Below are 228,612 nucleotides of genomic sequence, written 5' to 3'. Positions count from 1 at the left end.
AAGGAGAGTACCCAGTCACCGGTGGCCAGGTCTAAGGCACGGTTTTTTTGGGTGCCAAATCCAGGCCAGTCGGCTGGCTGGCTAATAAGCGCCCCATGCTTTTTAGCGATTTCTAGGGTGTTATCGGTGCTATTGGTATCGACCACCACGATTTGCTGGGCAATCCCTTCTAGGGAGGCCAAACAATCGGCCAAATTGGCCTCTTCATTGCGAGTGATGAGTATGACGGATAAGGTGGGCATAATTCATTATATGAATGCTCAAGACCGTACCGCCCTAAATCGCTTAATTCAGTACCTCAAGCCCCATATTGGCTTGATTATTGGCTCTATATTGGCCATGGCGCTGGTTGCTGGTGCAGAAACCTCTATGCCGGCCCTCATGAAGCCTCTGCTAGATCGTGGTTTCACCGGTCAGATGGATCAAAAACTCTGGCTAGTACCCGTTTTCTTGGTCGGCCTAGCCTTTGTGCGAGGGATGGCGCAATTTTTGTCTAGCTATCTTTTAAATCGCGTGATCAATGCTGTTTTGCTGAAGATGCGTATGCAGATGTTTAAGGCATTACTGCATTCAAGCACGACGTTCTTTCAAAAGAACTCTGCATCCAGCTTAATTAATGCGGTAGTTTTTGAGGTGAATAATGCTCTCTCTATTATGGGAAGTGTGTTGATTAGTTTGGTACGCGATTCTCTTACCGTGATTGGATTAATTGGCTACTTGATTTACCTAAATTGGCAACTGACATTAGTAGTCTTGATGATTTTCCCAATTATTGCCTTCATTATTGGAAGGATTAATAAACGCTTGCGCTCACTGAATCGTGAGCAACAAACAATGACTAGCGAGCTCGCTTACATTGTTGAAGAATCTGCAGCCGGGTATAAGATCGTGAAGGTGCATGGTGCTGAAGAATACGAGATGGGTCGCTTTATGGAAAAAGCGGATCGTCTTCGTCAATTTGCCTTGAAATCAGCAGTTGCTGGCGGCTTGAATCAGCCAATTACCCAGCTCATTGCTTCTATGGCCCTTTCGATCGTCTTGGTTATTGCCTTGATGCAGTCTGCCACTGAGGGTACAACGGTTGGTGGCTTTGCCTCTTTTATTACTGCTATGTTGTTAGTGATCTCGCCGATTAAACATCTCGCTGATATTAATCAGCCTTTGCAACGCGGCTTAACTGCTGCGGAAATGATCTTCTCCCTTATGGATCAACCCTTCGAGGAGGATGAATCTCGCAAGGAGAATATGAAGCCTCTAAGCAAAGCCAAGGGCGCAATTCGGTTTGAAGACGTTGGTTTCTCATATCAGCAAGAGGCTGGACGTAAAGATGCTCTCACTGGCGTGTGTTTGAATATTAAGCCTGGTGAAGTGGTTGCCTTTGTAGGGCCGTCTGGCGGTGGTAAATCTACGCTAGTCAATTTATTGCCGCGTTTCTTTAGGCCGACCAGTGGACAAATTTTCTTGGACGACACTCCTCTTGAGAATATTGTGCTGGCTGATGTGCGTAAACAACTCGCTTTTGTGAGTCAGGATGTGATTTTATTCAATGACAGTATTGCGGCAAACGTAGCCTATGGCGCTACGGGTGCGGATGGCATTGATCGTGGACGTGTCATCGAAGCGCTTGAAGCGGCAAACTTATCTGCGCTCATGAAAGAGATGCCCGAAGGTATTGACACTCAAATTGGTGATAACGGCAATCGTTTATCAGGCGGTCAACGTCAGCGTTTGGCTATCGCGAGAGCTATCTACAAAGATGCGCCTATCCTGATTTTGGATGAGGCAACCTCGGCACTCGATTCCGAATCCGAGCGTCAAGTGCAAGATGCTTTAGAGCGTTTGATGGCCGGTAGAACTACTTTAGTTATTGCCCATCGTTTATCAACTATTGAGCATGCTGATCGGATTGTGGTGCTAGAGCATGGTCATGTGATTGAGAATGGTTCACACGAAGAGTTGATTGCTCAAGATGGTTTATATGCCAACTTGCATCGTATTCAGTTTTCGAACGCTTAATCAATCATTAGCTGAGAACAATATCGTACTGTTCTTGGCGGAAGCTGCCTTCTGCCTGAAGCTTGATGGGCTTAGCAATAAAGTCACCCAACTGTGCCAAGAACTGATTCTCCTCCTCGAGGAAAAGATCAATCACGTCGGGTGCGGCAACGATTCTAAATTCTCGAGGGTTAAATTGGCGATGCTCGCGCACAATCTCTCGCAAAATCTCATAGCAAACCGTTTGCGCAGTTTTGATTTCACCTTTACCTTGGCAAGTAGTGCATGGCTCACAGGTAATATGGGCTAAAGATTCCCGAGTACGTTTACGTGTCATCTCCACCAGGCCCAATGAAGAGAAGTCATTCACCGAGGTGCGAGCATGATCGCGTTCTAAATTGCGCTTGAGTTCGTGCAAAACCGATTCTTGATGGTCTTTGCTCAACATATCAATAAAGTCAATGATGATGATGCCGCCAAGATTGCGCAAGCGCAGCTGACGGGCAATAGCTTGGGCGGCTTCAAGATTAGTTTTGAATACGGTGTCATCAAGATTACGTGCGCCGACATAACTTCCGGTGTTGACGTCAATCGTAGTCATGGATTCTGTTTGGTCAATCATCAGGTAGCCACCCGATTTGAGATCTACTCTTCTGCCAAGTGCTTTATTAATTTCAGCATCAACATCAAATAAATCAAATAAGGCACGCTCACCACGGTGCAGTGTAAGCTTATCCAATAAATTTGGCATATACAGCGTAGCGAACCCTTTGAGTTTTTCAAAGTTCTCGGCTGAGTCCACCCGAATTTCTGTAGTTTCTTCGCTAGCAAGATCTCGTAATACACGTTCAGCTAGACTGAGGTCCTGATAGAGCAAGCTAGGCGCGGCCTTGTGATTTACGGCCTCACGAATCTTTTCCCAGGTTGTACGCAGGTAGTGCATGTCGTGCTTGAGTTCAGTATCACTGGCATCTTGTGCGCTAGTACGCACAATGATCCCACCTTTTTCGTCGGCGGGCATGAGTCCTGCAAGGCGCACCTTGATGGCTTCCCGTTCTTCTGGTTGATCTATTCTTTGGGAGACGCCAATATATTTCTCGGTGGTTACATCTGTACCAGCTGGTGGTAGATAAACCAAGTTTCGACCAGCAATACTGAGTTGGGTGGTGAGACGTGCACCTTTGGTTCCCAAGGGATCTTTCAGAACTTGCACTAAAACATTTTGGCCTTCAAAGAGCAGTTTTTCGATCTGAGCTTGAGGGTTATTTTGAGTAATGTCAGCAACATGCATAAATGCAGTGCGCTCTAGGCCGATCTCAATAAAGGCAGACTGCATGCCAGGAAGTACGCGCACCACTTTAGCCAAATAGATATTGCCGACGATACCGCGTTGACGTGTACGCTCAATCTGAAGCTCTTGAACAGCGCCTTGCTGAATTAGTGCCACCCGTGTTTCTTGGGGGGTGATGTTAATCAGAATTTCTTCGTTCATATGCGGGCGACTTTTGCAAAATCTAATAATTGGTTAACTTCGAAAATGGGTAATCCCATGATACCGCTATAGCTGCCTTTAATAGAAGGAATAAAAGCCCCACCAAGACCTTGAATGCCATATGCTCCAGCCTTACCAAAAGGTTCGCCACTCTGAATGTAGCTCTCAATTTGAGCTTCAGTTAGGCGGGCAAATTCCACTTCAGATACTTGTACCAAACACAATGGATTTATTTTGGGATCAGTTGTGAGTGCAACTGCAGTTAAAACCTGATGCGTTTGACCGCTGAGCATTTTTAGAATACGCGTGGCATCAGTAGCATCATTTGGTTTTCCGAGAATTTCACCATCTGGATTGCTAGGTAGGCTGACGGTAGTATCTGCACACAAGATAGGCGCCCAAGGCTTACCGCTTTTTTGCCACCTGGCTAAGGCAATAGCACTTTTGGCAAAGGTAACTCGTTCAACGTAAGTGCGCGCCTTTTCATTAGGAAGGGGTGTCTCAAGGGTTTCCGTATCTTCACCAGGTGCTGCAACCAGCATTTCAAAATTGACGCCAATCTGTTTGAGTATCTCTTGGCGTCGTGGACTTTGTGAAGCAAGGTAAATGTAGGGGAACATCAATGATTTACTCGCGGTGATAGGGGTGACCTTGCAAAATAGTCCAAGCTCGATAGAGTTGCTCAACTAACAAGACTCTAGCCATAGCATGGGGTAACGTTAGGCTTGAGAGGCGCCACATCGCTTGAGCATTCTCTTTGAGGCTGGGATCGAGTCCATCAGCACCACCAATCAAAAAGGTAATATCAAAACCTTCCTGTCGCCAGCCTGCTAACTGGGTAGCTAGATTTTGCGTGGTCTGATCTTTGCCACGCTCATCCAGTGCAATCACCCGAGAGCCTTTCGGAATAGCCGCTGCAATTTTGACGGCCTCTTTGGCTGGACTGAGATCAGGCTTGATCTCTTTAATTTCAATGCTGCAATCTGCGGGCATGCGCTTAATGTAATCATGGGTTGCAGTTGCAACCCATTCTGGCATTTTGTGGCCAACAGAAACAATCGTTAAACGCATTGCTAAAGCATTACTCTTCGTCGTCGGGTTCGCTTGCCTTCACAAGACCCTTGTCCGCTGCCAATTTGACGCGAACTGGCTTAGCACCCCACATACCTTCCAATTGGTAATAAGCGCGCAGTGCAGGTTGCAAAATATGAACCACGATATCGCCGCAATCGACGAGTACCCATTCACCAGTCTCCAAGCCTTCAACGGAGATCACTTCTCCGCCTTTAGCGTTCACAGCTTCTTTAACTGACATGGCCAACGATCTAGTCTGGCGGTTGGAGGTACCGGTGGCAATGATTACGCGATCAAATAACTCGCTGAGTTTAGTGGTGTCATAAACGCGAATATCTTGTGCTTTGACATCTTCCAGGGCGTCGATCACGACACGTTGTAATTTAGTTAATTCCATAGTTTATTTAATATTTTTCTGAGATTTTTGTATATAAGGGTGATCTTAGCCTGATTACTTGTACAGACCTAAATTTGTAATGATTTCTAAAGCGTGAGCGGGAATCTGCTTAAATGCAATTTCCTCACGAGATGCGCTTTTAAGTTGATTTCGAAGTTCGGTAGAGGAAAGGTCAACCGATAGACTGTTATCTAAGTAGATGCGTCCAAACAGACTTTTTTCAATGGCATTTGCATCAATACATTGATGCTTTTCTAATAAAGCCTTAATTTCAGGGCTGATTTGGGTAGACAGTTCATGGTTGGGCCTGCTAACAACCGCGAAATTTACTAGGCCCAATAATTGATCCCAAGACCTCCAGGAAGGAAGATTAATAAAAGAGTCTGCTCCCATTAGCCAAGTTAAGTTGACCTGAGGCCCAAAACGATCTCTCAGGGCTTTGGCTGTATCGATCGCATAGCTTGGACCTGCACGATCAATTTCGATGCGATCAACCCCAATTTGAGTTGGTATTTTTAGATACAGAAGTGCCCTGGCTAAATCAGCGCACGCCGCTTCAGTGAGCTCAAGGCGAATTTCCGCTGGCGTGATGCCAGAACTTTTTTGCCAAGGCTCGCCACTGGGGATGAGGAGCAGAGTGTCAAGGTGCAGAAGCTTTGCAAAATGCATGGCCAGTTTGAGGTGACCAAGATGGGGTGGGTCAAACGTACCGCCTAGAATGCCAATTTTTTTTAGGGTAACCAAATGTTCTGAGATCATTTAGGCAAGCCAGTCGCGTGGCTTAAGGTAGTAGTCGTAAAGCTTTGCTTCTGGTGTCCCTGGTTTTGGCTGCCAGTTGTACCACCACTGCACTACGGGTGGCATAGACATCAAAATAGACTCTGTGCGCCCGCCAGAGTGCAGGCCAAAAATGGTGCCTCGGTCAAATAATAGGTTGTACTCCACATAACGTCCACGACGGTATTCTTGAAATGCTTTTTCTTCTGAGGTGAAGCTGTCTTGATAACGACGCTCCACAATCGGCAAGTAAGCTTCAATAAATGCATCGCCAACTGCACGCGTCATGGCAAAGCTCTGCTCAAAACCCAGTTCATTGAAGTCGTCAAAGAACACGCCACCAATACCGCGGGGCTCTTCACGATGCTTAAGATAAAAATATTCATCACACCATTTTTTGAATTTAGGATGCAGCTCTTTGCCAAACGGGTCTAAAGCATCTTTAGCGGTTTGATGAAAGTGTTTACAGTCCTCATCAACGCCATAGTAGGGGGTAAGATCAAAGCCGCCTCCAAACCACCAAACGGGCTCTTTATCGGGAGCTTGCGCGATAAAGCAACGCACATTCATATGGGTGGTTGGCACCTTGGGATTGTTTGGGTGAAAGACCAAAGAAACGCCCATGGCTTCAAAACTACGTCCAGCGACTTCTGGGCGATGGTGTGATGCTGAAGGAGGCATTTGATCCCCGCGAACATGAGAAAAGCCCACGCCACCTTTTTCTAATATATTGCCGCTATCTAAAGTACAAGTACGTCCATAACCCCGCAGCTTGCTATCTTCAGGCTTTTCCCAAGCATCCACCACAAAGGCTTTGCCGTCGAGCGTACTCATTGCAGTAGTGATGCGATCTTGCAGACCTAAAAAATAAGATTCTAGTTCTGCAATATTAATTTGAGTCTGTTCAGTAGATGACAAGGATGAAAAGTCCTTCGTAGTTAGAGTTATTTCACTGCCCGATAGCCAATATCTTTGCGATATTGCATGCCATCGAATTGGATCTGAGCAATCGCTTCATAGGCTTTTTGTTGCGCACCGCGAACGGTATCCGATAGACCCACGACGCACATCACACGACCACCCGAGGTGACGAGCTTCTCATCCTGTAACTTTGTGCCAGCATGAAAGGTGAATTGATCTTCAGTATCAGCAGGGATGCCCGTAATGACATCGCCATTACGCGGAGTATCGGGATAATTGTGAGCTGCCAATACCACGCCTAGAGCGGTACGACGATCCCACTCCAGCTCCACCTCATTGAGTGTGCCGTCAATAGCATGATCAAGTGCGTTTACGAGATCGCTCCGCAGGCGAGCCATGATTGGCTGTGTTTCTGGATCGCCCATACGGCAATTAAATTCTAAAGTCTTAATCTTCCCATCGGGGGAAATCATGAGACCCGCATAGAGGAAGCCAGTATATGGAATGCCATCAGCCTCCATGCCTTTAACTGTCGGCATGATGACTTCGCGTAAGGCGCGTGCATGAATTTCTGGGGTAACCACTGGAGCAGGGGAGTAAGCCCCCATGCCACCAGTATTGGGGCCTTGATCAGCATCGAGCAGGCGCTTGTGATCTTGGCTAGTTGCTAAAGCTAAAACATGTTTTCCATCAACAAGAACAATAAAGCTCGCTTCTTCACCAGTCAGAAATTCTTCAATGACTACGCGTGCGCCAGCATTCCCCAGTTTGTTATCAGCCAGCATCATGTCGACAGCTGCATGAGCTTCATCTAAATTCATTGCCACAACTACACCTTTGCCTGCAGCCAGACCATCCGCCTTAATAACGATGGGCGCGCCCTTAGCATTAATGTAAGCGTGAGCCTCTAATGCATTTGAAAAAGTCTGATACTCCGCTGTTGGGATACCATGGCGTTTCATAAATGCTTTAGAGAAATCTTTGGAAGACTCTAATTGGGCTGCTAACTGAGTAGGTCCAAAGATGCGCAAGCCATTGTTGCGAAATACATCCACAATACCGGCAGCCAATGGCGCCTCAGGGCCCACTACGGTGAGGTGAATCTTTTCACGTTTAGCAAAGTCCGCCAATTCTTGAAGGTCTGAGATCGGTAGGTTTTGAATGCCGGCTGCATTTTGTTTTGCAGTGGCCGTACCGCCATTGCCCGGGGCTACATATACGGTTTGAACTTGTGGAGATTGCGCTAGCTTCCATGCCAATGCATGTTCACGACCACCAGAACCAATTAAAAGAATTTTCATAAAGGGCTAAAAGATGTATTAATAATTAGTGTTAAAAAGCTGGCCGATTACAAAGAGGCGTTCGTAAATACTTCTTGAACATCATCCAAGTTCTCAAGCGCATCTAATAGTTTTTGCATGCTCTCTGCTTGATCACCTTCGAGTTCAGTTTCAGTTTCAGGGCGCATTGTCACTGTTGCTAGTTCTGCTTTTAAGCCCGCTTGGTGAAGTGCATCCTGTACCTTAGGAAATTCAGGCACTGGGGTGAGTACCTCAAATGAACCATCATCATGAGTGATGACATCTTCTGCGCCAGCATCTAGCGCGATCTCCATGAGTTGGTCTTCGTTGGTGCCTGGCGCAAACAACATCTGACCGCAGTGTTTGAACATAAAGGCAACCGAACCTTCGGCGCCCATATTGCCACCATTTTTTGCAAATGCATGACGTACTTCAGCAACAGTGCGGGTGCGGTTATCGGTTAAGCAATCAACAATGATGGCAGCCCCATTAAGGCCGTAACCTTCGTAACGAATTTCTTCGTAGTTAACGCCTTCCAGGGAACCGGTACCGCGCTGAATTGCCCGTTGCACATTGTCATTAGGCATATTGGCATCTTTAGCCTTGTCGATCGCAAGGCGCAAACGGGGATTTGTAGCGATATCGCCACCACCTAATTTAGCTGCAACCGTAATTTCTTTAATGAGTTTGGTCCAAATCTTCCCGCGCTTTTCGTCTTGACGTCCTTTGCGGTGCTGAATGTTGGCCCATTTCGAATGGCCGGCCATACGGGTAAGTCCTTTTGAGTAATGTGGCTTGAAGAACCTATTTTAAGGTCTTCTGAGGCTAAGAATCGGGGTCCTACAACTTTTTTGTTACACTCTCACCTCTTAGTAAGCTTCAATGCAGTATTTCCACTGCAAACACCTGCCCCGGTGATGGAATTGGTAGACGTGCCGGACTCAAAATCCGGTGCCGCAAGGCGTGGCGGTTCAAGTCCGCCCCGGGGCACCATCTCCCCTCTTTTTATTTCTAAGCCCAGTCCAATTAGGTGCTTAGGCTGCCTTTGCTATGATTATTGCCATTAAAAGCTTCTCTCAAGCATAAAAAATAAACTAAACGAGATTAAATAATGAAAAAAGTAGGATTAATCGGCCTGGGTGCAATGGGTTCTGGCATGGCCTCATCTCTCCGTAGGGCGGGTTTTGACTTATACGTATTTGATGTGCGTTCAGATGTTGCTCGTCGGTTTTGTGATGCTGGAGGTACTTCCTGTAATTCCATTGAAGAACTCGGCTCAATTTGTGACGTAGTTGTTTCAGTGGTGGTGAATGCCGCTCAAACTGAAGAAGTTTTGTTCGGCTCGTCAACAAGTCCTGGCTTGGTCAATTCATTAAAGCCCCAAAGTGTTTTCGTGATGTGCTCTACAGTAGATCCGAATATTTCGATTGCATTTGAGTCCCGTCTCGCTGAAAAAGATATTTTGTATGTCGACGCCCCCATATCTGGTGGAGCGGCAAAAGCTGCCTCTGGTGAAATGACAATGATGACTTCTGCCAATGCCACCGCTTATCAGCTAGCTAATCCTATCCTTGATGCAATGTCAGGGACTGTTTATCGTTTAGGCGATAAGGCAGGTATTGGCAGCAAGGTGAAAGTTATTAATCAGCTTCTTGCAGGCGTTCATATTGCAGCTGCTGCCGAGGCGATGGCGCTAGGTTTGCGAGAGGGCGTGGATGCAAATGCACTCTACGAGGTGATTACCCATAGTGCTGGTAATAGCTGGATGTTTGAGAATCGCATGGCACATGTGCTGGCAGCTAACTATGAGCCTTTATCTGCGGTGGATATATTTGTTAAGGATTTGGGGATTGTTCTGGATATGGCTCGTGCTAGTAAGTTTCCCTTGCCGCTTTCATCGACTGCGCACCAAATGTTTATGCAGGCATCGACCGCTGGTTTTGCGAAGGAAGATGATAGCGCTGTCATTAAAATTTTCCCTGGTATCGAGTTACCGAAAGCATCACAGTGAGTATTTTGTTAGGGTGCATTGCGGATGACTTTACAGGCGCCACCGATTTGGCTAATAACCTGGTGCGAAATGGAATGCGTGTTGCGCAAGCCATTGGCATTCCACAGTGTGGTTTAAATGCTGATTTAGATGCAGTTGTAGTAGCGCTCAAATCTCGAAATCTTGAGCCTGAGGATGCAGTAGCTCAATCATTAGAGGCGTTGGAGTATCTACTTGCACAAGGAGCGCAGCAGATCTTCTTTAAATATTGCTCTACGTTTGACAGTACCCCCAAGGGAAATATTGGTCCGGTAACAGAGGCGCTGATGGCAGCCTTAGGGACTGACTTTACGATTGCAACCCCGGCTTTCCCGGATAACGGGCGGAGTGTCTTTAAGGGTTATTTATTTGTTGGGAACCAGCTTTTAAGTGAGTCTGGGATGCGTGATCATCCTTTGACTCCAATGACGGATGCAAATTTAGTCAGGGTGATGCAGGCTCAATGCAACCATCGAGTTGGATTAATCGAATACCAAGACGTTCTTGCTGGTGCCGAAGCAATCTCCTTGAAAATGACCCACTTGAAATCATCAAATACTCAAATTGCAATTGTGGATGCAGTTACCAATGATGATTTATATCGCATTGCGCCAACACTAAAAGATTTGCCTCTCATTACTGGGGGCTCTGGTATTGCCGTTGGACTGCCCGCTAACTTTGGTATTGACGCGCATCCAGGTTCTAGCAAGCTTCCGCCTGCTAGCGGATATCGGGCAATTATTTCGGGTAGTTGTTCACAGACTACCAATCTTCAGGTTGATCATTTCAAAAATTTAGGCGGAGCCACTTTTGCCGTTGATCCACTTGTACTTAATCAGAAGTCTACAGAGCAATTGCTCAAAGAAATCTTAGCTTGGGCAAAAGCACACCTCTCCTTAGGTCCCGTCTTAATTTACTCATCTGCAAGTCCTGAAAAAGTAAAAACAGTGCAATCACTGTTGGGGATTCAAGAAGCGGGAAGTGCCGTAGAAAATCTTTTAGGTTTAGTTGCTCAAGGTTTGATTGATCTGGGCGTTGGGCAATTGCTAGTTGCTGGAGGGGAGACCTCAGGTGCATGTGTAAAGGCCTTGGGTATCGATCAAATGCAGATTGGTCTCCAAATTGATCCTGGTGTCCCTTGGTGCTACGCAGTGGCTCGGAATCAACCGCTGCATCTTGCATTGAAGTCCGGAAACTTTGGCGCGCCAGAGTTTTTTACAAATGCTTTCTTGAAATTGTGAAAACTAAGATGACCGAACAAATCGCTAGAGAAGAAATTTGCAGGATTGGTAAAAGCTTATTTGATCGATCCTACGTTCATGCTACTGCAGGCAATATTAGTGTTCGCCTTCAGGATGGATTTTTAATTACACCCACAGATGCTTGCCTTGGTTTTCTGGACCCTGCTCGATTGTCGAAGATCGATATACAGGGGCGCCAAGTTAGTGGGGATAAAGCCAGCAAGACGATGGCCTTGCACTCTGCTATTTACAGTAAAGCAAGATTATTTGATGCTGATATATCTTGCATTATTCACACGCATAGCACCCATTGTGTAGCCTTGACACTGGAATCTCAGCCCTGTGCGGATGTTGAACCACGTGCCGAGTTATTGCCTGCGATCACACCCTATTTTGTGATGAAAGTAGGGCATGTGCCCTGCATTCCTTATGCTAGCCCCGGCTCTACCAAAACTATTGAATTTGTAGAGAGGGCAATTGCATCTTATGGGGAAGCTGGGACGCCTTTGCGCGCTTGTATGCTGTCACGTTTGGGTCCGTATGTTTGGAATAGTTCGCCTACCTCTGCCATGGCTACTCTAGAAGAACTGGAAGAGACAGCAAAACTTTTTTTCTTGAAAAAAAGCGCGATTAATCCACTTACAGATGTGCAGTTAAATGAATTGCGGACCGCATTTGCAGTCCACTGGTAGTTGCTTAAAGTGAATTAAATTAATCTAATTCAATTTTGGCGTAATCAACCACCTTTTTCCATCTTTGGGCATCAGCCTTAATAAATTCAGCTGACTTTGCTGAATTCATGAAATCGACCGTAGCTCCAAGTCTAGAGAGTGAGTCAACTACTTCTTTTTGAGCCACTGTTTTTTGAATACTATTTTGTAATTTCACAGCAATATCTGTCGGCACACCCTTGGGTGCAGCGATGCCAAAATAGGCTGTTACCTGGAAGTTAGGAAAGCCTGCCTCTTGCATTGTCGGAACTTGTGGGAGCGCAGGATTTCTGCTGGTGCTGGTCACAGCAAGCGCCTTTAACTTTCCGCTTTTAATTAATCCAAGGGCTGGCGGAAGATTATCAAACATAAAGTCGATATCTTTAGACACTAGTGCCACATTCGCTAAAGATGATCCTCGATATGGGATGTGAACAACATAAATACCTGCTTGACTCTTTAGCATCTCTGCGCTCAGATTTAGGGAGGTGCCATTGCCATTGGAGCCGTAATTCATCTTCCCTGGAGACTCTTTTGCGCGCTTGACTAATTCAGCTACTGAATTGATGCCGGAGTCTGGATTAACAAGCAACACGTTCGGTAGTTGCCCAAAAATAGCAATCGGTTCGATGCTGCTTGGGTTGTAGGGGAGATTTTTGTAAAGTGCCGGACTAATGGAAAGCGGAGGAGACGCCATCAACAAGGTATATCCATCTGGAATGGCTTTTGCAACCTCTGCGGCACCGAGATTACCTCCTGCACCCGGCTTATTCTCCACAACAATGGTTTGCCCAAGATCGGTTGAGAGCGCTGGTGTAATTAAACGGGCAACGTTATCGATCAATCCGCCTGGTGGGAAAGGCACGATAAGTTTGATAGTCTTGTTTGGATACGGCGTCTGTGCAAAACCGATGCTTGATACCGCCAGCATTAAAAGGAAGGCATATTTCTTAAGGTTCGATGTCGGGTGATTTTTCATAAAGGCTCAATTAGTTTTGCGAAAAAAGTATGTCAATTTATAAGTCAAAGAGTAGCACGAAGTAGTGTGTGTTTATTTGAAGTTTAAATTTCGTAGGTTTCGGATTCACTGTTCATGGCCTGCTCAACGATTTTCTTGGTGAGCGTGGGTGAGAATAGTTCAATGAAGGTGTACACGAAAGAGCGTAAATAGGCGCCTTGCTTTACACCCAGATGCGTTACATTGCTGCCAAATAGATGGCTAACCGGAATGACTTTGAGGTTACGATCTCGATCTGCATCGTAGGCCAAGCCAGCAACAATTCCTACGCCCATCCCTGTTTCTACATAGGTCTTAATGACGTCTGCATCAATCGCCTCCAAAATAATATCGGGACTGAGATTGCGTTGTGCAAAAGCGGCATCAATCTTGCTTCGACCTGCAAATGCTTTGTCGTAGGTAATTAGCGGGTACTTCGCAATTTCTTCTAGGGTGATCGTAGATTGATTGAGGAGCGGGTGGCTCAATGGCACCATGACGACGTGTTGCCACTGGTAGCCTGGAAGTGCCAGCACGCCTGGGGTGTTGGCAATCCCTTCGGTGGCGATTGCGATATCAGCGCGATCATGAATGAGCAGCTCCGCAATTTGACCTGGACTGCCTTGCTGAATACTTACCCGTACCTTAGGAAAGCGTTTTGTGAATTCAGTCAGCACCTTAGGCAAGGCATAACGAGCCTGAGTGTGGGTGGTAGCAATCACAAAGTTACCTTGATCTTGGCTAGCAAAGTCTTTACCAACCCTTCTTAGAGTTTCCACTTCATCCAAAACGCGCTCAATTGAAATCAGGATGCGCTTGCCGGGTTCGGTGAGGGAGCGAATGCGCTTGCCGTGGCGTCGGAATATTTCTACGCCAAGCTCATCTTCCAGCTCAATAATGGCTTTGGAAACCCCGGGCTGAGAGGTAAAGAGTGCCTTGGCGGCCGAGGTGAGGTTAAAGTTCTGTCTTACAGCTTCACGCACAAATCGAAATTGATGCAGATTCATAGGGATTCCATTCTTTATATCGACTGCGATATAGGAATCAAATTCTATATGATTTTGAGGTATTAAGCTCTAGATACCCAGCGCAAACCCACTATTGCCAAAATGAAATACACCAATGGGGGTGTGAGGGCAGTTAGCAACGCTGGCCATGATCCTAAAAGCCCCACATTTGAGAAGAGGGAGTTGAAAAGCTGGAAACTCATACCCAGCATGATGCCGCCAAATACCTTGATGCCAACGCTGCCTGCCCGAACCTTTAGGTAAGCAAATGGCAGGGCCAGTGCCAGCATGACAAAAATCGTAAATGGATAAATTACTTTTTTCCAAAAAGCAATGGAGTGCCTTTGCGCATCTTGTTTGTTGTCTGTTAAGTGAGAAATGAAGCGACCCAAACTAAAGATCGACATTTTTTCTGGGCTGACTAAAAGTACGCTCAAAATTTGTGGAGTGACTTCAGAATTTAGACTGATGATCGGGTGAACAAAAGTTTGCGCTGAATAGACTGGGTTTAGGGGATCCGCTTGTTTTGTTTCCTTAAAGCGAGTTTCGGTGACGTCATCCAGAATCCAAGTTCCAGTTTGATCAAAGCGTCCGGATACGGCACTTCTAATAGAGAGCAGGCGATAGGCATCATCAAACTCATACATGCGGATATTCTTGATTTCGTTATCCCGCTCAATCTTACCAACGTTGACATAGCGAACTCCTGGCCTAATTGGCCCACTACCATCCTCATCACGTAAGCGATCTTTAACCCACACCCCAGTTTTAAATTGCGAGCTATAGGATGAGCCCAAAGCCTTCATGCGAATTTGATCAGATAGGTTTTCGGTGTAAGGCCCAAGCCACTCACTCATCACGAGCGTCACAATAATTAAAGGTAATGAAATCTTCGCTAGGGTGCTTAAGCCCCTGCGCATATCCAATCCCGCAATACGTAAGATGGTGAACTCAGATTGGCTTGCCAGCATCGCAAATACATAGATGCTTCCAATCAAACCAGCGATGGGAATGATTTCAGAAATGCGGCTTGGTGCTTTTAATAAAACATGTAGCAAGGCTAGTGGCAAGGTGTATTGACCTTTAACTGTGCCAAGCTCACTCAGGATGTCAAAAAATAAGAACAGTGTGACTAAGGCAAATAGGATGAAACCAAAGGCGGCATAAATTTGCCTGGCTAAATAGCGTTCAAAGATATAGGGAAACAGATATTTCATCTATTGGCCAAGAACGAGGGTAGTTGACGTCGCCACCACTTCAGAGACGGGTTGATGCGATTGCGAATGAGTAAAAAAGCGATGCCAAAAGCGAGGGCATGTATAGGCCAAGCCGCCACCAAAACATTTACCTTGCCTTGCGATACAAAGTTTTGCGTGAGGTTTAAGAGGTTGCTATAAATAAGGTAAATCAATACCGCATAAAACATTGCCGTGTAATTACCTAGCCTTGGATTGACATAGGCAAGCGGAATGGCGATTAGCACTAGTCCGAGTGCCATTAGAGGCAGACCAATTCTCCAAAGTAATTCAGCATGATTAGGATTAGCAGCGGCCGCATTGGGGTCATTTAACAACTCAGATACCGATTTTTCACGATCACGCGGCGCTGGATCGAGCGCGCTCTTGTTTTGGATGTTGGTGCTGTATTGGGCGAACTCCAGAATCCTAAAATCAGGCTGCGTTGGAACTCCTTCGTAGCGGCGGCCATTATTTAACACTATGGATTTACCGCCACCCTTTGCATTCTCAATAAATCCAGTGGAGGCAACGGCAACACTCAGGCGACCATTTTTGGTTTCTGCGGCAAAGATGTTTTTCACTTCGCTTTTATCAACATCCAACTCTTCAATAAAAAATACGCGCTCGGCTTTGGCTGACTCTCTAAACTGGCCTGCAGCAACCATAGAGACATCACTTCGTTGCTGAAAGCGCTGGCTGATGATGGTGGATTCGCGATTAGCCCAAGGCCAAACAAAGAGGGCTAAAAGGGAAATGATGACAATCAGCGGCGTTGCAAAGCGCAGTATGGGTCGAATGAGGCTGGCAATACTCAGGCCGCTAGCAAACCAAACAATCATTTCTGAATCTTTGTACCAACGCACTAGCACCATCAGAACGGCCACAAAGAGGGAGACTGTCAAAAGTACGGCCATATAGCCAAGAGTGGCCAGCGCAATGAGGACGAGTGCATCCTCTGGATTGACGGCACCATTGGCTGCAAAGCCCAGAATTCGGATAACCAGAGTGGTAATCATGATGGTAACCAGGACCAAAAAAACACCACCAGTCGTAAAACTGAGTTCGCGGCGAAGGGCTTGGTGAAAAATCATGAATAAATGGTGAGTTCACTGTTATTGGCTCAATCAAGATGTGAACCTGTATCTCGGAGGATAATGGATAAACACCCATTTTTTTCCTTGAATTGACTTAAAAATACCTCAAGACATGATGACTATCCAATTTAGCACCAAGATTTTCACGCAAGCTGATCTGAATAACCCTAAGCAGCTGAAAGCAGGCCTTGCCACTTTAGTGGCGCAGAGCTCCGACTGTTTGGTTTTAGCCTACTCAAAGGCGGACTTAGATGCTTTAGCGAACGCCAAATCCAAATCTGGACTTTTAGTCGAGTTGGATCGTCTGCTTGGTGGTTCTGTTACCCACGCCAATCTCGTTGGTGACCTTGATGCTCAGCAGGCCTCGACCTGTGTGATTCGTGCTGAAAAATCTTGGGTCTCATCTGGAGTGAAAGTAAAACGCATTCTTTTGGTTTCTTTGGGTGACATTACTCCCTCTAGCGCACGAAGTTTGAGCTCATATTCAAAAATTGCGCGCGCCGCATTGAAGCAACTCAGCGGCGGCTCCATCCAAAGTGCTTTGTGGTTTATTCCAAGTTTCGCTTTGGGCCATCGCGCAGAGTTCATTGCCGAAGAAGTCCGCTTGACCATTCAGTATGCTGGTGATCAGGCGTATCGCTTTGGGGTTCGCCAACCGGCGATGAAGTTCAAGGTCAAAGATAAAGCAGATACTTTTAACCATCTCACATTTGCAGGAAATGATGCTTGCGCTAAAGAGCTCAAGGCTGCAGTTCCAGAGGCTGCTGCAATGGTTGAGGGTATGAACTTAGCTAAAGATTTAGGTAACTTGCCTCCCAATATTTGTACGCCAACTTATTTGGGTAAGGCGGCGCAAGGCTTAAGTAAGAAGGCTGGCTTAAAGGTTGAGGTTTTAGGTCGCAAGCAAATTGAAGCCTTAGGTATGGGTTCATTTTTATCTGTTGCCCAAGGTTCTGATACGCCGCCACAATTTATTGTGATGCGTCACCTGGGTGGCAAAGTAGGAGAGGCTCCAATTGTGTTGGTGGGCAAGGGTATTACTTTTGACACTGGCGGTATTTCTCTTAAGCCTGGTGAGGCGATGGATGAAATGAAGTACGACATGTGCGGCGCTGCATCTGTCATTGGCACGATGTACGCTACAGCTTTGATGAAGTTGAAAAAGAATGTCATTGGCGTGATTCCGACTTGTGAAAATATGCCTTCCGGTAACGCCACTCGCCCTGGCGATATTGTAAAGAGTATGTCGGGGCAAACGATTGAGATTCTCAATACCGACGCTGAAGGACGCTTGATCCTGTGTGATGCCTTAACTTATGTTGAGCGCTTTAAGCCTAAAGCGGTAATTGATGTAGCCACCTTAACTGGCGCCTGCATCATTGCATTGGGTCATGTACATAGCGGCGTTTTCTCTGATGATGAGGGATTAGTCAGTTCACTCACGAAGGCAGGTCATGCCTCTTTAGATACTGTGTGGCGTTTGCCGTTGGATGCTGCTTATCACGAGCAGTTGAAATCGAACTTTGCAGATGTGGCTAACATAGGTGGACGTCCCGCAGGGAGCGTGACTGCAGCCTGTTTCTTATCGCGCTTCACCGAGAAATATAAATGGGCTCACTTAGATATCGCAGGTACTGCATGGAAGAGTGGCGCCGCGAAAGGTTCTACTGGGCGCCCAGTTCCCTTGCTTGTAAATTACTTGCTAGAGCAAAAGTAATTCATGGCTCGGATTGATTTTCATAGCAATGTTAGCGATAAGCTGGAATACGCTTGTCGCTTAGCACGCAAGATCTGGAGTGCTACCCCCGTTGGTGAGCCTGTTCGCAATATTGTGATGGTGGGCGAGAAAGCGGCTCTCAAAAAGTTAGATGAATTACTGTGGGCATTTAGTGCGACAGATTTTTTGCCCCATTGCTTGATTGAAGATGAGGTGGCAATTGATACACCCATTTTGCTGGCAGATGATTTTCTGTCACCTGCTTTATCCCATCTTCCCCATGCAGATGTATTGATTCATTTGGGCATGCGTATGCCTTCTGACGTTCCAGGTTTGCTTGCCCGCTTCCCTCGCATCGTTGAGGTTGTGACTATTGATGAAGCGGAGCGCCTTGCTGGTCGTGAGCGCTATAAAGCATATCGTGACTTAGGTCATGAGTTGCATAACTTCGATCAATCTAAAGCTTGATTATTTTGCGTCACATAACATGTTGATTCATCCCGAATTTGATCCTGCCGTAATTCGCATTGGCTCATTTGCCATTCACTGGTATGGCTTGATGTATCTCTTGGCGTTTGCTCAATTTTTATTGCTGGGTCGTTTGCGCATACGCGCGCCGAGATACCAATCTCTAGGGTGGTCATATAAAGATCTAGAGGATCTTTTATTTGTTGGTGTTTTAGGCGTAGTGCTTGGTGGACGTTTGGGTTACACCCTGTTTTATATGCCAGGCTACTACTTTGCAAACCCTTTGAGTATTTTCAAGATTTGGGAAGGCGGTATGTCTTTTCATGGCGGGCTCCTAGGTGTGTTGCTTGCTTTGCTCTGGTTTGCTTATCGTCGCAAGGTTTCATTCTTTGTGGTGAGTGATTTAGTTGCGCCATTAGTTCCATTTGGCTTAGCGTTTGGCCGCTTAGGTAACTTTATTAATGGCGAGTTGTGGGGAAGGCCGACAGACTTACCTTGGGCTATGGTTTTTCCAATAGTTGACACTATTCCCCGTCATCCCTCCCAGATTTACCAGTTTCTTGGTGAGGGCATTTGCCTGGGCATCATTCTCTGGATTTACTCCAGTAAGCCGCGTAGGGTAGGGCAGATTTCAGGCTTATTTTTGTTGGGTTACGGTGTTTGCCGTTTCTTGGCGGAGTTTGCTCGAGAGCCAGACGCCTTCTTGGGGCTCCTGGGTCTTGGTCTCTCGATGGGTCAGTGGCTTTCTGTGCCTATGATCATTTTCGGAATTTACCTTATAGTGAGAGTAAATACGAAAACAGGCGCTTATCAGTAGTTAAAAATCCGATTTTCTAGGCCTTTTGTAGTTAATTTTTCGAAATTAACCGGATTCCTCGGAAAAGCATTGAACTTTCACTGATTCCGCCTAATTTCAGACCATTTCCATACCAATCGAAAGTAATTCATGCTGGAAAAGCTAACTAAAGCTCGAAATTTGTCTAAGGCAAATAACGCTATCAAGCGCCTGATATCGGAGCGAGGAGAATCCAATGCGCTCAGCATGGCGGACGATGTAGTTAATAATTACCGTAAGCTATCAAAAGATCAATACGTCTCATTCTTTACCTTTCTATTTGAGAAGCTCAACCCTCAAGCTGATGCAGTTCTGAAAGCGGCGCAAAATTTTGTAGCTGACTCTAGCGCACGCAATTACATCCAGTTGCAAAAAGTTTCCGAGTCTCCTCGCCAAGAATTCTTCCGCCGCTTAAATCGTGCCAGTCAGGGTACTGCAGCTGTAGTGCAAATGCGCCGTGATTTATTGCAGCTACTAGATAAAAAGCCTGAGTTGGCTGCCGTAGATTTCGATATGCGTCACTTATTGTCTTCTTGGTTTAATCCGGGATTTCTGAAGATGCACCAGGTAGACTGGAAGTCCCCTGCTGAGGTGCTTGAGAAGCTGATTCAACATGAGGCCGTTCACGCGATTGATGGCTGGGATGACCTGCGTCGTCGCCTGCAGCCTGACCGTCGTTGCTTTGCCTTCTTTCATCCACAACTTCCAAGTGAGCCCCTCATTTTTGTGGAGGTCGCGCTCCTACCCGAGATTCCAACGGTGATCACGCCTTTGGTTGATAAAAAAGCAGAAACAGTAGATCAGGCATCTCAATATAAAGTCGCCGTTTTTTATTCGATCAGTAATTGCGAGTTTGGACTTCGCGGTGTATCGATGGGTAACTTTTTAATTAAGCGGGTAGCCGAGCAATTGCATGCAGAGTTTCCCAGTATAAAAACCTTTGTGACTTTGTCGCCTATTCCAGGGTTTATGGATTGGGTGGCTGCTGGTGCGAATTTAGGTGACGGCGTGCCGGCCGATAGATTGAAGCCGAACCTTAAGGTGGCGCGAGATGCTGCTTTGGAAGTACTGGGACTCGAGAGCCAGTCTTGGGCTGAGCGATTGGCGGGCGGGTGGCACCCCGATCTAGCCTCAGAGAAAGAAAAAGCAGCTTTATTGAGCTTGGCGAGCATGTATTTAGGGCTGGCCTCTACTGGGCGCGATGGCAACCCAGTGGCCAAGTTTCATTTGGGTAATGGTGCCAAATTGCATCTGGTGAATTGGGCAGGCGATCTATCGCGCAAAGGGCTACGTCAATCCGCAGGTTTGATGGTCAACTACCTGTATGACCTAGGAAGCGTGGAGGACAACCATGAGCGCTTTGCTAATGGTGAAATCGTGTATTCCAGGGCTGTAGGCCGCCTCATGGTCCCCTAGTGTTTTCCCTTGTATGGACTTTTGCAGTAGGCCTTAAGTGCCCTTAAAATGGGCGCTGTATTTATAACTATGAAGTCAATCATAAGATTGATACAAAAGGAGACAAAATGTTTAATCAAAAAAACAAGTCAGCATTTTCTTTGGGCATGCTTAAGAAGGCAGCTTTTTTAGTCTGTGCCGCCCCACTTACAGTGTTTGCACAAGAGTGGCCGGCTAAGCAGATCACATTCTTAAATCCATTCCCAGCTGGTGGCGGAACCGATGCTTTTGCAAGACCTTTGGCTGCGCAGTTAACAGAGCAATTAGGTAAGCAAGTCATTATTGATAACCGCGGTGGCGCAGGCGGTACCGTTGGTGCCTCAGTTGCCGCTAAGGCTGCTCCAGATGGTTACACCTGGTTCATCGGTGCTACCCACCACACCATTGCACCTTCGATGTATAAAAACTTAGATTACGACATCGAGAAGAGCTTTATTCCAGTTGCTATGTTGGCGAACGTTCCTCAAGTATTGGTAGTGAACCCACAGCGCGTGAGTGCGCGCAATGCTAAAGAGTTCATTGAGCTCATGAAAAAGAATCCAGGTAAATATAATTTTGCTAGCGCGGGTAGTGGCACAGTTCATCACCTAGCTGGTGAATTATTTAAGATTCAAACAGGTACTTTCATTACCCATATTCCATATCGTGGTGCTGGCCCAGCAATGAATGATTTATTAGCTGGTCAGATTGACTTGGAGTTTGATGGCCTTGCTACTTCAGCCCCACAAATTAATGCCGGTAAGTTAGTAGCAATTGCCGTGGCATCCAATAAGCGCTCAACTGCGATTCCGAACGTGCCTACTTTTAAGGAAGCTGGCTTGCCTGACTATGAAGTATCTACTTGGTACTCTATTTTTGCTCCAGCCGGCACTCCTAAACCGATCGTAGACAAAATGATCGTTGAAGTACAAAAGGCTTTGAATACACCGAAGCTCAAATCGATCTGGGAAAAGAACGGTTCCGATACGCCTAATTTGTATGGTGAAGCTTTCGGCAGGCAGGTTCGTGCCGACGTAGCACGTTGGTCTGGTGTGGTTAAGAAATCTGGTGCTACGTTAGATTAATTAATACTTGTTTTAATTGTTTGGTTTTTTAAGGCTCGAATGAATTTATATTCCTTGTTGGAAACAGGTTTTCCAAAAGATAAGCAGACTTGTGCATTGGAAACGCATGATGGTTTGTACTACTCCTGGAGTGATCTGGAGCGCGCTACTTCCAAGATGGCAAACCTACTGAAGAGCCTCAAATTACCGGCAGGGTCTCGTATTGCTGTTCAGGTTGAAAAGTCACCTGAGGCCCTCTTTCTGTATCTAGCAACTGTAAAAGCAGGCTATGTTTATCTGCCTCTGAATACTGCCTATCAAGCGGCGGAGATTCAATACTTTCTAGAGAATGCTGAGCCTGCGGTAGTTGTCTGTAGCAGCAAAAACTTCTCCTGGGTATCTAAGGTGGCTTTTAAAGCAGGTACTAAGCATGTCTTTACTCTGGATGAAGACCGTAAGGGCACTTTGCTTGAGCGTTCTGCTGGTCAAAGTGATCAGTTCAAAACTGTTGCTGTAAAGGATGATGATTTAGCGGCTATCTTGTATACCTCCGGCACAACCGGTCGCAGCAAGGGCGCAATGCTGACCCACAAGAACTTGGGAAGTAATGCGCAAGTGTTGCAGAAGTTTTGGGGTTGGAAAAAAGGCGATGTCTTATTACATGCCCTTCCAATCTTCCACGTACATGGATTATTTGTGGCTGCGCATGGAGCATTAATTAACGGCAGCAAAATGATTTGGTTGCCACGTTTGGACACTGCGCAACTGATTCATCACATGCCAAATTCGACTGTGATGATGGGTGTGCCTACTTTCTATGTACGCCTACTTGCGGATAAAAACTTTAATAAGAGTGTTGCGCGTAATATGCGTCTGTTTGTGTCGGGCTCTGCGCCATTGCTGACGGAAACATTTAATTCTTTCAAAGAAGTCATTGGCCAGCCAATTCTTGAGCGCTATGGCATGAGTGAAACCGTGATGCTTGTTTCTAATCCACACAAAGGTAATCGCGTAGGCGGGTCGGTTGGCTTACCTCTACCTGGCGTCAAAGTACGTGTAGTGAATGAAGACAATAAGCCTTGCGGCCTTGATGAAATCGGTAGCATTCAAGTAAAGGGCTCAAATGTATTTAAGGGCTACTGGCGCATGCCAGAAAAAACTGCCGAAGAATTTACTAAAGACGGCTGGTTTAAGACTGGTGACGTTGGTCGCTGGGGTGGTGATGCTAATGGTGGAAAAGCACCCAAGGATTACCTCTGTATCGTTGGTCGCAGCAAGGATTTAATCATTTCTGGTGGTTATAACGTCTATCCAAAAGAGATCGAAAGTTTTATCGATGATATGGATGGTGTAGATGAGAGCGCTGTGATTGGTATTCCGCATCCTGATTTTGGTGAAGCGGTGATGGCGGTAGTGGTCCCAAAAGCAGGCGTCAAGCTGGACGCGCATGCCATGATCGCAACACTAAAAACACAAATTGCCAATTTTAAGATTCCAAAGCGTTTAGAGATTGTTTCTGACTTACCTCGTAACGCAATGGGCAAGGTTCAGAAGAATATTCTGCGTCAGCAATACACTAACTAAGAGCGGTAAGAGAGTCTCTTACAAACCAAATGCCTTGCGGCTTTCATTAAACATGAATGCTGCAAGCATAAAGAGCATGACACCAAAGATGCGTTTGAGTTGAGCTACATTGAGTTTTCTGGCCATCTTTGCGCCCAGTGGGGCGGTAAATATACTTACCGCCACAATGCAGAGTACCGCTGGAACGTAAACAAATCCAAGTGAACCTTCGGGAAGGTTAGGGTTGCCCCAACTTCCATACATGTAACCGATCGTTGCTGCGGCTGCAATCGGAAATCCTAAGCCTGAAGAACTGGCCATCGCAGTATGTGGTTTGACGTTGCACCAAAGCATAAATGGCACTGTGATAAATGCCCCGCCTGCACCTACTAAGCTCGCAATGACACCCGTTAGTGCTCCAAATGAGAAAAGACCAACGGCACCGGGTAATTCTCGCCCGGCCGAAGGTTTTTTATTGATGATCATTTGAATTGAGGTGTAGACAATAAAAATGGCAAAGAAAAGAGATAACCAAGAAGTATTGATTGCCTCAAAAATCTCACTACCACCAACCAAACTACCAATGACTAGACCAGGACTAAGTGCTGCAACTAACTTCCAATCAATAGAGTTGTGTTTGTGATGCGCCCAAATAGCTGAAGTAGTGGTGAAGAGGATAGTAGCCATGCCAGTTGCAATAGCCATATGTACGATGATGTTTTGGCCAAACCCTAGATGATTAAAAACCACAATCATGAATGGGACCAAAATCATGCCGCCCCCAATGCCTAAGAGGCCTGCTAGGAAGCCCGATATGCTTCCACATAACATCAGCATGGCGATATCGGCTATTGACATGAATTCCCCGCCTTAGCCGCTAGGCCGTCATCCTGAACCCTAAGGTTCAAGGTGGAACGGCTACTCTGTTTCGGGTGCATTAAGAAGTTCAGGGAGTGAACAGCGCGAAGCTGCCACTGTGAAAATTCGAAACGCTCACGCCCGCAGTGTAAAGATCGTTCCTGATGCTTGCGCATCGGTTCAAGGAACTATTGGCCTTGGCGAACCAGGCAGGGAAAGGGTTTGCATCAGGGCATCTACTTGATCTTCCAGAGCATAAATTTCATTTTGGAGTCGAGTAATCTCTTCTGAATTGGAGTTGGATGAAATGCTCTGTGCGGAAGCAAGTTGAGATGCAGTTTGTAGCTTAATGAGGTCGCCTGCAATCTTTAGTGCGGCCATCATGCTGGCACGTTCAATGCTACGGTTACCACCATTAATTGCTAGCTGAATTTGCTCATCAACTAATGTGCAGGCTGCACGAAGTAGTGGCTCATGTTCAGTGCTCGTGGCTAAAGTAATTTTTTGACCGGCGAGGGTTACTTCAATGCGTTGTTGGCTCATTGTCATCCTCTGGATTAGTTGGTGTCACAGGCTCGCTGAGCAAGTTCAATTGACGGCCATCACTCTGCTCTGGCAGGCGACTTAAAATATGCTGAACTCGTTTTTGTGCATCCTCAATCTTAGTCTCAAGTTGAATGCGATCCTGATGCAGTACTTTTACGGCATCAGAAATCAGCTGAATTTTTCCGGCTAGCCGTTGCAGAGATACGGCTATCGGATCAGATTCAGTTGAGTCACTTGGGACGTGAGGAGTGTGCTCGGTCATTTAAGCATTGTAGCCTTAGGGAATTGCTTTGTGGAACCCCCGATTTTGGGCTTAGTTGGGTAAAGCTATCCAATCTCCACCAAGCTTTTCTAATCGAATACGGCCATCAAATAGGGCAATCAGGGCTTGATGGGTTGCAGGATCCTGACTGGATCCTTGAAAATGCAGTTTGCCTTTATTGAGCATGATCAGATAGTCAGCCCGGAGTGCAAAATGAATCTCATGCAAAACGGTTACCAAGGTTTTACCTTGCCCCAGTAAATGGCCTTGCCATTGCAAAAAATCGGCTTGATGAGGGGGGTCCAAGTTGGCGAGAGGTTCATCCATTAGAAGAATATCGGAATCCACAGCAAGCAGGCGCGCCAATAAGATTCGTTGACGCTCGCCTCCGGATAGTTGCTGGAGAGGGCGTTGGCGTAAATGCCAAGCATCGCTCTGCTTCAAGGCCTGCTCGACCAATAGATGATCAGTTTCAGAGGATAAATCTAGCCAGCCTTGATGAGGTAGTCGCCCTAACATGACGACCTCATAGACGCTGAGCGAGTTACCTAGTTCATCTGGAGTGCTCGAGCCCTGATCAAGCCAAGCTATTTTTTTAGCAAGATCTTTTTTAGTAAATGCAGATATATCTACACCGTCAATGGTTATTGAGCCATCCCACTTGAGTAAGCCAGTTATCGCTTGTAAGAGGGATGACTTACCTGCGCCATTAGGCCCAATAACACTGGTCCATTTTCCCTGTGGAATATCTAAATTTAAATTAGAGAGAATGGCGCATGGACCTCTATATACATTGAGCTGGTGGGTTTTCACGGGCGCCCTCCAAGAGATGTTCTTCTTAGTAGTATCAGCAAATAGAGGCCACCCAAGACTGCAGTGACAAGGCCAACCGGAATTTCAATTGGAGCAAAGAGGGTGCGCGCAATCAGATCTGAAGTAAGTAACAAGATTCCGCCACCTAAACAGGAGAATACAAGCTGTACTCGTTGCCGTCCGCCAGAAAACTTTCTAACCAAGTGCGGAGCCGCTAATCCAACAAAAGCAATCAAGCCGGTTTGAGCAACAGCGCACCCAGTTGCAAGAGCCAGAATGCCAATCAATACTAGGCGCAACTGATCTAGAGGTAAGCCTAAAGTACGAGCTGTATTTTCACCTAGTGATAGCGCATCGAGTACAGGGCTAATGATGAGGGTGACAAGTAGGCAAAGCACTAAAGCGATGGCCATGATTTCGACACCAGACCAACTCAACAGTGTGGTGTTGCCCAACATAAAGGATTGAATGCTTTGAAATAGGTCAGGGCGAATGAATGTGAATAAAGAGTTTGCCGCTCCCAAGATCACGCTAATAACCACTCCGGATAGCAAGAGTCGTAAGGAGCTTTGATATCCACCTGCCAAGAGTAGGGATGCCAACACGCCAAATAGAGCGCCAATAAATGCGCCACCATTCAAACCAATCATTTCCAACCAAGTGCTACCAAGATAGCCGAAGCAAAGGATGCCAGCAACCCCAAGTAATGCTCCGGATGCACTACCCAATAAATAAGGATCAGCTAAGGGATTGCGAAAGAGGCTTTGGGCAATACCGCCTGCAAGTCCTAATAAGGCCCCAGCGAAAAAAGCACCAAGTGAACGAGGTAGCCGGATATCAAACAAGATTGCTGGATCGGTATGAGAAAAATTCCAATTCATGCCACTGCTACCAAGAATGGTTCCTAGTGAGATCAGCAAAAGGCTAAGAGCAATGAGGCCGGTGAGCTTGCCTTGAAAGTGATTATTTTTCATTATCGAGATGATGACATCTTCTCTTGAATGCACTCAGAAATAATCAGCGCAGCCTCCCCCATTCGGGGTCCAGGGCGAACTAAGACATCATTTTGATCGGCCGTAAAAATACAGACGCGATTTTTTGCTACTGCAGGTATCGATTTCCATCCCGGACGATTCTGGATATCTAAGAGAGTGGACGTGCTTAGCAGAATGATTTCGGGATTTGATTGAACAACAAACTCCGGATTGATTTTAGGAAAAGGCCCCAAAGACTCGGGAATAATATTTACCAGGCCTAAGCGAGTCAGAATGTCTCCGATGAATGAGTTTCTTCCAGCTGCAAAGGGTGCGGAATTTACTTCGAAGTAAACGCTAATTTTTTTATCTCTTGATAGGAGTTTTTTATTGGCGCGAGTGATTTGTTGCTGAATCTGATTCCAAACCCGGGCACCCTCAGAAGTTCCTAGAAGACTATCTAGCTTTTGAAGAGCGCGTTGCTCATCGCCCATAGATTTAATATCAAACGCAAAAGTTTTAATACCTAATCCATTTAGTCGCGCAATTACAGGTGAAGCTTTCTCTAGTAATACAACATCAGGTTTGAGTTGAACAATGCGTTCAATATTAATATCACTCATACCTCCCAATTTGGGTAAGTTTTCAATCGATTTGGGCCAATTGGAAAAGCGATCAATTCCAATTAAGGTGGAACACTTGCCTAACGCACAAACAGATTCTGTTAAAGACGGTAAAAGACTAACAACACGCTCAGGTGGCTTGTTCAATGACACTGCGATACCACTGTCATCGGTAACCGAAATACTTTCAGCGAATACTGCTAAAGAGAAGCCAATCAAAAATAAAGTAACCACGTTTGATAAACAGCGTGGGCGAGTTGATAGCTGCATTTTTTATTTTTTACTCTTTAAGTTGATTAAAAAGTATATTTACCGCTGATATAAATTGATCTGGGATCATTGGCATAGTAGTAATAACTATTACTGCTGCTGTTACTTGGCAACTGAACGTAGCCATAGCCTCCGTATGTTGAGTATTGCGCATTACCAATGTTCTTTACAGTTAAACGAGTTTCCCAGCTACCCGTCTTATAGTTCGCATACACATCGCCAACTGTGTAGGATGGCATGACGTTAAGACTGCTATAGTAGGCTGGGGCAGCATCATAACGTTGATTGCTTACATAATTCATTACGCCACCAAGTGACCAATTACTGTTTAGTACATAAATCGCCCTTGCATTGAGCAATAAGTTCGGTACTTGTGCAATGGCCTGATTTTGATAAGGCCCGTTAGCATAAAAAGCATTCTGTACTGTACCGCCACCACCGATAGAAAGTTGAGAAGTCATAGCGGAAAGAAAATTTAAGTTCGCACCGTTTCTGTTGATTTCATATGGCGAATTAGAGTTAATGTAGGTGGCGGGGTTATATAAGATCTCGTTTTGTGAAACTGAGGTGAAAACTGAGGCAGTCAAATTGGTTTTGAGTAATTGCCAATTTCCTCCAAACTCATATGTTTGCGCAGTTTGGGGTCGTAAAATTCCGCCAAAGCTTGGACTTCCCCCAGCGCTAGACCAACCCCAAAATTCATCCACATTTGGAAAGCGATAGGATTGATTCCATTTTAGGTAAATTCGTTGCCCATCAAGGTACCTGAAATTTAATGCTAGATCCCCGGCATTTGCAGAATAGGTTTGGTTTGGATTGGAATTAGTAGAGCCATACCAAATGCTCACTCCATTTGCGCTGGCGCTTTGCGTTTGATATCTATAACCCCCATCCAAGTTAACGTCACGAGTTACAGGGAGTTTTCCAATGAAATATACCGATTGGTTATAAAGACTTGCATTCGTCGAGCTTGCCAACGGGCTTACTACAGCGTATTGATCAGGAGCAACTGCATTCATTACCGCACTATAAGTGCTATCTGATGACTGATTTGCTTTATTAAATTCATACCCCACAACACCCGTTCCCAATGAGCCAAAGTTGGCCTTAATGCGGGGGGTGAAGTTAGCTTGCCATCCATCATAGTTAGTAAAAGATGGGCTAATAGTCGGAGAACTGCCAACGCCTGATGCAGTAGAAGAGTAATACGGCTGGTTAAAAAAAGTAGCTTTGTTGCTATAAAAAGCATCCACCTCGAGATTAAAAATGTTGTTTAATTCTTTGGCTATACCAACTCTAAAGCCAGTATTGCTGACGGTATTTCCTGATCCAATATTATTGAATTTGGCAAGCTGTGGATTCCCTTGACCAACTTGCCCTAGAGTTCCTCCTGGCATTTGTTGGTTTGAGTAGCTGTAAAAAACATCAGCATAAACGCTATCTTTTCCGCCAAGGGATTGAGTTACCTTTGCATCAAATGCATATGCATTTGCAGCTGAATTCTGCCGCCAACCATTTGTGTTTGAAGTATTGGCACTTAATTGCAATGTTGTTTGGTCAAAAGTGTTTCTTAAAATAGCATTATTTACTAGGGTGTTAAAACTTCCAAAGCTGGTAGATGCTTGATTGAGATTTCTGCTCCCACCATTGGTTATGATGTTGATAACTCCTCCCAAGGCTCCGTTACCGTACTGAACGCTTGCACCTCCACGTAAAATTTCAATTCGATTAATTGAATCTAGCGGAATAGACTCCCAAGATACGTTAGACGAATCAATGGAATTAATTCTCTGACCATCGACCAGAATAAGGGTCGTGCTGTTTGCTGTTGGTCCATACCCACCCATGTCAACTGTGGCACCCAGATTTAATTGCCCGCCAGCAGTATTTCTAATATTCAAGCCGCCAATCTGGGACAAAATATCAGGGATATTGCTAGACGTTGATTCTGCAATCTCCTCTCGGGTGATTACCTGAACATTCGCTGGAACTTCGTTGAGGTTTTCTTCAAAACGTGATCCCGAGACAATGACTGTTGACTGTGAGTTTTGTCCGAACGATGTTGTGCTGAGTGTGATTGCTGCGCCACAAAGTAGGGCGAGTATCGTCTTATTACTGAACTGCTGTTTCATGATGAACCTTCTGCCTTCGAATCACCTAGCTAACTTCCCCGTAAGCTGGGTCGAACAGAATTTCGATTGTGAGAGCTCAGGCGTCAATTGGGCACCATGCCAGCTTGGCAGGGGATGCTTCATCGGCGCGCGAAGGTCCCCGTCCGCAAAATTCCACCTGTCTTGGCCGGTATCCGGGCTAGTAAACATCAGAATCTGGCCTTCCCATGCAATTGACGCGCACAGTGGCTTATTCAGACTCCTGACACCTTAACCTCGAGGTTAGGATGCATTTACTTACCGTTGCGGGGGCAGCACACGTTTAGTGTTTCCCGTTTAACTTTATTGCATTGCAACAAAGCACCACGACCATTCAATTCTATCCTATCAATAGGGTTTAAACCGTTTTGAATGTCAAAAAAGCCTACAATGCACCCTCTAGGAACAAGGATTCATGACAGCATTAGACAAACACCCCGAAAAAAACCTGATTCGTTTGCAGTTGAGCCAAAACTCGGTGTTAAAAAGCCTGGATCCTGAAGCGATGGCTGATTTAGAGCGTCATTTAGTGATTTCAGACCTTAAAAAATCAGAAATCCTGCTCCATCAAGGTGACCATCAGATGGAGCAATATTTTGTTTTAGATGGGATTTTGAAGCGAATTGTCTCTAGTGCAGATGCAAAAGAAATGATTTTGCGATTCGCCATCGAAAAAGATATTGAAACAAGTTATGCAGCTTGGCGTCTGAAGACGGCTGCCCCGTATAGCATTGCCTCGGTTACCAAGGCGCGAGTTGCCCGTATGCCCCTGAAGAAGTGGGCTGAATTTCTAGATGCCCATAAGCCCATCAAAGAGAGCTTTGAGTTTGAAGTAATGCGCTTAATGAGTGAGATCATGGCGCATACCATCACCCTGCATATGCTTGATGCACCAGGTCGGGTAGAGCGGTTTTTGCGTAAATACGAAGGCTTATTTGAGTTGCTCCCCAAAAAAGAGCTGGCTGCTTACCTTAATCTCTCCCCAGAGACATTGAGCCGCCTTAAAACAAAGCATAAAGAGCTCTTTGTCTAAATAGCAGGCCTAGATGTTTCTAGATTTCAGGGGAAATTGACCGAAGTCAATGATGAACCCGATCCCAGAGCCTAACATTCATACCAGCCTTAACGGGCGAGATTTTGTTACCCGTGGCACTACTAATAACTTAATTGGAGACAGTTAGCGAAAGCTAAATTGCACCGAGCGTACTTTACGTTCGGGCGGTGTAATTAACTATAAATTTCTATGACAACAGATAATCAAAATACCCAAGTCACTGATGGTTTTCATCTCGTCATCGATGCTTTAAAAGCAAATGACTTAGACACCATTTTTGGTCTCGTTGGTATTCCAATTACCGACCTATGCCGCTTGGCTCAAGCTGAAGGTTTGCGCTTCATTGGTTTCCGTCATGAGCAGCATGCTGGTAACGCTGCAGCGATTGCAGGTTATATGACTCAAAAGCCTGGTATCTGCATGACTGTTTCTGCACCAGGTTTCTTGAACGGATTAACAGCATTGGCAAATGCCACTGTGAACTGCTTCCCAATGATTTTGATTTCTGGTTCAAGCGAGCGTGAGATTGTTGACTTGCAACAAGGTGACTACGAAGAGATGGATCAGCTCAATGCAGCTAAGCCATATTGCAAAGCTGCATACCGTATTAATCATATTGAAGACATCGGTATCGGCTTTGCGCGTGCAATTCGTGCAGCTGTTTCTGGTCGCCCAGGCGGTGTGTATCTTGACTTGCCAGCACAGTTGTTGGCTCAAACAATGCCTGTTGAAGAAGCTAAAAAATCAATCTTCAAGGTAATCGACCCAATTCCACGTCAAATCCCTGCGCCTGATGCAATTGAGCGTGCCTTGAATGTATTGAAGGGTGCTAAGCGTCCATTGATTTTGTTGGGTAAAGGCGCTGCTTATGCTCAAGCTGATGCTGACATTCGTGCATTGATTGAGAAGTCTGGCATTCCATATTTACCAATGTCGATGGCTAAGGGTTTATTGCCAGACAACCACCCACAATCTGCCTCTGCAGCACGTTCATTTGTATTGGCTGAGGCTGACGCAGTGATGTTGGTTGGTGCGCGTTTGAACTGGTTGCTTGCGCACGGTAAGGGTAAAACATGGGGCAAAGATCCTAAGAAATTTATTCAGATCGATATTCAATCAAACGAAGTGGATAGCAACGTACAGATCGATGCTCCATTGATTGGTGATATCGGCTCTGTTGTTGGCGAGCTCTTAAAAGGTATTGCTGCGGTTCCAAAACCTTCCTCCGAGTGGATCAGCGCCATCAACGAGAAAAAAGATAAGAACATGGCGAAGATGGCTGAAACATTAGCCAAAGAAGCTTCACCAATGAACTTCCATGGTGCTTTGCGTGCTATTCGTGATGTGATCAAGTTAAACCCAGATGTGAACCTGGTAAACGAAGGTGCAAATACGCTGGACTATTGCCGTGCAATCGTTGATATGTACAAGCCACGTAAACGTTTTGACTCTGGCACTTGGGGCATTATGGGTATCGGTATGGGCTATGCCATTGGGGCTGCTGTAACGAGCGGCTTGCCTACAGTTGCGGTTGAGGGCGATAGCGCATTTGGTTTTAGCGGTATGGAGTTAGAAACTATTTGCCGTTACAACCTGCCAATCACAACAGTAGTGTTTAACAACAACGGTGTGTACCGTGGTACTGACGTGAATCCTACTGGCGGCGCAGATGTAGCGCCAACAGTATTCGTGAAAAATGCCCGTTACGACAAAATGATTGAGGCGTTTGGTGGTATTGGTTACTACGTGACTACCCCAGCGGAGTTAGAGGCTGCATTGACTAAAGCGATTGCTGAAGGCAAGCCTGCCTTGATCAACGCTGTGATTGATGAAACTGCTGGTACAGAAAGTGGACGTTTAACTAACTTGAATCCATCAACTGCTGCGGGTAAGGCGTAATTCATAGTTAATTTATCGGTAATCAATACGTAATATTTTTGAACTAAATTTAGTAATAAATAAGCAATACTTTAAGGAGAATCAAACATGACTAAACCATTAGACGGTATTCGCATCATCGATTTCACACACGTACAAGCTGGTCCTGCATGTACTCAGTTGTTGGCTTGGTACGGTGCTGACGTAATTAAAGTTGAGCGTCCAGGCTCTGGCGACGTCACTCGTAGCCAGTTGCGCGACATTCCAGGTGCCGATGCTTTGTATTTCACAATGCTGAACGGTAACAAGCGTTCTTTGACTTTGGATACTAAGACTCAAGAAGGTAAAGAAGTTTTAGAGAAGATGATCAAGACTTCTGATGTCATGGTTGAAAACTTTGGTCCAGGCGCTTTGGATCGCATGGGTTTTAGCTGGGCGCGTATTCAGGAATTGAATCCAAAGATGATCATGGCTTCCGTAAAAGGCTTTAGCGATGGTCACTCATACGAAGACTTAAAGGTTTACGAGAACGTTGCTCAGTGTGCTGGCGGCGCCGCTTCTACAACTGGCTTCTGGGATGGTCCTCCAACAGTTTCTGCTGCTGCTTTGGGCGATAGCAACACTGGTATGCACTTGGCAATTGGTATTTTGACTGCATTGATGCAGCGTCAAAAAACTGGCAAGGGTCAAAAAGTATCTTGCTCAATGCAAGATGCTGTATTGAACTTGTGCCGCGTGAAGTTGCGTGACCAACAGCGTTTGGACAAAGTTGGTTACCTTGAAGAGTACCCACAGTATCCGCACGGTACATTCTCTGACGTAGTTCCACGTGGCGGTAACGCTGGTGGTGGCGGTCAGCCAGGTTGGGTGTTGAAGTGTAAGGGTTGGGAAACAGATCCAAACGCTTATATCTATTTCACAATTCAAGGTCATGCATGGGAGCCAATTACTCGTGCGATCGGTAAGCCAGAGTGGGCAACTGATCCAGCGTATATGACTGCGGAAGCGCGTCAGGACAAGATTTTTGATATCTTCGCAACAATCGAAGAGTGGCTCAAGGATAAGACCAAGTACGAAGCTGTGGACATCCTCCGCAAGTTCGACATTCCTTGCGCACCAGTTCTGTCAATGAAAGAATTGGCTAATTCACCTGACTTGCGTAAGAGTGGCTCTATCGTTGAAGTGGATCACAAAGTACGTGGTAAGTATTTGACTATTGGTAGCCCAATCAAGTTCTCCGATTTGGAAATCGAAGTAGGTCCATCACCAGTATTGGGTGAGCACACGAATGAAGTACTGGCTGACCTCGGCTATAGCGCTGATGACATTGCTAAGTTGCACGCAGCAAAAGCGGTTTAATAACGATTAGTCGTTTTCGTTTTAGCTTGAAAGGCGCTCCATGTGGGCGCCTTTTTTATTCATTATCGGCAACAAAGAGCCCTTGCTCGATCTTGAAAAAGCCCTAAGTCTGCAGCCAAATAGCTATTCTCGGGCATTAAAAGCGAGGATGCCCAATAAATAGGCAACCCGTATTGCGCCAAAATCCGGCGCTGGTAAAATTGCCCCAATTCAAAATTTTATTCTTATTAGGACTTTAATCATGGCAAAAGCATTAGAGGGAGTCAAAGTTCTTGACTTCACGCACGTTCAATCTGGCCCTACTTGTACTCAGCTACTCGCTTGGTTTGGTGCAGACGTAATCAAAGTAGAAAAATCTGGTGAGGGTGATGCTACCCGTGGCCAATTACGCGATATCCCGGATGCGGATAGTTTGTATTTCACAATGTTGAACCATAACAAGCGCTCAATCACTGTGAATACCAAAACTCCAAAAGGTAAGGAAATTCTGGAGCGCTTAATTAAAGAGTGCGATGTGCTGGTTGAGAACTTTGCTCCTGGCGCATTAGATCGTATGGGTTTTTCTTGGGAGCGTATTCAAGAACTCAATCCAATGATGATTATGGCCTCAGTAAAAGGTTTTGGCCCAGGCCCTTACGAGGACTGTAAGGTGTATGAGAACGTAGCGCAGTGCGCTGGCGGATCAGCATCGACTACAGGTTTTGATGATGGTCCTCCCATGGTAACTGGTGCGCAGATTGGCGACAGCGGTACTGGATTGCATTTAGCTTTGGGTATCGTGACTGCCCTTTATCAGCGTACACATTCTGGCCGCGGTCAAAAAGTATTAGCAGCGATGCAAGATGCCGTATTGAATTTATGCCGCGTGAAGCTGCGTGATCAACAACGCTTGGAGCGTAACGGCTTGATGCAAGAGTACCCACAATTCCCTAACGGAGAGTTTGGCGACTCTGTCCCCCGTGCTGGTAACGCCTCTGGTGGTGGTCAACCAGGCTGGATTGTGAAATGTAAAGGCTGGGAAACAGATCCAAACTCCTATATGTACGTTATCGTGCAAGGGCCAGTTTGGGAGGCGGTCTGCAAAGTGATTGGTCGCGAAGATTGGATTACGGATGTGCGTTTTGCATCCCCAATGGCTCGCCTCCCACATTTGATGGAAATCTTTGGTGAAATTGAAAAATGGACCATGACTAAGACTAAGTTTGAAGTCATGGATATTTTGAATAAATACGATATTCCATGTGGTCCAATTTTGTCCATGAAAGAAATCGCTGAAGAGCCCGCATTGCGTGCGACCGGAACTGTGGTTGAGGTGGATCATCCAATTCGTGGCAAGTACCTGACTGTAGGTAATCCAATCAAGATGTCTGACAGCCCCACTGATGTGACGCGTTCACCATTATTAGGTGAGCATACCGATGAAATTCTGAGTGAGCTGGGTTACTCAACTGACGAGCTGATTGCTCTGCGCCACGATAAGGTGATCTAAGATGCGGATTGCGCTAATTGGTAGTGCTGATTTTGGTAAGGCAGCCTTAGAGGCTTTTTTGGATCGCGGCGATGAAATTGTTGCCGTGTTTTGTCCGCCGGATAATCCAAAATCGACTAAGCCTGAAGTGCTGAAAGAGGCAGCGATTGCACGGGGCTTAACTCCTTTGCAATTCGCCACTCTGAAAGGCCCTGATGCAGCGCAAGCGATGATTGAAAGCAAAGCTGATATCTGCGTCATGGCATATGTGTTGCAGTTCGTACCCCAAGAGCTTTGCAAGATTCCAAAGCACGGAACAATTCAATATCACCCATCACTACTGCCGAAATATCGTGGTCCTAGCGCCATTAACTGGGCGATTGCTTTGGGTGAAGATAAAACTGGCCTCACTATTTTCCGTCCGTCTGATGGTTTGGACGAAGGTGAAGTGATCTTGCAAAAAGAGGTTGTGATTGGACCTCATGACACTTTAGGTAAGGTGTACTTTGATCATCTTTTCCCGATTGGTATTAAAGCATTGCTTGAAGCTGCAGATCTAGTTGTTGCCAATCAGCATCAAGAAGTCGCCCAAGATGAATCGCTGGCAAATTATGAAGGTTGGTTCGGTGTTGATGCAGCTCAAATTCATTGGGCTACGCATATCAATCAAATCTACAACTTGATTCGTGCATCCAATCCGGCGCCAGGTGCCTGGACTAAATTTGGTGAGCAAAAAGTGCAGATCTACGATTGCCACAAGCACATAGTAGCCACCTTTGGCGCCGTTAAAGGTAAGCCAGGTGAAGTCATCCAAATTACTCAGGACTCATTCTTTGTCGCCTGTCATGGTGGACAAATCGAAGTCCTGAAAGCAAAAGGTGCGGCAGGAAAAGTAACGGGTGCCGAATTGGCTAAAGAGTTGAACTTAGAAGTAGGTCAGTTCTTCACGCTATAAATCGCGTTGCAAAGCTGATGCTTGGAGATTAGATTTCTAGGTTATCAATCAAACGTGTTTTACCTAGCTTAGCAGCTGTCAATATAACTAAAGGCTCGCCTGATTGCAGACTTTGATTGGAGGCGGGCGCTAAATCACTTTGCTGGCGTATGGCAATATAGTCTGGTTGCCAACCACGTCCTGACAAAAGATCTACGGCAAGTTTTTCAATTTCGATTAGTGAGTGCGTATTGCGCTCACTCAAATCCAATACGCGTGCACGAACTTCCTGCAAGACTTTTTGAAGCTCAGGCGCTTCTAGACGTTCTTCATTAGAGAGATAACCATTACGAGAGGAGAGGGCAAGACCATCTTCTGCACGGATCGTTTCTCCTGGAATGATGTCTACAGGCAGAGCAAATTGTTTGGCCATCTGACGAATGATCATCAGTTGCTGGTAATCCTTTTTGCCGAAGACTGCTACTTTGGGTTGTACGCAAGAGAGAAGCTTGAGCACAACAGTACAAACACCTTTAAAGAAGCCGGGGCGGAATTCACCCTCAAGAATATCTCCTAGTTGCTGTGGTGGATCTACTCGGTATTCCTGAGGTTGTGGATATAGGTCCCGCTCGGTAGGTGCAAATAAGATATAGACACCTTCTTTTTCAAGCTTATCAATATCTGCCTGCATCGTGCGCGGGTAGCTATCAAAATCTTCATTTGGACCAAACTGCAGGCGGTTCACAAAGATGCTGGCGACTACTGGATCGCCATGTTGCCTGGCAAGACGCATCAGTGATAAGTGACCTTCATGGAGATTGCCCATGGTTGGCACAAAAGAGGCACGATTTTGTCCGCGCAAGTGGTCGCGCAGCTCTTGTATATCGCTAATAATTTTCATGCAACAGGGGTATAGGCAAGGCGAACGTAGATTGGAGCATATGGCTCTGCTTGAGTAATTTCAACTAAAGCCTCACGCGAGAGCTCAAGCATTGCAATGAAGTTCACGATGACTATCGGAATACCTTTGCCAGATTTGATAGCATCTTCAAATAACTCGCCAAACTCGACAAAGCGTGTGTTTTGTAGGCGACGCAAGATGCGCGTCATGAAATCGCGAACAGACAATTCTTCACGGGTAATTGTGTGGTGTTGATTCAGTTTTGCGCGGTGTAGCACGTCACGCCAAGCCATCTGTAGATCATCTTGATTGACCTCAGGCCAAGTCACTGCGACAGTGGTATCAACATAACCATGAGCGATTTGGAAATCACGCCCTTGTTGTGGAATTTGGTCGAGCTCTTGAGCAGCCAGTTTCATGCGCTCGTACTCTAGGAGGCGACGAACTAATTCTGCACGTGGGTCTTCAACTTCTTCATCGCTATCAGCCTTCTTCATTGGCAACAGCATGCGAGATTTAATCTCGATCAACATGGCTGCCATTAAAAGATACTCGGCAGCAAGCTCTAAGTTGTGATGGCGGATTTGATCAATATAGCTCAGGTATTGCTGAGTCACCTGCGCCATTGGAATATCCAATACATTGAAATTCTGTTTACGAATCAGGTAAAGCAGAAGATCAAGCGGACCTTCAAACGCCTCTAGAAAAACTTCTAGGGCATCAGGCGGAATATAGAGATCTGTTGGAAGCTTAAATAGTGGCTCACCGTATAGTTTGGCGAATGCCGAAGACATCCCATCAGTAACCGACGGGGTACTGTCAAGCAACTCAGTTTGAACGCTTGGCTCCGTTCCCAAGGCATTGCTTGAGTTAGTCATTCGAGTACACGTAAGCGCGTTGCTTTAATTTAGCTACCTTAGCGCGACGTTGATCTTCAATAGTCAAAGGCTCTTTATCCCAGAGGAGGGCGCGACCAGCTTGCTGGCCAGCTTCGAGTTGCGGTTTCTCGGATTTGAGCTCATTTAAGAACTGGGTGAATTCGGATGTATACCTAGCCATCATATTTCCTAAAATTCTTATTTAATTCAATAACTTACAAAAAATTACTACGAGGCAATGTATTGCCTTGGCCATCATTATTAACGATTTTTCCTACAAACCTGCCGACTTTTTGGCTAATTGTTAAAAATCAGCTCTTTTGGGGTCTTTTTTATAGGTTTGCTGCCAGTAAAGCCTCGATTTGAGGCGCTTCAACACGCGTCATGAGGTGTTTATAAGGTTTGATCGGATTTTGGCTGGAAAGAGGTGTTTTAACGTCATTCCAAGTCATCGCTGGCACAGAGAGGAAGTCCTCAACCCCTGCTGTAACTTTTGGCAGTACTGGCTTGAGATAAAGACTTAATAAGCGGAATGCCTCTAAGGTGACGCTGCAAACTCTTTGTAAGTCAGGCTCGCGCTCGGGATCCTTGGCGATTTCCCAAGGCTTATTTTCATCAACAAAAGCGTTAACCTTGTCAGCTAGTTCCATGATGGTGCGCAATGCCTTGGCGTATTCACGAGCTTCATATAGATCAGCAATTTTTTCACTGGCAGATGTAATATCAGCAAGCAATGGGTTGTTCATTGCCCCATCAGAAACTACACCGCCAAAACGCTTGACCAAGAAACCAGCGCTGCGACTGGCGATGTTGATGTACTTGCCCAGTAGGTCGCTATTCACGCGTGCAACAAAGTCTTGAAGATTCAAATCTAAATCTTCCATGCTGTCATTCAGTTTGGTTGCAAAGTAGTAGCGGAACCATTCAGGATTAAATCCAGATTCAATGACGCTGTGTGCAGAAATTAAAGTGCCACGTGACTTACTCATCTTCTCGCCATCAACCGTGAGGAAGCCATGGGCAAACACATTGGTTGGCGTGCGGTAACCTGCAAAGTGCAGAGTTGCTGGCCAAAAGAGCGTGTGGAAATACAGAATATCTTTACCGATAAAGTGGTACTGTTCGGTAGTTGTATCTGGCTTGACCCATTCCTCAAAGTTCATGCCTTTAGACTGGCAGTAATTGAGGAAGCTGGCGTAGTAGCCAATCGGCGCATCAAGCCATACATAAAAATATTTGTCTGGTGCATCCGGAATTTCAAAGCCGAAATAGGGTGCATCACGGGAGATATCCCAGTCACCTAACTTACTGTCTCCAGGCTGCCCAACCCATTCCTTCATTTTGTTACGAGCTTCAGGTTGCAGTGGAGTTCTTACCTGAGTCCAGTCACGCAAGAAGGTTTCGCAGCGGGGATCGGATAACTTAAAGAAGTAATGATCGGAAACTTTTTTAATAGGTGTCGCGCCACTCACTACGGAGAATGGATTCTTTAAATCAGTTGGGGAGTAGGTTGCTCCACACTTTTCGCAAGAGTCGCCGTACTGATCTTTGGCGCCACACTTGGGGCACTCACCTTTGATAAAGCGATCTGGCAAAAACATTTCTTTGACGGGATCGTACGCTTGCTCAATCGAGCGCATTTCAATCAAGCCGGCATCACGTAACTTGAGATAGATGCTTTGAGAAAGCTTTTCATTCTCAGGGCTATCGGTGGTGTAATAGTTGTCGAACGAGATTAAGAAATCATCAAAGTCGCGCTTATGTTCTTTCCAAACATTGGCAATGAGCTCTTTCGGGGTAAGCCCCTCTTTTTCAGCGCGCAACATAATCGGAGTGCCGTGAGTGTCATCAGCACCAACATAGTGGACTTCGTGACCACGCATTCTCTGGAAGCGAACCCAAATATCTGTCTGGACATACTCCACTAAATGCCCAATATGAATCTGGCCATTGGCGTACGGTAAGGCGGAGGTAACTAGCAGGCGACGTTTGGGGCTACTCATGCGGACTTAAATAGAAAAAAGTTTCAACAAATGGCAATACAAGATTATGGGGCTTAGAGCCCTGTTTAAGCACCGATTTTAGTCTGCGGTTAAAGTTAACACCGATTTGAACCTATTAAAGAGGCGTTTTATGGCTTTGCCCCACAACATTCAGATGTCTCATGCCTCCGTGCCATTGGTGCACGAGGTAGAGGTCATGGATGAGGCAGGGCGTATTAAGACCACCCATATCCCCGGTGAGCGCCCTTTAACTATTTACTTAGATAAGCGGGAAGTGGTCACTCTGATGACCTTAGGGAGCGCCCCTGAGGCCTTAGTTCTAGGCTATTTACGTAATCAACGCCTAGTAGAGTCGCCAGACCATATTGCGAGTATTCAGGTGGATTGGGAAACCGATTCAGCCGCAGTGAAGACTCATCGCAGCACGGTCGATATCGATGCCCTCACTAGCAAGCGCGTTGTAACGACGGGCTGCGGCCAAGGCACCATGTTTGGTGGCTTGATTGAGGAGATGGCAGAGATCAGATTACCGGACGGCCCTCAGTTAACCCAAGAGGCTATCGTTGATCTGATTGATAGCATTCGAGTTCATGACACCATCTATAAAAAATCTGGCTCAGTTCACGCTTGCGCCGTGTTTGAGCGGGACGGTAATCACAATGTCCGCCTCCTTCATTTCATTGAGGATGTTGGGCGTCACAATGCCGTTGACTCGATCTCTGGGCTAATGTGGCTGGCAGACAAGCCAGGCAAAGACCTGATCTTTTTTACTACCGGACGCCTCACCTCCGAGATGGTCATTAAAGGCGCTCAGATGGGCATCCCCTTTCTCATGACTCGCTCTGGCATGACCTTGATGGGCTTGGAGCTTGCCCGCAAAACCAATCTCACCTTGCTATCCCGTTGTTCTGGGAAGCATTTTGAGATCTTTAACGCCCCAGAGAGGGTAATTTTTACCTCTCCGCCTGTTACCTCGTAAATTCGTGGGCATATGGTCCGTGATGGTTTTACAATTCGGCCATGACTATTAAATCTGACCACTGGATTCGCCGTATGGGCGAGCAAGGCATGATCAGCCCATTTGAACCTGGGCAGGTCCGCCATGATGATGCCGGACAAAAAATTGTGAGCTATGGCACTTCAAGCTATGGCTATGACATTCGTTGTGCTGATGAATTCAAGATTTTCACGAACATCAACAGCACTATCGTTGATCCCAAGAATTTCGATGAACAATCGTTTGTCGATTTCAAGGGTCCGGTTTGCATCATTCCGCCAAACTCTTTCGCTTTAGCAAGAACGGTTGAGTACTTCAAGATCCCACGCAGCGTCTTAACGGTGTGCGTTGGTAAGAGTACGTATGCACGTTGCGGAATTATTGTGAACGTCACTCCATTCGAGCCTGAATGGGAAGGATACGTCACACTCGAGTTTTCTAATACAACTCCATTGCCTGCAAAGATTTATGCTGGCGAAGGATGCGCACAAGTTCTGTTTTTTGAAAGCGATGAAGTGTGTGGCACGTCGTACAAGGATCGTGGCGGTAAGTATCAAGGCCAAGTCGGCGTTACTCTGCCAAAGACTTAATCTGCTTAATCGCCGTATTGGCGACCTTAAAGGATACACATGAAATTTCGTTTTCCAATCATCATTATTGATGAGGACTTCCGTTCTGAAAATATTTCAGGTTCGGGGATTCGCGACTTAGCTGAAGCGATTGAAACTGAGGGCATGGAAGTCATTGGCTTGACTAGCTACGGCGACTTAACATCCTTTGCCCAGCAGGCCTCCCGTGCCTCTAGCTTTATTGTGTCGATTGATGATGAGGAGTTCGTCTCTGACTCTGAAGACCATGATTTACCTGCATTAAATAATTTGCGTGCTTTTATTACTGAAGTACGTAAGCGCAACGAAGATATTCCCATCTTCTTGTATGGCGAGACCCGTACATCACGTCATATGCCGAACGACATCTTGCGCGAGTTACATGGCTTTATTCACATGAATGAAGATACGCCAGAGTTTGTAGCGCGCCACATCATTCGTGAGGCCAAGGTATACCTCGATTCATTGGCGCCCCCATTCTTCCGTGCCTTAACTAATTACGCCTCTGAAGGTTCTTACTCGTGGCATTGCCCTGGGCACTCTGGTGGCGTTGCTTTCTTGAAGAGCCCAGTAGGGCGTATGTTCCATCAATTCTTTGGTGAGAATATGCTGCGTGCCGACGTCTGTAATGCAGTAGAAGAATTAGGTCAGTTGCTAGACCACACTGGCCCTGTCTTGCAAAGTGAGCGTAATGCTGCGCGTATCTTTAACGCTGATCATTTGTTCTTTGTGACAAACGGCACATCGACATCCAATAAAATTGTTTGGCACTCTACCGTTGCCCCTGGTGATGTAGTGCTGGTAGACCGCAACTGCCACAAGTCGGTAATTCATTCGATCACGATGATGGGCGCGATTCCGATCTTCCTGATGCCAACGCGCAATCACCTCGGCATTATTGGCCCGATTCCTAAAGAAGAGTTTGAGTGGAAAAACATCAAGAAGAAAATTGATGCCAACCCCTTCATTAAAGATAAGAATGTGGTGCCACGCGTCATGACGCTCACGCAAAGCACTTATGACGGTATCGTCTACAACGTCGAGATGATTAAAGACATGCTCGATGGCAAAGTCGATTCATTGCATTTCGATGAAGCTTGGTTGCCACATGCAGCATTCCATCCTTTCTACAAAGACATGCATGCCATCGGATCCGATCGTAAGCGCACTAAAAAGAGTTTGATGTTTGCCACCCAATCTACTCATAAGTTATTGGCTGGTCTCTCACAAGCTTCGCAAGTATTAGTGCAGGACGCTGAAGAACATAAGCTTGATCGCGACTGTTTCAATGAAGCCTATTTGATGCACACCTCTACTAGCCCGCAGTACGCCATCATCGCTTCTTGCGATGTGTCTGCTGCCATGATGGAATCTCCTGGTGGTACTACGCTCGTTGAAGAATCTATTGCTGAGGCAATGGACTTCCGTCGCGCAATGCGTGAAGTGGACGATAAGTTTGGCGCAGACTGGTGGTTTAAGGTTTGGGGCCCAGACCACTTAACTGAAGAGGGCATTGGAGAGCGCTCGGATTGGATTCTAGAGCCCAATGCTAGCTGGCACGACTTTGGCAAGGTAGCCAAAGACTTCAATATGCTCGATCCCATTAAGGCGACTGTAGTGACGCCTGGTTTAGATGTTGAAGGTAACTTCGGCGCTATGGGTATCCCAGCGAGCATTGTGACCAAGTACTTGGCTGAGCACGGCGTGATCGTAGAGAAGTGCGGTTTGTATTCCTTCTTCATTATGTTCACCATCGGTATCACCAAGGGGCGTTGGAATACTTTGGTAACTGAGTTGCAGCAATTTAAGGACCACTTTGATAAGAACGCTCCATTATGGAAAGTATTGCCAGAGTTCGTTGCTAAACACCCTCGCTATGAGCGCGTCGGCCTCAAAGATATTTGCCAGCAGATTCATGAGTTCTATAAGAGCCGCAACGTTGCCCGTATGACTACGGAGATGTACACCTCAGATATGGTGCCAGCAATGATGCCTTCAGAAGCTTGGGCAAAGATGGCGCACAAAAAAGTGGATCGTGTTCCCTTGGATCAACTTGAAGATCGTATTACCGCTATGTTGGTAACACCATATCCTCCAGGTATTCCACTCTTGATTCCGGGCGAGCGCTTCAATAAACGCATCATTGATTATCTCTACTTTGCTCGTGACTTCAATGCGCAATTCCCAGGCTTTGAGACTGATATTCATGGGTTAGTAAAGGGTGATGTCAATGGAAGTACTGAGTATTACGTTGATTGCGTAAGGCAGGAGCCAGATATCACCCTGTGACCTAGTTTAGGTAATGAATTCCTCACAATGCCCTGCTTTTGCAGGGTATTTTTTGCTTGCGCCAATTTAGGGCTTTGACTATACTTGTACAATATATTGAACAAGTAAGGACGAGTCATGAGAGTGATCAATTTTTCTGACGCAAGAAACCAATTTAAGCAAGTAATCGATCAAGTGGTAAATGATTGTGACGTAGCCATCATCTCTCGCAGGGATGCTGATGATGCTGTAGTGATGTCTTTGAATACCTATAACAGCATGATGGAAACACTCCATTTATTAAAATCTCCAGCTAACGTAAAACATTTGGAGAAATCATTGGCGCAATATCGAAAAGGGCAAACCAAAGAAAAGGCTCTTGTAGATGCTGAGTAGGGTTGTATGGACAAGCGCTGCATGGTCTGATTACGTTTACTGGCAAGGACAAGATAAAAAAACTTTACGTCGTATCAACGCACTTATAAAAGATACCATGCGAAATCCTGAGGATGGCATTGGAAAGCCTGAGGAATTAAGGGAAAGTCTATCGGGATTTTGGTCTAGAAGAATTGATGATGTTCATCGCCTTGTCTACGCTATTGAGAAAGATCAGATTGTGATTATTGCCTGCCGATATCACTATCAATGATTATGTTTTGTAGATGGTTATTTGCCTGGCTTATCTAGCTGAAAGATAACCGGCGCATCTTCATCAACTTTGCTTGGCAATGAGTCTGGTTTGGCTTCTTCACTACCTGTGAAATTAAAGTCATGGCTTTGTACTAGTGCTGCAGGCTTATCTAGTAGGGTGGTGACTAACGCTGGGAATACCGCAACCATTACAACCATGATCAGTTGGAGAACAACCCAAGGTAAAGCACCCCAGTAGATATCGCTGCTCTTGACTTCTTTAGGTGCAACGCCACGCAAATAGAACAAGGCAAACCCAAATGGGGGATGCATAAATGAGGTTTGCATGTTGACGCACAGCATCACGCCGAACCACACTAAAGCAGCGCTAGCTGCTGCTTGGGGGTTGCCATTCATGGAGGCGAGCAGTACTGGTGCAAGCAGTTTAACGGCGACTGGCGCAAGCAGCGGCACAACAATGAAAGCGATTTCAAAAAAGTCTAAGAAGAATGCCAAGAAGAAAACAAACAGATTCACAGCAACCAAGAATCCAATCCAACCTCCCGGCAAATCAGAAAATAACCCTTCCACCCAGTGACCACCGTCAACGCCTTGAAAGACAACCGAGAAACAGGTGGAGCCAATCAAGATGAAAACCACCATCGCAGTAATACGCATGGTGTTTTGATAAGCCTCTTGAATTAATCCTTTGAGATTAGGAATGCTGGCCCTGCGTATCCAAGCTAAGATCAAAGCTCCCATCGCACCCATAGCGCCAGATTCTGTTGGCGTTGCGATGCCAGTCATGATGGTTCCCAGTACCAAGAAAATCAGTACTGCCGAGGGAATGATCCCCATGAGACATTTTTTCCATAGCGCCCAGCCCTTGAGTGTGAGTTGGTTTTCTGGAGCCGCGGGTAGGTAGTCAGGTCTAAAGCGAGAAAGGAAAAAGGTATAGAGAGCAAAAAGAGCAATTTGCAGTAGCGAAGGACCCCAAGCACCCAGATACATGCTACCCACATCGGCGCTGCCGCTTTGGGTTTTTAACTGGTCAGCCAGCACAATTAGCACTAACGAGGGCGGCACTAGTTGGGTAATGGTCCCGGAGGCCGCCAAAACGCCCGTAGCGTAGCGCATGTTGTAGCCATAACGCGTCATCACTGGCAGAGAGATCATTGCCATAGCGATCACCTGAGCGGCTACTGTGCCGGTAATTGCCCCTAGAATAAATCCCACAATAATCACGGAGTAGCCAAGCCCACCCCGAATGCGCCCAAATAGCTGTCCCATGGAGTCCAGCATCTCTTCAGCAAGACCGCAGCGTTCCAAGATGGCACCCATGAAGGTGAAGAAGGGGATTGCTAGTAGAAGATCATTCGCGAGCACGCTGCCAAATATCCGCTGAGGTATGGCCTGTAAAAACGGCATACCAAAGAAATTCTCAGCAATTGCAATGCCAGCGAAGAATAAACCCGCAGCCATCAAAGAAAAAGCCACCGGAAAACCGATCAACATAAACACAATCAGACCGCCAAACATGAGCGGTGGCATCCATTCCAATGGAATCATTGCATGGGCTTTTCATAATGGAGATCAGCAGAGGGTAAAGTTGCTTTACCTTTGAGGGCGCCAATACGTTTAATGATTTCTGAGAGCCCCTGAAGACTCAACATGAAGAAACCAAAAGGCACAACAAATTTAATGGGGTAGCGTGATAAACCACCTGCATTGAGTGAATGCTCTGAGACTAGCCATGATGGATAAAACAAGGTGGTCCAAGACAGCCAGGTAAATAATAAGCAAGCGGGCAATAAAAAAACAGTCAAGCCAAAGAGGTCTATATAAAGACGCCCACGATCAGAAAGCTGTGAGTAAATGAGATCGACTCGAACATGTTCATTGCGCTTGAGGGTATGCGAAGCCCCCAGCATGACAGCGGCAGCAAATAAATACCACTGTAATTCTAGTGGCCAGTTATTACTGATATCTAGACTGTAGCGAAGCAGAGCATTAGCAGCTGATACTACGCAAGATAGCAAAATCATGATGCTGGCTGCCTTGCCAAGGAATTGATTTAAGCGGTCAATTCCTATTGAGAGCGTTCCCCAAAAGCCCATGCGGATTAGAGATCTGCCCGACCCCGTTTAATAGCAGCAAGTACTTGGGCAGGAGCGGTACCGCCAGCATGTTGACGGGAATTCACGGAGCCATCTACGGTTAGTAAAGCAAAGATATCATCACTCATGAGTTCTGGACGGTTATCTAAGCCACAAGCAAAACGCAATTCAGAGAGCGATAAATCGGTAAGCATGCAATTACGGCCGACACAGGCTTTCACCGCGTGAGCAACTGCTTCGTGAGCATCACGGAAAGCCAAGCCCTTTTTAACTAAGTAATCAGCCAAGTCAGTGGCGGTTGCAAAACCCTCTTCGGCAGCAGCCTTCATCACATCAGCTTTAACCTGAATATGGGGAACCATATCAGCGAAGATGCGCAAGGTATCTTGCACGGTATCTACTGCATCAAACAAAGGCTCTTTGTCTTCTTGGTTATCCTTGTTATACGCCAATGGCTGGCTCTTCATCAAGGTTAATAAAGAAATCAAATCACCATAGACGCGACCAGTTTTACCACGCGCTAATTCTGGTACATCTGGATTCTTTTTCTGCGGCATGATGGAGCTGCCAGTACAGAAGCGATCTGGTAAATCAATAAAGCCAAAGCGTGGACTCAACCACAGTACCAGCTCTTCAGATAAGCGTGACACGTGCATCATTAAGATGGATGCAAAGGCGCAGAACTCAATCGCAAAGTCACGATCAGATACCGCATCAAGAGAGTTGTTGCAGATGCCATCAAAACCTAAAATCTTGGCAACCTGCTCGCGATTAATGGGATAAGTTGTTCCGGCTAAAGCAGCTGCACCGAGTGGTAAACGATTAAAGCGGGCGCGCAGATCAGCCAAGCGGCTCGCATCACGACTAAACATTTCGTAATAGGCCATTAAGTGATGACCAAAAGTAATGGGCTGGGCTACTTGTAAATGCGTATGGCCAGGCATGATCGTGGCAGCATGAGTCTCAGCAAGATTGAGCAGGGCAATGCGCAGGGTTTTGAGAGTGGCTGCGATTTCATCAACACTGCCACGCAACCAAAGGCGCAAATCAGTCGCTACCTGGTCATTACGCGAACGACCAGTATGAAGACGCTTACCAGCATCGCCAACTAACTCGGTGAGGCGAGCCTCGATATTCAGATGTACGTCTTCCAGCGCGAGTTGCCAGTTAAATTCACCGGCTTCGATTTCGCCTTTGATCTGGGCCATACCCTTTTGAATATCCGCCAAATCTTGGGCACCGATAATCTTTTGAGTGGCCAGCATTTCAGCATGAGCTAAAGATCCTGCGATATCCACTAAGGCAAATCGTTGATCAAAACCAATAGAGGCGGTATAACGTTGAACTAGTTCGTCAACAGGTTCGTTAAACCGGGCCGACCAAGCTTGGGCTTTGTTGGAAAGGGAATTTTTTGATGAGCTCATAAACGCAGTATATTGATGTAAATCTTTCATTATTTTAAATGCTATGTCCCAAACCCCTATTTCTAGCCCTACAGCCTCCAACTCCAGCACCCCTGAGCGCCTAGTAATCGCCTCCCGTGAGAGCCGCCTCGCTATGTGGCAGGCTGAACACCTCCGAGATTGCCTTAAAAAGCTCTATCCGGCATGCGATGTGAAGATCCTAGGCATGACTACTAGAGGAGACCAAATACTGGATAAGGCCCTCTCCAAAGTGGGTGGTAAGGGTTTGTTTGTAAAAGAACTCGAAACTGCCCTTGAGGATGGTCGGGCAGATTTGGCAGTGCATTCTCTAAAAGACGTTCCGATGGTCATGCCAGAGGGTTTTGATCTGTCATGTGTGATGGCGCGGGAAGATGCCCATGATGCATTCGTCTCCAATGACTTTGCCAGCCTGGAGGATTTACCAAAAGGTGCGGTAGTGGGCACCTCTAGTTTGCGACGAGAGTCCGTTCTGAGATCCAGATTTCCGCATTTGGTGATCCAGCCCTTGAGGGGAAATTTAGATACCCGCATGGGTAAGCTCGATCGTGGCGAGTACCAAGCAATTATTTTGGCGGCTGCAGGTCTCAAACGATTGGGTTTGGGAAGCCGTATTCGGGCTTTGCTACCTATTGATCCCTATACGCCAGCTGCTGGACAAGGTGCTCTTGGTATCGAAACCCTGATTAAGCATCCCAAAATTAAAGAGTGGCTTGCGCCCCTTAACGATTTGCCAACACTTTATGCAGTGACTGCTGAACGCATGGTGTCACGCCAATTAGGCGGCTCTTGCGAAGTACCGTTGGCTGCTTATGCTACTTGGGATCAAGATCATATGAACATTCGCTCCTTTGTTGCTAGCGTGGATGGCACTGCAAGTTGCCTAGCCAGTGCTCAAGGCTCCGTGAAGAGCTTGGAAGATGCAGAAGCTTTGGGTCTCTCGGTTGCACAAGACCTCATTGCTCAAGGTGCTGAGCGTTTATTGCCTAATGGCCTGCCTAAATAAAAGTTCATCAGCAAGAACCCATTAGATCAGTTGCGGATGAGCAATAAGACCATTGTCATTACTCGCCCCAGTGGACAGGCGCGTCAGTTGTCCGAAGCGCTTTTGGTGAGTTTGCAGCAGAGTGGCTTCACTACTGAATCTACCCCCAAGATCATTTCTTTACCCCTGCTTACCATTGCCCCAAAGGGTGATGATCTTTTGGTGGAGCAGATTACCTCAACGCTAAAGACTACAGACTTAGCCATCTTTGTTAGTCCAAATGCCATTGAATGTACGATGCGTTTATTGGAGCGCCCCTGGCAAGAGTTATCGAACAAGCCTGTGCCAATAGGGGTTATGGGTGGCAGCAGTATGGCAGCTCTCAAAAATCATGGCATCGGTCTTGAGGATAATCCCGCAAAAGTCATTCTTCCTCAGAATAATACGCAGTGGGATTCTGAAGGCTTATGGAACGAATTGCAGAATCTGCAATGGAATTGGCCCACTAAAAAAGTGGTCATCTTTAAAGGTGAGGGCGGGCGCGATTGGCTGGCTGACACTCTAAAAAATGCTGGCGCTCAAGTTGAAGCATTCTCAGTCTATGCTCGCGTCCCTTTAGATCTCAATAGTGCGGCCTGGAAGGAAATTCATGAGATGGATTTTGCTAAATCGCTTTGGCTTTTGACTTCATCGGAGGCAGTACGGTATTTGGGTCAAGCGAAACTACCGCTTGATCTCGCTACAGCTGTTTGCCCGCATCACAATATTGCCGATGCAGCTGAGCAAATTGGCTTTGGTGAAGTGATTACTTGTGAACCTGGAGATGAAGCTTTAATTACCGCATCGCAAGCTTGGCTATCTATTTAATTAGCAGGGTAGTTGAGCAGGGCCGGCAGAAAAACTTCACTCACTAAGAGTGGGCGCCCTTTCAGCTGATAAAGCGTACGTCTTCCCCAATTGACCGGTGGCAAGCCTGAATACTGCTGAAAACATTTTTTCCATAGAGCGCTTTGCTTATCAAGGCGAGCAATCTCTCGAGGCGCTTTCTTTTGGGAGCGCATCCGCGTTTTAGCAAATAGAACTGCACCTAACGGCTTCTTTCCTAATCGTAGAACCTCATGATTGCTGCCGCTTGAGCTAGTGCTGGGGATGATGCTGTGCGCCATTACCAGCGGAACACCATTAGTGCAAAGCAGCACTTCTCTGATGCGACAACGCTTTATTTTGAAATGAAAATAGCGACTCTCGTCGCTATTCAGGTTTTGGCGGCAATCACGCAAAACTACCACTTCCAGTTTTTGCCCGATTGCACGTTCAATTTTTTGGGTTAAAGAACCAGTATCACTAAGCCAAGACTGCCACTCGCGTGGCGCTTGATGCAATTCACCGGAATCGACTCGATTCCATGCAGAACGGAGGCGACGACGGTGAATCATTTTTAGTTACCGCTAAAGCTTCTGCGTTGACCACCAGTTTTGGGTTTAGCAAAACGTGGACCAGCGGAGGGACGTGAGTCACCAGAGCGATTGCCACCAGCTGGGCGTGAGTCGCCAGAACGCGTAGGGCGTGAATCAGCAAAACGATTGCCACCAGCAGGACGTGAGTCACCAGATGGACGGGAGTCACCAGCAGGACGGGAATCACTAGAGCGAGATTCGAAATGATTGCCTGAGCGATTACCACCGCCCCCGCCACCAGAACGAGACTCTGAGCGAGCGCCAGAACCATAACGACCACCACCGCCACCAGAGCGATTACCACCACCAAAGCCACCACCAGAACGACCGCCACCTGGACGACCACCGCCACCACCAAAGCTAGGCTTGGCTTGTGGCTCGAGGCCGGCGATTACTGAAGCAACGATGTCTTGCTGTGTAAAGCGTTCGATATTGCGAATTTTGGCGCGATCACGATGTTCAACCAAAGTGATAGCAACACCATTACGACCAGCGCGTCCTGTACGACCGATGCGATGCGTATAGTCCTCTGGTTTCATTGGTAAACCAAAGTTAATCACGTGACTAATGCGTGGTACATCAATACCGCGAGCTGCTACGTCAGTTGCAACTAAAATCTTGGTGTGACCTTTGCGTAGTGACTCAAGACGACGCATGCGGACAGCCTGAGGCATAGCACCGTGTAAGGCACTAGCTTCGTAGCCGTTAGCACGTAAGGTGTCAGCAATTTTTTCACTTTCAATTTGAGTGCTTGCAAACACTACCGCTTGATCCAAAGAAGCGTCAGCCAAAATGTGCTCGAGCAATTTATGCTTGTGTGACATGCTGTCAGCCCAGTGCAGCTTCTGCTCAATGTTCGCGTGCTTCTCGCCAGCATGAGCCAGCTCAATACGCTTAGCGTTAGTAGTTAGCTCATTAGCTAATGACATAATCTTTGGCGCAAACGTTGCAGAGAACATCAAAGTTTGAGTGCGACTAGCGCAACGCTTATCAATTGCCTCGAGATCATCAGCAAATCCCATGTCGAGCATACGATCAGCTTCGTCAATCACAAGTTGCTTCACATCATCTAAGCGAATCGCTTTGCTGTCGGTCAGGTCGAGTAAACGACCAGGAGTTGCAACAACTAACAATGCACCTTTCAGTGCTTGGATTTGCTTGCCGTAAGGCATGCCACCCATGACGGTTGCAATACGAATGCCTTTCATGCCGCGAACTAAGTTCACTGCATCAGCAGCAACTTGTTGAGCTAATTCACGAGTAGGGCAGAGCACGAGTACCTTAGGTTGTGCACGACCTGGTACAGGTGAGCCGCTTGGGTTATCTTCGATGAGTTGATTAATTAAAGGCAATAAGAAGGCTGCAGTTTTACCGCTACCAGTTTGGCTGCTGACCAATAAGTCACCACCAGCAAGAGCAGCAGGAATAACCTGAGCTTGCACTTCAGTAGCTTGGGTGTAACCCAATTCAGCAACGTTTTTAAGGAGTGGCGCCGCGAGGGCGAAGTTCTGGAACTCAGTTCCAGAAGGATTGGTTTCTTTAGAAAAAGTCATGCTATTACACATCCCGTTAATGGGATGTCTCCGTGTATACACTCTCTGTTTTTTATTGAGTGTGATGGTCAAAGGCATCGACCATCAGACAGGCGGCAGCGCGTTTTGTAAATTCGGTGTTTATGACTTCTAAACGATACGCTGAAATATAGCTGGGGGGCGATGAATCAAATTGCTTTAAAAAAGCCTCTTATTATGGCATTTTAAGAAGCTTATTACAAGGGTATTCCCGAATTTAATTATGATCATGCGATGAATTGGTTTATTTCGCCTTCAAGTGTCGGCATTGTTGATTTCTCCGCATATTTAGTGGGTGTCATTTTGACGATCTTATTTCCTGGCCCAAATTCACTTTATGTACTGGCGATTGCTTCGGTGAAGGGATGGCGTGCTGGTGCGTGGGCTACGGTGGGCATCTTTATTGGCGACGCTATCTTGATGATCGGCATCGCTTTAGGCGCTGCAACCTTACTCAATACATCGCCATCCACATTCAACATCTTGCGTTTGCTTGGCGCAGCTTACCTAGCGTGGATAGGGTATGGTTTTATTCGGAGTGGCCTTGCGCGTTGGCGCGGCACTCAAGTACTGGTATCAGGAGATAGTCAGTCTCATTGCTTAAGTACCTTACATCCAGCAATAGCTGCACTGACTTTATCTTTAACTAATCCTAAGGCAATCTTTTTCTTTGTCTCATTCTTTGCGCAGTTTATTCAACCGGAGTATGCGCATCCAGTGCATCCCTTTTTATACCTAGCCCTAGTATTGCAAATAGTGAGCATGACTTACTTGATCAGCCTAATCTGTGCTGGGCAATTTTTTCTCAACTTCTTTGATAGGCATCGACATTACGCTGCAGCCCTTTGGTTTCTGGTGGGGACTCTACTAATTGGCTTTGCCGGCAAGCTACTACTCTATTGATGAATTTCGGTTGGTCATTATTTGAGCCAACGCAATAGGCGCTCAACACCCTTACCGTAGGGTGGTCTCGCCAATTGAGTGCCGCGTAAAACATGAAGACCAAAGAAACCTCGAACCTCTAAAACAGATTTGCGATGGCTAAATGTCTCAAATCCTGTTTTGCCGTGATAAGCGCCCATACCGCTTGGGCCGATACCCCCAAAAGGTAAATCTTCCACAGCAGCATACAAAAGTGTGTCATTGATTGTGACGCCACCAGAACGAGTTTCATTCAGAATGCGCTTCATTACTTCTTTATTCTTACCAAACCAGTACATGGCTAATGGCATTGGGCGCTCATTGATATAGCGGATGATTGAATTTATATCGTTGATTGTCACGATTGGCAGAATGGGTCCGAAAACTTCTTCTTGCATGATCAGCGCATCTTCAGAAACGTTCAAGAGTGCTACCGGAATAAATGGCAGTCTAGTATTGTCGGTAGGTGTAATCAATGGAATTGCTTGTGCACCATGATCTATTGCGTCTTGAACTAGTTTTTGCCAGCGTGCTAGCTGATGCTCATCAATCGCGCCAGTAATTTCTTCTGGATTAGAGAATTGGTTTTGCGCTGCATTCTGCAGCTCTTGAATAAATGTATTGCAATCACTCTCGCGAATTACGGCGTAATCAGGAGCAATGCACGTTTGCCCACCATTAACTAGCTTGCCATAAATGATGCTAGCAGCTGCCTCTTTGAGCTTGGCTGAGGAGTCGACAATCGCTGGAGACTTGCCACCTAACTCTAAGGTAATTGGAGTTAGGTGATCTGCTGCCGCACGCATTACCTTTTTGCCAACATCTCCTGAGCCCGTAAAAAATAGATGATCAAAAGGGAGCGCTGCAAAAGATTCTGCAACTTCAGTACCGCCAACACTGACGCAAAATTCAATAGGGTGAAAATATTCTTGAATCAAGGTTGCCAAGAATCCAGAGGTACGTGAACTTCTTTCCGAAGGCTTTAGCCAAACTCGGTTACCCGCCGCAAAGGCAGCAATTGCTGGAACAAGTGCGAGTTGTACTGGGTAATTCCAGGGGCTCATAATGCCCACGACTCCCATGGATTGCATTTGAGTCCAAGCTTGAGATGAGCCTAAAAATCCTGGTGTTGCTACTAGCTGAGGCTTCATCCACTCTTTGAGGTGCTGACGAACATGTTTGCAGGCCTGATAAATCATCTGAAACTCAAGTAGACGGCTCTCAATAGGGTGACGATTACCGAAATCCGCAGCCAATACTTTGCAGATCTTTTCTTCATTGGCGGCAATCATCCGCTCAATACGCCCAATTCGCTCAAGGCGAACCTGAAGCGTGGGATTGGGTTCTGAGGCATAAGCTGCCTTGATCTCATCTAATTGGAGTGTGAAGCGGTTTATCGACATGGAGTTTTATGTAGAGCAAGCAAACGATTGAATAAGGCATTAGGATAAAGCTATGAACGAAACTATTCTCAAAAATCATCCAAACCTCGAGCGCGCCACTTTGGGCGGTGGCTGTTTCTGGTGTCTGGAAGCGGTTTACCAGCAAATTTCAGGCGTAAGCGCGGTAGTTTCAGGCTACGCAGGAGGGGCAATGGCAAATCCGGACTATGACTCTATTTGCTCCGGCCAAACAGGACATGCTGAAATCGTTGATATTTACTTTGATCCGGCGGCAGTATCTTACCGTGATTTATTAGAAATCTTTTTTGTGATTCATGACCCAACTACCTTGAACTACCAGGGTAACGACCGCGGCACTCAATACCGTTCAGTGATTTTTACTCACAGTGATACTCAAAGTACAACTGCTCGTGAAGTAGTTAAAGAGCTAGAGGCTGCGAAAATTTATTCCAATCCAGTAGTGACCCAAATTGATGTAGCACCCCTTATTTATCCGGCCGAGGAATATCACCAGAATTATTTTCGTCAGCACCCAGGGCAGGGCTACTGTATGGCAGTCGTTGCTCCTAAATTAGCGAAATTCAGAGCAAAGTTTCAATCCCTGATCGCTCCAGAGTTTCGCTAGAGCAACCAAGTCAAGCGTAGCTCAATCTTTTATGGCGCTAGGCGAGTAATGCGCCATTGAGCGCCATGAAGTTGATAGTGAATGCGGTCATGTAGGCGTGAAGGACGGCCTTGCCAGAACTCAATCTCTGTGGGGCGAAGACGATACCCGCCCCAGTGCTCTGGCCGTGGTGGCTTATCTCCAAAATCTGCCGCGAAACGCTTTTCAGCTTCCTCAAGAAATTCACGATTGGGAATCGCGGAGCTTTGTGGTGAGGCCCATGCCCCAATTCGAGATGCGGCTGGGCGGGAGTGAAAGTATGCATCGCTCTCGGCAGCGCTAACACGCTCAACGCCCCCTTTGATGCGAACCTGACGTTCTAGCTCGTGCCAATGAAATAGCAAGGCAGCGTGTGGGCGAGTAGCCAGCTCTTTACCTTTTTGGCTTTCATAATTAGTAAAGAAGCTAAAGCCATTACTATCAGCGCCTTTTAGTAAGACAATACGGGCTGATGGATTACCCGCTGAGTCTGCAGTTGCCAAAGTCATGGAGTTGGGTTCGGGACATTCAGCTTTGACAGCCTGATCGAACCAAACCTGAAATAAGTCCAAAGGGTTAGATGAAACCTCAGTCTCTGAAAGCTTGCCGAAGGTGTAGTTTTTGCGGAGTTGAGCAATGGAGTCCATTTTTTCAGTATAAAGAGAGTCTATGGCAGAAGACAAGATAGAAGACAGTTTGGGGGATCGTCGTTTTGGGGGTGTAGCTCGGCTATATGGTCCAGAGCTGCGTGAGCGTTTTCGCCATGCGACAGTGGTAGTGGCAGGATTGGGTGGGGTGGGATCGTGGGCCGCTGAAGCATTGGCGCGCACTGCCATCGGACATCTCGTCTTGATCGATTTCGATCACATTGCAGAAAGCAATACTAATCGACAACTACATGCCTTAGAGGGTGAGTACGGCAAGGCAAAAGTGCAGGCTATGACTGATCGCATTCGCCAAATTAATCCTGACATCATGCTCACCACCCATGATGCGTTTTTAGAGCCAGAAAATCTAGATAACTTGATTCCGGAGCATGCCATTGTTTTAGATGCAACCGATTCAGTGCAAACCAAAATTGCTCTAGCAGTGTGGGCGAATAAAAATTCGCGTGCTTTGGTTATGTGTGGTGCTGCTGGTGGAAAGTCAGATCCTACTTCTGTGCGCTGCGATGATCTTTCGCGAACTGAGCAAGATGCCTTGTTGGCGAAGGTGCGTCAAGGCCTCAGACAGGATCATGGCTTTTCTAGAAACTTGAAAAGAAAAATTGGCATTCGCGCTATTTACTCTCATGAGCCCCGCGCTGGCGTTGCTAGTGGCGGCCTTGCTTGCTCTGGTTATGGTTCTACCGTGATGGTCACGGCAGCTTGTGGTTTAGCCGCCGCCGCTGAAGTTTTGAATCTGATTGCTGCCCAGTAAGTCATTCTTTCAAATCCATCCCTAAATCCTTAAGGGGAATCCCTGTAGGAAATTACGGATTCTGATGTCATCCCAAATTTATTAATAGCCCATTAAGCCTGCGTTGATAAAGAACGCTCATTTATTACGCAGCAAATTTATTTGTTTAGATACTTTGCGCATTTCCATCCCCTAGTGCAGATGCGCAGTCCTCCCTAGACTTTGCCTCGTTGGTGATTTACCAACGACAAATCGAAAGGAGGTCTCTTTTGCAGACTGAACAAACTGGTTTACAGCGCCACCTCAAAGTACGGCACATTCGCCTCATGGCTTTAGGGTCGACTATTGGCGTTGGATTATTTCTAGGCTCGGCAAGTGCGATTCAAATCGCAGGACCTTCAATCTTATTGGGATACTTTCTGGCTGGTATCGTGGCCTTCATCGTGCTTCGCACCTTGGGCGAGATGGCAGTGCATGAACCGGTCGCAGGTTCATTTGCGGCTTATGCCAATACCTACTTAGGACCGCTTGCTGGCTATATGGTCGGGTGGGGTTACTGGACCTACTGGATCGTCGTCGGAATAGCTGAAGTTACTGCGGTTGGTATTTATATGGGGATTTGGTTTCCCGAGACGCCCCAGTGGATTTGGGCTTTATCTTCCATTTTGATGATGGGTCTTATTAACCTCATTGCCGTAAAAGTATTTGGCGAGTTTGAGTTTTGGTTTGCTCTCATCAAAGTGGTCGCTATTGTTGCCATGATTGCATTAGGTGGCTCAGTCATTTTCTTTGGCTTTACTAATGACTGGAGTCCTATTGGCCTTGCTAACTTATGGCAACAAGGTGGCTTTTTCCCCAACGGCATTAGTGGTATGTTGCTTTCTCTGCAGATGGTTTTGTTTGCCTACGTTGGCATTGAGATGATTGGCTTATCTGCCGGTGAAGCAGAAAATCCACGTAAAACTATTCCGATGGCGATCGATTCATTGGCATGGCGCATCCTTATTTTCTATATGGGTGCGATTTTTGTCATCCTAGCAATCTTCCCTTGGAATGAGGTTGGGCAACAAGGTAGTCCATTCGTAGTGATGTTCGAGCGAATCGGTTTACGTGAAGCTGCCGGAATCATTAACTTCGTAGTGATTACTGCTGCCCTGTCATCTTGCAATGCTGGCATCTTTAGTGGTGGGCGACTCCTATATGCACTCTCAGTCAATGGCTACGCACCTTCGCCATTTGCCAAGTTATCGAAGTATGGCGTTCCACATCGTGCGGTGATCGCTACTGTAGCGGTTTGTATGACTGGCGTAGTGCTGAACTACTTTGTTCCAGATAAGGCATTTCAATACATCATGGCTGCAGTGACCTTTGTAGGTTTGATGGTGTGGATTGCTATTTTGATTACGCAAATTCAGTTTCGTCTCTCGCTGACAAAAGTCCAGGTTGCTGAGTTGGCATATCGCACACCTTGGTGGCCCTATTCCTCGTGGTTCGCATTGGCATTTATTGCCTTGGTAGTGGTGTTGATGGGTTTCCATGAAGATGCACGGATTGCCTTGGTCTTAGGTCCGTGCTTATTAGGCGTGTATCTCGCCATGTTCTACATCGTTGGTTTACATCGCAAAACAAAACTGAGTCGTGAATTCAAATAAGGAGACATAAATGATTGTTGGCGTACCTCAAGAAGTAAAAAATAATGAATTTCGTGTTGGCTTGACCCCAGGCAATGTCCGGGGTTTATGTAAGCAAGGCCATTCTGTCTTGGTGCAACGTGGGGCAGGTGAGCAAATTGGTCTGAGCGATGAATCCTATCGTCTAGCTGGCGCTACATTAATCAATAGCGCTGCTGAAGTTTTTGCTAAGGCAGAAATGGTGGTGAAGGTGAAGGAGCCTCAGCCACAAGAATGCGCGATGTTGCGTGAAGACCAAATTCTCTTTACCTATTTACATCTAGCGCCGGACCCACTGCAGACCAAAGCATTGCTCGCATCAGGTGCAAGTTGTATTGCCTATGAAACAGTAACTTCGTTTAATGGCGCTTTACCGCTTCTGGCTCCAATGAGTGAAGTTGCGGGTCGGATGTCTATACAGGCGGCTGCTGCACATCTAGAGAAAACAAATGGAGGATTGGGAATTTTGATGGCAGGTGTCCCTGGCGTAGCGCCGGCAAAGGTTGTCATCTTGGGTGCAGGCGTAGTGGGGCGTAACGCCCTGCAGATGGCAGTGGGTATGGGCGCAGATGTTTGTATTTTCGATCGTAATATTGACTGCTTAAGACAGATTGACATACTTTACGGCAATCGCGTGAGAACCTTTTACGCTGATCCACTTTTGGTGGAGTTCGAGGTTTGTGAAGCAGACGTGGTCATTGGTGCCGTGTTATTACCTGGTGCTGCAGCACCAAAGCTAGTGACGCGCGAGATGGTACGCAAAATGAAGGCGGGTGCAGTAGTGGTAGATGTGGCAATTGACCAAGGCGGTTGTTTTGAGACCTCTAAAGCTACAACGCATACTGATCCTACCTTTATCGTGGATGGCGTACTGCACTACTGCGTTGCAAATATGCCTGGTGCAGTCGCCAGAACTTCTACCTTTGCTTTGACGAATGCAACTTACCCCTTTATTGAGGTCTTAGCAAATAGGGGCATGGTAAAGGCCTTGTCACATGATCATCATCTACGTAACGGTTTGAGTGTTCATCGAGGTAATCTCACATCTGAGCCAGTTGCTAAAGCGCAGAAAGTAGATTTTGTATTGGCGGAAGAGTCGTTGGCTGCCTAACAATTTGCCCGCAGTCCTCAGTTTGAATGTCTTGGGGGTCTGGCCCCCAAGCTTTCCTCTATCATTCTAAGAATGGACTTATCTGCATTAGCACTTTCTACTGGTGTAGTCGCTCTAGCTGAGATGGGTGATAAAACCCAATTACTCTCCTTGATGTTGGCTGCACGCTATCCTAAGCAGGCTCTCGCCATTATTGGTGGGATATTTATCGCGACGATTGCCAATCATGCTTGTGCAGCTTTGCTAGGACATTGGCTCACCACTTTTATGAGTCCAGATCTTCTCAAGTGGATCTTAGGCTTGAGCTTTTTGGGGATAGGCCTCTGGCTCTTGGTGCCCGATCATATTGATGATGCAGCTGGATCAAAGGTGGCAGATAGGGCCTTTCAGGTATTTATGCTGACGCTTGGACTATTTTTCTTGGCTGAGATGGGGGACAAGACCCAGATTGCCACGATCGCCTTGGGCGCAAAATATTCCGATGTCTTTTCTGTCACCGTTGGTACTACCTTGGGGATGATGCTAGCGAATGCCCCGGCTGTTTGGATTGGCCAGAAATTTACTCAACGTATGCCCATTAAATGGGTGCATGCGGTAGCCGCTGTCACCTTTATTGCTATTGGAATTGCAACCCTGATTTGGGGTTAGGTTGAATTTCCCCCATGGGGCTTAAAATTACTCCATGAAAACCGATCTTCCACAGAGCTTTCGTAGGCTCGAATACCGCGCTCCTAGTTACACATTCTCACAGGTTGAGTTAGATATTGCATTAGATCCTGCTAGAACGATTGTGAAGAGTCGCCTAGAAGTTCTGCCTGGTACTGGTCATGCGCTTGGCGTACCTTTAGTTCTACAGGGCCATGAGCTAGAGTTTGTCAGCTTACGCATTAATGGTGTAGCCCATCGTCAATTTGAGCTTAGCCCAGAAACACTGACTGTCCATGCTTTACCGAATGAGGGTAAAGAAGCCTTCATTGTTGAGATTATCTGCGTCTGTGTGCCCGAGAAAAATACTTCACTGATGGGCCTCTATGTTTCTAATGGGAATTTCTTTACCCAGTGCGAAGCTGAGGGATTCAGAAAGATTACTTACTTTCTTGATAGACCGGATGTAATGGCATGTTATCGAGTAACTCTCCGTGCTCGTGAAGTGGAATGCCCAGTATTGCTATCAAACGGCAACCTTATTAGTACTGAAAAATTACCAAATGGTTGGCATAGCGCTGTTTGGGAGGATCCGTTTCCAAAACCGTCGTACTTATTTGCCTTGGTCGCCGGAAAACTGGAATGCATAGAAGAAACAATCACTACCGGCAGTGGTGCAAAAAAGTTACTACAGATTTGGGTTGAGCCACATGATTTGAAAAAGACCCGTCATGCGATGGATTCCTTAATTGCCTCAATTCATTGGGATGAGAAACGTTATGGTCTCGAGCTTGATCTTGAGCGCTTTATGATTGTGGCGGTGGGTGATTTCAATATGGGCGCGATGGAGAACAAGGGCCTTAATGTTTTCAATACCAAGTATGTCCTAGCTCAAGCTGAGACTGCAACGGATGCTGATTTTGCTAATATTGAAAGTGTCGTAGCCCATGAGTATTTCCACAACTGGACTGGTAATCGTGTTACTTGTCGTGATTGGTTTCAGCTTTCATTAAAAGAAGGTTTGACTGTATTTCGCGATCAAGAATTCTCTGCCGATCAAATGGGTAGCGAGTCCGGTAGGGCGGTAAAGCGAATTGAGGATGTACGCTTATTACGTCAACTTCAGTTCCCTGAAGATGCGGGTCCGATGGCGCATCCAATACGTCCAGACGAATATCAAGAGATTAATAACTTCTATACCGTTACCGTGTATGAGAAAGGCGCTGAAGTTGTGCGCATGTATCAAACTCTATTAGGTGTTGAGGGTTTTCGCAAAGGCATGGATCTGTATTTTCAGCGTCATGATGGCCAAGCAGTTACTTGTGATGATTTCTTGGCTGCCATGGCTGATGCTAATGGCCGCGATCTTTCTCAATTTAAGAGTTGGTATAGCCAAGCGGGTACCCCTCAGGTCAAGGTAGAGGAATTCTATGATGCAGATAAAAAGCAATATCAAGTGACTTTGACGCAAAGCCCTTCAGCAAATACAGTGCACAAAGATAGCAAGCTTTTTTATATTCCACTGAAGATGCGCTTACTAACATCTGAAGATGATCAGGTTGAAACTTTGTTGGAGTTAACGCAAGGTCAGCAAGCCTGGACTTTTGATCAGGTGATGAGTCGCCCAGTCTTATCCATCAATCGGAATTTCTCAGCTCCGATTAATTTAGATTTTGATCAAAGTGAGTCTGATCTGCTCACTATGTTCTCAAGTGACGATGATGCTTTTAATCGCTGGGAAGCTGGTCAGAAACTGGCAATGCAAATGATTCTTGCCGATCGTTTGCCTGATCAAGTTTTGATTGAGGCTTATCGCACTTTGTTAACTGATCCGGACTTAGATCCTGCATTCAAAGAACTGGCACTGACTTTACCTGCCGAGACTTATCTGTATGAACAGTGCGAGAGTGTTGATCCACAACAAATTTATAATGCACGTCGCGCTTTCCGCCATGCCATTGCCAGCGAGTTTCGTATCGAGTGGGCAGCGCTCTATCAGCAGATGCAAACGCCAGGACTATTTAATCCAGATGCAGCAAGCGCTGGTAAACGTGGCTTAAAGAATCTTGCGCTAAGTATGTTGCTCGAAGCGGATCCCCTGATCTGGGCGCCAATGGCGGTTAATCAATATCAGAATGCCGACAACATGACTGACCGATACGCTGCTTTAGCTGGCTTAGTCATTCATGGATCAAAATCAGCGGCTGCTTGTTTAGAGGATTTTTATACTCGGTTTGCTGACGATGCTTTAGTGATTGATAAATGGTTTGCGTTGCAATCGAGCAGACCGCCAGTCGCCAACGCTGAATCCACCTTGAATGAAGTCAAGCGCTTGCGTGAGCATGAGTCCTTCAAAATGAATAACCCTAATCGAGTTCGTAGCGTCATCCATGCTTTTTGTATGAACAATCCCGCTAGCTTTCATCAGGCGGATGGCAGTGGTTATGCATTTTGGGCTGAATCTGTTCTAGCCTTAAACCCAATCAACCCTCAAGTAGCCGCTCGTTTAGCTAGGGGATTAGATCGCTGGCGTCAATTTGCCAAGCCCTACCAAGATCAGATGTTGGCAGCCCTAAAGCAGGTCGCGGCTTGTGAAACCCTCTCCCCAGATGTGAAAGAGGTGGTTTCTAAGGCTTTGGGAAGTTAAGTTGCCCCTAGATTTGATGGTTTATTTCAGTGAAAACTCTCTTTGAAGGCAACATCAAGCTGGGTGGCCAAAGCTTCTAAGTTTTTATCAAATGTCCAGAGTAGAGCATTTTTTGATAGTAGCGTTGAGGTAAGCAGTGATATATCAACCGCTCCGCAACCCAAATCGTAGAACTTATTTTTCTCAATAAATTCTATTGTCTCTTCTGTTGTTGCTATCGTCGCTTGACGCAAACTTTTTAGTTGACTCAAAGTTTTTAGTCTTGGGGCTGGAGGGGATCCGCAAGCAAGCTCTAAAAGGACTAATGGATGACATAGGATTTGATCATTCATGAGGAGGGACTGTAATGATGGATTACCTTTTCTGAAGTGAGATATCCATACTGAGGTGTCGGCCAAAACCATTGTCATAGTTATTGACCGTCCTTTGGTTTTCGGCGGGGAATATTCTTCATTTCAGGCGCCTTTCCGCCCAACGCTGCCAACCGTTTGCCGATTTGAACTCTGACAAACACACTCATTGCTTCGCGGAAAAGGTCAGCCTTATCCATTTCAGGGTCTGCAAGCTCTAATCCCCGTTGATAAAGCTCATCATCAATAGTTACGGTTGTTCTCATGGCTTTCCTCATCAATAATGATGCATATTAACATCAAATATATCATCAATCTATATGAAATTACTGATAATGGTGTGCTAAATCCCTTCAGAACGTCTTTCCAAGTTCAGATTTGAGAGTTTGTTGGCCGAACAAGGCAAAATAGAACTTATGTAAAGAAATGTTGTTTAGACAGCATCTACGGAGAAATTCCTTTTGAGCGCTTCAAGTACTTTTAATACCAATTTCAAGCAATACCTGACATCCACTAAGGTGAAAGGTGCGCACATCCCTGCAGGTCTACAAGAGCTCTTATTAGCAGTTGCAGCAACTTGCTCAACCTTGAGTCATGAGGTTGCACAAGGAGCCTTAATTGGCCTATTGGGCTCTGCTGGCACTGGTAATGTCCAGGGTGAGGTCCAGCAAAAACTGGATGTGATTGCCAATGACTTATTAATTGATGGCGTACAGGGATGTAAATCATTGGCTGGGCTAGCTTCTGAAGAGATGGAGTTACCGCTCACAGTTCAGGGTACTGGCGACTACTTACTATTATTTGATCCATTGGATGGCTCATCCAATATTGATGTGAATGTATCCATCGGCACCATTTTCTCTGTACTCAAGAAACAAGATCCTGCAGCGCCATTACAAACTTCGGATTTCTTATTATCAGGTCGTCATCAGGTGGCTGCAGGCTATGTTGTCTATGGTCCGCAAACCACCATGGCATTAACGCTGGGCGATGGCGTAGTGATGTTCACCTTGAATAAGGTCACTGGTGAATTTGTATTAATTAAGCATGCAGTAGAGATTGCTCACTCAACAAAAGAATTTGCCATCAATATGTCGAATATGCGTCACTGGGCTGAGCCTGTGCGTCGTTATGTGGATGAGTGCTTAGCAGGCGTGAGCGGCGAACGTGACAAAGATTTCAACATGCGCTGGATTGCATCCATGGTTGCCGATGTTCACCGTGTCTTATCGCGTGGCGGTATCTTTATGTATCCATGGGATCAACGTGAACCACATAAGCCGGGCAAGCTGCGCCTGATGTATGAAGCCAACCCTATGAGTTTTTTAGTGGAGCAGGCTGGTGGTGCATCAACTAATGGCGATCAATTAATCATGGATATGATTCCGACAGAATTGCATGAGCGCGTCTCTGTGATGTTGGGATCTAAAGAAGAGATTGAGCGCTTGCAGCATTACCATTCACAGGCGTAAGTATTTGCCGCTATCTGAGATCCAAGAAAAACGCCCAATCACTGATTGGGCGTTTTTACTTCAGGTAATTGCCTGAAAATTGAATCTAATGATTATGGCTGAACCTTCTCTTTAAGATAGGCAAGCGATTCTTCGACCTGGTCAATTAGTATCAGGCAGATATCACCAGCAGATAAATCATTAAGTGCGGTATCAATAGCAAGAAATTCACCAGTAATCTCTTTGACTTGTTTGGCTTTCTTAGTACCTACTAAACCTTCTTGAAGAAGCTTGAGCACTTCCCCATCTTCGCGGCCACGCTGACACTGATCTTGATACAGGATGACATTGTCAAAGCTATCACCAAGGATGCGGGTCAGATCGCGAATATCCTCATCACGACGATCGCCGGCGCCACTGATGACTACGTGACTCTTCTTGGGTTTCATGGCCTCAATCGCGCTAGCTAAAGCGCGCATAGCATCTGGATTGTGGCCATAGTCAGCAATGACTGTAGCGCCTTTGTGCTGGAATTGATTGAAGCGTCCTGGCACTGCATTGGCAGAGCTTTCAAAGGAGTGGAGGCCACGCGCAATCTTTTCAGCATCCAAGCCTAATGCCCAAGCCGCGCCAATAGAGGCCATCGCATTTTCAATTTGAAAGCCTAAAACACCATTCTGAGTTAGGGGAATTTCGCTGACTGGGAAGCGGAAGAGAACGCGAGACCCTTTAGAGCAGACGATAAAGGCACCGTCAAAGTAAATCACTTTTTTGTTTTTAGCTCGATGTGCGGCAATCACGGGGTGATGTTGATTTTGCGCAAAGAAGATCACTCGACCTGTACAAACGTCCCCCATCTTCACTACTATGGGATCCGTGGCATTGAGGACTGCAGCGCCAGACGGTGCCACATTTTGAACAACTACCCGTTTTAAGATAGCTAAGTCTTCAACGCTAGTGATGTAGTTAAGACCAAGATGATCCCCTTCACCAATATTGGTAACTACAGCCACTTCGCAGCGGTCAAAGCCTAAACCTTCGCGCAGCATACCGCCACGAGCTGTTTCTAAAACAGCAGCATCCACATCGGGATGCATGAGGACATTACGAGCACTCTTAGGCCCACTACAGTCTCCGGAATCAATTAAGCGATGGTTGATATACACGCCATCGGTGGTTGTCATGCCAACACGTAAACCAGTCTCATTGAGTAAATGAGAAATCAGACGTACGGTAGTCGTTTTACCATTTGTTCCAGTGACAGCTACAACTGGAATCCTGCCATCCTCGCCAAGCGGGTACATTGTATTGATGATGTCTTCGCCTACAGGGCGACTCTTGCCATAGGAAGGCTTGAGATGCATCCGAAGGCCTGGAGCGGCATTGACTTCAACGATGCCACCACCTTGACCCTCTAAAGGTTTATAAATTGCCTCGCACAGAATGTCGACACCAGCGATGTCCAAGCCAATCATTTGCGCAGCAGCGATAGCGCTGGCTGCAACATCTGGATGGACGTCATCTGTGACATCAGTTGCCGTGCCACCAGTACTCAGGTTGGCATTGTTACGCAGCAAAACGCGTTCCCCAGTTTTGGGAATGTATTTGGGACTCAGATTATTGCTGGCTAAATGCGCAAGAGCAATATCGTCAAACCGAATCTTTGTTAATGCTGTTGCATGACCGTCACCACGTAATGGATTTTTATTTTCCAGCTCAACTAGTTCGGCAACGGTATGCTTGTCATCGCCAATCACTTGAGCGGGTTCGCGACGTGCCGCAGCAGATAGGCGATTGCCGACTACTAATAAACGGTAGTCTGCGCCAGGTAAATAGCGCTCCACAATGGTTTCTCGACCAAAGGCTTGGGTCACAACAAAACCAGCACGTACCTCTTCCTCTGTTTGAATGTTTGCAACAACGCCTTTACCTTGATTGCCATCCTTAGGTTTAAGCACTATGGGGCCACCAATTTTCTGTGTAGCGCGCCATGCATCATCAGCGGTGGTAACGACCTCACCAATTGGAACTGATACGCCTGCGGCTGCTAAGAGATTTTTAGTGAGCTCTTTGTCTTGTGCAATGGCTTCTGCAATTGCGCTTGTATCGCTGGTCTCGGCGGCTTGAATACGTTTCTGTTTGCTACCCCAGCCAAACTGCACCATGCTGCCCTCAGTCATTCGGCGATAGGGGATGTTTCTCTGTACTGCAGCATCAACAATCGAACCAGTACTCGGGCCTAGGCGAACATCTTCATATAGAGCCTCTAATTCTGATAGGGCGGCTACTAAATCAAAAGGCACATCGCTCAGTGTTGCTTGAATTAATGCAAAGGCAAAGTCAAAAGCCATGCGTCCAACGACTTCTTCGGTGTACTCCACTACAACTTGATATACACCTACATCAATGGTTTGTACTGTACGACTAAAAGTGACGGGGCAGCCTGCTTGAGATTGAAGACCTAAAGCAGCATGTTCTAGCGCGTGTGCTAGGGATAGAGTTTCATTTTGCCCACCGCGACGCATACTACCTAATTGCGGAAAGCGCTCACGAATCTTTATTTCAAATTGGGGAATTGAGTCGATTGAACGCTCTGATTCGTCACAAGAAACAATTGCCTCTAGAGCGGTATGGCGGCTCCATAAATTTGGGCCACGCAACATGCGAATACGGGTGATTTCCAATTAAGCCCCTGCTGGAATATTAGAGCTGGAAACAAATGTTTCAACACCAGCTTCGATAACGTTGAACGGAATATCTAAAGCCCAAGCAGCTCCAATGGCAGCTGCAAGACTTAAGTTGGGAGCCCAATCAAGAGATGCATCTCTCACGCTTGGTGGGATGGGGATAACTAATTTATCTAACTTACCCTGTTTAAGGGTGATGAAAGATAGGCCCACAATGATTGAGCGGCCATCTTTTTCTTGGTGAGCAGCTATTACAGGGGAGGCTGGGTCTTGAGAGAAATACATCACTTCACCCTTGCTGAGTTCAGCCATTTTCACAATCATGGAGTCATCTGCATTTAACACGCTAGTGCCTGTCGGCAACACGACATCAACCTGAGTTCGAACCACGTTAAATAATTGATCTTCTTCACTGATGTAGTGTTCTGGAAAGAGCTTAAGCGGATCAATGTTGAGAACGATGCCAACTTGACATTGGTCGTATGCGAGACCTTCTAGCAAAAGAGAGGCATTGTCATTCTCAATTACAGCAACTTCGATAGCCCTATTTTGTAGAGTACGTCGCGCATTATCCCAATGAGAAGATGAGGTTTGCTTAATGGTACGGCTACCGAAATACAAGCCATTGGTAGTGGAGAGTCCAACATGCGCGTTAGTCAGTCTAATAAAATGGGCAACCATTTCAGCAACGATGGTTCTTCCGGAATTGCCACTAATGCCAACAATAGGAATTCGGAAATCGTAACCTGGCGGGAATAAATGATTTGCAATTTCTTCGCCTACAGGTTGAGGTTTGCCGCTGGCAGGTTTTAAATGCATCAATAAGCCAGGACCTGCATTGACCTCGACGATGGCAGCATTCTGTGACTCTAGTGGTTTACTGATATCTTGGGCCACAAGGTCAATACCAGCAATTTCTAATCCTACTACGCGTGCAGCTAGAGCAACTTGATGAGCTACTTCAGGGTGAACTAAATCGGTTACATCAAATGCAACGTTACCGTTACTTTGAATGAGTACCTTTTGATCAATGCTGGGAATGCTGTCACCAGTGAGTTTCTGGCGTGCAAGCTCTAACTCAACCGCAGAATCGATACGTACTGGATTGAGGGGGCACTCTTCGGTGGTACCCCGACGTGGGTCAGAATTAATTTGAATCTGAATGAGTTCAAGAACGGTATGTTTGCTATCCCCCGTAATCCAAACGGTTTCACCTTTGGCAGCTGCTACTACTTTATTGCCCACTACCAATAAGCGATGTTCGTCACCGATGATATGTCGCTCTACTAAAACTTCACTACCTTCGTTAATAGCAACAGCATATGCCGCTTCAATTTCTTGTTGGGTATAGAGATTGATAAATACACCACGACCATGATTGCCATCGATTGGCTTTACAACTACTGGCAGGCCAATATCTTGCGCCGCTTCCCAGGCGTCATCCGGACTAGTAACAGTTCTACCCTCTGGAGTAGGGACGCCAGCACTGGCAAGTAAGCTCTTGGTAAGGTCTTTATCGCGCGAGATAGTTTCTGCGATGGCGCTAGTTTGATCAGTTTCTGCCGTCCAAATACGTCTTTGCTTAGAGCCGTATCCAAGTTGTACTAAATTGCCGCTAGATAGCCTGATGTAGGGAATTTCTCGTGCGGTTGCAGCGTTGACGATGCAGGCTGTACTGGGACCAAGACAGAGGTCATCGCTTAAATCGCGAAGGTCTTCAACAATCTGTTCTCTTTGCGCAATAGCATCGCCATTATCTTTAATTAAGGTGAGGAGAAGATCGCGTGCAAACTGAAAGGCCTGCAATGTCACGGCCTCTTCGGTAGCGCTCACAATGACTTTGTATACGCCTCGACGGCCACCGTCCCGGGCTCTGCCAAAGCCACCCGCAATGCCAGCTAAGTTTTGCAGCTCAATGGTGAGGTGTTCCAGAATATGTCCAGGCCATGTACCTTCTTCAACGCGCTTTAAAAACCCGCCCGGCTCTCCGTAGCTGCAGCGATGTTCATGCAGGCTGGGAAGGCACTTACTAAGGCGATCGTAAAAACCGGGAATGAGGTCAGAAGGGTAATCTTCCAAGTCGCCGATATCAATCAATACCTCAAGCGCTGGGTTGTAGCTCCACATATTGGGGCCACGAAGATGTCTATGACTCAGGATTTCAATGGTTTTATCTAGTAATTGGGGCATATGTGGAGTGGGGGATCACGGCGCCAACATGGAAAATGAGGGCGGAGATGTCTCAGACTGTCTCTCTGGTTCTAGTAATTATTCAAAATCCACAAAATTAGCAAAAATGCTTAAAAAAGCCTACTTTGTCAACTTAACGGCTTTCTACCCACTAAGGTTGACAGTATTAGTAAATCTAAAAAACTGAGCTCCACTATACTTTTAAGATTAATGAAGCCTGAAATTTCCCCATCCGCACACACTTTGCCAGGTCATTGGGCTAGTGTTTTAGAAGCTTCTCAATCCCCAGTAAAAGATCTCAACTCCATACTGGCATGGGTTGAGCTTGATCTCGATGGTGAAATGCGCTTTGAGAAAAGCCTGCTTTGCTTGATTTCTACGGGTCTATTTTGGAGTGACGGTATTCGCTCGGAATTCTGGCCGATTAGCCCTGGAGCCCAGCTTTTGCATGGCGACCACGCTGGAGTAGGGCATCTCAAGCTGGAGTCTGAGGCTAGCCTACTGCGACTCTGGTACTTCACTTTGGCCGTTAATCCTCAAGTATTGCGCCTGCAGAGTGGTTTTAGGCAGTTAATTCGGGGTGACCAGCTTGGTAACGAGCCCGAGGCCTCTGAATACGATAAGCAAGTTTGTCTAGTGTGTTTAAGCCCTAAGCCTGCTAACTCAGACGCTTGCCCAACGTGCGATCCAGAGGAGGATGCCCCTCCATCGACTTGGACTTTATTTAAGTTGTGGCGCTTTGCACGCCCCTATAAAAAAGAGCTCTTACTGGGCTTTGTTCTGACTTTACTGTCAACCGGTGCCACGCTGATTCCGCCCTATTTGACGATGCCATTGATGGACCATGTGTTGATTCCCTATGAAAAAGGCAATCCGATTGATTTTGATTTAGCTAGTAAATACCTCTTCGCTTTATTTGCTGCAGCAATTGTTGCTTGGGGTCTCGGTTGGTGGAAAACCTATTTACTCGCTTTAGTGAGTGAGCGCATCGGTGCGGATCTACGTAATACAACTTTTGAACATTTGCTCAAATTGTCCTTAGAGTATTTTGGTGGCAAAAGAACCGGCGACTTGATTGCACGTATTGGCGCTGAGACAGATCGTATCTGCGTATTCTTATCTTTGTACGCTCTGGATTTTGCAACCGATGTCATCATGATTACGATGACGGCAGCAATTTTGGTATCAATTGACCCTTTGCTGGCATTAGTCACTTTGGCACCATTGCCCTTTATTGTGTGGATGATTCATGTAGTGCGCGATAAGCTGCGATTTGGTTTTGAAAAGATTGATCGCGTTTGGTCTGAGGTAACTAATATCTTGGCTGATACGATTCCAGGGATCCGGGTAGTCAAAGCGTTTGCCCAAGAAGATCGTGAGCTCAAACGCTTTGTTGATTCCAATAAACACAATTTGCAAATCAATGATCGTGTCAATCGCGTATGGGGTTTGTTCTCCCCAACAGTAACGCTATTAACGGAAACCGGTCTTTTAGTAGTGTGGGGTTTTGGTATTTGGCAGGTTGCACATCAAAAGGTCACCGTTGGTGTGTTGATTGCCTTCCTTGCTTATATCGGACGTTTTTACATTCGACTTGATTCAATGAGTCGCATCGTTTCGCATACGCAAAAAGCCGCGGCTGGAGCTAAGCGTATTTTTGATATCTTGGATCATGTTTCGAGTGTTCCTGAGCCAATTAATCCAGCACCTTTGGGTTCAGTGAAGGGCCACATCTCCCTACGGGGCGTGGGTTTCCGCTACGGCAATCGTGCTGTTTCTAAAGGGATTGATCTAGATATTGCTCCTGGAGAAATGATTGGTTTAGTAGGCCATAGCGGCTCTGGTAAGAGTACTTTGGTGAACTTAATCTGCCGCTTTTATGACGTCAGCGCTGGTTCGATTGCCTTGGACGGGCGCGATATTCGCAGCATCAGGATTGCCGACTATCGCAAACGTATTGGTTTGGTTTTACAAGAGCCGTTTCTATTCTTTGGCACGATTGCAGAAAATATTGCGTATGGAAAGCCAGAGGCTACTCGTGAAGAAATTATTGAAGCGGCGCGCGCAGCACATGCGCATGAATTTATTCTTCGTTTGCCACTCGGTTATGACTCATTAGTAGGTGAGCGCGGTCAATCCCTTTCAGGTGGCGAGCGTCAACGTATTTCTATTGCACGTGCACTCTTGATTAATCCAAGTATTTTGATTTTGGATGAGGCTACCTCATCGGTAGACACCACCACTGAAAAAGAAATTCAGCGTGCTTTAGATAATCTGGTCAAGGGTCGTACTACGATTGCGATTGCCCATCGCCTCTCTACTTTAAGAAAAGCAGACCGCTTGGTTGTGCTTGATAAAGGTGAGATCGTGGAGATCGGCTCGCATGATGCGTTAATGGATGCGCAGGGCGCCTACTACGCCTTGTATCAAGCTCAATTGCGTCATGCTGCGGAGTTGGTTGAGGGTGGCGCCATTGGTGAAAGTATTGACGAGAGTGAACTCAAACAAGAAAACCTCCAAGTCATTGCCAAAGAAACTGGAGGCGGGGTATGAGTCAGCATCAAAAGCCACACAAGCTTGAGCGTGACGCCCTTGGTCGACTAGTACTCATTGATGCAGTTGGTACTCGTCATGTTGGCGTCTATCCAGTAAGAGCATTTCCGATTACCGCACCAGGTGCCGGAATCTCAATCATGGATCAGTCGGGCAAGGAGTTATGTTGGTTTGATAGCATTTACACCATTCCCGAAGGCGATTTAGCTCTGATTGAGGAGGAGTTGAGAGCTCGTGAATTCATGCCTGTGATTAAAAAAATCACTAAGGTATCCACTTTTGCTACCCCGAGTATTTGGGATATTGAGACTGATCGCGGCCCCACCAGAATTCGCCTTAAGGGTGAGGAAGATATTCGTCGTATTGCTGGTAATACACTCCTCATTGCTGACTCTAACGGCCTGCAATTTTTGATCAAAGATTCCACTCAATTGGATAAAGTCAGCAAGAAACTTTTAGATCGATTCCGTTAAGTATCGATTAAGCAAAGGTTTTTCTAGGGTTATTACTTAGGAGTTAGTGTTATCCCTAACTACCCATTTAATAATTGTTGATAGGAGTCAAGTGATCGCCCCTCAGATTAGGTAAAAATCATCCCATAACAAATAGAAGCCAAAGTAATATTGGTATTCAAATTTTTTTTGGAGGAGCGTTCATGAAAATGAAGTTAAAAGGGGCATTGATTTCCACCGCATTAGCCCTCGGTGTTGCTGGTGTTTCACCTGCTTTCGCTGCTTGGGAGCCAACTAAGCCAGTTGAGTTCATCATTCCTGCCGGTCCTGGCGGTGGTGCTGACCAAATGGCCCGCATGATCCAAGGCATTATTACTAAAAATAACTTGATGAAGCAGGCAGTAATTCCTGTGAATAAGGGTGCGGGTGCAGGAGCTGAAGGATTCTTGGCAATTAAAGAGGCTAAGGGCGATCCAAATAAGATCGTGATTACTCTCTCGAACTTGTTTACAACTCCATTAGCAACTGGCGTTCCATTTAATTGGCAGGACATCACTCCTGTAGCGATGTTGGCTCTTGACCAATTTGTTTTGTGGGATAACGCTGACAAGCCTTACAAAACAGCCAAAGAATATATTGATGCCGCCAAAGCAGCTGGCCCAGGTAAATTCAAAATGGGCGGTACTGGTTCTAAGCAGGAAGACCAAATCATTACTGTTGCCCTTGAAAAAGCGACTGGTGCTAAGTTCACTTACATCCCATTCAAAGGGGGTGGCGACGTTGCTGTTCAACTCGTAGGTAATCACATTGATTCATCTGTGAACAACCCAATCGAAGCAGTAGCGCAATGGCGTGCTAATAAGTTGCGCGCTCTATGCGTATTCGATGACACACGGATGCCATACAAAGAAAAAGTTACAGAAACTATGTCATGGTATGACGTACCTACCTGTAACGAGGCAGGCGTAAAAACTGACTACGTGATGCTGCGCGGTATTTTCATGGCTCCAGGCGTAACTCAAGAGCAGGTTGATTTTTATATCGATTTATTCAAGAAAGTACGCGCTACACCAGAGTGGAAAAAGTTCATGGCTGATGGCGCATTCAATCAGACATTTATGACTGGTAAAGAGTTTAGAAATTGGCTCACATTAAACGAAGCTTTACATAAGCAGTTAATGACTGAAGCTGGCTTTTTGGCTAAGTAATTTAAAGGCCTATAGAGTAGGACCTCCGATTGGGGGTCCTATTTTTTAAGTACCCGTATGAATCAACTTTAATTAGTGAATAAAAAAATGTCTGAACAAGTTAATAACTCAAATCAAGAATCAGCAATCAGCGTTAGAGCAATGGATGTGGTTACCGCCCTCCTGTTTATTGCGGTAGGCCTAGTGGTGATGGTTGGGAGTCTTAAGTTAGGCGCTAGCTGGGGCGCTGATGGTCCCGAAGCCGGTTATTTCCCTTTCTATATTAGTTTGATTATTTTGCTTTCAAGCACGGTAACCCTCTATCAAGCTGCAATCGTCAATAAGAAAAAGAAAACAGAGTCATTTGTCGATAGCGAGCCTCTGAAGCAAGTCATGGCTGTGCTCTTACCAGCTATTGTTTTTGTGTTGGGCGTGCAATTAATTGGTATTTACGTTGCTTCAGCTGTTTACATCGCGATATTCATGGTTTGGTTGGGAAAATATCCAATCTGGAAAGCAGTCGCTGTATCTGTTGGGGTGAGTGCCGCCCTCTACCTCATGTTTGAATTCTGGTTTCAGGTTCCATTGCCACATGGCTCATGGTTCAATCCGCTCGAGTTCATTGGCGTGCAATAAAAAACAATAACTATTAAAAAAGATTAGAAAAGAAGGAGTCCAAGTTGGAAGAAATTAATGCTCTATTCAGCGGCTTTGCCGTTGCAATGACGCCCTTTAACTTATTGCTGATGCTGGTTGGTGTTACGCTCGGAGTGATCATCGGCGTATTGCCTGGCTTAGGTGGCGCTAACGGAATTGCAATTCTGTTGCCATTGACTTTTACAATGCCGCCAACTTCCGCGATCATCATGCTGTCCTGTATTTACTGGGGCGCATTGTTTGGTGGCGCAATTACATCTGTCCTCTTTAATATTCCGGGTGAGCCTTGGTCTGTTGCGACAACCTTTGACGGTTATCCAATGGCGCGCAATGGCAAAGCTGGCGAGGCATTAACTGCAGCGTTCACATCTTCATTCGTTGGTGCTTTCTTCGCAATTGTGATGATTACCTTCTTGGCACCATTGGTTGCGAAATTTGCACTCCAATTCGGTCCGCCAGAGTTTTTCTCGGTTTACCTTCTCACCTTCTGTAGTTTTGTGGGTATGAATAAAGGTTCGCCATTCAAAACCATCTCCGCCATGATGCTTGGCTTTGCCTTGGCTACCGTTGGTATGGATACTGTTACAGGTCAGTTGCGCTTAACTTTTGGTAACCCAGAGTTAATGCGTGGATTTGACTTCTTGATCGCTGTGATCGGTTTGTTTGGTATCGGCGAGATTCTGCTTTCGATGGAAGAGGGCTTGGCTTTCCAAGGCGCCGCAGCAAAGATCCGCGGTAAGGTTGTTTGGGAAACTTGGAAGCAGTTGCCAAAATATTGGGCTACTTCATTGCGTAGTTGCCTAATCGGTTGCTGGATGGGTATCACCCCAGGTGGTGCAACTCCTGCATCTTTCATGGCTTACGGTGTAGCGAAGCGCGTATCTAAAGATGGCGACAAGTTTGGTACCGGCAAGATGGAAGGTATTGTTGCTCCAGAGACGGCAGCTCACGCCGCAGGTACAGCCGCACTTCTCCCAATGTTGTCTTTGGGTATCCCTGGATCGCCAACTGCGGCCGTATTGCTAGGTGGCCTGTTGATTTGGGGTCTGCAACCTGGCCCATTACTTTTCGTTGAGAAGCCAGACTTTGTTTGGGGCTTAATTGCTAGTATGTACTTGGGTAACTTGGCAGGCTTGTTTGTTGTATTAACCTGCGTTCCATTGTTTGCCTCTATTTTGAGAATTCCATTCTCAATTATTGCGCCAGTCATTATTGTGATTTGCGCAGTAGGTGCCTATACCGTTCACAATGCCATGTTTGATGTTTGGTTGATGTTGGGCTTTGGTGTTATTGGTTATGTATTCAAAAAACTCGATTACCCAATGGCTCCAATGGTCTTGGCCTTGGTGTTAGGTGACCGTGCAGAAGACTCTTTCCGTCAATCCATGTTGTTCTCACAAGGTAGCTTAGATATTTTCTTCTCTAACTACTTGGTAGGCGCGATCACAACATTGGCTCTGGTATTGTTGTTCTGGCCATTGATTGGTAAGTTCATTGGCAAGAAAAAGGTGGCTGCAGCATAAGTAATGAAACACGCTAGAAATAGCGAATTCATAGAAAAAAGGGGCGTCAGCCCCTTTTTTCATGGAAAACCTAAAAGTCCGATAAAATCCTCAAATCATGAATTTCCATAAAAACCGCCTCATTCACTGGATTGCTGCTCTAGCAATCGCAATGAGTGCGCTTGCGCCAGCAATTTCTCAGGCGGTATCGCTAGCGAAGCATGGCCAAGGTTTTGCAATGGAAATCTGTTCTGCTGATGGCACTAAATCACAGATTAATGTGCAAATTGAAGAGCAAACAGATCGTGCTGACGCGCAGCCGTGTCCATATTGCATTACTCATACAGTCATCACACCAGCATTCAACACCAACCTCACTTTCCAAGCGCCGCAAACACTTGCTTTGCTGCCACAGCTTTTCTATCAATCACCCAAGCTCCTCGCTGTTTGGGTAACACCTCCCTCAGCTGCACCTCCTACACAAGCCTAAATCTTTTTAGGGCATAGCTTAGCTATGCGATAGGCAACTTGCTTGCCGCAATCTTGTGTGGAGAAGTACATGTATTTATCTGAAAAAATCTCACGTCGTTTAAAGCGCGTCTATATCGGTATAGCCATGGGTTTTGGTATTTGGCTTTTGTATACCAGTTGCCTGGTTGTCTCGAATGCTGTTAGCACACATACCCCAATAGGTAGTGCTGAGTTCGTGCTCACACCCATTCCAATCAGCCAGAAGTAAATATGGATCAGATAAATAAAGTGAGTACGCCCTTCAGGAATCTGTTGAGTATGAAAATCCTATTAGTGGGTTTGGTTATTTCAACATTTTTTTATGCGGGACATGCTATAGCTCATCCTCAAACTGAAGCGGAGTCTCAGGAGAAGATCAAAGCGTTGATTTCTAAGACGTTTGATCAGCCCAATCTGAAAGTGCAAACTACCCCGATCGTTATTGAAGGAAAAGTTGCGATTGCAGATTGGACTCAAGGTCAAAAGGGTGGCCGTGCTCTTCTCAGAAGAAAGCATGCTGATTGGGAAATTATTGCTTGTGGTGGTGCAGGGTTTAAAGATCCTAGTGCTGTTGCATCGGCTGGGATCCCCAAGGGAATTGCTCAAAAGATTACTGCAAAACTCAGCACCGCAGAAGCACCGCTATCTGCACAAAAAATTAAACAACTGGATTCATTTGATGGTGTTGTGACTATGGGTCACGGCATGCAGCATGGATCTGATTCAAAACATTAACTCGAGGTTAAAAAATGAAACTACATAAAACAAAATTAGCACTTGCCGCCTCACTCATCATGGCTGGCAATGTTTATGCGCAAAACCTACCAAATGTAATTGTTACAGCTAAGCCAGACGTAGCGGAAATTGAGATTGATAAGTTTTCAAGTGTATCTGCTGTTATTACTGATGACACAATCCGTGATTTACATGCTGCGGATTTAGCTTCTGCATTGCGTAATACTCCTGGAACACAAATTTCAAGATACAACCCAGTTGGCTCGTTTGGTGGCGATGAGGGAGGCTCCATTTTCATTCGAGGTATGGGATTGAGTCGCCCGGGTAGTGAGATTAAAACTTATATTGATAATGTTCCGATGTATATGCCGATCTGGAATCATGCTGTCCTAGATCTATTGCCAGTAAATGGCATGAAAAATATCACTATATTCAAAAGTCCCCAACCGCAGGTTACCGGTAATAACTTTGCATCTATTAACCTAACCACAAAAACTGCTGGACCAGAAAATGGTGCTTCAGGTAATGCTCGCATTTCTTATGGTTCATACAACACAGTTATTGAGCAAGTTGATATGGTTGGTCGCAGTGATGATATTGACTACTCTCTCGCGCAAGGTTACTCAAAATCAGATGGTCATAGAACGAATGCTAGCGGTCAATTAGCCAATATTATGGGCGGCCTAGGTATGAAGATTAATCAAAATTGGTCGGCTAGTGTAAGTGGAATGGCATTAAATAACTCAGTAAAAGATCCCGGTAGCAATCTTTCGGCATCGCCAGCTGTAGCGCCAACTTACGATACTGCGGCGCAAATGGTTACGGCTGTTCTCAAGCATTCATATGATCTTGTAGAGGGTGAGTTTCGTGTTTACTCCAATACAGGAAAGGGCAACCTTAATAATTCAGCCGACTGGGGAACAGAAGATCAGCCCTTTACAATGCAAGGTTTCCGATGGAAAGAGAGCGTTACTCCTTGGCAAAATGGAACATTATTGCTGGGGCTTGATTATGACTCTTCCTATGGAAGTATCACTCAAACTAACGTAGCCAAGACAAGCGCGGCAAAAACAACGCTGCCTACATTTAAGATGACTTCGCCATATGTTGGATTAAGTCATAACTTACTATTAAATAGTGCTTGGTCGCTAGTCCCATCTGCTGGTGTTAGAACATATCAAAATAACTACTATGCTTCTAAAGCAGCTCCATATGGCGGTGTTTCTTTGGTTTCAGACAAAGTCACTGTATTTGCAAATGCTTCAAAGGGTATAAATTACCCTGGAATGGAGGGGCCTGCATTAACGGCAGCTGTTTTAACAAACACTGGTGGGGGTGTAAATTTTTCCGACACTTGGAAGCAACTATCACCTGAAGAAAATAATCATCTTGAAGTTGGCACGAAAATTTTCCCAGATAAAAAATCACGTATTGATATGAGCTTATTTCAAGATACCATTTCAAATAGGTATGGATTTTCATTTGCCAACGCTTCATGGTTTAACTATGGCAAGTACACCATGCAAGGGGTTGAATTATCTGGACAGCGTGAAATTATTCCTGAGTTGACAGTATTTGGTGGCTGGACATATTTGAATAATGACAGCACTACTAATCTACCGTATGCACCACAAAATGCGTTTAATGCTGCTATTACTGGTTACGTAGGGAAATTTAGGTTGTCTGTAGATGGTCAATATCAAACAGCATTTTATGGACAAAATTTAAATCGCAATGGCAGTTCAAATACCCAAAGAATGGATGGTTACACAGTTGCCAACGCTCGCGTGTCATACCCAATTCCAGAGCTAGGAAAAAAAGGTGAAGTTTTCGTAATGGTTGAAAATATCTTTAACCAACAGTACAGCTATCGCCAAGGATACCCAATGCCAGGCACATGGGGCTCCATTGGCTTGTCTGCAAGCTTTAACTAATTTAGTAATTTGTGGTGGCAAGATTATTTGATTTCGATCAAGCTACCGCTTATATTTATTGGGAAAATTAGCCGTTGTATTCAAAAAGGAGCAGTACATGTTTATTCAGACTTTGAAATCAGCAGTAATTGCAGTATTAGCAACTTTGTCACTATCAGCTTTTGCTGGCGCTAATGATCCACTCTTCATCAATCTTTCAACTGATGAATTGCATCGCTCTACCATGGCGATTAACTTTGGTAAGCATCATTCCGCTAACGGTCATCCTTTGACTATTTTTCTGAATGACAAAGCCGTAATGATGGGTGTGAAGGCGGGCTCTACTAAGTTTGCCGAACAGCAGCAGGCTTTGTCTGAAGTGATTTCTAGCGGCGCTTTAGTCATCATGTGCCCAATGTGCTTAAAGCAAGCCGGTTTCACTGAGGCTGATTTGATTTCTGGTATCAAGCTGGGCAGCCCCAAAGTAACTGGTGACGCCTTATTCAAAGACGGCACTAAGACAATGAGTTGGTAGTAAAGTAAATGTGTGCAAACCTCATTGATGATGAAAATTTAAGATTAACTAGGGGGATTTATAAATGAAACGTAATACATTATTTAATGCAGTATTTCTTGTCGTGGCAGGTTTTGGCATGATTGCTACGGCGCAAGCTCAAAACGCAAAAGTAGGTAGCGTGCAAATTGAAAACGCTTATACGCGCGCAACCGTTCCTGGTCAGCAAGTGGCTGGTGGTTTTATGAAGATTGAAAACAAAGGTGCTGCCGATCAACTTATTTCTGCCAGCTCCCCTGTTGCCGGTGAAGTTCAATTGCATGAGATGGCGATGGAAGGTAACGTCATGAGAATGCGCCAAGTTAAAGAGGTAGTAGTGCCAGCAGGTGGAGCCGTTGAGCTCAAGCCAGGCGGTTTACATTTAATGTTCATGAATATTAAGGCCCCATTGGCTGCAGGCGAGACTGTTCCGGTAAAGCTCAAGTTTGCTAAAGCTGGTGAAGTTGAAGTAAAGATGCCTGTGAATGCGATGGGCAGCCCAGGCGCTATGAAGCACTGAGCTGAACCTTAGTAGGATGAGCAACAAAAAAGCCCCAAGTTTTACTTAGGGGCTTTTTTGTTGGGTCAGTCAATTTAGATCTTTAAATCCAGATCGGTCACCGCACCTTTACTGGCACTACTTGCCAAGCTTGCGTATTTAGCAAGCAAGCCACGGGTGTAGCGTGGCTTTGGTTGTACCCAAGCAGCACGGCGCTTAGCAATTTCTGCCTCGTCAACGTTTAACTGAATAAGTAACTTATGGGCATCGATCGTGACAGAGTCGCCTTCATGAATGAGGGCAATCACGCCACCTACAAAAGCCTCAGGGGCAACGTGACCTACAACCATGCCCCAAGTGCCGCCAGAGAAGCGGCCATCGGTAATAAGACCTACTGTCTCGCCTAAGCCCTGACCAACGAGGGCGGAGGTAGGAGCAAGCATCTCACGCATGCCAGGACCTCCTTTAGGGCCCTCGTAACGAATGATTACAACATCGCCATCCTTAATTTTTTGCGCCATGATGGCAGCCATTGCATCATCTTCAGAATCAAATACGCGAGCAGGGCCAGTAATAGATGGATTCTTCAGGCCGGTAATTTTGGCAACGCAACCTTCAGGAGAGATATTGCCCTTGAGGATTGCCAAGTGACCCTGTTTATAAAGCGGAGTGTCTAGAGTGCGAATCACTTTTTGATCGGCACGCGGTACGGATGGAACATCTTTTAATGTTTCTGCAATCGATTTACCAGTAATGGTCATACAGTCACCATGCAAGAGTCCGCCATCTAACAAGATCTTCATCACTTGCGGAATGCCGCCAGCTTGGTGAAGGTCTGTTGCTAAATACTGACCAGATGGTTTCATATCTACGATCACGGGAACGCGCTTACGAATGCGCTCAAAGTCATCAATCGTCCAATCGATTTCAGCAGCGCTGGTAATCGCCAGAAAATGGAGAACCGCATTGGTAGAGCCACCAACTGCCATGATGACGCTCACTGCGTTCTCAATAGATTTCTTGGTAATGATGTCGCGTGGACGTAAATTATTTTTAATTGCCTCGACCAATACAATGGCCGATTCATGAGCGCTAGTGACTTTCTCAGCATCTACGTTTGCCATCGTCGATGAGTAAGGCAGGCTCATGCCCAAAGCTTCAAATGAGGAGCTCATGGTGTTGGCGGTATACATACCTCCGCAGGAACCACTACCTGGGCAAGCATTTTGCTCAACACCCTTCAGATCTTCTTCACTGAGGCGGCCGGAGGTAAATTCACCAACAGCTTCAAATGCAGAAACAATGTTGAGCTCTTTACCTTTGTAATGACCGGGCTTAATTGTTCCACCATAAACATAAATGGCTGGTACGTTGGTGCGAGCAATTGCCATCATTCCGCCTGGCATATTCTTATCGCAGCCACCAATAACGAGAACGCCATCCTGCCATAAACCATTTACACATACTTCGATACTATCGGCAATCACTTCACGCGAGACGAGAGAATATTTCATACCCTCAGTACCCATACCGATGCCATCTGAGACGGTCGGAGTGCCAAACACTTGCGCCTTTGCGCCCGCTTCTTCAAGAGCGCTCACTGCGGCATCTGCCAGTTTTTGTAAACCGCTATTGCAAGGGGTAATGGTGGAATGGCCATTAGCCACGCCAACCATTGGCTTAACAAAATCCTTCTCTTCATAGCCCATCGCGTAATACATTGAGCGATTGGGAGCGCGAGCAACCCCTTCGGTGACATTGCGCGAGCGTTCATTGAGGCGTTTCATGCTGATATTGACTCCAAGAAAAGAATTTGTCGAAAAGCTCTATTGTGCCGTGATACAAGGGGGAATGCAGGGTTTATGTAGTCATTCCCATACTCTTGTTCTGCATCGCAACAAAAAGATTTGTCTATTGTATTTGTTAATTTGGCCTCATTATTAGCTTAAGAGCTAATATCCTTGTTAAAAAAGCTACGGTACATTGCCTCATCAATTACTTTTCCTTTTAAATTCAATGACTAAAGTTGGCCATATTTACCTAATTGACGACGACGAGTCGATGCGTATCTCCTTAGGCAGAATGCTCAAGGATGTCGGTTATATCGTGGAAGACTTCTCCTCAGCAGTGGCATTTTTAGAGCATTCAGTACCAGTAGCGCCGGCTGTCATCTTGCTCGATATGCAAATGCCAGATTTGACTGGATTGGATTTACAGGAAAAATTAGTCCAACTCGGCCGTAAAACCCCCATTGTATTTGTCAGTGGTCAGAGCCATCCCCATCAAATTGTTGCAAGTCTTAAACGGGGTGCTGTAGATTTTCTATTTAAGCCCTTCAATTTAGAAGATTTATTGAAGTCAGTTGCAGATGCCCTTGAGTTTGATAGACGCCAGCTCAAGCGACTTTCCAAAGAAGTGGAAACTAAGAAAGACTTTGCTACCCTCACTCCCAGAGAGAAGGAAGTCTGCTTTTGGCTAGTAAAGGGATTGCTCAACAAGGATATTGCTGTTAAGTTAGGCACAACCGATGCCACAATCAAGGTCCATAAGGCTAGAGTAATGGACAAGATGAGCGTGGATTCAGTGCAATTATTGGTTGCAAAGTACCTCGAATCTGATTTAGAAAACCTCCAGAGTAGCTAGCCCTTAGGCTAATTGCCCTAGTACTAAATTGACACTAATATGGTGCAACATTTTGATAGATAAAACACTTAAATCATTTTTGTGAATACTAATTCCAAATTTCCCGATATTCGTAAAGAGGCTTTTACTAATGCTCGCGAAAAGCTGAGCTTAAGTACTAAAGAGCTCGGTGGAATGGCATGTCTATCCACTCGCCAAATTGAGCAGATTGAAAATGGTGAAACCAGCTCCTTCTATAGCGCTCAAATCAAAGCGACTGCTGCTAAGAAAGTAGCAAAACTACTTAATTTAAGTGATGAAGAGGCGTTTGATTTCGGTGCAACTGCTCCTGAGACCTCAAGCGTATTGCAGTTACCAATTGCAGAAGTTAAATTAACAGATGCTCCAAAGAGTGAGGGGGCTAAAAAAGCGTCCCCTCAAAAGGCGGAAGCAAAAATAGAGACTGTCGAAACTCAAGAGCGGGTGCAAGAGAGTCAGCTGCTTGAAGAAGAAAAAAAAGTTCAGGCAAAAGAAGCGCCTCTCAATCAAGTCATCTCAAAGTCAAAATCGACCTCACAAAAGAAACTCGTTCTTGGGTTGAGCGTGGCTGCAGCTGCAGTATTTGCAGTGGTGAATTTACGACCTTTATTTTTCCCAGAAAAACCAGCAGAAATCGTCCTTGTAAAAGAAGAAATCATTGAGCTCGTCCCAGCGGCGGTGCCAGTTGAAGCACCAGTAGCCCAAGCACCTTCTATAGCAGTAGTCGTTCCGCCAGCGTCCGTTGCCAGCACCGAAGCCACGGTAGCCTGCCCGCCTGAAGAAGGCATTATTAACTATAAAACAGATGCACCGCGTAAGGCTGCTGATATGGTTTATGTACAGGTGAAATCAAAGCAAGTTGTTTGTGTAAGTGATGCCACTGGAAAGATACAAAACAAGCTTATTGAGCCTAGCACAGGGGCATCTTTTTATGGCAAACCTCCATTTAAAGTTCTCACTAGCGGTCTTGCTCAGGCTGACGTGTTTTTTCAGGGCGCAAAAGTGCGCCTGACAAACCTGAATTACAAAACTTTAATATTAGAAGCAGCTGAAGTGGTCACGCCATCCGAAGACCGGATAGATTCTCAGCTGCGCTAACCCTCGGAAGAGTTAGCGAGTTAGCACGTTAAATGCTTGCGCTTAAACAGCTGAGTCGTTAGTTTCGCCAGTACGAATACGAATGGCCTGTTCGATCGGACTAACGAAAATCTTGCCATCACCAATCTTGCCTGTGCGTGCTGCTTTAGTAATTGCCTCGATTGCGGAATCTACGCGGTCATCAGGAACAACTACTTCTACCTTCACCTTGGGCAAAAAGTCGACTACATACTCGGCGCCACGATAGAGCTCGGTGTGACCTTTTTGGCGACCAAAGCCTTTAACTTCGGTAACAGTCAGTCCAGTAACGCCTACTTCAGCTAGGGCTTCACGAACTTCGTCAAGTTTGAACGGCTTAATAATGGATGTGATTAGCTTCATATATTCCCCTTAATACAGTAATCATACCTAGAACTGAGAACTAATGCCCCGTTACGCCCTAAATTGGGAGGTAATGGGGTAGCGCCAGTCACGCCCAAAGGCTCGAGTAGTGACTCGAACGCCGGGAGGTGCTTGGCGACGCTTGTACTCATTGAGCTTAATAAGGCGGGTTACCCTTTCTACGCTTTCAGGATCAAATCCAGCGGCAATGATTTGGGCGATGGATTGGTTTTGCTCCATATAGCGCTCGACAATGCCATCCAACACTTCATACGATGGCAAGCTATCTTGATCGGTTTGATCGGGGCGCAATTCTGCGGAAGGAGCGCGCGTCAAAATCCGCTCCGGAATGATCGGGGCAATACTGTTGCGATAAGCACACAAGCGGTAAACCAAAGTTTTAGCAATATCTTTAATGACCGCAAAGCCACCAGCCATATCTCCGTATAGAGTGCAGTAGCCCACAGCCATTTCACTCTTGTTGCCAGTGGTTAAAACTAGTCGACCTGTTTTATTGGAGAGCGCCATTAGAAGAGTGCCTCGCACTCGGGCCTGAATATTTTCTTCAGTAGCATCGAGTTTGAGACCCTTAAATTGTTCAGCTAAGGCATGTTCCAAAGCATCAACAGGTTCACTAATAGGGATCTCATCATATTGAACACCTAGATTCTGGGCCATTTCTCGCGCATCAATCCAAGAGATGTCGGCGGTATAGCGTGAAGCCATCATCACGGTACGAACTTTGTCTGCGCCCAATGCGTCTACTGCAATCGCCAACACCAAGGCAGAATCAACTCCACCCGAGAGGCCAATGATGACTCCCGGAAAACGATTCTTTTGAACATAGTCACGCACACCTAGAACAAGTGCTTGGTAAGCCTGAGCTTCTACGCTAGATGGGATAACCATTGTTCCTGACTCTAAATCGGCAGATGCATTGACATCTACATAGCCAAGAGCAGTCTCAAACTGCGGCAGGGCCATCACTACTTTGCCTGCGTTGTTTAAAGCAAATGAGCCGCCATCAAAAACTAGCTCATCTTGGCCGCCTACCGCGTTCACATAAACCAGCGGCATCTTGTTTAAGGCGATTTGTTTGCGCAGCACCTCAATACGTAAGGATTCTTTTTGGAGGTGATAAGGCGAGGCATTGAGAACCAGCAGTACTTGGGCGCCTGCTGCATGAGCCTGTTTAGCAGGACCCTCATGCCAAGCATCTTCACAAAGAATGAGTCCGCACTGAATGCCTGCATTTTCAAAAACGCAGGCGTCATGACCTGGCGTGAAATAACGCACCTCATCAAACACCTCATGATTAGGCAACTCTTGTTTGGCATAGCCGGCAATGACTTTGCCATCACGAATGACGGAGGCATAGTTTTGCAAACCAGCGGTAGTCTTCTTGGGGTGGCCAACGATGACAGTCAGTCCTCGAAATTTTTGGAGCTCTAGCATTAAACAACTGAGCTCGCGATCTGCTGCCTCAATAAAGGCTGGGCGCAATAACAAATCTTCTGGAGGGTAGCCGGTGAGCGAGAGCTCAGGCGTAAGAACTAGAGTGGCGCCTTGTACATAAGCATCTGCCACGGCTTGAGAGATGAGCTGCGCATTGCCAGGCAAATCACCCAAAAGTGGGTTGATTTGCGCTAGGGCGATTTTTTGCGAGCTCAATCTGGTTAACAAGTTGAATAAGAATTAGCTTTGATGCTCTTTTTTGTATGCCTCAATACCTTCAAGAATTTCTTTATGGGCATCGGCAACACCACCCCACCCTTTAACTTTCACCCACTTACCTGGCTCGAGATCTTTGTAGTGTTCGAAAAAATGCTGGATTTGATTTAAACGTAATGGATTGATGTCTTCTGGTTTTTGCCAATGGGTATAAATAGGCAAAATCTTATCTTCTGGAACGGCTAACAATTTGGCATCTTGTCCGCCTTCATCTTCCATCATCAATACCCCAATTGCCCGACAACTCACAACCACACCAGGAATCAAAGGGAATGGAGTGATAACAAGCACATCAACGGGGTCACCATCACCAGCAATAGTTTTATTGATATACCCATAGTTGCATGGGTAATGCATTGCAGTGCCCATAAAGCGGTCAACAAAAATGGCACCACTTTCTTTGTCAACTTCATACTTGATTGGATCTGCATTCATTGGGATTTCGATGATGACATTAAAGCTTTCGGGGATTTTTTTCCCTGGTTTGACGTTGTCGAGACTCATTCATACTCCGGATAGTGATTAGTAAATACCCTGATCTTACAAAAGCGCTAGGGTAGTAATTCTGCTACATACTGGTAAAGCTTATAGGCTCTAGTTTATCGCTTTCAGAATTGGGCGGACATAGCTGACAGATAAACACAATTTAGATCTAATTTATAAGGGGTTCAAGCATGGGTAATGTCACATTAGGCTTGTATTTTTCCTTGGCGTGCGGTGTTCTAGCCGTGATTTATGGCTTTGTGATGCGCGGATGGATATTGAAGCAAAGTACTGGTAACGCAAAGATGCAAGAAATTGCTGAGGCGATCCAGCAGGGAGCTGCAGCTTACTTATCCCGCCAATACAAGGCGATTTCCATTGTTGGTGTAGTCCTCACGATCTTGATAGCGCTGTTTCTGGATTTTGCAACGGCTATCGGCTTCGTCATTGGTGCGGTACTTTCGGGCGCCTGTGGCTTTATTGGTATGAATATTTCGGTGCGGGCTAATGTCCGAACTGCGGAAGCGGCTACCAAAGGAATGAATGAAGCTCTCAATGTGGCATTCAAAGGTGGCGCTATTACTGGTATGTTGGTAGTAGGACTTGGCTTACTGGGTGTTGGCCTTTTCTTTATGTTCCTTATATCAATTGGATCGGGTAAAGACCTATCATCAGTTTTGCACCCCTTAATCGGTTTAGCATTCGGCTCTTCCTTGATTTCTATCTTCGCGCGATTGGGCGGCGGTATCTTTACAAAAGGCGCTGACGTAGGCGCTGACTTAGTCGGAAAAGTGGAGGCAGGTATTCCGGAGGATGATCCACGGAATCCTGCAGTGATTGCCGATAACGTTGGAGATAACGTCGGTGACTGTGCTGGTATGGCGGCTGACTTATTTGAAACTTACGCAGTGACACTAATTGCGACAATGGTGTTAGGTGCACTCATGGTTTCTAGTGCATCAGCGGCTGCGGTAGTCTACCCGCTTTTACTGGGTGGAGTTTCGATCATTGCCTCGATTATTGGCTGCTCTTTTGTGAAAGCAACGCCGGGTATGAAAAATGTCATGCCTGCGCTGTATAAAGGTTTAATCATAGCTGGGAGTATTTCTTTAGTTGCATTCTATTTTGTTACTAATTTCATCATGCCTGACGATGCCCTGGGTATCCCAGGAAGTCAGTGGCGTTTGTTTGGCTCCACTGTAGTTGGTTTACTGCTAACTGCCGGCTTAGTCTGGATTACCGAGTACTACACGGGTACTCAATTTAAACCAGTACAACATATTGCTGAGGCCTCTACCAAAGGTCACGGTACTAATATCATTGCAGGCTTAGGCATTTCGATGAAATCGACTGCCTATCCAGTGCTGTTTGTTTGTGCTGCTATTTATGCAGCTTACTGGTTAGCAGGTATTTATGGCATTGCGATTGCAGCGACTGCGATGCTGTCTATGGCTGGCATTGTGGTGGCTCTTGATGCCTATGGTCCGATTACAGATAATGCCGGTGGTATTGCAGAGATGGCTGGCATGCCGCAATCGGTTCGTGACATTACAGATCCATTGGATGCGGTGGGCAATACGACCAAGGCCGTAACCAAGGGATATGCGATTGGTTCAGCAGGTCTTGCTGCGCTAGTTCTCTTTGCGGATTACACCCACGCGCTGGAGGCTATTGGTCAGCAAGTGTCATTTGATCTCTCGGATCATATGGTAATCATCGGCCTCTTTATTGGTGGCATGATTCCATATTTGTTTGGTGCGATGGCAATGGAAGCGGTCGGGCGTTGTGCTGGTGCAGTGGTTGAAGAGGTCCGCCGTCAGTTCCGTGAGATCCCAGGAATTATGGAGGGTACTGCAAAACCCGAGTACGGCAAAGCAGTAGATATGTTGACCTCAGCCGCGATCAAGGAAATGATTGTTCCTTCACTTTTACCCGTAGTGGCTCCTATCGCAGTAGGTCTCTTACTGGGACCCGCTGCTTTGGGTGGCTTGCTGATGGGCACGATTGTGACGGGCTTGTTTGTCGCAATATCTATGTGCACTGGTGGCGGCGCTTGGGATAACGCCAAGAAATATATTGAAGAAGGCCATTTTGGCGGTAAAGGTTCTGAGGCCCACAAGGCTGCGGTCACTGGTGATACTGTCGGTGACCCCTACAAAGATACTGCTGGTCCTGCAGTAAACCCACTCATCAAAATTATTAACATCGTGGCATTGTTGATCGTGCCGCTATTACCAGTGGTGAGCCGCTGACAATTTAGAAGAATAAAATGTAAATAAAAATGCCTAGCAATGCTAGGCATTTTTATTTGGCCCCTTGCTTAGTCTGTGTTACTCCAAAGTCTCCAAGTAGCGCTGGGCATCTAATGCAGCCATACATCCAGTGCCTGCACTAGTAATAGCTTGACGGTAAATATGGTCCTGGACATCGCCTGCTGCAAATACGCCAGGGATGTTGGTAGCAGTAGCATTGCCTTCCAAACCGGAGTGTGTCTTGATGTAGCCGTTGTTCATATCGAGCTGACCAATAAATAGCTCGGTATTGGGTTTGTGGCCAATCGCAATAAAGGCACCAGTTACAGCGATATCTTCTGTGCTGCTATCGGCTTTTTTAATGCGAACACCAGTGACACCTTTTTCATCGCCCAAGACTTCATCGAGTGTGGAGTTCAATTTGAGCTCGACTTTGCCTTCAGCTACTTTGGCCATGAGTCGGTCATTGAGAATAGGCTCTGCGCGGAATTTATCGCGCCGATGAATCACCGTAACTTTTTTGGCAATCCCAGTAAGGTAGAGCGCCTCTTCAACAGCAGTGTTACCACCACCGACTACGCAAACATCTTGATTGCGGTAGAAGAATCCATCACAAGTTGCGCATCCAGAAACGCCACGACCCATAAATGCTTCTTCACTTGGAAGGCCAATATATTGAGCGGAAGCGCCTGTAGAAATGATTAAAGCATCACAGGTGTATGTCCCGGAGTCACCAACCAATCGGATTGGCTTTTCAGTCAGAGCAGCAGTGTGAATATGATCAAAGATGATGTTGGTATTAAAGCGCTCTGCATGTTTTAAAAAGCGATCCATCAGTTCTGGGCCTTGGACGCCATCTGGGTCAGCTGGCCAGTTTTCTACATCTGTAGTCGTCATTAATTGACCGCCTTGTGCCAAACCAGTAACGAGGGTGGGGCTCAAATTGGCTCGAGCTGCATACACTGCGGCTGTATAGCCAGCAGGGCCTGAACCGAGGATAAGGACTTTGGAGTGTTTTGGGGTATTTGTAGTCATATTCAAATTATAGGATTGCTTGATTACAATCGGTAGAACATGGCAAGAACCGCATATCCGAAGTCAAAAACACCGTTAGGCCTCCAGCCCCCTGAGAATCAAGGGCAGGGTAGGATGCCCCGCCTCCTCTTAGAGGCCCGTTGGTTTATCTCGGTTGGCCTTTGTTTGGGTTTATTGGCTATTTTGGTAACTTATTCCAAGGCAGATCCAGCTTGGTCACATGCCAGCTTTGAGGCTCCCAAGAACCTGGGTGGGCGTTTTGGGGCCTATTTGGCTGACTTATTACTCTATATCTTCGGCATTTCTTCATTTTGGTGGGTCATGCTCTTTGGCCGCCGAGTCTTGAGCGGCTGGCGTGAACTTTGGAGCATTCCTCTTCCGCCAGATCTAGATGCCAAGCCAGATTCCCTATTAGTGCGTTGGTTGGGCTTTGGACTGACTTTATTGAGCAGTATGGGGCTTGAGTCTATTCGTATGCATTCGCTGACCTGGGAGCTTCCTAGGCCTCCTGGTGGTATTTTGGGCGAGCTAATTGGTGACCCCTTGCAGATGACGCTAGGTTTTACTGGCTCCACCATTGTGTTGTTATTCACTCTGTGTGCTGGCCTGTCATTATTTCTGCACTTCTCCTGGTTAGATGTTGCTGAAAAAGTAGGCCGTACTCTCGAGCTTACTTATAACCGTTTACGTGAGCGTCGCGATAGCGAAGAAGATCGTAAATTAGGTGAAGCAGCCGCTGAAGAGCGCGAAGAGTTCGTTGAAGAGTTTCGTGGGCGGGTGGAAATTGCTAAGCCGGTACAGATTGTTCGTGCCCCAGTAGAGATTCCGAAGAGCGCCCGCGTTGAGCGTGAAAAACAGCAGCCACTCTTTGTAGATATTCCGGATTCAGAATTGCCGCCCTTAGCTCTACTTGATCCCGTCCCAGAAGTAAAAGAAACCATTTCAGCAGATGTATTGGAATTTACTTCTCGCTTAATTGAGCGTAAGTTGGCCGAGTTCAACGTAGAAGTGAAAGTTATCGCAGCCTATCCAGGTCCAGTGGTAACTCGTTACGAAATTGATCCTGCTGTTGGTGTAAAGGGTAGTCAAATTGTTAATCTCTCACGTGACTTGGCGCGCTCGTTAGGTGTGGTGAGTATGCGTGTTGTAGAAACTATTCCAGGTAAAACTTGTATGGCCTTGGAACTACCAAATCCAACACGACAATCGGTTTACCTCTCTGAGATTTTGAGCTCTCAGGTTTATAACGACAGCCACTCTAACTTGACTCTTGCTTTAGGTAAGGATATTTCAGGTAGTCCCGTCGTTGCTGACTTAGCGAAGATGCCCCATTGCCTAGTTGCCGGTACTACCGGTGCTGGTAAGTCTGTTGGTATCAACGCCATGATTTTGTCCATCCTCTTTAAGGCGAAACCAGATGAAGTGCGTCTGATCATGATTGATCCGAAGATGCTTGAGATGGCAATGTACGACAAGATTCCGCATCTCTTATGCCCAGTGGTTACTGACATGAAGCAAGCGTATAACGCACTCAATTGGGCTGTAAATGAGATGGAGCGACGTTACAAGCTGATGAGTAAGTTTGGTGTGCGTAACCTCGCTGGCTTCAATAAAAAAATTCTAGAAGCCGAAGAAAAAGGTGAAAAGCTCACTAATCCATTTAGCTTGACACCAGAGGATCCAGAGCCAATCTATAAAGCACCCGTGATTGTCATCGTGATAGATGAGTTAGCAGACTTGATGATGGTCTCCGGTAAGAAGATCGAAGAGTTAATTGCCCGGATTGCCCAAAAGGCACGTGCTGCAGGTATTCATTTGGTCTTGGCAACGCAACGTCCTAGCGTGGATGTGATTACAGGCCTGATTAAAGCTAACGTACCAACTCGTATTTCATTCCAAGTGAGCAGCAAGATCGATAGTCGTACCATCCTGGATCAGCAGGGAGCTGAAGCATTACTTGGTATGGGCGATATGCTCTATATGGCGCCAGGTACTGGTTTGCCGGTTCGTGTTCATGGTGCCTTTGTTTCTGACGACGAAGTTCACCGTGTGGTTGAGTGGCTCAAAGACAAGAGTGAGGCTAATTACATTGACGGTGTTTTAGAAGGCGCTGACGAATCGACTATCGACGCTCTGACTGGTGAAGGTGGCGGCGAAGCTGATCCTTTGTATGACCAAGCAGTCGCTATTGTTTTAGAAAACAAGCGACCATCGATCTCTTTGGTGCAGCGTCACTTACGCATTGGCTATAACCGCGCAGCCCGCTTACTCGAGGATATGGAGAAAGCTGGTTTAGTTTCCAAGATGGGTAATGGCGGTAATCGCGAAATCCTCCATCGTCCCTCTGAATAAGGCCATCCCCTTGCGCAGATTTTTCTCAGTAGCGGCTTTAGGGCTCACAGTTCTTTTGTCTCCAAACTTAGCATTGGCGGAAGGTGAGAGTGGAGCTGAGCAGTTGCGTCAGTTTGTACGTAACTCTAAAACTGCTGAAGGGGAGTTTGTGCAACAACAGTTGCGTGCACCCAAAGCAAATGAGCCGCAAGACAAAGGTTTAAAAGTCGTGCGCCAAACACAGGGGCGTTTTGTGTTTCAACGTCCAGGCAGATTTATTTGGGATACCCAAAAACCATACGAGCAAAAACTCATTGCTGATGGCAAGCAACTCATCATGTGGGACAAGGATTTAAATCAAGCCACCTTTAGGCCTGCAGGTCAGGCTTTAGCAACTACTCCTGCTGCAATCTTATTTGGGGAGACTTCTCTAGATCAGCACTTTGATTTAGTTGAGGGCGAGGATCGTCTCGGTATGAAATGGGTTACTCTGGCCCCCAAGAAAAATCCTAATGCAAAAAATGGCAATGACTTACCGTACACCAAGATCTCTGTCGGAATGGCCAATGGCCTACCTAAAGCGCTGGAACTCATTGATGGCCTTGGAAGCGTTGTTTTAGTAACTCTAGATAAGATTCAGCTCAATGTGAGTCTCCCCGCCAATCGATTTACCTTTGCGCCACCTGCTGGCGCAGAAGTCTTACGCTTAAACTAACGTACATACCCATTAACTAATAGAGCATTACATGATTGATCCGCAATTACTTCGTAAAGATATCGCAGCCGTTGCTGCCCGTTTAGCTACGCGTAAATTTCAACTCGATGTTGAGAAGTTCAACACCTTAGAGTCCGAGCGTAAATCCTTGCAAACTCGCACTGAGGAATTGCAAGCAAAGCGTAACCAGCTGGCCAAAGCCATTGGTATGAAAAAAGGTAAAGGCGAGGATGCGGCTGCTGAGATGGCTGAAGCAACACAGATCAACGTCGATATGGAATCAGGTGCAGCACGCTTAGCAATATTGCAGGTAGAAATTGCGGATTTCTTAATGGGTATTCCTAATTTGCCGGACGAAGCGGTGCCGGTGGGTAAGGATGAAACTGAAAACAAGGAAGTAAAGCGTTGGGGTACGATCCCTGAGTTTACATTTCCCGTGAAGGATCATGTAGATTTGGGCGCGCCACTAGGGCTTGATTTTGAATCTGCTGCAAAGATTAGCGGCTCACGCTTTGTTGTTCTAAAGGGACCGGTTGCTAGATTACATCGTGCACTAGCGCAATTCATGATCGATCTACATACAACCCAACATGGCTATGAAGAGCTCTACGTTCCCCTCATGGTGAACGCTGCATCTATGCGGGGCACTGGTCAGTTGCCTAAGTTTGAAGAAGACTTGTTTAAAGTCCCCCGCCAAATGGGTGGTGAAGATGGGTCAGGCGAAGCAAAAGTTGAAAACTTTTATCTCATCCCTACTGCGGAAGTTCCGGTTACCAATCTAGTGCGTGACACCATTACAGCGGCTGAGGAGTTACCACTCAAATTTGTTGCTCACACCCCATGCTTTAGATCTGAAGCTGGAAGCTATGGTCGTGATGTGCGCGGCATGATCCGTCAGCACCAATTTGAAAAAGTAGAGCTCGTGCAAATAGCCAAGCCAGAAGACTCGATGCAGCTACTTGAAGAGTTAACTGCGCACGCAGAAAAGGTATTGGAGTTACTTGAGTTGCCTTACCGAAAAGTATTACTGTGCACTGGCGATATGGGATTTGGAAGCACAAAGACCTATGACCTTGAGGTCTGGATTCCATCACAAAATGCGTATCGCGAAATTAGCTCTTGCTCCAATATGGGCGATTTTCAGGCAAGACGTATGCAGGCAAGATATAAGTTAGGACAAGGAAAGCCCGAATTAGTGCACACCTTAAATGGTTCTGGGCTTGCGGTTGGAAGAACTGGTGTTGCTCTTTTAGAAAACTGCCAGCAGGCTGATGGCAGTATCGCTATACCGAAAGCTTTGCGACCTTACTTGGGTGGTTTGGAAGTGCTTAAGCTGATTTAATGGGCAGTTCGTAGCGGGGCTCAGAGCGGACTTCATCCATGACCGACTTCCCCATCTTCATTGAGTCCCTAAACGTTTTAAGTTCTCGCGCAAGATCTTTTCTACTGAGTGTTTTTTTGATCTGACTCTTGGGTGTTCGATTTTTACTCATATCTGATTATTCAATTGCAATTACTTTGAGTCAACATTACCTTATTTCCCTAAGTTTAAGCAGGATATTCAAGTCAACTCGCTATAATTAAAGTTCGGTTCGGAGAGGTGGCAGAGTGGTCGAATGTACTTGACTCGAAATCAAGCGTAGGGTCAAACCTACCGTGGGTTCGAATCCCACCCTCTCCGCCAACCAGATTCTGTATTGGTAAATATAGAGAAGATATTCATCAAGCCCCGCCATGACGTGGGGCTTTTTATTTCAAAGGAGCATTACTGTTGCAATCGAGTCATCAAGTACTTCATGATGTTTTTGGCTTTGATCAATTTCGTGGTGCTCAGGCGTCTATTGTTGAGCATGTAATTGCTGGCGGTGATGCTTTGGTCCTCATGCCCACAGGCGCCGGTAAGTCGCTGTGCTATCAGATTCCCTCACTGATTCGACGCGGTGTAGGGGTGGTAGTTTCACCCCTCATTGCGCTGATGCAAGACCAGGTAGATGCGCTAACCCAGTTGGGTGTTAAGGCTTCATTTCTAAACTCCAGTTTAGATGCGGCAACATCACAGCAAGTAAGCACTCAATTGTTGGCTGGAGATCTTGACTTGATCTATGTGGCGCCAGAACGCCTAATGAACCCAGGTTTTCTATCTATACTTGATCGACTTCATGCTGGACCGGGAATTGCCTTATTTGCTATTGATGAGGCCCACTGCGTTTCACAATGGGGGCATGATTTCCGTCCAGAATATCGCCAGTTAACCATTCTGCATGAGCGCTTTCCAAAAGTTCCCCGTATTGCCTTAACAGCGACAGCAGATGCGCCAACTCGCGCAGAAATCGTGGAGCGTCTTTCGCTAGAGTCTGCCGAGCAATTTGTCTCTAGCTTTGATCGTCCCAACATTAAGTATCGAGTTCTGCAAAAGCAGAGTGCCAAGCAACAGTTGGAACATTTTTTAGATGCCGAGCACGCGGATGACTCTGGCATTATTTATTGCTTATCGCGTCGCAGTGTAGAAGAAACTGCGCAATGGTTGCAAGACCGTGGGTGGGATGCCATGCCCTATCACGCTGGCCTCAGCGTGGAAACCCGCAGCGCTAATCAAAAACGCTTCTTGCGTGAAGAGGGCGTCATCATGGTCGCAACTGTAGCGTTTGGTATGGGTATTGATAAGCCCAACGTCCGCTTTGTGGCCCATCTAGATCTACCCAAAAGTATGGAAGGGTATTACCAAGAAACCGGACGTGCGGGGCGCGATGGCTTGCCAGCCAATGCCTGGATGGCCTATGGATTTGGGGATGTGGTGAGCTTGCGGCAAATGGTGGATTCCGGTGAAGCTTCTGAAGATCGCAAGAGAGTAGAGCGCCAAAAACTCAATGCTTTACTTGGCTATTGCGAATCTACGACATGCCGACATCAAACGATCCTGCGCTACTTTGGAGAGACACATGCAGGTAGTTGTGGTCACTGCGATAACTGCCTAGAACCAGTGGCGACTTGGAATGCTACGCAAGAAGTACAAAAGGCATTGTCATGTGTCTATCGCACAGGCCAACGCTTTGGTGTGACCCATTTAATTGACGTGCTTTTGGGTAAAGTAACTCCCAGAGTGAAACAATATTTTCATGAGCAAGTGAGTACATTCGGTATTGGTGCAGAACTGAATCAAGCTCAGTGGAACAGTATCTATCGTCAATTGGTAGCTGGTGGATATTTAGATGCTGATATTGAATTACATGGCGGTTTAAAGTTGGTGGATAGTATTGCTTTGCCTGTATTACGAGGAGAGCAAGAAGTTTGGCTACGAAAAGAAACGGGCTATTCCAAGAGTAAGGCTACGAAATCTGGGGCAAGAAAGGGTTCTACTCATCCCTTTAGCAATGTTGCAGATGAAAAACTGTGGGAGGCACTTAAGGCTCAGCGAACTGAACTAGCACGTGAACAAGGGGTACCACCCTATGTGATTTTTCATGACAGCACTTTGCAGGAGATGGTGCAGTCTACGCCCACAACCTTAGATCAATTCAGTCATATTGGTGGAGTCGGGCAGGCTAAGCTAGAGCGTTATGGCGAACACTTTATCAACGTCATTCAGGAGCATCTTGAGGCTAATTAGACTTCATGAGTTACCTCAGATTGCTCACCACAATCTGCAGAACTTGCAAGATGAGCAGTAGCAGTAGGGGCGATAAATCTAGACCTCCAAAGTTGGGCATTGCTTTTCTGATTGGCGCCAGCAGTGGCTCAACCAGTAGTGAGACCAAGTACTGAATCTGGGAGCCAGCACTAATCCAAGAGAGAATGACGCTTGCAAAAACCAAGCCAACCAATCCCGAAAGTATCAGATCCACTAAATCAGTTAAGGCCAATAGAGGCCAAAAGACATTTGTTAAGGTGGCTCCTGACAGTAATAAAAGGATCGCTGTCTTGCCTGCAACCAGTAGGTAAGCAGCTAAAAAGCTAGCTACATCAAGGCGACCAACACTGGGGATCAGCTTGCGAAGTGGAATCACAATCCAATTGCTCAGTGGCAGCACGTATGCGCCAATAGTCCTGCTTTGGCCTGAACCCAGATTAAATGCGAGCCACTGGAGATAGCATCTCAGGAGACATGCCCCCGCAACAATGCTAATGAGAACCTGGAGAAGAAGATTGGCGATTTGTATCAACATTTCTCTATTGTATGTGGGTTTAAAGTGGGGCTTCATTCAGGCATCACACTTTCGTGTTCTAATGCCCAGCACTATGATTACTGTCGTTATCGCCTCTTATAAGTACGGCCACCTTGCAGCGCATTGTATTGAGTCCTTGCTATCTCAAACAAAAGCCCCCGCCAGAATTCTATTTATCGATGATGGCGCGTATGATTGTGGCCATTTACCTGACTTATATCCCGATATTGAATATATTCTCAGGCCCCAGAATTTAGGCACTGTGGATAATTTCCATGATGTACTAATGGGAGTTGGTACTGAATATGTTCTCTTCATTGGTGCTGATAATTGGCTCAGATCGGATGCAATTGAGTTGTTATCCAATGCTCGTGCAGATATCGTTACTTATGACATTGTGGTTACTGGCGAGTTAAAGGAAGAGATTCATGACCGCGTTCCTGGCGAGACTCGGTCTCACCAGGGAGATCTCTATTGGGATCGCGAAGGAAAGCATCATGGTTCAATGATGTATCGAACCTCTCTGGGTCAACAAGTGGGCTACAAGGAAAGATATGCCGATGGTATTCATCCGCAGGAGGACTGGAATCTCTGGGACAAAATGCGCGAGCAGGGCGCTACTGTAGCCAGCCTGAGTGAAGGCCTTTTGTACTACAGAAGACATCGTGAAAATTTTTTAAAGTATGACCATCTCATCAATGCCCTTGAGGAAGAAGCTTAAGCACCTAAACTAGCCTTGCTCTCATGTTAGTTAGGCTACTTTCATCAAGGTATAGCTTGATCCCCAATACGCCCGAGCTCTCTCGTACGGGTGTTTTCCTGAGGCTAATTTCTAGAGACTCAATTTCTGAATAGCGAGCGCATGCCTCAACTATCCTGGTGACTAATCTTTCCTGAGTCTCATAATGTCCATGGGTAGCTAAGCGATCAATTTCAAGGACGAGGGGATCGTAGTCGAACACCTGATCCATGAAATCTTCTGAAATCAAAATCAGTTTAGTGCTAATCCATAAAGTCAGATTCAGTAGATGTTTATCAGGAATGATAGCGCCGGGCGCATAGGTCCCAATCTGGGTATTCAGTCGGAGGTCTTTTAATTCTATGCAGGCTGTTGATGTCATGAGGTATTTATTGATTGCCCGTCTATAGCACTTCTTTATTCGCTGAAGGTCACAACGTGATCAGCCACTAGGTGTATGCCAATCCTTTCACCAATTGCATGATCATGGTGGCTGGGTACAAAAGCAAAAATTTCAACACCTGAAGCGAGCTTGAGGGTATACAAGAAGTCGGCTCCTCTAAAAGTCTTGCGCACGACCTCTGCTAGCAGAGTGCTGTGATCATCATGCTGAATATCATCAGCGCGCAAGAGTACATCGATTTCTTTTCCAACTTCAGCGCTGCGATCTTCTTCCAGGTCGAGCTCACCCAACTCAATTCTGACTTTGTTGTTAGCTTGGACAACACCTTTCAGAAATACCCCGCGACCAATAAAGTCGGCAATATAACGATTGGCTGGCTTGTGATAAAGCTCGTAGGGGACATCCCATTGAAGTACTTTGCCATCCGTCATAACGCCGACCTTATCGGCAATGGCAAAGGCTTCAAATTGATCGTGAGTCACTAGTAGGGCGGTAATGTTATTTGCCTTAAGGATCTCTCGCATCTCACCAGCAAGACGCTCTCTAAGCTCAATATCTAAACTAGAGAAAGCTTCATCTAGCAAAATTAAATCTGGCTCTGGTGCCATTGCTCTGGCTAATGCCACACGCTGTTGTTGGCCGCCACTGAGCTCATGAGGATATGCATCGGCTTTGTCGGATAGCGAAACCCTCTTAAGCCACTTCATGGCCACCACAGATCTTTCATTGCTTGATAGGTGTTGTAAGCCAAAGGCAATATTCTCCAAAACACTGAGATGGGGAAAGAGGGCGAAGTCCTGAAAGACCATGCCGACTTTCCTTTGATTGGGTTGAAGATGAGTGGAGGCCGAGCTCACCACCTGATCACGCAGGAGTATTTTTCCTGCTTTAACGGGTTCAAATCCACAAATTGCTCTCAAGACAGTAGATTTTCCGCAGCCAGATGAGCCCAATAAGCAGCCAATCTCGCCTTGAGCAAGATCGAGATTAAGGTCTTTAACCGCAGTAACACGACCTTGACCATCTCGACTGGGATAGTCGATTTCCAGTTCTTGGATCGAAAGCAGGGTGCGAGCAGAGTTCATCTCTATAATTTTCTCATTAATGCTAGTGGTTTAATACATAGCTAGAGTCTAAACGGATTGCCGATTTCATGAATCGTATTGTGGTGCCACTTGCCCTGTTGTTATTTTTGCCCCTCTTTGGTCTGGCAGCACCTTTCCTATTCCCCGGGAAGGAGTTATTAGCCACCGGCACCCTCAGTCATTTATGGAACTATGTACTGGGTGCCTATATTGCCTCGACCTTAGTACTGATTCTTGGTGTCGGAGTGGGAGTCTTTATCCTCGGTGTAGGTAATGCTTGGATCATTGCCAGCTATGATTTTCCAGGAAAAAAAATATTTGAGTGGGCCCTCATTCTGCCTTTGGCGGTGCCCACTTATGTCATGGCCTACCTCTTTGTTGATCTCTTGCAGTTTTCGGGTCCGATACAGAGTACGCTGCGGGCTGTACTAGGAGTCGACACACTCTGGTTCTTTCCAGATCCGAGATCCTTGAGTGGGGCGATTTGGTCTTTTTCATTCTGCCTCTTCCCTTATGTTTATCTCATTACTCGTACGGCATTCTTAGAGCGTAGTGGTCGATTGATTGAGGTTTCAGAAACACTGGGCTACAGTCCACTTCAAGGATTTGTAAAATTGGTATTACCTATGGCAAGGCCAGCCATCTTTGCGGGCATGGCCCTTGCGCTGATGGAAGTATTAGCTGATTTTGGTGCTGTTTCTTACTTTGGCGTTCAGACTTTTGCAACCGGTATTTTTAAGGCTTGGCTCTCATTTGGAGACCGAGTAGCGGCAGTGCAGCTTGCCTTAGGCCTCTTAAGTTTTGTCTTACTTATTTTCTTTATCGAGCAAAGTAGTCGCTCAAAATTACGTTATGCCTCTGCAACTCGGGGTAAGCCACTGGCAAAGTCTTTGCAGGGTAAGAAAGCTTTTTTTGCATTTGCATTTTGTGGTGCTACGCTCTTATGCGGATTTTTGATACCTGCATTTGCCCTCCTGCAATTACTCTTTAAGCAAGGTCTCACGATTGATATTCGATACCTAGATTGGCTGAGTAATTCTTTATTAGTTTCGATTCTGACGGCTTTTATCTCGGTAGCACTAGCCGTATTTTTTGCTTACTCCGTACGAATGAATGCACGTTTAAGTTGGGTTAATCGATTGTTAGGTTTTGGTTATGCTTTACCCGGTGCGGTCTTGGCCATTGGCATCCTTTCTTTTCTAGAAATCTTTCAGCTTGCTTGGTGGATGTCTGCCAGCATGTTGGTGCTGATCTATGCCTACCTAGTCCGCTTTCTTTCTTCTAGCTTGCAGAGTGTTGAGGCGGGTCTGGTACGTATCACACCCTCTATGGATTCTTCAGCGGCGCTCTTGGGGCTTTCTAGGATGCAGATTTTGAAGCGGGTTCATGTGCCTTTGCTCAAGCGCAGTCTGATTACTGCGGGCCTCTTTGTCTTCGTAGATGTTATGAAAGAATTGCCTGCAACGCTCTTACTACGCCCATTTAACTTCGATACCCTGGCTGTTGCAACTTATCAGTTGGCCGCAGATGAGCGCCTCGCTGAATTGGCATTACCTTCCTTAACCATTGTTTTGGTTGGGCTTTTCCCAGTCCTAATACTTTCAAGGGTTATTTCTAAATCCTAATTGATAATCATTCGTATTTGTGATACATTAGATTTAATCTGATTCTGATCGCAAATGCAGCAATGACAAACCCACTAATAAGAAAATTCCTAGGCAACTCTGGATTGGTCTTGAGCGCTTTTTTAGCATTGCCTTTGCAGGCTCAAGAAGCGAAAGAACTCAATCTCTACTCAGCTCGTCACTATCAAACTGATGAGGCGCTCTACAGTGACTTCACTAAAAAGACCGGCATCAAGATCAACCGTATTGAGGCTGACGATAATGCTTTAGCGGAGAGATTAAAAAGCGAAGGTGCTAATAGTCCAGCAGATGTGATTTTGATGGTGGACGCAGCTCGATTGTGGCGCGCTCAAATCGATGGTTTCTTTAAGCCAATACAGTCAAAGTATTTAGAGAGTCGTATTCCGCCAAACTTGCGTTCTCAGTCTGAGCCAGAGGGATCAACTTGGTTTGGCTTTTCAACCAGAGCACGTCTGGTGGTCTACAACAAAGCAAAAGTAAATCCACAAGACGTTGATACTTATGAGAAGTTAGCTGAGCCCATGAATAAAGGTAAGGTGTGTACGCGCTCAGGCGCCCATCCCTACATGTTGTCTTTAATCGGCGCAATGATTGAACGTCGTGGCGAGACTACTACTGAGGAGTGGGCCAAGGGCATGGTAGCCAATATGGCTCGTCCTCCAAGAGGCGGTGATACCGATCAAATCAAGGCGGTAGCCTCAGGCGAATGCGGTGTTGCTTTAACAAATTCTTATTACTTGGTCAGGCTCTTACGCTCAACTAAGCCAGAAGATCAGGCGATTATTTCTAAAATTGGATTTATTTGGCCAAATCAGCAGACAACTGGTGCGCACATCAATATTGCGGGGGGTGGGGTTGCTAAGAGTGCACCGCATCCACAGGCTGCAAAACAATTTCTTGAATACTTGGCAAGTGACTCTGCGCAAGAGTATTTTGCTAACGGCAATAATGAGTGGCCTGTGGTGAAGTCAGTCAAAATTGAAAATGAAGGCCTCAAAATATTGGGTCCGTTCAAGGCGGAAAATATCTCTATTGCGGCGATCGGCAGGAATCAAATTGCCGCTCAACGCTTACTTGATCGTGTTGGGTATAAGTAAAATCTATTTACTAGAGCTAAAGATGGCTAGAATGAATCCATTATTCAAAAGATCTGGATTTCGATATGAAAATTATTTCGGGTGCTTTGGTGTTTGTTGTCTCAATGACCATGTTTGCTTGTGCAACACCCCCAAGCGAGTTTGGAGTCTATCGACAGTCAGATGGAACCGTTGGGGTACATGCCCCCAAATCCGCCAAAGATACTGAGGCTCAAGCAGCTGCAGCAGAGGAGTGTAAAAAACTAGGAAAGCGAAGCGCTACTATTGTCGAAACTCGTAAAACAGTGAACGACCGCTTTCCTATGACCTACATTTTTGTGTGCAATACCTATTAAGTAATAGCCCCTTAGCTCAGTAGCCATTTCTTAATTGATTTATTAACGCACATTGCATCTAAAGCTAAGCCAAAGAACTCTGAACCATTGGTGACCATGCTTTCAATCGCCTCAACCTTGCCAGATTTCACGCCACGCAAATAAGTAGCTGCACGATAGCGTAGGAAGTGCTCATTCGCACCTTCTTCGTTATCAGTAGAACAAATCTCCAGGCTGCCATAACGAGTTTCTGGATTGATATTCAAAATAGAGAGGCCTAATGCACCAATCAGCTTTTCTGGCACGGGAATAGGAACGTAAGAGTAAAGAGAAACTAAATGCTCTTGTTCGTCGATTTCAATAATGTGGTCAACATCGAACACATCTTTCTCTGTCAACTCTGTCTCACCAGAATCGCCACCGCCAAAGGTGGACTCAAACTGCAACATTGCTGTATTGCTATCTTTAGAAATCTCAATCATGTCAGGATAGCCAAGCAAGCCTTTCCACCAATACATTAGCGAGAACGTACAAGGTTTTACTTCAACTAAACCCTTATTAGTAGATTTGGCAAAGTACAGGCCGTAAAACTCATCATCTTCCTCGAGTCCGTACTGATCGACTTTGAGTTTCTTGGGCGCAGCTACTTTAGGGGATTTCTTCGCAGCTTTCTTTGGAGCTGGCTTTTTGGCTGCCGGCTTCTTCGCCACTACTTTCTTAATCGCCTTTTTAGCTACTGGCTTTTTGCCCACTGTTTTTTTCACTACCTTTTTGACGGCCTTTTTGGCTACTACCTTCTTGGCGGTAACTTTTTTAACGGCTTTCTTTGCAGGGGCTTTTTTTACCACCTTGGTAGCTACTTTCTTTTTTGCTGGAGACTTCTTTGTAGCCATGGTCTATTGCCCTTCCTATTGGTAGTTAATGTGCTTATTGCACCTTTGATCTTACTTCAGATCTTTCTACTTTTGCTGATACTGATATGGGGATTTACCTTGCAATATCGAGTGTGAGCGCCCAATTGATTTCAGCTTCAAAAAAAGCTAAGGCTACTTACGGGCCGTAAGCCATCAAACCTAGTAATATAAAAATCAATCCTAGTCTAGGGCTGGTAGGTACTTTAGAATCACTTAATCATGAGTAAATTAGTCAAAACCACTATTTGCGCCTTAGGTGGACTAATTATTCTTATTGCAATAGGGGCATGGTACACAGCCTCAACGGTAGATCCAGCACAGCTGACCAAATTACTCTCTTCCTCTGTAAAAAATGCTACTGGAAGAGATCTAAAAATCACCGGCCCAGTACGCTTAAGTTTTTTTCCGGGGATTTCTGTTTCCGCAGAGAGTTTAAGTCTGAGTAATGCATCTTGGGGATCTCATTCTGAGATGCTGACGCTCAAGCGAATTGATTTAAGTATTAAAACTCTGCCGCTACTGAGTAAGCGTATTGAGGTTGGCAGTGTGAAGCTTGTTGGTCTGGAGCTATTTCTTCAAAAAAATGGGACTGGTAAAGCTAATTGGGATTTCAGTGCAGACGCTCCTAGGGAGTCTTCCAGCGCTCAAAGCAATACAGAAACCTCGTCTGTTAGCGATGATTTAATCCCCATGGATAGTGTTTCGATTACGGATGCTCAAATTCAGTATCAAGATCCCTCAAACACTATTTCAAGCTACCAAATTCAGCGTTTATCGTTGGCAGATAGTAGCGATAAAACAGCCATCTCCCTCAACATGAAGCTTCAAGAACAAGCTCTTGAGCTCAGCGGAAAAACGGGCTCACTTTCTAGATTGCTCAAGGAGTGGAATGTTTCCTCGGCGCAATTCCCAGTCGACCTGAACCTCACCATGAATGGCAAGTCTATGATGATTCAAGGTGAGTTAAGCAAGAATCAGAAGACCTTACCAACAATCAATTTGGCATTCAGTAGCAAAGCATTTGACTGGCCCATCTTTGGGGTGTCCCCCAATTATCCTCCGCGTGCTTTAGATGGCGCCAAGTCAGTAACAGTCGTGCATCAAGCCCAAAATCCACAGCCTAAGTACTTATTTAGCAATGAGAAGATTCCATTTGATGTGCTACCCCAAGCCAAGGGAAAAATCGTAATCAATATTGTCGAATTGAATTTGCCAAAACGTAAGCCCATTGAAAATCTTCAAGCTACCTTGCAATTGAATGGCAGCGCAATTGATATTCCAAATCTGAGGTTGGAGATGGGCAAGGGAAGTGCTGATTTACAGATTAAGCTCACAGGGTTCGATACTGCAACCCCCATAATCACAGCCAAAGGGGTGACTAAGGATTTCACGCTGGAAAACTTATTAGCTAGACTTGACCCGGGCTCCAAGGTGAGCGGGGGCAGTATGAAGATGGCGTTTGATGTGAAAACATCTGGAAGTAGTTTGCATCAAATGGCATCAAATTTAAATGGCAAGATTCAGTTGAGTATTAACCAGGCTCGTATGGGTACGAATTTTTTAAATGATGCTGGTGATTTCGTAGTGACGCTGTTGGATTCGATGAACCCACTACGTAAAAAAACTAGTGAGACGATTTTAGAGTGTGCGGTTGCTTATTTACCAATTAACAACGGCCAGATTAATATAGCTAAGTCAGTTGGAGTTGAAACCGATAGGTTGGATGTGGCTTTAGCTGGCTCTATTAATCTGAAGACGGAGGCTATTAATCTCACTATTGATCCACAAGAGAAATCAGGCCTCACAACTGGCTTGGATTTAACTGGAATGGTAAAGATGGGTGGGACATTAGCAAATCCAAAGGCAGGTATCAATCAAGCTGGAGTAGTGAATAGCGCAGTCTCTATTGGACTTGGTTTTTTAACGGGCGGCGCAAGTATTTTGGCTGAGAATGCCAGATCAATGACTTCAAAGAGAAGCCCGTGCCGCGATGCGCTTCACCCCTGGTCTAATATTTATCCTGGAGCGGAGTAATTCTTAAAGTAGTAATCCGCTGATAAAGAGGCTGAATAAAGAAATAAAGATACTGGCAAAGAATGCAGTCCAGAAGCTAGAAATCGTAAAGCCGCTCACTAGTGCAGACACCAACATCAGCATTAAGGCATTCACTACCAGAAGAAACAATCCCATGGTGAGGACTGTCAGTGGGAGCGTGAAGAGAATTAATAAGGGCTTTACTACTGCGTTTGCGAATCCAAGTAGCAGAGCGGCAATCAAGAGCGAGCCACCATCTGCAAAGCGTAAGCCACTAAATAGATAGCTAGCTACCCAAAGGGATAGGGAAGTTAAGCTCCACTGGACTAAAAATGGTACTAAGTTACCCATGATGAGTGTCCTTCTTTATAAGACTACGTTATCCATGACAAATGTTATCAGGGCTTAATAGTGTGGAGGAATTTCATCTTTTAGGCTGCCATTACCTGCACTATCTCCACCGCTAGCCTGTTCCTTGATGGATTTGAGCTCACGATACAAAAATTCAATTTGTTGTTGTTGCTGATAGATTGTTTGATTGAGTTGATCAATCAAATCCTCAGTAAAGCTGAGTTTGATTTCAAGATTGGTGATGCGATCATCGGTCATGTCAGTTTCCTTATCTTTATCTTAAGCGTCGACCAATTCAAATCGACCGTCCTCCATTTCCGCTTTTGGTCTTATCCAAAAATCGTGCGACTGAAGGGATTCATAGACATAGGCTGGCTCTAAATTAGCTTCGACGTTAGCAAGTAATACCACCTTATAAAAGCCGCCCGTCTTAATGTGTCTTAGCTTAGCACCTGGCTTAAAGAGGCCGTCATTAGCATCTGCCATCTTTGGCATCGTTGGCGTCTCTAGTTTACTCATGTCAAAAAATCGCTTTCTTAGTATGATCTGTAGATGGCAAATTGCGTTCCATACTCCATTCTAGATATATCTCCGATCCCAGAGGGATTTACTGCTGCAGATGCCTTGCGAAACTCTTTAGATGTTGCCCAACATGCGGAGGCTTTAGGCTACACCCGCTATTGGGTGGCTGAGCACCACAATATGACGGGTAATGCTAGCTCTGCCACTGCTGTTTTGATTGCTTATATTGCTGGCGGTACAAAAACTATTCTCGTTGGGTCGGGTGGTGTGATGTTGCCAAATCATGCTCCTTTAGTGATCGCAGAACAATTTGGCACTTTGGCATCTATTTACCCTGGCAGAATTGAGCTAGGCTTGGGGCGTGCGCCAGGGTCAGATCAAATGACGGCTAGAGCCTTACGGAGAGATTTGCTTGGGAGCGATGACCGGTTTCCGCAGGATGTGCGCGAGCTGCAACATTACTTCGGCCCCATTCAAGAGGGGCAAGTTGTGAAGGCTATTCCAGGTATGGATACCGAGGTGCCGATTTGGATATTAGGCTCTAGCTTGTATGGCGCTCAACTGGCGGCTCACTTTGGTTTGCCTTATGCATTTGCGTCACATTTTGCACCCGAGCAATTATTGGATGCTATGTCCACCTATCGCGAACTATTTAAGCCGTCAGATAAGTTAGCCAAACCCTATTGCGCATTTCTGATGAATGTAGTCGCTGCTGATACCGATCAAGAGGCTGCTCATCTATTTACAACCTTGCAGCAAAACGTTATTCGTATGCGCCGCAATACCCGCGGGCAGTTACCTCCCCCAATAGAAGATATAGATCACTTCTGCGAGCCACATGAAAAAATGACTGCTGCTCAGACTTTGCGCTGTTCTGCTGTTGGATCTTTACAGACCGTCAGAAAAGAGATGCAGTATTGGCTAGATCAGACCGGCGCTAATGAAATCATCATCACAGGTCAAATTTATGACCATCAAGCTCGCCTCAAGTCCTTTGAAATTGCTGCTGAAGCTGCCAAAGGCTTGCGCTTTAGTTCTATAGCCTAAAGGCGTTGTAATCGCTGGTAATCAGAATGTTTTCTGAGGCCGCTCTACTAGCAATTTGAAGTACTGCGTTATCTTTGCTAATCAGTATCGTGGGCTTAAGTTGATAGGCTAAATCCAAGAAGATCTGATCATCTGGATCTTTGCATTTCCAGGGTGCGGGAGCTAAATTTGAATCATCCTGCTGCTCTGCGATAGATTGCCATTGAGCCAGAAGACCTACTTGAGTTTGTTCATCAAGCTTAAACAGAGGACGCGAGAGGACATCAGCAAACTCTTCAATTGCTTTCTGGCTAGCTATGAAGCGTATTGATTTATCAAAAAGTACTTCTTTTAAATGCAAGGCTCTTTTGTCATTAAAGACAAAAATATCTAGCAAGATATTGGTGTCTAGAACTACGGGTCTCATTGCTGTTGATTGCGCCAGACTTCCGGGGTGATAGTGACTTGTCCCATATCTGAAGAAACGTATGCTTCCCCATCTTGAATATTCACATGCAGAACCATACTCCGCTCGACGAGCTTATTCAGTTCTTTGGCCTGCTCTGCTGGAATGGAGATCACCTGAAGATTGCGGGCGCGAGTTAATTTATTGGCAATACCATCCCACCAGATTTTGCTGGTATGTCCGCCATAGCAGTAGACGATAACCTGATCAGATCGACCACAGGCTTTCAGAATACGTCTTTCGTCAGGCTGGCCTATCTCAATCCAAAGTTTAATGGCATCCGTGAGGTCTTTCACCCAGAGGTCGGGCTCATCGGTATCGCTCAAGCCTTTAGTAAAAGCTAACTCTTCTTGTGCTTGCAGGGCAAACGCAATGATGCGTACCATCATCCGCTCTTCGGTTTCAGAAGGATGCTTGGCAATAGTGAGTGAGTGACTACCGTAATAGTGGCGGTCAGAATCTGCGACATGAAGGTCGGCTTTGTGGATAGTTGCGCGTAGGGCCATGGCATATTATCGCCCTTAAAATAGTCTTCACTGCGTATCCCAGTATTATTTCGAAAATTATCCCTTTTTAGTGTGTATCGTAGAGTCCCCATGATCCGTATTACCGAACTTCGCCTACCTATCAGCCATGCCCCTGAGGCATTGGAAGAGGCGATCTTGCAGCGCTTAAATATCCAGGCTCAAGACTTGATTCGGTTTGATATTTTTAAGCGCAGCTACGACGCTAGAAAAAATGTAGCTCTAGCCTTTATCTATACCGTGGATCTATCGGTCAAGAACGAAGAAAAATTACTAAAACAGTTTTCGAATGACACTCATATTCGACTCTCACCGGATATGAGTTATCACTTTGTGGCTAATGCCTCACAATTGAAGAGTGATAGCTTTGATCGACCTGTTGTCATTGGATTTGGCCCTTGTGGAATTTTTGCTGCCTTGGTGTTGGCGCAGATGGGTTTTAAGCCAATCGTATTAGAGCGCGGCAAGCCAGTACGCGAACGTACTCAAGATACCTGGGGTCTGTGGCGCAAGAATGTCCTCAACCCAGAATCCAATGTGCAATTTGGTGAGGGGGGAGCAGGGACGTTTTCTGATGGCAAGCTTTGGAGTCAAATTAAAGATCCGAAATTTTACGGTCGTAAAGTAATTGCCGAATTCATCAAAGCAGGCGCCCCCGAAGAAATTCGTTATGTAGCTAAGCCGCATATTGGAACCTTTCGATTGGTAGGCGTTGTTGAAAGAATGCGCCAAGAAATTATTGAACTTGGTGGAGAGATTCGTTTCTCGCACAAAGTAGTTGGCTTTGATATTCAGGATGATCGGATTGCAGGCGTCAAAATTGAAGGACATTCTGATTTGCCTGCCAATCATGTCGTGCTTGCTTTGGGGCATAGCGCTCGCGATACCTTTGAGGCTCTACATGCGGCAGGCGTTTATATGGAAGCCAAACCGTTTTCTGTGGGCTTTCGTATTGAGCATCCCCAATCCTTAATTGATAAAGCACGCTTAGGACCACATGCTGGAAACGAGTTAATTGGCGCGGCTGATTACAAATTAGTTCATCATGCCAAGAATGGCCGTGCCGTATATAGCTTCTGCATGTGCCCTGGCGGAACAGTAGTAGCGGCTACCTCTGAACCCAATCGGGTTGTCACCAATGGCATGAGTCAGTATTCGCGTAACGAGCGTAATGCTAATGCAGGTATCGTGGTTGGCATTACTCCTGAAGATTATCCTGGCGGCCCTCTAGCCGGCATTGAGTTTCAAAGAGCTTTGGAGTCTAAGGCATACGACTTAGGCGGATCTACCTATGAAGCTCCTGGTCAATTAGTGGGGGACTTCTTGGCTGGCAAAGCCTCTACAGAATTCGGTTCTGTAATTCCATCTTATAAACCCGGCGTTCACCTGACAGATCTCGCCGATGCCTTGCCTCCTTATGTCATAGAAGCAATTCGAGAGGCGATTCCTGCTTTTGAGAAACAGATTAAAGGATTCTCGATGAAGGATGCAGTACTAACGGGTATCGAAACACGCACATCCTCACCATTGCGCATTACTCGGGGTAGCAATCTTCAGAGTTTAAATATCAAAGGCCTTTACCCTGCAGGTGAGGGCGCTGGCTATGCTGGTGGAATCTTATCAGCAGGAGTTGATGGTATCAAGGTGGCGGAAGCAGTTGCGCTCGACTATCTCTCTAAATAAATTCATCGGCTGATTGCCAAAGAGTTCTCTGTTACCGGAACTCATTTCAAATAAAAAAAAGAAGCATAGTTTTATTCTGGTTGATTGTAAATTCAGAGCTATTTGATCTGGATCAAAAACTCATCAAAATAGCGTTGCTTTTATACCAATAAAAAATTTCAGTAGCCTATATATTTGATTTGCATCAAATCGATGCCCCATCTTCAACTTGAAAATTGATCCATCAAATCGATAATCGAAAAAGGAGTACACCATGCGTATCAAAACTATAGTAGCTGCTATGGCAGCACTTGCTTCACTGGCTCCAGTAGTCGCTCAAGCCCAATCCTCAAACGAGAACCCATGGATGGTTCGTGTTCGAGTGGTTGATTTACTTTGGCAAAATGGTCAAACCAGTGCCGTTCAAACACTTGACGTAAAAGCTAAGGATCAAATGATTCCTGAGTTTGATGTTTCTTATTTCTTTACAAAGAATATTGCTACTGAGTTGGTATTAACCTATCCACAATCCATTCAGATTGATGCCGGTGGTAATAAATTAGGCACCATCAAGGCCCTTCCACCGTCACTTCTCCTGCAATATCACTTTACAGATTTTGGAGCATTCAAGCCTTATGTTGGTGCTGGTGTTAATTACACACTCTTTAGTAGTCGTAATAATCTAGGCGGTGGGGCATATTCTGTTGACAACTCAAGCCTTGGCGCGGTTGGTCAAATTGGTATGGATTACATGTTTGATAAAAACTGGGGTCTAAACGTTGACTTGAAATATGCAACTATGAGGACAAATGTAACTACTGCTGCTGGTGCGAGCGCAGGTAAATTGACGCTAAATCCTTGGATGCCAGCTATTGGTGTGGCATATAAGTTCTAAGTATTTAATATTTAGTTCTTACGATAGAGTCTTTAAGACTCTATTTTTTTATCTACGGTTTATTGAATAAGATGGTCTATTAACTTTTGAAACTGAGCTTCATCAAAATGTAAGTTATCGAAACGCTGTATTGCAGCATGCTCTGGTGGTTCTACTCTTCGCTTAGTGTATTCATCCCAGTGCTGTAGTTTGTATTCATCTCTCGGATCTGCGCGCCGCTCCATGCGGCTTTTAGCTTCACTCTCGTCTAAATCAATCCAAGCAATTCTGATGCTCGATACGCTGGGCACGCCAAGCTCTTCAGACTTAAACATTCGACCGCTTTGGATTTCACTAGAAAAGGGGCCTACCAGGATCACATTTACTCCGAGATGTAGGTTTTCTTTGGCAATAGCAATGAGTCCCGCATATTCCCAATCCCTTAAGTTCTGCAGATAAAAAGGGCTATCTCGATCATTGGGGTTATTGGTAGTGAGCTCCATAACATGGGCGCTATAGGCGCCATAAACCGTATCTTTATCTAAAAAGAAAAAGCTTTCTCCAGTCTTCTCAACAATGAGAGGCAGTGCTTTTTTAGCTAAAGTACTTTTACCAGTGCCCGCATGGCCGGCAAAGAGGATGAGTCGTGGAGCGCTAGGGCTGAGCTTACAGGTCATTTATCCCTTTATTTGGTGATGTTCCCTGAATAAATTCTACTTCTCAATCCCATGTTTATTGGAAATATCACCACTTTAGGTGAAGTGACGATAATGTCGCCATGGCTTTAATCGTACTCACTGATGCAAAACTGGCTTTTGGCCACGTTGACCTCCTCGCAAACACTGCTTTCTCACTTGAATCTGGGGAGCGTGTTGGCTTAATTGGCCGCAATGGCACGGGCAAATCCTCTTTATTGAAGATCTTGGCCGGCATAGAAAAAATGGATGATGGCTTGCTGCAATATCAGCAGGGCCTCCGCATTGCCTATGTTCCACAAGAGCCTATATTTGAGGCTGAGGAGACCGTCTTTGATGCTGTGTCTAAGGGCGTGGCGCAAGCCAAAGCCCTGCGTGAAGAATATGAAGCCCTTAGCGTTGGAGAGTGGGATGATGCCGCTCACCATCGTCTAGATGAGGTGCAGTCGCAACTAGAGGCCTTAAGCGGCTGGAATTGGGAACAACGCGTTCATGAAACGCTAGATCGTCTGCACTTAGAGGCTGAGCTCAAGATTAATACGTTATCGGGAGGAACCAAGAAGCGGGTTGCTCTTGCTCGTGCGCTGGTAGAGATGCCAGATGTATTGCTACTGGATGAGCCTACCAACCATTTGGATTTAGATTCCATTTCTTGGTTAGAGGATTTATTGAAAGAGTACAAAGGCTCTGTGATTTTGGTTACCCATGATCGCGCTTTCTTGGACAACGTCTGCACGCAAATTGTTGAGCTTGATCGCGGTATCTTGCGTACGTACCCAGGTAATTTCTCGGCCTATGAGGTATTAAAAGACCAGGAAATGAACTCAGAGTCTTTGGCTAACGCACGTGCAGACAAATTACTTGCTCAAGAAGAGGTCTGGATTCGCAAGGGCGTTGAAGCTAGGCGCACTCGTAGCGTTGCGCGTATTGCACGCCTAGAAAATCTTCGTACTACTCGCTCGCAAAGACGTGATGCTGTTGGACAAGTCAAGCTTGCAGTTTCAGCAGGAGATAGAAGCGGTAAGATTGTTGCTGATCTACAAAATGTTTCTAAGTCATACGAGCGCCCGATCGTGAAGGATTTCACGGCAACGATTTTGCGTGGTGATAAAGTGGGACTTTTGGGCCCTAACGGTGCTGGTAAGACCACGCTCCTGAAGCTAATTCTCGGAACAATTGCGCCAGACTCTGGTACAGCAACTATGGGCACTCGTATTGAGGTGGCCTATTTCGATCAAATGCGTGAAGGTCTTGATCTCAATGCTTCACTTGAGGATTACATCAGCCCAGGTAGCGAGTGGATCGAAATCAATGGCAATAAGAAACACGTGAAGAGTTACCTGAGTGATTTCTTATTTGCACCGGAGCGTACTAATTCACCGGTAAGTACTTTGTCTGGTGGCGAGCGTAACCGCTTATTGTTGGCACGTTTATTTGCACGCCCTGCAAACGTCTTGGTTTTAGATGAGCCAACCAATGACTTGGATATCGATACCCTAGACTTGCTTGAGCAATTACTCCAAGACTATAAGGGCACCGTATTCTTAGTCAGCCATGATCGCTACTTCTTGGATAACGTAGTGACTAGCATCATCGCTAATGAAGGTGATGGATTTTGGCGCGAATATGAAGGTGGCTACGAGGACTGGAAGATTCAGAAGGCGCGCTCAGATAAGATTCGTGCAGCCAACGGTGGCCTGAAAGCTGCTGAGAAATCGGAATCCAAGCCAGAAGCAAAAGTTGAATCAAAACCCGCTGCTGCAAAAACTGGAGTCAGCAAGCTTAATGGTAAAGAGCGGCAGGAATTAGAAGCCCTGCCTTTGCAGATCGAAACGCTAGAGACAGAGCAGGCTGATATTGGGATCGCCATGAGTAATCCAGATCTCTACAAGAATGAACCTGAATTAGCGGCGAGCATGCAAGCGCGCTTATCAGAAATCACTGCCGATCTAGATATCAAATTACAGCGCTGGGAGCTGCTCTTAAGTCGCTCAGAATCTTAATGTAATCTGGTTTATGACTTGCTAAGTGCCATAGTCAAAAATCTGGAGATGTCTACCAGCTCATCTGGATGAAGAGAGTGTTCCATTGGGTAGGTATTCCAATCCACCTGATAGCCTAATTTTTCCAGAGTATCGGCTGAGGCTTCTGCGCGCTCTGGAGTGATCACTGCATCCCAAACGCCATGCGCCATAAATACAGCGGTCTTGTTATTGGCTTCACTTCTCTCGAGTGCCAGTGAATTCGCTAAGGGCAGATAACCCGAAAGTGCCATGATGCCTGCCAATCTATGTGGAAAGCGTAGGCCAACCTGTAAGGACATAGCACAACCCTGCGAGAATCCTGCCAAAACAATTTTTTCATAGGCAATCCCTCGACTTGCTTCTCGTTCAATTAATTCCGAGATCGCTTTTGCTGATTTGTGAATACCAGCAATATCCTCGCGATCGTTGATATCTCTCCCCGTAATGTCATACCAGGCTGGCATCACGTAGCCACCATTGACCGTGACAGCCATAGAGGGTGCGCTTGGAAAAATAAATCGAATAGCAGGGCACTCAGAAAGATTGAGCTGGGGAATGATGGGTACAAAGTCATTGCCATCAGCTCCTAATCCGTGGAGCCAAATGACAGCGGCACTTGGATTGGAGGCGGTTTCAATTTCAATGCAGGGCAATGCAGCCATTTATTTTTTATCCTAAATTACAAAATATATCGTTACTAAGTCCCTAAGGGACTTAGACTATTTTTTCACGAACCAGCTGATTGCGAAGACGACTGATTTCATCTAGAAGATCTAGTGCTAAAGCGACTCCAGGAGTATTGAGTTCTAGATCATGAGTCAGATGAGCGGCAGTTTTTGCGCGCTTGAGAGACTCTCCACTAAAGCGCCAGTCCTCTGGAGATGAACCCGCAGGACTGAGAACACCCTCGGATACCCACGACATGATGAGATCTTCTGGCGCACGTGTTGCTTGTGAAATTTCTACAATGCTCATGTGCACCTCTTCCTCAACAACGCTACCTGTAATCCAGGTGATTTGTGTTTGTGTCATATTCATCATCCCTTCAAATGGTTTCTTGGCTTGAAATCAAAAGCTTTCTCCAGCGCTTGATAAGCTTCTTTTTGTGCATCTGTTTCGGCACCGGGTAAAACAATGTTTGGCACTACGTATAGATCGCCTGCCTCTTTGCTGGGGATGCCCTTCTCTTTGAGTCGCATCTTACGACCTGCTACTGTGCCCACCGGAATTTTCAGTTCTAAAGTTGAGCCTGCAGGGGTTGGAATATTGACGGTAGTTCCAAGCGCTGCTTCCCATGGGGCCAGTGGTAAATCAAGATAAACGTCTTTGCCATCTACGCGATAAATAGGATTGGAGTGGAAATCAATCTCAAGATACAGATCACCTGCACCACCAGAGCCCATGCCTGGACCGCCCTGACCAGCTAAGCGTAGATTTTGTCCAGCCTTAATGCCTTTCGGAATACTGACATCGAGCTTACGTTCCTGGGTACTGACATTACCGTTAGCATCTTGCGTAGGCATATGCAGGGCGATAGTCCGTTGTGCTCCGTTATAGGCATCCGCCAGATCAATCAATATCTTGGCGTGATGATCTTGACCCTTGAAGTTCATGCCTTGACGGGGATTCCCACCTCTACCGCCTTGAGCGTGACGCCCTCTACCAAAGAGGGATTCAAAGAATTCACTTTGATCGCCCTCGTAGCCGCCGCCAAAGTTGCTATCAGAATATTCAAACCCTTCATTCCAGTTTGGTGGAGGAGTGAAGTCTTGACCATTCTTCCAGTTAGCGCCCATACGATCGTAGGCAGCGCGTTTCTCAGTATCTTTGAGAACGGCGTAGGCCTCGCCAACTTCTTTAAATTGGTCTTCTGCCCCAGCTTCTTTATTCACATCTGGATGATATTTGCGCGCCAACTTTCGGTAAGCTGCTTTAATTTCTGCTTCAGTGGCGCCACGCGCTACACCGAGTGTTTCATAGTAGTCCCTGAATTTCATAAGCCTAATGAAGTCCTGATTAATTCAATAGTATTAATTCTACAGTCCCCAGCGCTGATATCTGGCTTCTTTTAATAAAGAAAAAGCGGGCTAATTGCCCGCTTATCGCTACTGTGAGTTGGAGCCTTTTATTAGCTCATGACACCCACTTGCCAAGGCACGAATTCATAATCACCTAGGCCTAGTAATTCGCTTTTTGAAGCCTCTCCAGAGGCTGTCCTGAGGAAGAGTTCAAAAATACGTTGCCCCATCTCCTGAACGGAAACCGTACCATCTAAGATCTCCCCGCAATTGATATCCATGTCTTCAGTTAGTCTTTGATACATAGGTGTATTGGTAGCTAGCTTAATGCAAGGCGCTGGTTTAGAGCCAAACATGGAGCCGCGTCCCGTAGTGAAAGCAATTAGGTTTGCCCCACCTGCAATTTGACCGGTTGCTGAGACAGGATCAAAGCCTGGCGTATCCATAAATACAAAACCTTTAGCTGTGACTGGCTCTGCATATCGATAGACCTCCATCAGGGGTCCGGTACCACCTTTCATAGAGGAACCGAGTGACTTTTCAAAAATGTTTGCAAGGCCACCAATTTGATTTCCGGGACTCACTTGCCCATTGATCTGTACATCACGACCAACGGAATACTCATCTTTCCACCATCGAATCCGTTGAATCAGTTTTTCACCAATGGCTTTGCTTGCTGCGCGACGGGTAAGGGTGTGCTCAACCCCATAAATTTCCGGCGTTTCAGAAAGAATGCCTGTGCCACCATGGCGCGACAAGATATCAATTGCAGCACCTAAGGCGGGGTTTGCGGTAATGGAAGAGAATCCATCCGATCCACCGCATTGCAGACCAACGCATAAATGGCTCGCAGAAACAGTTTGACGCTTTACTTTATTGGCTTCGGGCAGAAGTGCTTTGACAGCTTCAATTCCTGCTTCAATGGTTTTACGTGTGCCACCAGTCTCTTGCATGATGAAAGTATGCAAAGTAGAGTTTTCTTGTAATGCCTCTTGCTCCATCAACCCTTTCAGCTGATTACGCTCACAACCTAAGCCAATAATGAGGGCTGCAGCTAGGTTAGGGTGCTGCGCATAACCCGCCATCGTTCTACGAAGCAGTTGCATTGGCTCGCCACTCATTTCCATACCGCAGCCGATGCCGTGACTAAAAGCAACTACGCCATCGATATTTGGATAGTCTTTCAACCTCTCGGGCGTGAACCAGTCAGCAATTTTATTGACCACCGTTGCAGAGCAATTGACGGTTGATAGAATGCCAATGAAATTACGCGTACCTACTTTTCCATTGGCACGCACATAACCTTCAAATGTTGCACGTTCAGATTCTGGAAGGAGGGTGGTGGGCTTGTATTCACTAGCATAGGCATAGTCACGATCGAATTCACGAAACTCGGTGTTATGACTATGAACCATCATGCCAGCTTCAATATCAGTATTAGCAAAGCCCACTGTTACGTTGTATTTGAGGATAGGCTCACCCTGCAGAATTTTCTTTGCGGCAATTTTGTAGCCGGCAGGTACTTGACTGCGACTAGTCAAATTTTCGCTAGGTACACTTTCACCAATTCCAATATCTATGCGGGCAACAACAATATTATCGTTAGGATGTAGGCGAATAATTGGCCCGGCTAATTTTTTTCCAGATGTTTCAATCATTGAATACTTTCAGTAAATATGTTTTATTAATTAGTCCATATTGAGTACGTCAAAGGCTGCTTTTAACCTTTTTGAATACGAATTTGAGGTCTGCTGAATTTCTTCTGGAGTCCATTTTCTGAAGCCCTCACCAGCCTTCATGCCGGTCTTTCCTTCGGTCATAAGTTTTACCACTTTTGGTGGTAAGGAGGTGATGTTGGAGAGGGAGGGGTAAATTTCCTTTGCCGCATTTGCCATTCCATCCCATCCTGAGATTTCTTTTTGGGTCATGGGCCCAACAGCGGCATAGCGAAAACCAAAGCTGTAACGTACCGCATCATCAATGTCCTCTGGGCTTGCAATACCCTCTTCTATAAGTGATAGCGCTTCACGCATCAGAGCATGTTGAATGCGATTCGCTAAAAATCCAGGAATATCTTTTTTCACTAGTACTGGTTTTTTGTCGATCGCTTTATAAATTTGACATACTCTTTCAGAAAAAGTAGGGTCCGTTTTCTCTCCCATCACAATCTCTACTAATGGCACAACTTCTGCCGGCATAAAGTAATGGGCACCCATCATTCTGTTAGCGGTTTTCAGTTCAGCAGTGATTTTGGTGATTGGAAAGCCGGAGCTATTGCTGCCGATCGGAATATCGGCCGGAACTTTGTCGTCAAGGTAGGCAAAAATTTGCTTCTTTAATTCCAGATTTTCGGAAACAGTTTCAATCACCCAAGAGCATTCACCCCACGCCTCCCAGCTTTCCATAGTGGTGCTCACTTGCGTCGCCTCAATGGCAGCAGCATCAAGCAAAGCATTTTTACCGTGCAAACCAATCTTGAAGGCTAGCTGAATGGCTTTCCTTAGGCAATCACTGGACTTCTCCTTGTTTCTTCCCAGTATCGCAACAGGAATGCTGTGAGAAATGAATCCTGCAGCAATTCCTGCGGCCATGGTGCCGGTACCGATAACAGCTACGTATTGATTCATATTTTCATCTTATGCGGTTAAGTTAAAGGAGGGTGCAAACATTTTGATCTATACAATTACTGTAGATTAGCATTAATTATGTTTTAATGAGTCAGTGTTTCATTTAACTTATCCGTATAACTAAAGAAAGCTTTTCCTATGACAATGCATAACCCCTTTCAGCCCATAGAGAAAATCAAGGCAGAAGTCTTTATGTCAATGCCTGGGAAGTTTAGAAAGAAGTCCCGCACAGCTTGGTCTGATCCTAACCGCCAAAATGCTGAAGTTGAGTGCTTTTTAGAAGGCCCTTCTTTTGACCGTGAGGGTAACTTATGGTTTCTGGATATCCCTTTTGGCCGCGTTTTCAGAATTACACCGAAGGGCGACTGGGATTTGGTAACTCAATTTGATGGCTGGCCGAATGGATTGAAGTTCCACAAAGATGGCCGTGCGTTTATTTGTGATTACAAGCTAGGCTTATTGGCCCTCGATCCTAAAACTGGAAAAGTGGAAACAATCCTAGGGTCCATGTATAGCGAAAACTTCAAGGGCCTGAATGATTTGCACTTTGCCTCCAATGGTGACCTGTACTTTACTGATCAGGGCCAAACTGGAATTGCAGATCCAACAGGCAGGGTATTTAGATTGCGTGCCAATGGTCAATTAGATCGTTTGGCTATCAATGTACCGAGCCCTAATGGCATCACCTTAAACACGCAAGAAAAGCATGTATTCGTTGCGGCGACAAGATCTCAGCAAATTTGGCGTTTGCCATTGATGGCAGATGGTTCTGTTTCTAAAACGGGCGTTGCAATTCAGTTAACGGGTGGCGTGGCTGGACCTGATGGTATCGAGATGGACTCTGAGAATGGTTTGCTCGTTTGCCACTTAGGCATTGGTATCTGGAGGTTTGATAGCAATATGCTCCCAACACATTTGATTTACTCGGATAACCCACACCACCATCACTTAGCAAACATGTGCTTTGGTGGCGAAGATGGTAGAGATTTGTACATTACCGAATCTCTTTCTGGCGATATCTTGAAGGCGCGACTGCCTGTAGCTGGCAAAAAAATGTTTGGTCTCTCCTAAGTTGAAAGAATCTCTACCGCTCTATAAGGCCTTAGCAAATGCGCTTGCTCAGCGTATTTATGAGGGCGATTGGGCGGTAGGGTCTCACTTGCCATCTGAAGCGGCGCTTTGTAAAAGCTTTACAGCAAGTCGCCATACCTTAAGACATGCTCTTCAAACCTTGGAGAGGGATGGCATGGTATTGCGTCGCCAAGGAGCGCCAACCCAGGTGATCTCAAGACGAAAGGTGAGAAGATTTACCCAAAGCTTTAATTCACCTGTTGATATTTTGAGTTATCCAAGAAATACCTATCGACAAAACACTATTGAAGAATTTATTGAGCTCGACAAGCCGCTAAGTGAAATGATTGGCGGTGCAGTCGGATCCTCTTGGTATCACATTGGAGCTATTCGAAAGCAGCGAGATACCGAGGAAGTGATTGCTTGGACTGATATTTATATTCTTCCCCAATTCGCATCCTTGACATCGGAGCCTGAGCACAGTCAGGTGATGGTGTTTGAGCAGATCGAGAAAAAGTATGGCACTCGAATTGATCGAGCTGAGGTCGATGTGTATGCCATCAGTGCGCCTACTGACATTGCTAAGAAGCTTGGGTTGAGGCTGCATGACCCGTGTTTGGTAATTGTTCGGCGTTACTTTGATAATCAGGATAAGCTTTTTGAGGTAACGTTCACTTATCATCCTCACAATAAATACACTTATAAGATGGAATTTAAGAGTGATGCTGGGAATTAAATCACAAGAACAAACATGAAACTTTTATCTATCACTAAGGCCGAGGCATTTATTGCACAAGCATTGCACGCTAATCAAGTGCCTTTGGTGGATGCCAAGCTGGTAGCCCAGTTGATGATCCAGTCAGACCTCGTTGGCGCTGATGGCCACGGAATTTTCCGATTACCCGCTTACATTAAGCGGATTCGTGCTGGTGGTATTAATTTGAATCCGCATATTCGGATTGAACGTGAGCAGGGTGCAACTGCTTTGATCAATGGAGACAATGCCTTAGGTCACTTAGTCATGAACAAGGCAGTCGAGGTTGCAATAGAAAAAGTGAAGCAACATAGCGTTTGTTGGGTGGGTAGTCACTATGGAAATCATTCTGGTGCAGCATCTGTCTACGTGAGAAAGTTAGCCGAGCAGGGATATATCGGCATCTATATGGCGGTTGGCAATGCCAATCACATGGCGCCATGGGGCGGCATTGATTTATTGTTATCCACCAATCCCATTGCTATTGCAGTTCCTGCCGGTGATAAGCCGATCGTTCTATTGGATATTGCGACTACAGTCGCTGCCTACGGTAAGGTAAAGCTTGCTGCCCAAAAGGGTGAATCTATTCCTGATACTTGGATGATTGATCGACAGGGTCAACCAATAACAGATCCACAAAAATCGAGCGAGGGATCATTGCTTCCCATCGGCGGTTATAAGGGATACGGTTTGGCCGTCATGATTGGTCTTCTTGCAGGAGCGCTCAACAATGCTGCAGTTGGCAAAGGCACGATTGACTTTAATGCTCATCATGATTTAATTACCAATACTGGTCAAACAATCATTGCAGTCGACCCAAGTGCTTTTGGGGATCAGGATCAATTTATTGAGCGAGTGATTGCTTTGGTTGATGATTTGAAGGCCTCCTCGAAATTGCCAGGTGTGAATGAAATTCGGGTGCCCGGTGATGGTGCTGCAAGGGTGACGGCAGAGCGACTTTCATATGGCATTCCGATTTCAAGCGAATTACAAGAGTCTTTGAACAACTGTGCCAAAGAGTGTGGGATAGCAGTGTTAGATTTATAACTTACCGGAGGAGACAGCAAATGATTAAAAAATCAATTAAAAAAATAGTGTTATGTTCTTTAGTATTGCCGTTAGCTTTGGGGACGGCCTTTGCGTCCTACCCAGATAAGCCAATCAAGATGTTGGTTGGGTATGCGCCAGGAAGCTCAACCGATATTGTTGGGAGAATGGTGGCGAATGAGCTCAGTATTGCCTTGAAGCAATCGGTCATTGTGGAAAATAGAGGTGGTGCTGCAGGTAGCTTGGCAGCTGATGCGGTTGCGAAAAGCACTCCAGATGGTTACACCGTTTTATTTGCGCAGAATGGCTTGGCAATTAACGTAGCTGCAAACCCAAGACTGCCTTTTAATGGCCAAAAAGATTTGCTACCCGTTGTCGGAGTGGCTGCTACCCCGCATATTTTGATTGTGAATACCAATTCCAAAGCTAAAAATGTGGCTGATTTAATTTCTATGCTCCGAGCAGAGCCGGGCAAGATGAGCTTTGGCTCTTCGGGTATTGGCAATTCTGACCACATGGCTGGAGAGCTGTTCTTGGCAACCACTGGTACGCAGGCGATTCATATTCCGTATAAGGGTGGGTCACCAGCTGCAACTGACTTAGTGGGTGGTCAAATTGATTTTTACTTTGCTGGTATGCCGGTTGGATTGCCGCTATACAAAGGCGGTAAGGTAAACGCACTTGCTGTGACAAGTAAGAATCGCTTTAGTGGTGTTCCTGATTTACTTACTATGCAAGAGGCTGGTGTGAAGGGTTATGAAATGGCCTTATGGCAAGGCATGTTTGTGCCCGCTGGTACTCCACCCGCAATTATCAATACCTTAAGTGCAGCAATTTTGAAGATTCTCGATACTCCAGAAATGAAGGAGCGTTTTGTGAAGGCGGGTGTACAAATTGCACCTATGACCACCCAGCAATTTACAGATTTATATGTCTCTGATATTGCAAGATGGAAAGTAGTGATTGAAAAAGCAAAAATTAAGCTAGATTAATTTAAGCTAGCTTAATTGCAAGGGTATTGACCTTAGTCGATACCCTTTTTTTATTTGCTACTGAGATCGAACACCAAGACCTCAGCATCTTTACCATCACTAATGAGTAGACTGCCCTCACTCTCTACTAGTAGTGCATCTCCGCCGGATAGAAGAATGTCGTTTACATGTAGAGAGCCCCTTATTAGATGCACATAGGTCTTACGCTGTAAATCGAGATCTAATTTTTGGGGCTGGTGACCATCAAAAAGGCCAGCAAATACTCTGGCATCCGCATGAATTTGAACGGCATTTCCTAATCCTTCTGGCGAGGCAATCAAGCAAAGCTTGTTTTGCTTTTCTGAGATTGGAATCGATTTTTGCTCATAACTTGGTGGGATTTCCATGGCATTCGGCTCTATCCAAATTTGTAGGAAGTGGGTAGTCTGATCTTTAGCATGATTGAATTCACTATGAGTGACGCCAGTTCCGGCGCTCATACGCTGAACATCACCTGGTGGAATACCTTTGATATTTCCCATACTGTCTTCGTGAGCCAATTCACCGGATAAAACATAACTGATGATTTCCATATTGCGGTGGCCGTGCTTGCCAAAGCCCATGCCAGCGGCGACCCGATCCTCATTAATCACCCTTAAATTACCCCAAGCCATAAATCGGGGGTCGTGATAGCCGGCAAAAGAGAAGGAATGGAAGCTTTTAAGCCAGCCATGATCGGCATAGCCACGGTCTTGAGATTTTCGGAGGGTCAGCATGAGTAGAGTCTTTTCTGGAAAGGAATAAGCACATTATCATTAGCTTTGGACATATTTGCTGATTGGCCTTTCATGGGAAGTATCAAACAAGACATTAAAGAAACCTATCTCGGTCTGTACGAGACCGCTCAGGAAAAGTTGGGTGATTTTGCTCAGTTCCTCAAAGAGGCTTGGCCTATCTTAGCTATTCTGTTGGTGGTTTTGCTCGGAGTGTGGTGGTACGCTGATCCACCACCGCCTAGGCATTTACTAATGGCTACTGGCTCCACTGGTGGTTCCTACGAGGTCTTAGGAAAAAAATACGCTGCGTTCTTTGAGAAAAAAGGAATTACCTTGGAGTTAGTTCATACCCAAGGTGCCCAGGAAAATATTCAGCGTTTATCGGATCGTAAAGATCCATTGCAGGCAGCATTTGTCCAAGCTGGCGTTTTTAATTCTCATGAAATTACTGGGGTTTCTTCATTGGGCTCCGTTGACTACGAACCGATTTGGTTTTTTTATCGTGGCCCCGTAATAAAGTCTAGTGACTTTGAGGATGAAAATGGCCGCTTAAAATATTTTTTCGATAAGAAGATATCGGTTGGTATAGAGGGCAGTGGCACTCATGCGCAAGCGATGCGCCTAATGGCAGTATCTGGATTTAAAGCGAGTCAAAACTTTCTATATATGTCTGCCCATGAATCGGTCGATGCTTTAAAAAAAGGTCGAATTGACGGCACCTTTTTGGTGGATGGTTTCCAGTCGAAAAATGTTCAGACTCTATTGGCGGATCCTTCATTAAATCTTACTTCTTTTAGACGGGCTGAAGCTTATGCGCGTCTCCTACCTTATTTACATATTTTAAAGGTGCCCACTGGGGGCTTTAGTTTGATTCGTAATTTTCCAGACCATGATATTCAGCTCTTAGCAACGACAACAAATTTGCTGATTGATGACCGGATGCATCCCGCACTTCAGTTCTTATTTTTAGAGGCCGCCCGTGAAATTAACGGTAAAGCCAGTTTTTTTGCTGATCGGGGAGAGTTTCCCTTCTTTAGCGCTACTGGAGTGAGTGAAAGTCCGGTAGCGCTCCATTATGAAAAAAATGGCTCGCCATTGCTAATGCTCTATTTCCCTTTTTGGTTGGCAGAACTGATCAATCGCTTGATTTTTGTGTTGCTGCCATTTTGTGCTGTGGCATACCCTGTGTTGCTCACTTTGCCGGGCTATCGTAATAAACGAATGAAGCGAAAAATTGATAAGTTGTATGGCACTCTAAAAAGCTACGAGCAAGAACTTACCGAAAATTTTTTGTTAGAAGTGAAAGACGAATATCTAAAGAAGTTAGACTTACTAGAGTACCAGGCATTACAGTTAAAAGTCTCTAAAAGTATGTCTGGCGATTACTACGCCTTGCGTGCCAGCATAGACTATGTTCGCAACTGCCTAAATCGGGGCGTTCATCCGTATCAATCTCAGGAGAATGCTGTTGGCGTATAGTTTAAGTACAGTCATCTAAATCAAGCCCTATGAAACCATACGATCATCCTGCTCGAAAACAATTACACGAAGAGGTGCATGCGCGTCCACCTATTGCGCTTTGGCCAAATGAGAGAGTACTTTCACAATCTTTTTTACTTGATGCAAGTTCTCGCCAGACTCAAATTGATTGGATTCAAAAGCTCAGCGTCGTCTTAGGTATTCCAAATGATCATCAGCAGGATCACTCCTTTAAGATGTTGACTCTGGCGCCTGAGCCGGAGAGGGTATTAATTAAATGGGAGTTGCATGGTGAGTTTGCAACCATTGCGGCTATTACACACAATCCCATCAAGATCACGGGGCCGTTATTGGAGTCTCGTCTCGCTCTGGAAAAGAGTTTGGATGTATTACTTCAAAGCCTAGGCTGCCCAACTATTGTTGAGGCCGGTGGCGAAAGAATTTCTGCCTTAGATCTGGTCTTTGAGCATCGCCCCCTGTTTATAGAAGCTCAAGAAGTATCTTCCATCTTTAGCGGGAATACCGTACTAGGCAGTTACATATTATCGAGCAAGAAGGCTCAGTTGTGGACGGATTTGCGTTTGGATGAAGATGGCTTTATCTCTTACTTTATTCCGCACGATATTTTGGGCTCACGTCAGGCTGGTCGTGTAGCACGTGCAATCGCTGAAGCTGAAACTTATCGTATGGCAGCCATGATTGCCTTCCCAGTAGCGAAGAGCCTTTCAATGCCACTCAGAACTGCAGAGTCAGAATTAGCGGATTTATCTGAAAGCATTTCTCAGATACAAACTGAGTCAGGGGTGCATACCGAAAAAGATGGTCAGTTTTTAGGTGAGCTCTCTAATTTAGCCTCAAGGGCCGAGCAATGGATCTCTGGATATGGATTGCGTTTTACTGCATCTGAGGCTTACAGCCAATTGCTGAGTAAAAACTTATACGAGCTAGCTGAATCTCCGATTCCAGGCGTGCAGTCCCTCTCCGAGTTTATGGATCGACGTTTTCAGCCAGCGATGGGAACTTGTATTTGGACTCAGCGTAGATTAAAAGAATTATCTGACCGAATCTCAAGGACAACCCAAACCTTGAGGACGCGTATTGAATTCGTAAATGAAGAGCAGACACAAAAGTTGCTAGCTAGCATGGATCAGCGAGCGCGATTGCAATTGCGTTTGCAAGAAACTGTGGAGAGCCTGTCGGTTCTGGTGTTGACTTACTATGCAGTGAGTTTGCTGGCCTATATGGCTAAGGGTGGCAAAGAGGCTGGTCTTGCCATTCACCCGGAGATTATTGCTGCTATTGCTGCTCCAGTAGTGGCGATTACTTTCTTGTTCATCAGCAAGCGAAGACGCAAACGAATTATTGAGATGGGTAAATCGCTGTAGACATTAAAAAAGAGGCCGAGGCCTCTTTTTTAATGAGCGTAAATACGTTTTAACCCAAGGAATCTGCCCAGATGTTATGTGCCCAGCCCCAAGCATAAATACCTTCCAGAATAGAAGGTGCAGGTGATAAACCTCCAGAACCCGGAACGGTCTTGAATGTTTTTTCGGCGGCGTTGTATTGATGGACGCTAGCAACGTGTACTACTTCTCGTTTATTCACAAAGCTATAGCAGGTATTTGTTAGAACTGGCGCTGGATTGATTTCCCAGCCATTCAATTCTGCAACGATTGCTGCTGCTGCGACTTTGGCATGTTGATTAGCCATGTGACCAGATTTGGGCATCAATGGGGCAATCTGAATTGCATCACCTAGTACATGAATATCTTTGCGTGCTGTGGATTCAAAGTTGAGGAAGTTGACATTCGCCCAGCGACCATTGGAATTAGCTAATCCAGTTTTAATGGCGATTTCACCAGCAGCCATTTGCGGCAAGATATTTAATACGTCAGCCTTCACATCATCTTCAACTTCGAGCTTGAGTGTCTTGGTTTTCGCATCAACGCCAATGACATTACTCTTGGGGCGGTACTCAATCATTCCGGCGTATTGCTCAGCCCAAACTTTCTTGAACAAGGCTCCTTTTGAGACCACATCTTGGTTGGCATCCAAAATCAATACCTTGCCCTTGGGGTTATGTTGCTGAAGATAGTTTGCTACCTGACATGCGCGCTCATAGGGTCCGGGAGGGCAACGATAAGGCGCTTCTGGAATGCTGAGTGCAAAAGTACCACCTTCACGCATCGCAGCAATTTGCTTATGTAAGGCAACAGTCTCTGGACCGGCTTTCCAGGCTTGTAGTGTTACGCCATCTTTATTAGCTTGTGCAAGGCCTTCAATGCTTTTGAAGTTCATTGAGACGCCGGGAGACACAATCGCTTTATCGTAGCGCAAAGTTTTTCCAGAAGCGAGTGTTACTGTCTTCTTATCTGGATCAATGCTACTGACATTATCTTGAATAATCTTGATGCCATGGCGCTTACTGAGGGTGTCATACGGTGAGGTAATTTCAGCAATCGTACGTGAGCCACCGATGACCAAGTTAGACATTGGGCAAGAGATAAAAGAAGTATTGGGCTCAATCAGAGTCACTCTGGCGGTGTTATTAGAAAAGAGTCGCAAATATTTAGCAGCGGTAGCGCCACCATATCCACCACCAATGACCAAGATTTCTGCTTTTTGTAAATTAGCTGCTGTAGTTTGGCTTGAGAGACCTGCAAGTAAACCTACTGCTGCAGCGCTCTGACCAATAAAATGTCGACGATCCATAGCGCCTCCTTATTGTTTCTTGCCAAGTTGATTGGCAATAGTAGTGAGTTGTTCGTCGGAATAGCCTTTAGCTAGCTGAGGCATGATGGTGCCCTCTAATGCTCCAGATTTATAAGCTTTTAGTTTGGCGAGCATTTGTTCGCCAGTGAGATTATTGATTAGCGGCATGCCACCATCCACAACGCCTTTGCCATCTGTGCCGTGGCAATTGGCGCAGGTAGCAGCAAGTCCACGTTTATAGAGTTGGTCAGCGGTTTGGGCGAAGCTCAGTCCGCTCCACTGGCTCAGGCCAATGAGGGCGCTAGTCACCAAAATGGGTTTCAAATACTTCACTTGCATAGGGATTATCTCCGTCTTACATACAACTGTTCTTAGGATACTGCTGATGAACTCTATCTTAATCGGATGGGGACGGGATTAGTGGTTTTACTTAGATTGATTTTCAATAAGCTCAGAACCAAAAATGAGGGTATTCCACTTCAAGACCTATAAACTAGCAATATGCGAGGCTCATTCACTTACCGAAATGCCATTTTCATCCTACTTCTAGGTGTATTTACCTATCTATACGGTTTAGATAGTCGCTTTGCTCCGAAGAATGGGGATGAATACCCCTATATGCATATTGTCCGAATGACCGCGGATGCAGGTGCTTGGTTACCCCTGCAATCGGAGATGGACGGCATTAAAAATACGAAGCCTCCATTGGTATTTTGGGAGGGTATGGTTAGTACCGGTTGGGGAAGCGACTGGACACTCTTCGCACTGCGTTGGCCCAGTGTTTTATATACCGGCTTAACCGCACTTTTCTTATTTTTGACTGTATCTCGCTTTAGCGGTAGACGGCAGACTGGCTTATTGGCGGCTTTAGTATGGCTCTCCTTTTTTGCAACTTACCGCTACGGTCGTCCTTTTTTAACAGACCCCCCCGAAGTATTTTGGCTCAGCTTGCCATTCTTTGCGCTGTTGTATTGGGGTAGAGCTGCTTTTGAATCGAAGCTTTTTTTTCCCGTATTGGCAGGCGCCTCTTTTGGCATGGCCTTACTGTCAAAGTCTTTTGCCTACATTGTTCCCGCCGCATTTGCTTTGGGCTTGTTCTATTGGCGCTGGCGTGAATGGAGTATCCCCAAGGTCTTATTGCAAGACCTATACAAAGTCCTATTGATTGCCGTTCTAGCTTTGGGCGTATTTGCACTTTGGTTTGTACTAGATCCTTTCCCTGAAGCGGTTTGGAAAGAATTTGTTCTAGGCGAGAATGCCGGCAAGTTTCAAGCGCGCAGCTCTAACTATTTTTTGGATTTAGTGCGGGGTGGCGATAGTGTTTGGATGCTGGCTTTAACGACTTTGGCTAATGCTGGACTATTGGCCTTTGTATTAATTTCCACATTGATTCAATGTTGGCGAGAGCGGCGTTTTATGTCTCTTGAAGAGAGTCTTTTACTGCTGTTGGTCTTAGCCTTTTTTATTGTGTTTAGTTTGCCAAGCCAGCGCTCTGGGCGATATCTGCTTCCAGTGATGCCAGCATTTGCTGCTGTGATCGCAATATTTTGGGATCGATTGCCTATATGGGGATTTCGGATTGCATTGCTACTGCAGTTGCTATTACTTACTGCGCTTGTTTGGGTAGGTGGTAATTTGCAACTGTCAAACTTCTTAGGTCAGCCCGGTATTTGGAGTTATTCCTTGTGGCATTGGGTTTTTATAGGAGTTGCAATCGCCCTAGTGTTGCTTGGTATATTTAATCGCGACAAAAGTAAATCAATCGCTCTAGCAGGATGCTTTCTTTGCTATTGCGCACTCACTAGTGGCTTATCACCTCTCGAGGGTAGCTTGGGTCGTTACTCGCAAGAGACTATTCAAGGCCTTGCCGGAAAAGATGTTTGGGTACCTTGTGACTATCGTGCCAAGGATGAAGAGTATCGACTCTTATTGCCTGGGGCGGTATTGCATGGCTATTTGGCAAAGGATGCCAGTCAAATTGACTTGCTGACTAAAAATTACCCACTGGTAGCAGTGCAGTCAGCGATTGGTGTCGAGCCCGCGCTGTGTGATTATTGCAAGATAGTAGGTAAACGGATGGAGATGCGAGCGCGCCATTCTGATGCAGAAATTCAGGCGATACTCAAGGGTCATATTGGAGAACACCTGTTTGTGAATGAATATTTAATTGCTACTCCTACAACCATTACATTGCCACTAGTTGGTAAGGACGCTTGTCGATGAGTCGTGTGATTGCCTTCTGTTTTTTATTGTTGGCCTCGGTGCTGGGTTATTTCCATATTGACAGTCGCCCAGTATGGTCGCCGTTTGCAAGCGATCACCTAATGAATAATGCTAATCAACTTGAAGATGCATCTGAGGTAACTGAGAAAGCTAAGCCAGTTAAGGCGCTGAAAAATCCTGCGCCAGCAAAGTCACTAAAGTCCGTTCAGCCTAGCTTGCTGATAGATTGGTTGCCTGACACTGGAGCCCCTTCAGTGCATGCAGCATCTTTAATTGCACTGAAGGATGGTGCGGTGAGGGCTTTCTGGTTTGCAGGGAGTCGAGAGGGTGCTCCAGACGTAGCCATCTATACATCTGTTTTTGATCCGCAGGCATCTCGATGGAGCGCCCCAACAGTTGTGGTGGATCGCGTTAGTGCTGAAAAAGGTTTGTCTCGCTACATTGCTAAGTTGGGCAATCCTGTGCCAGCCAGAATGGCTGATGGCCGCATGCAATTATTTTTTGTAACGGTTTCTATTGGGGGTTGGGCAGGCAGTTCAATTTCTTCAATGATTTCAGATGATGAGGGCTTAACTTGGGATCGGCCTGCGCGCCTAATCAGCTCCCCGCTGATTAATCTCAGCACCTTAGTAAAGTCACCAGCCATGCCATTTGTGGATGGGCGCTTGGGTTTACCCGCTTATCACGAGTGGATTGGTCGCTTTGGCGAGTTTTTGAGAATCGATGCGAGTCAGGTTATTGATAAGCGACGCATGAGTTCGGGTAGAGGTGCAATTCAGCCGGTAGTTTTTGCTAATGGCCCACAAGAAGCAGAGGCTTTCTTTCGTCAAACTCGACCCAGTTCCCAGCCAAAGCAAATCCCTGTAAGTCAAACCAAGGATGCTGGACAATCTTGGGCGGTTACGAAAGACCTTGAGATTCCAAATCCCAATTCTGCGCTTGCTGCACTTACTCTAGCCAATGGCACGAGATTGATGGTCTTGAATAACATCGAGGCAGCGCGCTATCGATTGGTGATGGTAATGCGTGAGCCAAATTCCCCTCAATGGCGGGTAGTGCAGGTGCTCGAGGATGACGTATCTTTGCTCAATGATCAGCATCGAGAATTTTCCTATCCGTATTTAATTTCTACGAATGGTGTAGATGCTCATCTTGCCTATACTTGGAATAGAACAAAGATTAAGCATGTGTATTTTCCAGCTGTCTGGTTTAAGCATGCCGTCAGTAGTCTTAAAGACAAGGAAGCGCAATGATGACTCCTTATTTACAACTAATCGCTCTACTGGAGATGTCGCTTACCTGCGCGGTAGTGCTCATTATTCTCTCGCAAAAACTATCTTCAAAAGAGATTCCATTCGTGATTCGTCTGCTCGCAGCCGTCTTACTGGTAAATCTATTTTTCTGGCCGCTCGGAATGTCGCTTGAGTTGCCTTTATCTGCCTATGTTCGTGGGGTGACTGGTGAGCTCAGTATTTTGACGATGTTATTACTTTGGAGCTCCATCCTTCCTGCTGCCAAAAAGACACCACTGGGATTTAAAGTACCAGTGGCATTAATTGCGATTGTGTTTTACCCCTTAGCGTTAGGTCTTGGGATGCTCGATCCCTATGCTTGGGGCTATGGCTCTACTGGTCTTTTAATTGCCACTATCTTCTTTGCCATATGGTGCGGCCTTACTGGCTGGACTAAGGGCGTTTGGATCCTGTCCTTTGCGATTATTGCCTGGGCAACTCATTGGCATGAATCCACCAACCTCTGGGATTATCTTTTAGATCCCTTCTTGGCTATTTGGGCTCTGCTAGCAATCCCGAATGCGATTTATCAGAAGCGTCGCGAAAGAGCTCATTCAGGCCACCTCTTTAGGGCGGGTTGAGTAGTGAGTTAGCCAATTAGCTCATTAGTTCGGCACATCGTTTAATTTTAGGTAACAAAAAAGCCAGCAGAAATTTGCTGGCTTTTTTGTTTACCGCTATTCCGGAATTAATCTGGAATATTGGCTTTACGAATGACTGGACCCCAAACGTTGATTTCTTTATCAAGGTGATCCTTGAGGCCATTGGCGGATACTTTCTCCATTGGCACGATATCAATGTTGGCATCATCCAAACGCTTCTTCACATCAGGAGTATTCAGTGCTTTCTTGAGTGCAGCATTGATTTTGTCCAGAACTGGTTTTGGAGTACCTTTTGGAGCGTAAACACCGTGCCATACTTTTACTTCAAAGCCTTTGAGACCTTGTTCGTTCAAAGTAGGAACGTTAGGAATGGCAGGTAAACGCTTCATTGTGGTTGTACCAAATGCCTTCACACGACCGTCCTTGATGTAAGGAATAGTTTGTGTTGTCTGGTCACACAAGAGGTCAACTTGACCGCCCAAGAGATCAGTTAAAGCAGGGCCAGTTCCTTTGTAAGGAATGTTAGTCAAGCGAACGCCCATACGACTTTGGAATAGCAAGCCGCATAGCTGTGACACAGCGCCTGGACCGGCATTGGCCATAGTTACTTTTGAACCGTTAGCCTTGATATAAGCTTCCAGCTCTTTAAAGTTGTTTGCTGGCAAATCTTTTTTACCGAGCAATACCATTGGTACGTCAGCAACTTGACCGATGTACTCAAAGCTAGTCATTGGGTCATACGGCAGTTTGTCGTACAAAGCTTGTGCAGTAGCCATACCCATGTGGTGAATGTAGATCGTGTAACCATCTGGTGCTGCGCGTGCGACCTTAGTGGAAGCAATCGTGCCACCTGCACCAGGGACGTTCTCAACTACCACTGTCTGACCTAAAGACTGGCCCATTGGCACCGCAATTAAACGTGCGATTGAATCAGTCGGTCCGCCTGCTGCAAAAGGAACAACCAAGGAAATGGATTTCGTTGGCCAATCTTTTTGGGCGGATGCAATATTGCTGCCCAATAAAGTGCTGGCGCTGACAACTGCAGCAATTCCAGCAAAGAGGGTTTTCTTTAATTTCATTTAAGTCTCCGTTATTGTTTGATGCTGACTAATTTTGCCACTATTAAATGCTATCGGCTTTAGGGTTTACCAGCAATCGCCAGGGTTCTTTGGGCCAGTAGAACAACTGGACGGTCAATCATGCGGCCATCTAATTTCACTGCACCTCCTTTGGATGCCTTGTCTGCCTCGATAACGCGATGAGCCCAAGACACCTCTGCAGCAGTAGGCATAAAGGAATCCTTCACTAGGGAAACCTGTTTTGGGTGTATGCATAGCTTGCCACCAAAGCCCATTCTTTTGGCACGCTCGGCATCATCGGTGATGCGCTCAATATTGTCAGTAGAAGGGGTAACCCCATCAATTGGAGGGGCAATCTGGGCTAAGCGTGAGGCCAACACAATCTGAAAGCGCGCAGTTTGCAGTTCAGTTTCTTGTACGTCACAGACCATGCCTAAGTCCGCTTGCAAATCAAGGTTACCCAAGGCTAAGCGCAACACTTGTTCAGAGTCTGCGATTTCATTGAGGCGATCAAGACCGATGGCAGTCTCAATCATCGGAATAATGGCTGTGTTTGGCAGAATTTGTGCTGCACCATTGATTTGATCGAGAGACTCACTTTTTGGAATGAGTAAGCAAGCTGCATCTAACTCTTGGACCAAAATCAGGTCTGCCGCATAAAAATGACTGCCAGGAGAATTTGAGCGAATAATCAACCGCCTCTTTTGCTCTACAGTAAACGAAGGCCAAGCCGCCCGTATTGCAGCTCGGGCAGATTCTTTATCTTCGTGGGCAACTGCATCCTCTAAATCAATGATGACGCCATCGGCACCACTATCGAGCGCTTTAGCGAATCGCTCTGGGCGCGTTCCCGGAACGAATAAGAAAGTGCTACTAAAGCCGATGGGGGTATCAAGTGGATTCATATTTGTAGCTTTATTAAATGTGAGGCAAAAAATGAGTAACCAGGATTTAGGAGATCAACATACCTATCTTGGACTGCTTGCGGATATTCCACAAGCGCTCAATAGCAGCGCTCATCTCAGTTGGACTTGCGCCGCCACTAAATGCTGCAAGGCGCATAGCTTTATCGGTAATTTCAGCGCGACTGAGAGTATTACCAGGATCACCTTTGGGTTCGTCAACACGCCCTTCTAAAACTTCGCCACTATTTAAATAGACTTTGACTTTGCCGATCCAGCGTTGAGGGTAAGCACTATCCACTTCAGGATCTAGAACCATTGTGACGCGATCACGGAATGCGCAAATGGCTTGATCATGAAAGTGTTGATCAAATTCTTGTAGACCTGCAAATTGATAGTGTGCAATCAAAGCTAATACAGTTCCCATAGAGAACTTAGATTGGTGAACAGTTGCAGGATCAGTCACTGGGCCAAGCACATCAATTGCGCCCTGATGAACCAAGGTTTCTACTTTGGCGATATCGCTAGGCTTAAGGTGATGCGCCAACATGACTTGTAACAAGGCATCTGCGGCAGGGTGAGTATGACGGCATGAGGCATGATATTTAAAGCTCGTCTCAGCAATGGTCCAGCGACTACCCAAGCGATCAATCAGCTTGCTAGGATCTGCATCACTCGACATGCCAGCTGCTAAACCTTGCTTGCCTTCCAAAATGTGTGCGGCACCAGTAAAGCCTGATTGCGCCAGGTAAGCTGACATCAAGCCAGTAGAAGCAGCGTGCGCAGTATGTAATTGTTTAGAGTCAGCGGCATCACGTAGGAATTCCCAAAGGCCAGCGGATTGGGTCCCGGCTGAACCGAAGGCATGCAGCATTTGCATTGGGTTTAGTTTTAGTAGATGACCTACTGCAGCGGCGGCAGCTAAGGTACCTGCAGTACCAGTGGTATGAAATGTCTTGTAGTGTGAGCGACCTAGAAATTCTCCAACCCGAATGCCGACCTCATAGCCTGCAACAGCAGCGACTAGAAGATCTTCGCCTGAGGCGCCAATCGTTTGCGCCGTTGCTAATGCCGCAGGAAATACCACGGTAGCTGGATGAAAGACAGAGCCATTGTGAACATCATCTTGCTCGGCTACATGTGATGCTGCGGCATTGGCTAGTGCTGCTAAAAAAGGGCTTGAGTTTTTCCGACTAATCAGAATTTCGGCAGAGCCTGGATTAGCGGTATTGAAGCCACCCATGTTTTGCGCAAACTGCGTCATCGCTTCTACTGGGCGCGAGCCTTTACCAGCAATCGCAGAGCCAAACCAATCTACTAGTAAATCTTCGGTGCGCGCAATCACCTCTTGGGGAATATCGCCAATCTTTAATTCAGAGGCAAATGTAGCTAAGGCTTTAGATAAGTGTGGAGTAGTCATTCAGTCAAAATTCCCTAAGCTAAAACTGCAGTGGCTTGCATGGTGAGCCAGCCTTCATGATCTTCTGCCCAAATGGAGATCGTTTTTCCAGAAGGATCTTTCTCCAAATCAGGCTTAGCACTGACCTTAAATACATTGATATCAAAAGTAGGGCGAATAGCGCGGAACTCAAAGCTCTTGAGATTACAGCCTGAAATGCTTTGCCGTACAAGATCCACTAACAAAGTCGCAATTAAAGGGCCGTGAACAATTAAGCCGGGGTAGCCCTCTACTTCAGTAACGTATTTACGATCGTAATGAATGCGATGACCATTAAATGTTAGTGCTGAGTAGCGGAATAACAAGACATCATCAGGAGTCATTGTTTTAGACCAAGTCGCTCCAGTAGGGGCTGGTGTTGGTGCAACTGGCTTGTCGTCTGGTCCGGGAGCATCGCGATACACAATGTCATGCTCTTCAACTAAAGCCAAGCCATTGTGATTAGAGATAGTATGTTTGACCAATACAAAGATAAGATCGCCAGTACGACCTGCTTTGTGTGTAACGGATTCAATTTTAGAGACGCGTTCGATTTCATCGCCAACTGCCAGAGGCGCTAACCATTCAACTCGACTACCGGCCCACATGCGACGCGGCAATGGTACGGGGGGCAAAAAGCCACCACGCTTTGGGTGACCATCAAGGCCAATTTCGGATTGAAGAGCGCAAGGTAAAAAATAGAGCCAATGCCATAACTCTGGCAGAAAGGTTCCTGCAACGGGCGCAACATCAGGTCGATCGAGCGTTGCTGATAAAGCTCTGACAGGTGCTGCAGTGATGATGTCTTGAAGGGTCTCAGTTTTACCGAGCCATTCTTGGAGATGGGAAATAGTTTGGGGTTCGATTCGCATAAGTTCCATTATGCCAATTTCAGTCCCTGATTAAGTGGACTTAGATCAATAAACTGGCTAGCAAATAGCTCAGTAAGCCGGCCAGAGCTGAGCCAGTTAAGACGCTAATCACCCCTTTTTGAAACTTAAAGAGTGCCAAAGCTGCAAGCAGGGTAATCACAATCGAAATCCATGAGATTGAGCCGCCAAGACCATGTGGAAAAAAGACGTGATATGCAAAGAACAGGCCTAGATTAGCGATGACGCCAACCACTGCTGCAGAGATGGTAGTCAGAGGTGCAGTAAAGCTCAGCTTGCCATGCGTGGATTCGATGAGTGGACCACCGACTAGTACGAGGAAAAAAGAAGGTAAAAAAGTAAACCAGGTGGCAACACAGGCTCCAAGTACTCCGAACCAAAACGGATTGCTATTGCCAATCAAATGTTGAATGTGGCCAGCGAGATATCCAACAAAAGCCACCACCATGATGAGGGGTCCTGGAGTGGTTTCTCCGAGAGCTAAACCATCCATCATCTGACCAGCGCTAAGCCAGTGGAATTGATCTACTGCACCTTGGTACACGTATGGCAGAACTGCATAAGCGCCACCAAAGGTGAGGAAGGCGGCTTTGGTAAAGAACCAGGCAATTTGTGGGTAGAGCGTTTTCCAGCCAAAGATCAGCGCTAGAGCAATAAATGGAATTAACCAAAGCACGAGAACAACTGAGCTATGCAGTACCAGTTTCTTTTTAGAGAACTTGGCGTGGTCTGGAGTAGGGGTGTGATCATCAATCAATGCGGGAGCGTGTATCTCTATTGATTTATCGTGAGCAGCGATTTGCTGAAAATATTCTGGGTAGCGTCTACCGCCCCAGACGCCTATCAATGCAGCAACGATCACGATGATCGGGAAAGCCAAATTAAAAACAAAGACCGCCAAAAAGGATCCAAGCGCAATCGAACGTAGTACTCGATTATGAAGCGTGCGCTTACCAATGCGAACTGCTGCATGGAGGATGATTGCAGTGACAGCGGGTTTGATGCCAAAAAAGATTGCGGCAATCCAGGGTACTTGGCCAAAGGTGAGGTAGACCCAAGATAGGCCGATCAAGATAAAGAGAGAGGGCATAACAAAGAGAGTGCCTGCTATAACGCCACCCCAAGTGCGATGCATGAGCCAGCCGATATAAGTGACTAACTGCTGCGCTTCAGGTCCAGGTAGCAACATGCAATAGTTGAGCGCATGTAAAAAGCGCCGCTCTGAAATCCAGCGACGCTTTTCAACCAGCTCTTGATGAAGGACTGCGATTTGTCCTGCGGGCCCACCAAAACTAATAAAGCCCAGCTTGGCCCAAAACTTCAGGGCCTCGCGCAGTGGAACGATCAAACTTCTTCCATTCCACCAACGACTTGGCTAAAGCCGTTGTCGACATAAATAATTTCAGCGGTGATGCCATTTGCTAAATCAGATAATAAGAAGGCAGCAGTGTTACCAACATCATCAATCGTGACATTGCGACGCATTGGGGCAGTTTGCTCAACTGCTTCCAAAATCTTGCCGAAGCCTTTAATGCCAGCAGCAGCCAAAGTTTTAATCGGGCCAGCAGAGATTCCGTTAGCGCGTATGCCTTTAGGTCCTACTGAGCCAGCGATATAGCGTACCGAGGCTTCTAGTGAGGCCTTCGCAAGTCCCATGGTGTTGTAGTTGGGAACGTTACGTAAGCTACCTAGGTAAGTGAGCGTCAATAAAGAAGATTTGTCACGCAACATAGGTAGAGCTTCTTTTGCCATCGCAGGGAAGCTATAGGCAGAGATGTCATGAGCGATTTTGAAGCCTTCACGCGAAAGGCCTTCTAAAAAATCTCCGGCAATGGCTTCACGTGGAGCAAATCCAATCGCATGGACAAAGCCATCAAACTGCGGCCAAGTTTTAGCCAAATCCTTAAAAAGGGCAGAAATCTGCTCATCGCTGCCAACGTCGCAGTCAAAAATCAGCTCGGTATTGAATTCTTTAGCAAAATCGACAATACGGTCTTTAAAGCGCTCGCCAACGTAGGTAAAGGCCAGCTCAGCCCCTTCGCGGTGGCATGCCTTGGCAATACCGTAGGCAATAGAGCGGTTAGAAAGAAGGCCGGTAATCAGAATTTTTTTGCCAGCGAGAAAGCCCATATAGTGTCCTTTGCTTCAAATATGATTTGCTATCTACAATTGTTGCATATATGCCCATGCCCCTCGCCATCCGCCAAATCCCCAATTTGCTTCTCTTAGCCCTTCTGGCTGGGGTGGTGCTTGATTCGGCTCATGGTGCGCAGGGGATCGCTCAATATGGCAAGCCCAAATACGCTGATGGATTTAGCCATTTTGATTACGTTAACCCCCAAGCGCCAAGGGGCGGCACCTTAACTTTACCTAACCCCGATCGCCGAACGAGCTTTGATAAGTTCAATCCATTTACGCTACGTGGCGTGACTGCGCCTGGTATCGCTCAGCTGATGTTTGAGTCTTTGGCAGTTGGCAGTGCTGATGAGGTCTCGAGTGCCTATGGTTTGATTGCGGAAGATATTGCGGTAGCGCCTGACAAGATGTCAGTGGTGTTTCGGATTCGTCCTGAGGCGAAGTTTTCAGATGGCAATCCTATTTTGGCTAGTGATGTCAAGCACAGCTTTGATACTTTGATGAGCTCACTTGCTAATCCACAATTTAAAACGGTATATGCCGATGTAAAGCAGGCGGTAGTCGTCTCGGATCGCGTAATCCGCTTTGACTTTAAGAATCGCAATCCTGAATTACCCGTGATGGTAGGCACCTTACCGGTCTTCTCTCGCAACTGGGGCAAGAAACCCGATGGCACGATTACACCATTTGATAAGTTGACCTTTGAAGCTCCGATAGCGAGCGGCCCGTATGTGATTGAGTCTTATAAAGCTGGCAAGACCATGATCTTTAAACGTAACCCCAATTACTGGGCTGGTCAAAGTGGTAAGCCACTCAATGTCCGTGTTGGTTTTTACAACTTTGATCGCGTGAACTACAAACTCTATAGTGATGATGCTGTTCGTTTAGAGGCCTTTAAGGCTGGAGAGTTTGACGCATTAGTGGAGTACCGCGCGAAGAATTGGGCTAAGAGTTATGTGGGTCCTAGATTTAATGATGGCACCTTAGAAAAGAAGGCCTTCTTAAATCACAATGGCGCAGGCATGCAAGGTTTTGCAATGAATGTACGTCGACCGATTTTTCAGGATCCACGGGTACGACAAGCCTTAGGTTATGCGCTTGACTTTGAGTGGTTAAACCGCCAACTCTTCTTCGAGCAATATAGCCGTATCAATAGTTACTTCACGAACAGTGATCTGAGTGCTAATTTTGATGGTCCCCGTAAGCCGACTGAAGCGGAATTGAAATTACTGAAGCCTCTAAAAGCGCAATATCCTCAGTGGGTGCAGGATGCCGTCTTTGATGCAATGCCAGCCGCACCCTCAACCGCCTCACCCGATAGCTTGCGTCAAAACCTTCGCAAGGCGCGTGATTTATTGGCTCAGGCTGGTTGGCAATATCGCGATGGTGCCTTACGCAATATGCAGGGCGAGCCATTTCGTTTTGAGATGGTCGAGGATGGCCCATTTTTCTTGAGAGTGATTTCATCCTACGTTCGCAATTTAGAGAAGCTAGGCATTCAGGTGGATATTCGGACCAGTGACTTTGCTTTGCATCAAAAGCGCATGGATGAATACGATTTTGATATGACCACTATTCGTTTCCCTGATTCACAAAGCCCAGGTAATGAATTATGGGATCGCTTTGGTAGTCAGGCCGCAAAAGAAAAAGGCTCTGACAATGTGATTGGGGTCCAATCACCCGTAGTTGATGCTTTGGTAGATGCGATTGTGAAAGCTCAGACTCGCGAAGAGTTACGTGCAGCTACTAGAGCTTTAGACCGGGTCCTTTGGAATAGTTACTACGTGATTCCTCAGTGGTACAACCCGACACATCGAATCGCGTATCGTAAAGAGATGCGCTACCCAGAACCGCCTTTGTATTACACCGCTGAATCTTGGATTCTGCTCAATTGGTGGAAAGAGGGGGCGCGCTAATGCAGGGGCAAATGTGGTCTTATATTTTCAAGCGTGTGCTCTTGATGATTCCTACCTTGTTGGGTGTTTTAACTCTGACATTTGCTGTGGTGCAATTTGTACCGGGCGGCCCAGTTGAGCAATTGATGCTAGAGCTTAAGGGTAAGGGTGATGCAGCTGTGAGTGGAGCAGAGTCCTCTGGTGGTGGCAGCAACTATCGTGGCCGCCAAGGAGTAGATGCTGAGCGCTTGGCTGAGGTGAAGGCTTTATATGGTTTTGATAAGCCGCCACTAGAACGTTATTTCATGATGCTCAAGCGTTTTGCGCAATTTGATTTGGGCCAGAGCTACTACCAACACCAAAGTGTTTGGCAGTTGGTGGTTTCTAAATTACCAGTTTCTATCAGCATAGGTCTATGGACATTCTTTCTCACGTATTTAGTATCGATACCCTTGGGTATAGCCAAAGCAGTCAGAGATGGCTCTCGCTTTGATGCGGTAACGAGCACGATGATTCTGGTGGGTTATGCCATTCCAGGCTTTGTATTGGGCGTTCTTTTACTCGTCATTTTTGGTGGCGGCAGTTTCTTGCAGATATTCCCCTTACGAGGGCTGACTTCAGACAACTGGAGTGAGCTCAGCATGATAGGCAAGGTCATGGATTATTTATGGCATTTAGTTTTGCCAATTACCGCTTCAGTTTTAGGTAGCTTTGCCGTGATCACCATGCTGACTAAAAACTCTTTCCTAGAGGAAATTCGTAAGCAGTATGTATTAACTGCGAGAGCCAAAGGTCTCACCGAAAAGCAAGTGCTATGGAAACATGTGTTCCGCAATGCGCTCCTTCCTTTGGTGACTGGCTTTCCAGCGGCATTTATTGGTGCCTTCTTTACGGGCTCACTACTGATCGAAACCCTATTTTCTTTAGATGGACTCGGTTTGCTTTCCTATGAGTCCGTTATGCGACGTGACTACCCAGTGGTTTTCGGAACACTCTATCTCTTTACGCTGATCGGCTTGTTTACGAAGTTGATTTCAGATCTTTGCTATGTCTACATTGACCCACGCATCCAGTTTGGTGCGGGAGGTGGCTCATGAGTCGCTGGCATCGATTTAAAAATAGTCGCATGGGTTATGCCGGTCTATGGATCTTTATGATCCTATTTGGCCTTTCCATGGGGGCTGAACTGATTGCGAATGACAAACCCCTAGTTGTTCGATACGAAGGAAAATTCTATTTCCCAATTGTGAAGTCACAACCTGAGCGAGTGTTTGGGGGTGACTTTGCGACACCAACCGATTTTTTAGATCCGGATATTCGTCACAACATTACTAGCAATGGTAATTGGGCAATTTATCCACCAATCCCTTATAGCTATGAAACCCTCAATTACTTCTCAAAAGTACCTAATCCTGCACCGCCATCGCTTGATAACTGGTTAGGAACCGATGATCGTGGGCGCGATGTCTTATCTCGTTTAATTTATGGCTTTCGCCTATCGATTTTGTTTGGCTTGGCACTCACCATTGTTGGCGTGAGTGTGGGCATCATCACCGGCTCTTTAATGGGATTTTTTGGTGGTAAGTTTGACTTGGTCTCTCAGCGTTTAATTGAGATTTGGTCGGCGATGCCAGAGTTATATTTACTCATCATCTTTGCCTCTATCTTTAACCCAAGCATTTGGCTTTTGGTTATTTTGCTGGCGGCATTTGGTTGGATGGGTTTATCTGACTATGTACGTGCAGAGTTCTTCCGTAATCGCGCGCTAGAGTACGTTCGTGCAGCCCGAGCATTGGGCTTAACCAATCTTCAAATCATGCGCCGTCATATTTTGCCGAACAGTCTGACGCCCGTTATTACCTTTCTCCCCTTCAGAATGAGTGCGGCGATTTTGTCACTCACCAGTTTAGATTTCCTAGGTTTAGGTGTGCCACCAGGAACACCGAGTCTTGGTGAATTGCTCTCTCAAGGCAAAAGTAACCTAGATGCGTGGTGGATTTCACTATCGACCTTTGTTGTTTTAGTGGCCACCTTACTCTTGCTCACTTTTATGGGTGAGGCCTTACGCGATGCCTTTGATTCTCGTAAGTCGGGCGCGATGAGTGGAGGCCGTTCATGAGTTCCGTGAAAACTGCAACTCCACTCCTGCGCTATGAAGATTTTTCAATCTCATTCGGTTCAGGTCGGCGCGAAAAATTTGCGGTCAGCCATCTTGATCTAGAAATTGGCGTGGGTGAGCGCGTTGCTTTAGTTGGAGAGTCTGGTTCAGGTAAGACGCTGACTGCTCTGGCGCCACTGCGCCTTGAACCTGAGGGTGCAAAAACATCTGGCCGAATTTTGTGGAATGGCAAGAGTACAGATGCCAGCAATCCTTCAGTGAATTTACTAGACCTACCAATACAAGCAATTCGTGAAATTCGTGGTCGTGAGATTGCCATGGTCTTTCAGGAGCCAATGACCGCGCTCAATCCTTTGTTTACTATCGGCAATCAGATTATTGAGGCAGTGCAGATTTATGAGCCATTGATTTCTAAGGCCGACGCAATGTCTGCTGCAATTGAACTGCTCAAGAAAACCGGTATTCCGGAGCCAGAAAAACGCTTTCACTCTTATCCTCACCAACTATCTGGTGGACAGCGTCAACGTGCCATGATTGCAATGGCGTTAGCTTGTAAACCACGATTACTCATTGCAGATGAGCCGACTACCGCTTTGGATGTTAGCTTGCGTTTGCAAATATTGGATTTACTCAAAGAGTTGCAAGAAGAGTCTAGGGATCATGGTGGCATGGCGATTCTGTTGATCTCTCATGATCTGAATTTAGTAAAACACTTTGCTCAAAGAGTTGCCGTATTAAATCAAGGTAACCTGATGGAGCTAGGATCTACGAAGCAAGTGTTTGAACATCCGGATAACGCTTATACAAAAGCATTGGTAAACAGCGCGCCCGTGCGCGCTTTAGCGCCAGTAATGCCTTTAGCACCGGTGTTATTAAAGACGGAGAGCTTATCCGTTTCTTATCCAGGCACAGAATCTACTTCTTGGTTTAAAAAGTCCCCACGTCATCAAGTCCTGCGTAAGGTCGGCTTTGAGCTGAAGCAGGGGCAAACCATCGGTGTGATTGGCGAGTCTGGTTCAGGTAAGACCACTTTAGGCATGGCAGTTTTAGGCTTGTTGGGTGATTCTGCAGCAGAGATCACGGGCACAGTAGATGTGCTAGGTAGGGATTGGCAAAATTTAAAACCACTAGAGCGCCGAGTCATGCGCTCGAGTTTGCAGGTGATTTTTCAAGATCCGTTTGGCTCACTTTCTCCGCGCATGGATGTGATGCAAATTGTTTCAGAGGGTTTGGATGTGCATTTTCCGAATTTATCTGCAGCGGAGCGTGAAGCCCGCGTCCTCGATATTTTGCGAGAAGTGGGAATTGATCGTTCCGCTCTTACGCGTTATCCCCATGAATTCTCTGGCGGTCAGAGACAGCGTATTGCGATCGCTCGTGCGCTGATTCTGAAGCCGCAGATCTTGGTGCTCGATGAGCCAACTTCAGCATTGGATGTATCGATTCAAAAACAGGTGCTCGCTTTGCTGACTGAGCTCCAGAAGAAATACAACCTAGCCTATTTGATGATTAGTCATGATCTAGCGGTCATACGGGCGATGTCGCATGAGGTGATGGTGCTCAAAGCAGGCAAAGTGGTGGAGTTCGGTGACACCGAGACCCTCATTAAGCACCCTCGCCAGACTTACACCAAAGAGCTTTTTGCAGCCGCTGAACTGAGCTAAGACCTGAGTTAAATAGGCTCTGCAAGGTACTAAAGTGGTGCATTTACGCCCCATATTGGTAAATATGCTATAGAAAACAAAGGGTTACCCTAAGGGTTAGCGCTTGGTGAAATGAATCTTCTTTGCTAGAATGGTTCGATGTCCCTTAAAAAAGACCTCCTACCAGCGATTGTTAAGCAACTGCCGATCGCTACGCTGCTTGCCATCACATTGCTTGCCAATCCTGCACGAGCTGTGGATGCTGTTGCTGATGCTGCAAAAGACGTCTCAGCAGAGCTTGCTAAGGAGACTCCCAAAGAAACGATGTTTCAGGCAGGCAAGTCTTACTTCGCTCGCGTGTCAGATCGTTTGGCAGACTCAGTTACCGGTAAATCAGATGAATTAATTAACCGCGCTATGGAAGTGATTGGTGTGCGTTATCGCTGGGATGCAGAGTTGCCGCAATCTGGTTTGGATGGCAGTAGTTTTGTTGGCTACGTCTTCAAAGATAAATTAGGCTTTTTATTGCCACGCAAATCGACTCAAATGAGCCGAGTGGGCAAACCGATTACTCGTGAAGAATTGCAGCCTGGCGATTTAGTGTTCTTCAACACCATGCGCTTAACTTTCTCACATGTCGGCATTTATGTGGGTGACAATAAATTTATTCATTCCCCATCCAAAGGTACCAGCGTGCGTGTAGACGATCTCGGTAGTCTTTATTGGGATAAGCGCTTTGATGGCGCTCGACGCTTAGACGGCAGTGACAACTTGGGTGATACAGAGCGTAAAGAGTTGTTGAATGAAGTGAATAAACTCAAGCGTAAATCTCGCAGTCTCTAGGCCGTCGGCTAAGTATTTCTAGTTCTTTAGCTTCTCTTTAATTAGCGCCATTTGCTCTTGTGCTGCAACCTCACCAGCAAGGATGGCAGCATTTCTGGATCTGAAGTCGCCGCTACTCATTTGTTTAAGAAGGGGTGTGATCACAATATCAGCACTTTTGAGCTCATATTGATTAATACTTCGCTGCATGATGGAAATGGTTTGTTGCATCACGCCAAAGGTTCCGCTGGCATCTTGATGAACGGGTTCTGATGAGATGTTGACCGCAATCAGTAGTGTTGCACCCATCTGCCTGGCATAACTCACTGGTATCGGAGCAACTAAGCCGCCGTCAACATACTCTTTGCCGCTGATAACTGCTGGCTGGAATACGCCTGGAACGCTACAGGAGGCGCGCACCGCAAGACCTGTATTGCCAGAGCGAAATAAAATACCTTTGCCTGATTGCAGTTCAGTCGCCACAATTCCCAGGGGTATGCGCATTTGTTCGATAGATTTATTTTGTACTTCACGATTCACCATGTTTTGAAGGGCGTCCCCTTTAATCAGGCCACCAAATCTCCCAGCAAAAGGGAGTCCCCAGTCGGCAATGGTTGCTTCATCAAGATTTAGGGCAAGTCGATTGAGCTCATTTCCGGTAGCGCCAGAGGCAAGTAGTGCCGCAATAACGCTTCCGGCACTGCTCCCGACCACGATATCGGGTCGAATACCTTGCGCTTCTAATGCTTTAATAACGCCCACATGGGCAAAACCTCGGGCGGCACCCGCCCCTAAGACAAGGCCAATGACAGGCTTGCGACTACTCATTAGGCTACACCCAGTTAGGCTTGAGCCCCCAATGAAAGCCCCTAAACCTAGGCCTAAACCCAGAAAACGTCGTCTTGTGTCGGCCTCGGGGGATAAAAGAGGGGCTAGGGATGTAATTTCGTGCATATAGCTATTGTATTGAGCCTCCCTTATAATAGTTAGAGGTGAGCGAAAAAGACTTCGTTTCAGCGCGGGTAGTTCTCCATGTGAATATTCGGAGTTCAATTGCCCGTTGTAGCTAAATAGCGCCACCAGAACACTACCAACCCATTACTGAAATACATTTTTATAGTCTCATCAGGTCCTTACCTGATAGCCCGAATTTTATGGATGATCACAATAAACGCGTAATTGAAACAGCCCTCTTGTGCGCGCAAGAACCACTCACAGTTGCCGATCTGACGCGCTTATTTGTCGAAGATATTGCTGCAGGTGCAATTGATCATGCTCTTGTGGAGCTTCAAAAAGCCTGGGAAGACAAGGGCATGGAGTTAGTCCATATTGCGACTGGCTGGCGCTTTCAGAGTCGCTTAGCGATGCGTGAATATCTTGATCGTTTGACCCCAGAAAAGCCACCAAAGTATTCTCGTGCGGTGATGGAAACCTTGGCGATTATTGCCTACCGCCAACCAGTGACCCGCGGTGAGATCGAAGAGATTCGTGGTGTTGCGGTAAGTAGTAATGTGATGAAGCAGTTAGAGGATCGGGGTTGGGTTGAGGTGATTGGTCATAAAGAGACGATTGGTCGCCCAGGTTTATATGCCACTACTAAGCAATTTTTAGACGACTTGAGTCTCACCAATTTACAAAGCTTGCCAATGTTGGAAGATGCTGCACCAATGGCTGCTGCTGCGCAACTAGGTCAGGCAGTCATGGAATTCGATCCTAGCGCTACTGTTGAGACCGTCATCGAGTTAGATGAAAACGGACAGCCTATTATTCAATCAACAGATGATGAAGTAGTAGAAGAAGTTACTCCTGAGTCTGAAGACAAAACAGACGAACAAAAATAATTATTAATGACAAGTCATAACGAAAACGATTCATCTCCGATTAAACCTACATCGGATAACTCCTCTAGCTCTGAGTCTGCACCCAATCATTCAGAGGGTGCAAAAGGCGAAGGACGCGAGGGCGGTCCACGTCGTCCACGCCGTCAGGGTGCGGGCGCCGGTAAGCCATTTAATAAGAAACGTCCATTTAACAAGGATCGGCCTCGTCGCGAGGGCGAGGCTGGCGGCGCGCGTGAGGGAGCTAACCACTCAGCCGCCAAGCTGGCACCGAATGCAGCAGAGAGCGAAGCCTTGTTTGCTTCAGTAGTTTCTGGAGAATTCGATGCTGCATTAGATGCGCCTGAGGTAATTGAAGTTAAAAACCCAGATGGTGTGAATGAGAATGAGGTCTCTCATCAAACTGGTGCAGAGCGTCGCGCACAACGTGTTCGTCACGACGATGATGCAGATGGGCCTAGCGATGATGAGATGAGTAGCCTGCAATTTGCCAACATCGATGACTTGCCGCTCAGCTTACGTGATGAAGTTTGGTCAGACTTGGATGGTTTAGACGACGAAGCTGACGACGAAGATACTGTGAAGTTGCACAAGGTACTGGCTGATGTCGGTATGGGTTCACGTCGCGATATGGAAGACTTGATTATTCAAGGGCGCGTATCCGTCAATGGATTACCAGCCCATATTGGCCAGCGTATTGGGCCGACCGATCAAGTGCGCATTAACGGCAAACCAGTACATCGCAAGATTCAGACTAAGCCGCCACGCGTGATCATGTATCACAAGCCTTCCGGTGAAATCGTTAGTCAGTCCGACCCAGAGGGTCGTCCAACCGTATTTGATCGTTTGCCAAAGCCACGTCAAGGACGTTGGATTGCAGTAGGACGTTTGGACTTTAATACGGAAGGTCTATTGCTATTCACGACTTCAGGCGAGCTAGCGAATCGCTTGATGCATCCTCGTTACGGCGTTGAGCGCGAGTACGCTGTCCGTATTTTGGGTGATTTGAGTCAAGAAAATATGGCTCAATTAAAGAGTGGCATCACCTTGGATGATGGCCAAGCCAAATTCTTACGCCTTTCTATGGGTGGTGGGGAAGGTGCGAACCGTTGGTATCACGTTGCTTTGACTGAAGGCCGTAACCGTGAGGTGCGCCGCATGTTTGAGGCAGTCGGGCATGTCGTCTCTCGTTTGATTCGTACGCGTTATGGCATTTTCTTATTGCCTCCACGTTTGAGGCGGGGTAAGTGGGAAGAGATTGAAGCCGGCGGTATCTATAACTTAATGAAGTTTGCAGGCTTAAAAATGCCTCAACCCCAAGATAAGGGTCGTGGCCCCAGTTCTGGAGCTCATGGACGAGACCGTAATCCTGCTTCCAGCGGGGATTTTCAGCCAGACCCAATGCAAACCTCGGTCTCTTATTGGGGCTCACGGGATGCTTTAACCCAGGCCAGTGGTCATGGCGCTCTCACTCATCAAGGTCGGGGTGGTAAACCTGGCGGTGGTGGTTCGAGCGAGGGGCGCGGTCCTTTTCGTGGTCGTACCCAGGGTGGGCGTCCAGGCGCAGGTACTCAAGGCGGTCAAGGTGGCGGCCAGGGCGGTCAAGGTCAGAACCGCAATAAAGGCAAGAAAGTCCATCACGGACAGTCTGCTTTTGTAACTGCAAGCCCGCAAAGCCCAGGAAATGGCCCTAAACGCGGAGCACCAAAAGGGCGCAAACCCTTCAATAAAGGTCCTCGAAAACCGCGAAATCCAAGCGAAAGCTTCTGATTTTGATGAGTTTTCCTCTAAATCAGCTATAATTTTGGTCTTGCAGCAGTTCGCTGCTGTTTTAAGTTGTTACCGACTGATGTTGCGATCAACGTAAGTCGGCCTGTTCTGAATTTCGAGAATATGGGCTTCAAAGCCCATTTTTTTTTGCCGTTTTGGGTTGAAGGGTATTCGTGAAGGATCAGCGGATTATTTCTGCAGAGGTAGAAAACTTAGGGTACACGCTAGTCGAGATCGAGCGTGAGGCCGGAGGTTTGCTGCGTGTCACGATTGAAAACCCGGATTATGAGCGTTTGATTAATGTCCAGGATTGCGAAAAGGTAAGTCATCAACTGAGCTACACCTTGCCAGTGGAAAACATTCCCTTTGAGCGTCTAGAGATTTCGTCTCCTGGTCTAGATCGCCCTGTGAAGTCGGCGGCTGATTACGAGCGCTTCTCCGGAATGGAAGTGGATTTGAAATTGCGGGTTGCCGCTGGCGATCGCAAGAAGTTTCGTGGTGTATTGCAAGGTTTGCTGAGTGGTGAATTGGATTCACCTGATGCGAAATTTGGTTTGTTGTTTGAAGGCGCCGATGGCGCTGAGTCTCAATTGGAGTTTTCTTTAGCCGAGGTCGATAAGACTCGGTTGGTCCCTGTTATTGATTTCAAAGGAAGAAAGTCATGAGCCGAGAAGTTCTCATGTTGGCAGACGCCTTAGCGCGTGAAAAGAACGTAGATCAAGCGATTGTGTTTGAGGCGCTAGAAATGGCGCTAGCATCAGCTACTAAGAAACGTTATCCGACAGAAGATGTGGATATTCGTGTATCGATTGATCGCGAGTCTGGTGAGTACGAAACCTTCCGTCGCTGGTTGGTTGTTCCTGATGAAGCAGGCCTCCAAGAGCCTGATAAAGAAATTCTGCATTTCGAGGCCCTCGAGCAGTTTCCGGACATGGAAGTTGGTGAGCACATCGAAGAGCAAATCGAATCTTTAGCCTTTGGTCGTATTGGTGCACAAGCTGCCAAGCAAGTGATCTTGCAACGCATTCGTGATGCCGAGCGTGAACAGATTCTGAATGACTACCTTGAGCGTGGCGAAAAAGTCATGACCGGTACTGTGAAGCGTGCCGACAAGAATGGTTTGATTATTGAGTCTGGTCGCGTTGAAGCGTTGCTGCGTCGCGATCAAATGATTCCCAAAGAGAATTTGCGTTCTGGTGACCGCGTTCGTGCCTATATTTTGAAAGTAGATCGTGAAGCCCGTGGCCCGCAGATTGAGCTCTCACGTACGTGCCCAGATTTCTTGATCAAGTTGTTTGAGAACGAAGTTCCAGAGATGGAGCAAGGTTTATTAGAGATTAAGGGCGCAGCTCGCGATCCTGGCATCCGCGCAAAAATTGCTGTAATTACTTACGACAAGCGTATCGACCCAATCGGCACTTGTGTTGGTGTTCGTGGCACACGCGTTACTGCAGTTCGTAACGAAGTAGCTGGCGAGGCAGTAGACATTGTGTTGTGGTCTGAAGATCCGGCGCAATTTGTGATTGGCGCCTTGGCTCCAGCACAAGTATCTTCTATCGTGGTTGACGAAGAGCGTCACGCCATGGATGTGGTGGTTGATGAAGAGAACTTGGCAATTGCGATTGGTCGTAGCGGACAGAATGTTCGCTTGGCTAGTGAATTGACGGGTTGGCAGATCAACATCATGACTCCAGAAGAGTCTGCCGAGAAAACTGAAAAAGAAGCTGCATCTGTTCGTCAATTGTTCATGGATAAATTGGATGTTGACCAAGAAGTTGCTGATATCTTGATCGAAGAAGGTTTCAACACATTGGAGGAGGTTGCTTACGTACCCCTTTCTGAAATGTTAGAAATCGATTCTTTTGACGAAGATACCGTAAACGAATTGCGTACTCGTGCGCGTGACTCTCTCTTGACTATGGAATTAGCTAAGGAAGAGCGCGTTGGCGAAGTTTCACAAGATTTACGTTCCCTCGAGGGAATGACCACTGAATTGGTTGCAAAGCTTGCTGACAATCAAGTTCATACCCGTGACGACTTAGCTGAACTGGCTGTTGATGAGCTAGTTGAGGCGACACAAATTGACGAAGAAACCGCGAAAACGCTCATCATGAAAGCGCGCGAACATTGGTTTACTTCATGAGAGGAAGTAGTGCATGGCAACAACAGTAAAAGTACTCGCTAAAGAATTAAAACGTACCGCGCCAGACCTGCTGGAGCAATTGAAGGCGGCTGGTATCGAAAAAGGTTCTGAGGACGACAGCATTACCGAAAAGGACAAGACTGTCCTGCTTGAGCATTTGCAGAAAGAGCATGGCAGTGCTGATACAGGTAGTCGTAAAAAGATTACTTTAATCAAGCGCGAAAACTCTGAGATTCGTCAGGCAGATTCTGCTGGGCGTACTCGCACCGTTCAGGTTGAGGTTCGTAAAAAGCGGGTGCTAGTTAAGGCGGGAGATAAAGCTCCCGAAGAGGCTCCAGCTCCAGTGGCCAAGAAAGCTGCTCCTGCAGAATCTGCTAAGCCAATTCTTTCTGCTGAGGAGTTAGAAAAACGCGCTGCTGAAGCTACTCGTCAAGCTGAATTGTTGGCTCGTCAAGAAGCTGAAATGAAAGCGGCTGAAGATGCGCGTCAAAAAGAGGCTGATGCGGCAGCAGCTGCAAGTGCGGCTGAGCCAGCAATTGAGAAATCCGCTAAATCAGTCGGCGATGCAGCGACTGTAAAAGCTGTAGAAAAGAAAGCGCAAGCTGACAAGGCTGCTAAAGATATTGCTGATGCCAATAAGGCGCAGTTGGCGGACATTACTAAACGTCGTGCCGCTGCTGAAGCTGAAGCTCTAGCGATTCGCGACATGATGAGTACACCTGCACGTGTCCTCAAAGCACCAAGTGAAATTGCTGCTGATGAAGCCAAAAAAGGCACTCTTCATAAGCCTGCTAAGGCTGAAGGTGCTGATGATAAGAAAAAAGCAGTTGCTAAAGTTGGTGGTAAGACAATTAAGTCTGCAGAGACTTCATCTACTTGGCAAGAAGAAGGTGCCAAGAAACCGGGTGGCCTCAAGACTCGGGGTGATAGTTCTGGTGGTGTAGGTGGTTGGCGTTCAGGCGGTGGCAGAAGAAAGCAACGTCAAATTGCTGAAGCCAATGTCGATACCAATTTCCAGGTACCAACCGAAGCTATTGTGCGTGATGTCAATGTTCCAGAAACCATTACTGTGGCTGAGTTAGCGCACGCTATGGCTGTGAAGAGTGCAGAAGTGATTAAGCTCTTGATGGGTATGGGTCAGATGGTAACGATCAACCAGATCTTGGATCAAGATACGGCAATGATCATCGTTGAGGAAATGGGTCACACTGCTCATGCTGCTAAGTTAGATGATCCTGATTTAGATTTGGGTATTGCTGGTCACGATGCAGAGTTATTGCCGCGTCCACCAGTCGTCACAGTAATGGGTCACGTTGACCACGGTAAAACATCTTTGCTCGATAAGATTCGTGCAGCTAAGGTTGCTACTGGCGAGGCTGGTGGTATTACTCAGCACATTGGCGCTTATCACGTTGAAACTCCACGCGGCATGATTACTTTCCTCGATACTCCGGGTCACGAAGCCTTTACGGCCATGCGTGCTCGTGGTGCCAAGGCAACAGATATCGTGATCTTGGTGGTTGCGGCGGATGATGGCGTGATGCCACAAACTAAAGAAGCGATTCACCATGCTCAAGCAGCTGGTGTTCCAATCGTTGTCGCAATCAATAAGATTGATAAACCTGAAGCCAATTTAGAGCGTGTCAAAACTGAATTGGTGGCTGAGCAAGTGGTTCCTGAGGAATACGGTGGCGATGTACCATTTATTGGTGTTTCTGCCAAAACGGGTGACGGCATCGATGCATTACTCGAGAACGTTCTCTTGCAAGCGGAAGTGTTAGAGCTTAAAGCAGCTAAGGAAGCTCCGGCACAAGGCTTAGTGATTGAGGCTCGCTTAGATAAAGGGCGCGGTCCGGTTGCTACTGTTCTCGTTCAGTCTGGAACGCTGAAGCGTGGCGATATGTTGCTGGCTGGCTCAACTTACGGTCGTGTTCGTGCGATGTTGGATGAGAACGGTAAGCCATGCAATGAAGCTGGCCCATCAATCCCTGTAGAGATTCAAGGTTTATCTGAAGTTCCTGCAGCTGGTGAATCAGTGCAAGTGGTTCCTGACGAGCGTAAAGCACGTGAGATCGCACTCTTCCGTCAAGGCAAGTTCCGTGATGTGAAGTTGGCCAAACAGCAAGCATTCAAGCTCGAGACCATGATGGAAAACATGGAAGAAGGTGCGATAGAGGCTAAGTTGTTGCCGCTGATTATTAAGGCAGACGTACAAGGTTCGCAAGAAGCATTGTCACAATCATTACAAAAGCTCTCTACAGCAGAGGTGAAGGTCCAAATCGTTCACGCAGCAGTGGGTGGTATTACTGAGACTGACGTGAATTTGGCAGTTGCTTCTAAGGCAGTCATTATTGGCTTTAACTCTCGCGCGGATGGTGCAGCGCGTAAGCTAGCTGAAAATAATGGTGTAGATATTCGTTATCACAACATTATTTATGACGCGGTTGATGAAGTGAAAGCAGCCTTAAGCGGTATGTTGACACCAGATAAGAAAGAAGAAATCACCGGTATGGTGGAGATTCGTCAAGTCTTCTTGGTATCCAAAGTTGGCGCGATTGCAGGTTGTTTGGTGCTCGATGGTGTTGTCAAGCGTAACTCTAGCGTTCGTCTATTGCGTGAAAACGTAGTGATCTGGAACGGTGAGTTAGATTCTCTCAAGCGCTTTAAAGATGATGCAAAAGAAGTTCGTGCTGGTGTTGAGTGTGGCTTGTCATTAAAAGGCTACAACGACATCAAAGAGGGTGATCAACTGGAAGCATTTGAAGTGACTGAAGTCGCTAGAACACTGTAAGAGCTACCCAGTTAATGCATAAAACTAGCCCTCATCGTAACCAGCGTCTCGCCGATCAAATTCAGCGAGACCTGGCCGAGCTGATTCCTCGTGAATTGCGTAGCCCGAGCCTAGGTTTGATTACTTTACAAAGTATTGAACTTACGCCAGATTTGGCGCACGCAAAAGTCTTCTTCACTGTTTTGGGCGCTGAGCCTGAAGTGGCATTGAAGGCGCTCCAGGATAAAGCAGGCTATTTACATTCCTTATTATTTAAGCGTTTGCATATTCATACCGTACCAACCCTGCATTTCCACTACGATAGTTCTGTTGAGCACGGCATCGAAATGTCTCGCTTAATTGATCAAGCGGTGGATAGTGATCGCAAAGACGAGAACGCGTAAATAGCTATGTCCGTACGTATCGACGGCGTTGTCTTGCTTGATAAACCTGCTGGCATGAGCTCGCAAGGAGCGGTTACTGCTGTAAAGCGTGCATTTAATGCAGAAAAAGCTGGGCACACTGGAACTTTAGATCCAATGGCTACTGGCTTACTCCCTATTTGTTTAGGTGAAGCAACGAAGTACTCTCAGGATTTATTGGAAGCGGATAAGACATACATCGCTCAAGTGAAATTTGGTCAGCGTACTGAGACTGGTGATGCTGAGGGACTCATCATTGAAGAGTTACCACTCCCAGTATTCGCTGATGAAGTTGCCCTGAAGCTAGCGCTAGAGTCATTACTACCGACATTTACTGGTCCCATTAGTCAGGTTCCGCCAATGTATTCAGCGCTCAAGCGCGATGGCAAACCTTTATATGAATATGCTCGTGCAGGTGTTGAGTTAGAGCGTGCCCCACGAAACATTACGATCCATGCCATCCGCTGGACTAATATCAATTGGCCTGAAGCCACTTTGGAAGTAAGTTGTAGCAAAGGTACTTATATCCGCGTCTTGGCAGAAGATCTTGGTAAAGCTTTGGGTTGTGGTGCACATTTGGTTGGCTTGCGCCGCACTGAAGTGGGTCACCTCACTTTAGAGCAGTCTTTCACAATTGAATCCATTCAGAAGGGCTTGAAAGAAAGCTCTAGTTACATCTTGCCAGTCGATGTGCTCTTACAAACCTTGCCGCATCTCACTGTAGATGAGCAGCAAGCAAAACGTTTGGAGATGGGCCAACGAGTTCCACTCAATTTACCCTCGATAGAAGCGCTAGTGCGTATCTATCGCGCAACTGCTGCTCCACACAACTTTATCGGTACTGGAGATTGGCGCTCTGGGGTATTGCATCCCAAGCGTTTAATTTCTTCTGCCCATTAAATCATTTTGACTTATTTATTCATTAATCTTAATTAACCCTATTCTTAACTTCAGAAGCTTCACATGACTAAACGCGCACTTCGTAATATCGCCATCATCGCCCACGTTGACCACGGTAAAACTACTTTGGTTGACCAACTCTTGCGCCAATCTGGCACATTCCGCTCAAATGAAAAAATGACCGAACGCGTCATGGACTCAAACGATTTGGAAAAAGAGCGTGGCATTACTATTTTGTCCAAGAACTGTGCGGTTGAGTATGACGGCACACACATCAATATCGTTGACACACCAGGACACGCCGACTTCGGTGGTGAAGTAGAGCGTGTGCTCTCCATGGTTGACGGTGTTTTGCTTTTGGTGGATGCGGTTGAAGGCCCAATGCCACAAACTCGCTTTGTAACCAAGAAAGCTCTAGCCCTTGGTTTGAAGCCTATCGTCGTGATTAACAAGGTTGACCGTCCAGGTGCACGTTGTGACTATGTAATCAATGCTACTTTTGAATTGTTTGATAAGTTAGGCGCTTCGGAAGAGCAGCTCGACTTCCCAATCATTTATGCATCAGGCTTGAACGGCTATGCAGGAACTACAGAGGATGTCCGTGAAGGTAATATGCGTCCATTGTTTGACGCTGTCCTGAAATACGTCCCTGTGCGTGATGATGACCCAGATGGTCCTTTGCAATTCCAGATTTCTTCAATCGATTACAACAGCTATGTCGGTAAGATTGGTGTTGGCCGTATTAGCCGTGGACGTGTGAAGTCAGGCATGGAAGTAGTCTGCATGAACGGTCCTGATGGTGTGCCATTTAAAGGCCGTATTAATCAAGTATTGAAATTTAAAGGTTTAGAGCGTGAAATCGTTGACGAGGCATTTGCCGGCGATATTGCTCTCATCAACGGTATTGAAGAGTTGGCAATTGGTACAACAGTTTGTGCGGTTGATAAACCAGATCCATTGCCAATGCTCAAGATTGATGAGCCTACTTTAACCATGAACTTCATGGTGAACACCAGCCCATTGGCTGGTCGTGAAGGCAAGTTTGTGACTAGCCGTCAGATTCGTGAGCGTCTTGACCGTGAGTTGAAAGCCAACATGGCGTTGCGCGTAAAAGAAACTGATGATGACACCGTATTTGAAGTATCAGGCCGTGGCGAGTTGCATCTTACGATCTTGGTAGAGACGATGCGTCGTGAAGGCTACGAGATGGCAGTTTCACGTCCTCGCGTTGTCTTCCACGAAGAGAATGGCGTCAAGATGGAGCCGTATGAGAACTTAACGGTTGACGTAGAAGATGCTACACAAGGTTCTGTGATGGAAGACTTGGGTAAGCGTAAGGGCGAGTTACAAGATATGGTGAGTGACGGAAAAGGTCGTACCCGTCTTGAGTACCGTATTCCTGCGCGTGGTCTGATTGGCTTCCAGGGTGATTTTATGACCATGACTCGCGGTAATGGTTTGATGAGTCATACATTTGATTCTTATGCTCCAGCCAAAGATGGCATCTTAGGCGAGCGTCATAACGGTGTATTAATTAGCCAAGATGACGGTGAAGCAGTTGCTTATGCTATTTGGAAGCTACAAGACCGTGGTCGTATGTTTGTAAAACATGGCGATCCTGTTTATGAAGGCATGGTGATTGGTATCCATAGTCGCGACAATGACTTAGTTGTGAACCCGATCAAAGGTAAGCAATTAACGAACGTACGTTCTTCAGGAACTGACGAAGCGGTTCGTTTGGTGACACCAATTGATTTAACTTTGGAATACGCTGTTGAATTCATTAGTGATGATGAGTTGGTTGAAGTAACACCGAAAAGCGTCCGAATCCGTAAGCGTTATTTGAAGGAGCATGACCGTAAGAAAGCTTCCCGCGAGTAATTTCGCGAAGTTGCTTCACTGAGGCACTTTCATAAGTCATCTAGTTGGTAAATAAGAGTCACCTTTGGGTGGCTCTTATTTTTACTCCAATGCAATATTCTCAAAACCTTAGTAAATTAATCATTTCATGCTGCCATCCATTGAACTACGCCTTGCCCAAGAGTTATCTGCTAAACCTGCACAAGTGGCTGCCGCCATCGCATTGATGGATGAAGGTGCAACCGTTCCCTTTATTGCACGTTATCGCAAAGAGGCAACTGGCGGTTTGGACGATACGCAGTTACGTTTATTAGAGGATCGACTCAGTTATTTAAGAGAGTTGGAAGAGCGTCGTAAAGCGATCGTTGCGTCGATTGAAGAGCAGGGCAAGATGACTCCGGAGTTGCTCAAAGCCATCATGCTGGCAGAAGATAAGACCCGCTTAGAGGATCTCTATCTCCCCTATAAACTCAAGCGTCGCACTAAGGCGCAAATCGCTCTGGAGGCTGGATTAGAGCCTTTGGCTAATGATTTATTGGCTAACCCCATGCTGGATCCAGAAGCGGAAGCAAGCAAATACCTCAAAGAGGCATTTACATCCGATCAGGGTGATAACCCTGGTGTGGTTGACACCAAGGCCGCTCTTGAGGGTGCTCGTCAGATTTTGATGGAGCGCTTTGCTGAAGATGCTGGACTGGTCCAATCACTTAGAACGTATTTGCAGGAGCATGGCGTTGTGGAATCCAAACTCATTGCCGGTAAAGAGCAAGAGGGTGAGAAATTCTCGGACTACTTCGATTACTCAGAGCCTATCTCGGCAATTCCGTCGCATCGTGCCTTGGCATTATTTAGAGGTCGTCGTGAGCAAATGCTCATGGTTAACTTGCGTCTAGACACTGAAGAAGAAAAACCCAAATGGGACGCACCACACAATCCTTGCGAGTCCCGCATTGCCAATCAGTTCAAGATTAAAAACGAAGGTCGTCCTGCCGACCAGTGGCTCGCAGAGACTGTGCGTTGGACTTGGCGTATCAAGTGCTCTATGCACTTGGAGTCTGAGCTCATGAGTGCATTGCGTGAGCGCTCAGAGGCTGAGGCGATTAATGTCTTTGCACGTAATCTCAAGGCTTTACTGTTGGCTGCACCTGCAGGACCAAAGGTTACTATTGGCCTAGATCCCGGCATGAGAACTGGTGTCAAAGTTGCAGTAGTAGATGCGACAGGTAAAGTGGTAGACACCGATGTGATTTATCCACACCAACCTAAGAATGATTGGGAGGGCTCGCTGCATACGCTGGCTAAATTAGCTGAGAAACATCAGGCTAACTTAATCTCGATCGGCAACGGTACAGCCTCACGTGAGACTGATAAATTAGCGCAAGATTTAATCAAAGCTAAACCCGAACTTAAGCTAACCAAGATTGTGGTTTCTGAAGCAGGGGCATCGGTTTACTCTGCCTCTGAGTACGCCTCAAAAGAATTACCTGGTATGGATGTATCTTTACGTGGAGCGGTATCGATTGCGAGAAGGCTCCAAGACCCCCTAGCCGAGCTAGTGAAGATTGATCCAAAGTCTATTGGCGTGGGCCAATATCAGCATGATGTGATGCAGACTCAGTTAGCCAAGTCATTGGTGGCAGTAGTGGAGGATTGCGTCAATGCGGTAGGTGTTGATGTGAACACGGCATCTGCACCCTTATTGGCAAGAGTCTCAGGCTTGAGTAGTACGGTTGCTGAAGGTATCGTAACTTATCGAGATAGTCATGGCGCCTTTCAGACGCGGGCAGACTTGCGGAGCGTGCCGCGCTTAGGCGAGAAGACTTTTGAGCAAGCAGCTGGTTTCTTACGCATTATGAATGGTAAAGATCCTTTGGATGCTTCTGCTGTCCACCCAGAATCCTATCCTTTGGTGGAGAAGATTTTGAAAGACATCAAGAAGGGTGTCAAAGAGGTCATTGGCGATATCGCAATACTCAAAGGGCTCAATCCAGAAAAGTATGCCGATGAGAATTTTGGTTTGCCTACGGTTACCGACATCATTAAGGAATTAGAAAAGCCTGGTCGTGATCCACGTCCTGAGTTCACCACGGCGACATTTAAAGATGGCGTCGAAAAGATCAGCGATCTTAAGACAGACATGATCTTAGAGGGTGTTGTAACGAACGTGGCAGCCTTTGGTGCCTTTGTCGATATTGGCGTTCATCAAGATGGCCTGGTACATATCTCTGCATTGGCTAATGCCTTTGTAAAAGATCCACACACGGTAGTCAAAGCAGGGCAGGTTGTGAAGGTCAAAGTGCTTGAAGTAGATGAAAAGCGCAAGCGAATTGCACTCACAATGCGACTCTCTGATGAAGCGCATAAAGTGTCGGCAGGCTCAAAGCCTGAGCAAAGGATAAATAGACCTGGCGCACCAAGAGCTTCAGAAGCTAGAAGACCGCAAGAAGATAGAAGGTCTGCGCCTCCAATGAATAATGCGATGGCAGATGCTTTACGTAAATTAAAAGGGTAAATCTCTCCCGCTGGAAACGGTGCTTGAGCCCCTAAGAATAATGTAGTAACATTGCTACATTATTCATGTTTGTGGAGGCTTCAATGATCACCACTTTATCTAGCCGGGAATTTAATCAGGATACTGGTAAGGCCAAAAAAGCCTCTGAAGCAGGCCCAGTTTTTATTACTGATCGCGGTAAGCCTGCACATGTACTGATGACTTTTTTAGACTACCAGCGAGTCCTTGGAAAAAGAAAAAACATGTGTGATCTTTTAGGGATGAAAGGTGCTGGTGAAATTGAATTTGAGCCTGCGAAAGTGCAAGGCCTCATCAGGCCAATCGGAGATTCTTGGTAATGTATTTACTAGATACTAATGTAATATCTGAATTGCGAAAATCAGCTGATGGTCTAATCAATCGGGGCGTTCAGTCTTGGGCCGAAGCAATCTTTCCAGAATTAATGTTTATTTCTGCGATAACAGTATTGGAGTTAGAAATCGGTGTTTTACAAATTGAGCGCCGAGATAAAAAACAGGGTGCAGTACTTAGAAGCTGGCTAAATCACAATGTCTTACCAGCATTCTCTGAAAGGGTCTTGCCGGTTGACCTAGCTGTTGCCCAACGCTGCGCAAGTCTTCATGTGCCCAATCCTAAATCAGAGCGAGACGCCATGATTGCAGCTTCTGCCATAGAGGGTCGAATGACTATCGTTACCAGAAACGTATCTGATTTCAGTCAATCAGGTGTGAAGGTTTTTGATCCTTGGATTTAGTGCAACATATAAGCGTACAAGTTTAAGGAGTGAAAAAACAAATGACCCCAATAAAGCAGATTCTTTTGGCTTTGCTCGCTCTGTATGTCTCTGCTTCTTTAGCGCAATCAGCGCCAACGGTAGCCGCAGCCTCAGACCTGAAGTTTGCCCTAGAAGAAATTGCCGCTAACTATAAGGCCGATAAAGGGCAAGAGGTGAGGTTGGTCTTTGGTTCATCTGGCGTACTCTGGCAGCAGGTCAAAAATGGAGCGCCCTTTGGTTTACTGATGTCGGCCGATGAGGCGTATATTGATGACTTATATAAGAATGGCTCAACGGTAGATCAGGGAAGTCTTTACGCTATCGGCAGAATAACCCTCTTGCAAAAAAAGGGTAACCCAATCAAGCTTGCTACAGATAAAGATGGCTTGATTAAGGCTATTACAGAGGCCAAGAAAATTGCCATAGCCAACCCAGAGCACGCCCCTTACGGCAGGGCTGCAAAAGAATATCTCATCAGCATTGGAGCTTGGGATTTAGCCCAGCCTAAGTTAGTATTTGGGGAAAATATTTCTCAAGCAACCATGTTTGCCTTAACCGGCTCAGCAGATTTTGCAATTGCAGCTTTATCCTTAGCGATATCGCCTCAAGTACAAACTCAATCTACCTATGTATTAATTCCGGATGACTTGCATAAGCCCTTAAGGCAAAAGATGGCCTTGATCAAAAATAGTTCATCTAGCGCAAAAGATTTTTATCAATACCTGCAAGAGTCTAAATCCCGGCAAATCATGAGCAGGTATGGCTTTACTGCTCCGTAGTCATCTATTTGTAATATAGTTCCATTATTATGGAATTATGAAAAATACCGAAGCTATTCTGGCCTTCATTGCCCTGGGGCAAGAATCCCGCCTAAACGTCTATCGCCTCATAGTTCAAAAGGGTGATCAAGGTTTATTACCCTCACAAATCCATGAGATGCTGGGCATTCCTAATGCGACCCTCAGCTTTCATTTAAAAGAGCTCTATCAAGCGAATCTAATTACTGTCGAGCGCCAAGGCCGCAATTTGATCTATAGACCAAACCCAGGAATGGTTGAAGATCTCAGTCAATTCCTGCTAGCTAACTGCTGCGACGGTAAGCCATGCAAAACTACCAAAACCGTCAAAAAGGTAAAAGCCCAATGAAACAGTACAACATCCTTTTCTTATGCACCCACAACTCTGCTCGCTCAGTACTGGGTGAGGCTTTAGCGTCTACACACCCAAGTGGAAAATTTATAGGATATTCAGCTGGCTCTACTCCGGGTACAAGCGTTAATCCCATTGCTGCTGATATTGCAGAGGAATTGGGCATGGACCGCGCTCTTTTGAGATCGAAGAGTTGGGATGAGTTTGGTCTAGCCGACTCCCCAAAGATGGATTTCATTGTGACAGTTTGCGATAACGCTGCTGGCGAAGTTTGCCCATTCTGGCCAGGTCAGCCTGCGACAGCGCATTGGGGCTTCCCTGATCCATCTCAAGTACAAGGCACTGATTTAGAGAAAAAGGCGGCTTTTAATGAGGTCAAGAATGGCCTCAAAAGACGTTTAGATATTTTGGCTGCGATGCCATTAGAAAAGCTCGATTCTATGAGCCTGAAAGAGATACACAGCAAAGCATGAGTTCCCTCACTAAAAAACTCTCCTTTCTAGATCGCTATTTGACAGTCTGGATCTTTGCAGCTATGGCCCTAGGTATTGCCTTGGGTCACTTTATTCCAGATGTGGAAAGGTTTATTAATTTCTTTCAGGTCGGAACCACTAATCTTCCAATTGCTATTGGTTTGATATTAATGATGTATCCACCCTTTGCTAAGGTGCGTTACGAAGACTTACCTGACGTTTTTAAAGATAAGCGTATCTTTCTGATTTCGCTACTCATGAACTGGATCATTGCACCAACTTTAATGTTCTTTTTAGCGATTACTTTTGTCCCAGATCAGCCAGAGTATATGGCTGGCCTGATATTGATTGGTATTGCACCTTGTGTTGCGATGGTCATTATTTGGAATGATCTAGCTAAAGGCTCTACTGAATACGCTGCTGGCTTAGTGGCATTTAATGCCATTTTTCAGGTGCTGTTCTTTAGTGTTTACGCCTACTTTTTTCTCACTGTCTTGCCCCCTTATTTCGGACTCGTTGGATCAAGTATCAGCATAGGCATGGGTCAAATTGCGCAGAGTGTATTTATTTATTTGGGTATTCCTTGTATCACTGGAATATTGACTAGGGTGGTGATGCTCAAGTTCATGACTAAAGCACGTTATCACGAGCATCTTGTGCCTCGCATTGGCAAGCTTACCTTAGTTGCCTTGCTCTTTACCATCGTTGTGATGTTTAGTCTCAAGGGCGGAGTAATGTTGACGCTCCCGATGGACGTCCTCACCATTGCCATTCCATTGCTAATCTTCTTTCTGATCATGTTCTTGCTGACATTTTTTGTCACTGGCAAGATGGGAATTGATTACCAGCGTTGCTGCACACTCTCATTTACAGGTTCGAGTAATAACTTTGAGTTGGCCATTGCGGTAGCGATTGCGGTATTTGGAATCAATTCTGGAGCAGCCTTTGCAGCAGTCATAGGGCCTTTAGTAGAGGTGCCCATCATGATTGGCTTAGTCACTGTAGCTTTATGGTTCAAAGCAAAATTCTTCAAAAAGGAGATGGTCTAAGTGTTTGAGTCTCCACTGCAATTCCCGGCCTTAGTTGAGGATCTTTTCCAGATCCCTGCAATCGAAAAATTAAGTATCCAATCTGGCGATCATGCGCCAAGATTTTTAATGCTCTATGGTTCACTGCGTGAGAGATCCTATAGTAGGCTTCTAACTTTCGAAGCAGCTAGGTTACTAATGGCCATGGGTGGAGAGGTAAAAATATTTGATCCAACTGGGCTGCCTTTAGTTGATAGCGTGCCCGATACCCACCCAAAGGTGCAAGAGTTACGTCAACTGGCTTTATGGGCGGAGGGTATGGTTTGGACTTCGCCAGAGCGGCACGGCGCTATGACAGGACTCTTAAAAACGCAGATTGATTGGATTCCATTGGCGGATGGCGCTGTCAGACCAACGCAAGGTAAAACTTTGGCTGTGATGCAGGTATCTGGCGGGTCACAATCTTTTAATGCTGTTAATCAAATGCGTATCTTGGGTCGTTGGATGAGGATGGTTACCATCCCCAATCAATCTTCGGTTGCCAAAGCTTTCACAGAGTTTGAGGAGGATGGACGCATGAAGCCTTCCTCTTTCTATGATCGCGTAGTGGATGTAATGGAAGAGCTCTATAAGTTCACATTACTCACTCGTGGCATTAGCGAGTATCTAACCGATCGCTACAGCGAGCGAAAAGAGTCGGCCGAGGAGTTATCTAGGCGGGTGAATCAAAGAACGATTTAGATAAAATTATGAAAAAAAACTATTAACTCACAAGCAAGCCGTTATCAGGATGTTAAAAAATCCTGAAGTAAAATCCGAGGTAGAGCGATTAAATAAAGAAGAGTTTGCTATTTTTGATGAGACTCTGCAGGAGCGTAGAGATGCAGGATTGTCTCAGGCAGAGATGACTGGAAGAATGGGGGTCTAAGCTACTGCAATTGCCGGGCTAGAAAGTTGAATTTCACCCAGTCAGATAGATGCTCCCCTTTAATTACTAAAACATTAGACTCTAAAAGGCCTAAGCAAATTCTCTAAACCAAAGGCATCATTCGCATGCCTGAGCTGGTCAATTGATACTCTAAGCGCCTGAACTTCTTTGCATTTTAGTTTTTGCAGCTTCTTGCGATCCATTCCGTAGGTATCCACTAGGTAGCGAATCCTAGACAGACATATTTGTAGACGAATAAGCCAGTAGATGGCAAATAAGCCTGGTGCGAATAAGAGCAGCAAAATACTCATTTAAGTATCCATAAAAAAGGCCGTCACTTAGACGGCCTATTCAAGTTAATCTGATGATTAACCTTTGATGCTTACTTGATCAATAAAACGGCTTGCTTGGCATTATTGCTTACTCTCTGGGCAACAGAACCCATGATGGCATCAACAATACCGCTGCGACCTTTTGAGCCCATGACGATCAGATCAAACTTTTCTTTATTGGCGAGTGCAATGATTTCATTGGCAATATTGCCGCGCTTAATGACCATGCTGTGTTTTACGCCAGCCGTATCTAATACTTTTTGGGCTCCCTTGAGCTCTTTCTCGCTCACTTCACGGAGGTAATCATCAATGACGCTATTTGCCACAAATTGCTTCACGTGGCCAAGGCCAATATCATCATGAACACTAATTAATGTTACCGTGCACTTGCTGCTCAACTGCTTAGTTAACTTTGCAACATACTTAGCTGCATTGAGCGCAGATTTTGAGCCATCAACTGGTAATAAAATTTTCATAACACCCTTATTTTTTATAGTAAATAAACTAAAACTTCATATGTTCAATTTACTCTCTATATCCTTACAAATCCACAAAGTATTTCTAATACCCTACTAATTTACATATCTATTTTTTGCAAAATATTTACTTCAAGAAGGCGTCATAGAAAGTTTTGATAATCAGTATCGTTACCAGAATGAAGAAACCTTTACGAATAAAGGAGTTACCATGCTTAATTGCAATCTTGGTACCAATTTGACCGCCTACCAGATTGGCGCTGGCCATGAGTAGGCCGAGTTTCCAGTCAAAATAACCTAAATAGAAAAATACGCATAGCGCACCTAGATTGGAGGCTATATTTAGACACTTGGCAGGTGCTGCAGAACGCAAAAAATCAAATCCCAAAACACGGGTGTAAAAGAGTTTATAAAAGGCTCCAGCTCCAGGTCCTAGAAATCCATCATAAAAACCAATGATGCCGGCGCCACTTGAGGCAATGGCTTTTTGTTTATGGTGATTGTGTTTAGGAGCATGAACTAGACCGGCATTTGATTTGATATTAAAGATCAGTAGTGCTAGCAATAAAAATGGCAGGGCGCCTCTGAGCCACTCTGTTGGTATGCGAGTAACGAGGTAAGCCCCTGCAACCGAGGCAAAAAAAGCAAAGGCAGAGGAGATGATCACCAAGCCCCAGGGGCTTTTATTCACGCGACTGTACTGAATAGCTGAACCAATTGTGCCCACGATAGAGCCAAACTTATTGACTGAGAGTAGGGTGGCTGGTGGAAAGCCTGGTAGGGCTGCAAACAGTGCTGGAACCTGAATCATCCCTCCGCCACCAATAATGGAGTCGACCAATCCCGCAAATAATGCGAGGGCAAACAATAAGCCAAGGTCGAATACAGAGAGTTCAAGCATGCTGTCTATTCATTTTCTAGTTCTAATGGGTGCTACCGCCCCATTTTAGAGGGTTTCATTTGGGCATACTGGGATTGCTTTGTCTGCCTTGGTGGGAGTGGATAATCTAGTGCAAATGAAAGTCAATTCTGAAGGAGTCTCCTCTTCTAGGGTGTATTTACCCTCTGGGCAGAGCCATGCTTCTTTGCTGGATTTCTTTACAAGTAATTTCCCGCACATCGATAGAGCTGAGTGGGAGTCTCGCTTTGAAGAGGGCTTGGTATTTAATCAAGAAGGTGAGGCACTTTCTGCTGATGACGCCTACCAGCCTAATATCCATTTACTGTATTTCAGGCGCTTGGCGAGAGAACCAGAAATTCCTTTCGAGGAAGCCATCCTTTTTCAGGATGAGCATATTTTGGTTGCAGATAAACCCCACTTTTTGCCAGTAACTCCAAGCGGTCTTTACTTACATCAAACACTACTCAATCGCTTAAAGAAAAAAACAGGCATTCAAGATTTAAGTCCTATTCATCGAATTGATCGCGATACTGCAGGACTAGTCATTTTTTCAGTCAAACCTCAAGAGCGTGCGCAATATCAAAATCTGTTTAGAGACCGGCAAGTTAAGAAGGTATACGAAGCTATAGCGCCGTATTCAGAAGAACTCCTCAAAAAACTACCGCTGACTTATGAAAGCCATATCAAAGAGTCAGAACATTTCTTGCAAATGGAAGAAGTGGATGACGTAGCAAATACGGATACCTACATTGAGTTGCTTGAAGTAAATAAGCCCTGGGCTAAATATCGTTTAACTCCCGGCAGTGGCAAGAAGCATCAATTACGTTGCCACCTTAATGCCCTCGGAGTTCCAATACGCCATGATCAAATCTATCCAATCCTCACGCCATATCAAGAGTATGATTTGGACTTTTCTAAACCCCTACAACTCTTGGCAAAAGAGATTCATTTCAAAGACCCGGTAACGGGGCAAGAACGATTTTTCATGAGTCAAAGAGCCTTAGCTTGAAATCCGTATGACTGTAAAGCCTTCCAAACGATTAGCTGTAGCTCCAATGATGGAATGGACTGATCGTCATTGCCGGTCTTTTCATCGCTCGCTAACTCAAGATGCGGTTCTATATACCGAGATGGTGACGACAGGTGCCCTCATTCATGGGGATGTGCCACGCCATTTAGACTACTCGCAAGATCAACATCCCGTTGTATTGCAGTTAGGTGGCTCAGAGCCTTCTGATTTAGCTAAGGCTGCAGTGTTAGCTCAGCAGTGGGGCTACGATGAGATTGATCTTAATTGTGGATGTCCTTCCGAGCGCGTTCAACGTGGGGCATTTGGTGCTTGTCTAATGGCGGAGCCACAACTAGTTGCCGATTGTGTCAAAGCTATGAAGGCTGCTGTTGATATTCCGATCACTGTGAAGCATCGCTTGGGATTGGATTCGATGGATGCCGCAAGCTCTGAAAAAGATTATCAATTTGCTTTGAACTTTATTCTTGCGGTAGCGGATGCAGGTGCTAGCCAAGTCACCATCCATGCTCGTAATGCCGTGCTAAAAGGTTTATCTCCTAAAGAGAATCGCAGTAAGCCACCTTTGCGTTATGAAGTTGCGGCTAAGCTGCGCCTTGATGCGCAAAAACAATTTCCTAATCTCAAAGTCCTGCTCAATGGCGGCTTAGAAACTAATGAGCAAATTGCTGGTCACTGGGATGACTTTGATGGATTTATGGTGGGTAGGGCGGCATATCATTTTCCGGCGATGTTGCTTGGTTGGGATGATTTGATTAAGACCAATGGTGAGGCTGCTGGATATCTATTTAGCGAGACCGAGTGGCATCGCATACAAATTGTATTAGTGAAGCAGGTGCAGGCATGGTTTGATGAGTGCCAATCTAAAGGCAAACCGTTTTATATCGGCGCATTTACAAGACATATCCTTGGCCTAGCCCACGGTAGAGCGGGATCGCGTTATTGGCGCCAGCGCCTTTCTGATCACCATGCTCTAGCGAAAGTTCAAAGCAAAGCAGCTATTTTGGATTTCTTCATCGATGCCAGCCTCACCTTGGGGGATTGGGCTGCTTTTGAGTTTGATGGCTCCTAAATCGGATAACTAAGGCTTTTTTGACAGGCTTTTGGCCCAAAAGCTATAATCTATGTCTTCAGTGGCGGACGTAGCTCAGTTGGTAGAGTCCCAGATTGTGATTCTGGTTGTCGCGGGTTCGAGCCCCGTCGTTCGCCCCACCGAATATTGCATTATCCTAAGGCTCCCCTCGTGGAGCCTTTTCTTTTTGAGATTTTATTCATGAAAAAATTCGATATTCTTCCAATCCTATTCGGTGTTTTGCTATCAGTTATTGCGCTGTATTTCATGTTGAGACCCTCAACTGCTACTAGCGCACCTGCATCAACCATCCCCGTAGTTAGAGTTGGCAATGTATCTTGGGATCAAACTGAGATGACGATTGCCGATATGAAAACCTTCGCAACGGCTACAGGCTTTGTGAGTCAAGCCGAGAAAAATGGCGGCGGACTCAATTACGAATCCGGCTTTGTCAAAAAACCCGGCTGGATTTGGAAAACCCCCTACGGCGTTCCCGCAAAAGATACTGAGCCCGCAGTGCACCTCAATCAATCTGAAGCGGCATCTGCCTGTCGTTATTTTGGCAAACGTTTGCCTACTGAGGCTGAGTGGATTTCTGCGGCATTTGTAGAGCAACGAGCCAATCCACCTTCAGGCTTTGTTAAGGGTGAGCGTTATCCATTTCCTGGTGGTAGTACGCCTGCAGTTTCTCATTGCTTAAGTGGCTGTGGTGATTACAAAGGTGTCGCACCAGCAGGCGCATTAAACCGAGGCACTGGTCATGTCCCTGCGGGCAGCACTAAGCCTGGAGTTAATGGTCTATTAGATATGGGCGGCAATGTTTGGGAGTGGACGGCTACTGAGCGCAATGGTGGCTTCATTACTCGTGGTGCTTCTTGGTGGTATGGCCCGGAGAGACAAAAAGAATCTGATGTTGAGTCTAAGCCAGCAGATATTGGAGTTGTTTACATTGGATTTCGGTGTGTGGCTGATGCCGTGAAACAATAAGGCATGACCAATCCTGTAGTCGATTCATCCGCTATTGAAATTACCCCTGAATACCAGGAGGTAATCGATGCCATCGAGCGTCACGACCCTTATATTTTTGTCAGTGGTAAAGCGGGTACTGGTAAAACTACTTTAATTGGCTATCTGCGTGAGAACATTCATGGCAACGTAGTGGTCGTTGCACCAACTGGTGTGGCTGCATTGCAAGTGAAGGGCGTCACGATTCATTCCTTCTTTCGCTTGCCACCTCGCTTGATCTTCCCAGAAGAGGATATCAAGCCTCTCAAAGATAAGCGTCTCTATAAAGATATTCGCCTCCTGATCATTGATGAGATCTCGATGGTCAGAGTAGATGTAGTAGATGCCATTGATCTATTCCTGCGCGCTAACGGACCTCAAAAGAATGAGCCCTTCGGTGGTATACAGGTGATGTTTGTAGGGGACTTGTTTCAGTTGCCGCCGGTGGTATCTCAAACGGATATGCAGGTACTCTCAGAGCGCGGTTACGAAGGCCCTTATTTCTTTTGCGCCAATGCGCTACATCGTAAAGATGTCACGATGGTAGAACTGTCTAAGATCTTCCGTCAAAAAGACGCACACTTTGCCGGCCTATTGAATCAGATCCGTATCAATCAAGACATTGATGAAGCGCTCAGCACTTTAAATGCCGTCTGCTATGAAACCAAAAAAGAAATTGATGAGCAAACTATCACGCTAACTACGACTAACGCACGCGCAGATCAAATTAATGGCGCAGGATTACGAGCACTTACAAGCGATGCCAAAGTTTATATGGGCAATAGCACTGGTAAGTTCAATGTAGATGATCGCAATCTGCCATCACCCAATCAGCTCACTCTCAAGGTGGGTGCCAAGGTCATGTTCACGGCAACCGATAGCAATTTTCCGAAGCGCTGGGTGAACGGTACTATTGGCGTTGTTCGCGAACTACTGCCCAACACTGTAAAAGTGATGGTGCAAAACGGTCCTTACTCAAACACGGTAGAGGTCAAGGGACATCAGTGGGAATCGTATCGCTATGACCATGACATGATGTCTGGCAAGATTTCACCAAACATCATTGGTACCTTTGTGCAGATTCCGCTAATGCTCGCTTGGGCCGTTACTATTCATAAGAGCCAAGGCAAGACTCTGGATAAGATCAAGGTAGATCTCTCCTCGGGTGCATTTGCCTCAGGGCAAGTCTATGTCGCCCTAAGTCGCTGCACCTCTATCGAGGGCATTACTCTTGAGCGCCCTATACAGACCAAGGATGTGAGCTGTGATCAAGAGGTCAAGCGTTTCTATCTGAATTGCTTGCCTGGTTAAGCTGCTTTTGCCATCTTCTTACTGCTTTTTTGTTTCTCGGCTCGCTGCTTTTCTAGTGCTTCACTGGCAATCAGTTTAAATTCACCTTCAACGAATCTTTTCAAGGCTTCGCGCATGAGAGGTTGATAGCCCATATCGTATTTAGCGCCCAAGAGCTTATAAGACTCAATCAAGTCCTGCTCCAGTCTGATGGAGATCATTTGTAGTCCTAGCGCTTCATCAATTTGAGCACCGATTTTTTTATCGACTGCTCTTGCATGCTTGAGCTCGCTACCAAGCTCACGACTCTCCCAAGCCTCAGCGGAATTGTCTATTTTTATTTTCTTGCCTTTTGCGATCATCGCTTTCCTCGCTCTTAAGTTTTAGTATTTCGCCACTTGCATAGAAATGACATTTTTAGTAAGGTACTGATATTGTATTGTATATACATATTTCTATTGAATTTGGAGGAAATGCGCTTTTTAAGTAAATTAGCCCATCATCAAATATAAAAACTACTTTTATTAGAATTCCTCGATCATTTTCTGAGATAAACCACTCTGTAGGCGGCTCTGTTTGGTGCTGAAGTCGATCATCTATCAAGTAAGAGCGAGCTCTATTGATAAAGCACTGCTCAACGTCTTTACGAGAAAGCTGGTGTTTTAAGATTAACTTTCCTTCGATTGCTGGGCTAATGACCAGATTTTTCATGCTCTTTTCCCTGTATTGTATATACAGATTTTATCAAAAGGAGGAGTTCAAAAGTGGTTGGGTTAGTTAACCCATGATTGAAAAAGTGGGATTTATTCAAGAAGGGTTGAGCGGTGATACCCCATTAAAATTTATCGAGTTGCCCAACCTGTTTTATTAATATGAAAAAAGATCTTACCGGTCATGATGAACTCCTTGACTCAAGGCTCGTCATTTCAAAGATACTTCCTTCGGAGGGGGTGGCGCCTAGAGCAGGTTGGAGCGAAAGCTCAAAAGTCATCGCCAGGGACGGCGACGACTATTTACGTTTGGGTGATGTCCCGAATCTAGAGGATCAAGAGCTGGAGTGGTGAGCTGTTTAGAACCCCGCCGCCAATCCATCGCGACGATGATCGCTACCAGCAATATAAGCATCCTGAGTTTGTTCGCCTAATAAGGCAATCGCTTGAGCGCTACCAAAGTCCAAGCTATTGGCTGGCATCACCGTCACTTCATGCCCCATTGCTTTTAGCCCTTCAACGACTGTAGTTGGCATGGATGCTTCAACAGTGAGCTTGCCCGCATCATCAATTCTCCAGCGGGGCGAATCTGAACAGGCCTGTGGATTGAGATACTCATCAACAAAACGCATTACAAACTGAAGATGTCCCTGTGGCTGCATATTGCCACCCATCACACCAAATGCCATAGCTGGCTGACTGCCTTTGGTGAGGAATGCGGGGATGATCGTGTGGAAAGGGCGCTTACCTGGAGCCACTTGATTCGGATGGCCATCGACCAAACTGAAGCTCATGCCACGGTTATGAAAGGCAATGCCACCTGGAGCAACTACACCAGAACCAAAGCCTTTGAAGTTTGATTGGATATAAGAAATCATCATGCCGCTCTCATCCGCAGCGCAAAGATAAACGGTGCCACCAGCATGTGGATCTCCAGCGCCGTAGCTACCCGCTTGATGGTGATTAATCAGTGCAGCACGGCTAGCCAAATAATCTCTATCTAATAGGGCGCTCGCTGGCACTTTCATGGTGCTGGCATCGGATACATGAGCGTAAGCATCAGCAAAGGCAATACGCATGGCTTCCACTTGCAGGTGGATGCGTTGCGCAGAATTGGCTGGATATTGTTTTGCATTGGCTGCTTGCAAAATACCGAGTGCCATCTGGGCCGTAATGCCCGAGCCATTAGGAGGAATCTCATGCAATGTGTAATCGCCATAATCAAATGCCAATGGCTCAACCCAGTCCGTTTGATTAGCAGCAAAATCTGCCATGGTGAAACAGCCGCCTGTGCTTTGAGCAAAGTCGACCATGCTTTGGGCTAATTTGCCGGTGTAAAAAGATTCACCTTCCGTGTTGGCGATTTCACGCAATGTATTGGCTTGGGCAGGATAGCGCCAGAGTTGACCGGCAGTCGGCGCTTTGCCATCAATCAAAAATGATTCACTAAAACCAGGTTCATTTTTCAGAATGGGAATTGCTTCACGCCATTGACGTGCAATCACGGGTGAAACTGGAAAGCCATTTTCAGCATAGTCAATTGCACGCTTAAAGAGTTGCGCAAAAGGCAGCTTGCCAAACTTGCGAGATAACTCAATCCAACCTGAAACCATGCCAGGCACAGTCACGGTATTCCAGCCAATCAAATCCATGGCGGTTTTGCCAGAAAAATATTCCGGCGTCCAAGCAGCTGGGGCACGACCAGAGGCATTCATACCATGGAGTTTTTTACCATCCCAAATGAGTGCAAAGCCATCGCCACCAAGACCATTCATCGTGGGTTCAACCACGGTCAGTGTGATCGCGGTCGCTAAGGCTGCATCAACCGCATTACCGCCATGTTGTAAAGCCTCAATGCCTGCTTGTGTGGCCAATGGCTGTGAACTGGCAACTGCATTTTTAGCAAGGACTGGGGCACGGCCGCCACCAAAGGGAGGGGAAATCAGCATGGTTCTAATCGATTCTTTAAAAGGGGTATGGAGATTGATGCAGTATTGATTAATCGATTTTAATATTGGCTGATTTAACTGCCTTCGCCCACTTGTCATGCTCGCTTTGCGTGATCACAGTTAATTGCTCAGAGTTAGCAAATTGCGGGTGAATTCCTTGAGTTGCTAAGCGTGCCTTGAAATCAGGATTAGTCAAAATCTTCCGAATTTCTCTTTCGAGCTTCGCAATAATGACGGGTGATGTTCCCTTAGGCACGTAAACAGCAAAAAAGTTTTCAACATCAAACTGCTTCATGCCATCCTGAGCCAAGGTAGGCACATTCGGCATAAGGGGTGAACGGTCCGAGGCGGCAATAGCAATTGGGCGTAATTTACCGCTTTGAATATGCGGCAGTGAAGCAGTCACACTATCAAACATCATTAGAGTATTGCCAGCAATTAAATCCGGCAAAGCAAACGCGCTACCTTTGTAGGGTATGTGTGTACCAGTAGCCCCAATACGCTGCATAAACAGCGCAGACTCAAGGTGAGAGAGGCTACCATTGCCTTGAGAGGCGTAGTTAAAGTCACCCTTCTTGGATTTGATGAAGGTGATGAGTTCCGGTAGATTTTTTGCAGGCACCGAGGGGTTCACCACAATCAGGTGGGGGATGGCGCCTAACAAAGCAACAGGCGCAAAATCCTTGGTCAGATCTGCTGGAGGATTTTTAAATAGTGCCTGTGAGATGGACTGATTAGTCAACGCACTAATGTGAATCGTATAGCCATCGGGAGCAGCTTTCGCAGCGGCGCCTAGGCCAATCATGCCGCCAGCACCCGGCTTATTTTCAATAACGATAGGCTGACCTAGTGCTTCACCCAGCGGAACAGAAACTGCACGGGCAAATACGTCAGTAGAGCCGCCCGCAGGGAATGACAAAACTGCGACGATGGGTTTTTTAGGCCAATCCGTATCTGGGGCAGCTATCACCTGTCCAAACAAGCTTGAAAGGACTGCGAGTCCGAGAAATGGTTTTGAAAGACGATTCAAGAAGTTCATGTAATTATCCAGTGGGTAAGTAGGTAAGAGTAAGTAGGTAATATAGTATTGGAAACCACCCAAAGGGTGTAAAGCGAATAATAAAAATTAAATTGAGATAACTATGACTGCAGCACTTAAGACTCCTTCAGCTATTGACATGTCGGCCTACTGGCTGCCTTATACGCCAAATCGCTACTTTCATCAGCATCCCAAAGTGATGCAGTCAGCTAAGGGAGCTTACTACTTCGATGACCATGGCCGAAAATTATTTGATGGATTATCGGGCTTATGGTGCTCGCCTTTGGGGCATGCTGATCCACGAATTGGTGCAGCCATTCAAAAGCAGTATGAAACTATGGACTATTGCCCCGCATTTCAGATGGCGAGTGAGGCAACCTTTACTTTAGCCAGTCGCATTGTCGATATGGCGCCAACAGGTTTGGATAAAGTATTTTTTACCAACTCTGGATCTGAAGCCGTAGATACCGCACTCAAAATGGCGGTTGCCTATCATCGCTGCATGGGTAACGCCTCACGCTTTCGAATGATTGGGCGCGAGCGTGCTTATCACGGTGTTGGTATTGGTGGCATCTCCGTTGGCGGCATTGTGGCCAATCGCAAAGCATTTGCTGGAATGATGATGCCGGGCGTGGATCACCTGCCGCACACATTCAATCTCTCACAAATGGCTTACTCAAAAGGGCAGCCTACGTGGGGCGCACACTTAGCTGATGAGCTAGAAAATATTGTCACTTTGCATGATGCCAACACGATCGCTGCAGTGATCCTAGAACCCGTGCAAGGATCGACAGGGGTGATTGTGCCTCCACAAGGTTATTTGCAGAAGATTCGGGATATTTGTACAAAGCATGGCATCCTGCTGATCTTTGATGAGGTCATTACAGGCTTCGGGCGCTTAGGAGCCAATTTTGGTGCAGATCGTTTTGGTGTGACGCCGGATATGATCACCTTTGCAAAAGCCATTACCAACGGTGTGATTCCGATGGGCGGTGTCTTGGTGCGTGGAGATATTTACGATGCCATCATGGGCCAAGGCGGACAAGAGCAGGCGATTGAATTCTTCCATGGCTACACTTACTCTGGTCATCCCATTCCTACAGCTGCCGCTCATGCTGTACTAGATATCTTTGAATCCGATGATTTAGTCAATCGCGCTAAAGCACTTGAACCGGTCTTAGAAAATTCCCTGCACGCCCTCAAGGGAAAAACAGGCTTGCTAGATATTCGTAACTTTGGTCTTTCTGGCGCGGTCGATTTAGTACCCATTGCTGGTAAGTCAGGATTACGAGCCATGAAGACTTTAGAGGCTTGTATTGAAAGAGGTGCCTTAGTGCGCATTACGAACGACACCATTGCAGTCGGTCCTCCATTTATTTCATCGCCTGCAGAGGTGGAATTTTTGGTGAGCGTATTAAGTGATGCGATTGATGATGCGATGAAAATCGATTAATACTGAATGGCAGTCAGCGGGACCTTAATTGAATAAGTGATACAAAATGGGTATAGCTACCGCGCTAATCACCCCATTCATTCCCATCGCTAGACTGGCATAAGTTCCTGCCTCTGGATGAATGCTAAAGGCACGCGAGGTGCCAATGCCATGGGCGCCAATGCCAATGGCAAAACCACGCTGCCACCATGCTTTCATGCCCAGTGCATTCAGAATAAAGGGCGCCAGAATAGCTCCGAGGATTCCGGTAGTCACGGCAAAAATCGCGGTTAAGGTTGGGGATACGCCGATACGCTCAGCGATACCCATGGCAATCGGTGCAGTAACTGATTTGGGGTACATGGCGCCGGTAATACTGGAGTCAGCCCCTAATAACTTGGCAATGTTTACAGCGCCAATAATGGATACCAAGCCACCCGCAATTAAAGAGGCCAGTAAAGGAATAGATCGGCCCTTTAAGCTACTTAAACCTCTATAGATCGGTATGGCTAAAGAGACGGTTGCTGAGCCTAATAAGAAGTGAATAAATTGCGCACCTTCAAAGTAGGTGGAATAGGGCATTTCAACAAACTGAATGATGCTAGCGACCAGAATGATCGCAATTGCTACTGGATTTGCTAAGGGATTCTGTTTTGCAGCCTTATAAATCGAGAGGCCAATTTGATAGGCGGCCAAAGTAATAAAGAGGGCAAATAAAGGACTTCCGGAGAGATAAACCCAAATCTCCACAATCGAATGTTTTTCGTTCATTGACCCACCTCTTTTGGCTTTGCGCTCAAAAAGCGGACAACGAGTGCGCTAGTGGCAATGGTGAGTATCACGCTACCAACCAGGGCGCTGACAATAGCGAGGGCATTGGCCTTTAGTTGGGGTAAAAACAGTACCACCCCAACGGCCGCCGGAACAAATAAGAGGCCAAGGTATTGGCTAAAGCCATCCGCTACCAATGCAAGTTCATGGTTAATTCCCTTGCGCAGTACTAGCCAAATAATGAGTAGGACCAAGCCAATTACAGGGCCGGGAAGGGTGGGTAGGGCAAACTTGGATACAAGCTCTCCCAGGCTTTGAAAGAGCAGGATTTGGACTAGGCCGGAGATCATGACTTGATCTTACTGCTCTGCAATATATGTTGCAAAGCAATAAATAATTTCTTGGTTAATATAAACACATCAAAAGCAGGGTCTTTGGTAATCAGTAAGACTTCAAAATAAATTAATTAAGGAGAGCACGCATGGCTGACTTAAACGTCAACGGTAAAAAGTACAAGGTGGATGTTGATCCAGAAACCCCTTTGTTGTGGGCGATCCGTGATCATGTTGGATTAACGGGTACTAAATACGGTTGCGGCGTAGGTCAGTGCGGTGCATGTACTGTCTTGTTAGATGGCCAAGCAATTCGCAGTTGTGCAATTTCAGTGACCGTAGCTGTAGGTAAGAAGATTGAAACTATTGAGGGCTTAGAAAAAAATGGTCAGCTCTCTAAAGTGCAAAAAGCATGGGTTGATAACCAAGTGCCACAATGCGGTTATTGCCAGTCAGGCATGGTGATGGCTACTACTGCTTTATTGCGTAACACTCCAAAACCAACTGATGCTCAGATTGATGCTGCGGTAACTAATATTTGCCGCTGTGGAACCTTCCAACAAGTGCGTGATGCTATTCATGCTGTGAGCAAGGCATAAGGAGCAATCATGACTAAAATAATCAATACAAACACAACCAATACTTCACGTCGCCACTTTATTATTGGCTCTAGCGCGATTGCTACGGGTTTAGCAATCGGCTTTGATTTCTCATTAATGTCTTCGGCTCATGCCGCCATGGGTACTGGCACAACAGCCATGACTCCGCTTGCAACTCCAGAGATTGGCGTTTGGGTAGTAGTAAAACCAAATGACGACATCGTAGTCCGCATCGTGCGCTCTGAGATGGGTCAAGGAACTATCACTGGCTTAGCCCAGATGGTTGCAGAAGAATTACAGTGCGACTGGAAAAAAGTTACCTATGAGTATCCGTCACCAGGCGAAAACCTCAAGCGCAATAAAGTATGGGGTAGTTACTCCACTGGTGGAAGCCGTGGTATTCGTACCTCTGAGCAATATGTTCGTAAAGGTGGTGCAGCGGCTCGCATCATGCTGGTTCAGGCTGCGGCTAATCAGTGGAATGTACCTGCAGCAGAGTGCGTTGCTAAAGACAGCGTGATTACGCACACACCATCGGGCCGTAAAACAACCTTCGGCAAAGTATCTGTAGCTGCTTCTCAGTTAGAAGTACCTAAAGAAGTTCCTTTAAAAGATCCTAAAGAATGGAAAGTTATTGGTAAGTCAGTAAATCGTATTGACGGCACTGCTGACAAGGTAAATGGTAAGCAGATCTATGCGATTGACTTGAAGTTACCTGGCATGTTGGTAGCAACCATTCAGGAGTCTCCAGTCTTTGGTGGCAAAGTGAAGAGCTATGACGCTAGCAAAGCTTCCAGCATGAAGGGGGTAAAGAAGGTGATTCAGGTGGGTGATTCTGCTGTAGCAGTCATTGCCGATACTTTCTGGCAGGCCAAGACTGGCTTAGATGCAGTCAACATTACTTGGGATAACGGTAGCAATGGCGATGTCTCTAGTGCTTCTATTAAGAAGATGCTTGAAGGCGGCTTAACTGCTAATGAGACTTTTGTCGGTAACTCGAATGGTGATGCCAAAGAGGCAATCTCCAAAGCATCTAAAACGATCGAGGCAACGTACTTCTATCCATTCTTGAACCACGCAACTCTGGAGCCACAAACTGCAACTGCAAAGTGGACGACAGATTCTTGCGAAGCTTGGGTTCCAACCCAGGATGGTGAAGCTTCTTTGGCTGCTGTGATTGCCGCTTCAGGCTTGCCTGCTGAAAAATGTAATGTCTACAAGGTAAACCTTGGCGGTGGCTTTGGTCGTCGTGGTGCCTTCCAGGATTACACAACCCAGGCTGTCAATATTGCCAAGCAAATGCCAGGCACTCCAATCAAATTGATTTGGACTCGAGAAGAGGATATGACTCAAGGTCGTTACCACCCGGTAACGATGTGTAAGATGACAGCCGCCATTGATGATAAGAAAAATATCACTGGCTTGGATATGCGTATCTCCAGTCAATCTATTTTGGCTGCCGTGCGTCCAGCGGTAGTTGCTGCCAACAAGGGTAAAGATCCAGTGGTGTTCCAAGGTTTAGATGCTGCGGGCGAGCATGGCATTACTTATAGCTTCCCGAATTTGATGATTGACCATGCTATGCGTAATACGCATGTGCCACCAGGTTTTTGGCGTGGCGTAAACGTCAATCAAAATGCAATCTTCCTAGAAACTTTTATGGATGAGATGGCTGAAGCAACTGGTGTGGATGCAGTCGAGTTCCGTCGCAAGCACATGGAAAAGTTCCCGCGTGCAGTAGCGGTATTAAATGCGGTTGCTGACGGCATTGGTTGGACCAAGCCTGCTAAGCCAGGCGTATTCCGCGGCGTTGCCCAAATGCGCTCATTCGGAAGTTATGTTGCTGCTGCTTGCGAGTTATCTGTGACCAATGGCAATGAGGTGAAAATTCATCGAATTGTGGCCGCAACTGATCCTGGCTATGTTGTTAATCCAGCTCAAGTAGAGCGTCAAGTATCCGGCTCATTTGTGTACGGTCTATCCGCTCTCTTCGAAGAAGAAATCACAATCGAGAAGGGTGCGGTTGTGCAGAAGAACTTTGATACCTTCAATTCCATTCGCCTGTCTCAGATGCCTAAGGTGGAGACGATCATCATCCAGGGCGGTGGCAAAGACTGGGGTGGTGTTGGTGAGCCAACCATTGCAGTTGCAGCGCCTGCTGTTCTCAATGCAATCTACCGTGCGACAGGCAAGCGCTTGCGTACAGTCCCATTGAAAAATAGCGGCATTAAGTTGGTTTAATGGTGATGGGCAAGCAGGAATGAGACGAACGCTAGCAGCTTTATTGCTAGGGACTTCAACTCTTTTCCTGCCTTGCTTAGCGCACTCTCAAACCTGGGTGGGGGATTCGATTGTGAATCCCCTTACTTCTTCTCCGGGTGATGCTGTGAAGGGGCGTGCGATTGTGGCTAGCCGTCAAGTTGGTTTATGTTTACTGTGCCATAGTGGGCCATTTCCGGAAGAGCGCTTTCAGGGCAATCTAGCGCCGGACTTAATTGCTAGCGTCGGCCAATCCACTCCAGCTCAATTACGAGCTCGATTAGTTGATCCAAGCCGCTTGAACCCAGCAAGCATCATGCCGGCCTACTATCGAACTTCTGGTCTGAGTCGTGTGGCTCCCAAGTTTATCGATCAGACTATTCTTACTGGCCAAGAGATAGAAGATGTTGTAGCCTTTTTAGTAAGTCTTCAATAACTAACTGAAATTACGAAATCAATATGACTGAGTTCAATCTGAGTTCAAGCCCCATCAAACCGAGTCGGCGTAGGTACTTGTCTGCGTTAGGTCTTTTAGGCCTATCAAGTTGGATTACTCCGAGTTTGACCATGGCTAAAAAGCCAGAGGCCATGGAGGCGATCGCCAAAATTATTGGTTCGAATACCGTTCGTGACGCCCGAGTGAACCTAGTGATTCCGCCTTTGGTCGAAAGTGGCAATCTGGTAGTTCTCAAGCTGTCCATAGATAGTCCGATGACTGCAAATGATTACGTTAAGGCAGTGCATGTAATCTCTGAGGCCAATCCTTCTCCAAATATGTTTACTGCGTATTTCACACCTCGCTCTGGCCGCGCTGAGTTAACGACTCGTGTGAGATTAGCAGACTCACAGCGAGTATGGGCTATCGCACAAATGAGTGACGGTAGCTTTTTCCGAGGGTATGCCGATACCTTAGTGACTCTTTCAGCCTGCACGGAGATGATATGAGCAAGACCTCCCGCACGGGCATTACGATGCCAGCTCAGGCAAAAAAAGGAGCCCTTATTGAAATTCGGGCAATCGCCCAGCATGATATGGAGACGGGCTTTCGATACACTGAAGACGGTAAGCGAATCCCACGTGACATTATTCAACTCTTTACTTGTCAATATAACGGCGAGGAAATATTCAGAGCAGATTTTTATCCAGGCACCGGTGCTAACCCCCTCGTCATTTTTACTACCGTGGCAGTTGCTTCCGGTACGCTTGTATTCAAGTGGGTAGGAGATGGCGGCTATGAGGCAGTCAATCAAGCACAAATTACTGTTTCGTGAATCTGTTCGTTTTTTGTCTTCGTGTATTACCGTTATTAGTCATCCTGATTGGGGTTGATTCTAGTCAAGCACTTGAAGCTCCAAAAGATACTCGGCAATCCAGTTACTACTTAATGACGCCAGAGAATCGGGCAATGCAAGATGATTCCAATCTCAACCCCGCTGTATTTTGGGTAATGGACGGTCACAGTCTCTGGAAAGAAAAGGCCGGAATAAAGAATGTATCTTGTGCATCTTGCCACGGAGATAGTGGGCAAAAGATGACTGGTGTAGCAACACAGTTTCCGAAGATGCAGAAAGGAAAGTTGCAGACCTTGGAGGGTCAAATTAATCAATGTCGTACCGTACGGCAAGAAGCTCCGGTACTCGCTTATGAGAGCAAAGAACTCTTAGCTTTAACAGCATTTGTCGCAACCCAATCCAAGGGCTTGCCAATCGCCGTTCAAGAAACATCTCAGAACAAAAAAGATTTACAGCAAGGCCGTCAGTTCTTTAATGAAAGAATGGGTCAGCTCAATTTATCTTGCGCCCAATGTCATCAAGATCGAGCTGGCTTGAAATTAGGCGGAAGTCTGATTCCTCAGGGTCACCCAACTGCCTACCCAATTTACCGAATTGAATGGCAGACCATGGGATCTTTACAAAGACGTTTACGTAATTGTATGAGTGGGGTACGCGCTCAGCAGTTTGAGTATGGCTCGCAAGAGATGGCTCAGTTAGAGCTATTTCTGATATGGCGAGCCAGAGGCATGCCCCTGGAAACTCCAGGGGTCCGGCCTTAAGTGCTACTTAGTCTGAGAAGACGACTGAAGTCGCACCATTAATCAAAACACGGTCATGCAAGTAGTAACGTAAGGCGCGTGAGAGTACGGTACGCTCTAGATCTCGACCCTTGCGAACCAAGTCTTCAGGCGTATCGCCATGGGTAACGCGAGTGACATCTTGCTCAATGATTGGACCTTCATCTAAATCGCTAGTAACAAAGTGCGCGGTAGCGCCAATCAACTTGATGCCACGAGCATGGGCTTGATGATAAGGCTTGGCTCCTTTAAAGCTTGGCAAGAAGGAGTGGTGAACGTTAATGCAACGTCCAGATAATTTCGTGGATAAATCATCCGACAAAATTTGCATGTAGCGCGCCAAAATAACCATGTCGACTTTTGCATCAGCAACAATCTCAAGGAGCTTTGCTTCTTGCTTTGCCTTCGTCTCTGGCGTCACCGGTAAGTGATAAAACGGAATATCCGCAAAATCAATACTGGAGTAAACCTCACGCGGATGATTGGAAACAATCCCACTGATAATCATTGGCAACTCACCAATACGCCAACGATAGAGAAGATCTACCAAGCAATGATCTAGCTTGGATGCCATGATCAGCACTCGCTTTAAATCTTTTACAGCGCGCAAGTCCCAAGTGAGATCAAAGCGTTTAGCAATTTCTATAAAGCCAGCCTTCAGAGATTGGCTATCAGCGCCGCAGCTAAAGCTCACGCGCATGAAGAAGCGTTTAGAAGCCTTGTCATCAAATTGCTGAGCTTCCTCAATATCACCACCTAATTCAAAGATGTAGGTTGAAACAGCAGCAACAATACCCGGTCTATTGGGGCAGGTAAGTGTGAGGTAGTAATTTTCTGTAGTCATGGCTTTAAAAAGGAAGGAGAGATTACTTGTAGGACGTAATTTTAGACTGCTTATTTAGAGGTAGTCACGCTGTCAGCGGGACCTGGGTAAGGCTCGCTCATATCTTTGATTTTAGGAATGGGTATGTCTGAGCAAATCGGCTTTGGTCCTAAGGCATTCAAAAAATTGCAATCTTGTTTGGTTGCCGCAGAGGCAGCGTGTTCTAAGGGGGATTTACCAGTAGTCACAGTGGAGACTGCGCTTACTGCAGTCGAAGGGTTGGCCACCGCTGCTGATACCACTACTGAACCTGCAGAGCTTGCAGCTGTAGTAGCAGATCCCCCCAAGGCCATTAATGGCGCCGCACAACCGCCCAAATTGAGACAGAGAACTATGTATCCAAAAGCAGACCATCCCGATAGGCTTGGTCTGCTTTGAAGTGTAATGAAAATGAGATGTTTAATTACGTTGACAGACAACGTTAAAAACTCCAGCTGTCCAAGACTCATTCACAACAGGCTCAAATTCACTATTGGGAGTTTTGTTATCTGAAACTACCTCACCGCCACCTTTATTGCCAGCGAACTCTTTGTACTCGATTGGGCGATAGCTCATGGCTGGGCAGTTGTACTCATTCATCCCGATGATAGAGCTAACAGGCTGTTTTGTTTTTGGATTAACACCTGGCTTCTTTAAGTCGAGCATAGACATAATTTGTGCTTTTTCACCTGATGTACTGACCGTATCCAGATCAACATACACCACCATCACCGCATTGGATCCCAACTCTTTCCACTCGGCGAAGCTGCTAGAGAAGGGTAGTAAAGAAAGTGTAGTAAAGACGGTGAGTGCGTATATTTTTTTCATAATATGTGGTGTTGTCGCATTGTTATTAAAGTAAGTACAGCCCCAGTCGGACTCTTCCGAACCATTCTAAACTCCCCTGACTTATTTATCCTTAATAGCCAGATCTAGTTGACGTCCGACCTTCCGGGGTTTCATTTGTAGAGGAAGGTATTCATTTCGAGCCCAAAGCCCACTCATGTTACGGTAAAGCTTGTTCTGCACCCAGCCAGACTGTCCAGATTGATAAATAAAGAGGGATTGCTCTAAATCCGATAGGTCATATAGCGTTCGCAGGCTTGGTGCCTGCTTGGTTTCAAAAGGATTATCAGCTCTCAGTAGTTCTAGGCGCCCCACATTGATGCTAAAGCTATCGCCAGGAAAAGGCTGCGTCAAATTGAAGAGGCTTCCAAGGAGTGGCACCTTACTCAAAGGACGATGTTCTGAGACTGCAATGTGCGCATTACCCCAAACCCAATTTTTAGGGTTGTTGCCAAATTGCGTACTCAGTTGCTCAAGTGCTTTATCAAAGGCAGCATTTGAAGCATCGGTGCAGTTCTCTATTTGCTTGGTTGAGGGGTCATTACACCAAGGGCTATCAGGATCTTGTAATTGCAAAATTAGGGAATGTCTAAAGCTACGGGTACCATAATTTTCTGTGAATAAATATCCTAAGCGTGAGAAGAGTTTGCGTGAGAGTTGGTCAGCCCAGGCGTTAAATATTAGTGCGCCAGCGCTATCGATTTTCATGTCTCCATCAAAGTTCTTACTAAGCTCAATTGCTTGTTGAGCCAGCGGATGTGTTGATTGTGCCGATTTAAATAATTCTAATAAGGGTGTAGCGCCCAAAGACAGAGTATCAGCTTGCATCGCTTTCATGGAGGCAAGGTCGTGTGTTGATTTATCTTTGATGAGCTCCACAATTCTGTCGTAGCGGGTTGGTAAATCCCAGTCACCGGTCAGTGGATTCGGATCATTATTAGCAATGATTTTTTGGTTGGCAGTAGCAATCCAATTTGAGTCAGGATTACTACTATTAGGTAGATGTTCAAAAGGGACGTATCCAGTCCAGTCATATTGCTTCTCCCAGCCCAATGCTGGCGCTACTCCATATAGCCCTTGATGCAAGGTGCGCTTAGGTGCGACACCAGCCACCTGAAAAGAAATGTTGCCATCTATATCTGCCATCACTACGTTTTGCATTGGCGCATAATTTTTGCGCAGTGCCTGCTTAAAGGTCTCTAAATCTTTGGCGTGATTCATATCCAGTAAGCCAGCAACCGATTGATTTTCAACATCCAGCGCAGTCCAGCGTAAAGCTAAAACAAAGCGATCGGTGTCAATCACCCGCTTGGCTCGTGCATACGATTCAGAAATCACTGGACCATGCCGAGTCTCTTTGACTAAAAAGCGCAGTGAAGGCTCGCCTTTGATATCGATAATTTCTTGGCGCACTTTAAAAGGTAGTGGACCCTCTGGACCTCGATATACTTCGGGATTTTTTGGATCTAGCTGCTCAATATATAAATCCTGAACATCGGGACCGGTATTTGTAAAACTCCAGGCAAATTTATCGGTCCTGCCGAGTACCACCGCTGGAATGCCGGGGAGGGTCGCACCGATGACATTGAGGCCTGGCGCTTCTAAGTGAGCTATATACCAAATCGCTGGGGCTGATAAGCCTAGATGCGGGTCGTTTGCCAGCAAGGGCTTGCCAGAGGCCGTCAGTTTTCCGCTCAGCGCCCAGTTATTAGATCCAATGCCTTCCTTGCCGCCCGGGACTTCATTGATAGCCAATTCGGTTGCAGGCAGTTTCTTTGACTTTTGATCCCTTGTGAGTGGATTGGGATTAAAGACATTAATATCCTGATACATTTTCGCAAAGTCAACATTACTCACAGGCTCACCAGGTGTATACGCTGGCATCACCTCCCATACTTGTTTGGTAGTTAAAAACTGGGAGAGTTCAAGTCGTTGTAATTCTTTTTGCCAGTTACCGCCAAGATCGAGCGCCATCATCAGCATCCACGCAACACTATCAGTAGGTGACCAATGCCCTGGTTTGGATCCAGTTAAAAAATACTCCACTGGAAGAGCCCAGCCTAGGTGGGCATTACCAGTGTTCACTCCATCTGCATAAGATTGAAGCAATCGCTTGGTAGCAATAGGGTAGCGATCAAACTGTTTTTCTGCTGCGCGCTTAATACCCAGCGTCCGAATAAAACGGTCGATTGAGAGAGTTTCTTTACCAAGGATTTCGGAGAGTCGTCCACTGGCCAATCGACGATTAATTTCCATTTGCCAAGAGCGTTCACTGGCATGCAAATAACCCAATGCAAAGAGCGCATCAGTAGAGCTCTTTGCCTGAATATGCGGAATGTCATTCTCATCAAAGGAGATCGCAACGGAATCCCCTAGGGATTTAATAATCCGCTTGCCAGAAGGATTGCTTTGAGCGGAGATGAAGTAGATTATTCCAGCAGCAATGATCAGGGCTAGGGCTGCAGAACCAAGCCAAAAGATACCTTTAAAGGCAGATTTAAGGCCTGAGTTTGGCGTAGGTATTTTCATGGGAATAGTTTAGTGGGTTTGCTTGAACTAGATCCCAGGCTTGATGAAAGCAGGCTTCCCGCCTCAGATAGGGCTCGCATGCTAAAATTTTGCTTGTCTTGGTTTATTTAGTGCGGCTTTATTGCTCGTGCGAGCCCGAGTGGTGAAATCGGTAGACACAGCAGATTTAAAATCTGCCGACTCAAAAAAGTCGTGCCGGTTCGATTCCGGCCTCGGGCACCAATCGATTGATTTCAGGCATCCTTGAAATATCTCTACTTTCTCCCCTTGCTAACCTTGCTTTTAGGCGCCACTCCGAGTTTGGCAGCAGATCCATTGGTTTTTACTTGTGAGCGTACGGAAAATAACTACACCGAAACTTACCAACTCAAGGTCATGGCTGCCTCAAAAAATCAGAAGGCCAAAGTCTTTATTGATAACCGAGATTTAGATCGGGCTAGCGAGTTAGGCCTACAAACCATTCGGAGTGTTCTTATTTCTGAATTGACAGTCCTCATTTCAATGGAAGCACAATTTCCCCCAGAAAATTTTGATGGTGTTCAGTATGGTGCTGGCTCTGTAATCACCGTGATTGCGATTAATCGCCCAACGGGACAGATGAGAAAAGCGGAGACAGTGAAAGGGGGAATACTCTCAGCAACCCTTGGTGAGGGCACGAAGACTTATCAAGAGCAATGTACTGCTGCTAATAAGCCTTAATTCGGCTCAGTCACAAATCCTAGCTTTGTTAAGCCGGCGCGTCGGGATGCGGCTAATACCTGAGCAACATATTCATACTTCACAGACTTATCGGCACGTAAATTGATTTCTGGTTGCGGTTCCTTCTGAGCCGCTTTTTCTGCATAGCCATCAAAAGTCTTTAAATCAATTTGCGTGCTATTCCAGAATATTTTGCCCTGAGCATCAATCGAGAGCTGTACTGATTCTGGCTTGACTTCATTGCGCACGCTATTGGCTTTTGGCAACTCAACCTTCACCGCCTGCTGAATGACTGGCAGGGTAATGATGAAGATGATGAGGAGTACCAACATGACATCGACCATCGGAGTCATGTTGATTTCGGCCATGATGCCGCTTTCTTCTGGATCGTTCTGGAGATTAAAAGACATGTTTATTCTCCGGACTTCACGCGGGCACCAGTGACAAAGTAGGCGAGGAGATCATTGCCAAAGCGATTGAGATCAGCGACCAATAATTTGTTGGAACGATTGATCGCATTAAAGCCCAGCACTGCTGGAATCGCTACAGCTAAGCCTAAAGCAGTCATGATGAGTGCTTCGCCAATGGGGCCAGCAACCTGATCAATCTGCGCACTACCTGAGCTGCTGATGGCGATTAAAGCATGGTAGATGCCCCACACCGTTCCAAACAAGCCAATAAATGGTGAGGTCGCGCCGGTCGAGCCAAGGAAGGTAAGTCCTTTTTGGAGCTGAGCTGCAACACCATCAATACTGTTCTTAAGACTTCTCGCCATCCATTCGGAGTAGTTCAATGTTTGCAACAGTTCACGATGATTCGTCGATTGGCTTTGGTGGTGGGTAGAGGCTCCACTGGCAGCTTTAGCAATCTGATAGTAAGGATTACTTGCATGGCTGGTAAATGCATTCAGACCCTGGTCATAGGAAGTAGCGCGCCAAAACTGATCGAGCTCAGGTTTGAGTTTGCGTAGATTGTGCAAATCCCAAAAACGGGAGAGCAGAATTACCCAGGTCACAATGGAGCAGATGAGAAGTGCGATAGCCACAAAGCGGGTAACTGCATCGCCCTCGAGCCATAAATTTGCTAAGCCAAATGGTGTATTCATAATATTAATTCTTTAAATTAAATTTAATTAAAAGGTTGGTAGAAATTCTTTGGGGCGAACCATTGACTAAGAATGGTTTAAAGCGATAACGACGGCCAATCTCTGTAGCTGCTCTGTCTAATCTTGGAAATGAGCTAGAGCGCAATAAGGCAACATCCTCAACACTACCTGTTTCATCAATAATCAATCTCACTACCACCTCACCTTGCTCCCCGGATCTCTTGGAGAAAGAAGGGTAGTAAGCATCTGCATCTGGTTGATATACGACGACTAGTTTACCAATGTCAGTTTGAATCGGTGTGCCACTGGATCCAGAGGTAGTGGCTGGCGCAACTGTGGCATTGGGAGCCTGTGATTCACTTTTAGATGGATTTGCTGGCGGTGTCTGCGCCTGTTGTTGGGTTTGTGGTGGGGTTGGTGCCTGCGTGGATTTTTCATCCACAGTTTTCTTCTTTTGTTCTTGCTGAGGTTTTGGGGGAGGCGCGGCCGGGGCAGCCTGTGGTTGTTTGGCAGCCTCAGGGCTTACCAGATTGGCCATCACTCGCGCATCATCTTGATTGTTTTCGTTGTCAGGCCTCATACCGCTCTGAAAGCCAATCAAAAATAATAAATGCAAGGCAATAACAATGCCAATGATGATGCGTTCGGTCTTATCGAATGGCAAATACGCATTCATTCGACTCAAAAAGGTGCTCATATGAAAGAGCTCACCAACTGAGAGTCAATGCTGTGTTTATCCAGGTCTGATTGCATGAGTTCGTGCGCCATATAATGCAATTTCTGCGCATCTTTACTGCTGATGAATTTGATGGAACCATATTCACCATCATCCAATTGCATTCCCTGTGACTCTAGTTTTCGCTTGAGTTGGCGAACTACTGCCTCACTAGTATCAATGAGATTAATGGAATCTCCCAATAACTTACGTATGGCTTTTCGTAAGAAAGGGTAGTGTGTGCATCCTAGAACCAGAGTGTCTGCCCCCGCTTCCTGAATGGGTTCTAGATGTTCAGCAAGTAGCTCGAGAGTTTGCTCGCCATGAGCTTGGCCTGCTTCAATCAGAGGGACTAAGCCGGCACCCGCTTGTTTAACAAACTGACAATTTGGCAGGGTGGCTAGTAAAGCGCTAAATTTATCGCTCTTGAGCGTAGCCTCAGTTGCGAGTACTCCAACAATGCCATTACTTGACTGCATTGCTGCAGGCTTGATGCCTGGCTCTACACCGATGATCGGAATATTGCTCAGCTCATGACGAATATCTGCAATGGCCTCGGCAGTGGCAGTGTTACAGGCAACCATAATGGCATCACAACCTTGCGCTGCTAAGTATTGGCATAGCTCCATGCTGCGCGAAGCTATCCACTCACTAGACTTTTCTCCGTAAGGAGCATTGATGGAGTCGGCTAGATAGATGTAGTCATGCTCAGGAAGTTGGCGTAAAGCCTCATCCAAAATGGATAAGCCTCCAACGCCAGAATCAAAAACCCCGATGAGTGCCAAGTAAAGATCGCTTAACTAAGGACGTTTGATTTAATGAATAAATGACGCACTAATTGACTCAAGCAATCGTGACTGGAATGCCGGCAATCTTTGCTTGCCATTCTTTGGGACCTGTCTCGTGCATAGAGATGCCAGCAGAACTGACCGCTACCGTCACTGGCATGTCTTTGACATCGAATTCATAAATCGCTTCCATGCCGAGGTCAGCAAAGCCTACGACCTTCGCTGTCTGAATCGCTTTAGAAACCAAGTAAGCAGCTCCGCCAACAGCCATCAAGTAAGCAGACTGATGCTTTTTGATTGCTTCAATTGCGGTAGGGCCACGTTCCGCTTTACCAATCATGGAGATCAATCCAGTTTGAGCCAGCATCATCTCAGTGAACTTATCCATGCGGGTGGATGTAGTAGGACCTGCTGGACCAACCGCCTCATTAGCCACTGGGTCTACTGGACCAACGTAATAGATCACGCGGTTTTTAAAGCTCACTGGCAATTCTTCACCCTTAGCCAGCATGTCGGCAATGCGCTTATGAGCCGCATCGCGACCAGTCAAAATTTTGCCGTTCAGGAGCAGTGTTTCGCCTGCTTTCCAGCCAGCCACTTCTTGGGCAGTCAAAGCATCCAAGTTCACACGCTTTGATTTTTTAGTGTCTGGAGTCCAAGTCACATCTGGCCAATCAGATAAAGATGGTTTTTCTAATATCGCTGGGCCATCGCCATGCAAGTGGAAATGGACGTGGCGGGTTGCGGCACAGTTCGGAATCATCGCCACTGGCAATGAAGCCGCATGCGTTGGGTACTCCATGATTTTGATATCGAGCACAGTGGCTAAACCACCGAGGCCCTGTGCCCCAATACCGAGATTATTCACCTTCTCATAGATCTCTAAGCGCAGCTCTTCGGCACGAGTCTTTGCGCCGCGTGCGATTAATTCTTGAATATCTACTGGGCCCATCAAAGACTCTTTAGCCATCAACATGGCTTTCTCTGGAGTTCCGCCAATACCAATTCCTAAGATACCGGGAGGGCACCAGCCCGCACCCATCGTCGGGACAGTCTTGACTACCCAGTCAACGATCGAATCAGAGGGGTTGAGCATCACCATCTTGGCTTTGTTTTCAGAGCCGCCACCTTTGGCCGCGCAAATGACTTCAACATCATCGCCTGGGACGATTTCGTAATGAATAACAGCCGGTGTGTTGTCGCCTGTATTTTTGCGCTTACCCGCTGGATCGGTCAAAACGGATGCGCGTAGTGGGTTATCCGGATTCATATAAGCCCGACGAACCCCTTCATTCACCATTTCAGTCACGCTCATGGTGGCATCGCCCCACTGCACATTCATACCAATTTTGAGGAAAACAACTGCGATACCGGTGTCCTGACACATGGGGCGGTGACCTTCTGCGCACATCCGGCTATTGGTCAAAATCTGTGCAATCGCATCCTTTGCTGCGGCACCTTGCTCAAGCTCATAAGCCTTGCCCATGGCAGAGATAAAGTCCTTGGGGTGGTAGTAAGAGATGAATTGGAATGCATCTGCCACGCTTTGAATGAGGTCGTTTTGTTTGATATTTGTCATGGTTTTGAGCTTAATTATGTAAGGTTTAATCTATTTTAAGGGTTTGCCATAGAGCAAATCTAGCGTGTTTTCACTTATCTTATTAGCTCTTGGGGATGCGTTTCCCTAACTCTGCTCTATTTTTGCAGAAAAAAACGACTGATTATTGAATAGAAGGGCTGTGAAGCATGGAACCATTGATGCAAGAAAACCGCGTATTTAACCCACCAGCAGACTTCATTAAGTCCGCCGCTATTCCTGGAATGGATGCTTACAACAAGCTCTGTGCTGAAGCTAACAATGATTATGACGGTTTCTGGAGTCGCCTTGCTAAAGAGAATCTCTTTTGGAAAAAGCCCTTTACTAAAGTTCTAGATGAATCTAAGGCGCCTTTCTACAAGTGGTTTGAAGATGGCACCACTAATGCTTCCCATAACTGTTTAGATCGCCAGGTTGAAAATGGCCTTGGTAATAAGACCGCGATTATTTTTGAAGCAGATGATGGATCCGTTACCAACGTAACTTATCAAGAGTTGCTTGAGCGTGTTTGCAAAATGGCAAATGCACTTCGCAAAATGGGTATCAAGTCTGGTGATCGCGTCATCATTTATATGGCGATGACTATCGAAGGCGTTGTTGCGATGCAAGCTTGTGCTCGTATCGGCGCAATTCACTCTGTTGTGTTTGGTGGATTTTCTGCTCAAGCACTTCGCGATCGAATTATTGACGTTGGTGCCGTGGCAGTGATTACTGCAGATGGACAGTTCCGCGGCGGCAAATCATTGCCTTTAAAAGCCATTTGTGACGAGGCTCTGTCCACTGGCGAATGCCCTAATGTGAAGCATGTAATTGTTAATAAGCGTACTGGCAGTGATGTCACCATGACGGCTGGCCGGGATGTTTGGATGCAAGAAATCGTAGCCAATGAAGCCACTACTTGCGAGCCAGAGTGGGTCAGTGCTGAACACCCACTATTTATTCTTTATACATCGGGTTCAACCGGCAAGCCTAAGGGTGTGCAACACTCTACAGGTGGTTACCTCTTGTGGGCGATTCTCACAATGAAGTGGACCTTTGACATTAAGCCAACTGACGTCTTCTGGTGCACCGCAGATATCGGCTGGGTAACAGGTCACTCCTATATTACCTATGGCCCACTCGCAGTGGGCGCGACGGAGATTGTGTTTGAGGGTGTTCCAACTTATCCCAATGCGGGCCGTTTTTGGGACATGATTCAAAAACATAAGGCCACGATTTTCTACACCGCTCCAACAGCGATTCGCTCATTGATCAAGGCATCTAGTAATGATCAAGCAGTGCATCCAAAGAGCTATAACTTATCTTCCTTGCGTCTCTTGGGTTCAGTCGGTGAGCCGATTAATCCGGAAGCGTGGATCTGGTACTACGAAAATGTGGGAGGCTCACGTTGCCCAATCGCAGATACCTTCTGGCAAACCGAAACTGGTGGTCATATGATTTCACCATTGCCAGGTGCAACTCCAATGATTCCAGGTTCTTGCACATTGCCATTGCCAGGTATTCAGGCAGCGATTGTCGATGAGGCAGGCGTAGACGTTCCAAATGGTCACGGTGGTATTTTGGTTGTGAAGCGTCCATGGCCTTCCATGATTCGTACGATCTGGGGTGATCCCGATCGATTCGTGAAGTCTTACTTCCCAGAAGAGTTGGGCGGTACCTTGTATCTGGCAGGTGATGGTGCAATCCGCAATAAAGATACTGGCTATTTCACGATTACAGGTCGTATCGATGACGTCTTGAATGTCTCTGGTCACCGCATGGGTACGATGGAAATCGAATCTTGCTTGGTTGCTAATCCCTTGGTTGCTGAAGCAGCAGTTGTGGGCCGTCCTGATGAATTGACTGGTGAAGCAATTTGCGTATTCGTAGTCCTGAAGGGCGGACGCCCAACCGGCGATGATGCTAAAAAGATTGCAACTGAGTTGCGGAACTGGGTGGCTAAGGAGATTGGTCCGATCGCTAAGCCGAAGGACGTTCGTTTTGGTGATAACTTACCTAAAACTCGTTCTGGCAAGATCATGCGTCGCTTGCTACGCGTGATTGCAAAAGGCGAGGAAGTAACTCAAGACACCTCAACACTGGAAAATCCAGCGATCTTGGATCAGCTCAAAGAGTCTGTTTAAGTAGCTGATCGCGCTTTTAGAGGCAAACCCTTCCGGCAAACGTATAATCGATCGCTGTACGGAAGGGTGGATGAGCGGTTTAAGTCACACGCCTGGAAAGCGTGCGTAGGTTAATAGCCTACCGCGGGTTCGAATCCCGCCTCTTCCGCCAGTAGTTCGAAACCACCTTCGGGTGGTTTTTTCTTTGCTTTTCTATGATTTTTACCCTAAATCATCACTTCAGTCAGAATATTTTAGATACTCAACCCTCTGTTTTTAATCAAAAAATGGGGTTTTTGGTGTTTTTGTTGCATTGCCGCAAATAAATCTTGCACTGCAATAAAAAACTTTTTAGAATGGTGCATTGCAATACATTTATTAATTTTATAAAAGTTAGGAAAACACCATGTTCCAGAATCAATTAAACGACCAAATGACACAAGCTCAAACTAAAGCTGTTGAAAACGCCAAGTTCTTGGCTCAAGTAGCTGTTGAAAGCGCAAAAGAATTAGCTGAAATCAACCAAGCTGCCGTTAAAGATGCTTTAGTAGTTGCTCAAGATGCAAGCGCTCAGTTGTTGGCAATTAAAGATGCACAACAGTTGGCAAAATTGGCTCAGCCAGAAACTGCACAAGAAGCTGCTAAGTACGCTGCTGCTTACCAAGCTAAAGTAAACAAGGTAGTGCGTAACAGCAACAAAGAAGTTGCTCAAGTAGTTGACGCATCTATTGATGACGCACGTGCTGATATGGTGAAGTTTGTTAAAGAAGCCACTAAGACAGCCCCTGCTGGTTCTGAGGCATTTGTATCTGCATTCAAAACTGCATTCGAAACTTCACTCCAACAGTTTGACCAAGTTCGCGCTTCAGCAACTGATGCTTTCGCTAACTTTGAGAAAAGTGTTGATGCTGCAATGGCTAACTTTCAAGGCCAATACGCAGTAGCTAAGCCAGCTGCAAAAAGCCGTAAAGCCGCTTAATTCGTTTTAAAAGCTTTGCACAAGAAACCGCCTTCGGGCGGTTTTTCTTTTTTCACTTGCCGTAAGATGGATGCTTTAGAGCTAACGAGGAGTACACATGATCTTTGCAATCCTTTTAATGGATCGTCCTGGCACCGCAGAATTACGTATTCAGGTACGACCAGAGCATCGCGCTTACTTGGGTAAGCTCGCCGACAAGATGGCTTTTGCCGGCCCACTGACCTCAGAAGATGGCAAGACGACAGTAGGCAGTTTGTTAGTCATGGATTTTCCTAGCAAGGCGGACGTTGAAGCTTGGCTAGCAGATGAGCCGTTTACCAAAGCAGGGGTCTATGAAAAGCCGGTCATTCACGTGTTTAACAATAGCTGGCAACAACAGGTTGGGTTTCCACCAGCTAAGTAATCAAGTAGACTTGAGGTATGAATTCAACTACATTGCGCCCTTTAGCTATCCTTGTTTCTATTGCTGCCATTACCCTAACGGGATGCGGCTCTATCGAGTCAGCAGCCCAAGATGACTGCACTTCTATTGGTTGGCAAATCGGCAGCAAAGGCTACAACGATTGCTTTAAGGCGCGTGTTTACGAGCGCAAACTGGATTACGCTCCGCCACCCGGCAGCAAACCATCCCCATCAGTCATCTAACAGGGTTTACCCTAGTTAAATTCACTTGAGCGCCGTCAAGGACTTGAGTGCAGAAATAACCCAAAATCATCCTCGATCTTGGGATTTTCCTATATAGAGCGAGATGGCTTTTTTCTTGCCAATTTGGCCCTTCCCAAGCGTAGCTGTAGACATACAAAATAGCATCATTAATGCGACTAGAAATTAGAGATTAAAACTATGAATCACCCAAAACCCTCGGCTGAAGTCAAGGCTGTTGCTGTAGCAACAGCAGATGATTTAAGGGAAACCATTCGTCGCAAGAGCAAACTCAAAGGGCGTCAAGCAGACGATGTGTCCTTGGCAGAAGTTCGCCAGTTAATTGGTGCTGCAGCTGACCGTCGCGATTTGCTGATTGAAAATTTACACAAGCTGAATGACGAATACCGCGCTTTGCATGATCGTCATTTAGTTGCCCTCGCAAAAGAAATGAATTTGCCGATGGCGGAAGTTTATGAGGTTGCCACTTTTTATCACCACTTTGAAGTGGTGCGTGGCAATGATCCAGTTGCAGATATTACTCTGCGTGTCTGTGATGGAATCGCCTGTGAACTGGCTGGCGCACAAAATCTATTAGCAAAGTTGCCAGCAATTTTAGGTAACCCAAAAATTAAGGTGGAGGCTGCTCCTTGTGTGGGCCGTTGTGAACAGGCTCCAGTAGCAGTTGTGCATCAGTACCCAGTATTGTTCGCAACTACAGATAAGGTTGCCGCCGCCGTCAAAAATAATTTGACGACTCATCCGATGGCTAAGGACAGTGCGATTTTTGATCCCGCAGCTTTAGCTGAAAAGGGTGTATCCCCACAGGGTGACAATCAATCAGTTTCACCAGACTATGTAGGCTACGAGTCCTATTGCGCGCAGGGTGGTTACGCTTTAGCAAAAGAAATTGTTGAAGGTAAAAAAGACAGCGAGAGCATCGTCGAGATTATGGAAAGCTCGGGACTTCGCGGCCTAGGTGGTGCGGGCTTCCCGGCAGGACGTAAGTGGCGCATTGTGAGAGATCAAGTTGCTCCAAAGTTGATGGCAGTAAACATTGATGAAGGCGAGCCAGGTACATTTAAGGACCGCACCTATTTGGAACGTGACCCACATCGTTTTTTAGAGGGCTTGTTAATTGCCGCTAATGTAGTCGGTATAGATGCTTGCTATATTTATTTGCGCGATGAGTATCATGGTTGCCGTGAATTACTCGAATTGGAGCTAGCAAAGCTCATAGCAAATCCGCCATTTAAATTGCCATTGATTGAGTTGCGACGTGGCGCGGGCGCGTATATCTGCGGTGAAGAATCCGCCATGATTGAAAGTATCGAAGGTAAACGGGGCGAACCTCGTATGCGTCCACCTTACATAGCTCAAGTTGGATTGTTTGGTCGTCCAACACTAGAGCACAACTTTGAAACTCTCTACTGGGTGCGCGATATTGTTCAGCGTGGCCCTGAGTGGTTTAGCTCTTTCGGTCGTCATGATCGCAAAGGCTTGCGCAGCTATAGCGTTAGTGGCCGAGTTAAAAACCCAGGTGTGAAACTGGCTCCAGCCGGTATTACGATTCAGGAGTTGATTGATGAATATTGTGGCGGCATGCAAGATGGCCATAAGTTCTACGGTTATCTACCGGGTGGCGCATCTGGTGGCATCTTGCCAGCAACCATGAATGACATTCCACTGGACTTTGATACCTTGCAGCCTTACGGTTGTTTCATTGGTTCGGCTGCAGTGATGGTGTTTGGCGATAATGACAAGGCGCGCGATATGGCGCTCAACGTAATGCACTTCTTTGAACATGAGAGCTGCGGTCAATGTACGCCATGTCGTGTAGGCACCAGCAAAGCTGCCAAGTTAATGCAGTCACCATCTTGGGATCAAGATACTTTAGAAGACTTAGCAACTGTGATGGTTGATGCTTCTATCTGCGGCCTAGGTCAAGCTGCACCCAATCCAATTCGCTGTATTGCAAAATATTTCCCAGAAGAAGTTGCTTAATCAGCAATCAAAAAAACTAAGGGAAAAACGAGACAAATATGAACGCACCAGTAAATCCTAAAGAACTTGAATTGCAAACCGTTGAGTTCAAGCTTGACGGCAAAACCATCGTTTCTTACGAAGGTGAGACTATCCTCAAGGCCGCTAAGCGCCACGGGATCGATATTCCTCATTTGTGTTTTAAAGATGGCTATCGCGCTGATGGTAATTGCCGCGCGTGCGTAGTGGAGATCAATGGTGAGCGTACTTTGGCGCCAAGTTGCTGCAGAAGTGCTACGCCTGGTATGGAAGTGAAGGCTAATAGCGAACGCGCACTGAAGAGTCAAAAACTCGTCCTAGAAATGTTGTTATCCGACATGCCCGACGAAGGATTTAAGTGGGTTGGTGATAGCAAAGAAGAAGAGCAAAAAAATCAACATGGTGAATTGAGTACTTGGGCTGCACGCTTAGATGTCACGGTTCGCCCAGAGCTCAAAGCATTACGTCGTGAAAAAGTGAGTCATGATGTATCTCACCCAGCTATGGCAGTAAATCTAGATGCCTGCATTCAATGCAATCGTTGTGTGCGCGCTTGTCGCGAAGAGCAGGTCAATGATGTAATCGGCTATGCAATGCGCGGTTCTCATAGCGAGATCGTGTTCGATCTAAATGACCCCATGGGTGATAGCACTTGCGTTGCTTGTGGTGAGTGCGTACAAGCTTGCCCAACAGGCGCATTAATGCCTAAGGGTTTAATTGGCTCGCAAACGGTTGACCGTAAGGTGGATTCAGTTTGTCCTTTCTGCGGTGTAGGCTGCCAAATTACTTACAACGTAAAAGATGAAAAGATTGTTAGCGTAGAGGGTCGCGATGGTCCGGCTAATCACAATCGTCTTTGTGTGAAGGGTCGCTTTGGTATGGATTACATCCATAATCCACAGCGCTTAACCAAGCCGTTAATTCGTAAAGCAGGCGTTGCTAAAGATGAAGCTTTATTAGAAGGTAAGCAAGATTGGTCCGACATCTTCCGTGAAGCTACTTGGGAAGAGGCTTTGGAGCTTGCTGGTGGTGGCCTCAAAAAGCTAAAAGATCAATACGGTAACAAGGTACTTGCAGGCTTTGGCTCTGCAAAAGGCAGCAACGAAGAAGCTTACTTATTCCAAAAACTGGTACGCACCGGTTTTGGTAGTAATAACGTTGACCATTGCACGCGCCTTTGCCATGCATCTTCTGTAGCTGCATTGCTCGAGGGCGTTGGTTCGGGTGCCGTTAGTAACCAAGTCAACGATGTTGAGCACTCAAGTCTTATTTTCTTGATCGGTTCAAATCCAACAGCAAACCATCCCGTTGCCGCTACCTGGTTTAAGAATGCCGCTAAACGAGGCGCCAAAATTGTCTTGTGTGATCCACGCGCAACTGAAATCAGTAAGCATGCCTGGCGTACGATGCAGTTCAAGCCAGATACTGATGTGGCGATGCTTAATGCCATGATCTTCACAGTCATTGAAGAAGGCTTAGTTGATCAAGACTTTATTGAGAACCGCTCTAATAATTTTGAGGCACTCAAAGAAAATATTAAGGGCTATAGCCCAGAAGCAATGGCACCAATCTGCGGTATTCCAGCGGAAACCTTGCGTGAAGTAGCTAGGGAATTTGCTACTACTAAATCTGCCATGATTTTGTGGGGAATGGGTATTAGTCAGCACGTTCATGGCACTGATAACGCCCGTTGCTTAATTGCTTTGGTTAGCATCACTGGTCAAATTGGTAAGCCTGGTTCTGGCTTGCATCCACTACGCGGACAAAATAACGTGCAGGGCGCAAGTGATGCCGGATTAATCCCGATGATGTTCCCGAACTACCAACGCGTAGACAATCCGGAAGCGCATGCCTGGTTCGAAAAATTCTGGGACACCCCATTGGATAAAAAGCCCGGTTACACCGTAGTAGAGATCATGCACAAGATCACTGCACCCGATAGTGATCCAGACAAGATTCGTGGCATGTATGTTGAGGGCGAAAATCCTGCGATGAGCGATCCTGACTTAAATCATGCTCGTCATGCTTTAGCTTCATTAGATCTCTTGGTTGTGCAAGATATTTTTATGACCGAGACTGCGCTCCTAGCTGATGTGGTATTGCCAGCAAGTGCATGGCCTGAGAAAGTCGGTACTGCTAGCAATACCGATCGTATGGTTCAGATGGGCAAGAAAGCCATTAACCCTCCGGGGGATGCCAAGCCTGATTTATGGATCATTCAGCAAATTGCTAAACGCATGGGTCTGAACTGGAACTACCAAGGTGCTGACGACGGTGTTGCAGAAGTGTATGACGAGATGCGTCAAGCAATGCATGCAGCCATTAACGGTATTACTTGGGAGCGTTTAGAAAAAGAGTCTAGCGTGACTTATCCCTGTTTATCCGCTGAAGATCCAGGTCGCCCCATTGTGTTTGATGACAAGTTTGATACTAAAGATGGCAGAGTCAAGTTAGTACCAGCCGATATCATTCCTGCGAATGAGCGTCCAGATGCGGAGTATCCATTTGTATTGATTACAGGTCGTCAGTTAGAGCATTGGCATACCGGTAGCATGACGCGCCGTGCAACTGTCTTAGATGCGATTGAGCCAATGGCTACCGTGTCAATGCACGGTGAAGATATGACCCAGTTAGGTGTATCTGCTGGTGATGTCATTACGGTTCAGTCTCGTCGTGGGGAAGTCGCTATTCACGTTCGTAGAGATGATGGCACTCCCCGTGGCGTGATCTTTATTCCGTTTGCATACTATGAGGCTGCAGCCAATCTCATCACCAACTCAGCCTTAGATCCATTTGGCAAGATTCCTGAGTTTAAGTACTGCGCGGTCAAACTTGCTAAAGGTGGTCAAGCCGCCCCAGTAATGGGCTATGGCACCAATGATCCCCAACGGCAGAAAGTGGAGCCGATTCACTGATTATGGGTCTACTTGAGAAAAGGCCGCCTTCGGGCGGTTTTTTCTTATGAAATAACCCCTTTTCTATCTTGCTACTTTTGTAGTAAAATGATTCAAACGGGAGATTTTTGATGGGCATGCCAGTCAGAATTGATGAAAATCTATATGAAGCAGCGAAATCAGAGGCCAAGTCTGAGCATCGGACTATTGCCGGCCAGCTTGAGTTTTGGGCTACGGTAGGCAGAGCTGCAATTGATAATCCCGACCTCCCAATTTCATTTATTACTGCCTCTTTGGCATCATTAGCAGAGCCTAGGGCAGATGCCACTCCATTCATTCCTCGCTCTAAGAAGGTTTGATGGCGCATTCTGTTATTCAAACGCGCCGATTTGCCAGACAATATAAAAAGCTAAATGACAATACCGCCAAGGATGTGGACGACGCTGTAGGAATTATTTCAAATAAACCTTCAATTGGCGAAAGAAAGAAGGGTGATTTAGCAGCATTGTTGGTCTATAAGTTCAAAAGCAAGGATCAACTCTACTTGCTTGGTTATTCAATTGATGACGGCCTGTGCTTGATCTATCTCGAGGCGATCGGCTCACATGAAAACTTCTATCGAGACATCAAGAGATAATCAACGCAATATTGCATTGCCCTTTAGAATTGAATCCACATGGCTAGTTCAAAACCCCAAACCCCGCCAACCGACTCCAAAGCAGAATTACCTGTCCTAATTATTGGAGCAGGTTTAGCAGGTCTGACCGTAGCTCTTCATATGGCAGAGACGCAACCGGTCATTGTGATGGCCAAGCGCGGTCTGGGTGAGGCTGCAACCGCTTGGGCTCAAGGTGGCATCGTTGGAGTGGTTGATAAAGTACATGACAGCGTTGATTCTCATGTTGCTGATACTTTAGATGCTGGTGCAGGACTCGTGGTGGAGTCTGCTGCTCAATACATCGCCGAAGAAAGCGCTGAAGCCATTCGTTGGCTTGTTGATCAGGGCGTTCCGTTTACCGCCGATGAGACTGGTCCCATGGGTTTGCATCTGACTCGTGAAGGTGGTCACAGTCAGCGTCGGATTGCACACGTTGCGGATGCTACTGGTAAGGCTATTCATGAGGTGTTGTTAGATAAAGCGCGAGCGCATAAAAATATTCAATTACTAGAGCACTGGATTGCTTTAGATCTCATTACCAATCGTCACCTAGATGCGAAGACGCAACGGACTAAGCCGAATCGCTGCTATGGCGTATATGCCCTGGATATTAACAATAATCGCGTCGAAACAATTGAAGCTAAGTCAGTTGTATTGGCTACGGGTGGTGTTGGTAAGGTTTACAAGTACACCAGTAATCCGGATACCGCGACAGGCGATGGTATCGCTATGGCCTGGCGTGCAGGCTGCCGCGTCGGTAATATGGAATTTATTCAGTTTCACCCAACGTGTCTGTATCACCCCAGTGATAGAACCTTTTTAATTACTGAGGCGATGCGCGGTGAAGGTGGTTTACTCAAATTGCCCAATGGCACTCGCTTTATGCCCGAGCATGACGAGCGTCATGAGCTAGCGCCGCGTGATATTGTGGCCAGAGCAATCGACTTTGAGATGAAAAAGCATGGTCTCGATTACGTACATCTCGATGCCACTCATTTAGGTGAAGCTTTTATTCAAGAGCACTTCCCAATGATCTATGCGCGCTGTATGAGTTTGGGATTGGATATTACTAAAGAGCCAATACCTGTTGTACCAGCAGCGCACTATACCTGCGGCGGTGTTGTTACTGATCTTAAAGGGCGTACTGATTTACCTGGTCTATATGCGGTAGGCGAAGCTACTTATACAGGCTTGCATGGCGCCAATCGCTTGGCAAGCAATTCATTATTGGAGTGCATCGTTATTGGCAAGTCAGCTGCTGCAGATATCTCTGCTATGAAAACACCAGCGATGCCTAATTTACCTTTATGGGACGAGAGTCAGGTTGAGGATGCAGATGAACAAGTGGTGATTGCGCATAATTGGGATGAGTTACGCTCATTGATGTGGAATTACGTCGGTATTGTGAGAACGAATCGAAGACTAGAGCGTGCATTACATCGCATCAAACTCCTCAGATATGAAGTGCAAGAGTATTACGCAAACTTTAAAGTGACGCGAGATCTGATTGAGCTACGTAACTTACTTGAGTGTGCAGAGTTGATTGTGAGATCAGCGCTCATGCGCCGAGAGAGTAGGGGGCTACATTACAGCCGCGATTACCCAGGCACTTGGGCAGTTTCTTATCCAACTATTTTGACGCCTCAGGCAGAAGGTACCTCAGAAAATCCTGAGACCTAATTAAAGGTCGCCTTTTAAAACGGCCTCTTTAATGTAATTGTGGAGTCGGGTTTGCCAGCCTTTACCACTCGCCCGCAGTTTTTCAAGAACATCAAAGTCCATTCTGAGACTGAGCATCTCTTTAGTATTTTGTATGGGTGGTCTACCAACACCTCTCTTAATCAGGGTGTCGCCAACATAGACGTGGGCATCTCGAAACCACTGCTCATCTGCTTCTGGTGCATCATCTGGATCAACCCAATCTTCCTTCATATTTTTTAATTTCACGTTCATTTGCTTTCCTCATACTGATGATTCTTTTGATGTTGCCCCTATAAGTCCAAACAACAAATACTGGTTGTTTGTCTAAATAGCCAAAAGTTCTAATCCTTGCTTCACCATAATCTTTTCTGACATCGATTTGATCCAAGTGAGATTTATCAAATACTTCGTTTGCCTTAGCCATATCAAGACCGCGCGTAAATAAGGTTATCTGTCGCTTTGCATCGTCAAATTCAATCACGAAGTCACCCTATTAATGTATATACAAAAATAATTAATGTCAATACATAAATTAAGGCTCTAAAAACTGAAATGCCTGTAAATGTATGTGCTCAGTCTAGAAAAGAAAAACCCCGCCGAATATCGGAGGGGTTTTGTAATAGTGTCAGCAGTAGGCTGACATTGCTTAGTAGGTTGCTTACAAGATTCTCATAGAGAAATCCACTGCCCTAATATCTTTAGTCAGCTTGCCAAGGGAGATGCGATCAACACCTGTAGCAGCAATGGCACGCATCTGATCTAAATCGATACCACCAGAGGCCTCCAATAAGGCGCGACCATTGGTAAAGACGACCGCTTCTTTCATTTGCTCGGTGGTGAAGTTATCAATCAAGATGCTTTTTGCACCAGCATCCAAAGCCTCTTTTAATTCAGTAAAGTTCTCCACTTCAACCTGAATATCCACCCCAGAATTTAAAGCCTGTGCAGCTTTCACTGCAGCAGCAACACCTCCTGCAGCAGCAATATGATTCTCTTTAATTAAGATGCCATGCCAAAGTGCAAGACGTTGGTTTTGACCACCGCCAATACGTACTGCATATTTCTGCGCCTGACGTAAGCCTGGAATGGTTTTGCGTGTATCGAGTACAGCACAACCCTTTGGATTTGGGCTGACGCCTGCGATGGCATCAACGTGTTGACGAGCAATGCTAGCTGTCCACGATAGTGTTTGTAAGAAGTTAATACAGGGACGCTCAGCAGAGAGTAGGGCACGAGAGTTTGCTTCAATATCGCAAACTTTGGTATCGGACTTCATCAAGTCACCCTCTAGGTAGCACCAAGTCACCTTTGCTGCAGGATCTAACTTCTTGAGGGTGCCTTCAAACCAATCTACCCCACACAGAACAGCTTCTTGACGAACAATCAGTTGTGCATGTACGGGTTTGCTGGGAACTAGTTGCGCAGTCCAATCGCACTTGCCAATATCCTCCATTAGCGCATCAGCGATATTGCGTTGGCGTGCCTGCTCCAAGGTTTCGTTGTAATCAAACATAGGTATGCAGTCAAAAATTTGAATTAAGCGACGCCAATATTTTTCACAAAGCCATGTTGAGCCTTGGCCAGAAGATCGGGATGATTTTGTGTGAAATCTAACATTCGCTCGATACAGCCCAATGCTTTCACTCGAATATCTTCTTTGATAAAAATTTCACCAGAGGCGTTCTCAAGGCAATTCAGAATACCTTGCAAGCCATTCATGGCCATCCAAGGGCAATGAGCGCAACTCTTACAGGTAGCGCTATCACCGGCAGTAGGGGCCTCGATCAACACTTTATTGGGAGCCAATTGGCGCATACGATGCAAGATACCATTATCAGTAGCCACAATATATTCAGTAGCGGAACCTTCAACCACGGCTTTAATCATGGCAGATGTGGAGCCAACGACATCTGCTAAATCTACAACTGCTTGTGGAGACTCGGGGTGAACTAGAACCATGGCATTGGGATGTGATGCCATTAGCATTTCTAACTCAACTGCTTTAAATTCATCATGAACAATGCACGCACCATTCCATAACAACATATCAGCGCCAGTCTGCTCCTGAATATAGCGACCTAAATGACGATCAGGTGCCCACAAGATTTTTTTGCCCTCAACTTTGAGTTGATGAACAATGGCTAAAGCGCAAGAGCTCGTTACCATCCAATCAGCTTGTGCTTTAACGGCAGCACTCGTATTGGCATAGACAACCACAGTGCGATCCGGATGAAGGGCTCTAAACGCAGCAAAATCAGCAGCATCACAGCCCAAGTCTAGAGAGCAACTTGCTTCTAGGTCTGGCATGAAGACGCGCTTTTCTGGGCTCAAAATTTTGGCAGATTCACCCATAAAGCGCACGCCAGCCACAATCAAATTTTTGGCAGAGTGATTTTTACCAAAGCGGGCCATCTCCAGAGAGTCGGCTACGTAGCCACCAGTCTCCATCGCCAAATCCTGAATATCACCATCAACGTAGTAATGGGCAACTAAAGCAGTATCTTTCTCTATCAGTAGTTGCTTAATGCGAGCAATAACAGCGGCTTTCTCAGTGCCATGAAGTTGGGGAGGTGTTTTGGCCCAAGCTTGAGCGGTGCAGGTAGCTCCGGCAGCATTCTGCTGAGGGTAATCGTAGGCTATAGGGGTGCTAACAGTGGAAATCATGAGTAATTTTATCTCTATTACGCTAGCTGGTGACAGCCGACCTCAATTACTTAAAACGGTAGCTTTGCTTCTGGCTTTACAGCCAACAGCACTGACTTAAACTCCGCCTGTATGCGCTTGATAGCCTCTTCACTATCAGCCTCGAAGCGCATCACCACAACTGGTGTTGTATTGGATGGTCGGGCCAGACCAAAGCCATCGGCGTATTCCACGCGGACGCCATCAATCGTGTTGATGGATTCTGAGCTTGGGAACTTCGCATTGGCTTTAATGGTTTCAAGCAATGCGAATGGCTCACCTTCAGCGCAAGCGAGTTGCAATTCTGGTGTGCAGATGGCATTGGGTAAGTTATTGAGGGTGTCGCTAGGATTCTTCTCTTTACTCAGAATTTCTAGTAAGCGAGCGCCTGTATAAAGCCCATCATCAAAACCAAACCAACGATCCTTAAAGAAGATGTGACCGCTCATCTCACCAGCTAGTGGAGCACCAGTTTCTTTGAGCTTAGCTTTGACCAAAGAGTGGCCAGTTTTCCACATGATGGGTTCGCCACCATGCTCTTTAACGTAGGAGGCTAAATTGCGAGTGCACTTCACATCGTAAATAATTTGACCACCAGGATTGCGGGAGAGCACATCTTTAGCAAACAGCATCATTTGGCGATCGGGAAAAATCACCTGACCATCTTTAGTGACCACACCCAAACGATCGGCATCACCATCGAAGGCGAGACCCAATTCATTATCGGTAGTCTGGAGATTCTTGATGAGGTCTTGCAGATTTTCAATATGAGCGGGGTCTGGATGGTGATTGGGAAAATGCCCATCGACTTCGCAGAACAACTCTTGAACTTCGCAACCTAAAGCTCTGAAAAGCTTGCCAGCAAAAGCGCCACCAACACCATTGCCACAATCCACTGCAATCTTCATGGGGCGAGCTAGCTTCACATCGCCGACGATATAGTTGAGATACATCGGGAAAATATCAAAGGCACTTCGATTGCCTTGACCATTGACAAATTTCTTAGCTTCAATGCGTTTACGTAAGTCCTGAATCTTTTCACCATAAATAGCCGCTGTACCCAAGACCATTTTGAAACCGTTGTAGTTCGGGGGATTATGGCTGCCAGTAATCATGATTCCGGATTTCGGTGTTTTGCCATTGATGGTGTGATTAGCAGCAAAGTACACCATTGGAGTAGCCACCATACCTAAATCGATCACATTAATACCGGTGGAGAGTAGGCCTTCTGTTAACGCTTCAATCAAACTAGGGCCAGATAGGCGGCCATCGCGACCAATGACAATATCTGTCTCACCAAGCTCACGCATTTCAGTACCAAAGGCTTGGCCAATCAGTTTGGCGATAGAAGGATCTAAAGTCTCATCAATAATTCCGCGGATGTCATAAGCTTTAAAAATAGACGGAGACAATTGCATTGCAGATCTTTCAGTAAAGATACCCAGGCCTTGCTTGGGCGATAACTAGTTATTTGAATTTAATAGATTAATGCGGGCAGCAGTAACGGCATCAATATCTGCACTGGCAGCAATACCATTCTGATGACTTGCGAGTGCCTTCTCAATCGGCCTTGCTAATACTTTGCCGTACTCCACACCCGGCTGGTCAAAGCTATTGATATTCCACAAGGCACCTAATGTCGCAGTACGGTTTTCATAGAGAGCAAGCAGGGCACCTAGATAAAATGCATTGAGCTTGGGTAGTAATAAGAGGTTGCTAGGACGCTTACCTGGATAGACGTCATTTGGATTTGCAGCAGACTTACCATTTGCCAATGCCTGAGCTTGTGCCAAGCAGTTGGAAAGTAGAATGCGATGATGCGCAATAGCCTCAGGCCGATCACTCATCGGTTCACGCACGGCAATGAAATCAATCGGAATGATTTCAGTGCCCTGATGAAAGAGCTGAAAGTAGGAGTGCTGCGCATTACTGCCAGCGCTACCAAATACCACCGGCGAAGAATGCTTCACTGGCTTACCATCACGATCTACGCTCTTGCCATTACTCTCCATATCAAGCTGTTGCAACCACTTCGGAAACCAATCTAAAGCATCCGCATACGGAATGGCAGCATAAGCTTTAATGTTGTGTTTCTCTTGCTGGTGTAGCAAAGCGAGTGCCATGATGACTGGCAGGTTTTCTTCGAGGGGTGCATTCTTAAAATGCAAGTCCATGGCTTCAGCGCCAGCTAAAAACTGTTTGAATGTTTCAAAGCCATATTGCAGGGCAATCGGCATACCTACAGCTGACCATACGGAGTAGCGACCACCGACCCAATCCCAGAAAGGAAAGATATTGTCTTCGTTTACGCCAAAGTCTTTAGCGGCAGTGAGGTTAGCAGTGACTGCATATAAAGAATTAGTAATTTGGCTGGAAGAACAACCGCTGTCTTTAAGCCAGGCAACAACGGCTTTGGCATTCATGGAAGTTTCAAGTGTCGTGAATGACTTTGAGACCACAATCACGCGAGTACTATGAGCTTGGGCACGTGCCAAGATGCGCGCTAACTCAGCAGTATCAATATTGGCCAAGAAATGCATCCGCATGCCGCGACTTTCAATACCGGGAACATGCGCTAATGCTTCAATCGCTAAGCGAGGACCAAAATCTGATCCGCCTATGCCAATATGAATGACATCGGTTACGCCAACCCATTTATTGCACAGCGCGTCGATGCGATGCCAAACTTCAGAAACAGCGGGCATGACATCTTTGCCATCAATCATGACTGGCGTTTTGCTTAAGTTACGGAGCGCGGAGTGAAGGGCGGGGCGATCTTCACTATTGTTGATGTGCTTACCCGCAAACATATCTGCAATAAATTGCTCTAGATGACTTTGGCGAGCGCAAGCAAAGAGTTTTTCCCAGCTAGCAACATCAATTCCTTGATAGGCGGTATCGAGCACCACATCAAGGGCAGAGTGAGTACTTTGATTGGCTAATTGGGCGTGCACAGACATGGCTAGATTTTATCAATAAGGGCATCCAAATCCCCTTAAAACGCTGAAAATGTTACGATTTGATCAATATAAGTGCTTTATCTTAGGCAAAAGTCATTACAAAATTGAGACATATCTGAAATCAAGTCAGGAATAGCGGATGGAGCAGGTTGATTGCGTAGTAGTAGGCGCTGGAGTCGTTGGTTTAGCAGTTGCTCGCGAGATGGCTTTGCAAGGCCGAGAAACGATTTTGCTCGAGCGTGAAGATTCTTTTGGAACCATCAGTAGTGCGCGCAATAGTGAAGTGATTCATGCGGGGATTTATTACCCTAAAGATTCACTCAAGGCTAAGCTCTGCGTAGAAGGTAATCGTCTCTTGTATGAATATTGCCGCAGTCATCAAGTAAGCACGCAAGCCTACGGTAAATTAATCGTTGCAGCAGACGCTAGTCAGTTAGATGACCTTCAGGCAATTCTTTATAAGGCTCAAAATAACCAAGTGCCTGATATCAAGATGATTTCAGGGGCGCAGGCGAAAGCGCTGGAACCGCAGTTGCAGTGTGAGGCAGCAGTACTCTCGAGTTCAACCGGCGTAGTAGATAGTCACGGATTAATGCTGTCATTGCTTGGTGGGTTTGAGGATGCAGGCGGTATGGTTGCCTATCAATCCCCCTTGATTAGTGCCAAGCCGACTGGCAATGATGCCCAAGGTGGCTTTGAGCTCACGATTGGTGGCGCTGACGGCATGATCATTCAGACGAAGTTGCTGATTAATTGTGCGGGACTGAGTGCGCCAGCGCTAGCCCAAAAAATTGAAGGACTCTCGAAAGACCGAATACCCAAAGCCTACTTCGCAAAAGGTAATTACTTCTCCTTATCTGGTAAATCTCCATTTAGTCATTTGATTTATCCCATCCCTGAGCCAGGTGGACTAGGCGTTCATCTGACTCTCGATATGGGTGGGCAGGCCAAGTTTGGCCCTGATGTGGAATGGCTTCATATCGATGAAGAAAGTCAGATTAACTACACGGTTGATCAAGGGCGGGGAGATAGCTTTTATGCAGCCGTCAGAAAATATTGGCCCGGCCTAAAAGATGGCTCTTTACAAGCGGATTACTCGGGCGTCAGAGCCAAAATCGTCCCGCCAAACGCCCCAGCAGGAGATTTTTACTTTGAAGGACCACAACAGCATCAACTGAACGGCTTATTTAACCTCTATGGCTTTGAGTCCCCAGGGCTCACCTCTTGTTTAGCAATTGCCCAGCATTTAGAGGCGCAAATCAAAAGTTCTCTATAATCGAGGGCTTAAATCGCAACGGAAGAGTGGCAGAGCGGTTGAATGCACCAGTCTTGAAAACTGGCGAGGATGAAAGTCCTCCGTGAGTTCGAATCTCACCTCTTCCGCCAAGTCAATAGGTATTACAAGGGTTTGTGGCAATACAACAGCCTTGTTACCAAAATCGTTACCAAAGCCATCCTACGGGGTGGCTTTTCTTTTGGCACTGAGGGTCCGCTATCGGCCAATAACGGCCTGTCGAAACCTCATGGGCTTCTCTTTAATAGCAAATTGAGCGATTCGGCATACTGTAAAGAATCAATTGCCTTTTCATCCATGAATACGCTTTGTACAGTAAAGCCTGGTATGACTAGTCCAAATAGAGCTACGGATAACTGTTGAGTATTTTTATTCTTTTGCAGCTTGCCTTTTTTCATTAAGAGAATAATTTTTTGCTCTAAGCCGCTACGAATCCGTTCAAAGTAGATCAGCATGGTTTTACGTACTTCAGGCTCAACCATCGACAGAGACCAGACATGAAACGCAATTCCCTTACCAGGACCTTTTGTAATTTCTTCAGCAAAACTAGCTAACTCTTCAATGATCTCTAATAAGCTCAAGTCACGTTCATCGGATTCTTTGAGAATAGTCTCGATCCGATCACAGAATCGACCTAGGTTCTGCGCAGTAATGATTTGAACAATTTCTTCTTTGGCTTTGAAGTGGTGATACAAGTTTCCACGAGAACAGTTTGCGGCCAATTGAATATCTTTCATGGATGTGCCAGCAAAGCCTTGCCGGGCAAAGCAGGCCCGAGCCGCCATCAAAATCTTTTCCCTGCCGTTAATAAGGTCTTCTTCTTTGGCCTTTAAAAGACGCTTTTTAAGCGTGCTGCCTTGACCTGTTCTGGCAACGGGAGAATTGGATTTATTAAGGGGTTTTGATACTTTTTGCTTACTTGCCATAGTCACTTTCTCTCAAAACCGACCGCTTGATTCAAATTTAGTTCAACAAATAAAATATAGATACACTAGATTAAAAATAATTATCTATTTTATTTTGTGTGAAAGTCTTTAAATGAAAAAATTATTCTTTGTTTTGATGTTGTACACCTCAATTTCGCCCTCAATTTTTGCACAACCCACGTCATTTTATAACTGCAACATGATCATAGTGAGGCCTTGGAATGGTTACCAGCCTGGACCTTACGAGGGAGGCGGTGGAATTTTTGTGAGTGAAAATGCAGCAATTGAAAACTGGGCTAATATTTTTGTCTCACAAGGATTTCCTAGGGAAATATTTAACGTAGCTTGCGTAGTTGATGGTAACTACTTCCCATCAAATAATCAGTTTAGTCCTGGGCCGACTGGTTTTTAGTGACGAAGTGCCATTTTTGGTGCGTTAACGTTACAAATTTCTGCGCAGCCTGTGTAGCTTGCATACTCAGATACTAGAAACGACTAAGGAGTGAATTAAAGGCAATGAAAAAATTTTATCTTGTGACAGCAATTCTTTTGAGCTTATCATTCACTAGACTAACTTTGGCTCAGCCTGAACCTCCTCCTTGGATGACCAATATAATGGGTCAACAAGCTGAGGAGAATCCAACCATCACTCCAGAACAGCAAGCCATTAATAATTGCCTAGCTTTTAATCGTAATAGAATTATGAACAATCCTATGCAAACTGCTGCTGAAAATGTACGAATTTGGGGGGCGCAAATTTCCTTTTTTACTTATTGGTGCACTCAAAATCCTTCTTTCAATCAATAAGCTGGTGAACTATCTTCGCTACCACTGTTATTCAGTATGAAAGTTTTTAAATAAAAAAATTATTCTTTGTTTTGATGTTGTGTACCTTAATTTCGCCCTCAATTTTTTCACAACCCATGTCAGTTTATAGCTGCATCACAACTATAGTGAGGCCTTGGGAGAGTTACCTGCCTGGAGTTATTGGTGGAGGTACCGTTTCTGCTGTTAGTAAAAATGCAGCAATTGAATACTGGACTAATAATTTTGTCTCAGATGGACTTCCTAGAGAAATATTTGAAGTGGCTTGCACATTGTTGCAAGGTAATTACAACCCCCTAGGAAATCCTGGTGCATTCTAAACTTCTTGAATCCGATTTCGTAGCAGAGGCGGCAGCATTATTAGGAATGGCTCCACCACCTAGTTCTTGCGGTCAATATAAATGAAAAAACATTCCCTTGCTGCATTGATTTTCTTAAGCATATCCTGTATTCAATTAGCTCATGCTCAGCCATTTATGTCTCAACAGGCGCAAGAACAGGCTTATGAAGTTTACTTTAATCGTTGTATGGTTCAAGGTGAATACAAGCAATATATGTCTAGTGCCTATACACCCCAAGAGTATTGCAAGAGCATGGCCTTCTCGATAATCATGTCCATGATGGACTATTACTCCTCGGAACCATCGACAAGCTCATTGCCAAGCCCTCAGGAAATTGCAAACTGTAAAACTTTAGTAAATTTATATGAGACTGGGAAAACAACTTGCAACCCAACTTCATGCGATTACATAAAGCAAAGAGTCCAAGCTTGTAAAACCTATGGTATGTAATTAAATCTGTGGATAGTTAAGCGCACAATGAAAAAAATATATCTTTCTATAATAATTATCGTAAGTGCCTTGTGTATTGAATCCGCTCATGCACAGTATTGCCCTGGGTCTGGTGTTCCTACGCAGCCTGATGGCTGTATACCAGTTCAGAGGTATATTTGTGAATGTAAATTGACAGACGGCCCGCCGTTAGAGCCAAACTACACCCTCACCATTGGCATTGAGGCACCCAATCAAGACGAGGCCATTAGATTCGCTAGAGGGCAAATGATGTGCTATCCAAATGATCCATATTTCGCAGCATCAGTTAATTGCTTTCCGCAGTAAGTAATTAATCTTGAATTTTCTTCGCTACCACTGGTTCGATCTAGCAATTTTTTTGGCAATTGTTTTGGCTATCGCACTCTATGCTATTCAACCATCTGGCATGACTTTAGTGTTATGGCTTAGCCTTGGTTCATTATTTTTGCACCAGATAGAGGAATGGCGTTACCCAGGATATTTCCCTGGAATGCTTAATACGGCATTGTTCAGCAGTGATATTCCTGATCGGTATCCGTTAAATGCCAACAGCGGTATGATCGTCAATGTCTTTTTTGGCTGGGGTAGTTATGTATTGGCGGCTTTATTTTGGCGTCAAGCTATCTGGCTAGCATTTGCAACCATGATGGTATCCATTGGAAATATTGTTGCTCACACCTTTATTTTTAATATCAAGGGTAAGATTTTGTATAACCCAGGTTTGATTACTTCTTGGTTATGCTTCGTACCCATCGTGTATTTTTTCTTTGATATGGTGATAGTCGAACATTTGGCAACACCCTTGGATTGGTTTATTGGCATTGGTATTGGAGTGATATTAAATTACTTTTGCGTTTGTAAAATGATTATTTGGTTGGCAGATCGCAATACACCTTATGTATTTCCTGGTAGTTTCTTATTCCCCAATTCACAAAAAAATTAAAGGAATTTAGATGTCTCAATATCTATCTCTACTTAAATGCTTATTTGTTTTTATGATCTATGTATCTAGTGTTTCAAGTTCTTTTGCTCAGTTTTATAGCCCCCAGGTTCTCGCTCCTAACGCTAGCCCAATATGTAAATCTACCTATCAAAATTATATGAATTGCAATAGCCCATTTGGTAATGGAGGTGGGACATTCGAATTTTGTAATGAGGTTAATGCGACATGGTTTTCTTCGGGCTGCACAACCCAGTCAGAAGGCGGTGGCTCCCAAATAATGCAAGAAGGACAGCAGTCACAAGTAGAGCAAAAGCCAATTGCACCCAGCAACAGATAGGTTGTCTCCATTTAGTTTCTGAAGACAAAGTTAACAATGCCTAAATTTAAATTACTATTAAAATTCTTTGTTATGATGATTAACTTTGTATCTGGTGTCTCAAGTTCTTTTGCCCAGCAGACTACTGAATGTGATGGAAATTTTCGTCTTGATCATGTAAATTAACCCAAAATCAATTAATGCAATTGATCGATGGTGAAACCACCCCAGACGGAGTGTGTCCGCCTTTAACCCCTAACGATTATGTATTCATATATGCGAATGGTTCAACCTGCTTCGTAAATCCGGTTTCAGGTGGCGTTATTAACTATGGACAAGGTCTAGTTTTTTCTCAAGGTGCAACAGCCTTTTGTAAGTCAAATTCTCAGGATTTAGTCACCCAATGCATCCCTAAAGGTTTACCTCCACCTTACTACAATCAAAATTACCAGATGTGGGCTGTGCCATGAACTACCTTCGTTATTACTGGTTTGACCTAGCAATTGTTTTGGCACAGTTGTTATATAGTAGGTAATAAGACCATCAATTAATCTTAATATGCTGAATAAATATACTCGTAAACTCAGAAAATTTTTGCTTGGCTTCTCTGCTATTGGCGTACTAACCAGTTGCACTACCCCAGTAACACCTGACTTTACAGAAATGTCAGCAAATTATGCTGGCATCTTAGAGCAGTATCAGCTCAATAGCATTCTGATTAACATTATTAGAGCATCAAGCGAGAGACCCTTAAGCTTTTTAGATATTCCCAGTATTAATGGCTCTGGAAATGTTACAACTAGCCCAAGTCTGAATGCTTCTTTAAATGGATTGATTGGCGGTGTTGCTGGTGGTGTTACAGGCATCAATAGTATCAGTCCCAGCCTCTCACTTTCCTTCGGAAATAGTTTTAATTTTTCTCAATCATCCTTAGATAACGCCACCTTTTTAAGAGGCTTCTTATCCCCGATTCCAGTGGAGACTGCCAAGTTCTTTATCTCTGATAACTTGCCCAGAGAAGTCATGTTTAGCTTAATCATTGCTGCAATTGAAATTAAGCAGCCAGATGGTAAGTCCGTAAAGTATATTAATAATCCACTACTCCCGGAGTACCCCGAATTTAAGGCTGAGTTATATAAATTACTCAGTTATGGTTTGACTGTGGATCAAGTGCAAGAGGAGGCTACTAAGCCACCTATGCCTCCTGCCCGCAGCTTACCAGGTGGCCGCACCCCAAATAATCCGATGCCCGGTGGCGGCTACAACCCATCCTTTCCTGGCATGGGATCGCCCTATGGCGGCATGGGATCGCCCTATGGCGGCATGGGTGGCTTTGGGGGCGGGAGTATGTATGGCCAACCTTACCCTCATACTCAATATAAAGTTTGCGTAGATGAGAATAAGTTTGCAAACTTTGTTAAACAAGAATTTAGTCCCGGTATTTTTTGTAGAGCAAGCGCAGAGTCAAGCAATAAAAAAGGCTCTAAGGCCGAGTTGATCCTTACCATGCGTTCAACGCATAGCGTTTTTGAATTCTTGGGGCAAGTTGTTGCAGCTCAAAATCAAGCTGTACCTTATTTAGTGACTTTGCCGCCATCAGATTCGACTCGTCCTAGAAAGGCCGGACAAGAAAACCAATATGCATTGCTGGTGGTCAATAAAAATCTGGGCAATACTAAAAGTTTTGCTAGTGTGAAGAACTTAGATGGCGATATTTATAGTGTTCCAGCAGAAAACAATGGCTACTCACCAATGGTGATTCGGATCATTTCACAATTACTGAGCTTAAATAAGATACCTGGAAGTATTCCTAGTTCACCTGGAATATTGCTGCGGTAATTGGATATTTAAAACACAGATATGTATAAAGAGAAATGGATGTATACGATTGAGAAAATAATTTCTATAGCAATATTAACGGCTGTAATTAGTTCAGCTTATGCGCAACCCTCTTTTGTTGAATATCACAATCAATCACGCAGTCTAATGCCTCCTGGATATTACCCTATGAGTTGTTTTGGGATGCGATTGGTTTACCGACCAGACGGTACCCTAATGACGGCGACTTGTGTGAATGACAGGGGTATTGATGTTAGTACGTCCTTAGAAAATGCGAATTTATGTAATTTTGTCGAAAATATCCGTGGGGTGCTTACCTGCACTGGTGGGTTTAACTAAGATTGCATTACAACTTCACTTAATATTGATTGAGATAAAGTGAAATCTATTGCTATGCACTTAAAAAAATTAACCATTTCTCTAGCGTTGGCAGCGATCTCTGGCAGCATAAATCACTTAGCTATTGCCAAGGATGTGACGGAGGGTCAAAAGAATTCAAGTGCGCCTTATGCGAATGCTCAGAATGGCTTTACTAGTGCAGCCTTGAATGGGTACGTAATTAGTTTATTGCCTCGATTTTGTGCATTATTTCAGCCTGGTAGTGGGGACAGTATTTGCCAAGTCCTTTATACCAGGATGATTCGTTCAGGTATGGGGCTGCCAGGATCAGAGCCTTGGAATCCTAAGGTACTGTATTGCCAAAATATGGAAATAGCAATTGCTTCACCGCAAGCATATGAAAACTGTGGCTCACCTTCGTTGCCTATGTATTCTCAATGTAAAGATTTTACCTATAACCAAATGAGGCAAGACATTGCCAACTATTGTTCTGATTAGCGTCAGTCCAATTAAGATCGATTGGAATGAGCATGAATTGTCCTTTTGTAGAGAATGGAGTTTTATGAGCAAGAAATTAATTGGAACAACACTATTGCTGGGTTTAATTACAATAGCCAATGCCCAACCTATCCCATATATTCAAGGTTGCATCAATATACGATGGTCGGGCACCACACTGGAGGCGGATTGTCCAAACCTTACTATTAGCCAAGATCTCCCCCCTTATCGTTTTACATCTTTACCGTGCGCAAATACGTGTTTCCCCCCCCATGATTCAAGCTACTAGTAATGGATACCTTCAGTGTACTCAAGAATACGACGTACCCAATATCCCCGCAGAGGCATATGGCGGTAACTATGGTGCGCCATCATACATAATGCCTCCTGTTGTACGGCAACAGATAGAACAGGCGGAGCAACAGATTTGTAATTGACAATAGGGCCCTAGAGTGAGCGCACATTTTGCACAACTCGGCAATAAAAAGCATCCGAGTTTATGTGCAGCCTTTAAAAATTGTCCCTTAGTATTCCGATATATTTAGACTCAAGATTATGTGCAACAAAGATGTGTTTACTATACAAGGATTAATATGAAAACTAAAGCATTCTTACTTTCAGCATATTTTTCCCCGTGCTTTCTTTAGCGCAACCTTTTTATTCGCAAATACAACCTGGCTATTTTATGACCCCACCAGAAGTACCTGGATATCAAGCCTGCGAAACTCTCTTTAACTCATATATAGATTGTCAGCCCGGATGGGTTAATCATGGGCAGTCATCTTGCCCTGCAATTTCTTTGGAATTTAGTCAAACTCTAAATTGTCCGGCAGTATTTAGGTGGCAAGCAAGAGTAAACGCAAGAGTTGCAGCAGGTATGCCTCCGCCGGTTTTTAACGAAAATGAGTTAAGAATTCGACCCAAATAATATTTTATTCATACATAGCTATGCTTATGCCATTTAAAATCCTTGTGTCGGTGATTCGATTCTGCCCCAGGCCCTCAAAACATATCAATACCACCTTTGGGTGGTTTTCTTTAGCTGCGAATGATAGCAATGGGTCGTTAGCGGTCATAGCGGAGGTTTTGTCTTTCTAGTTACTAGAAGATAGTTATTACATTACTTCTTAGCAGCTGGTGCGCTGACTACTGCAGCGATCGCTTCCGTGTAAACCACTTTAACTTGATCGTTCACAGCGATATCTTTCATTAAGTCAGGATTTTGAACCTTAACTTTGAAGACATTTCCCTGAGGACCTTTTAAAGAAACGATATTTTTAGCTGCATCAATCGCTTCAATGTTGGCAGTTGCTGTAATGGTATTCGTAGTGATCATGCCTGGCTTGTCGCCTTGTGGGGCAGTAGCAGTAGTAGTGGTAACTTGCTCGCCAGTAACGCCTGGGTTTTTAACCTTAACCAATTCAACAGCAACAGCGAGTTCGTAAACAACGTCGAAACGATCACCCACTTTAATCTCAGCAAAGTTCTTTACTTCAGGACCGGCAACGATAGTTGATTCACCATCTTGATTTTTGAGGGTAACGGTACGGGTTGCAGCATCAATGTTGATAACTTCTCCGTCATAAAGGAGGGCAGTTTCTTGAGCAGCTACAGCAGCTACAGGAGCTTTTGGTTGATTGAGTACGAAGTAGGCGCCGACAGCGATAGCAGCAAGAACAACAATGAGTATTTTTTTCATAACAGTATTAATCCTTAATAAATTGAATCACATTGCCTATAGGCGGCAATGGGGTAATTGATAAATGTAGTTGATTTAACAATTATGGAGATTGTATTACTCATGTTATTAATCAGAATGAATTTCTGGGTCAAATTCAGCTAGAAAAGGCTTAATTCCCCACTATTTGTTGATCTATCGCAATTCCCCGTTTTTTAAGGGGTTCATACTCAGATAGTGCAATCTATAGGAATACATATGTTTTGGAGCTTATTGTCGGGAATTATCCTAATGTGCCTGGCTTTTACAGTCAGTGCAGCAACGCCACAAGACTTGCTAAAATCCTATGAGTCTCAATCGGGTAAGGCATCATCGGTTCGCGGAGAGCAGTTCTTCAATGCCAAGCACGGTAATGAATGGAGCTGTGCATCCTGCCATGAAAATCCCCCGAATCACGACACTAAACACATAGTTACTGGGAAGGTAATTAAGCCACTAGCGCCTAGCGCTAATCCAGCCCGTTTTACTGATGAGGCCAGAGCTGAGAAATGGTTTAAGCGTAATTGCAATGATGTACTTGGCAGGGACTGCAGCGCGCAAGAAAAAGCAGATGTCCTCTCTTGGCTTATGACCGTTAAATGAATCCCATCAAAATGAAAAAAACTATATTTATTGTCACTACTTTTCTATTGGCATCTCCATTTACATTCGCAGGAAAAATGACAATGCCTACAGACGCGCCAGCTTCTTATGAAGCTGAGTGCGCAAGTTGTCATATGGCCTATCCGCCAGCACTCTTAAGTCAGCAGAGTTGGAAGAATGTCATGTCTGGTCTATCAAAGCACTTCGGTACTGATGCTAGTGTGGATCCTAAGACCCAGACTGAGCTGACTAACTGGCTAGTGAAGAATGCGACCACTAGACAAAAGTACAGCGAGACCGCTCCAGAAAACCGTATTACCAAAACATCTTGGTTTATTCGTAAGCATGATGAGGTGAGACCTGAGGTTTGGAAGCGAGCAAGTATTAAGAGCCCAGCTAATTGTGGCGCTTGTCATAGCGATGCTGCTAATGGCATCTTTAGCGAGAAAAATATCAAGATCCCTGCGAAATGAACAATTCCCTAAATGACGCAGTTGGTGCTACGGGCAGGGTCAGGCAAGCCATTATGGTTTGGGATATACCGGTCAGAGTGTTTCATTGGCTGTTAGTCATTTGTTTTGCCGGTGCTTGGCTCAGCTCAGAGAGTGAGCGCTGGGCCCTGATTCACTATGCGTTCGGCTATACCGCATGTCTTTTGGTTCTGATCCGATTGGTATGGGGCTTGATTGGTACTCGTTACGCCAGATTTAGTCAATTTCTCAAAAGTCCCAAAGCTGTCATTGGACACTTTATGTCCATGTTACGCGGCCATCTCCATCACGATGTGGGTCACAATCCAGCGGGTGGTTTGGTGATGTTTGCGCTGATGTTACTAATACTATTCATTGGCTTCACGGGTTATCTATCGGTTAAAGAGTTTTTAGGTGATATTGCATCAGAGGCTCATGAGGTAGTGGCAAACGTGGTGCTTGGCATAGTCATCATCCATATCATTGCGGCAATTGGCATGAGCTTGATCGAAAGACAGAATCTAGTGAGATCCATGGTGAATGGTAAAAAACAGGGTATGCCAGAGCAGGGGATTCGTTATCCGCAATACCTGATTGGCAGCCTGATTTTTCTCAGTGCGCTTTACTTTTTCTATTTAACGTTGAGCGGTAGCTTGCCTAGCCTGACGCAGTAATAAGCTGCCTGATTCCAGAGGTAGTTCGCAAGATCTATCCCTCGTTGTACGATAGATGCCATGAAGCTTCTGATAGCCCTTTATTTCTTTATGCTCGGCACCATTCAGTTGGGCTTATTGATTGGAATGTTGCGTTATTTTCTAGAGAAACGCGGTGTTAAACCCAGTACATACTGGATATCTTCGCTCGGAACTAGTGTTTTAGCCCTTTTCATATTTGGCTTTGGCGTGGCCACAAATAGCGCTGGGACAAAAAATCCAGAGTTTAATTTCACAATTGCGAATAGCCTTTTTTATATCGCAGGAGTACTGCAATTTCTTTTTTGCAGATCTCTCAATGGCCCAATTATTCCACGCCTTAAATATTTTTTTATAGGCTCGGTCATTCTGTTTGTGCCCATTTTTGAATACATGCGTCAACATGGCACATTTGAAATGCGCACTTCCTTCATTGTCGCTATCATCAGCATCTTTTTTACATGGCAAATTATTGAGCTCAATATAAAGAAAAAAACTGATCCATCTAAGCAACTTTTATATATCCAATTTGCTACAGGTGCTGAACTATTTTTGGCGCTAGGGCGCTTAACGATTTTGTTAGCCTCGGGCCTTGTTATTAGAGAAGTTGAGCAACTCCCGCAAGCGTTGATATTTTTAACCATCTTTCAGATTGTGATGAATACCTTATCTTATATTGCGATTGGCGCGTACTGGTCTGAGAAGATAACCCAAGCAAATACTAAATCTGAGGTTGAAAACCTAGAGATTAAAAAATTACTGAGAGAGCGTGAGGGTCTGATTGCCTCCTTGCTAAAGGCTAATAAAACTGCGGCAACAGGAGCGTTATCAGCCTCTATAGCCCATGAGCTGAACCAGCCTTTAGGAGCATCGCAGCTTAATATTCAGTTTCTGCAGAAGAAGTTAGCAGAGGGACATTTAACTACTGAGCAAAACCAAGAAATACTGAACGCGTTGCTAGTAGATAACCAGCGGGCCACCACTATCATTCAATCTCTGCGCTCCATATTTTCAGATGGAAAGATTGGGGTAGAGAGGATTGATATTGTGGAGTTGATTGAATCAGTTCTCAAAATTGCTAAACCTGAAATTCAGGCAAAGAATCTTCAAGTGGCTCTTCGGCTAGAGTCAAAGTCTTTTATCAATGCCAATCGCGGTGAAATTCAGCAAGTACTGTTGAACCTGATTAATAATGCAATCCAAGCTCTTGGTGAATCCACTCGATCTCCTCGAATGCTTCAGATTAAGAGCCATGATGTGTCCGAGGGGATTCAACTCGAGGTGTCTGACAATGGGGGTGGCGTTGCAATTGATGCCCAGATGCACTTATTTGAATTACTCTCTGGAAGTAATAAGCGCTCTGGCATGGGCTTAGGTTTATGGCTTTGCCAACACATTGTGTCTCGTCATGGCGGTTATCTCCGATATCAAGATGCTCCTGGCGGAGGTGCTCAATTTATCGTTTTCTTACCCTCTATTCAGCATTAGGCATTAGCTCCATGGCTAATTGCCTATAGGTGAAGCAGTCTTTACATTCATAAGATGTCTTTTTTTGCCAATATATATGTGTTACTTCAAGGCTTTCATGAAAACCAAAATCTCCCTGCTTGTCCTATCTATTGCTTTCATTTGCGGTAATTCCGCCATTGCCGCAGGCGGCGGTGGCGTGGTCGCTGACCCTGGCGCAATGCAGGGCAAGCACTTTGACCCAAAGGGTAAGGCACCATCCACATTTACGGTTGAGCTACAAAATGGCTTGCGTAAAACCTTGCCGTTTGAAGATAAACGTGACTTTGAAGAATCTAAGAGGGGGTTCATTGCGGCGCCTACTTATAAAACCATCATGGCAGATGCCGGTAACGTTGCTTGGGATATGGGTAGTTATGACTTCCTCTTACAAGGCAAGGACTTTGATAGCGTTCACCCATCATTACAGCGTCAAGCGATTCTCAATATGGGCTACGGCCTCTATGAAGTGGTCCCGGGAAAGATTTATCAAGTGCGCGGCTTTGACTTATCAAATATCAGCTTTGTCAAAACAAATACCGGCTGGATTGTCTTTGATCCCTTAACTTCAAAAGAAACTGCTAGAGCAGCTTTAGAGTTGGTTAATGAGAAGTTAGGTAAGCGCCCTGTAGTAGCGGTGGTCTACTCCCATTCTCATGCCGATCACTTTGGTGGTGTGCGCGGCGTAGTGGATGAAGCAGATGTCAAGAGTGGCAAAGTGAAGATTATTGCTCCAGCCGGTTTCATGGATCACGCCGTGGCAGAAAACGTCTATGCGGGTAATGCCATGACGCGCCGCTTGTATTTCCAGTACGGCGTTTTATTGCCACGTAGTCCATTTGGTCACGTTGACCAATCGATTGGTAAAAATACTGCGGCAGGTAACCTGGGTTTAATTGAGCCGACAATTTTGATTAATGAGCCATTTGAAAAAATGACGGTGGATGGCGTAGAGATGGAATTCCAAAACACCCCCGGTACCGAAGCACCTGCCGAGATGAATACCTATTTCCCGCAGATGAAAGCATTCTGGGCCGCTGAAAATATTACGGGCACCATTCACAACATCTATACCTTACGTGGCGCATTAGTACGTGATGCTTTGGCATGGTCTAAAAATATTAACAATGCTTTATACCGTTATGGCAATGAAGCACAAGTGATGTTTGCTTCACATTCTTGGCCACGTTGGGGTAATGATCGTGTGCAAGAAGTGATGCGCACACAGCGTGATAGCTATGCACATCTGAATAATGAGGTTCTGCACTTAGCAAATAACGGTGTGACCATCAATGAAGTGCATAACGTCTATAAGCAACCTGATAGCCTAAAGTCTCAATGGGCTGCTCACAGTTACCATGGCTCAGAGGAGCACAATAGCCGCGCCGTCATTAATCGTTACTTGGGCTACTGGGATGCCAATCCTGCTACCTTGATCCCTTTATCGCCTAAAGATTCTGCGCCACTCTATGTAGAGATGATGGGTGGTTCAGGCAAGATCATGGCTAAGGGCAAGCAACTCTATAAACAGGGTAAGTACCGTGAAGCAATGGAGATCGTCAATAAATTAGTTTATGCAGAACCAAACAACACGGCAGCTAAAGATTTATTGGCAGATATTTTTGAGCAAATTGGCTATCAAAAAGAAAGCCCAAGCGTACGCAATAGTTTCTTAGGCGCTGCCTATGAGCTGCGTCATGGCATGCCTTCTGGAGCATCGCCAAAGACCAATGGTCCTGACATGATTAAGGCAATGACTACAGAGCTTTGGTTAAATGCCTTAGCCATCAGCATGGACAGTAAAAAAGCTGCTGGCATGAAGTTCACCATTAACCTTAGCACTCCTGATAACGGTGAAAAGTTTGTCGTGGAGATGAGTAATTCTGCGCTGAGCAATATCAAGGGTTATCAAGATAAAAAGCCGAACCTGACTATTACCGTCAATCGTAGCGACTTGGAAAAAGTTATGGGCGGACAAACCACCTTTGAAAAACTCCAAGCTGAAGGCAAAGCCAAGTTTGAAGGTGATCGCAAGGCATTTGAGCAACTGCGAAGCACGCTGACTACATTTACTCCAGATTTTGAGTTGATGCCTGGCACGAAAGCTAAAAAGGCACCTCCCGCTAAACCAAGTAAAGATCCGTTCGAGGCTCCCCCAATCGCCAATTCAGATGGTGCTTAAGTTGGGTAGTTAAGAAGTCAGTGAGTGTTAAAAATGGGCTCCAAGGAGCCCATTTCTTTTTCTTGGAAACAGTAAATACCTCAGGCTGCGAAAGCGCCGCCTTCTTCTAGTGCTTTGAGTTCTTGCCCTGCAATACCTAATTCCTTAAGCACTTCATCGGTGTGCTCGCCGAGTAAAGGAGGGTGACGAGAAACCTGTTGCGGAGTGCCCATCATCTTGACTGCAAAGCCAATATTGGGAACTTTACCTTCAATTGGGTGGTCAATCTCCATGCACATCTGGCGATGCTGCCCATGCTCACTATCAAATGCTTGTGGGTAGGTATTGATTGGTCCAGCCGGAATGCCTGCTGCCAATAGGAGATCCACCCATTCCCCACTAGTTTTGGCGATAAAAGTTTTCTCTAGCTCAGCAGCCAGTATCAAGCGATTGGCAAGACGTAGTGGATTGGTTCTAAAGAGAGAATCTTCAAATAATTCTGGGCGATTAATCTTATCGCAGAGGAGTTTCCAGAGCTTTTGATTGGTGGCGCCCATTACAAAATAACCATCGGAGGCTTTCATGGCCTGATAGGGCGCGCTCATATGATTGGATGTGCCCAACTTGTAAGGCTCAACACCAGTGCCCCAATATTGCGCTGTATCCCAGATCGAAAAGGCTAAAGCAGAATCAAAGAGGGAAGCATCAATAAATTGACCTTCACCTGATTTCGTCTTGCCAATATAGGCCGACAAAATTCCGTAGACTGCAAAAAGAGCGCACCCAATATCCGCTACCGGAACGCCCGCTTTAACAGGAGGACCATCTGGATAACCTGTGACGCTCATGACACCAGACATAGCTTGTGCCATGAGGTCAAAGCCGGGGCGATCCGCCCACGGTCCTGTTTGCCCAAATCCTGAGATGCTGGCATAGACCAGTCCGGGGTTGAGATCTTTTAGGGAAGGGTAGTCGATGCCTAGTTTTTTCATGACGCCGGGACGATAGTTTTCGACCAAGATATCGGCTGTCTTCACGAGCTCAAAAAATACTTTTTTTCCGGCTTCTGTTTTGAGGTTGAGCGTGACGCTACGCTTGTTGCGATTCATATTCAAAAAGCCCATGCTATCTGAGCCTTTCATCTTGAATCCCATTGCCCCGCGAGTTTGATCTCCAGTACCAGGCGGCTCAATTTTGATGACATCAGCACCCAAGTCAGCAAGCAACATGCAGCAGTAGGGGCCGGCCATGACTTGACTTACGTCAAGAACTCGAACGCCTGCCAGGGGCAAAGGCTTGCTGATAGGTGTTTTCATCATTGTCTCAATAGTTTTTATATGTTTATATTGCAAAGTTCATTCACAGCATTGAATATAAAACAAAAAATGGAGACCGTATGACCAATCAAGCCCCTAAACAGATTTTGCGCAGATTCGCTTTCTTGGCGCTGGGTATCTGCAGCGCTTTTTCATTAACCGCTAATGCTCAGCAAGCCTTCCCAACAAAACCTATTCGCTTAATTGTTGGTTTTGCTCCTGGTGGCGGCACGGATATTGTGGCTCGTGCTATTGCTCCTAAGATGGGTGAGATCTTAGGCCAAAGCATCATCATTGAAAATAAGTCTGGTGCAGCTGGAACTATTGGCGCAGACCTGGTTGCCAAATCGAATCCGGATGGCTACACCTTGCTGATGGGGCATTCCAATTCGAATGCGATTTCTCCATTTGTGCTTAAGAATGTGCCTTACAACCCAGCGACTGACTTCACACCAATCACTTATTTAGGTTATGTCCCAAATGTGTTGGTAGTTAAATCTTCCCTGCCAGTAAACTCGGTAGCTCAATTGATTTCCTTGGCGAAGCAAAATCCAGGTCAGATGACTTATGGCTCTTCTGGTATCGGTAGTACTCAGCATTTAGCTGGCGCCTTATTCTCCAAGATTGCTGGCGTAGAAATGAATCACGTTCCTTACAAAGGTAGCGGTCAGGCGATTGTGGATTTATTGGGTGGTCAAATCACAATGAACTTTGATACTTTGCCGCCAAACTTGCAACAGATTCGTCAAGGCAACTTAAAGGCTTTGGCGATCTCCACGCCGAAGCGCTTGGCATTACTACCGAACGTCCCTACATTTAATGAGGTAGGTATTGTTGGCTTTGATGTGACCAACTGGTATTCCGTGATGGGACCTAAAGGTATGGATCCTGCAGTTGTGAATAGAATTGATCAGGCTGTAAAAGCAGCTACCAATGATCCAGAGATTAAGAAAACATTGGATGCTCAAGGCTTGCAACCAGAAGGTCCAGCAACACCGGCAGCCTTTAATTTGTTCCTGGCAGCTGAGTTGGTGAAGTATCAGCGCTTGGTAAAGAGCTTGAATATCAAGGCTGAATAATTCATTTCCTGTTTTTATCAAACTAGCTTAGCTAATTGGGCTATAGTGTTCATCAACCCTCTCTCTTGAAGGAGGGAGGGTTTTTTATTTCATGACAACAGCCATTAACTCCACCCCAGATCGTATTGCCGAAGTTCGTTTAGAGCTTCGCAATAACATTGCATATATTACTTTTGACCATGTTGCTGCTCGTAATGCAATGACAGTGGGAATGTACCAAAGCCTCAAATCGATTTGCGAGGATTTGACTCAGAATTCTTCTGCGAGAGTTGCTATTCTGAGGGGTGCTGGCGGTAAGTCTTTTGTCTCGGGTAGTGATATCGCCCAGTTCTCTGGATTTAGTTCTGGTGAAGATGGTATTTTGTACGAAGAGGGTATTGATGCTTACCTCGCACCCTTAGCCATGTTGCCTATTCCAACGATTGCAGTCATTGATGGCATGGCGGTTGGTGGAGGTCTTGCAATTGCTAGTTGTTGCGATTTCAGAATCTCCACACCCGATGCGCGCTTCGGAGTGCCTATTGCCAAAACACTGGGTAATTGTTTATCTGCTGCTAATGTTGCTTGGCTCGTTGCGCATCTGGGTATCAATATCGTCAAGCGTATGTTATTACTAGCTGAGCTCGTGACGGCACCTGAGCTACTCAAACAGGGCTACCTCTTGGCCATGTATCCTGCTCAAGCGCTGGAGAGTGAGTCACATCAGCTGGCTGAGCGCCTAATGAGCTTGGCGCCTATCACGCAAAAATCTAGCAAGCAAACTCTCGCAAGAATCATTAAAAATAATTTACCTGATTGCAATGATCTCATTCGAGAGTGCTATGGCAGTGACGATTTTAAGAATGGCGTTGCTGCATTCTTGGATGGTAAGCCGCCCACTTGGGCTGGAAAGTAATTTAAATTCCCAGGCAAGTATCTAGTTTTTACAAAAACAGTTCTTGTAAGTTATTGAGATAGCGCAATCCTTGTTCGGTTGCTTTGAGCTTGTTGGGATTGGAATCTAATAAACCTTTTTTGCTCGCCTCATCCAATCCTTTAGACACGACATTGAGTGGCAAGCCAGTGCGCTCTCCAAATGTAACGGTATCTACGCCATCAGTCAGGCGCAAGGTATTGAGCATGAATTCAAAAGGGAGATCTTTAGCCGCAATCTCTCTCGCTTCGATCAAGGCATCGCCCTTAGTCTCTATTGCTTGCATATAGGTTTCTGGATGACGTTCTCGCACCTGACGCGTAATTTTGTCAGGGAAGGAAATCTTTCCATGCGCACCTGCGCCAATCCCGATGTAATCGCCAAAGCGCCAGTAATTGAGATTGTGTTTACACTCGTGACCTTTTTTGGCGTAAGCAGATACTTCATAGCGTCGATAGCCTGCTGTCTCTAGCAGTTTTAAGTTCTGCTCAAAGATTGCATCAATCTCATCTTCGCTGGGAAGTTTTGGGGGGAAGCTTGCGAAGTAAGTATTGGGTTCTAGCGTCAGGTTATAAAAAGATAGATGTGGAGTCTTAAACGAGAGGGCGGTTTCAATATCGGATCTTGCGGCTTCTAAGGTTTGATTGGGCAAGCCAAACATGAGATCAAGATTAACGGATTTAAAGTGTTGCAGAGCAATTGCAATTGCGCGCTTGGCTTCTTGACCATTATGGATACGCCCTAAAGCTTTGAGTTGCGCATCTTGAAAACTCTGAATCCCTAAAGAGACGCGATTGATTCCTGCTTTAGCAAATCCAGCAAACTTATCAGTCTCCACTGAGCCCGGATTGGCTTCCATCGTGATCTCACAATCAGGCTCTAGGTTCACCCGTGCCCGAATGGCCGAAAGGAGTTCATTCATGCCATTGGCAGATAACAAGCTTGGCGTGCCGCCGCCAATAAAGATGCTATGCACTTGACGACCCCAGATGCGAGGGAGCTCAGTCTCTAGATCAGTAATGAGGGCCTTGATATAACGCGCTTCATCAAAGCCTTGCTTGCCATCTTTAATTTGATGCGAGTTGAAGTCACAGTATGGACATTTCTTTTCACACCACGGAAAGTGAATGTACAAAGACAGCGGGGGTAGGGCAGTGAGTTTTGGCTGCGTAGCCAAAACAGTATTAAGCGTATTGAGCACGGACTTGGAGTTGGGTAATGAGTTCATGCAAGGCTTGGCCTCGATGGCTGATCTGGTTTTTCTCAACAGGCTCTAATTGAGCGACGGTCTTGCCCAGCTCTGGTATAAAAAAGTGCGGGTCGTAACCAAAACCACGATCACCCTGAGGCTCATCAACGATCTGCCCATACCAACGGGCTTGCACAATCAGTGGCTCTGGATCCTTGGCGCTATTGACCATCACAAGAGCACAAACATAGTGCGCTCCACGATCAGATTTGCCCTGTAATGCTGCAACCAGCTTCTGATTATTGGCCGCATTATCACCATCAAGCCCCGCATAACGTGCTGAATGCACTCCAGGTGCCCCATCTAGTGCATGAGCACAAATCCCGGAGTCGTCCGCGAGTGCAGGTAAGCCACTCGCAGCGCTGGCATGGCGCGCCTTAGCAAGCGCATTCTCGATAAATGTTTGGTGCGGTTCTTCTGCCGCCGGAATACCCAATTCACCTTGAGGAATGACCTGAAAATGGAAGGGCGCCAGTAGTTCCTGAAATTCAAGGACCTTACCGGCATTGTTAGAGGCGAGAACGAGCTTTTGCACCATCGACCTTTAAGCTTTTATTTGAAGGCTTCTTTTTGTAGCTGAGTTAAATCACGGATACCTTCTTCGGCCAGATCTAACAAAGCATTTAATTCGGTGCGGGAGAAAGCAGGACCCTCAGCAGTACCTTGCACTTCAATCATGCCGCCTTTGCCAGTCATGACTACATTCATATCGGTATCGCAAGAGGAGTCCTCTGGATAATCCAAATCCAGGACGGGAACTCCATGGTAGATGCCAACAGAAATCGCAGCAACACTATCGATGATGGGGTCAGCTTTCAGAGCACCACTTTCAAGGAGGGTGTTGATCGCATCACGAGCTGCAACATAAGCACCGGTAATCGATGCAGTTCGTGTTCCACCGTCGGCTTGCAGCACATCGCAATCTAAATGGATTGTTCTTTCACCTAATACTTTCAAATCAAAGACACTGCGCATCGCACGGCCGATCAAACGCTGAATCTCTTGTGTGCGACCAGATTGTTTGCCACGAGCGGCTTCACGGTCACTACGCGTATGAGTAGAGCGGGGCAACATACCGTACTCGGCAGTAACCCAACCTTCACCAGAACCTTTTTTATGGGGCGGCACCTTTTCCAGCACGCTGGCTGTACAGAGCACTTTGGTGTCACCAAAGGCAATCAGGACTGAGCCTTCGGCATGCTTGGTAAAAGCGCGGCTGATACTCACAGGGCGTAACTGGGCTGGGGCGCGGCCACTGGGGCGGGTGATGTTGGGCTGAGTCATGGGGTGTGGTCCTAAAGATCTACAATGTCCCTATGATATCGAGCATGACTGGTTATGGCAGCGCTTCTCGCCAAGTCTCCCTAGGAGCTGGCGTAGTGGCTGATCTGCAAGTGGAATGTCGGGCTGTAAATAGCCGCTTTCTGGATTTGGGCTTTCGTCTTCCGGACGAGTGTCGCGGGGCTGAGCCTGCCTTAAGAGAGCTAGCTACGCAAAGTCTTTCTCGGGGCAAGGTCGAGTTTCGTGCTGCATGGCGGGTGAATGCCGGTGCTGCTGGCGCCGCCAAGGCGAATCCCCATGCCTTGGGCGCCTTAAACAAAGACCGCCTAGATGCGCTTTACACACTGCAAGAACACGCTCAAGTAGCCTTCCCGAATGCAGAGGCTTTACATATCGCCGATATTTTGCGTTGGCCTGGGATTGTTTCTGAGCCGAGAGGTGAAGAAGAAGGCTGGATTGCTGCTACCGTTGAAGCGGGCCGCGCTGCCCTAGCCGCTCTAATGGATAGTCGCCAAGCCGAAGGTAAGGCCTTGGTTACAGTGCTAAGCAATATCACCAGCAAAATGCGGGAGATAGTGAAGGTGATAGAGCCAAAGGTTCCCCTTTACGTTTCTCAGTATCAAGAAAAACTCACCGAGCGTCTATCTGAGGCCTTAGCTGCCCAAGAGCAAGGAAAGGGAAGCAGTGGATCTGGTACTGAATTAATGGAACGTATTCGTCAAGAGGTTGTGCTCTATGCCGTACGTATTGATGTGGCAGAAGAATTTGCCCGACTTAAGACCCATCTTCAAGTAGTTGACACTGCCTTAGCTGGTAAGGGCCCAGTAGGGAAACGTTTGGATTTCTTAATGCAGGAATTAAACCGTGAAGCCAACACCCTGAGCTCCAAATCGGTTTCAGAGGAATGCACGCAAGCTGCTTTAGAGCTCAAGCTGTTGATTGAGCAGATGCGTGAACAAGTGCAAAATTTAGAGTAACTATTGCTTACCTCAATCACTTACCTTAATCACCATGGCCAGCCCTAAACCTAAAGCAAATTTATCTCCTGCCTACCAAGGCAGTATGTTGATGATCGTCGCTCCATCAGGAGCCGGTAAATCTTCCTTGGTGAATGCCTTGCTGCAAGAAGACGCAGCCCTTAAGCTTTCACTTTCAACGACAACACGCGCACCCAGGCCGGGTGAAGTGGATGGTAAGGACTATCGCTTTATCAAGAGAGCAGAATTTATTGCGGAGCGTGACCAAGGTCTTTTTTTAGAGCACGCTGAAGTACACGGTAATTTTTACGGTACATCCAAAGCTTGGATTGAGACTCAGATGAAAACCGGGCGCGATGTGATGTTAGAAATCGACTGGCAGGGCGCACAGCAGATTCGTCAAATCATTCCCGAAGTGCAGTGGATCTTTATTTTTCCACCTTCATTTGAGGCTCTTGAGGAGCGCTTGCGTAAACGGGGTCAGGATGATGAGGCTACCATTCAGAGAAGATTGGCTGCAGCCCATCTAGAGCTCCAGCATGCTCACGAAGCCGATTTCATTGTGATCAATGATGATTTTGAGCGGGCATTGATTGATTTGCGACAGGTGGTCGCAGCCAGCCGCCTGCGCTCAGGGCCGATTATGGCTCGTAACCCTGCACTTTTAAAGCGCCTCGGAGTCTAATCAGTTATCCTATAGGTATTAAAGCTAAATTTAAGTGAGTCCAGCATGGCCCGTATTACTGTAGAAGATTGTCTAAAAACTATCCCCAATCGTTTTGAGCTGGTATTGGCCGCGACCTATCGCGCACGTCAATTAGTTCAAGGTCACTCCCCACGTGTTGAGTCCAGAGATAAAGCAACTGTAGTTGCGTTGCGTGAAGTTGCTGCTGGTGTAACCGACCGTGACATGTTGACCAAAGTACCTTTGTAATTCAGGGGTTCCGTTGTGGAGCTCCCCTTAGGCGACCCAAACACATCGGAACTTAAAGGTCAGATCTCGCCTAGAGAGGTCGCTAATAGCGATAAGTCTTCCATCATCGCAACTTTGTTGGCTCAGTCGAGCCGACATCTATTTGGCCCAACATCGGCGCCTGCACTACCTCTAAAGCACCAAGTTGTTTCGATTGATGGATTGATTTCTAAATTGGGCTATCTCAAGCCCGATGAAGTTTCTCTCATCAAGCAAGCCTTTCATTTTGCTGATGCGGCTCATCTTGGGCAGTACCGCCATAGTGGTGAACCTTATATTACCCATCCGGTAGCAGTTGCTGAGCTTTGCGCTACTTGGCGCTTAGACGCATCTTCCATCATGGCAGCTTTAATGCATGATGTGATTGAGGATACGGGTTGTACTCAAGCAGACCTAGTGGGTAAGTTTGGCAGCAAAGTGGCTGAGCTCGTAGAGGGTTTAACTAAGCTTGATAAGTTGGAGTTTCAAAG

Annotated in this window: 222 protein-coding genes, 6 tRNA genes, 1 other RNA gene, 2 pseudogenes and 1 riboswitch (2 of these 232 running past the window's edge); of the genes and pseudogenes, 135 read left to right on the top strand and 96 right to left on the bottom strand. The window is 46.0% G+C overall.

Translation table 11 applies throughout. From position 1 onward, the window contains the following. Window positions 1–242, bottom strand: partial view of a glycosyltransferase family 2 protein gene (locus tag ICN26_RS01745; protein ID WP_216266365.1) — the beginning only. Its footprint begins 538 nt before the window's first position; only the first 242 of its 780 coding nucleotides appear in the window; the start codon lies at window positions 240–242; the stop codon falls past the left edge of the window. A 10-nt stretch (window positions 243–252) separates the two neighbouring features. On the opposite strand from ICN26_RS01745, the gene msbA reads away from it, so the two are divergent. Beyond that, the gene (gene msbA, locus ICN26_RS01740) at window positions 253–2,016 is read left to right on the top strand and encodes a lipid A export permease/ATP-binding protein MsbA (protein ID WP_216266363.1); all 1,764 of its coding nucleotides are present in this window, start codon (window positions 253–255) and stop codon (window positions 2,014–2,016) included. Window positions 2,017–2,023: 7 nt separating this feature from the next. Here msbA and rng read toward each other — a convergent pair whose 3' ends face one another. From rng to ICN26_RS01700, 8 genes and pseudogenes are all read right to left on the bottom strand, one after another. Beyond that, window positions 2,024–3,487, bottom strand: coding sequence for a ribonuclease G (rng, locus tag ICN26_RS01735; RefSeq protein WP_216266361.1), 1,464 nt, complete (start codon window positions 3,485–3,487; stop codon window positions 2,024–2,026). Beyond that, entirely contained in the window at window positions 3,484–4,107 is a 624-nt protein-coding gene (locus ICN26_RS01730) for a Maf family protein (RefSeq protein ID WP_216266358.1), read from the bottom strand. Before ICN26_RS01730 ends, rng begins: the two co-directional genes overlap by 4 nt. A gap of 7 nt (window positions 4,108–4,114) precedes the next feature. Beyond that, on the bottom strand, window positions 4,115–4,558 hold the full coding sequence (gene rlmH / locus ICN26_RS01725; RefSeq protein WP_215356126.1) for a 23S rRNA (pseudouridine(1915)-N(3))-methyltransferase RlmH: 444 nt from the start codon (window positions 4,556–4,558) through the stop codon (window positions 4,115–4,117). 13 nt (window positions 4,559–4,571) lie between these two features. Then, a pseudogene (gene rsfS / locus ICN26_RS01720) lies at window positions 4,572–4,958 on the bottom strand (ribosome silencing factor); the annotation flags it as partial. Window positions 4,959–5,012: 54 nt separating this feature from the next. Next, a complete protein-coding gene (gene nadD / locus ICN26_RS01715; protein ID WP_216266356.1) occupies window positions 5,013–5,717 on the bottom strand; it encodes a nicotinate (nicotinamide) nucleotide adenylyltransferase in 705 nt (234 codons plus the stop codon). Continuing rightward, the gene (hemF, locus tag ICN26_RS01710; RefSeq protein WP_216267617.1) at window positions 5,718–6,629 is read right to left on the bottom strand and encodes an oxygen-dependent coproporphyrinogen oxidase; all 912 of its coding nucleotides are present in this window, start codon (window positions 6,627–6,629) and stop codon (window positions 5,718–5,720) included. It lies immediately after the preceding gene. Window positions 6,630–6,679: 50 nt separating this feature from the next. Beyond that, on the bottom strand, window positions 6,680–7,957 hold the full coding sequence (gene purD / locus ICN26_RS01705) for a phosphoribosylamine--glycine ligase (RefSeq protein ID WP_216266354.1): 1,278 nt from the start codon (window positions 7,955–7,957) through the stop codon (window positions 6,680–6,682). A 47-nt stretch (window positions 7,958–8,004) separates the two neighbouring features. Further along, window positions 8,005–8,724, bottom strand: coding sequence for a YebC/PmpR family DNA-binding transcriptional regulator (locus ICN26_RS01700; RefSeq protein ID WP_216266352.1), 720 nt, complete (start codon window positions 8,722–8,724; stop codon window positions 8,005–8,007). A gap of 141 nt (window positions 8,725–8,865) precedes the next feature. Between ICN26_RS01700 and ICN26_RS01695 the strand changes: the two genes are divergently transcribed. From ICN26_RS01695 to ICN26_RS01680, 4 genes are all read left to right on the top strand, one after another. Then, a tRNA-Leu gene (locus ICN26_RS01695) sits at window positions 8,866–8,950 on the top strand. Between the two features lie 118 nt (window positions 8,951–9,068). After that, window positions 9,069–9,968: an L-threonate dehydrogenase gene (gene ltnD / locus ICN26_RS01690; protein ID WP_216266350.1), complete on the top strand. Its 900-nt coding sequence runs from the start codon at window positions 9,069–9,071 to the stop codon at window positions 9,966–9,968. Then, window positions 9,959–11,227, top strand: coding sequence for a 3-oxo-tetronate kinase (otnK, locus tag ICN26_RS01685; protein WP_216267616.1), 1,269 nt, complete (start codon window positions 9,959–9,961; stop codon window positions 11,225–11,227). Before ltnD ends, otnK begins: the two co-directional genes overlap by 10 nt. An 8-nt stretch (window positions 11,228–11,235) precedes the next feature. Beyond that, window positions 11,236–11,919: a class II aldolase/adducin family protein gene (locus ICN26_RS01680; protein ID WP_216266347.1), complete on the top strand. Its 684-nt coding sequence runs from the start codon at window positions 11,236–11,238 to the stop codon at window positions 11,917–11,919. 19 nt (window positions 11,920–11,938) lie between these two features. Here ICN26_RS01680 and ICN26_RS01675 read toward each other — a convergent pair whose 3' ends face one another. The 4 genes from ICN26_RS01675 to lptF all read right to left on the bottom strand — a co-directional run bounded on the left by ICN26_RS01675 (window position 11,939) and on the right by lptF (window position 16,270). Next, window positions 11,939–12,916: a Bug family tripartite tricarboxylate transporter substrate binding protein gene (locus ICN26_RS01675; RefSeq protein ID WP_216266345.1), complete on the bottom strand. Its 978-nt coding sequence runs from the start codon at window positions 12,914–12,916 to the stop codon at window positions 11,939–11,941. Between the two features lie 83 nt (window positions 12,917–12,999). Beyond that, window positions 13,000–13,941: a CysB family HTH-type transcriptional regulator gene (locus ICN26_RS01670; protein ID WP_216266343.1), complete on the bottom strand. Its 942-nt coding sequence runs from the start codon at window positions 13,939–13,941 to the stop codon at window positions 13,000–13,002. Between the two features lie 62 nt (window positions 13,942–14,003). Continuing rightward, window positions 14,004–15,158 carry an LPS export ABC transporter permease LptG gene (gene lptG, locus ICN26_RS01665; protein ID WP_216266341.1) on the bottom strand — a complete coding sequence of 385 codons (1,155 nt, stop codon included), beginning with the start codon at window positions 15,156–15,158 and terminating at the stop codon, window positions 14,004–14,006. Next, a complete protein-coding gene (lptF, locus tag ICN26_RS01660; RefSeq protein ID WP_216266339.1) occupies window positions 15,155–16,270 on the bottom strand; it encodes an LPS export ABC transporter permease LptF in 1,116 nt (371 codons plus the stop codon). Before lptF ends, lptG begins: the two co-directional genes overlap by 4 nt. A 124-nt stretch (window positions 16,271–16,394) precedes the next feature. Here lptF and ICN26_RS01655 point away from each other — a divergent pair, with 124 nt between their 5' ends. From ICN26_RS01655 to ICN26_RS01630, 6 genes are all read left to right on the top strand, one after another. After that, a complete protein-coding gene (locus ICN26_RS01655) occupies window positions 16,395–17,990 on the top strand; it encodes a leucyl aminopeptidase (protein ID WP_439650719.1) in 1,596 nt (531 codons plus the stop codon). Between the two features lie 3 nt (window positions 17,991–17,993). Then, window positions 17,994–18,458: a DNA polymerase III subunit chi gene (locus tag ICN26_RS01650; RefSeq protein WP_216266337.1), complete on the top strand. Its 465-nt coding sequence runs from the start codon at window positions 17,994–17,996 to the stop codon at window positions 18,456–18,458. A gap of 19 nt (window positions 18,459–18,477) precedes the next feature. Next, on the top strand, window positions 18,478–19,275 hold the full coding sequence (lgt, locus tag ICN26_RS01645) for a prolipoprotein diacylglyceryl transferase (RefSeq protein WP_216266335.1): 798 nt from the start codon (window positions 18,478–18,480) through the stop codon (window positions 19,273–19,275). A 129-nt stretch (window positions 19,276–19,404) separates the two neighbouring features. Further along, the gene (locus ICN26_RS01640; protein ID WP_216266333.1) at window positions 19,405–20,709 is read left to right on the top strand and encodes a malonyl-CoA decarboxylase; all 1,305 of its coding nucleotides are present in this window, start codon (window positions 19,405–19,407) and stop codon (window positions 20,707–20,709) included. A gap of 107 nt (window positions 20,710–20,816) precedes the next feature. Beyond that, entirely contained in the window at window positions 20,817–21,812 is a 996-nt protein-coding gene (locus ICN26_RS01635; RefSeq protein ID WP_216266331.1) for a Bug family tripartite tricarboxylate transporter substrate binding protein, read from the top strand. Window positions 21,813–21,851: 39 nt separating this feature from the next. Beyond that, the gene (locus ICN26_RS01630; protein WP_216266329.1) at window positions 21,852–23,375 is read left to right on the top strand and encodes a malonate--CoA ligase; all 1,524 of its coding nucleotides are present in this window, start codon (window positions 21,852–21,854) and stop codon (window positions 23,373–23,375) included. An 18-nt stretch (window positions 23,376–23,393) separates the two neighbouring features. On the opposite strand, the gene ICN26_RS01625 is transcribed toward ICN26_RS01630, so the two are convergent. From ICN26_RS01625 to ICN26_RS01590, 8 genes and pseudogenes are all read right to left on the bottom strand, one after another. Continuing rightward, window positions 23,394–24,212 (bottom strand): sulfite exporter TauE/SafE family protein, encoded by an 819-nt coding sequence (locus tag ICN26_RS01625; protein WP_216266327.1) that lies wholly within the window; start codon window positions 24,210–24,212, stop codon window positions 23,394–23,396. After that, window positions 24,213–24,431: non-coding RNA, 6S RNA (ssrS, locus tag ICN26_RS01620), on the bottom strand. Between the two features lie 99 nt (window positions 24,432–24,530). After that, a pseudogene (locus tag ICN26_RS11060) lies at window positions 24,531–24,755 on the bottom strand (cell division protein ZapA); the annotation flags it as partial. Next, window positions 24,736–25,020, bottom strand: a complete 285-nt coding sequence (locus ICN26_RS01610; RefSeq protein ID WP_216266326.1) for a hypothetical protein — start codon at window positions 25,018–25,020, stop codon at window positions 24,736–24,738. The gene ICN26_RS01610 and the pseudogene ICN26_RS11060, both read right to left, overlap by 20 nt. 51 nt (window positions 25,021–25,071) lie before the next feature. Beyond that, complete coding sequence (locus tag ICN26_RS01605; protein ID WP_216266323.1) at window positions 25,072–25,833, bottom strand: ABC transporter ATP-binding protein; 762 nt, start codon at window positions 25,831–25,833, stop codon at window positions 25,072–25,074. Then, window positions 25,830–26,807: a FecCD family ABC transporter permease gene (locus tag ICN26_RS01600; RefSeq protein ID WP_216266321.1), complete on the bottom strand. Its 978-nt coding sequence runs from the start codon at window positions 26,805–26,807 to the stop codon at window positions 25,830–25,832. Before ICN26_RS01600 ends, ICN26_RS01605 begins: the two co-directional genes overlap by 4 nt. Then, window positions 26,807–27,700: an ABC transporter substrate-binding protein gene (locus ICN26_RS01595; protein ID WP_216266320.1), complete on the bottom strand. Its 894-nt coding sequence runs from the start codon at window positions 27,698–27,700 to the stop codon at window positions 26,807–26,809. The genes ICN26_RS01600 and ICN26_RS01595 overlap by 1 nt, the downstream gene beginning before the upstream one ends. 26 nt (window positions 27,701–27,726) lie before the next feature. After that, window positions 27,727–29,832, bottom strand: coding sequence for a TonB-dependent receptor (locus tag ICN26_RS01590; RefSeq protein WP_216266318.1), 2,106 nt, complete (start codon window positions 29,830–29,832; stop codon window positions 27,727–27,729). A 147-nt stretch (window positions 29,833–29,979) separates the two neighbouring features. Continuing rightward, window positions 29,980–30,194: riboswitch (cobalamin riboswitch) on the bottom strand. Window positions 30,195–30,265: 71 nt separating this feature from the next. Between ICN26_RS01590 and ICN26_RS01585 the strand changes: the two genes are divergently transcribed. The 5 genes from ICN26_RS01585 to ICN26_RS01565 all read left to right on the top strand — a co-directional run bounded on the left by ICN26_RS01585 (window position 30,266) and on the right by ICN26_RS01565 (window position 36,564). After that, window positions 30,266–30,883, top strand: a complete 618-nt coding sequence (locus tag ICN26_RS01585; protein ID WP_216266316.1) for a Crp/Fnr family transcriptional regulator — start codon at window positions 30,266–30,268, stop codon at window positions 30,881–30,883. Window positions 30,884–31,093: 210 nt separating this feature from the next. Continuing rightward, the gene (gene oxc / locus ICN26_RS01580) at window positions 31,094–32,803 is read left to right on the top strand and encodes an oxalyl-CoA decarboxylase (RefSeq protein WP_216266314.1); all 1,710 of its coding nucleotides are present in this window, start codon (window positions 31,094–31,096) and stop codon (window positions 32,801–32,803) included. An 87-nt stretch (window positions 32,804–32,890) separates the two neighbouring features. Beyond that, entirely contained in the window at window positions 32,891–34,141 is a 1,251-nt protein-coding gene (gene frc / locus ICN26_RS01575) for a formyl-CoA transferase (RefSeq protein ID WP_216266312.1), read from the top strand. Between the two features lie 241 nt (window positions 34,142–34,382). Continuing rightward, the gene (gene frc / locus ICN26_RS01570; protein ID WP_046329773.1) at window positions 34,383–35,630 is read left to right on the top strand and encodes a formyl-CoA transferase; all 1,248 of its coding nucleotides are present in this window, start codon (window positions 34,383–34,385) and stop codon (window positions 35,628–35,630) included. A 1-nt stretch (window position 35,631) separates the two neighbouring features. Beyond that, window positions 35,632–36,564, top strand: coding sequence for a methionyl-tRNA formyltransferase (locus ICN26_RS01565; protein ID WP_216266310.1), 933 nt, complete (start codon window positions 35,632–35,634; stop codon window positions 36,562–36,564). A 28-nt stretch (window positions 36,565–36,592) separates the two neighbouring features. Here the strand turns inward: ICN26_RS01565 and panC are convergent, their stop codons facing one another. From panC to metG, 4 genes are all read right to left on the bottom strand, one after another. Next, the gene (panC, locus tag ICN26_RS01560) at window positions 36,593–37,444 is read right to left on the bottom strand and encodes a pantoate--beta-alanine ligase (RefSeq protein WP_216266308.1); all 852 of its coding nucleotides are present in this window, start codon (window positions 37,442–37,444) and stop codon (window positions 36,593–36,595) included. Continuing rightward, on the bottom strand, window positions 37,441–38,322 hold the full coding sequence (locus tag ICN26_RS01555) for a segregation and condensation protein A (RefSeq protein WP_216266306.1): 882 nt from the start codon (window positions 38,320–38,322) through the stop codon (window positions 37,441–37,443). Before ICN26_RS01555 ends, panC begins: the two co-directional genes overlap by 4 nt. Continuing rightward, on the bottom strand, window positions 38,315–38,503 hold the full coding sequence (locus ICN26_RS01550; protein ID WP_216266304.1) for a DUF3460 family protein: 189 nt from the start codon (window positions 38,501–38,503) through the stop codon (window positions 38,315–38,317). Before ICN26_RS01550 ends, ICN26_RS01555 begins: the two co-directional genes overlap by 8 nt. A gap of 151 nt (window positions 38,504–38,654) precedes the next feature. After that, the gene (gene metG / locus ICN26_RS01545; RefSeq protein WP_216266302.1) at window positions 38,655–40,325 is read right to left on the bottom strand and encodes a methionine--tRNA ligase; all 1,671 of its coding nucleotides are present in this window, start codon (window positions 40,323–40,325) and stop codon (window positions 38,655–38,657) included. Between the two features lie 136 nt (window positions 40,326–40,461). Here metG and ICN26_RS01540 point away from each other — a divergent pair, with 136 nt between their 5' ends. The 5 genes from ICN26_RS01540 (at window position 40,462) to ICN26_RS01520 (ending at window position 44,847) form a co-directional block, all read left to right on the top strand. Continuing rightward, window positions 40,462–41,304, top strand: a complete 843-nt coding sequence (locus ICN26_RS01540) for a formate dehydrogenase accessory sulfurtransferase FdhD (protein ID WP_216267614.1) — start codon at window positions 40,462–40,464, stop codon at window positions 41,302–41,304. Window positions 41,305–41,345: 41 nt separating this feature from the next. Beyond that, on the top strand, window positions 41,346–41,912 hold the full coding sequence (dcd, locus tag ICN26_RS01535; protein WP_216266300.1) for a dCTP deaminase: 567 nt from the start codon (window positions 41,346–41,348) through the stop codon (window positions 41,910–41,912). 39 nt (window positions 41,913–41,951) lie between these two features. After that, entirely contained in the window at window positions 41,952–44,219 is a 2,268-nt protein-coding gene (locus ICN26_RS01530) for an arginine/lysine/ornithine decarboxylase (RefSeq protein WP_216266297.1), read from the top strand. A 117-nt stretch (window positions 44,220–44,336) separates the two neighbouring features. Beyond that, the gene (locus ICN26_RS01525; RefSeq protein ID WP_216266295.1) at window positions 44,337–44,594 is read left to right on the top strand and encodes a type II toxin-antitoxin system Phd/YefM family antitoxin; all 258 of its coding nucleotides are present in this window, start codon (window positions 44,337–44,339) and stop codon (window positions 44,592–44,594) included. Continuing rightward, on the top strand, window positions 44,584–44,847 hold the full coding sequence (locus ICN26_RS01520) for a Txe/YoeB family addiction module toxin (RefSeq protein WP_216266294.1): 264 nt from the start codon (window positions 44,584–44,586) through the stop codon (window positions 44,845–44,847). Before ICN26_RS01525 ends, ICN26_RS01520 begins: the two co-directional genes overlap by 11 nt. A 17-nt stretch (window positions 44,848–44,864) precedes the next feature. On the opposite strand, the gene ICN26_RS01515 is transcribed toward ICN26_RS01520, so the two are convergent. From ICN26_RS01515 to argH, 3 genes are read right to left on the bottom strand one after another with little or no spacing between them, the layout of a single operon-like run. Next, complete coding sequence (locus ICN26_RS01515; protein WP_216266292.1) at window positions 44,865–46,397, bottom strand: TRAP transporter large permease; 1,533 nt, start codon at window positions 46,395–46,397, stop codon at window positions 44,865–44,867. Continuing rightward, a complete protein-coding gene (locus ICN26_RS01510; RefSeq protein ID WP_216266290.1) occupies window positions 46,394–46,945 on the bottom strand; it encodes a TRAP transporter small permease subunit in 552 nt (183 codons plus the stop codon). Before ICN26_RS01510 ends, ICN26_RS01515 begins: the two co-directional genes overlap by 4 nt. A gap of 5 nt (window positions 46,946–46,950) precedes the next feature. Further along, window positions 46,951–48,369, bottom strand: a complete 1,419-nt coding sequence (gene argH, locus ICN26_RS01505) for an argininosuccinate lyase (protein WP_216266287.1) — start codon at window positions 48,367–48,369, stop codon at window positions 46,951–46,953. 43 nt (window positions 48,370–48,412) lie between these two features. On the opposite strand from argH, the gene hemC reads away from it, so the two are divergent. Both hemC and ICN26_RS01495 read left to right on the top strand, forming a co-directional pair. Then, window positions 48,413–49,393 carry a hydroxymethylbilane synthase gene (hemC, locus tag ICN26_RS01500; RefSeq protein ID WP_216266285.1) on the top strand — a complete coding sequence of 327 codons (981 nt, stop codon included), beginning with the start codon at window positions 48,413–48,415 and terminating at the stop codon, window positions 49,391–49,393. A gap of 36 nt (window positions 49,394–49,429) precedes the next feature. Beyond that, window positions 49,430–50,239: a uroporphyrinogen-III synthase gene (locus ICN26_RS01495; RefSeq protein WP_216266283.1), complete on the top strand. Its 810-nt coding sequence runs from the start codon at window positions 49,430–49,432 to the stop codon at window positions 50,237–50,239. Here the strand turns inward: ICN26_RS01495 and ICN26_RS01490 are convergent. Continuing rightward, window positions 50,236–50,808 (bottom strand): chorismate--pyruvate lyase family protein, encoded by a 573-nt coding sequence (locus ICN26_RS01490; protein WP_216266281.1) that lies wholly within the window; start codon window positions 50,806–50,808, stop codon window positions 50,236–50,238. The genes ICN26_RS01495 and ICN26_RS01490 overlap by 4 nt on opposite strands. A 2-nt stretch (window positions 50,809–50,810) precedes the next feature. After that, on the bottom strand, window positions 50,811–52,382 hold the full coding sequence (locus ICN26_RS01485) for a DEAD/DEAH box helicase (protein ID WP_216266279.1): 1,572 nt from the start codon (window positions 52,380–52,382) through the stop codon (window positions 50,811–50,813). Between the two features lie 252 nt (window positions 52,383–52,634). Between ICN26_RS01485 and leuE the strand changes: the two genes are divergently transcribed. Beyond that, the gene (gene leuE, locus ICN26_RS01480; RefSeq protein WP_216266277.1) at window positions 52,635–53,303 is read left to right on the top strand and encodes a leucine efflux protein LeuE; all 669 of its coding nucleotides are present in this window, start codon (window positions 52,635–52,637) and stop codon (window positions 53,301–53,303) included. A gap of 17 nt (window positions 53,304–53,320) precedes the next feature. On the opposite strand, the gene ICN26_RS01475 is transcribed toward leuE, so the two are convergent. After that, window positions 53,321–54,724, bottom strand: coding sequence for an aldehyde dehydrogenase family protein (locus ICN26_RS01475; RefSeq protein WP_216860356.1), 1,404 nt, complete (start codon window positions 54,722–54,724; stop codon window positions 53,321–53,323). A 52-nt stretch (window positions 54,725–54,776) separates the two neighbouring features. On the opposite strand from ICN26_RS01475, the gene msrA reads away from it, so the two are divergent. Beyond that, complete coding sequence (gene msrA, locus ICN26_RS01470; protein ID WP_216266275.1) at window positions 54,777–55,349, top strand: peptide-methionine (S)-S-oxide reductase MsrA; 573 nt, start codon at window positions 54,777–54,779, stop codon at window positions 55,347–55,349. Between the two features lie 29 nt (window positions 55,350–55,378). On the opposite strand, the gene pdxH is transcribed toward msrA, so the two are convergent. Continuing rightward, window positions 55,379–56,014, bottom strand: a complete 636-nt coding sequence (pdxH, locus tag ICN26_RS01465; RefSeq protein WP_216266273.1) for a pyridoxamine 5'-phosphate oxidase — start codon at window positions 56,012–56,014, stop codon at window positions 55,379–55,381. Between the two features lie 22 nt (window positions 56,015–56,036). Here pdxH and ICN26_RS01460 point away from each other — a divergent pair, with 22 nt between their 5' ends. The 5 genes from ICN26_RS01460 (at window position 56,037) to pepN (ending at window position 62,838) form a co-directional block, all read left to right on the top strand. Beyond that, the gene (locus tag ICN26_RS01460; protein ID WP_216266271.1) at window positions 56,037–56,786 is read left to right on the top strand and encodes a tRNA threonylcarbamoyladenosine dehydratase; all 750 of its coding nucleotides are present in this window, start codon (window positions 56,037–56,039) and stop codon (window positions 56,784–56,786) included. 305 nt (window positions 56,787–57,091) lie between these two features. Continuing rightward, the gene (locus ICN26_RS01455) at window positions 57,092–58,417 is read left to right on the top strand and encodes an amino acid permease (RefSeq protein ID WP_304610413.1); all 1,326 of its coding nucleotides are present in this window, start codon (window positions 57,092–57,094) and stop codon (window positions 58,415–58,417) included. 10 nt (window positions 58,418–58,427) lie between these two features. Beyond that, window positions 58,428–59,546 carry an alanine dehydrogenase gene (ald, locus tag ICN26_RS01450; RefSeq protein ID WP_216266267.1) on the top strand — a complete coding sequence of 373 codons (1,119 nt, stop codon included), beginning with the start codon at window positions 58,428–58,430 and terminating at the stop codon, window positions 59,544–59,546. A 72-nt stretch (window positions 59,547–59,618) separates the two neighbouring features. Beyond that, window positions 59,619–60,194: a TMEM165/GDT1 family protein gene (locus tag ICN26_RS01445; protein ID WP_216266265.1), complete on the top strand. Its 576-nt coding sequence runs from the start codon at window positions 59,619–59,621 to the stop codon at window positions 60,192–60,194. Between the two features lie 34 nt (window positions 60,195–60,228). Then, window positions 60,229–62,838, top strand: a complete 2,610-nt coding sequence (gene pepN, locus ICN26_RS01440) for an aminopeptidase N (protein ID WP_216266264.1) — start codon at window positions 60,229–60,231, stop codon at window positions 62,836–62,838. A gap of 26 nt (window positions 62,839–62,864) precedes the next feature. Here pepN and ICN26_RS01435 read toward each other — a convergent pair whose 3' ends face one another. Further along, window positions 62,865–63,170: a VapC toxin family PIN domain ribonuclease gene (locus ICN26_RS01435; RefSeq protein WP_369411766.1), complete on the bottom strand. Its 306-nt coding sequence runs from the start codon at window positions 63,168–63,170 to the stop codon at window positions 62,865–62,867. Window positions 63,171–63,250: 80 nt separating this feature from the next. Further along, on the bottom strand, window positions 63,251–63,454 hold the full coding sequence (locus ICN26_RS01430) for a type II toxin-antitoxin system VapB family antitoxin (RefSeq protein ID WP_215309573.1): 204 nt from the start codon (window positions 63,452–63,454) through the stop codon (window positions 63,251–63,253). A gap of 195 nt (window positions 63,455–63,649) precedes the next feature. Here ICN26_RS01430 and ICN26_RS01425 point away from each other — a divergent pair, with 195 nt between their 5' ends. Further along, window positions 63,650–64,660 (top strand): class 1 fructose-bisphosphatase, encoded by a 1,011-nt coding sequence (locus ICN26_RS01425; protein ID WP_216266262.1) that lies wholly within the window; start codon window positions 63,650–63,652, stop codon window positions 64,658–64,660. Between the two features lie 92 nt (window positions 64,661–64,752). Here ICN26_RS01425 and cphA read toward each other — a convergent pair whose 3' ends face one another. Both cphA and ICN26_RS01415 read right to left on the bottom strand, forming a co-directional pair. Beyond that, the gene (gene cphA / locus ICN26_RS01420; RefSeq protein WP_216266261.1) at window positions 64,753–67,323 is read right to left on the bottom strand and encodes a cyanophycin synthetase; all 2,571 of its coding nucleotides are present in this window, start codon (window positions 67,321–67,323) and stop codon (window positions 64,753–64,755) included. After that, on the bottom strand, window positions 67,324–69,516 hold the full coding sequence (locus ICN26_RS01415) for a cyanophycin synthetase (protein WP_216266260.1): 2,193 nt from the start codon (window positions 69,514–69,516) through the stop codon (window positions 67,324–67,326). It lies immediately after the preceding gene. A gap of 210 nt (window positions 69,517–69,726) precedes the next feature. On the opposite strand from ICN26_RS01415, the gene ICN26_RS01410 reads away from it, so the two are divergent. From ICN26_RS01410 to ICN26_RS01360, 11 genes are all read left to right on the top strand, one after another. Next, window positions 69,727–72,069: a cyanophycin metabolism-associated ABC transporter gene (locus tag ICN26_RS01410; RefSeq protein ID WP_216266259.1), complete on the top strand. Its 2,343-nt coding sequence runs from the start codon at window positions 69,727–69,729 to the stop codon at window positions 72,067–72,069. Continuing rightward, window positions 72,066–72,542, top strand: a complete 477-nt coding sequence (locus ICN26_RS01405; RefSeq protein WP_216266258.1) for a cyanophycin metabolism-associated DUF1854 family protein — start codon at window positions 72,066–72,068, stop codon at window positions 72,540–72,542. Before ICN26_RS01410 ends, ICN26_RS01405 begins: the two co-directional genes overlap by 4 nt. A gap of 188 nt (window positions 72,543–72,730) precedes the next feature. Further along, window positions 72,731–73,729 (top strand): Bug family tripartite tricarboxylate transporter substrate binding protein, encoded by a 999-nt coding sequence (locus ICN26_RS01400; RefSeq protein WP_216267612.1) that lies wholly within the window; start codon window positions 72,731–72,733, stop codon window positions 73,727–73,729. 87 nt (window positions 73,730–73,816) lie between these two features. Beyond that, window positions 73,817–74,344 (top strand): tripartite tricarboxylate transporter TctB family protein, encoded by a 528-nt coding sequence (locus ICN26_RS01395; RefSeq protein ID WP_216266257.1) that lies wholly within the window; start codon window positions 73,817–73,819, stop codon window positions 74,342–74,344. A gap of 44 nt (window positions 74,345–74,388) precedes the next feature. Continuing rightward, on the top strand, window positions 74,389–75,888 hold the full coding sequence (locus tag ICN26_RS01390) for a tripartite tricarboxylate transporter permease (protein ID WP_215326661.1): 1,500 nt from the start codon (window positions 74,389–74,391) through the stop codon (window positions 75,886–75,888). A gap of 97 nt (window positions 75,889–75,985) precedes the next feature. Beyond that, entirely contained in the window at window positions 75,986–76,357 is a 372-nt protein-coding gene (locus ICN26_RS01385; protein ID WP_216266256.1) for a DUF2946 domain-containing protein, read from the top strand. A 69-nt stretch (window positions 76,358–76,426) separates the two neighbouring features. Next, window positions 76,427–76,606, top strand: a complete 180-nt coding sequence (locus ICN26_RS01380) for a hypothetical protein (protein ID WP_216266255.1) — start codon at window positions 76,427–76,429, stop codon at window positions 76,604–76,606. 50 nt (window positions 76,607–76,656) lie between these two features. Continuing rightward, window positions 76,657–77,112: a copper uptake system-associated protein gene (locus ICN26_RS01375; protein ID WP_216266254.1), complete on the top strand. Its 456-nt coding sequence runs from the start codon at window positions 76,657–76,659 to the stop codon at window positions 77,110–77,112. 14 nt (window positions 77,113–77,126) lie between these two features. After that, a complete protein-coding gene (locus ICN26_RS01370; RefSeq protein WP_216266253.1) occupies window positions 77,127–79,046 on the top strand; it encodes a TonB-dependent receptor in 1,920 nt (639 codons plus the stop codon). 97 nt (window positions 79,047–79,143) lie between these two features. Beyond that, on the top strand, window positions 79,144–79,560 hold the full coding sequence (locus ICN26_RS01365) for a DsrE family protein (RefSeq protein ID WP_216266252.1): 417 nt from the start codon (window positions 79,144–79,146) through the stop codon (window positions 79,558–79,560). A 64-nt stretch (window positions 79,561–79,624) separates the two neighbouring features. After that, entirely contained in the window at window positions 79,625–80,098 is a 474-nt protein-coding gene (locus tag ICN26_RS01360) for a copper chaperone PCu(A)C (RefSeq protein ID WP_216266251.1), read from the top strand. Between the two features lie 74 nt (window positions 80,099–80,172). On the opposite strand, the gene ilvD is transcribed toward ICN26_RS01360, so the two are convergent. Beyond that, window positions 80,173–81,864: a dihydroxy-acid dehydratase gene (gene ilvD / locus ICN26_RS01355; protein ID WP_216266250.1), complete on the bottom strand. Its 1,692-nt coding sequence runs from the start codon at window positions 81,862–81,864 to the stop codon at window positions 80,173–80,175. Window positions 81,865–82,093: 229 nt separating this feature from the next. On the opposite strand from ilvD, the gene ICN26_RS01350 reads away from it, so the two are divergent. Both ICN26_RS01350 and ICN26_RS01345 read left to right on the top strand, forming a co-directional pair. After that, the gene (locus tag ICN26_RS01350) at window positions 82,094–82,720 is read left to right on the top strand and encodes a response regulator transcription factor (protein WP_216266249.1); all 627 of its coding nucleotides are present in this window, start codon (window positions 82,094–82,096) and stop codon (window positions 82,718–82,720) included. 81 nt (window positions 82,721–82,801) lie between these two features. Next, entirely contained in the window at window positions 82,802–83,836 is a 1,035-nt protein-coding gene (locus ICN26_RS01345) for a hypothetical protein (protein ID WP_216266248.1), read from the top strand. 42 nt (window positions 83,837–83,878) lie between these two features. On the opposite strand, the gene glnK is transcribed toward ICN26_RS01345, so the two are convergent. From glnK to ppa, 3 genes are read right to left on the bottom strand one after another with little or no spacing between them, the layout of a single operon-like run. Beyond that, window positions 83,879–84,217, bottom strand: a complete 339-nt coding sequence (gene glnK / locus ICN26_RS01340) for a P-II family nitrogen regulator (protein WP_216266247.1) — start codon at window positions 84,215–84,217, stop codon at window positions 83,879–83,881. 51 nt (window positions 84,218–84,268) lie between these two features. Then, window positions 84,269–85,888, bottom strand: a complete 1,620-nt coding sequence (locus ICN26_RS01335) for an NAD+ synthase (protein WP_216266246.1) — start codon at window positions 85,886–85,888, stop codon at window positions 84,269–84,271. Between the two features lie 24 nt (window positions 85,889–85,912). Beyond that, window positions 85,913–86,452, bottom strand: coding sequence for an inorganic diphosphatase (ppa, locus tag ICN26_RS01330; RefSeq protein WP_216199300.1), 540 nt, complete (start codon window positions 86,450–86,452; stop codon window positions 85,913–85,915). A 170-nt stretch (window positions 86,453–86,622) separates the two neighbouring features. Here ppa and ICN26_RS01325 point away from each other — a divergent pair, with 170 nt between their 5' ends. Continuing rightward, the gene (locus ICN26_RS01325) at window positions 86,623–88,683 is read left to right on the top strand and encodes a sodium-translocating pyrophosphatase (protein ID WP_216266245.1); all 2,061 of its coding nucleotides are present in this window, start codon (window positions 86,623–86,625) and stop codon (window positions 88,681–88,683) included. Window positions 88,684–88,761: 78 nt separating this feature from the next. On the opposite strand, the gene trxB is transcribed toward ICN26_RS01325, so the two are convergent. Beyond that, window positions 88,762–89,718 (bottom strand): thioredoxin-disulfide reductase, encoded by a 957-nt coding sequence (trxB, locus tag ICN26_RS01320; protein ID WP_216266244.1) that lies wholly within the window; start codon window positions 89,716–89,718, stop codon window positions 88,762–88,764. Window positions 89,719–89,757: 39 nt separating this feature from the next. Between trxB and ICN26_RS01315 the strand changes: the two genes are divergently transcribed. Genes ICN26_RS01315 through serS form a run of 3 tightly spaced genes read left to right on the top strand, consistent with a single transcriptional unit; the run spans window position 89,758 to window position 94,106 of the window. Further along, window positions 89,758–92,070: a DNA translocase FtsK gene (locus ICN26_RS01315; protein WP_216266243.1), complete on the top strand. Its 2,313-nt coding sequence runs from the start codon at window positions 89,758–89,760 to the stop codon at window positions 92,068–92,070. 10 nt (window positions 92,071–92,080) lie between these two features. Beyond that, window positions 92,081–92,764, top strand: coding sequence for an outer membrane lipoprotein periplasmic chaperone LolA (lolA, locus tag ICN26_RS01310; RefSeq protein ID WP_255534342.1), 684 nt, complete (start codon window positions 92,081–92,083; stop codon window positions 92,762–92,764). 31 nt (window positions 92,765–92,795) lie between these two features. Then, the gene (serS, locus tag ICN26_RS01305) at window positions 92,796–94,106 is read left to right on the top strand and encodes a serine--tRNA ligase (protein WP_216266241.1); all 1,311 of its coding nucleotides are present in this window, start codon (window positions 92,796–92,798) and stop codon (window positions 94,104–94,106) included. On the opposite strand, the gene ICN26_RS01300 is transcribed toward serS, so the two are convergent. Next, entirely contained in the window at window positions 94,093–94,257 is a 165-nt protein-coding gene (locus tag ICN26_RS01300; protein WP_216266240.1) for a hypothetical protein, read from the bottom strand. The two genes, serS and ICN26_RS01300, sit on opposite strands and share 14 nt — an antisense overlap. A 101-nt stretch (window positions 94,258–94,358) precedes the next feature. On the opposite strand from ICN26_RS01300, the gene ICN26_RS01295 reads away from it, so the two are divergent. Together ICN26_RS01295 and recQ are read left to right on the top strand one after the other, a co-directional pair. After that, window positions 94,359–94,448, top strand: a tRNA-Ser gene (locus ICN26_RS01295). Window positions 94,449–94,535: 87 nt separating this feature from the next. Then, window positions 94,536–96,371: a DNA helicase RecQ gene (gene recQ, locus ICN26_RS01290; protein ID WP_216266239.1), complete on the top strand. Its 1,836-nt coding sequence runs from the start codon at window positions 94,536–94,538 to the stop codon at window positions 96,369–96,371. 10 nt (window positions 96,372–96,381) lie between these two features. Here recQ and ICN26_RS01285 read toward each other — a convergent pair whose 3' ends face one another. Continuing rightward, window positions 96,382–96,927, bottom strand: coding sequence for a YggT family protein (locus tag ICN26_RS01285; RefSeq protein ID WP_216266238.1), 546 nt, complete (start codon window positions 96,925–96,927; stop codon window positions 96,382–96,384). Window positions 96,928–96,988: 61 nt separating this feature from the next. Between ICN26_RS01285 and ICN26_RS01280 the strand changes: the two genes are divergently transcribed. Beyond that, entirely contained in the window at window positions 96,989–97,648 is a 660-nt protein-coding gene (locus ICN26_RS01280) for a glycosyltransferase family 2 protein (RefSeq protein ID WP_216266237.1), read from the top strand. Between the two features lie 4 nt (window positions 97,649–97,652). Here ICN26_RS01280 and ICN26_RS01275 read toward each other — a convergent pair whose 3' ends face one another. Both ICN26_RS01275 and ICN26_RS01270 read right to left on the bottom strand, forming a co-directional pair. Beyond that, window positions 97,653–98,048 (bottom strand): dihydroneopterin aldolase, encoded by a 396-nt coding sequence (locus ICN26_RS01275; RefSeq protein WP_216266236.1) that lies wholly within the window; start codon window positions 98,046–98,048, stop codon window positions 97,653–97,655. Window positions 98,049–98,083: 35 nt separating this feature from the next. After that, complete coding sequence (locus ICN26_RS01270; protein ID WP_216266235.1) at window positions 98,084–99,154, bottom strand: ABC transporter ATP-binding protein; 1,071 nt, start codon at window positions 99,152–99,154, stop codon at window positions 98,084–98,086. Between the two features lie 68 nt (window positions 99,155–99,222). On the opposite strand from ICN26_RS01270, the gene ICN26_RS01265 reads away from it, so the two are divergent. From ICN26_RS01265 to ICN26_RS01255, 3 genes are all read left to right on the top strand, one after another. Continuing rightward, window positions 99,223–100,779: an ABC transporter permease gene (locus ICN26_RS01265; protein WP_216266234.1), complete on the top strand. Its 1,557-nt coding sequence runs from the start codon at window positions 99,223–99,225 to the stop codon at window positions 100,777–100,779. 62 nt (window positions 100,780–100,841) lie between these two features. Then, window positions 100,842–101,897 carry an extracellular solute-binding protein gene (locus ICN26_RS01260; protein ID WP_216266233.1) on the top strand — a complete coding sequence of 352 codons (1,056 nt, stop codon included), beginning with the start codon at window positions 100,842–100,844 and terminating at the stop codon, window positions 101,895–101,897. Between the two features lie 65 nt (window positions 101,898–101,962). Beyond that, window positions 101,963–102,232: a hypothetical protein gene (locus ICN26_RS01255; protein WP_216266232.1), complete on the top strand. Its 270-nt coding sequence runs from the start codon at window positions 101,963–101,965 to the stop codon at window positions 102,230–102,232. An 11-nt stretch (window positions 102,233–102,243) separates the two neighbouring features. Here the strand turns inward: ICN26_RS01255 and ICN26_RS01250 are convergent, their stop codons facing one another. Continuing rightward, a complete protein-coding gene (locus tag ICN26_RS01250; protein ID WP_216266231.1) occupies window positions 102,244–103,104 on the bottom strand; it encodes a hypothetical protein in 861 nt (286 codons plus the stop codon). Window positions 103,105–103,344: 240 nt separating this feature from the next. Here ICN26_RS01250 and ICN26_RS01245 point away from each other — a divergent pair, with 240 nt between their 5' ends. After that, window positions 103,345–105,159 (top strand): AsmA family protein, encoded by a 1,815-nt coding sequence (locus ICN26_RS01245; RefSeq protein ID WP_216266230.1) that lies wholly within the window; start codon window positions 103,345–103,347, stop codon window positions 105,157–105,159. Window positions 105,160–105,162: 3 nt separating this feature from the next. Here ICN26_RS01245 and ICN26_RS01240 read toward each other — a convergent pair whose 3' ends face one another. Genes ICN26_RS01240 through ICN26_RS01230 form a run of 3 tightly spaced genes read right to left on the bottom strand, consistent with a single transcriptional unit; the run spans window position 105,163 to window position 106,029 of the window. Beyond that, the gene (locus tag ICN26_RS01240) at window positions 105,163–105,513 is read right to left on the bottom strand and encodes a phage holin family protein (protein ID WP_216267611.1); all 351 of its coding nucleotides are present in this window, start codon (window positions 105,511–105,513) and stop codon (window positions 105,163–105,165) included. Between the two features lie 51 nt (window positions 105,514–105,564). Continuing rightward, entirely contained in the window at window positions 105,565–105,768 is a 204-nt protein-coding gene (locus ICN26_RS01235) for a SlyX family protein (protein ID WP_216266229.1), read from the bottom strand. A 21-nt stretch (window positions 105,769–105,789) separates the two neighbouring features. Next, window positions 105,790–106,029, bottom strand: a complete 240-nt coding sequence (locus tag ICN26_RS01230) for a hypothetical protein (RefSeq protein WP_255534341.1) — start codon at window positions 106,027–106,029, stop codon at window positions 105,790–105,792. A gap of 33 nt (window positions 106,030–106,062) precedes the next feature. On the opposite strand from ICN26_RS01230, the gene ICN26_RS01225 reads away from it, so the two are divergent. Further along, a complete protein-coding gene (locus ICN26_RS01225) occupies window positions 106,063–107,079 on the top strand; it encodes an LLM class flavin-dependent oxidoreductase (RefSeq protein ID WP_216266228.1) in 1,017 nt (338 codons plus the stop codon). On the opposite strand, the gene ICN26_RS01220 is transcribed toward ICN26_RS01225, so the two are convergent. Both ICN26_RS01220 and ICN26_RS01215 read right to left on the bottom strand, forming a co-directional pair. Next, window positions 107,069–107,485 carry a putative toxin-antitoxin system toxin component, PIN family gene (locus ICN26_RS01220; protein WP_216266227.1) on the bottom strand — a complete coding sequence of 139 codons (417 nt, stop codon included), beginning with the start codon at window positions 107,483–107,485 and terminating at the stop codon, window positions 107,069–107,071. The genes ICN26_RS01225 and ICN26_RS01220 overlap by 11 nt on opposite strands. Next, entirely contained in the window at window positions 107,482–108,030 is a 549-nt protein-coding gene (locus tag ICN26_RS01215; RefSeq protein WP_216266226.1) for a YaeQ family protein, read from the bottom strand. The genes ICN26_RS01220 and ICN26_RS01215 overlap by 4 nt, the downstream gene beginning before the upstream one ends. A 90-nt stretch (window positions 108,031–108,120) precedes the next feature. Here ICN26_RS01215 and ICN26_RS01210 point away from each other — a divergent pair, with 90 nt between their 5' ends. Continuing rightward, window positions 108,121–109,731, top strand: a complete 1,611-nt coding sequence (locus tag ICN26_RS01210; RefSeq protein WP_216266225.1) for an NAD(P)/FAD-dependent oxidoreductase — start codon at window positions 108,121–108,123, stop codon at window positions 109,729–109,731. A 253-nt stretch (window positions 109,732–109,984) separates the two neighbouring features. Then, window positions 109,985–110,605, top strand: a complete 621-nt coding sequence (locus tag ICN26_RS01205; protein ID WP_216266224.1) for an OmpW/AlkL family protein — start codon at window positions 109,985–109,987, stop codon at window positions 110,603–110,605. A gap of 59 nt (window positions 110,606–110,664) precedes the next feature. Here ICN26_RS01205 and ICN26_RS01200 read toward each other — a convergent pair whose 3' ends face one another. Further along, entirely contained in the window at window positions 110,665–111,261 is a 597-nt protein-coding gene (locus ICN26_RS01200) for a P-loop nucleotide/nucleoside kinase family protein (protein ID WP_216266223.1), read from the bottom strand. A gap of 101 nt (window positions 111,262–111,362) precedes the next feature. Here ICN26_RS01200 and ICN26_RS01195 point away from each other — a divergent pair, with 101 nt between their 5' ends. Continuing rightward, the gene (locus ICN26_RS01195) at window positions 111,363–113,282 is read left to right on the top strand and encodes an ATP-binding cassette domain-containing protein (protein ID WP_216266222.1); all 1,920 of its coding nucleotides are present in this window, start codon (window positions 111,363–111,365) and stop codon (window positions 113,280–113,282) included. A gap of 11 nt (window positions 113,283–113,293) precedes the next feature. Here the strand turns inward: ICN26_RS01195 and ICN26_RS01190 are convergent, their stop codons facing one another. The 5 genes from ICN26_RS01190 to ICN26_RS01170 all read right to left on the bottom strand — a co-directional run bounded on the left by ICN26_RS01190 (window position 113,294) and on the right by ICN26_RS01170 (window position 117,948). After that, complete coding sequence (locus ICN26_RS01190) at window positions 113,294–113,965, bottom strand: alpha/beta hydrolase (RefSeq protein WP_216266221.1); 672 nt, start codon at window positions 113,963–113,965, stop codon at window positions 113,294–113,296. Between the two features lie 52 nt (window positions 113,966–114,017). Then, window positions 114,018–114,335: a chaperone modulator CbpM gene (locus ICN26_RS01185; protein WP_046331119.1), complete on the bottom strand. Its 318-nt coding sequence runs from the start codon at window positions 114,333–114,335 to the stop codon at window positions 114,018–114,020. Window positions 114,336–114,340: 5 nt separating this feature from the next. After that, window positions 114,341–115,300 carry a DnaJ C-terminal domain-containing protein gene (locus tag ICN26_RS01180; RefSeq protein ID WP_216266220.1) on the bottom strand — a complete coding sequence of 320 codons (960 nt, stop codon included), beginning with the start codon at window positions 115,298–115,300 and terminating at the stop codon, window positions 114,341–114,343. A gap of 131 nt (window positions 115,301–115,431) precedes the next feature. Continuing rightward, window positions 115,432–116,979, bottom strand: coding sequence for a UxaA family hydrolase (locus ICN26_RS01175; protein WP_216266219.1), 1,548 nt, complete (start codon window positions 116,977–116,979; stop codon window positions 115,432–115,434). 30 nt (window positions 116,980–117,009) lie between these two features. After that, window positions 117,010–117,948, bottom strand: a complete 939-nt coding sequence (locus ICN26_RS01170) for a 3-hydroxyacyl-CoA dehydrogenase NAD-binding domain-containing protein (protein WP_216266218.1) — start codon at window positions 117,946–117,948, stop codon at window positions 117,010–117,012. A gap of 138 nt (window positions 117,949–118,086) precedes the next feature. Here ICN26_RS01170 and ICN26_RS01165 point away from each other — a divergent pair, with 138 nt between their 5' ends. Genes ICN26_RS01165 through ICN26_RS01150 form a run of 4 tightly spaced genes read left to right on the top strand, consistent with a single transcriptional unit; the run spans window position 118,087 to window position 121,812 of the window. Beyond that, window positions 118,087–119,019: an SMP-30/gluconolactonase/LRE family protein gene (locus ICN26_RS01165; protein WP_255534340.1), complete on the top strand. Its 933-nt coding sequence runs from the start codon at window positions 118,087–118,089 to the stop codon at window positions 119,017–119,019. Beyond that, window positions 119,006–119,755, top strand: a complete 750-nt coding sequence (locus ICN26_RS01160; RefSeq protein ID WP_216266217.1) for a GntR family transcriptional regulator — start codon at window positions 119,006–119,008, stop codon at window positions 119,753–119,755. The genes ICN26_RS01165 and ICN26_RS01160 overlap by 14 nt, the downstream gene beginning before the upstream one ends. 15 nt (window positions 119,756–119,770) lie before the next feature. Next, window positions 119,771–120,820: an Ldh family oxidoreductase gene (locus ICN26_RS01155; protein ID WP_216266216.1), complete on the top strand. Its 1,050-nt coding sequence runs from the start codon at window positions 119,771–119,773 to the stop codon at window positions 120,818–120,820. A gap of 20 nt (window positions 120,821–120,840) precedes the next feature. After that, on the top strand, window positions 120,841–121,812 hold the full coding sequence (locus ICN26_RS01150; RefSeq protein ID WP_216266215.1) for a Bug family tripartite tricarboxylate transporter substrate binding protein: 972 nt from the start codon (window positions 120,841–120,843) through the stop codon (window positions 121,810–121,812). A 50-nt stretch (window positions 121,813–121,862) separates the two neighbouring features. On the opposite strand, the gene ICN26_RS01145 is transcribed toward ICN26_RS01150, so the two are convergent. Continuing rightward, window positions 121,863–122,567 carry a pirin family protein gene (locus tag ICN26_RS01145; RefSeq protein ID WP_216266214.1) on the bottom strand — a complete coding sequence of 235 codons (705 nt, stop codon included), beginning with the start codon at window positions 122,565–122,567 and terminating at the stop codon, window positions 121,863–121,865. 72 nt (window positions 122,568–122,639) lie between these two features. Here ICN26_RS01145 and ICN26_RS01140 point away from each other — a divergent pair, with 72 nt between their 5' ends. Both ICN26_RS01140 and ICN26_RS01135 read left to right on the top strand, forming a co-directional pair. Further along, window positions 122,640–124,046, top strand: coding sequence for a TAXI family TRAP transporter solute-binding subunit (locus tag ICN26_RS01140; protein ID WP_216266213.1), 1,407 nt, complete (start codon window positions 122,640–122,642; stop codon window positions 124,044–124,046). A gap of 29 nt (window positions 124,047–124,075) precedes the next feature. Then, the gene (locus tag ICN26_RS01135) at window positions 124,076–125,431 is read left to right on the top strand and encodes a DUF3422 domain-containing protein (protein WP_216266212.1); all 1,356 of its coding nucleotides are present in this window, start codon (window positions 124,076–124,078) and stop codon (window positions 125,429–125,431) included. Between the two features lie 49 nt (window positions 125,432–125,480). On the opposite strand, the gene ICN26_RS01130 is transcribed toward ICN26_RS01135, so the two are convergent. Further along, window positions 125,481–126,758: an NAD(P)/FAD-dependent oxidoreductase gene (locus ICN26_RS01130; RefSeq protein WP_216266211.1), complete on the bottom strand. Its 1,278-nt coding sequence runs from the start codon at window positions 126,756–126,758 to the stop codon at window positions 125,481–125,483. A 9-nt stretch (window positions 126,759–126,767) separates the two neighbouring features. After that, the gene (locus ICN26_RS01125; RefSeq protein WP_216266210.1) at window positions 126,768–127,097 is read right to left on the bottom strand and encodes a c-type cytochrome; all 330 of its coding nucleotides are present in this window, start codon (window positions 127,095–127,097) and stop codon (window positions 126,768–126,770) included. A 162-nt stretch (window positions 127,098–127,259) separates the two neighbouring features. Between ICN26_RS01125 and ICN26_RS01120 the strand changes: the two genes are divergently transcribed. From ICN26_RS01120 to ICN26_RS01110, 3 genes are read left to right on the top strand one after another with little or no spacing between them, the layout of a single operon-like run. Next, a complete protein-coding gene (locus ICN26_RS01120) occupies window positions 127,260–128,981 on the top strand; it encodes an ArnT family glycosyltransferase (protein WP_216266209.1) in 1,722 nt (573 codons plus the stop codon). Beyond that, on the top strand, window positions 128,978–130,234 hold the full coding sequence (locus ICN26_RS01115; RefSeq protein WP_216266208.1) for a sialidase family protein: 1,257 nt from the start codon (window positions 128,978–128,980) through the stop codon (window positions 130,232–130,234). The genes ICN26_RS01120 and ICN26_RS01115 overlap by 4 nt, the downstream gene beginning before the upstream one ends. After that, window positions 130,231–130,854: a hypothetical protein gene (locus tag ICN26_RS01110; protein WP_255534339.1), complete on the top strand. Its 624-nt coding sequence runs from the start codon at window positions 130,231–130,233 to the stop codon at window positions 130,852–130,854. Before ICN26_RS01115 ends, ICN26_RS01110 begins: the two co-directional genes overlap by 4 nt. A 107-nt stretch (window positions 130,855–130,961) precedes the next feature. On the opposite strand, the gene ICN26_RS01105 is transcribed toward ICN26_RS01110, so the two are convergent. From ICN26_RS01105 to fabI, 6 genes are read right to left on the bottom strand one after another with little or no spacing between them, the layout of a single operon-like run. Next, window positions 130,962–131,954 (bottom strand): Bug family tripartite tricarboxylate transporter substrate binding protein, encoded by a 993-nt coding sequence (locus tag ICN26_RS01105; RefSeq protein ID WP_216266207.1) that lies wholly within the window; start codon window positions 131,952–131,954, stop codon window positions 130,962–130,964. A 59-nt stretch (window positions 131,955–132,013) separates the two neighbouring features. Next, entirely contained in the window at window positions 132,014–132,859 is an 846-nt protein-coding gene (locus ICN26_RS01100) for an HpcH/HpaI aldolase/citrate lyase family protein (RefSeq protein ID WP_216266206.1), read from the bottom strand. A gap of 46 nt (window positions 132,860–132,905) precedes the next feature. Then, entirely contained in the window at window positions 132,906–134,276 is a 1,371-nt protein-coding gene (locus ICN26_RS01095; RefSeq protein ID WP_216266205.1) for an MmgE/PrpD family protein, read from the bottom strand. Between the two features lie 14 nt (window positions 134,277–134,290). Then, window positions 134,291–135,175, bottom strand: coding sequence for an HTD2 family dehydratase (locus tag ICN26_RS01090; RefSeq protein WP_216266204.1), 885 nt, complete (start codon window positions 135,173–135,175; stop codon window positions 134,291–134,293). Between the two features lie 31 nt (window positions 135,176–135,206). After that, window positions 135,207–136,532 carry a chromate efflux transporter gene (chrA, locus tag ICN26_RS01085; protein ID WP_216266203.1) on the bottom strand — a complete coding sequence of 442 codons (1,326 nt, stop codon included), beginning with the start codon at window positions 136,530–136,532 and terminating at the stop codon, window positions 135,207–135,209. After that, window positions 136,529–137,314 (bottom strand): enoyl-ACP reductase FabI, encoded by a 786-nt coding sequence (gene fabI, locus ICN26_RS01080; RefSeq protein WP_215309697.1) that lies wholly within the window; start codon window positions 137,312–137,314, stop codon window positions 136,529–136,531. Before fabI ends, chrA begins: the two co-directional genes overlap by 4 nt. Before the next feature lie 50 nt (window positions 137,315–137,364). On the opposite strand from fabI, the gene ICN26_RS01075 reads away from it, so the two are divergent. The 5 genes from ICN26_RS01075 (at window position 137,365) to ICN26_RS01055 (ending at window position 143,820) form a co-directional block, all read left to right on the top strand. Next, window positions 137,365–139,236, top strand: a complete 1,872-nt coding sequence (locus ICN26_RS01075) for an extracellular solute-binding protein (RefSeq protein ID WP_216266202.1) — start codon at window positions 137,365–137,367, stop codon at window positions 139,234–139,236. A gap of 11 nt (window positions 139,237–139,247) precedes the next feature. Then, window positions 139,248–140,312, top strand: a complete 1,065-nt coding sequence (locus tag ICN26_RS01070) for a microcin C ABC transporter permease YejB (RefSeq protein ID WP_216267607.1) — start codon at window positions 139,248–139,250, stop codon at window positions 140,310–140,312. Beyond that, window positions 140,309–141,334, top strand: a complete 1,026-nt coding sequence (locus ICN26_RS01065) for an ABC transporter permease (protein WP_216266201.1) — start codon at window positions 140,309–140,311, stop codon at window positions 141,332–141,334. Before ICN26_RS01070 ends, ICN26_RS01065 begins: the two co-directional genes overlap by 4 nt. Next, window positions 141,331–142,998 carry an ABC transporter ATP-binding protein gene (locus tag ICN26_RS01060; protein WP_216266200.1) on the top strand — a complete coding sequence of 556 codons (1,668 nt, stop codon included), beginning with the start codon at window positions 141,331–141,333 and terminating at the stop codon, window positions 142,996–142,998. Before ICN26_RS01065 ends, ICN26_RS01060 begins: the two co-directional genes overlap by 4 nt. Window positions 142,999–143,136: 138 nt before the next feature. Beyond that, window positions 143,137–143,820: a C40 family peptidase gene (locus tag ICN26_RS01055; protein ID WP_255534337.1), complete on the top strand. Its 684-nt coding sequence runs from the start codon at window positions 143,137–143,139 to the stop codon at window positions 143,818–143,820. Window positions 143,821–143,838: 18 nt separating this feature from the next. Here ICN26_RS01055 and ICN26_RS01050 read toward each other — a convergent pair whose 3' ends face one another. Beyond that, the gene (locus ICN26_RS01050; RefSeq protein WP_216266199.1) at window positions 143,839–144,753 is read right to left on the bottom strand and encodes a patatin-like phospholipase family protein; all 915 of its coding nucleotides are present in this window, start codon (window positions 144,751–144,753) and stop codon (window positions 143,839–143,841) included. 200 nt (window positions 144,754–144,953) lie between these two features. Here ICN26_RS01050 and scpB point away from each other — a divergent pair, with 200 nt between their 5' ends. The 17 genes from scpB (at window position 144,954) to ICN26_RS00965 (ending at window position 162,367) form a co-directional block, all read left to right on the top strand. Next, window positions 144,954–145,640 carry an SMC-Scp complex subunit ScpB gene (gene scpB, locus ICN26_RS01045; RefSeq protein ID WP_216266198.1) on the top strand — a complete coding sequence of 229 codons (687 nt, stop codon included), beginning with the start codon at window positions 144,954–144,956 and terminating at the stop codon, window positions 145,638–145,640. A 6-nt stretch (window positions 145,641–145,646) separates the two neighbouring features. Continuing rightward, window positions 145,647–147,407 carry a 23S rRNA pseudouridine(2605) synthase RluB gene (gene rluB, locus ICN26_RS01040; protein ID WP_216266197.1) on the top strand — a complete coding sequence of 587 codons (1,761 nt, stop codon included), beginning with the start codon at window positions 145,647–145,649 and terminating at the stop codon, window positions 147,405–147,407. Window positions 147,408–147,580: 173 nt separating this feature from the next. Continuing rightward, window positions 147,581–148,072: a ribosome maturation factor RimP gene (rimP, locus tag ICN26_RS01035; RefSeq protein WP_216266196.1), complete on the top strand. Its 492-nt coding sequence runs from the start codon at window positions 147,581–147,583 to the stop codon at window positions 148,070–148,072. After that, window positions 148,069–149,550, top strand: coding sequence for a transcription termination factor NusA (nusA, locus tag ICN26_RS01030; RefSeq protein ID WP_215332410.1), 1,482 nt, complete (start codon window positions 148,069–148,071; stop codon window positions 149,548–149,550). The genes rimP and nusA overlap by 4 nt, the downstream gene beginning before the upstream one ends. Before the next feature lie 13 nt (window positions 149,551–149,563). Next, window positions 149,564–152,341, top strand: a complete 2,778-nt coding sequence (gene infB, locus ICN26_RS01025) for a translation initiation factor IF-2 (RefSeq protein WP_216266195.1) — start codon at window positions 149,564–149,566, stop codon at window positions 152,339–152,341. A gap of 14 nt (window positions 152,342–152,355) precedes the next feature. Continuing rightward, window positions 152,356–152,724, top strand: coding sequence for a 30S ribosome-binding factor RbfA (gene rbfA / locus ICN26_RS01020; RefSeq protein ID WP_015420788.1), 369 nt, complete (start codon window positions 152,356–152,358; stop codon window positions 152,722–152,724). Window positions 152,725–152,730: 6 nt separating this feature from the next. Further along, window positions 152,731–153,642, top strand: a complete 912-nt coding sequence (gene truB / locus ICN26_RS01015) for a tRNA pseudouridine(55) synthase TruB (RefSeq protein ID WP_216266194.1) — start codon at window positions 152,731–152,733, stop codon at window positions 153,640–153,642. Window positions 153,643–153,705: 63 nt separating this feature from the next. Further along, the gene (gene typA, locus ICN26_RS01010; RefSeq protein ID WP_046329864.1) at window positions 153,706–155,523 is read left to right on the top strand and encodes a translational GTPase TypA; all 1,818 of its coding nucleotides are present in this window, start codon (window positions 153,706–153,708) and stop codon (window positions 155,521–155,523) included. A 127-nt stretch (window positions 155,524–155,650) separates the two neighbouring features. Beyond that, entirely contained in the window at window positions 155,651–158,014 is a 2,364-nt protein-coding gene (locus tag ICN26_RS01005) for a Tex family protein (protein ID WP_216266193.1), read from the top strand. 83 nt (window positions 158,015–158,097) lie between these two features. Beyond that, the gene (locus ICN26_RS01000) at window positions 158,098–158,352 is read left to right on the top strand and encodes a type II toxin-antitoxin system Phd/YefM family antitoxin (protein WP_216266192.1); all 255 of its coding nucleotides are present in this window, start codon (window positions 158,098–158,100) and stop codon (window positions 158,350–158,352) included. Further along, the gene (locus ICN26_RS00995; protein WP_216266191.1) at window positions 158,352–158,768 is read left to right on the top strand and encodes a type II toxin-antitoxin system VapC family toxin; all 417 of its coding nucleotides are present in this window, start codon (window positions 158,352–158,354) and stop codon (window positions 158,766–158,768) included. Before ICN26_RS01000 ends, ICN26_RS00995 begins: the two co-directional genes overlap by 1 nt. 41 nt (window positions 158,769–158,809) lie before the next feature. Next, on the top strand, window positions 158,810–159,568 hold the full coding sequence (gene modA, locus ICN26_RS00990) for a molybdate ABC transporter substrate-binding protein (protein WP_216266190.1): 759 nt from the start codon (window positions 158,810–158,812) through the stop codon (window positions 159,566–159,568). A gap of 37 nt (window positions 159,569–159,605) precedes the next feature. Continuing rightward, window positions 159,606–159,935 (top strand): ArsR/SmtB family transcription factor, encoded by a 330-nt coding sequence (locus ICN26_RS00985; RefSeq protein ID WP_216266189.1) that lies wholly within the window; start codon window positions 159,606–159,608, stop codon window positions 159,933–159,935. Continuing rightward, a complete protein-coding gene (locus tag ICN26_RS00980) occupies window positions 159,893–160,411 on the top strand; it encodes an arsenate reductase ArsC (RefSeq protein ID WP_255534336.1) in 519 nt (172 codons plus the stop codon). The genes ICN26_RS00985 and ICN26_RS00980 overlap by 43 nt, the downstream gene beginning before the upstream one ends. Then, window positions 160,408–161,460: an ACR3 family arsenite efflux transporter gene (arsB, locus tag ICN26_RS00975; protein ID WP_216266188.1), complete on the top strand. Its 1,053-nt coding sequence runs from the start codon at window positions 160,408–160,410 to the stop codon at window positions 161,458–161,460. Before ICN26_RS00980 ends, arsB begins: the two co-directional genes overlap by 4 nt. After that, window positions 161,461–162,180: an arsenical resistance protein ArsH gene (gene arsH / locus ICN26_RS00970; protein WP_369411763.1), complete on the top strand. Its 720-nt coding sequence runs from the start codon at window positions 161,461–161,463 to the stop codon at window positions 162,178–162,180. 49 nt (window positions 162,181–162,229) lie between these two features. Further along, on the top strand, window positions 162,230–162,367 hold the full coding sequence (locus tag ICN26_RS00965; protein ID WP_216266187.1) for a hypothetical protein: 138 nt from the start codon (window positions 162,230–162,232) through the stop codon (window positions 162,365–162,367). Window positions 162,368–162,441: 74 nt separating this feature from the next. On the opposite strand, the gene ICN26_RS00960 is transcribed toward ICN26_RS00965, so the two are convergent. The 3 genes from ICN26_RS00960 to ICN26_RS00950 form a co-directional block, all read right to left on the bottom strand. Then, a complete protein-coding gene (locus tag ICN26_RS00960) occupies window positions 162,442–162,678 on the bottom strand; it encodes a hypothetical protein (RefSeq protein WP_216266186.1) in 237 nt (78 codons plus the stop codon). Between the two features lie 71 nt (window positions 162,679–162,749). Next, on the bottom strand, window positions 162,750–163,175 hold the full coding sequence (locus ICN26_RS00955) for a universal stress protein (protein ID WP_216266185.1): 426 nt from the start codon (window positions 163,173–163,175) through the stop codon (window positions 162,750–162,752). 127 nt (window positions 163,176–163,302) lie between these two features. Next, window positions 163,303–164,076: a sulfite exporter TauE/SafE family protein gene (locus ICN26_RS00950; protein WP_216266184.1), complete on the bottom strand. Its 774-nt coding sequence runs from the start codon at window positions 164,074–164,076 to the stop codon at window positions 163,303–163,305. Window positions 164,077–164,191: 115 nt separating this feature from the next. Here ICN26_RS00950 and ICN26_RS00945 point away from each other — a divergent pair, with 115 nt between their 5' ends. The 5 genes from ICN26_RS00945 to ICN26_RS11050 all read left to right on the top strand — a co-directional run bounded on the left by ICN26_RS00945 (window position 164,192) and on the right by ICN26_RS11050 (window position 168,491). Continuing rightward, window positions 164,192–165,085: a pseudouridine synthase gene (locus tag ICN26_RS00945; protein WP_216266183.1), complete on the top strand. Its 894-nt coding sequence runs from the start codon at window positions 164,192–164,194 to the stop codon at window positions 165,083–165,085. 7 nt (window positions 165,086–165,092) lie between these two features. After that, window positions 165,093–166,175 (top strand): tRNA dihydrouridine(20/20a) synthase DusA, encoded by a 1,083-nt coding sequence (gene dusA / locus ICN26_RS00940; protein WP_216266182.1) that lies wholly within the window; start codon window positions 165,093–165,095, stop codon window positions 166,173–166,175. Between the two features lie 64 nt (window positions 166,176–166,239). Next, a tRNA-His gene (locus tag ICN26_RS00935) sits at window positions 166,240–166,315 on the top strand. Window positions 166,316–166,376: 61 nt separating this feature from the next. Beyond that, complete coding sequence (locus tag ICN26_RS00930) at window positions 166,377–167,162, top strand: formylglycine-generating enzyme family protein (RefSeq protein WP_216266181.1); 786 nt, start codon at window positions 166,377–166,379, stop codon at window positions 167,160–167,162. Window positions 167,163–167,165: 3 nt separating this feature from the next. Next, entirely contained in the window at window positions 167,166–168,491 is a 1,326-nt protein-coding gene (locus ICN26_RS11050) for an ATP-dependent DNA helicase (RefSeq protein WP_216266180.1), read from the top strand. On the opposite strand, the gene ICN26_RS00920 is transcribed toward ICN26_RS11050, so the two are convergent. The 4 genes from ICN26_RS00920 to ICN26_RS00905 form a co-directional block, all read right to left on the bottom strand. Next, window positions 168,488–168,832 carry a BrnA antitoxin family protein gene (locus tag ICN26_RS00920; RefSeq protein WP_216266179.1) on the bottom strand — a complete coding sequence of 115 codons (345 nt, stop codon included), beginning with the start codon at window positions 168,830–168,832 and terminating at the stop codon, window positions 168,488–168,490. The two genes, ICN26_RS11050 and ICN26_RS00920, sit on opposite strands and share 4 nt — an antisense overlap. Before the next feature lie 55 nt (window positions 168,833–168,887). Next, entirely contained in the window at window positions 168,888–169,181 is a 294-nt protein-coding gene (locus ICN26_RS00915; protein ID WP_216266178.1) for an ADP-ribosyl-(dinitrogen reductase) hydrolase, read from the bottom strand. A 358-nt stretch (window positions 169,182–169,539) separates the two neighbouring features. Further along, complete coding sequence (locus ICN26_RS00910) at window positions 169,540–171,129, bottom strand: gamma-glutamyltransferase family protein (RefSeq protein WP_216266177.1); 1,590 nt, start codon at window positions 171,127–171,129, stop codon at window positions 169,540–169,542. 49 nt (window positions 171,130–171,178) lie between these two features. Continuing rightward, complete coding sequence (locus tag ICN26_RS00905) at window positions 171,179–172,168, bottom strand: Bug family tripartite tricarboxylate transporter substrate binding protein (RefSeq protein WP_216266176.1); 990 nt, start codon at window positions 172,166–172,168, stop codon at window positions 171,179–171,181. Between the two features lie 103 nt (window positions 172,169–172,271). On the opposite strand from ICN26_RS00905, the gene aptA reads away from it, so the two are divergent. Beyond that, complete coding sequence (gene aptA / locus ICN26_RS00900; protein WP_216266175.1) at window positions 172,272–173,621, top strand: omega-aminotransferase AptA; 1,350 nt, start codon at window positions 172,272–172,274, stop codon at window positions 173,619–173,621. A gap of 24 nt (window positions 173,622–173,645) precedes the next feature. Here the strand turns inward: aptA and ICN26_RS00895 are convergent, their stop codons facing one another. Both ICN26_RS00895 and ICN26_RS00890 read right to left on the bottom strand, forming a co-directional pair. Beyond that, a complete protein-coding gene (locus ICN26_RS00895; protein WP_216266174.1) occupies window positions 173,646–174,371 on the bottom strand; it encodes an LrgB family protein in 726 nt (241 codons plus the stop codon). After that, window positions 174,368–174,721 carry a CidA/LrgA family protein gene (locus tag ICN26_RS00890; protein WP_216266173.1) on the bottom strand — a complete coding sequence of 118 codons (354 nt, stop codon included), beginning with the start codon at window positions 174,719–174,721 and terminating at the stop codon, window positions 174,368–174,370. The genes ICN26_RS00895 and ICN26_RS00890 overlap by 4 nt, the downstream gene beginning before the upstream one ends. Before the next feature lie 131 nt (window positions 174,722–174,852). Between ICN26_RS00890 and ICN26_RS00885 the strand changes: the two genes are divergently transcribed. The 6 genes from ICN26_RS00885 to soxA are packed head-to-tail and all read left to right on the top strand — an operon-like array spanning window position 174,853 to window position 179,614. Beyond that, the gene (locus ICN26_RS00885) at window positions 174,853–175,302 is read left to right on the top strand and encodes a (2Fe-2S)-binding protein (protein WP_216266172.1); all 450 of its coding nucleotides are present in this window, start codon (window positions 174,853–174,855) and stop codon (window positions 175,300–175,302) included. Window positions 175,303–175,311: 9 nt separating this feature from the next. Beyond that, on the top strand, window positions 175,312–177,543 hold the full coding sequence (locus tag ICN26_RS00880; protein WP_216266171.1) for a xanthine dehydrogenase family protein molybdopterin-binding subunit: 2,232 nt from the start codon (window positions 175,312–175,314) through the stop codon (window positions 177,541–177,543). A gap of 19 nt (window positions 177,544–177,562) precedes the next feature. Beyond that, window positions 177,563–177,997, top strand: coding sequence for a sulfur oxidation c-type cytochrome SoxX (gene soxX / locus ICN26_RS00875; RefSeq protein ID WP_216266170.1), 435 nt, complete (start codon window positions 177,563–177,565; stop codon window positions 177,995–177,997). Window positions 177,998–178,020: 23 nt separating this feature from the next. Continuing rightward, a complete protein-coding gene (locus ICN26_RS00870; protein ID WP_216266169.1) occupies window positions 178,021–178,506 on the top strand; it encodes a SoxY-related AACIE arm protein in 486 nt (161 codons plus the stop codon). Beyond that, the gene (locus ICN26_RS00865) at window positions 178,503–178,832 is read left to right on the top strand and encodes a thiosulfate oxidation carrier complex protein SoxZ (protein ID WP_216266168.1); all 330 of its coding nucleotides are present in this window, start codon (window positions 178,503–178,505) and stop codon (window positions 178,830–178,832) included. Before ICN26_RS00870 ends, ICN26_RS00865 begins: the two co-directional genes overlap by 4 nt. Then, the gene (gene soxA / locus ICN26_RS00860; RefSeq protein ID WP_251367016.1) at window positions 178,829–179,614 is read left to right on the top strand and encodes a sulfur oxidation c-type cytochrome SoxA; all 786 of its coding nucleotides are present in this window, start codon (window positions 178,829–178,831) and stop codon (window positions 179,612–179,614) included. The genes ICN26_RS00865 and soxA overlap by 4 nt, the downstream gene beginning before the upstream one ends. A 7-nt stretch (window positions 179,615–179,621) precedes the next feature. Here the strand turns inward: soxA and purU are convergent, their stop codons facing one another. Beyond that, on the bottom strand, window positions 179,622–180,476 hold the full coding sequence (purU, locus tag ICN26_RS00855; protein ID WP_216266167.1) for a formyltetrahydrofolate deformylase: 855 nt from the start codon (window positions 180,474–180,476) through the stop codon (window positions 179,622–179,624). Between the two features lie 123 nt (window positions 180,477–180,599). Here purU and ICN26_RS00850 point away from each other — a divergent pair, with 123 nt between their 5' ends. Then, window positions 180,600–180,893, top strand: coding sequence for a hypothetical protein (locus ICN26_RS00850; RefSeq protein WP_216266166.1), 294 nt, complete (start codon window positions 180,600–180,602; stop codon window positions 180,891–180,893). A gap of 21 nt (window positions 180,894–180,914) precedes the next feature. On the opposite strand, the gene ICN26_RS00845 is transcribed toward ICN26_RS00850, so the two are convergent. Both ICN26_RS00845 and ICN26_RS00840 read right to left on the bottom strand, forming a co-directional pair. Then, window positions 180,915–181,322: a surface-adhesin E family protein gene (locus ICN26_RS00845; RefSeq protein WP_216266165.1), complete on the bottom strand. Its 408-nt coding sequence runs from the start codon at window positions 181,320–181,322 to the stop codon at window positions 180,915–180,917. Between the two features lie 81 nt (window positions 181,323–181,403). Further along, entirely contained in the window at window positions 181,404–183,869 is a 2,466-nt protein-coding gene (locus ICN26_RS00840; protein ID WP_216266164.1) for a penicillin acylase family protein, read from the bottom strand. A gap of 133 nt (window positions 183,870–184,002) precedes the next feature. Here ICN26_RS00840 and ICN26_RS00835 point away from each other — a divergent pair. Together ICN26_RS00835 and ICN26_RS00830 are read left to right on the top strand one after the other, a co-directional pair. Next, a tRNA-Leu gene (locus ICN26_RS00835) sits at window positions 184,003–184,091 on the top strand. A 45-nt stretch (window positions 184,092–184,136) separates the two neighbouring features. Further along, complete coding sequence (locus tag ICN26_RS00830) at window positions 184,137–184,568, top strand: hypothetical protein (protein ID WP_216266163.1); 432 nt, start codon at window positions 184,137–184,139, stop codon at window positions 184,566–184,568. Here the strand turns inward: ICN26_RS00830 and ICN26_RS00825 are convergent. From ICN26_RS00825 to ICN26_RS00805, 5 genes are read right to left on the bottom strand one after another with little or no spacing between them, the layout of a single operon-like run. Next, window positions 184,565–184,978 (bottom strand): ExbD/TolR family protein, encoded by a 414-nt coding sequence (locus ICN26_RS00825; RefSeq protein ID WP_216266162.1) that lies wholly within the window; start codon window positions 184,976–184,978, stop codon window positions 184,565–184,567. The genes ICN26_RS00830 and ICN26_RS00825 overlap by 4 nt on opposite strands. A 2-nt stretch (window positions 184,979–184,980) precedes the next feature. Further along, entirely contained in the window at window positions 184,981–185,673 is a 693-nt protein-coding gene (locus tag ICN26_RS00820) for a MotA/TolQ/ExbB proton channel family protein (RefSeq protein WP_216266161.1), read from the bottom strand. A gap of 4 nt (window positions 185,674–185,677) precedes the next feature. Next, window positions 185,678–186,370 carry an energy transducer TonB gene (locus ICN26_RS00815; protein ID WP_216266160.1) on the bottom strand — a complete coding sequence of 231 codons (693 nt, stop codon included), beginning with the start codon at window positions 186,368–186,370 and terminating at the stop codon, window positions 185,678–185,680. Further along, window positions 186,367–187,173, bottom strand: coding sequence for a glutamate racemase (gene murI, locus ICN26_RS00810; protein ID WP_216266159.1), 807 nt, complete (start codon window positions 187,171–187,173; stop codon window positions 186,367–186,369). The genes ICN26_RS00815 and murI overlap by 4 nt, the downstream gene beginning before the upstream one ends. Window positions 187,174–187,231: 58 nt before the next feature. Beyond that, window positions 187,232–188,755, bottom strand: a complete 1,524-nt coding sequence (locus ICN26_RS00805; protein WP_216266158.1) for a fumarate hydratase — start codon at window positions 188,753–188,755, stop codon at window positions 187,232–187,234. Between the two features lie 167 nt (window positions 188,756–188,922). On the opposite strand from ICN26_RS00805, the gene acs reads away from it, so the two are divergent. From acs to nadB, 10 genes are all read left to right on the top strand, one after another. Continuing rightward, complete coding sequence (acs, locus tag ICN26_RS00800; RefSeq protein WP_216266157.1) at window positions 188,923–190,896, top strand: acetate--CoA ligase; 1,974 nt, start codon at window positions 188,923–188,925, stop codon at window positions 190,894–190,896. A 60-nt stretch (window positions 190,897–190,956) separates the two neighbouring features. Next, window positions 190,957–191,047: transfer RNA gene (locus ICN26_RS00795), tRNA-Ser, on the top strand. Window positions 191,048–191,281: 234 nt separating this feature from the next. Further along, a complete protein-coding gene (locus ICN26_RS00790) occupies window positions 191,282–191,854 on the top strand; it encodes a phasin family protein (RefSeq protein ID WP_215356329.1) in 573 nt (190 codons plus the stop codon). Between the two features lie 97 nt (window positions 191,855–191,951). After that, entirely contained in the window at window positions 191,952–192,257 is a 306-nt protein-coding gene (locus ICN26_RS00785) for a YciI family protein (protein ID WP_216226336.1), read from the top strand. 17 nt (window positions 192,258–192,274) lie between these two features. Next, window positions 192,275–192,499, top strand: coding sequence for a hypothetical protein (locus ICN26_RS00780; protein WP_216266156.1), 225 nt, complete (start codon window positions 192,275–192,277; stop codon window positions 192,497–192,499). 198 nt (window positions 192,500–192,697) lie between these two features. After that, window positions 192,698–194,500 carry an NAD(P)H-dependent oxidoreductase subunit E gene (locus tag ICN26_RS00775; RefSeq protein ID WP_216266155.1) on the top strand — a complete coding sequence of 601 codons (1,803 nt, stop codon included), beginning with the start codon at window positions 192,698–192,700 and terminating at the stop codon, window positions 194,498–194,500. A gap of 38 nt (window positions 194,501–194,538) precedes the next feature. Beyond that, on the top strand, window positions 194,539–197,433 hold the full coding sequence (fdhF, locus tag ICN26_RS00770) for a formate dehydrogenase subunit alpha (RefSeq protein ID WP_216266154.1): 2,895 nt from the start codon (window positions 194,539–194,541) through the stop codon (window positions 197,431–197,433). 116 nt (window positions 197,434–197,549) lie between these two features. Then, window positions 197,550–197,771 carry a ParD-like family protein gene (locus ICN26_RS00765; RefSeq protein ID WP_255534334.1) on the top strand — a complete coding sequence of 74 codons (222 nt, stop codon included), beginning with the start codon at window positions 197,550–197,552 and terminating at the stop codon, window positions 197,769–197,771. After that, window positions 197,771–198,049 carry a type II toxin-antitoxin system RelE/ParE family toxin gene (locus ICN26_RS00760; protein WP_216266152.1) on the top strand — a complete coding sequence of 93 codons (279 nt, stop codon included), beginning with the start codon at window positions 197,771–197,773 and terminating at the stop codon, window positions 198,047–198,049. The genes ICN26_RS00765 and ICN26_RS00760 overlap by 1 nt, the downstream gene beginning before the upstream one ends. A 39-nt stretch (window positions 198,050–198,088) precedes the next feature. Further along, window positions 198,089–199,750, top strand: a complete 1,662-nt coding sequence (gene nadB / locus ICN26_RS00755) for an L-aspartate oxidase (RefSeq protein ID WP_216266151.1) — start codon at window positions 198,089–198,091, stop codon at window positions 199,748–199,750. Here nadB and ICN26_RS00750 read toward each other — a convergent pair whose 3' ends face one another. From ICN26_RS00750 to pgi, 6 genes are all read right to left on the bottom strand, one after another. Next, a complete protein-coding gene (locus ICN26_RS00750; RefSeq protein WP_215356337.1) occupies window positions 199,751–200,023 on the bottom strand; it encodes a BrnA antitoxin family protein in 273 nt (90 codons plus the stop codon). It lies immediately after the preceding gene. Then, window positions 199,983–200,252: a BrnT family toxin gene (locus ICN26_RS00745; RefSeq protein WP_215356338.1), complete on the bottom strand. Its 270-nt coding sequence runs from the start codon at window positions 200,250–200,252 to the stop codon at window positions 199,983–199,985. Before ICN26_RS00745 ends, ICN26_RS00750 begins: the two co-directional genes overlap by 41 nt. Window positions 200,253–200,429: 177 nt before the next feature. Then, the gene (gene nadC / locus ICN26_RS00740; RefSeq protein ID WP_216266150.1) at window positions 200,430–201,284 is read right to left on the bottom strand and encodes a carboxylating nicotinate-nucleotide diphosphorylase; all 855 of its coding nucleotides are present in this window, start codon (window positions 201,282–201,284) and stop codon (window positions 200,430–200,432) included. A gap of 23 nt (window positions 201,285–201,307) precedes the next feature. Continuing rightward, on the bottom strand, window positions 201,308–202,435 hold the full coding sequence (nadA, locus tag ICN26_RS00735; protein WP_216266149.1) for a quinolinate synthase NadA: 1,128 nt from the start codon (window positions 202,433–202,435) through the stop codon (window positions 201,308–201,310). A gap of 50 nt (window positions 202,436–202,485) precedes the next feature. Next, complete coding sequence (locus ICN26_RS00730; protein ID WP_216266148.1) at window positions 202,486–203,871, bottom strand: phosphomannomutase/phosphoglucomutase; 1,386 nt, start codon at window positions 203,869–203,871, stop codon at window positions 202,486–202,488. 45 nt (window positions 203,872–203,916) lie between these two features. After that, window positions 203,917–205,413 (bottom strand): glucose-6-phosphate isomerase, encoded by a 1,497-nt coding sequence (gene pgi / locus ICN26_RS00725; protein ID WP_216266147.1) that lies wholly within the window; start codon window positions 205,411–205,413, stop codon window positions 203,917–203,919. A gap of 139 nt (window positions 205,414–205,552) precedes the next feature. Between pgi and ICN26_RS00720 the strand changes: the two genes are divergently transcribed. Both ICN26_RS00720 and ICN26_RS00715 read left to right on the top strand, forming a co-directional pair. Next, window positions 205,553–206,689: an NAD(P)/FAD-dependent oxidoreductase gene (locus tag ICN26_RS00720; protein ID WP_216266146.1), complete on the top strand. Its 1,137-nt coding sequence runs from the start codon at window positions 205,553–205,555 to the stop codon at window positions 206,687–206,689. Between the two features lie 20 nt (window positions 206,690–206,709). Continuing rightward, window positions 206,710–206,799 (top strand) — tRNA-Ser (locus ICN26_RS00715). Between the two features lie 135 nt (window positions 206,800–206,934). On the opposite strand, the gene ICN26_RS00710 is transcribed toward ICN26_RS00715, so the two are convergent. Beyond that, the gene (locus ICN26_RS00710) at window positions 206,935–207,633 is read right to left on the bottom strand and encodes a TetR/AcrR family transcriptional regulator (protein ID WP_216266145.1); all 699 of its coding nucleotides are present in this window, start codon (window positions 207,631–207,633) and stop codon (window positions 206,935–206,937) included. 112 nt (window positions 207,634–207,745) lie between these two features. Between ICN26_RS00710 and ICN26_RS00705 the strand changes: the two genes are divergently transcribed. The 7 genes from ICN26_RS00705 (at window position 207,746) to ICN26_RS00675 (ending at window position 213,205) form a co-directional block, all read left to right on the top strand. After that, entirely contained in the window at window positions 207,746–208,045 is a 300-nt protein-coding gene (locus tag ICN26_RS00705) for a hypothetical protein (RefSeq protein WP_216266144.1), read from the top strand. A gap of 104 nt (window positions 208,046–208,149) precedes the next feature. Continuing rightward, window positions 208,150–208,440, top strand: coding sequence for a hypothetical protein (locus ICN26_RS00700; protein ID WP_216266143.1), 291 nt, complete (start codon window positions 208,150–208,152; stop codon window positions 208,438–208,440). Between the two features lie 116 nt (window positions 208,441–208,556). Beyond that, window positions 208,557–208,778 carry a hypothetical protein gene (locus tag ICN26_RS00695; RefSeq protein WP_216266142.1) on the top strand — a complete coding sequence of 74 codons (222 nt, stop codon included), beginning with the start codon at window positions 208,557–208,559 and terminating at the stop codon, window positions 208,776–208,778. Between the two features lie 81 nt (window positions 208,779–208,859). After that, window positions 208,860–209,249, top strand: coding sequence for a hypothetical protein (locus ICN26_RS00690; RefSeq protein ID WP_216266141.1), 390 nt, complete (start codon window positions 208,860–208,862; stop codon window positions 209,247–209,249). A gap of 337 nt (window positions 209,250–209,586) precedes the next feature. Continuing rightward, window positions 209,587–210,213, top strand: a complete 627-nt coding sequence (locus ICN26_RS00685; protein ID WP_216266140.1) for an HXXEE domain-containing protein — start codon at window positions 209,587–209,589, stop codon at window positions 210,211–210,213. A gap of 874 nt (window positions 210,214–211,087) precedes the next feature. Next, the gene (locus ICN26_RS00680; RefSeq protein ID WP_216266139.1) at window positions 211,088–212,368 is read left to right on the top strand and encodes a hypothetical protein; all 1,281 of its coding nucleotides are present in this window, start codon (window positions 211,088–211,090) and stop codon (window positions 212,366–212,368) included. A 393-nt stretch (window positions 212,369–212,761) separates the two neighbouring features. Then, on the top strand, window positions 212,762–213,205 hold the full coding sequence (locus tag ICN26_RS00675; RefSeq protein WP_216266138.1) for a hypothetical protein: 444 nt from the start codon (window positions 212,762–212,764) through the stop codon (window positions 213,203–213,205). 1,120 nt (window positions 213,206–214,325) lie between these two features. On the opposite strand, the gene ICN26_RS00670 is transcribed toward ICN26_RS00675, so the two are convergent. Next, on the bottom strand, window positions 214,326–214,904 hold the full coding sequence (locus ICN26_RS00670; protein ID WP_216266137.1) for a hypothetical protein: 579 nt from the start codon (window positions 214,902–214,904) through the stop codon (window positions 214,326–214,328). 237 nt (window positions 214,905–215,141) lie between these two features. Between ICN26_RS00670 and ICN26_RS00665 the strand changes: the two genes are divergently transcribed. From ICN26_RS00665 to ICN26_RS00645, 5 genes are all read left to right on the top strand, one after another. Beyond that, the gene (locus ICN26_RS00665; protein WP_216266136.1) at window positions 215,142–215,525 is read left to right on the top strand and encodes a DUF1924 domain-containing protein; all 384 of its coding nucleotides are present in this window, start codon (window positions 215,142–215,144) and stop codon (window positions 215,523–215,525) included. Window positions 215,526–215,536: 11 nt separating this feature from the next. Then, window positions 215,537–215,998 carry a diheme cytochrome c gene (locus ICN26_RS00660; RefSeq protein ID WP_255534333.1) on the top strand — a complete coding sequence of 154 codons (462 nt, stop codon included), beginning with the start codon at window positions 215,537–215,539 and terminating at the stop codon, window positions 215,996–215,998. Further along, the gene (locus tag ICN26_RS00655) at window positions 215,995–216,669 is read left to right on the top strand and encodes a cytochrome b/b6 domain-containing protein (protein WP_215356346.1); all 675 of its coding nucleotides are present in this window, start codon (window positions 215,995–215,997) and stop codon (window positions 216,667–216,669) included. The genes ICN26_RS00660 and ICN26_RS00655 overlap by 4 nt, the downstream gene beginning before the upstream one ends. 60 nt (window positions 216,670–216,729) lie before the next feature. Then, complete coding sequence (locus ICN26_RS00650) at window positions 216,730–218,175, top strand: sensor histidine kinase (RefSeq protein ID WP_216266135.1); 1,446 nt, start codon at window positions 216,730–216,732, stop codon at window positions 218,173–218,175. Between the two features lie 97 nt (window positions 218,176–218,272). After that, a complete protein-coding gene (locus tag ICN26_RS00645) occupies window positions 218,273–220,375 on the top strand; it encodes an alkyl/aryl-sulfatase (protein ID WP_216266134.1) in 2,103 nt (700 codons plus the stop codon). A gap of 80 nt (window positions 220,376–220,455) precedes the next feature. Here the strand turns inward: ICN26_RS00645 and ICN26_RS00640 are convergent, their stop codons facing one another. Beyond that, window positions 220,456–221,670: a CaiB/BaiF CoA transferase family protein gene (locus ICN26_RS00640; RefSeq protein WP_439650712.1), complete on the bottom strand. Its 1,215-nt coding sequence runs from the start codon at window positions 221,668–221,670 to the stop codon at window positions 220,456–220,458. Between the two features lie 80 nt (window positions 221,671–221,750). Here ICN26_RS00640 and ICN26_RS00635 point away from each other — a divergent pair, with 80 nt between their 5' ends. Further along, the gene (locus ICN26_RS00635; protein ID WP_216266132.1) at window positions 221,751–222,749 is read left to right on the top strand and encodes a Bug family tripartite tricarboxylate transporter substrate binding protein; all 999 of its coding nucleotides are present in this window, start codon (window positions 221,751–221,753) and stop codon (window positions 222,747–222,749) included. Window positions 222,750–222,840: 91 nt separating this feature from the next. Further along, window positions 222,841–223,644 carry an enoyl-CoA hydratase/isomerase family protein gene (locus ICN26_RS00630; protein ID WP_216266131.1) on the top strand — a complete coding sequence of 268 codons (804 nt, stop codon included), beginning with the start codon at window positions 222,841–222,843 and terminating at the stop codon, window positions 223,642–223,644. 28 nt (window positions 223,645–223,672) lie between these two features. On the opposite strand, the gene hemW is transcribed toward ICN26_RS00630, so the two are convergent. From hemW to rph, 3 genes are read right to left on the bottom strand one after another with little or no spacing between them, the layout of a single operon-like run. Continuing rightward, the gene (gene hemW / locus ICN26_RS00625; RefSeq protein ID WP_216266130.1) at window positions 223,673–224,890 is read right to left on the bottom strand and encodes a radical SAM family heme chaperone HemW; all 1,218 of its coding nucleotides are present in this window, start codon (window positions 224,888–224,890) and stop codon (window positions 223,673–223,675) included. Further along, complete coding sequence (gene rdgB / locus ICN26_RS00620; protein ID WP_216266129.1) at window positions 224,847–225,446, bottom strand: RdgB/HAM1 family non-canonical purine NTP pyrophosphatase; 600 nt, start codon at window positions 225,444–225,446, stop codon at window positions 224,847–224,849. The genes hemW and rdgB overlap by 44 nt, the downstream gene beginning before the upstream one ends. 17 nt (window positions 225,447–225,463) lie before the next feature. Continuing rightward, entirely contained in the window at window positions 225,464–226,195 is a 732-nt protein-coding gene (gene rph, locus ICN26_RS00615) for a ribonuclease PH (RefSeq protein WP_216266128.1), read from the bottom strand. Window positions 226,196–226,227: 32 nt separating this feature from the next. On the opposite strand from rph, the gene ICN26_RS00610 reads away from it, so the two are divergent. The 4 genes from ICN26_RS00610 to ICN26_RS00595 form a co-directional block, all read left to right on the top strand. After that, on the top strand, window positions 226,228–227,169 hold the full coding sequence (locus tag ICN26_RS00610; RefSeq protein WP_216266127.1) for a YicC/YloC family endoribonuclease: 942 nt from the start codon (window positions 226,228–226,230) through the stop codon (window positions 227,167–227,169). Window positions 227,170–227,203: 34 nt separating this feature from the next. Then, a complete protein-coding gene (gene gmk / locus ICN26_RS00605) occupies window positions 227,204–227,854 on the top strand; it encodes a guanylate kinase (protein WP_216266126.1) in 651 nt (216 codons plus the stop codon). Window positions 227,855–227,899: 45 nt separating this feature from the next. Next, window positions 227,900–228,103, top strand: a complete 204-nt coding sequence (gene rpoZ, locus ICN26_RS00600) for a DNA-directed RNA polymerase subunit omega (RefSeq protein ID WP_011902918.1) — start codon at window positions 227,900–227,902, stop codon at window positions 228,101–228,103. A 63-nt stretch (window positions 228,104–228,166) separates the two neighbouring features. Continuing rightward, window positions 228,167–228,612, top strand: the beginning of a protein-coding gene (locus ICN26_RS00595; RefSeq protein WP_369411797.1) for a RelA/SpoT family protein. 1,852 nt of this gene lie beyond the right edge of the window; the window shows 446 of its 2,298 coding nt (coding positions 1–446); the start codon lies at window positions 228,167–228,169; the stop codon falls past the right edge of the window.

Origin of the sequence: Polynucleobacter hallstattensis (genome assembly GCF_018881835.1) — a bacterium.
Lineage (GTDB): Bacteria > Pseudomonadota > Gammaproteobacteria > Burkholderiales > Burkholderiaceae > Polynucleobacter > Polynucleobacter hallstattensis.
The sequence above is the reverse complement of the archived record's forward strand: the minus strand, read 5'-3'. Positions and strand labels throughout refer to the sequence as shown.

Excerpts from the sequence above, each read along its gene's own strand:
- ICN26_RS01140 (WP_216266213.1), top strand. The coding sequence starts at position 122,640 with ATGGGAAGTATCAAACAAGACATTAAAGAAACCTATCTCGGTCTGTAC.
- ICN26_RS11050 (WP_216266180.1), top strand. The coding sequence starts at position 167,166 with ATGACCAATCCTGTAGTCGATTCATCCGCTATTGAAATTACCCCTGAA.
- ICN26_RS01650 (WP_216266337.1), top strand. The coding sequence starts at position 17,994 with ATGGCTCGGATTGATTTTCATAGCAATGTTAGCGATAAGCTGGAATAC.
- ICN26_RS00980 (WP_255534336.1), top strand. The coding sequence starts at position 159,893 with ATGCAAAACTACCAAAACCGTCAAAAAGGTAAAAGCCCAATGAAACAG.
- ICN26_RS01600 (WP_216266321.1), bottom strand. The coding sequence starts at position 26,807 with ATGAAAAATAATCACTTTCAAGGCAAGCTCACCGGCCTCATTGCTCTT.
- acs (WP_216266157.1), top strand. The coding sequence starts at position 188,923 with ATGGAACCATTGATGCAAGAAAACCGCGTATTTAACCCACCAGCAGAC.
- ICN26_RS00960 (WP_216266186.1), bottom strand. The coding sequence starts at position 162,678 with ATGAGTATTTTGCTGCTCTTATTCGCACCAGGCTTATTTGCCATCTAC.
- pepN (WP_216266264.1), top strand. The coding sequence starts at position 60,229 with ATGAAAACCGATCTTCCACAGAGCTTTCGTAGGCTCGAATACCGCGCT.
- ICN26_RS01730 (WP_216266358.1), bottom strand. The coding sequence starts at position 4,107 with ATGTTCCCCTACATTTACCTTGCTTCACAAAGTCCACGACGCCAAGAG.
- ICN26_RS01300 (WP_216266240.1), bottom strand. The coding sequence starts at position 94,257 with ATGAGTAAAAATCGAACACCCAAGAGTCAGATCAAAAAAACACTCAGT.
- ICN26_RS00920 (WP_216266179.1), bottom strand. The coding sequence starts at position 168,832 with ATGATCGCAAAAGGCAAGAAAATAAAAATAGACAATTCCGCTGAGGCT.
- trxB (WP_216266244.1), bottom strand. The coding sequence starts at position 89,718 with ATGACTACAAATACCCCAAAACACTCCAAAGTCCTTATCCTCGGTTCA.
- ICN26_RS01005 (WP_216266193.1), top strand. The coding sequence starts at position 155,651 with ATGCTGCCATCCATTGAACTACGCCTTGCCCAAGAGTTATCTGCTAAA.
- panC (WP_216266308.1), bottom strand. The coding sequence starts at position 37,444 with ATGAAAATTATTAGCGATATACAAGAGCTGCGCGACCACTTGCGCGGA.
- ICN26_RS01000 (WP_216266192.1), top strand. The coding sequence starts at position 158,098 with ATGATCACCACTTTATCTAGCCGGGAATTTAATCAGGATACTGGTAAG.
- ICN26_RS01565 (WP_216266310.1), top strand. The coding sequence starts at position 35,632 with ATGCGGATTGCGCTAATTGGTAGTGCTGATTTTGGTAAGGCAGCCTTA.
- ICN26_RS01555 (WP_216266306.1), bottom strand. The coding sequence starts at position 38,322 with ATGACTAACTCAAGCAATGCCTTGGGAACGGAGCCAAGCGTTCAAACT.
- ICN26_RS00850 (WP_216266166.1), top strand. The coding sequence starts at position 180,600 with ATGTCTGAGCAAATCGGCTTTGGTCCTAAGGCATTCAAAAAATTGCAA.
- ICN26_RS00870 (WP_216266169.1), top strand. The coding sequence starts at position 178,021 with ATGACTGAGTTCAATCTGAGTTCAAGCCCCATCAAACCGAGTCGGCGT.
- ICN26_RS00785 (WP_216226336.1), top strand. The coding sequence starts at position 191,952 with ATGATCTTTGCAATCCTTTTAATGGATCGTCCTGGCACCGCAGAATTA.
- fabI (WP_215309697.1), bottom strand. The coding sequence starts at position 137,314 with ATGGGCTTTCTCGCTGGCAAAAAAATTCTGATTACCGGCCTTCTTTCT.
- ICN26_RS01550 (WP_216266304.1), bottom strand. The coding sequence starts at position 38,503 with ATGGCTAGGTATACATCCGAATTCACCCAGTTCTTAAATGAGCTCAAA.
- ICN26_RS01680 (WP_216266347.1), top strand. The coding sequence starts at position 11,236 with ATGACCGAACAAATCGCTAGAGAAGAAATTTGCAGGATTGGTAAAAGC.
- scpB (WP_216266198.1), top strand. The coding sequence starts at position 144,954 with ATGGATGATCACAATAAACGCGTAATTGAAACAGCCCTCTTGTGCGCG.
- ICN26_RS01640 (WP_216266333.1), top strand. The coding sequence starts at position 19,405 with ATGCTGGAAAAGCTAACTAAAGCTCGAAATTTGTCTAAGGCAAATAAC.
- ICN26_RS00640 (WP_439650712.1), bottom strand. The coding sequence starts at position 221,670 with ATGAAAACACCTATCAGCAAGCCTTTGCCCCTGGCAGGCGTTCGAGTT.
- ICN26_RS01110 (WP_255534339.1), top strand. The coding sequence starts at position 130,231 with ATGATGACTCCTTATTTACAACTAATCGCTCTACTGGAGATGTCGCTT.
- hemC (WP_216266285.1), top strand. The coding sequence starts at position 48,413 with ATGTCCCAAACCCCTATTTCTAGCCCTACAGCCTCCAACTCCAGCACC.
- ICN26_RS01260 (WP_216266233.1), top strand. The coding sequence starts at position 100,842 with ATGACAAACCCACTAATAAGAAAATTCCTAGGCAACTCTGGATTGGTC.
- ICN26_RS00665 (WP_216266136.1), top strand. The coding sequence starts at position 215,142 with ATGTTTTGGAGCTTATTGTCGGGAATTATCCTAATGTGCCTGGCTTTT.
- ICN26_RS01350 (WP_216266249.1), top strand. The coding sequence starts at position 82,094 with ATGACTAAAGTTGGCCATATTTACCTAATTGACGACGACGAGTCGATG.
- ICN26_RS01625 (WP_216266327.1), bottom strand. The coding sequence starts at position 24,212 with ATGTCAATAGCCGATATCGCCATGCTGATGTTATGTGGAAGCATATCG.
- ICN26_RS01485 (WP_216266279.1), bottom strand. The coding sequence starts at position 52,382 with ATGACTTTTTCTAAAGAAACCAATCCTTCTGGAACTGAGTTCCAGAAC.
- ICN26_RS00955 (WP_216266185.1), bottom strand. The coding sequence starts at position 163,175 with ATGAAAATTTTATTACCAGTTGATGGCTCAAAATCTGCGCTCAATGCA.
- ICN26_RS01275 (WP_216266236.1), bottom strand. The coding sequence starts at position 98,048 with ATGACATCAACAGCCTGCATAGAATTAAAAGACCTCCGACTGAATACC.
- ICN26_RS00720 (WP_216266146.1), top strand. The coding sequence starts at position 205,553 with ATGGAGCAGGTTGATTGCGTAGTAGTAGGCGCTGGAGTCGTTGGTTTA.
- ICN26_RS01400 (WP_216267612.1), top strand. The coding sequence starts at position 72,731 with ATGAAGTTAAAAGGGGCATTGATTTCCACCGCATTAGCCCTCGGTGTT.
- pdxH (WP_216266273.1), bottom strand. The coding sequence starts at position 56,014 with ATGGACTCCATTGCTCAACTCCGCAAAAACTACACCTTCGGCAAGCTT.
- ICN26_RS00765 (WP_255534334.1), top strand. The coding sequence starts at position 197,550 with ATGCCAGTCAGAATTGATGAAAATCTATATGAAGCAGCGAAATCAGAG.
- ICN26_RS00825 (WP_216266162.1), bottom strand. The coding sequence starts at position 184,978 with ATGTCTTTTAATCTCCAGAACGATCCAGAAGAAAGCGGCATCATGGCC.
- ICN26_RS00890 (WP_216266173.1), bottom strand. The coding sequence starts at position 174,721 with ATGATCTCCGGCCTAGTCCAAATCCTGCTCTTTCAAAGCCTGGGAGAG.
- leuE (WP_216266277.1), top strand. The coding sequence starts at position 52,635 with ATGAATTGGTTTATTTCGCCTTCAAGTGTCGGCATTGTTGATTTCTCC.
- ICN26_RS00815 (WP_216266160.1), bottom strand. The coding sequence starts at position 186,370 with ATGAGCACCTTTTTGAGTCGAATGAATGCGTATTTGCCATTCGATAAG.
- ICN26_RS01070 (WP_216267607.1), top strand. The coding sequence starts at position 139,248 with ATGTGGTCTTATATTTTCAAGCGTGTGCTCTTGATGATTCCTACCTTG.
- ICN26_RS00630 (WP_216266131.1), top strand. The coding sequence starts at position 222,841 with ATGACAACAGCCATTAACTCCACCCCAGATCGTATTGCCGAAGTTCGT.
- ICN26_RS00885 (WP_216266172.1), top strand. The coding sequence starts at position 174,853 with ATGGCTGACTTAAACGTCAACGGTAAAAAGTACAAGGTGGATGTTGAT.
- nadC (WP_216266150.1), bottom strand. The coding sequence starts at position 201,284 with ATGTTTGATTACAACGAAACCTTGGAGCAGGCACGCCAACGCAATATC.
- ICN26_RS01395 (WP_216266257.1), top strand. The coding sequence starts at position 73,817 with ATGTCTGAACAAGTTAATAACTCAAATCAAGAATCAGCAATCAGCGTT.
- infB (WP_216266195.1), top strand. The coding sequence starts at position 149,564 with ATGGCAACAACAGTAAAAGTACTCGCTAAAGAATTAAAACGTACCGCG.
- rlmH (WP_215356126.1), bottom strand. The coding sequence starts at position 4,558 with ATGCGTTTAACGATTGTTTCTGTTGGCCACAAAATGCCAGAATGGGTT.
- metG (WP_216266302.1), bottom strand. The coding sequence starts at position 40,325 with ATGAGTAGCCCCAAACGTCGCCTGCTAGTTACCTCCGCCTTACCGTAC.
- ICN26_RS00845 (WP_216266165.1), bottom strand. The coding sequence starts at position 181,322 with ATGAAAAAAATATACGCACTCACCGTCTTTACTACACTTTCTTTACTA.
- ltnD (WP_216266350.1), top strand. The coding sequence starts at position 9,069 with ATGAAAAAAGTAGGATTAATCGGCCTGGGTGCAATGGGTTCTGGCATG.
- ICN26_RS00645 (WP_216266134.1), top strand. The coding sequence starts at position 218,273 with ATGAAAACCAAAATCTCCCTGCTTGTCCTATCTATTGCTTTCATTTGC.
- argH (WP_216266287.1), bottom strand. The coding sequence starts at position 48,369 with ATGAGCTCATCAAAAAATTCCCTTTCCAACAAAGCCCAAGCTTGGTCG.
- ICN26_RS01635 (WP_216266331.1), top strand. The coding sequence starts at position 20,817 with ATGTTTAATCAAAAAAACAAGTCAGCATTTTCTTTGGGCATGCTTAAG.
- ICN26_RS01515 (WP_216266292.1), bottom strand. The coding sequence starts at position 46,397 with ATGATTCCATTGGAATGGATGCCACCGCTCATGTTTGGCGGTCTGATT.
- nadD (WP_216266356.1), bottom strand. The coding sequence starts at position 5,717 with ATGATCTCAGAACATTTGGTTACCCTAAAAAAAATTGGCATTCTAGGC.
- ICN26_RS01225 (WP_216266228.1), top strand. The coding sequence starts at position 106,063 with ATGGCAAATTGCGTTCCATACTCCATTCTAGATATATCTCCGATCCCA.
- nusA (WP_215332410.1), top strand. The coding sequence starts at position 148,069 with ATGAGCCGAGAAGTTCTCATGTTGGCAGACGCCTTAGCGCGTGAAAAG.
- oxc (WP_216266314.1), top strand. The coding sequence starts at position 31,094 with ATGACAACAGATAATCAAAATACCCAAGTCACTGATGGTTTTCATCTC.
- ICN26_RS01205 (WP_216266224.1), top strand. The coding sequence starts at position 109,985 with ATGCGTATCAAAACTATAGTAGCTGCTATGGCAGCACTTGCTTCACTG.
- ICN26_RS01065 (WP_216266201.1), top strand. The coding sequence starts at position 140,309 with ATGAGTCGCTGGCATCGATTTAAAAATAGTCGCATGGGTTATGCCGGT.
- ICN26_RS01125 (WP_216266210.1), bottom strand. The coding sequence starts at position 127,097 with ATGCAAGTGAAGTATTTGAAACCCATTTTGGTGACTAGCGCCCTCATT.
- ICN26_RS01520 (WP_216266294.1), top strand. The coding sequence starts at position 44,584 with ATGCTGAGTAGGGTTGTATGGACAAGCGCTGCATGGTCTGATTACGTT.
- purD (WP_216266354.1), bottom strand. The coding sequence starts at position 7,957 with ATGAAAATTCTTTTAATTGGTTCTGGTGGTCGTGAACATGCATTGGCA.
- arsB (WP_216266188.1), top strand. The coding sequence starts at position 160,408 with ATGAGTTCCCTCACTAAAAAACTCTCCTTTCTAGATCGCTATTTGACA.
- ICN26_RS01135 (WP_216266212.1), top strand. The coding sequence starts at position 124,076 with ATGAAACCATACGATCATCCTGCTCGAAAACAATTACACGAAGAGGTG.
- ICN26_RS01700 (WP_216266352.1), bottom strand. The coding sequence starts at position 8,724 with ATGGCCGGCCATTCGAAATGGGCCAACATTCAGCACCGCAAAGGACGT.
- msrA (WP_216266275.1), top strand. The coding sequence starts at position 54,777 with ATGAACGAAACTATTCTCAAAAATCATCCAAACCTCGAGCGCGCCACT.
- dusA (WP_216266182.1), top strand. The coding sequence starts at position 165,093 with ATGACTGTAAAGCCTTCCAAACGATTAGCTGTAGCTCCAATGATGGAA.
- ICN26_RS01370 (WP_216266253.1), top strand. The coding sequence starts at position 77,127 with ATGAAACTACATAAAACAAAATTAGCACTTGCCGCCTCACTCATCATG.
- ICN26_RS01670 (WP_216266343.1), bottom strand. The coding sequence starts at position 13,941 with ATGAATCTGCATCAATTTCGATTTGTGCGTGAAGCTGTAAGACAGAAC.
- msbA (WP_216266363.1), top strand. The coding sequence starts at position 253 with ATGAATGCTCAAGACCGTACCGCCCTAAATCGCTTAATTCAGTACCTC.
- ICN26_RS01585 (WP_216266316.1), top strand. The coding sequence starts at position 30,266 with ATGACAGCATTAGACAAACACCCCGAAAAAAACCTGATTCGTTTGCAG.
- ICN26_RS00780 (WP_216266156.1), top strand. The coding sequence starts at position 192,275 with ATGAATTCAACTACATTGCGCCCTTTAGCTATCCTTGTTTCTATTGCT.
- ICN26_RS00660 (WP_255534333.1), top strand. The coding sequence starts at position 215,537 with ATGAAAAAAACTATATTTATTGTCACTACTTTTCTATTGGCATCTCCA.
- ICN26_RS00675 (WP_216266138.1), top strand. The coding sequence starts at position 212,762 with ATGCACTTAAAAAAATTAACCATTTCTCTAGCGTTGGCAGCGATCTCT.
- ICN26_RS00790 (WP_215356329.1), top strand. The coding sequence starts at position 191,282 with ATGTTCCAGAATCAATTAAACGACCAAATGACACAAGCTCAAACTAAA.
- rbfA (WP_015420788.1), top strand. The coding sequence starts at position 152,356 with ATGCATAAAACTAGCCCTCATCGTAACCAGCGTCTCGCCGATCAAATT.
- ICN26_RS00650 (WP_216266135.1), top strand. The coding sequence starts at position 216,730 with ATGAAGCTTCTGATAGCCCTTTATTTCTTTATGCTCGGCACCATTCAG.
- fdhF (WP_216266154.1), top strand. The coding sequence starts at position 194,539 with ATGAACGCACCAGTAAATCCTAAAGAACTTGAATTGCAAACCGTTGAG.
- ICN26_RS00865 (WP_216266168.1), top strand. The coding sequence starts at position 178,503 with ATGAGCAAGACCTCCCGCACGGGCATTACGATGCCAGCTCAGGCAAAA.
- ICN26_RS01220 (WP_216266227.1), bottom strand. The coding sequence starts at position 107,485 with ATGAGACCCGTAGTTCTAGACACCAATATCTTGCTAGATATTTTTGTC.
- rng (WP_216266361.1), bottom strand. The coding sequence starts at position 3,487 with ATGAACGAAGAAATTCTGATTAACATCACCCCCCAAGAAACACGGGTG.
- truB (WP_216266194.1), top strand. The coding sequence starts at position 152,731 with ATGTCCGTACGTATCGACGGCGTTGTCTTGCTTGATAAACCTGCTGGC.
- ICN26_RS01230 (WP_255534341.1), bottom strand. The coding sequence starts at position 106,029 with ATGAGTAAACTAGAGACGCCAACGATGCCAAAGATGGCAGATGCTAAT.
- aptA (WP_216266175.1), top strand. The coding sequence starts at position 172,272 with ATGACTGCAGCACTTAAGACTCCTTCAGCTATTGACATGTCGGCCTAC.
- ICN26_RS00880 (WP_216266171.1), top strand. The coding sequence starts at position 175,312 with ATGACTAAAATAATCAATACAAACACAACCAATACTTCACGTCGCCAC.
- ICN26_RS00610 (WP_216266127.1), top strand. The coding sequence starts at position 226,228 with ATGATATCGAGCATGACTGGTTATGGCAGCGCTTCTCGCCAAGTCTCC.
- ICN26_RS01530 (WP_216266297.1), top strand. The coding sequence starts at position 41,952 with ATGAAATTTCGTTTTCCAATCATCATTATTGATGAGGACTTCCGTTCT.
- ICN26_RS01090 (WP_216266204.1), bottom strand. The coding sequence starts at position 135,175 with ATGGAACTTATGCGAATCGAACCCCAAACTATTTCCCATCTCCAAGAA.
- soxX (WP_216266170.1), top strand. The coding sequence starts at position 177,563 with ATGAGACGAACGCTAGCAGCTTTATTGCTAGGGACTTCAACTCTTTTC.
- ICN26_RS01170 (WP_216266218.1), bottom strand. The coding sequence starts at position 117,948 with ATGAATCAATACGTAGCTGTTATCGGTACCGGCACCATGGCCGCAGGA.
- pgi (WP_216266147.1), bottom strand. The coding sequence starts at position 205,413 with ATGTCTGTGCACGCCCAATTAGCCAATCAAAGTACTCACTCTGCCCTT.
- ICN26_RS01360 (WP_216266251.1), top strand. The coding sequence starts at position 79,625 with ATGAAACGTAATACATTATTTAATGCAGTATTTCTTGTCGTGGCAGGT.
- ICN26_RS01165 (WP_255534340.1), top strand. The coding sequence starts at position 118,087 with ATGACAATGCATAACCCCTTTCAGCCCATAGAGAAAATCAAGGCAGAA.
- typA (WP_046329864.1), top strand. The coding sequence starts at position 153,706 with ATGACTAAACGCGCACTTCGTAATATCGCCATCATCGCCCACGTTGAC.
- ICN26_RS00635 (WP_216266132.1), top strand. The coding sequence starts at position 221,751 with ATGACCAATCAAGCCCCTAAACAGATTTTGCGCAGATTCGCTTTCTTG.
- ICN26_RS01675 (WP_216266345.1), bottom strand. The coding sequence starts at position 12,916 with ATGAAAAATCACCCGACATCGAACCTTAAGAAATATGCCTTCCTTTTA.
- ICN26_RS01115 (WP_216266208.1), top strand. The coding sequence starts at position 128,978 with ATGAGTCGTGTGATTGCCTTCTGTTTTTTATTGTTGGCCTCGGTGCTG.
- ICN26_RS01385 (WP_216266256.1), top strand. The coding sequence starts at position 75,986 with ATGAATTTCCATAAAAACCGCCTCATTCACTGGATTGCTGCTCTAGCA.
- ICN26_RS01285 (WP_216266238.1), bottom strand. The coding sequence starts at position 96,927 with ATGTTGATACAAATCGCCAATCTTCTTCTCCAGGTTCTCATTAGCATT.
- ICN26_RS01235 (WP_216266229.1), bottom strand. The coding sequence starts at position 105,768 with ATGACCGATGATCGCATCACCAATCTTGAAATCAAACTCAGCTTTACT.
- ppa (WP_216199300.1), bottom strand. The coding sequence starts at position 86,452 with ATGAGTCTCGACAACGTCAAACCAGGGAAAAAAATCCCCGAAAGCTTT.
- ICN26_RS00930 (WP_216266181.1), top strand. The coding sequence starts at position 166,377 with ATGAAAAAATTCGATATTCTTCCAATCCTATTCGGTGTTTTGCTATCA.
- modA (WP_216266190.1), top strand. The coding sequence starts at position 158,810 with ATGACCCCAATAAAGCAGATTCTTTTGGCTTTGCTCGCTCTGTATGTC.
- ICN26_RS00895 (WP_216266174.1), bottom strand. The coding sequence starts at position 174,371 with ATGAACGAAAAACATTCGATTGTGGAGATTTGGGTTTATCTCTCCGGA.
- ICN26_RS00840 (WP_216266164.1), bottom strand. The coding sequence starts at position 183,869 with ATGAAAATACCTACGCCAAACTCAGGCCTTAAATCTGCCTTTAAAGGT.
- purU (WP_216266167.1), bottom strand. The coding sequence starts at position 180,476 with ATGACTACAGAAAATTACTACCTCACACTTACCTGCCCCAATAGACCG.
- ICN26_RS00690 (WP_216266141.1), top strand. The coding sequence starts at position 208,860 with ATGAAAAAACATTCCCTTGCTGCATTGATTTTCTTAAGCATATCCTGT.
- ICN26_RS01050 (WP_216266199.1), bottom strand. The coding sequence starts at position 144,753 with ATGCACGAAATTACATCCCTAGCCCCTCTTTTATCCCCCGAGGCCGAC.
- ICN26_RS00710 (WP_216266145.1), bottom strand. The coding sequence starts at position 207,633 with ATGGCAAGTAAGCAAAAAGTATCAAAACCCCTTAATAAATCCAATTCT.
- ICN26_RS01075 (WP_216266202.1), top strand. The coding sequence starts at position 137,365 with ATGCCCATGCCCCTCGCCATCCGCCAAATCCCCAATTTGCTTCTCTTA.
- ICN26_RS00700 (WP_216266143.1), top strand. The coding sequence starts at position 208,150 with ATGAAAAAATTTTATCTTGTGACAGCAATTCTTTTGAGCTTATCATTC.
- nadA (WP_216266149.1), bottom strand. The coding sequence starts at position 202,435 with ATGATTTCCACTGTTAGCACCCCTATAGCCTACGATTACCCTCAGCAG.
- ICN26_RS01190 (WP_216266221.1), bottom strand. The coding sequence starts at position 113,965 with ATGGCTGCATTGCCCTGCATTGAAATTGAAACCGCCTCCAATCCAAGT.
- serS (WP_216266241.1), top strand. The coding sequence starts at position 92,796 with ATGATTGATCCGCAATTACTTCGTAAAGATATCGCAGCCGTTGCTGCC.
- ICN26_RS00670 (WP_216266137.1), bottom strand. The coding sequence starts at position 214,904 with ATGAAAAAAATACTCATTGTTGTTCTTGCTGCTATCGCTGTCGGCGCC.
- ICN26_RS01590 (WP_216266318.1), bottom strand. The coding sequence starts at position 29,832 with ATGAAACAGCAGTTCAGTAATAAGACGATACTCGCCCTACTTTGTGGC.
- ICN26_RS01490 (WP_216266281.1), bottom strand. The coding sequence starts at position 50,808 with ATGATTCACCGTCGTCGCCTCCGTTCTGCATGGAATCGAGTCGATTCC.
- lgt (WP_216266335.1), top strand. The coding sequence starts at position 18,478 with ATGTTGATTCATCCCGAATTTGATCCTGCCGTAATTCGCATTGGCTCA.
- ICN26_RS01200 (WP_216266223.1), bottom strand. The coding sequence starts at position 111,261 with ATGACCTGTAAGCTCAGCCCTAGCGCTCCACGACTCATCCTCTTTGCC.
- hemW (WP_216266130.1), bottom strand. The coding sequence starts at position 224,890 with ATGAACTCATTACCCAACTCCAAGTCCGTGCTCAATACGCTTAATACT.
- ICN26_RS00995 (WP_216266191.1), top strand. The coding sequence starts at position 158,352 with ATGTATTTACTAGATACTAATGTAATATCTGAATTGCGAAAATCAGCT.
- ICN26_RS01150 (WP_216266215.1), top strand. The coding sequence starts at position 120,841 with ATGATTAAAAAATCAATTAAAAAAATAGTGTTATGTTCTTTAGTATTG.
- nadB (WP_216266151.1), top strand. The coding sequence starts at position 198,089 with ATGGCTAGTTCAAAACCCCAAACCCCGCCAACCGACTCCAAAGCAGAA.
- ICN26_RS01175 (WP_216266219.1), bottom strand. The coding sequence starts at position 116,979 with ATGATTGAAACATCTGGAAAAAAATTAGCCGGGCCAATTATTCGCCTA.
- ICN26_RS01145 (WP_216266214.1), bottom strand. The coding sequence starts at position 122,567 with ATGCTGACCCTCCGAAAATCTCAAGACCGTGGCTATGCCGATCATGGC.
- ICN26_RS01430 (WP_215309573.1), bottom strand. The coding sequence starts at position 63,454 with ATGAGAACAACCGTAACTATTGATGATGAGCTTTATCAACGGGGATTA.
- ICN26_RS00905 (WP_216266176.1), bottom strand. The coding sequence starts at position 172,168 with ATGAACTTCTTGAATCGTCTTTCAAAACCATTTCTCGGACTCGCAGTC.
- ICN26_RS00910 (WP_216266177.1), bottom strand. The coding sequence starts at position 171,129 with ATGCTGATTTCCCCTCCCTTTGGTGGCGGCCGTGCCCCAGTCCTTGCT.
- ICN26_RS00950 (WP_216266184.1), bottom strand. The coding sequence starts at position 164,076 with ATGCTTGAACTCTCTGTATTCGACCTTGGCTTATTGTTTGCCCTCGCA.
- frc (WP_216266312.1), top strand. The coding sequence starts at position 32,891 with ATGACTAAACCATTAGACGGTATTCGCATCATCGATTTCACACACGTA.
- ICN26_RS00805 (WP_216266158.1), bottom strand. The coding sequence starts at position 188,755 with ATGACAAATATCAAACAAAACGACCTCATTCAAAGCGTGGCAGATGCA.
- ICN26_RS01315 (WP_216266243.1), top strand. The coding sequence starts at position 89,758 with ATGGCAAGAACCGCATATCCGAAGTCAAAAACACCGTTAGGCCTCCAG.
- ald (WP_216266267.1), top strand. The coding sequence starts at position 58,428 with ATGATTGTTGGCGTACCTCAAGAAGTAAAAAATAATGAATTTCGTGTT.
- ICN26_RS00760 (WP_216266152.1), top strand. The coding sequence starts at position 197,771 with ATGGCGCATTCTGTTATTCAAACGCGCCGATTTGCCAGACAATATAAA.
- ICN26_RS01130 (WP_216266211.1), bottom strand. The coding sequence starts at position 126,758 with ATGGATCGTCGACATTTTATTGGTCAGAGCGCTGCAGCAGTAGGTTTA.
- ilvD (WP_216266250.1), bottom strand. The coding sequence starts at position 81,864 with ATGAAACGCCTCAATGAACGCTCGCGCAATGTCACCGAAGGGGTTGCT.
- ICN26_RS01595 (WP_216266320.1), bottom strand. The coding sequence starts at position 27,700 with ATGCAGCTATCAACTCGCCCACGCTGTTTATCAAACGTGGTTACTTTA.
- ICN26_RS01375 (WP_216266254.1), top strand. The coding sequence starts at position 76,657 with ATGAAAATCCTATTAGTGGGTTTGGTTATTTCAACATTTTTTTATGCG.
- ICN26_RS01325 (WP_216266245.1), top strand. The coding sequence starts at position 86,623 with ATGGGTAATGTCACATTAGGCTTGTATTTTTCCTTGGCGTGCGGTGTT.
- ICN26_RS00945 (WP_216266183.1), top strand. The coding sequence starts at position 164,192 with ATGAAAGTCAATTCTGAAGGAGTCTCCTCTTCTAGGGTGTATTTACCC.
- ICN26_RS01380 (WP_216266255.1), top strand. The coding sequence starts at position 76,427 with ATGTATTTATCTGAAAAAATCTCACGTCGTTTAAAGCGCGTCTATATC.
- ICN26_RS01180 (WP_216266220.1), bottom strand. The coding sequence starts at position 115,300 with ATGAAATTCAGGGACTACTATGAAACACTCGGTGTAGCGCGTGGCGCC.
- ICN26_RS01525 (WP_216266295.1), top strand. The coding sequence starts at position 44,337 with ATGAGAGTGATCAATTTTTCTGACGCAAGAAACCAATTTAAGCAAGTA.
- ICN26_RS01475 (WP_216860356.1), bottom strand. The coding sequence starts at position 54,724 with ATGTCGATAAACCGCTTCACACTCCAATTAGATGAGATCAAGGCAGCT.
- frc (WP_046329773.1), top strand. The coding sequence starts at position 34,383 with ATGGCAAAAGCATTAGAGGGAGTCAAAGTTCTTGACTTCACGCACGTT.
- ICN26_RS01245 (WP_216266230.1), top strand. The coding sequence starts at position 103,345 with ATGAGTAAATTAGTCAAAACCACTATTTGCGCCTTAGGTGGACTAATT.
- ICN26_RS00680 (WP_216266139.1), top strand. The coding sequence starts at position 211,088 with ATGCTGAATAAATATACTCGTAAACTCAGAAAATTTTTGCTTGGCTTC.
- ICN26_RS01460 (WP_216266271.1), top strand. The coding sequence starts at position 56,037 with ATGGCAGAAGACAAGATAGAAGACAGTTTGGGGGATCGTCGTTTTGGG.
- ICN26_RS00775 (WP_216266155.1), top strand. The coding sequence starts at position 192,698 with ATGAATCACCCAAAACCCTCGGCTGAAGTCAAGGCTGTTGCTGTAGCA.
- ICN26_RS01100 (WP_216266206.1), bottom strand. The coding sequence starts at position 132,859 with ATGAATCCACTTGATACCCCCATCGGCTTTAGTAGCACTTTCTTATTC.
- ICN26_RS00655 (WP_215356346.1), top strand. The coding sequence starts at position 215,995 with ATGAACAATTCCCTAAATGACGCAGTTGGTGCTACGGGCAGGGTCAGG.
- rph (WP_216266128.1), bottom strand. The coding sequence starts at position 226,195 with ATGACTCAGCCCAACATCACCCGCCCCAGTGGCCGCGCCCCAGCCCAG.
- ICN26_RS01610 (WP_216266326.1), bottom strand. The coding sequence starts at position 25,020 with ATGACCGAGCACACTCCTCACGTCCCAAGTGACTCAACTGAATCTGAT.
- ICN26_RS01250 (WP_216266231.1), bottom strand. The coding sequence starts at position 103,104 with ATGGCTACAAAGAAGTCTCCAGCAAAAAAGAAAGTAGCTACCAAGGTG.
- ICN26_RS01365 (WP_216266252.1), top strand. The coding sequence starts at position 79,144 with ATGTTTATTCAGACTTTGAAATCAGCAGTAATTGCAGTATTAGCAACT.
- ICN26_RS00915 (WP_216266178.1), bottom strand. The coding sequence starts at position 169,181 with ATGAAAAATCTGGTCATTAGCCCAGCAATCGAAGGAAAGTTAATCTTA.
- ICN26_RS01495 (WP_216266283.1), top strand. The coding sequence starts at position 49,430 with ATGAGCAATAAGACCATTGTCATTACTCGCCCCAGTGGACAGGCGCGT.
- ICN26_RS01055 (WP_255534337.1), top strand. The coding sequence starts at position 143,137 with ATGTCCCTTAAAAAAGACCTCCTACCAGCGATTGTTAAGCAACTGCCG.
- ICN26_RS00965 (WP_216266187.1), top strand. The coding sequence starts at position 162,230 with ATGTTAAAAAATCCTGAAGTAAAATCCGAGGTAGAGCGATTAAATAAA.
- ICN26_RS01185 (WP_046331119.1), bottom strand. The coding sequence starts at position 114,335 with ATGACACAAACACAAATCACCTGGATTACAGGTAGCGTTGTTGAGGAA.
- lptF (WP_216266339.1), bottom strand. The coding sequence starts at position 16,270 with ATGATTTTTCACCAAGCCCTTCGCCGCGAACTCAGTTTTACGACTGGT.
- ICN26_RS01120 (WP_216266209.1), top strand. The coding sequence starts at position 127,260 with ATGCGAGGCTCATTCACTTACCGAAATGCCATTTTCATCCTACTTCTA.
- ICN26_RS01195 (WP_216266222.1), top strand. The coding sequence starts at position 111,363 with ATGGCTTTAATCGTACTCACTGATGCAAAACTGGCTTTTGGCCACGTT.
- lptG (WP_216266341.1), bottom strand. The coding sequence starts at position 15,158 with ATGAAATATCTGTTTCCCTATATCTTTGAACGCTATTTAGCCAGGCAA.
- ICN26_RS01270 (WP_216266235.1), bottom strand. The coding sequence starts at position 99,154 with ATGAACTCTGCTCGCACCCTGCTTTCGATCCAAGAACTGGAAATCGAC.
- ICN26_RS01215 (WP_216266226.1), bottom strand. The coding sequence starts at position 108,030 with ATGGCCCTACGCGCAACTATCCACAAAGCCGACCTTCATGTCGCAGAT.
- ICN26_RS01105 (WP_216266207.1), bottom strand. The coding sequence starts at position 131,954 with ATGAAATTAAAGAAAACCCTCTTTGCTGGAATTGCTGCAGTTGTCAGC.
- ICN26_RS00820 (WP_216266161.1), bottom strand. The coding sequence starts at position 185,673 with ATGAATACACCATTTGGCTTAGCAAATTTATGGCTCGAGGGCGATGCA.
- ICN26_RS00705 (WP_216266144.1), top strand. The coding sequence starts at position 207,746 with ATGAAAAAATTATTCTTTGTTTTGATGTTGTACACCTCAATTTCGCCC.
- rluB (WP_216266197.1), top strand. The coding sequence starts at position 145,647 with ATGACAAGTCATAACGAAAACGATTCATCTCCGATTAAACCTACATCG.
- ICN26_RS01210 (WP_216266225.1), top strand. The coding sequence starts at position 108,121 with ATGATCCGTATTACCGAACTTCGCCTACCTATCAGCCATGCCCCTGAG.
- rpoZ (WP_011902918.1), top strand. The coding sequence starts at position 227,900 with ATGGCCCGTATTACTGTAGAAGATTGTCTAAAAACTATCCCCAATCGT.
- ICN26_RS01435 (WP_369411766.1), bottom strand. The coding sequence starts at position 63,170 with ATGAATGATCAAATCCTATGTCATCCATTAGTCCTTTTAGAGCTTGCT.
- glnK (WP_216266247.1), bottom strand. The coding sequence starts at position 84,217 with ATGAAGCTAATCACATCCATTATTAAGCCGTTCAAACTTGACGAAGTT.
- ICN26_RS01060 (WP_216266200.1), top strand. The coding sequence starts at position 141,331 with ATGAGTTCCGTGAAAACTGCAACTCCACTCCTGCGCTATGAAGATTTT.
- ICN26_RS00750 (WP_215356337.1), bottom strand. The coding sequence starts at position 200,023 with ATGAACGTGAAATTAAAAAATATGAAGGAAGATTGGGTTGATCCAGAT.
- ICN26_RS01280 (WP_216266237.1), top strand. The coding sequence starts at position 96,989 with ATGCCCAGCACTATGATTACTGTCGTTATCGCCTCTTATAAGTACGGC.
- ICN26_RS01415 (WP_216266260.1), bottom strand. The coding sequence starts at position 69,516 with ATGCCCCAATTACTAGATAAAACCATTGAAATCCTGAGTCATAGACAT.
- dcd (WP_216266300.1), top strand. The coding sequence starts at position 41,346 with ATGACTATTAAATCTGACCACTGGATTCGCCGTATGGGCGAGCAAGGC.
- ICN26_RS00985 (WP_216266189.1), top strand. The coding sequence starts at position 159,606 with ATGAAAAATACCGAAGCTATTCTGGCCTTCATTGCCCTGGGGCAAGAA.
- ICN26_RS01445 (WP_216266265.1), top strand. The coding sequence starts at position 59,619 with ATGGACTTATCTGCATTAGCACTTTCTACTGGTGTAGTCGCTCTAGCT.
- ICN26_RS01410 (WP_216266259.1), top strand. The coding sequence starts at position 69,727 with ATGAAGCCTGAAATTTCCCCATCCGCACACACTTTGCCAGGTCATTGG.
- ICN26_RS01155 (WP_216266216.1), top strand. The coding sequence starts at position 119,771 with ATGAAACTTTTATCTATCACTAAGGCCGAGGCATTTATTGCACAAGCA.
- ICN26_RS01510 (WP_216266290.1), bottom strand. The coding sequence starts at position 46,945 with ATGGGCTTTTGGGGAACGCTCTCAATAGGAATTGACCGCTTAAATCAA.
- ICN26_RS00695 (WP_216266142.1), top strand. The coding sequence starts at position 208,557 with ATGTCAGTTTATAGCTGCATCACAACTATAGTGAGGCCTTGGGAGAGT.
- ICN26_RS01405 (WP_216266258.1), top strand. The coding sequence starts at position 72,066 with ATGAGTCAGCATCAAAAGCCACACAAGCTTGAGCGTGACGCCCTTGGT.
- ICN26_RS01455 (WP_304610413.1), top strand. The coding sequence starts at position 57,092 with ATGGCTTTAGGGTCGACTATTGGCGTTGGATTATTTCTAGGCTCGGCA.
- gmk (WP_216266126.1), top strand. The coding sequence starts at position 227,204 with ATGGCCAGCCCTAAACCTAAAGCAAATTTATCTCCTGCCTACCAAGGC.
- ICN26_RS01630 (WP_216266329.1), top strand. The coding sequence starts at position 21,852 with ATGAATTTATATTCCTTGTTGGAAACAGGTTTTCCAAAAGATAAGCAG.
- ICN26_RS00730 (WP_216266148.1), bottom strand. The coding sequence starts at position 203,871 with ATGCAATTGTCTCCGTCTATTTTTAAAGCTTATGACATCCGCGGAATT.
- ICN26_RS01095 (WP_216266205.1), bottom strand. The coding sequence starts at position 134,276 with ATGACTACTCCACACTTATCTAAAGCCTTAGCTACATTTGCCTCTGAA.
- ICN26_RS01255 (WP_216266232.1), top strand. The coding sequence starts at position 101,963 with ATGAAAATTATTTCGGGTGCTTTGGTGTTTGTTGTCTCAATGACCATG.
- ICN26_RS01265 (WP_216266234.1), top strand. The coding sequence starts at position 99,223 with ATGAATCGTATTGTGGTGCCACTTGCCCTGTTGTTATTTTTGCCCCTC.